The 229,488-nt window shown below is 58.7% G+C and carries 215 protein-coding genes and 2 tRNA genes (1 of these 217 only partly in view); 96 read left to right on the plus strand and 121 right to left on the minus strand.

Annotation, left to right across the window (positions count from 1 at the left end; translation table 11 throughout):
- Position 1 precedes the first annotated feature (1 nt).
- From FHL07_RS15615 to rluD, 5 genes are all read right to left on the minus strand, one after another.
- A tRNA-Asn gene (locus FHL07_RS15615) sits at positions 2–77 on the minus strand.
- Between the two features lie 119 nt (positions 78–196).
- A tRNA-Pro gene (locus FHL07_RS15620) sits at positions 197–273 on the minus strand.
- A 367-nt stretch (positions 274–640) separates the two neighbouring features.
- A complete protein-coding gene (gene clpB, locus FHL07_RS15625) occupies positions 641–3,208 on the minus strand; it encodes an ATP-dependent chaperone ClpB (protein ID WP_094999335.1) in 2,568 nt (855 codons plus the stop codon).
- 120 nt (positions 3,209–3,328) lie between these two features.
- A complete protein-coding gene (pgeF, locus tag FHL07_RS15630) occupies positions 3,329–4,063 on the minus strand; it encodes a peptidoglycan editing factor PgeF (RefSeq protein WP_094999336.1) in 735 nt (244 codons plus the stop codon).
- Positions 4,060–5,022, minus strand: coding sequence for a 23S rRNA pseudouridine(1911/1915/1917) synthase RluD (rluD, locus tag FHL07_RS15635; protein ID WP_094999964.1), 963 nt, complete (start codon positions 5,020–5,022; stop codon positions 4,060–4,062). The genes pgeF and rluD overlap by 4 nt, the downstream gene beginning before the upstream one ends.
- A 148-nt stretch (positions 5,023–5,170) precedes the next feature.
- Here rluD and FHL07_RS15640 point away from each other — a divergent pair, with 148 nt between their 5' ends.
- Positions 5,171–6,184 (plus strand): outer membrane protein assembly factor BamD, encoded by a 1,014-nt coding sequence (locus FHL07_RS15640; protein ID WP_138738672.1) that lies wholly within the window; start codon positions 5,171–5,173, stop codon positions 6,182–6,184.
- A 118-nt stretch (positions 6,185–6,302) separates the two neighbouring features.
- A complete protein-coding gene (locus FHL07_RS15645) occupies positions 6,303–6,533 on the plus strand; it encodes a PP0621 family protein (RefSeq protein ID WP_094999338.1) in 231 nt (76 codons plus the stop codon).
- 154 nt (positions 6,534–6,687) lie between these two features.
- Here the strand turns inward: FHL07_RS15645 and thiO are convergent, their stop codons facing one another.
- Genes thiO through pilV form a run of 5 tightly spaced genes read right to left on the minus strand, consistent with a single transcriptional unit; the run spans position 6,688 to position 9,709 of the window.
- Positions 6,688–7,788 carry a glycine oxidase ThiO gene (gene thiO / locus FHL07_RS15650; protein ID WP_138738673.1) on the minus strand — a complete coding sequence of 367 codons (1,101 nt, stop codon included), beginning with the start codon at positions 7,786–7,788 and terminating at the stop codon, positions 6,688–6,690.
- A 33-nt stretch (positions 7,789–7,821) separates the two neighbouring features.
- Positions 7,822–8,223 (minus strand): type IV pilin protein, encoded by a 402-nt coding sequence (locus FHL07_RS15655; RefSeq protein WP_138738674.1) that lies wholly within the window; start codon positions 8,221–8,223, stop codon positions 7,822–7,824.
- A gap of 10 nt (positions 8,224–8,233) precedes the next feature.
- Positions 8,234–8,776, minus strand: coding sequence for a pilus assembly PilX family protein (locus tag FHL07_RS15660; protein WP_138738675.1), 543 nt, complete (start codon positions 8,774–8,776; stop codon positions 8,234–8,236).
- A 10-nt stretch (positions 8,777–8,786) separates the two neighbouring features.
- Positions 8,787–9,470, minus strand: coding sequence for a PilW family protein (locus FHL07_RS15665; RefSeq protein ID WP_094999342.1), 684 nt, complete (start codon positions 9,468–9,470; stop codon positions 8,787–8,789).
- Positions 9,467–9,709 carry a type IV pilus modification protein PilV gene (gene pilV, locus FHL07_RS15670; protein ID WP_094999343.1) on the minus strand — a complete coding sequence of 81 codons (243 nt, stop codon included), beginning with the start codon at positions 9,707–9,709 and terminating at the stop codon, positions 9,467–9,469. The genes FHL07_RS15665 and pilV overlap by 4 nt, the downstream gene beginning before the upstream one ends.
- Before the next feature lie 234 nt (positions 9,710–9,943).
- On the opposite strand from pilV, the gene FHL07_RS15675 reads away from it, so the two are divergent.
- Positions 9,944–10,465: a GspH/FimT family pseudopilin gene (locus FHL07_RS15675; protein ID WP_238705557.1), complete on the plus strand. Its 522-nt coding sequence runs from the start codon at positions 9,944–9,946 to the stop codon at positions 10,463–10,465.
- Here the strand turns inward: FHL07_RS15675 and ispH are convergent.
- From ispH to murJ, 6 genes are all read right to left on the minus strand, one after another.
- Entirely contained in the window at positions 10,462–11,409 is a 948-nt protein-coding gene (gene ispH, locus FHL07_RS15680) for a 4-hydroxy-3-methylbut-2-enyl diphosphate reductase (protein WP_094999344.1), read from the minus strand. The genes FHL07_RS15675 and ispH overlap by 4 nt on opposite strands.
- 65 nt (positions 11,410–11,474) lie before the next feature.
- Positions 11,475–11,912, minus strand: a complete 438-nt coding sequence (gene fkpB / locus FHL07_RS15685) for an FKBP-type peptidyl-prolyl cis-trans isomerase (protein WP_086795845.1) — start codon at positions 11,910–11,912, stop codon at positions 11,475–11,477.
- The gene (lspA, locus tag FHL07_RS15690) at positions 11,905–12,423 is read right to left on the minus strand and encodes a signal peptidase II (protein WP_094999345.1); all 519 of its coding nucleotides are present in this window, start codon (positions 12,421–12,423) and stop codon (positions 11,905–11,907) included. Before lspA ends, fkpB begins: the two co-directional genes overlap by 8 nt.
- On the minus strand, positions 12,416–15,247 hold the full coding sequence (gene ileS, locus FHL07_RS15695; RefSeq protein ID WP_138738676.1) for an isoleucine--tRNA ligase: 2,832 nt from the start codon (positions 15,245–15,247) through the stop codon (positions 12,416–12,418). Before ileS ends, lspA begins: the two co-directional genes overlap by 8 nt.
- Entirely contained in the window at positions 15,244–16,194 is a 951-nt protein-coding gene (gene ribF, locus FHL07_RS15700; protein WP_138738677.1) for a bifunctional riboflavin kinase/FAD synthetase, read from the minus strand. Before ribF ends, ileS begins: the two co-directional genes overlap by 4 nt.
- A gap of 118 nt (positions 16,195–16,312) precedes the next feature.
- Complete coding sequence (gene murJ, locus FHL07_RS15705) at positions 16,313–17,851, minus strand: murein biosynthesis integral membrane protein MurJ (RefSeq protein ID WP_095018378.1); 1,539 nt, start codon at positions 17,849–17,851, stop codon at positions 16,313–16,315.
- A gap of 250 nt (positions 17,852–18,101) precedes the next feature.
- Here murJ and rpsT point away from each other — a divergent pair, with 250 nt between their 5' ends.
- Entirely contained in the window at positions 18,102–18,380 is a 279-nt protein-coding gene (gene rpsT, locus FHL07_RS15710; protein ID WP_003443902.1) for a 30S ribosomal protein S20, read from the plus strand.
- A 274-nt stretch (positions 18,381–18,654) separates the two neighbouring features.
- On the opposite strand, the gene FHL07_RS15715 is transcribed toward rpsT, so the two are convergent.
- The 5 genes from FHL07_RS15715 to rplU form a co-directional block, all read right to left on the minus strand.
- Entirely contained in the window at positions 18,655–19,116 is a 462-nt protein-coding gene (locus FHL07_RS15715; RefSeq protein ID WP_094999349.1) for a CreA family protein, read from the minus strand.
- 14 nt (positions 19,117–19,130) lie between these two features.
- A complete protein-coding gene (proB, locus tag FHL07_RS15720; RefSeq protein ID WP_019824017.1) occupies positions 19,131–20,249 on the minus strand; it encodes a glutamate 5-kinase in 1,119 nt (372 codons plus the stop codon).
- A 123-nt stretch (positions 20,250–20,372) separates the two neighbouring features.
- Positions 20,373–21,599: an Obg family GTPase CgtA gene (gene cgtA / locus FHL07_RS15725; protein WP_094999350.1), complete on the minus strand. Its 1,227-nt coding sequence runs from the start codon at positions 21,597–21,599 to the stop codon at positions 20,373–20,375.
- A gap of 197 nt (positions 21,600–21,796) precedes the next feature.
- Positions 21,797–22,072: a 50S ribosomal protein L27 gene (gene rpmA / locus FHL07_RS15730; protein WP_003443913.1), complete on the minus strand. Its 276-nt coding sequence runs from the start codon at positions 22,070–22,072 to the stop codon at positions 21,797–21,799.
- Positions 22,073–22,106: 34 nt separating this feature from the next.
- The gene (gene rplU / locus FHL07_RS15735) at positions 22,107–22,421 is read right to left on the minus strand and encodes a 50S ribosomal protein L21 (protein WP_007901869.1); all 315 of its coding nucleotides are present in this window, start codon (positions 22,419–22,421) and stop codon (positions 22,107–22,109) included.
- Between the two features lie 240 nt (positions 22,422–22,661).
- Here rplU and FHL07_RS15740 point away from each other — a divergent pair, with 240 nt between their 5' ends.
- From FHL07_RS15740 to FHL07_RS15750, 3 genes are all read left to right on the plus strand, one after another.
- A complete protein-coding gene (locus FHL07_RS15740; RefSeq protein ID WP_095021257.1) occupies positions 22,662–23,630 on the plus strand; it encodes a polyprenyl synthetase family protein in 969 nt (322 codons plus the stop codon).
- Positions 23,631–23,752: 122 nt separating this feature from the next.
- On the plus strand, positions 23,753–24,094 hold the full coding sequence (locus tag FHL07_RS15745) for a zinc ribbon domain-containing protein YjdM (protein ID WP_094999352.1): 342 nt from the start codon (positions 23,753–23,755) through the stop codon (positions 24,092–24,094).
- 190 nt (positions 24,095–24,284) lie between these two features.
- Positions 24,285–24,557 (plus strand): PA4570 family protein, encoded by a 273-nt coding sequence (locus FHL07_RS15750; RefSeq protein ID WP_094999353.1) that lies wholly within the window; start codon positions 24,285–24,287, stop codon positions 24,555–24,557.
- A 62-nt stretch (positions 24,558–24,619) separates the two neighbouring features.
- Here FHL07_RS15750 and FHL07_RS15755 read toward each other — a convergent pair whose 3' ends face one another.
- Both FHL07_RS15755 and FHL07_RS15760 read right to left on the minus strand, forming a co-directional pair.
- Positions 24,620–25,237 (minus strand): FKBP-type peptidyl-prolyl cis-trans isomerase, encoded by a 618-nt coding sequence (locus FHL07_RS15755; RefSeq protein ID WP_138738678.1) that lies wholly within the window; start codon positions 25,235–25,237, stop codon positions 24,620–24,622.
- Between the two features lie 124 nt (positions 25,238–25,361).
- Positions 25,362–25,850, minus strand: coding sequence for a TIGR00645 family protein (locus tag FHL07_RS15760; protein ID WP_016779412.1), 489 nt, complete (start codon positions 25,848–25,850; stop codon positions 25,362–25,364).
- 142 nt (positions 25,851–25,992) lie between these two features.
- Between FHL07_RS15760 and FHL07_RS15765 the strand changes: the two genes are divergently transcribed.
- Positions 25,993–27,825, plus strand: a complete 1,833-nt coding sequence (locus tag FHL07_RS15765; RefSeq protein ID WP_138738679.1) for a hypothetical protein — start codon at positions 25,993–25,995, stop codon at positions 27,823–27,825.
- 8 nt (positions 27,826–27,833) lie between these two features.
- Here the strand turns inward: FHL07_RS15765 and FHL07_RS15770 are convergent, their stop codons facing one another.
- Together FHL07_RS15770 and FHL07_RS15775 are read right to left on the minus strand one after the other, a co-directional pair.
- The gene (locus FHL07_RS15770; protein WP_094999355.1) at positions 27,834–28,145 is read right to left on the minus strand and encodes a PA4575 family protein; all 312 of its coding nucleotides are present in this window, start codon (positions 28,143–28,145) and stop codon (positions 27,834–27,836) included.
- 315 nt (positions 28,146–28,460) lie between these two features.
- Positions 28,461–30,899: a Lon protease family protein gene (locus FHL07_RS15775; RefSeq protein WP_138738680.1), complete on the minus strand. Its 2,439-nt coding sequence runs from the start codon at positions 30,897–30,899 to the stop codon at positions 28,461–28,463.
- Positions 30,900–31,172: 273 nt separating this feature from the next.
- Here FHL07_RS15775 and FHL07_RS15780 point away from each other — a divergent pair, with 273 nt between their 5' ends.
- The 3 genes from FHL07_RS15780 to FHL07_RS15790 all read left to right on the plus strand — a co-directional run bounded on the left by FHL07_RS15780 (position 31,173) and on the right by FHL07_RS15790 (position 33,902).
- Positions 31,173–31,661 (plus strand): DUF3015 domain-containing protein, encoded by a 489-nt coding sequence (locus FHL07_RS15780; protein ID WP_029611228.1) that lies wholly within the window; start codon positions 31,173–31,175, stop codon positions 31,659–31,661.
- A 79-nt stretch (positions 31,662–31,740) separates the two neighbouring features.
- On the plus strand, positions 31,741–33,594 hold the full coding sequence (locus tag FHL07_RS15785) for an Lnb N-terminal periplasmic domain-containing protein (protein ID WP_094999357.1): 1,854 nt from the start codon (positions 31,741–31,743) through the stop codon (positions 33,592–33,594).
- A gap of 14 nt (positions 33,595–33,608) precedes the next feature.
- Positions 33,609–33,902 carry a chorismate mutase gene (locus FHL07_RS15790; protein ID WP_095018382.1) on the plus strand — a complete coding sequence of 98 codons (294 nt, stop codon included), beginning with the start codon at positions 33,609–33,611 and terminating at the stop codon, positions 33,900–33,902.
- Positions 33,903–33,948: 46 nt separating this feature from the next.
- Here the strand turns inward: FHL07_RS15790 and gdhA are convergent, their stop codons facing one another.
- Entirely contained in the window at positions 33,949–35,286 is a 1,338-nt protein-coding gene (gdhA, locus tag FHL07_RS15795) for an NADP-specific glutamate dehydrogenase (protein ID WP_138738681.1), read from the minus strand.
- Between the two features lie 282 nt (positions 35,287–35,568).
- On the minus strand, positions 35,569–37,236 hold the full coding sequence (ettA, locus tag FHL07_RS15800) for an energy-dependent translational throttle protein EttA (protein WP_094999360.1): 1,668 nt from the start codon (positions 37,234–37,236) through the stop codon (positions 35,569–35,571).
- Positions 37,237–37,492: 256 nt separating this feature from the next.
- Here ettA and FHL07_RS15805 point away from each other — a divergent pair, with 256 nt between their 5' ends.
- The 3 genes from FHL07_RS15805 to FHL07_RS15815 all read left to right on the plus strand — a co-directional run bounded on the left by FHL07_RS15805 (position 37,493) and on the right by FHL07_RS15815 (position 43,405).
- The gene (locus FHL07_RS15805; protein ID WP_094999966.1) at positions 37,493–41,356 is read left to right on the plus strand and encodes a sensor domain-containing protein; all 3,864 of its coding nucleotides are present in this window, start codon (positions 37,493–37,495) and stop codon (positions 41,354–41,356) included.
- 98 nt (positions 41,357–41,454) lie between these two features.
- Positions 41,455–42,708: a serine hydroxymethyltransferase gene (glyA, locus tag FHL07_RS15810; protein WP_088378929.1), complete on the plus strand. Its 1,254-nt coding sequence runs from the start codon at positions 41,455–41,457 to the stop codon at positions 42,706–42,708.
- Positions 42,709–42,850: 142 nt separating this feature from the next.
- Complete coding sequence (locus tag FHL07_RS15815) at positions 42,851–43,405, plus strand: hypothetical protein (RefSeq protein ID WP_095018384.1); 555 nt, start codon at positions 42,851–42,853, stop codon at positions 43,403–43,405.
- Positions 43,406–43,505: 100 nt separating this feature from the next.
- On the opposite strand, the gene yjiA is transcribed toward FHL07_RS15815, so the two are convergent.
- The 6 genes from yjiA to katB all read right to left on the minus strand — a co-directional run bounded on the left by yjiA (position 43,506) and on the right by katB (position 50,672).
- Positions 43,506–44,474, minus strand: coding sequence for a GTPase (gene yjiA, locus FHL07_RS15820; protein WP_094999362.1), 969 nt, complete (start codon positions 44,472–44,474; stop codon positions 43,506–43,508).
- A 146-nt stretch (positions 44,475–44,620) separates the two neighbouring features.
- The gene (locus tag FHL07_RS15825; protein ID WP_007937254.1) at positions 44,621–44,818 is read right to left on the minus strand and encodes a YbdD/YjiX family protein; all 198 of its coding nucleotides are present in this window, start codon (positions 44,816–44,818) and stop codon (positions 44,621–44,623) included.
- Positions 44,819–44,833: 15 nt separating this feature from the next.
- Complete coding sequence (locus FHL07_RS15830; RefSeq protein WP_094999363.1) at positions 44,834–46,900, minus strand: carbon starvation CstA family protein; 2,067 nt, start codon at positions 46,898–46,900, stop codon at positions 44,834–44,836.
- 215 nt (positions 46,901–47,115) lie between these two features.
- Positions 47,116–48,483: a DNA repair protein RadA gene (gene radA, locus FHL07_RS15835; RefSeq protein WP_083369766.1), complete on the minus strand. Its 1,368-nt coding sequence runs from the start codon at positions 48,481–48,483 to the stop codon at positions 47,116–47,118.
- 45 nt (positions 48,484–48,528) lie between these two features.
- Positions 48,529–49,059, minus strand: coding sequence for an ankyrin repeat domain-containing protein (locus FHL07_RS15840; RefSeq protein ID WP_095027005.1), 531 nt, complete (start codon positions 49,057–49,059; stop codon positions 48,529–48,531).
- A gap of 71 nt (positions 49,060–49,130) precedes the next feature.
- Positions 49,131–50,672, minus strand: coding sequence for a catalase KatB (gene katB, locus FHL07_RS15845; protein ID WP_138738682.1), 1,542 nt, complete (start codon positions 50,670–50,672; stop codon positions 49,131–49,133).
- 266 nt (positions 50,673–50,938) lie between these two features.
- Here katB and mscL point away from each other — a divergent pair, with 266 nt between their 5' ends.
- A complete protein-coding gene (gene mscL, locus FHL07_RS15850; protein WP_094999366.1) occupies positions 50,939–51,352 on the plus strand; it encodes a large-conductance mechanosensitive channel protein MscL in 414 nt (137 codons plus the stop codon).
- 70 nt (positions 51,353–51,422) lie between these two features.
- Here the strand turns inward: mscL and FHL07_RS15855 are convergent, their stop codons facing one another.
- Positions 51,423–52,199 carry a ferredoxin--NADP reductase gene (locus tag FHL07_RS15855; RefSeq protein ID WP_094999367.1) on the minus strand — a complete coding sequence of 259 codons (777 nt, stop codon included), beginning with the start codon at positions 52,197–52,199 and terminating at the stop codon, positions 51,423–51,425.
- A gap of 367 nt (positions 52,200–52,566) precedes the next feature.
- On the opposite strand from FHL07_RS15855, the gene FHL07_RS15860 reads away from it, so the two are divergent.
- Together FHL07_RS15860 and FHL07_RS15865 are read left to right on the plus strand one after the other, a co-directional pair.
- Positions 52,567–53,280 carry a helix-turn-helix transcriptional regulator gene (locus FHL07_RS15860; RefSeq protein WP_095023428.1) on the plus strand — a complete coding sequence of 238 codons (714 nt, stop codon included), beginning with the start codon at positions 52,567–52,569 and terminating at the stop codon, positions 53,278–53,280.
- 152 nt (positions 53,281–53,432) lie between these two features.
- Complete coding sequence (locus tag FHL07_RS15865; protein ID WP_094999369.1) at positions 53,433–54,557, plus strand: methyltransferase; 1,125 nt, start codon at positions 53,433–53,435, stop codon at positions 54,555–54,557.
- 179 nt (positions 54,558–54,736) lie between these two features.
- On the opposite strand, the gene FHL07_RS15870 is transcribed toward FHL07_RS15865, so the two are convergent.
- Genes FHL07_RS15870 through FHL07_RS15880 form a run of 3 tightly spaced genes read right to left on the minus strand, consistent with a single transcriptional unit; the run spans position 54,737 to position 57,412 of the window.
- Entirely contained in the window at positions 54,737–54,904 is a 168-nt protein-coding gene (locus tag FHL07_RS15870) for a DUF2474 domain-containing protein (protein ID WP_016779358.1), read from the minus strand.
- A 57-nt stretch (positions 54,905–54,961) separates the two neighbouring features.
- On the minus strand, positions 54,962–55,969 hold the full coding sequence (cydB, locus tag FHL07_RS15875) for a cytochrome d ubiquinol oxidase subunit II (RefSeq protein WP_095018389.1): 1,008 nt from the start codon (positions 55,967–55,969) through the stop codon (positions 54,962–54,964).
- Between the two features lie 3 nt (positions 55,970–55,972).
- Positions 55,973–57,412 (minus strand): cytochrome ubiquinol oxidase subunit I, encoded by a 1,440-nt coding sequence (locus FHL07_RS15880; RefSeq protein ID WP_094999371.1) that lies wholly within the window; start codon positions 57,410–57,412, stop codon positions 55,973–55,975.
- A 392-nt stretch (positions 57,413–57,804) separates the two neighbouring features.
- Between FHL07_RS15880 and FHL07_RS15885 the strand changes: the two genes are divergently transcribed.
- The gene (locus FHL07_RS15885) at positions 57,805–59,034 is read left to right on the plus strand and encodes an MFS transporter (protein ID WP_095018390.1); all 1,230 of its coding nucleotides are present in this window, start codon (positions 57,805–57,807) and stop codon (positions 59,032–59,034) included.
- Between the two features lie 102 nt (positions 59,035–59,136).
- On the opposite strand, the gene FHL07_RS15890 is transcribed toward FHL07_RS15885, so the two are convergent.
- Positions 59,137–59,574: a DUF4879 domain-containing protein gene (locus FHL07_RS15890; RefSeq protein WP_138738683.1), complete on the minus strand. Its 438-nt coding sequence runs from the start codon at positions 59,572–59,574 to the stop codon at positions 59,137–59,139.
- A gap of 210 nt (positions 59,575–59,784) precedes the next feature.
- On the opposite strand from FHL07_RS15890, the gene FHL07_RS15895 reads away from it, so the two are divergent.
- Positions 59,785–61,080, plus strand: coding sequence for an NCS2 family permease (locus tag FHL07_RS15895; protein ID WP_094999374.1), 1,296 nt, complete (start codon positions 59,785–59,787; stop codon positions 61,078–61,080).
- Positions 61,077–62,165 (plus strand): tRNA (uridine(54)-C5)-methyltransferase TrmA, encoded by a 1,089-nt coding sequence (gene trmA / locus FHL07_RS15900; protein ID WP_095018391.1) that lies wholly within the window; start codon positions 61,077–61,079, stop codon positions 62,163–62,165. Before FHL07_RS15895 ends, trmA begins: the two co-directional genes overlap by 4 nt.
- A gap of 118 nt (positions 62,166–62,283) precedes the next feature.
- On the opposite strand, the gene FHL07_RS15905 is transcribed toward trmA, so the two are convergent.
- The 9 genes from FHL07_RS15905 to quiC all read right to left on the minus strand — a co-directional run bounded on the left by FHL07_RS15905 (position 62,284) and on the right by quiC (position 74,805).
- On the minus strand, positions 62,284–63,603 hold the full coding sequence (locus FHL07_RS15905; RefSeq protein WP_232527621.1) for a TolC family outer membrane protein: 1,320 nt from the start codon (positions 63,601–63,603) through the stop codon (positions 62,284–62,286).
- Positions 63,600–64,928: an HlyD family type I secretion periplasmic adaptor subunit gene (locus FHL07_RS15910; RefSeq protein WP_138738684.1), complete on the minus strand. Its 1,329-nt coding sequence runs from the start codon at positions 64,926–64,928 to the stop codon at positions 63,600–63,602. Before FHL07_RS15910 ends, FHL07_RS15905 begins: the two co-directional genes overlap by 4 nt.
- Positions 64,925–66,670, minus strand: a complete 1,746-nt coding sequence (locus tag FHL07_RS15915) for a type I secretion system permease/ATPase (protein ID WP_095024970.1) — start codon at positions 66,668–66,670, stop codon at positions 64,925–64,927. Before FHL07_RS15915 ends, FHL07_RS15910 begins: the two co-directional genes overlap by 4 nt.
- 149 nt (positions 66,671–66,819) lie before the next feature.
- Positions 66,820–67,449 carry a heme acquisition protein HasA gene (locus FHL07_RS15920; protein WP_095031766.1) on the minus strand — a complete coding sequence of 210 codons (630 nt, stop codon included), beginning with the start codon at positions 67,447–67,449 and terminating at the stop codon, positions 66,820–66,822.
- 102 nt (positions 67,450–67,551) lie between these two features.
- Entirely contained in the window at positions 67,552–70,143 is a 2,592-nt protein-coding gene (locus FHL07_RS15925; RefSeq protein WP_238705558.1) for a TonB-dependent receptor, read from the minus strand.
- A 308-nt stretch (positions 70,144–70,451) separates the two neighbouring features.
- Positions 70,452–71,450 carry a FecR family protein gene (locus tag FHL07_RS15930; protein WP_095039260.1) on the minus strand — a complete coding sequence of 333 codons (999 nt, stop codon included), beginning with the start codon at positions 71,448–71,450 and terminating at the stop codon, positions 70,452–70,454.
- 89 nt (positions 71,451–71,539) lie between these two features.
- Positions 71,540–72,046: an RNA polymerase sigma factor gene (locus FHL07_RS15935; protein ID WP_095039261.1), complete on the minus strand. Its 507-nt coding sequence runs from the start codon at positions 72,044–72,046 to the stop codon at positions 71,540–71,542.
- Between the two features lie 103 nt (positions 72,047–72,149).
- A complete protein-coding gene (locus tag FHL07_RS15940; protein ID WP_138738686.1) occupies positions 72,150–72,827 on the minus strand; it encodes a TetR/AcrR family transcriptional regulator in 678 nt (225 codons plus the stop codon).
- 67 nt (positions 72,828–72,894) lie between these two features.
- Positions 72,895–74,805 carry a 3-dehydroshikimate dehydratase QuiC gene (gene quiC / locus FHL07_RS15945; protein WP_095031769.1) on the minus strand — a complete coding sequence of 637 codons (1,911 nt, stop codon included), beginning with the start codon at positions 74,803–74,805 and terminating at the stop codon, positions 72,895–72,897.
- A gap of 244 nt (positions 74,806–75,049) precedes the next feature.
- On the opposite strand from quiC, the gene FHL07_RS15950 reads away from it, so the two are divergent.
- Both FHL07_RS15950 and FHL07_RS15955 read left to right on the plus strand, forming a co-directional pair.
- Positions 75,050–76,378, plus strand: a complete 1,329-nt coding sequence (locus FHL07_RS15950; RefSeq protein ID WP_094999385.1) for an MFS transporter — start codon at positions 75,050–75,052, stop codon at positions 76,376–76,378.
- A 23-nt stretch (positions 76,379–76,401) separates the two neighbouring features.
- Positions 76,402–77,286 carry a DMT family transporter gene (locus FHL07_RS15955; protein WP_094999386.1) on the plus strand — a complete coding sequence of 295 codons (885 nt, stop codon included), beginning with the start codon at positions 76,402–76,404 and terminating at the stop codon, positions 77,284–77,286.
- A gap of 65 nt (positions 77,287–77,351) precedes the next feature.
- Here the strand turns inward: FHL07_RS15955 and pcaG are convergent, their stop codons facing one another.
- From pcaG to pcaQ, 3 genes are all read right to left on the minus strand, one after another.
- Complete coding sequence (pcaG, locus tag FHL07_RS15960) at positions 77,352–77,957, minus strand: protocatechuate 3,4-dioxygenase subunit alpha (protein WP_133143795.1); 606 nt, start codon at positions 77,955–77,957, stop codon at positions 77,352–77,354.
- A gap of 11 nt (positions 77,958–77,968) precedes the next feature.
- On the minus strand, positions 77,969–78,688 hold the full coding sequence (pcaH, locus tag FHL07_RS15965; RefSeq protein ID WP_016779340.1) for a protocatechuate 3,4-dioxygenase subunit beta: 720 nt from the start codon (positions 78,686–78,688) through the stop codon (positions 77,969–77,971).
- Positions 78,689–78,786: 98 nt separating this feature from the next.
- Positions 78,787–79,716, minus strand: coding sequence for a pca operon transcription factor PcaQ (gene pcaQ, locus FHL07_RS15970; protein ID WP_095024975.1), 930 nt, complete (start codon positions 79,714–79,716; stop codon positions 78,787–78,789).
- 202 nt (positions 79,717–79,918) lie between these two features.
- Here pcaQ and ypfJ point away from each other — a divergent pair, with 202 nt between their 5' ends.
- Positions 79,919–80,812, plus strand: coding sequence for a KPN_02809 family neutral zinc metallopeptidase (gene ypfJ, locus FHL07_RS15975; RefSeq protein ID WP_094999390.1), 894 nt, complete (start codon positions 79,919–79,921; stop codon positions 80,810–80,812).
- Positions 80,813–81,799, plus strand: coding sequence for a hypothetical protein (locus FHL07_RS15980; protein WP_095024976.1), 987 nt, complete (start codon positions 80,813–80,815; stop codon positions 81,797–81,799).
- Positions 81,800–81,965: 166 nt separating this feature from the next.
- Here the strand turns inward: FHL07_RS15980 and FHL07_RS15985 are convergent, their stop codons facing one another.
- From FHL07_RS15985 to FHL07_RS15995, 3 genes are all read right to left on the minus strand, one after another.
- Positions 81,966–82,556: an HAD family hydrolase gene (locus tag FHL07_RS15985; RefSeq protein ID WP_095018403.1), complete on the minus strand. Its 591-nt coding sequence runs from the start codon at positions 82,554–82,556 to the stop codon at positions 81,966–81,968.
- Positions 82,553–83,422, minus strand: a complete 870-nt coding sequence (gene tesB / locus FHL07_RS15990; protein WP_094999393.1) for an acyl-CoA thioesterase II — start codon at positions 83,420–83,422, stop codon at positions 82,553–82,555. The genes FHL07_RS15985 and tesB overlap by 4 nt, the downstream gene beginning before the upstream one ends.
- A gap of 85 nt (positions 83,423–83,507) precedes the next feature.
- Positions 83,508–84,077, minus strand: a complete 570-nt coding sequence (locus FHL07_RS15995; RefSeq protein WP_095018405.1) for a GNAT family N-acetyltransferase — start codon at positions 84,075–84,077, stop codon at positions 83,508–83,510.
- 91 nt (positions 84,078–84,168) lie between these two features.
- Here FHL07_RS15995 and FHL07_RS16000 point away from each other — a divergent pair, with 91 nt between their 5' ends.
- Both FHL07_RS16000 and FHL07_RS16005 read left to right on the plus strand, forming a co-directional pair.
- Positions 84,169–85,089 carry a histone deacetylase family protein gene (locus FHL07_RS16000; protein WP_095018406.1) on the plus strand — a complete coding sequence of 307 codons (921 nt, stop codon included), beginning with the start codon at positions 84,169–84,171 and terminating at the stop codon, positions 85,087–85,089.
- Between the two features lie 223 nt (positions 85,090–85,312).
- Positions 85,313–86,554 carry a TIGR03862 family flavoprotein gene (locus tag FHL07_RS16005; RefSeq protein ID WP_138738687.1) on the plus strand — a complete coding sequence of 414 codons (1,242 nt, stop codon included), beginning with the start codon at positions 85,313–85,315 and terminating at the stop codon, positions 86,552–86,554.
- An 86-nt stretch (positions 86,555–86,640) separates the two neighbouring features.
- On the opposite strand, the gene FHL07_RS16010 is transcribed toward FHL07_RS16005, so the two are convergent.
- The 5 genes from FHL07_RS16010 to FHL07_RS16030 form a co-directional block, all read right to left on the minus strand.
- On the minus strand, positions 86,641–87,978 hold the full coding sequence (locus FHL07_RS16010; RefSeq protein ID WP_094999397.1) for a DEAD/DEAH box helicase: 1,338 nt from the start codon (positions 87,976–87,978) through the stop codon (positions 86,641–86,643).
- A gap of 67 nt (positions 87,979–88,045) precedes the next feature.
- Entirely contained in the window at positions 88,046–88,936 is an 891-nt protein-coding gene (gene yedA / locus FHL07_RS16015) for a drug/metabolite exporter YedA (RefSeq protein WP_094999398.1), read from the minus strand.
- A 143-nt stretch (positions 88,937–89,079) separates the two neighbouring features.
- A complete protein-coding gene (locus FHL07_RS16020) occupies positions 89,080–89,691 on the minus strand; it encodes a 3'-5' exonuclease (RefSeq protein ID WP_095018408.1) in 612 nt (203 codons plus the stop codon).
- Positions 89,692–89,719: 28 nt separating this feature from the next.
- Positions 89,720–90,196 carry an NYN domain-containing protein gene (locus tag FHL07_RS16025; protein WP_094999400.1) on the minus strand — a complete coding sequence of 159 codons (477 nt, stop codon included), beginning with the start codon at positions 90,194–90,196 and terminating at the stop codon, positions 89,720–89,722.
- Between the two features lie 124 nt (positions 90,197–90,320).
- Positions 90,321–90,989, minus strand: coding sequence for a DUF2076 domain-containing protein (locus FHL07_RS16030; RefSeq protein WP_138738688.1), 669 nt, complete (start codon positions 90,987–90,989; stop codon positions 90,321–90,323).
- 175 nt (positions 90,990–91,164) lie between these two features.
- On the opposite strand from FHL07_RS16030, the gene FHL07_RS16035 reads away from it, so the two are divergent.
- The 3 genes from FHL07_RS16035 to FHL07_RS16045 all read left to right on the plus strand — a co-directional run bounded on the left by FHL07_RS16035 (position 91,165) and on the right by FHL07_RS16045 (position 94,627).
- Positions 91,165–91,824 carry a YciC family protein gene (locus FHL07_RS16035; protein WP_094999402.1) on the plus strand — a complete coding sequence of 220 codons (660 nt, stop codon included), beginning with the start codon at positions 91,165–91,167 and terminating at the stop codon, positions 91,822–91,824.
- 91 nt (positions 91,825–91,915) lie between these two features.
- Positions 91,916–92,998, plus strand: a complete 1,083-nt coding sequence (locus FHL07_RS16040; protein WP_095018410.1) for an endonuclease/exonuclease/phosphatase family protein — start codon at positions 91,916–91,918, stop codon at positions 92,996–92,998.
- A 183-nt stretch (positions 92,999–93,181) separates the two neighbouring features.
- Positions 93,182–94,627: an aldehyde dehydrogenase family protein gene (locus FHL07_RS16045; protein ID WP_095018411.1), complete on the plus strand. Its 1,446-nt coding sequence runs from the start codon at positions 93,182–93,184 to the stop codon at positions 94,625–94,627.
- Between the two features lie 103 nt (positions 94,628–94,730).
- On the opposite strand, the gene hrpB is transcribed toward FHL07_RS16045, so the two are convergent.
- Complete coding sequence (gene hrpB, locus FHL07_RS16050) at positions 94,731–97,250, minus strand: ATP-dependent helicase HrpB (protein WP_138738689.1); 2,520 nt, start codon at positions 97,248–97,250, stop codon at positions 94,731–94,733.
- 79 nt (positions 97,251–97,329) lie between these two features.
- Here hrpB and FHL07_RS16055 point away from each other — a divergent pair, with 79 nt between their 5' ends.
- On the plus strand, positions 97,330–97,749 hold the full coding sequence (locus FHL07_RS16055; RefSeq protein WP_094999406.1) for a polyribonucleotide nucleotidyltransferase: 420 nt from the start codon (positions 97,330–97,332) through the stop codon (positions 97,747–97,749).
- Between the two features lie 29 nt (positions 97,750–97,778).
- The gene (locus FHL07_RS16060) at positions 97,779–98,681 is read left to right on the plus strand and encodes a cation diffusion facilitator family transporter (protein ID WP_138738690.1); all 903 of its coding nucleotides are present in this window, start codon (positions 97,779–97,781) and stop codon (positions 98,679–98,681) included.
- An 11-nt stretch (positions 98,682–98,692) separates the two neighbouring features.
- Here FHL07_RS16060 and FHL07_RS16065 read toward each other — a convergent pair whose 3' ends face one another.
- Positions 98,693–99,529, minus strand: coding sequence for a DUF6515 family protein (locus tag FHL07_RS16065; RefSeq protein ID WP_095024980.1), 837 nt, complete (start codon positions 99,527–99,529; stop codon positions 98,693–98,695).
- Positions 99,530–99,944: 415 nt separating this feature from the next.
- On the opposite strand from FHL07_RS16065, the gene FHL07_RS16070 reads away from it, so the two are divergent.
- Both FHL07_RS16070 and FHL07_RS16075 read left to right on the plus strand, forming a co-directional pair.
- Positions 99,945–100,424 carry an Lrp/AsnC family transcriptional regulator gene (locus FHL07_RS16070; RefSeq protein WP_029611209.1) on the plus strand — a complete coding sequence of 160 codons (480 nt, stop codon included), beginning with the start codon at positions 99,945–99,947 and terminating at the stop codon, positions 100,422–100,424.
- Between the two features lie 349 nt (positions 100,425–100,773).
- A complete protein-coding gene (locus FHL07_RS16075) occupies positions 100,774–100,983 on the plus strand; it encodes a DUF2788 domain-containing protein (RefSeq protein ID WP_016779292.1) in 210 nt (69 codons plus the stop codon).
- Here the strand turns inward: FHL07_RS16075 and FHL07_RS16080 are convergent.
- The 4 genes from FHL07_RS16080 to FHL07_RS16100 form a co-directional block, all read right to left on the minus strand.
- Positions 100,978–101,544: a pseudouridine synthase gene (locus FHL07_RS16080; protein WP_176464972.1), complete on the minus strand. Its 567-nt coding sequence runs from the start codon at positions 101,542–101,544 to the stop codon at positions 100,978–100,980. The genes FHL07_RS16075 and FHL07_RS16080 overlap by 6 nt on opposite strands.
- 136 nt (positions 101,545–101,680) lie before the next feature.
- Complete coding sequence (gene amn / locus FHL07_RS16085) at positions 101,681–103,153, minus strand: AMP nucleosidase (RefSeq protein ID WP_153327098.1); 1,473 nt, start codon at positions 103,151–103,153, stop codon at positions 101,681–101,683.
- 230 nt (positions 103,154–103,383) lie between these two features.
- Complete coding sequence (locus tag FHL07_RS16095; RefSeq protein ID WP_138738692.1) at positions 103,384–105,033, minus strand: acyl-CoA dehydrogenase family protein; 1,650 nt, start codon at positions 105,031–105,033, stop codon at positions 103,384–103,386.
- A gap of 74 nt (positions 105,034–105,107) precedes the next feature.
- Positions 105,108–107,486, minus strand: coding sequence for a hybrid sensor histidine kinase/response regulator (locus tag FHL07_RS16100; protein ID WP_094999412.1), 2,379 nt, complete (start codon positions 107,484–107,486; stop codon positions 105,108–105,110).
- 285 nt (positions 107,487–107,771) lie between these two features.
- On the opposite strand from FHL07_RS16100, the gene FHL07_RS16105 reads away from it, so the two are divergent.
- From FHL07_RS16105 to FHL07_RS16120, 4 genes are all read left to right on the plus strand, one after another.
- Complete coding sequence (locus FHL07_RS16105; RefSeq protein WP_094999413.1) at positions 107,772–108,569, plus strand: hydroxymethylpyrimidine/phosphomethylpyrimidine kinase; 798 nt, start codon at positions 107,772–107,774, stop codon at positions 108,567–108,569.
- 17 nt (positions 108,570–108,586) lie between these two features.
- On the plus strand, positions 108,587–109,210 hold the full coding sequence (gene thiE, locus FHL07_RS16110) for a thiamine phosphate synthase (RefSeq protein WP_094999414.1): 624 nt from the start codon (positions 108,587–108,589) through the stop codon (positions 109,208–109,210).
- Positions 109,211–109,241: 31 nt separating this feature from the next.
- Positions 109,242–110,525: a glutamate-1-semialdehyde 2,1-aminomutase gene (hemL, locus tag FHL07_RS16115; protein WP_095019041.1), complete on the plus strand. Its 1,284-nt coding sequence runs from the start codon at positions 109,242–109,244 to the stop codon at positions 110,523–110,525.
- 223 nt (positions 110,526–110,748) lie between these two features.
- Positions 110,749–111,297 carry a tetratricopeptide repeat protein gene (locus FHL07_RS16120; RefSeq protein WP_094999416.1) on the plus strand — a complete coding sequence of 183 codons (549 nt, stop codon included), beginning with the start codon at positions 110,749–110,751 and terminating at the stop codon, positions 111,295–111,297.
- Here FHL07_RS16120 and FHL07_RS16125 read toward each other — a convergent pair.
- Positions 111,283–111,582: a hypothetical protein gene (locus FHL07_RS16125; RefSeq protein ID WP_138738693.1), complete on the minus strand. Its 300-nt coding sequence runs from the start codon at positions 111,580–111,582 to the stop codon at positions 111,283–111,285. The genes FHL07_RS16120 and FHL07_RS16125 overlap by 15 nt on opposite strands.
- 514 nt (positions 111,583–112,096) lie before the next feature.
- Between FHL07_RS16125 and FHL07_RS16130 the strand changes: the two genes are divergently transcribed.
- The 5 genes from FHL07_RS16130 to FHL07_RS16150 all read left to right on the plus strand — a co-directional run bounded on the left by FHL07_RS16130 (position 112,097) and on the right by FHL07_RS16150 (position 117,560).
- Complete coding sequence (locus tag FHL07_RS16130; protein ID WP_138738694.1) at positions 112,097–114,151, plus strand: oxidoreductase; 2,055 nt, start codon at positions 112,097–112,099, stop codon at positions 114,149–114,151.
- Positions 114,152–114,237: 86 nt separating this feature from the next.
- Positions 114,238–115,035, plus strand: a complete 798-nt coding sequence (locus FHL07_RS16135) for a transporter substrate-binding domain-containing protein (protein WP_138738695.1) — start codon at positions 114,238–114,240, stop codon at positions 115,033–115,035.
- Positions 115,032–115,724 carry an ABC transporter permease gene (locus tag FHL07_RS16140; RefSeq protein ID WP_095019043.1) on the plus strand — a complete coding sequence of 231 codons (693 nt, stop codon included), beginning with the start codon at positions 115,032–115,034 and terminating at the stop codon, positions 115,722–115,724. Before FHL07_RS16135 ends, FHL07_RS16140 begins: the two co-directional genes overlap by 4 nt.
- Positions 115,721–116,431 (plus strand): ABC transporter permease, encoded by a 711-nt coding sequence (locus tag FHL07_RS16145; RefSeq protein WP_094999420.1) that lies wholly within the window; start codon positions 115,721–115,723, stop codon positions 116,429–116,431. Before FHL07_RS16140 ends, FHL07_RS16145 begins: the two co-directional genes overlap by 4 nt.
- A 10-nt stretch (positions 116,432–116,441) precedes the next feature.
- Entirely contained in the window at positions 116,442–117,560 is a 1,119-nt protein-coding gene (locus tag FHL07_RS16150; RefSeq protein WP_095039137.1) for a succinylglutamate desuccinylase/aspartoacylase family protein, read from the plus strand.
- A 30-nt stretch (positions 117,561–117,590) separates the two neighbouring features.
- Here FHL07_RS16150 and FHL07_RS16155 read toward each other — a convergent pair whose 3' ends face one another.
- Positions 117,591–117,917 (minus strand): DUF1820 family protein, encoded by a 327-nt coding sequence (locus FHL07_RS16155; protein WP_138738696.1) that lies wholly within the window; start codon positions 117,915–117,917, stop codon positions 117,591–117,593.
- A gap of 132 nt (positions 117,918–118,049) precedes the next feature.
- Between FHL07_RS16155 and miaB the strand changes: the two genes are divergently transcribed.
- The 5 genes from miaB (at position 118,050) to lnt (ending at position 123,469) form a co-directional block, all read left to right on the plus strand.
- Positions 118,050–119,378: a tRNA (N6-isopentenyl adenosine(37)-C2)-methylthiotransferase MiaB gene (gene miaB / locus FHL07_RS16160; RefSeq protein ID WP_095003832.1), complete on the plus strand. Its 1,329-nt coding sequence runs from the start codon at positions 118,050–118,052 to the stop codon at positions 119,376–119,378.
- 194 nt (positions 119,379–119,572) lie between these two features.
- Positions 119,573–120,592 carry a PhoH family protein gene (locus FHL07_RS16165; RefSeq protein ID WP_094999423.1) on the plus strand — a complete coding sequence of 340 codons (1,020 nt, stop codon included), beginning with the start codon at positions 119,573–119,575 and terminating at the stop codon, positions 120,590–120,592.
- A complete protein-coding gene (gene ybeY, locus FHL07_RS16170; RefSeq protein ID WP_016779278.1) occupies positions 120,585–121,046 on the plus strand; it encodes an rRNA maturation RNase YbeY in 462 nt (153 codons plus the stop codon). Before FHL07_RS16165 ends, ybeY begins: the two co-directional genes overlap by 8 nt.
- 38 nt (positions 121,047–121,084) lie before the next feature.
- Positions 121,085–121,924: an HlyC/CorC family transporter gene (locus FHL07_RS16175; protein ID WP_016779277.1), complete on the plus strand. Its 840-nt coding sequence runs from the start codon at positions 121,085–121,087 to the stop codon at positions 121,922–121,924.
- A 21-nt stretch (positions 121,925–121,945) separates the two neighbouring features.
- Complete coding sequence (gene lnt, locus FHL07_RS16180) at positions 121,946–123,469, plus strand: apolipoprotein N-acyltransferase (protein ID WP_138738697.1); 1,524 nt, start codon at positions 121,946–121,948, stop codon at positions 123,467–123,469.
- A gap of 147 nt (positions 123,470–123,616) precedes the next feature.
- Here lnt and FHL07_RS16185 read toward each other — a convergent pair whose 3' ends face one another.
- Together FHL07_RS16185 and FHL07_RS16190 are read right to left on the minus strand one after the other, a co-directional pair.
- A complete protein-coding gene (locus FHL07_RS16185) occupies positions 123,617–124,378 on the minus strand; it encodes a YdcF family protein (RefSeq protein ID WP_095019046.1) in 762 nt (253 codons plus the stop codon).
- A gap of 157 nt (positions 124,379–124,535) precedes the next feature.
- On the minus strand, positions 124,536–124,820 hold the full coding sequence (locus tag FHL07_RS16190) for a hypothetical protein (RefSeq protein WP_094999426.1): 285 nt from the start codon (positions 124,818–124,820) through the stop codon (positions 124,536–124,538).
- A gap of 235 nt (positions 124,821–125,055) precedes the next feature.
- On the opposite strand from FHL07_RS16190, the gene leuS reads away from it, so the two are divergent.
- From leuS to FHL07_RS16220, 5 genes are all read left to right on the plus strand, one after another.
- On the plus strand, positions 125,056–127,662 hold the full coding sequence (gene leuS, locus FHL07_RS16195; protein ID WP_095024989.1) for a leucine--tRNA ligase: 2,607 nt from the start codon (positions 125,056–125,058) through the stop codon (positions 127,660–127,662).
- Between the two features lie 89 nt (positions 127,663–127,751).
- Complete coding sequence (locus FHL07_RS16200) at positions 127,752–128,357, plus strand: LPS-assembly lipoprotein LptE (RefSeq protein WP_094999428.1); 606 nt, start codon at positions 127,752–127,754, stop codon at positions 128,355–128,357.
- Positions 128,358–128,399: 42 nt separating this feature from the next.
- On the plus strand, positions 128,400–129,437 hold the full coding sequence (gene holA / locus FHL07_RS16205; protein ID WP_138738698.1) for a DNA polymerase III subunit delta: 1,038 nt from the start codon (positions 128,400–128,402) through the stop codon (positions 129,435–129,437).
- 174 nt (positions 129,438–129,611) lie between these two features.
- Positions 129,612–129,761: an alternative ribosome rescue factor ArfA gene (arfA, locus tag FHL07_RS16215; RefSeq protein ID WP_003444166.1), complete on the plus strand. Its 150-nt coding sequence runs from the start codon at positions 129,612–129,614 to the stop codon at positions 129,759–129,761.
- A 50-nt stretch (positions 129,762–129,811) separates the two neighbouring features.
- Positions 129,812–131,122, plus strand: a complete 1,311-nt coding sequence (locus FHL07_RS16220; RefSeq protein WP_095020953.1) for a lytic murein transglycosylase — start codon at positions 129,812–129,814, stop codon at positions 131,120–131,122.
- Positions 131,123–131,260: 138 nt separating this feature from the next.
- Here the strand turns inward: FHL07_RS16220 and FHL07_RS16225 are convergent, their stop codons facing one another.
- From FHL07_RS16225 to FHL07_RS16285, 13 genes are all read right to left on the minus strand, one after another.
- The gene (locus FHL07_RS16225) at positions 131,261–132,223 is read right to left on the minus strand and encodes a S66 peptidase family protein (protein ID WP_095020954.1); all 963 of its coding nucleotides are present in this window, start codon (positions 132,221–132,223) and stop codon (positions 131,261–131,263) included.
- Positions 132,224–132,227: 4 nt separating this feature from the next.
- On the minus strand, positions 132,228–133,268 hold the full coding sequence (lipA, locus tag FHL07_RS16230) for a lipoyl synthase (RefSeq protein WP_094999432.1): 1,041 nt from the start codon (positions 133,266–133,268) through the stop codon (positions 132,228–132,230).
- Between the two features lies 1 nt (position 133,269).
- Positions 133,270–133,923 (minus strand): lipoyl(octanoyl) transferase LipB, encoded by a 654-nt coding sequence (lipB, locus tag FHL07_RS16235; protein ID WP_094999433.1) that lies wholly within the window; start codon positions 133,921–133,923, stop codon positions 133,270–133,272.
- Entirely contained in the window at positions 133,923–134,198 is a 276-nt protein-coding gene (locus tag FHL07_RS16240; RefSeq protein ID WP_016779266.1) for a DUF493 domain-containing protein, read from the minus strand. Before FHL07_RS16240 ends, lipB begins: the two co-directional genes overlap by 1 nt.
- A gap of 79 nt (positions 134,199–134,277) precedes the next feature.
- Positions 134,278–135,435: a D-alanyl-D-alanine carboxypeptidase family protein gene (locus FHL07_RS16245; RefSeq protein ID WP_094999434.1), complete on the minus strand. Its 1,158-nt coding sequence runs from the start codon at positions 135,433–135,435 to the stop codon at positions 134,278–134,280.
- A 176-nt stretch (positions 135,436–135,611) separates the two neighbouring features.
- Positions 135,612–136,601 carry a septal ring lytic transglycosylase RlpA family protein gene (locus FHL07_RS16250; RefSeq protein ID WP_138738700.1) on the minus strand — a complete coding sequence of 330 codons (990 nt, stop codon included), beginning with the start codon at positions 136,599–136,601 and terminating at the stop codon, positions 135,612–135,614.
- Positions 136,601–137,611 (minus strand): lytic murein transglycosylase B, encoded by a 1,011-nt coding sequence (mltB, locus tag FHL07_RS16255; protein ID WP_094999436.1) that lies wholly within the window; start codon positions 137,609–137,611, stop codon positions 136,601–136,603. The genes FHL07_RS16250 and mltB overlap by 1 nt, the downstream gene beginning before the upstream one ends.
- A gap of 17 nt (positions 137,612–137,628) precedes the next feature.
- Positions 137,629–138,732, minus strand: coding sequence for a rod shape-determining protein RodA (gene rodA / locus FHL07_RS16260; RefSeq protein ID WP_165484550.1), 1,104 nt, complete (start codon positions 138,730–138,732; stop codon positions 137,629–137,631).
- Between the two features lie 31 nt (positions 138,733–138,763).
- The gene (gene mrdA, locus FHL07_RS16265) at positions 138,764–140,659 is read right to left on the minus strand and encodes a penicillin-binding protein 2 (RefSeq protein WP_094999438.1); all 1,896 of its coding nucleotides are present in this window, start codon (positions 140,657–140,659) and stop codon (positions 138,764–138,766) included.
- Positions 140,660–140,671: 12 nt separating this feature from the next.
- Positions 140,672–141,139, minus strand: coding sequence for a 23S rRNA (pseudouridine(1915)-N(3))-methyltransferase RlmH (gene rlmH, locus FHL07_RS16270; RefSeq protein ID WP_003444191.1), 468 nt, complete (start codon positions 141,137–141,139; stop codon positions 140,672–140,674).
- Positions 141,140–141,148: 9 nt separating this feature from the next.
- Positions 141,149–141,643, minus strand: coding sequence for a ribosome silencing factor (gene rsfS / locus FHL07_RS16275; protein ID WP_016779261.1), 495 nt, complete (start codon positions 141,641–141,643; stop codon positions 141,149–141,151).
- A gap of 72 nt (positions 141,644–141,715) precedes the next feature.
- Positions 141,716–142,438, minus strand: coding sequence for a nicotinate-nucleotide adenylyltransferase (nadD, locus tag FHL07_RS16280; RefSeq protein WP_232527619.1), 723 nt, complete (start codon positions 142,436–142,438; stop codon positions 141,716–141,718).
- Positions 142,407–143,678 (minus strand): glutamate-5-semialdehyde dehydrogenase, encoded by a 1,272-nt coding sequence (locus FHL07_RS16285; protein WP_095019051.1) that lies wholly within the window; start codon positions 143,676–143,678, stop codon positions 142,407–142,409. Before FHL07_RS16285 ends, nadD begins: the two co-directional genes overlap by 32 nt.
- 176 nt (positions 143,679–143,854) lie before the next feature.
- Between FHL07_RS16285 and FHL07_RS16290 the strand changes: the two genes are divergently transcribed.
- Both FHL07_RS16290 and FHL07_RS16295 read left to right on the plus strand, forming a co-directional pair.
- Positions 143,855–144,523, plus strand: a complete 669-nt coding sequence (locus FHL07_RS16290; protein ID WP_138738718.1) for a DNA-3-methyladenine glycosylase — start codon at positions 143,855–143,857, stop codon at positions 144,521–144,523.
- 161 nt (positions 144,524–144,684) lie between these two features.
- Entirely contained in the window at positions 144,685–146,001 is a 1,317-nt protein-coding gene (locus FHL07_RS16295; protein ID WP_095024992.1) for a bifunctional DedA family/phosphatase PAP2 family protein, read from the plus strand.
- A 2-nt stretch (positions 146,002–146,003) separates the two neighbouring features.
- Here the strand turns inward: FHL07_RS16295 and FHL07_RS16300 are convergent, their stop codons facing one another.
- Genes FHL07_RS16300 through FHL07_RS16310 form a run of 3 tightly spaced genes read right to left on the minus strand, consistent with a single transcriptional unit; the run spans position 146,004 to position 147,680 of the window.
- The gene (locus tag FHL07_RS16300) at positions 146,004–146,594 is read right to left on the minus strand and encodes an LON peptidase substrate-binding domain-containing protein (RefSeq protein ID WP_094999442.1); all 591 of its coding nucleotides are present in this window, start codon (positions 146,592–146,594) and stop codon (positions 146,004–146,006) included.
- 10 nt (positions 146,595–146,604) lie between these two features.
- A complete protein-coding gene (locus tag FHL07_RS16305) occupies positions 146,605–147,321 on the minus strand; it encodes an LrgB family protein (protein ID WP_094999443.1) in 717 nt (238 codons plus the stop codon).
- Complete coding sequence (locus FHL07_RS16310) at positions 147,318–147,680, minus strand: CidA/LrgA family protein (protein ID WP_094999444.1); 363 nt, start codon at positions 147,678–147,680, stop codon at positions 147,318–147,320. The genes FHL07_RS16305 and FHL07_RS16310 overlap by 4 nt, the downstream gene beginning before the upstream one ends.
- 166 nt (positions 147,681–147,846) lie before the next feature.
- Here FHL07_RS16310 and FHL07_RS16315 point away from each other — a divergent pair, with 166 nt between their 5' ends.
- Positions 147,847–149,529, plus strand: coding sequence for a C13 family peptidase (locus FHL07_RS16315; protein ID WP_138738701.1), 1,683 nt, complete (start codon positions 147,847–147,849; stop codon positions 149,527–149,529).
- A gap of 49 nt (positions 149,530–149,578) precedes the next feature.
- Positions 149,579–150,220, plus strand: coding sequence for an oxidoreductase (locus FHL07_RS16320; RefSeq protein WP_138738702.1), 642 nt, complete (start codon positions 149,579–149,581; stop codon positions 150,218–150,220).
- Between the two features lie 16 nt (positions 150,221–150,236).
- Here the strand turns inward: FHL07_RS16320 and FHL07_RS16325 are convergent, their stop codons facing one another.
- From FHL07_RS16325 to FHL07_RS16340, 4 genes are all read right to left on the minus strand, one after another.
- Positions 150,237–150,524 (minus strand): YceK/YidQ family lipoprotein, encoded by a 288-nt coding sequence (locus FHL07_RS16325; protein WP_094999447.1) that lies wholly within the window; start codon positions 150,522–150,524, stop codon positions 150,237–150,239.
- A complete protein-coding gene (gene ubiX, locus FHL07_RS16330; protein WP_094999448.1) occupies positions 150,517–151,146 on the minus strand; it encodes a flavin prenyltransferase UbiX in 630 nt (209 codons plus the stop codon). The genes FHL07_RS16325 and ubiX overlap by 8 nt, the downstream gene beginning before the upstream one ends.
- Positions 151,143–152,492, minus strand: coding sequence for a UDP-N-acetylmuramate:L-alanyl-gamma-D-glutamyl-meso-diaminopimelate ligase (gene mpl / locus FHL07_RS16335; protein ID WP_094999449.1), 1,350 nt, complete (start codon positions 152,490–152,492; stop codon positions 151,143–151,145). The genes ubiX and mpl overlap by 4 nt, the downstream gene beginning before the upstream one ends.
- A gap of 189 nt (positions 152,493–152,681) precedes the next feature.
- Positions 152,682–154,562 (minus strand): sigma-54-dependent Fis family transcriptional regulator, encoded by a 1,881-nt coding sequence (locus FHL07_RS16340; RefSeq protein ID WP_138738703.1) that lies wholly within the window; start codon positions 154,560–154,562, stop codon positions 152,682–152,684.
- Between the two features lie 346 nt (positions 154,563–154,908).
- On the opposite strand from FHL07_RS16340, the gene exaC reads away from it, so the two are divergent.
- The 8 genes from exaC (at position 154,909) to FHL07_RS16380 (ending at position 163,586) form a co-directional block, all read left to right on the plus strand.
- Positions 154,909–156,429: an acetaldehyde dehydrogenase ExaC gene (gene exaC / locus FHL07_RS16345; RefSeq protein ID WP_095020958.1), complete on the plus strand. Its 1,521-nt coding sequence runs from the start codon at positions 154,909–154,911 to the stop codon at positions 156,427–156,429.
- Positions 156,430–156,622: 193 nt separating this feature from the next.
- Positions 156,623–158,068, plus strand: coding sequence for an ethanolamine permease (gene eat / locus FHL07_RS16350; protein WP_094999452.1), 1,446 nt, complete (start codon positions 156,623–156,625; stop codon positions 158,066–158,068).
- Positions 158,069–158,120: 52 nt separating this feature from the next.
- The gene (locus tag FHL07_RS16355; RefSeq protein WP_138738704.1) at positions 158,121–159,521 is read left to right on the plus strand and encodes an ethanolamine ammonia-lyase subunit EutB; all 1,401 of its coding nucleotides are present in this window, start codon (positions 158,121–158,123) and stop codon (positions 159,519–159,521) included.
- A 2-nt stretch (positions 159,522–159,523) separates the two neighbouring features.
- Complete coding sequence (eutC, locus tag FHL07_RS16360) at positions 159,524–160,321, plus strand: ethanolamine ammonia-lyase subunit EutC (protein WP_095023464.1); 798 nt, start codon at positions 159,524–159,526, stop codon at positions 160,319–160,321.
- A gap of 212 nt (positions 160,322–160,533) precedes the next feature.
- The gene (locus tag FHL07_RS16365) at positions 160,534–161,187 is read left to right on the plus strand and encodes a DedA family protein (protein WP_094999455.1); all 654 of its coding nucleotides are present in this window, start codon (positions 160,534–160,536) and stop codon (positions 161,185–161,187) included.
- Between the two features lie 15 nt (positions 161,188–161,202).
- Positions 161,203–162,015, plus strand: coding sequence for a M90 family metallopeptidase (locus FHL07_RS16370; RefSeq protein WP_094999456.1), 813 nt, complete (start codon positions 161,203–161,205; stop codon positions 162,013–162,015).
- Between the two features lie 101 nt (positions 162,016–162,116).
- Entirely contained in the window at positions 162,117–162,644 is a 528-nt protein-coding gene (ppa, locus tag FHL07_RS16375; RefSeq protein ID WP_016779241.1) for an inorganic diphosphatase, read from the plus strand.
- A 207-nt stretch (positions 162,645–162,851) separates the two neighbouring features.
- On the plus strand, positions 162,852–163,586 hold the full coding sequence (locus FHL07_RS16380; protein ID WP_095019059.1) for a LexA family transcriptional regulator: 735 nt from the start codon (positions 162,852–162,854) through the stop codon (positions 163,584–163,586).
- A 216-nt stretch (positions 163,587–163,802) separates the two neighbouring features.
- Here the strand turns inward: FHL07_RS16380 and FHL07_RS16385 are convergent, their stop codons facing one another.
- Complete coding sequence (locus FHL07_RS16385) at positions 163,803–164,885, minus strand: PDDEXK nuclease domain-containing protein (protein WP_095019060.1); 1,083 nt, start codon at positions 164,883–164,885, stop codon at positions 163,803–163,805.
- 490 nt (positions 164,886–165,375) lie between these two features.
- Between FHL07_RS16385 and FHL07_RS16390 the strand changes: the two genes are divergently transcribed.
- From FHL07_RS16390 to FHL07_RS16405, 4 genes are all read left to right on the plus strand, one after another.
- Positions 165,376–165,618, plus strand: coding sequence for an exodeoxyribonuclease VII small subunit (locus FHL07_RS16390; RefSeq protein WP_019824297.1), 243 nt, complete (start codon positions 165,376–165,378; stop codon positions 165,616–165,618).
- The gene (ispA, locus tag FHL07_RS16395; RefSeq protein ID WP_095019061.1) at positions 165,615–166,502 is read left to right on the plus strand and encodes a (2E,6E)-farnesyl diphosphate synthase; all 888 of its coding nucleotides are present in this window, start codon (positions 165,615–165,617) and stop codon (positions 166,500–166,502) included. Before FHL07_RS16390 ends, ispA begins: the two co-directional genes overlap by 4 nt.
- 132 nt (positions 166,503–166,634) lie before the next feature.
- Complete coding sequence (gene dxs, locus FHL07_RS16400) at positions 166,635–168,533, plus strand: 1-deoxy-D-xylulose-5-phosphate synthase (protein ID WP_094999460.1); 1,899 nt, start codon at positions 166,635–166,637, stop codon at positions 168,531–168,533.
- Positions 168,534–168,720: 187 nt separating this feature from the next.
- Entirely contained in the window at positions 168,721–170,604 is a 1,884-nt protein-coding gene (locus FHL07_RS16405; protein ID WP_095020963.1) for a TonB-dependent receptor domain-containing protein, read from the plus strand.
- Positions 170,605–170,702: 98 nt separating this feature from the next.
- Here FHL07_RS16405 and FHL07_RS16415 read toward each other — a convergent pair whose 3' ends face one another.
- The 10 genes from FHL07_RS16415 to nrdR all read right to left on the minus strand — a co-directional run bounded on the left by FHL07_RS16415 (position 170,703) and on the right by nrdR (position 178,201).
- Entirely contained in the window at positions 170,703–171,494 is a 792-nt protein-coding gene (locus FHL07_RS16415; protein ID WP_095023468.1) for a cobalamin-binding protein, read from the minus strand.
- A complete protein-coding gene (locus FHL07_RS16420; protein ID WP_094999463.1) occupies positions 171,494–171,913 on the minus strand; it encodes an MFS transporter in 420 nt (139 codons plus the stop codon). The genes FHL07_RS16415 and FHL07_RS16420 overlap by 1 nt, the downstream gene beginning before the upstream one ends.
- Positions 171,910–172,527, minus strand: coding sequence for a GTP cyclohydrolase II (gene ribA, locus FHL07_RS16425; protein ID WP_165446501.1), 618 nt, complete (start codon positions 172,525–172,527; stop codon positions 171,910–171,912). Before ribA ends, FHL07_RS16420 begins: the two co-directional genes overlap by 4 nt.
- A gap of 223 nt (positions 172,528–172,750) precedes the next feature.
- A complete protein-coding gene (thiL, locus tag FHL07_RS16435) occupies positions 172,751–173,710 on the minus strand; it encodes a thiamine-phosphate kinase (RefSeq protein ID WP_095020965.1) in 960 nt (319 codons plus the stop codon).
- A gap of 15 nt (positions 173,711–173,725) precedes the next feature.
- Positions 173,726–174,226 carry a transcription antitermination factor NusB gene (gene nusB, locus FHL07_RS16440; protein ID WP_095019065.1) on the minus strand — a complete coding sequence of 167 codons (501 nt, stop codon included), beginning with the start codon at positions 174,224–174,226 and terminating at the stop codon, positions 173,726–173,728.
- The gene (ribH, locus tag FHL07_RS16445) at positions 174,223–174,699 is read right to left on the minus strand and encodes a 6,7-dimethyl-8-ribityllumazine synthase (RefSeq protein WP_138738705.1); all 477 of its coding nucleotides are present in this window, start codon (positions 174,697–174,699) and stop codon (positions 174,223–174,225) included. Before ribH ends, nusB begins: the two co-directional genes overlap by 4 nt.
- 90 nt (positions 174,700–174,789) lie before the next feature.
- A complete protein-coding gene (gene ribBA / locus FHL07_RS16450) occupies positions 174,790–175,881 on the minus strand; it encodes a bifunctional 3,4-dihydroxy-2-butanone-4-phosphate synthase/GTP cyclohydrolase II (protein ID WP_094999467.1) in 1,092 nt (363 codons plus the stop codon).
- Between the two features lie 16 nt (positions 175,882–175,897).
- A complete protein-coding gene (locus FHL07_RS16455) occupies positions 175,898–176,560 on the minus strand; it encodes a riboflavin synthase (RefSeq protein WP_086795767.1) in 663 nt (220 codons plus the stop codon).
- A 46-nt stretch (positions 176,561–176,606) separates the two neighbouring features.
- Positions 176,607–177,740, minus strand: a complete 1,134-nt coding sequence (ribD, locus tag FHL07_RS16460; RefSeq protein WP_165446500.1) for a bifunctional diaminohydroxyphosphoribosylaminopyrimidine deaminase/5-amino-6-(5-phosphoribosylamino)uracil reductase RibD — start codon at positions 177,738–177,740, stop codon at positions 176,607–176,609.
- A complete protein-coding gene (gene nrdR / locus FHL07_RS16465; RefSeq protein WP_029611200.1) occupies positions 177,737–178,201 on the minus strand; it encodes a transcriptional regulator NrdR in 465 nt (154 codons plus the stop codon). The genes ribD and nrdR overlap by 4 nt, the downstream gene beginning before the upstream one ends.
- Before the next feature lie 139 nt (positions 178,202–178,340).
- Here nrdR and FHL07_RS16470 point away from each other — a divergent pair, with 139 nt between their 5' ends.
- The 3 genes from FHL07_RS16470 to trxA are packed head-to-tail and all read left to right on the plus strand — an operon-like array spanning position 178,341 to position 180,383.
- A complete protein-coding gene (locus FHL07_RS16470; protein ID WP_094999468.1) occupies positions 178,341–178,790 on the plus strand; it encodes a hypothetical protein in 450 nt (149 codons plus the stop codon).
- A complete protein-coding gene (locus tag FHL07_RS16475) occupies positions 178,787–179,476 on the plus strand; it encodes a class I SAM-dependent methyltransferase (RefSeq protein WP_138738706.1) in 690 nt (229 codons plus the stop codon). Before FHL07_RS16470 ends, FHL07_RS16475 begins: the two co-directional genes overlap by 4 nt.
- A gap of 31 nt (positions 179,477–179,507) precedes the next feature.
- Positions 179,508–180,383: a thioredoxin gene (gene trxA / locus FHL07_RS16480; protein WP_094999470.1), complete on the plus strand. Its 876-nt coding sequence runs from the start codon at positions 179,508–179,510 to the stop codon at positions 180,381–180,383.
- A 164-nt stretch (positions 180,384–180,547) separates the two neighbouring features.
- Here the strand turns inward: trxA and FHL07_RS16485 are convergent, their stop codons facing one another.
- Positions 180,548–180,895, minus strand: coding sequence for a hypothetical protein (locus tag FHL07_RS16485; protein WP_094999471.1), 348 nt, complete (start codon positions 180,893–180,895; stop codon positions 180,548–180,550).
- 133 nt (positions 180,896–181,028) lie between these two features.
- Between FHL07_RS16485 and FHL07_RS16490 the strand changes: the two genes are divergently transcribed.
- The 5 genes from FHL07_RS16490 to FHL07_RS16510 all read left to right on the plus strand — a co-directional run bounded on the left by FHL07_RS16490 (position 181,029) and on the right by FHL07_RS16510 (position 185,095).
- Positions 181,029–181,592, plus strand: a complete 564-nt coding sequence (locus tag FHL07_RS16490; protein ID WP_095019067.1) for a DUF2796 domain-containing protein — start codon at positions 181,029–181,031, stop codon at positions 181,590–181,592.
- Positions 181,593–181,643: 51 nt separating this feature from the next.
- Positions 181,644–182,354, plus strand: coding sequence for an ABC transporter ATP-binding protein (locus FHL07_RS16495; RefSeq protein ID WP_094999473.1), 711 nt, complete (start codon positions 181,644–181,646; stop codon positions 182,352–182,354).
- Between the two features lies 1 nt (position 182,355).
- Complete coding sequence (locus tag FHL07_RS16500; protein WP_095019069.1) at positions 182,356–183,621, plus strand: ABC transporter permease; 1,266 nt, start codon at positions 182,356–182,358, stop codon at positions 183,619–183,621.
- Positions 183,622–183,646: 25 nt separating this feature from the next.
- Positions 183,647–184,156, plus strand: a complete 510-nt coding sequence (locus FHL07_RS16505; RefSeq protein ID WP_371926176.1) for a DUF3299 domain-containing protein — start codon at positions 183,647–183,649, stop codon at positions 184,154–184,156.
- Positions 184,157–184,396: 240 nt separating this feature from the next.
- Positions 184,397–185,095 (plus strand): OmpW/AlkL family protein, encoded by a 699-nt coding sequence (locus FHL07_RS16510; RefSeq protein WP_094999476.1) that lies wholly within the window; start codon positions 184,397–184,399, stop codon positions 185,093–185,095.
- Positions 185,096–185,154: 59 nt separating this feature from the next.
- Here FHL07_RS16510 and FHL07_RS16515 read toward each other — a convergent pair whose 3' ends face one another.
- The 3 genes from FHL07_RS16515 to FHL07_RS16525 all read right to left on the minus strand — a co-directional run bounded on the left by FHL07_RS16515 (position 185,155) and on the right by FHL07_RS16525 (position 189,220).
- Positions 185,155–186,084, minus strand: a complete 930-nt coding sequence (locus FHL07_RS16515; RefSeq protein WP_094999477.1) for an NAD-dependent epimerase/dehydratase family protein — start codon at positions 186,082–186,084, stop codon at positions 185,155–185,157.
- Positions 186,077–186,961, minus strand: a complete 885-nt coding sequence (locus tag FHL07_RS16520; RefSeq protein WP_138738707.1) for a sugar nucleotide-binding protein — start codon at positions 186,959–186,961, stop codon at positions 186,077–186,079. Before FHL07_RS16520 ends, FHL07_RS16515 begins: the two co-directional genes overlap by 8 nt.
- Positions 186,962–187,105: 144 nt before the next feature.
- Positions 187,106–189,220 (minus strand): mechanosensitive ion channel family protein, encoded by a 2,115-nt coding sequence (locus FHL07_RS16525; RefSeq protein WP_094999479.1) that lies wholly within the window; start codon positions 189,218–189,220, stop codon positions 187,106–187,108.
- A gap of 671 nt (positions 189,221–189,891) precedes the next feature.
- Here FHL07_RS16525 and FHL07_RS16530 point away from each other — a divergent pair.
- The 18 genes from FHL07_RS16530 (at position 189,892) to FHL07_RS16620 (ending at position 210,908) form a co-directional block, all read left to right on the plus strand.
- The gene (locus FHL07_RS16530) at positions 189,892–191,619 is read left to right on the plus strand and encodes an AMP-binding protein (protein ID WP_094999480.1); all 1,728 of its coding nucleotides are present in this window, start codon (positions 189,892–189,894) and stop codon (positions 191,617–191,619) included.
- A 229-nt stretch (positions 191,620–191,848) separates the two neighbouring features.
- Positions 191,849–192,778 (plus strand): hypothetical protein, encoded by a 930-nt coding sequence (locus tag FHL07_RS16535; RefSeq protein ID WP_095019072.1) that lies wholly within the window; start codon positions 191,849–191,851, stop codon positions 192,776–192,778.
- Positions 192,779–192,805: 27 nt separating this feature from the next.
- Entirely contained in the window at positions 192,806–193,051 is a 246-nt protein-coding gene (locus FHL07_RS16540; RefSeq protein WP_094999482.1) for an acyl carrier protein, read from the plus strand.
- Between the two features lie 31 nt (positions 193,052–193,082).
- Positions 193,083–193,961 (plus strand): hypothetical protein, encoded by an 879-nt coding sequence (locus FHL07_RS16545; protein ID WP_095019073.1) that lies wholly within the window; start codon positions 193,083–193,085, stop codon positions 193,959–193,961.
- Positions 193,958–194,530, plus strand: a complete 573-nt coding sequence (locus FHL07_RS16550) for a hypothetical protein (RefSeq protein ID WP_095031794.1) — start codon at positions 193,958–193,960, stop codon at positions 194,528–194,530. Before FHL07_RS16545 ends, FHL07_RS16550 begins: the two co-directional genes overlap by 4 nt.
- 2 nt (positions 194,531–194,532) lie before the next feature.
- Entirely contained in the window at positions 194,533–195,522 is a 990-nt protein-coding gene (locus FHL07_RS16555; RefSeq protein WP_138738708.1) for a ferritin-like domain-containing protein, read from the plus strand.
- A 13-nt stretch (positions 195,523–195,535) separates the two neighbouring features.
- Positions 195,536–196,513, plus strand: coding sequence for a 3-oxoacyl-ACP synthase (locus tag FHL07_RS16560; RefSeq protein WP_165446499.1), 978 nt, complete (start codon positions 195,536–195,538; stop codon positions 196,511–196,513).
- Between the two features lies 1 nt (position 196,514).
- On the plus strand, positions 196,515–197,690 hold the full coding sequence (locus tag FHL07_RS16565; RefSeq protein ID WP_138738709.1) for a PLP-dependent decarboxylase: 1,176 nt from the start codon (positions 196,515–196,517) through the stop codon (positions 197,688–197,690).
- A 10-nt stretch (positions 197,691–197,700) separates the two neighbouring features.
- Positions 197,701–199,275 carry an acyl-CoA ligase (AMP-forming), exosortase A system-associated gene (locus FHL07_RS16570; protein WP_095023476.1) on the plus strand — a complete coding sequence of 525 codons (1,575 nt, stop codon included), beginning with the start codon at positions 197,701–197,703 and terminating at the stop codon, positions 199,273–199,275.
- A gap of 4 nt (positions 199,276–199,279) precedes the next feature.
- Entirely contained in the window at positions 199,280–200,275 is a 996-nt protein-coding gene (locus FHL07_RS16575) for a hypothetical protein (RefSeq protein ID WP_138738710.1), read from the plus strand.
- 36 nt (positions 200,276–200,311) lie between these two features.
- Positions 200,312–203,314 carry a citrate/2-methylcitrate synthase gene (locus tag FHL07_RS23745; protein ID WP_202979101.1) on the plus strand — a complete coding sequence of 1,001 codons (3,003 nt, stop codon included), beginning with the start codon at positions 200,312–200,314 and terminating at the stop codon, positions 203,312–203,314.
- Positions 203,315–203,392: 78 nt separating this feature from the next.
- Positions 203,393–204,055 carry a class I SAM-dependent methyltransferase gene (locus FHL07_RS16590; RefSeq protein ID WP_094999489.1) on the plus strand — a complete coding sequence of 221 codons (663 nt, stop codon included), beginning with the start codon at positions 203,393–203,395 and terminating at the stop codon, positions 204,053–204,055.
- Between the two features lie 25 nt (positions 204,056–204,080).
- Entirely contained in the window at positions 204,081–205,142 is a 1,062-nt protein-coding gene (locus tag FHL07_RS16595) for a TauD/TfdA family dioxygenase (protein WP_095021270.1), read from the plus strand.
- 2 nt (positions 205,143–205,144) lie between these two features.
- Positions 205,145–206,149, plus strand: coding sequence for an ATP-binding cassette domain-containing protein (locus FHL07_RS16600; protein WP_138738711.1), 1,005 nt, complete (start codon positions 205,145–205,147; stop codon positions 206,147–206,149).
- Positions 206,142–207,233 (plus strand): ABC transporter permease, encoded by a 1,092-nt coding sequence (locus FHL07_RS16605; RefSeq protein WP_138738712.1) that lies wholly within the window; start codon positions 206,142–206,144, stop codon positions 207,231–207,233. Before FHL07_RS16600 ends, FHL07_RS16605 begins: the two co-directional genes overlap by 8 nt.
- 47 nt (positions 207,234–207,280) lie before the next feature.
- Entirely contained in the window at positions 207,281–207,823 is a 543-nt protein-coding gene (locus tag FHL07_RS16610) for a permease (RefSeq protein WP_138738713.1), read from the plus strand.
- Positions 207,820–209,259, plus strand: a complete 1,440-nt coding sequence (locus tag FHL07_RS16615; protein WP_138738714.1) for an FAD-binding oxidoreductase — start codon at positions 207,820–207,822, stop codon at positions 209,257–209,259. Before FHL07_RS16610 ends, FHL07_RS16615 begins: the two co-directional genes overlap by 4 nt.
- A gap of 71 nt (positions 209,260–209,330) precedes the next feature.
- Entirely contained in the window at positions 209,331–210,908 is a 1,578-nt protein-coding gene (locus FHL07_RS16620) for an aldehyde dehydrogenase (NADP(+)) (RefSeq protein WP_138738715.1), read from the plus strand.
- Between the two features lie 65 nt (positions 210,909–210,973).
- Here FHL07_RS16620 and FHL07_RS16625 read toward each other — a convergent pair whose 3' ends face one another.
- A complete protein-coding gene (locus FHL07_RS16625) occupies positions 210,974–212,266 on the minus strand; it encodes a carbohydrate porin (RefSeq protein WP_094999496.1) in 1,293 nt (430 codons plus the stop codon).
- Positions 212,267–212,956: 690 nt separating this feature from the next.
- Between FHL07_RS16625 and FHL07_RS16630 the strand changes: the two genes are divergently transcribed.
- Positions 212,957–215,395 carry a membrane-bound PQQ-dependent dehydrogenase, glucose/quinate/shikimate family gene (locus FHL07_RS16630; RefSeq protein ID WP_095021276.1) on the plus strand — a complete coding sequence of 813 codons (2,439 nt, stop codon included), beginning with the start codon at positions 212,957–212,959 and terminating at the stop codon, positions 215,393–215,395.
- Between the two features lie 132 nt (positions 215,396–215,527).
- On the opposite strand, the gene FHL07_RS16635 is transcribed toward FHL07_RS16630, so the two are convergent.
- Together FHL07_RS16635 and FHL07_RS16640 are read right to left on the minus strand one after the other, a co-directional pair.
- The gene (locus FHL07_RS16635) at positions 215,528–216,058 is read right to left on the minus strand and encodes a single-stranded DNA-binding protein (RefSeq protein WP_138738716.1); all 531 of its coding nucleotides are present in this window, start codon (positions 216,056–216,058) and stop codon (positions 215,528–215,530) included.
- A 9-nt stretch (positions 216,059–216,067) separates the two neighbouring features.
- Positions 216,068–217,459, minus strand: a complete 1,392-nt coding sequence (locus FHL07_RS16640; RefSeq protein WP_095019084.1) for an MFS transporter — start codon at positions 217,457–217,459, stop codon at positions 216,068–216,070.
- 198 nt (positions 217,460–217,657) lie between these two features.
- On the opposite strand from FHL07_RS16640, the gene uvrA reads away from it, so the two are divergent.
- The gene (gene uvrA / locus FHL07_RS16645) at positions 217,658–220,492 is read left to right on the plus strand and encodes an excinuclease ABC subunit UvrA (RefSeq protein ID WP_094999498.1); all 2,835 of its coding nucleotides are present in this window, start codon (positions 217,658–217,660) and stop codon (positions 220,490–220,492) included.
- Between the two features lie 181 nt (positions 220,493–220,673).
- Here the strand turns inward: uvrA and bfr are convergent, their stop codons facing one another.
- The 15 genes from bfr to rpsH form a co-directional block, all read right to left on the minus strand.
- Entirely contained in the window at positions 220,674–221,138 is a 465-nt protein-coding gene (gene bfr, locus FHL07_RS16650; RefSeq protein WP_016779187.1) for a bacterioferritin, read from the minus strand.
- A 155-nt stretch (positions 221,139–221,293) separates the two neighbouring features.
- The gene (locus FHL07_RS16655) at positions 221,294–222,742 is read right to left on the minus strand and encodes a catalase (RefSeq protein WP_094999499.1); all 1,449 of its coding nucleotides are present in this window, start codon (positions 222,740–222,742) and stop codon (positions 221,294–221,296) included.
- 173 nt (positions 222,743–222,915) lie between these two features.
- Entirely contained in the window at positions 222,916–223,302 is a 387-nt protein-coding gene (gene rplQ / locus FHL07_RS16660; RefSeq protein ID WP_016779185.1) for a 50S ribosomal protein L17, read from the minus strand.
- Between the two features lie 42 nt (positions 223,303–223,344).
- On the minus strand, positions 223,345–224,346 hold the full coding sequence (locus FHL07_RS16665) for a DNA-directed RNA polymerase subunit alpha (RefSeq protein ID WP_003176403.1): 1,002 nt from the start codon (positions 224,344–224,346) through the stop codon (positions 223,345–223,347).
- Between the two features lie 22 nt (positions 224,347–224,368).
- Positions 224,369–224,989 (minus strand): 30S ribosomal protein S4, encoded by a 621-nt coding sequence (gene rpsD, locus FHL07_RS16670; protein WP_003444359.1) that lies wholly within the window; start codon positions 224,987–224,989, stop codon positions 224,369–224,371.
- Positions 224,990–225,006: 17 nt separating this feature from the next.
- The gene (rpsK, locus tag FHL07_RS16675; RefSeq protein ID WP_007924177.1) at positions 225,007–225,396 is read right to left on the minus strand and encodes a 30S ribosomal protein S11; all 390 of its coding nucleotides are present in this window, start codon (positions 225,394–225,396) and stop codon (positions 225,007–225,009) included.
- A 30-nt stretch (positions 225,397–225,426) separates the two neighbouring features.
- Positions 225,427–225,783, minus strand: coding sequence for a 30S ribosomal protein S13 (rpsM, locus tag FHL07_RS16680; RefSeq protein ID WP_016779184.1), 357 nt, complete (start codon positions 225,781–225,783; stop codon positions 225,427–225,429).
- 129 nt (positions 225,784–225,912) lie between these two features.
- The gene (rpmJ, locus tag FHL07_RS16685) at positions 225,913–226,029 is read right to left on the minus strand and encodes a 50S ribosomal protein L36 (RefSeq protein WP_002555468.1); all 117 of its coding nucleotides are present in this window, start codon (positions 226,027–226,029) and stop codon (positions 225,913–225,915) included.
- Between the two features lie 32 nt (positions 226,030–226,061).
- Positions 226,062–227,390, minus strand: coding sequence for a preprotein translocase subunit SecY (gene secY, locus FHL07_RS16690; protein WP_003444361.1), 1,329 nt, complete (start codon positions 227,388–227,390; stop codon positions 226,062–226,064).
- Entirely contained in the window at positions 227,391–227,828 is a 438-nt protein-coding gene (gene rplO / locus FHL07_RS16695; protein ID WP_016779182.1) for a 50S ribosomal protein L15, read from the minus strand.
- Positions 227,829–227,831: 3 nt separating this feature from the next.
- Positions 227,832–228,008, minus strand: a complete 177-nt coding sequence (gene rpmD / locus FHL07_RS16700) for a 50S ribosomal protein L30 (RefSeq protein WP_003186033.1) — start codon at positions 228,006–228,008, stop codon at positions 227,832–227,834.
- A 2-nt stretch (positions 228,009–228,010) separates the two neighbouring features.
- Complete coding sequence (gene rpsE / locus FHL07_RS16705; protein WP_003186035.1) at positions 228,011–228,511, minus strand: 30S ribosomal protein S5; 501 nt, start codon at positions 228,509–228,511, stop codon at positions 228,011–228,013.
- Between the two features lie 3 nt (positions 228,512–228,514).
- Positions 228,515–228,865 carry a 50S ribosomal protein L18 gene (gene rplR, locus FHL07_RS16710; protein ID WP_016779181.1) on the minus strand — a complete coding sequence of 117 codons (351 nt, stop codon included), beginning with the start codon at positions 228,863–228,865 and terminating at the stop codon, positions 228,515–228,517.
- Positions 228,866–228,875: 10 nt separating this feature from the next.
- On the minus strand, positions 228,876–229,409 hold the full coding sequence (rplF, locus tag FHL07_RS16715) for a 50S ribosomal protein L6 (protein WP_016779180.1): 534 nt from the start codon (positions 229,407–229,409) through the stop codon (positions 228,876–228,878).
- Positions 229,410–229,421: 12 nt separating this feature from the next.
- Positions 229,422–229,488, minus strand: partial view of a 30S ribosomal protein S8 gene (gene rpsH, locus FHL07_RS16720; RefSeq protein ID WP_003444366.1) — the final stretch only. It continues 326 nt past the right edge of the window; 67 of the gene's 393 nt are visible here — the last part of the coding sequence; the start codon falls outside the window, past its right edge; the stop codon is at positions 229,422–229,424.

Here is a 229,488-nt window from a genome sequence, read left to right on the forward strand (position 1 = left end):
CTGGCTCCACGACCTGGACTCGAACCAGGGACCCAATGATTAACAGTCATTTGCTCTACCAACTGAGCTATCGCGGAACTGCATATTTCAACTTTTACAACAATAAAAAAGCGTCCGTAAGGACGCTCTTTTATGGCCTCTGATGCAACTGGCATCAGCGCCTTATTTTCTATACCCATTACTGCCGGGCAGAAAATGGTCGGGGTAAGGGGATTCGAACTCCTGACATCCTGCTCCCAAAGCAGGCGCGCTACCGGACTGCGCTATACCCCGGTAAAAAACCAGGGACCCAATGATTAACAGTCATTTGCTCTACCAACTGAGCTATCGCGGAACTACATATTTCAATTTGTAACGTTGCTGCCTTACTGCTTAGCAACACTCTTCGAGTTCTTCGCATCGCTGCGTTGGCGTCTCTGAGGTCGGCTATTCTACAAGCTTTAAAAGCCTTGTCAACCCTTATTTTTCGTTAGAAGACAATTACTTAGCTCTTCCAGCGGGCTTCTCGGTTTGGGCCAAGTCGCTATTACGGGTTGCTTGCTGCGGGGCGCATATTACAAGCGTTTTCCTTACAGATCAACACCCTAGAAAAAAAAGGCCTCGCAAAGCGAGGCCTCTCTTAAAACACCGCTTTCAAACCTTATGCGAAGACGATTTCGTCGTCCTTCACGCTGGCTGTCACGGTGGTGCCAGGCAAGAACTGACCGGACAAGATCAGTTGTGCCAGCGGGTTCTCGATCCAGCGCTGGATCGCACGTTTCAGAGGGCGTGCGCCATAAACCGGGTCGTAACCAACCGCAATCAGCTTGTCCAGAGCATCCTGGTTCAGCTCAAGGCTCAAGTCACGCTCAGCCAGACGACTGCGCAGACGACCCAACTGGATTTCGGCGATGCCAGCAATCTGATCACGGGCCAGAGGCTCGAAGATCACCACTTCGTCGATCCGGTTCACGAACTCCGGACGGAAGTGGGTGCTGACCGCATCCATCACCGCTGCACGCTGTGCCTCGCGATCGCCCACCAGCTCCTGGATCTGTGCAGAGCCCAGGTTGGAGGTCATCACGATCACCGTGTTGCGGAAGTCCACGGTACGGCCGTGGCTGTCAGTCAGGCGACCGTCTTCCAGCACTTGCAGCAACACGTTGAACACGTCCGGGTGAGCTTTCTCGACTTCATCCAGCAGGATCACCGAGTAAGGCTTGCGCCGTACCGCTTCGGTCAGATAACCGCCTTCTTCGTAGCCCACATAGCCTGGTGGTGCACCGATCAGTCGAGCCACGGAATGTTTCTCCATGAACTCGGACATATCGATCCGCACCATCGCCTCTTCAGTATCAAAGAGGAACTCGGCCAGCGCCTTGCACAACTCGGTTTTACCCACACCAGTCGGGCCGAGGAACATGAACGAGCCGCTAGGACGGTTCGGGTCACTCAGGCCGGCACGGGAACGCCGCACGGCGTTGGACACAGCCACTACGGCCTCGTCCTGGCCAATCACGCGCTCATGCAACAGGCTTTCCATTTTCATCAGCTTGTCGCGTTCGCCTTCGAGCATCTTGGAGACCGGGATACCCGTCCACTTCGATACCACTTCCGCGATTTCCTCTTCAGTCACTTTGCTGCGCAACAACTGGTTTTCAGTTTTGCCGCTGTGCTCGTCGACCATCTGCAGGCTGCGTTCCAGATCAGGGATGATCCCGTACTGCAACTCGGCCATGCGGTTGAGGTTGCCGCTGCGGCGGGCCACTTCAAGCTCCTGGCGCGCCTGCTCGATTTTCTGCTGGATCTGGGCAGAGCCCTGCACTTCGGCTTTTTCCGAGGTCCAGATCTCTTCGAGGTCCGAATATTCGCGCTCGTGACGCTCGATTTCTTCCTGCAATTTCTCGAGGCGTTTTTTCGCGGCCTCGTCTTCTTCTTTCTTCAACGCCTGGGCTTCAACCTTCAGTTGAATCAAGCGACGTTCAAGACGGTCCAGTACCTCAGGCTTGGAGTCGATCTCCATGCGGATACGGCTGGCAGCCTCGTCCATCAGGTCAATCGCCTTGTCCGGCAACTGCCGGTCGGTGATGTAACGATGGCTGAGTTTGACCGCAGCAATGATCGCACCGTCGGTAATCGCTACCTTGTGGTGAACCTCATAACGCTCTTTAAGGCCACGCAGGATCGCAATGGTGTCTTCTTCGCTCGGCTCGTCCACCAGTACTTTCTGGAAGCGACGCTCAAGTGCTGCGTCCTTCTCGATGTATTGGCGGTACTCGTTGAGCGTGGTCGCACCCACGCAGTGCAACTCACCGCGAGCCAATGCAGGCTTGAGCATATTGCCCGCATCCATGGCACCCTCGCCTTTACCGGCGCCAACCATGACATGCAATTCGTCGATAAACAGGATGACTTGCCCTTCCTGCTTCGACAGCTCGTTAAGCACTGCTTTCAGGCGCTCCTCGAACTCACCGCGGAACTTGGCACCGGCAATCAGCGCACCGATGTCCAGGGACAGCAGACGTTTGCCCTTGAGGCCGTCAGGCACTTCGCCATTGATGATCCGTTGTGCCAGACCTTCGGCAATCGCGGTTTTACCCACGCCAGGCTCACCGATCAGTACCGGGTTGTTCTTGGTACGGCGCTGCAGGACCTGAATGGTGCGACGAATTTCATCGTCACGACCGATCACCGGGTCGAGCTTGCCCTCTTCGGCGCGCTTGGTCAGGTCAATGGTGTACTTGTCCAGCGCCTGGCGTGACTCTTCAACGTTCGGGTCATTGACCGCTTCGCCGCCACGCAGGTTGTTGATGGCATTTTCCAGGGCTTTCTTGCTCACGCCCTGACCCAGCAACAACTTGCCCAGCTTGCTGTTGTCGTCCATCGCCGCCAGCAATACAACTTCGCTGGTGATGTACTGGTCGCCTTTTTGCTGCGCCAGACGATCCGCCTGGTTCAACAGACGTGCCAAATCCTGCGACATGTTTACGTCGCCAGTCGGATTCTGAATTTTTGGCAGCTGATCGAGCTCTTTGGTCAGCTCTTTACGCAGGCTGTTTACATCGAAACCGACTTGCATCAGCAACGGCTTGATCGAACCGCCCTGCTGTTCCAGCAATGCCTGCATCAAGTGCGCAGGCTCGATGGCCGGATGATCGAGGCCAACGGCCAATGACTGAGCATCGGACAACGCCAATTGCAACTTGCTGGTTAATCTATCTATACGCATTCGTCACCTTCCTTATGAGCAGGCCGGAGGGATGGAAACTCCTGAATGAAGAAACCTGCCAGATACCATAGTAGATGCGGGCGATTACGAGAGTTTCAAGCGTTTGGAAAATGACGCAGATCAGCTGGACGGTCTTTCGATCCAAACCAGTGATGCGAAGCGGCCAGTATTGGGACTGCGCCGATAGGAGAAGAAACGCGGGTCGGTCACGGTGCAAAAACCCCCGCCGTACACAGCCGTGATACCGAAGCGGGCCAGACGCAAACGCGCCAGCTCATAGATATCGGCCATAAAACGCCCGGCATTGATGCTGGGCACAAAGGCGGCTTCGGCCTGGGGCATGTCTTTTACAAAGACCTCCCGCACCTCGGCCCCGACCTCAAATGCCTTGGGGCCAATGGCCGGCCCTAGCCACACAAGCAGCTCCTGTGGCGCAACATTGAGGCTTAGTGCGGCGGCTTCAAGCACCCCGGCCGCCAGCCCGCGCCAACCGGCATGGGCTGCCGCAACACGAGTGCCAGCACGATCGCAGAACAATGCAGGCAAGCAATCCGCCGTCATTGCCGTACAGGCAATACCGGGGGTGGCCGTCCAGCTGGCATCGGCCTCAACAATCAGTTCGGGATTGGCAGGTGCGACCACAACCCCGTGAACCTGGCTAAGCCAGGCGGGCTGTACGTCAAAAATATGGGTAAGGCGATGGCGGTTATGCGCAACGGCAACAGGGTCGTCGCCTACATGGTCGCCCAGGTTGAAGCTGTCGAACGGCGCCACACTGACGCCGCCCGCACGGGTGGTCACACAGGCCCGGATGCCTGCCGGCGCTGGCCAGTCAGGAATCAGGAAGGTGTTCACCCGATAAATGCCTCACGGTCTTGCTTGAGCAACGTCAACAGCCAGACAAAGTCGTCAGGCAGTGCTGATTCCCAGCTCATGCGCTTACCGGTCGTCGGATGATCCAGCTCGAGGAAACGGGCATGGAGCGCCTGACGCGGGAAGTTTTTCAGGGACTCGACCATCGTCACGCTGGCAGACGGCGGAATACGGAAGCGACCGCCGTAGGCAGGGTCTCCGACCAACGGGAAGTTGATATGAGACATATGCACACGAATCTGGTGCGTACGACCGGTTTCCAGCTTTACCCGCACATGGGTGTGGGAACGGAAACGCTCAAGCACACGGTAATGACTGACCGCCTGCTTGCCGCCTTCCATTACCGCCATGCGCTGGCGCTGTTGGCCGTGACGGCCGATAGGCGCGTCGATCTTGCCCCCGGCGGTCACGACACCGATAACGATGCACTCATAGATACGACTGACACTGCGGCTCTGCAACTGTGTAACCAGTTGTGTCTGCGCCTGAATGGTCTTGGCGACCACCATCAGACCGGTGGTGTCCTTGTCCAGGCGATGCACGATCCCCGCACGCGGCACATTGATAATGTCCGGTACGTGGTGCAGCAAGGCATTGAGCAAAGTACCACTGGCATGCCCTGCAGCCGGGTGCACCACAAGGCCCGCAGGCTTGTTGATGACCAGGATGTCATCGTCTTCGTAGACGATATCCAGGGGGATGTCTTCAGCGATCCACTCACCCTGGGCTTCCTGCTCTGCAGTCAGCTCCAGGATGGCACCGCCGTGTACGATGTCACGGGGGCGTATGACGGCTCCGTCCACAGTAAGGCGGCCGTCTTTGATCCAGGCGGAAAGGCGCGAGCGCGAGTGCTCAGCGAATAATTGTGCGGCGACTTGATCGAGGCGTTGGCCACCCAGTTCGGACGGCACCTCTTCGCGAAGTTGAATTTTCTCGGACATGCTCATCAGGACCGCGCCAAGCCTTTGGTTTCGGCTGCGCGCTTGTGGTTAAATACGGCGTCTTTTGCCCCGAGGCTTTTCACGGGGCACTCATCATAACAGGACGGACCCGCCCAAGACAGCGGCCGTCATAGGGACGCAAGCCGCCATGCAAGTGAGACACCTGCTGCTGATCGCCATCCTCGCACTGACCGCCGCTTGCTCGTCGACTAAAGAAGTCGTTGACGAAAACCTCAGCGAAGTGGAGCTGTACCAGCAGGCACAGGCCGACCTGGACAACCACAGCTATACCAGTGCTACCGCCAAACTCAAGGCCCTTGAGTCACGCTACCCGTTCGGTCGCTACGCCGACCAAGCCCAGCTTGAACTTATTTACGCCTACTACAAGAACTCCGAGCCCGAAGCGGCCAAGTCGGCTGCCGAACGGTTTATCCGCCTGCATCCACAGCATCCGAACGTTGACTACGCCTACTACCTCAAGGGCCTGACCTCCTTTGACCAGGACGTTGGCCTGCTGGCGCGCTTCCTGCCGCTGGACATGAGCAAGCGTGACCCGGGCGCTGCACGCGACTCCTACAACGAGTTCGCCCAGCTCACCAGCCGCTTCCCCAACAGCCGCTACGCACCCGACGCCAAGCAGCGCATGATCTACCTGCGCAACCTGTTGGCAGCGTATGAAATCCACGTAGCCGATTACTACCTGACTCGTCAGGCTTATGTAGCCGCTGCCAACCGTGGCCGCTATGTGGTCGAAAACTTCCAGGAAACTCCTTCGGTCGGCGACGGCCTGGCGGTAATGGTTGAGTCCTACCAGCGCATGCATCTCGACCAGTTGGCCAACACCAGCCTTGAAGTGCTCAAGACCAACTACCCGGACCACCCGAGCCTGGTAGACGGCCAGTTTGTCCCGCAGGTTTCCGAGTCGGACAACCGTTCATGGCTGAGCAAGGCCACATTGGGCCTGATCGCATCCAGCACACCGCTGCCACCGGGTGAAACCCGTGCAAACATGGATATCCAGAAGCAGTACCAGGATGCCAAGGATGCAATCCCGGCAGAACTGAAGCCAAAGGATGCCGATGGCGACATCATCGAAGAACCGCAAGCTGAAGGTAAAAGCCGCTCCTGGTTCAGCTACATGACCCTGGGCCTGTTCGACTGATCGTTCAGCACATAAAAAAAGAGCTCTTCGGAGCTCTTTTTTTATGTTTGATTTACCGCTGTGCGCCTGCCAGGTCCTTGGCTAAACTGGTGCATCTTTTCTCGAATAGCGAATTACCATGCTTCGTTTACTGATCTGGGCAGCGCTGATTGCTGCAGGCGTTTGGCTGTGGCGCAAATACAAGACCGGTATGGCCGCGACCAAAAAACCGGTCGACCCGAGCGCTCAGCCAATGGTGCGCTGCGCCCACTGTGGCGTACACCTGCCCCGTGACCGCGCCCTGAGCCAGCAACAAGAGTGGTATTGCACCCAGCAGCATCTGGAGCAAGGGCCAAAACCAAGGGGTTAAGCCACCTGTGATCGCTGCCGCAGGCTACGACAGGAAAACGGCAACTGTGGGAGCGAGCCTGCTCGCGAAGGTCGTTCGCGAGCAGGCTCGCTCCCACAATAGGGCTTGATCTACAACAGAGTATCGACAGAAATCCCTCTGTGTTTGTAGCCGCTTAAATCCGCCCCTCTGGCGCATAAGGCGTCGGGTCGATAATCGGCTCACGCCCCAGCAGCAAGTCCGCGAATAATTGGCAGGACGCCGGTGCCAATACCAGACCGTTGCGATAGTGCCCGCAGTTGAGCCACAGACCATCAAAACCTGACACCCGCCCAATATACGGAATGCCCTCGGGCGAACCTGGCCGCAGCCCAGCCCAGTGCCCCACCACTTCAGCATCGGCCAGGGCCGGGATCAATTCGACTGCCGAGGCCTTGAGGCTCTCAAGGGCCGTAAAGGTCGGGGTTTTATCAAAGCCTTCATGCTCCAGCGTGCTACCGATCAGGATATGACCGTCGCGGCGGGGAATGGCATAACGCCATTTTGCCAGCACCATGCACGACAAAAAGTCAGATGCGCATTTGTACAGGATCATCTGCCCCTTGACCGGCTCCACAGGCAACTCCAGCCCCAGCCCGCTCAACAACTCACCGCTCCAGGCCCCGGCCGACAACACCACCTCGTCGCCGCGAATCTCACCCCGGGCCGTATTGACCCCGCAAACTCTTTCGCCTTCGCGAACAAAGCCGAGCACCTCGCACTGCTCATGCACAGTGACATTCGGCATCGCCTGCAGTGCAGCCTTCAGCGATTTCACCAACCGCGGATTCCGCACATTGGCCACATTAGCCATATAAATTGCGTGTGCATAACCACCGCCCAGCACGGGCACGGCATCATGGACTGCCGACATATCGACCGCCCCCAGAGGTCGCCCTTCGCGCCCGGCCCACTCCAGCGCCTGAGCCTCATCGTCCAGGTCCAGCCAGTACAGCCCGGTGGTGTGTACTTCAGGATCAATACCCGTCGAAGCAAACAGACGCTCGGCCAATTGCGGATAAAAGTCCTGAGACCAGTGCGCCAGGGCCGTTACAGCACAGTTATAGCGCCACGGATAAAGCGGCGAAACAATACCGCCGCCGGCCCAGGAGGACTCCTGGCCCGCCCCGCCACGCTCCAGCACAATCACCTGCTCTACATCAGCCGCCAGATTAAACGCAGTCAGCAGGCCTATGACACCGCCCCCGACAATCACCACCCGTTGCTGCCTAGCCATCTGTTAATCCAGCCCGTCATTCAAAATCAATCGTTAGCGCCCCCAACACTGCTGCAGTGTCAGGCCAGGGGCGGCCTGGGTTATCGTTGCCACACCGGTGTGAGCCAGCGTAAAGCTCCCGCACGAATCCCCCGCCATTGCCGAACCTTGTTTGGGCGTCGCCTTCAGCCAGTAGCCGTGGTCGACGAGATCGGCACTGATGTCGTAGTGCTGATTGCCTGAACTAAGGTCTTTCATACCGCTATATACCGCGTTCTTTGTGTAAAAGCGCTCAAGACTTTGGGCTTGCTCCGTCAACAGGACAACAACTTGAGAGCGGTAAGCCCGCTTTACATAATCGCCGTACAACGGATAAACGAATGCGCCAAGGATACCGGTGATAACCACGACGATCATCAGTTCGATCAGGGTAAAACCTGCTACATACCTGTACATTTCGTGCGTCCTATTGCAGCTGTCGCCACATGACCCGGTGAAAACCCCTGGCAACACGCTCTTGCGAAGCGTTATCCGGCCCTTGATAACGCGCATAAATACTCTCCAGTACGGTGCGCGACTGCCCGTGCCAGCCAATACCGGTAACTCGATACAAACGGGTAGTGGTGGTCACTGGCAAATGGGCTGGCGTAATGCTTGGCCCAAGGTTCTGAACACCATACAGCCCGTTCGCAACGCTTATCCAACGTACCCCGGAGGCCGGATCGATGCCTGGCACACCCTGAGTACGCACCTCTGGGGGCGGGTTACAGCTTGCTGGCGAAGTGCAAGGCATTACCCTGCCCCATTGGATCTGAAGCCAGGCCTCCCCGCTGCCAAGCGCCGCTTCTGCGGCCTGAAATGAGTGGTTGGCATGTTGAACGCCTGCAGACATCTTTTCCTGAAGGGTCGCACTGATCAATGCAGCCATCCCGATCAGGCTCAGCAACAGCATGAAAACCAGGCTGACCAGCAGTGCCATGCCGCGCTGACAAATCAATGGCAAAGGCATGATGCGCGCCCTAAGCCAGCCGGTTACGCAAAGCGACTTCCAACTGATAGACCTGGTCCTTGACCCGCCCGGCGCGGTCTCGCAATGTCAGGCCGATACGGATGCTGCGCAGACTGGAACCTTTGACCAGACGACTCTCATAACGCAGCACGGAGTGCGAACCTGCCGTCCCGGCCACGCCAAAACTCACGTCAAAGGCAGCCACATTATCGAGCAGGACCGCTTTATTGGGCCCGATCTTTAACTGCCCGTGCTCATGACGGTAAAACAATTCACGCACGGGAAATGCCGTTTCACCGGGAGCCAAAAACGACCTTGCCCCGGGATAGGCCCGGGCGAAACTTGTGCAGTCCGAGACCACAGTCCAGTCAGGCTTGGCAGCCTGAAGCGCCACGTCCGAACTGATCATGCGCAACACTCCCCTCTGCCAGGAGACCGGTGTTTTAAAAACAGAGGGCGCATCAACAATACGATCGACTGACAGGCAGCCAAACATGCCCGCCATGCGAATCTCCCGAGCCAGTTTACTCAGCACATAACGCGCATCCTCCTGCAGCCTTGCCGACGACCGCTGGCTTAAGTAAGCCTCGCGGCTGCTTGAGAAAATCTGCGTCATGCCCAGCACTACCAGCATTCCCAGCGCCAGAGCCACCATCAGCTCGATCAGGCCAAAACCTGAACGGGGATTGCTCATGATGACCCGGCCCCGGCATGACCGCTCGACAAGGGGTGGACGACCTCCGCGCGCATCTGATCCAGCCTGCTGTAGGCAATAAAACTGTCCTGGGTGCTTATCAGCGCGCTTGCCGTATGTTTCAAGGCATTGAGTTGCATAGCAGCAGAGCCCATCAGGCTGATAAACAGAATCAACAGCGCGATAAGCACTTCGATCAAGCTCATCCCGTCTTGTCGACTTTTAACTAATCGAGGCATCCGAATCGTCCATATCAGAGGGTTCGACGGCACGCCCTGTGCCGCCCAGACAAAAGCCTAGCCTCCCCCGCTGCTCTGCACGGCAGGACGAAGCCAAGCAAACCAGCCGGATTTTTCGCCTGACTTCGTAAGCTGTTAACGGTGAGAAAACATGATGAAACCATTGCCGTGAACCTGTAGTGCCAGAGTTCGCTATACAGAGAAAACACACTTGAACCGTCCAGGGAGGACGCTATGCATCAACGTGGCATGAGTCTGATCCAGCTGCTACTGACGCTGACGATCGTGGCGCTTACGGCCCGTTTTGCCAGCCCGGCCTATAGCGCCCTTGTCGAGCATCATCAGCGCCAGATCACTGCCGAACAACTGGCCAGCAGCCTGCGCAATGCACGCGCACAAGCACTGCTACGCCAACAATTTGTGGTGGTTTATCCGTACGAAGAAGATTGGAGCCGAGGCTGGAGGACGATTCTGGACTTGAGCGGCCAAGGCCATCTGGACAAGGGCAACCCGGTGCTGGTCGAGTCACAGGGCAGTGGGCGCATACCCATTGCGGGCAATACACCGGTTAAACGGTATGTGCGCTTCAACCCGCTGGGCGAGCCACAACTGGTTGGAGGCGCCTTTCAAGCCGGGACACTGCATGTTTGTCAGGCAAGGACTGCACAGAGCCACTATCAAGTGGTGCTGGCCAAGAGCGGGCGCATCAGCCTGCGCAGCGATAAAACTGCACAGGCCTTATGCAGGCACGCTTAGGTAATGGCGCGAACGCGCAACTCTTTGGGCATGGAGAACGTAACATTCTCTTCACGGCCGGCCAGCTCGTCGGCACCGGTTGCGCCCCAGGCATGCAGCTGTTGAATCACGCCACGTACCAGTACCTCTGGGGCCGATGCACCGGCGGTGATACCGATGCTGTTTACGCCGTCGAACCAGCTTTTTTGCAGGTCTTCAGCACCGTCGATCAGGTAGGCGGGGGTCTGCATACGCTCCGCCAGTTCGCGCAGGCGGTTGGAGTTGGAGCTGTTCGGGCTGCCAACTACCAACACGACATCGCACTCATCAGCCAGTTGCTTGACCGCATCCTGACGGTTTTGCGTGGCATAGCAGATATCGTCCTTGCGCGGTCCGCCAATGGCCGGGAAGCGCGAACGCAGGGCGTCGATCACACGACTGGTGTCGTCCATCGACAAGGTTGTCTGGGTTACAAAGGCCAGTTTTTCCGGGTCTTTGACCTGCAGGTTCGCAACATCCTTTTCATCTTCGACCAGGTAGATCGCGCCACCATTACTGGCGTCGTACTGGCCCATGGTGCCTTCGACTTCCGGGTGACCGGCATGGCCAATCAAAATGCACTCACGGCCATCACGGCTATAGCGCGCGACCTCGATATGCACCTTGGTCACCAGCGGACAGGTCGCGTCGAACACCTTGAGACCACGCCCGGCAGCCTCTGTACGCACGGCCTGGGAAACGCCGTGGGCACTGAATATCACAATGACGTCGTCCGGCACCTGATCCAGCTCTTCGACGAAAATAGCGCCACGGGAACGCAGGTCTTCAACGACAAATTTGTTGTGCACCACTTCGTGGCGAACATAGATAGGCGGACCGAAAACTTCCAGAGCACGATTGACGATTTCAATCGCACGGTCCACCCCGGCGCAGAAGCCACGGGGGTTGGCGAGTTTGATATGCATGCTGGGCCTCGTGGGACGCGCAGAAAAATAATGCCAATCAGGCCCGGCCGCAGCCGGGCACTGGATTACAGCGCTTGAACGTCTTTGATTTCCACGTCGAAGGTCAGGGTTTTACCTGCCAGCGGATGGTTGAAATCAATGGTGACTTGCTCGTCATCGAACTCTTTGACCACACCCGGAAGCTCGGTATTGGCCGCATCGTTGAAGATCACCAGCAAACCTTGCGACAACTCCATGTCCTTGAACTGCGAACGCGGAATGATCTGCACGTTTTGCGGGTTAGGCTGGCCAAAGGCGTTTTCCGGAAGAATCTCCAGTGTGCGCTTGTCACCCGCCTTGAAACCGAACAACGCCGCTTCAAACCCTGGCAGCAAGCTGCCATCACCCACCTTGAAAGTGGCCGGGGATTTGTCGAAGGTGCTGTCAACGGTGTCGCCATTTTCCAGACGCAAAGCAAAATGCAGAGTGACCTGCGTGTTCTGACCAATACGCTGCTCAGTCATGAGCGGGTTCCTCGGGCTTTTTACTTTTGAACATATCCAGTGCCAGCATCACGGCACCTACGCAAATCGCACTGTCGGCGAAGTTGAACGCAGGGAAGTACCAGCGATTTTGCCAATGCACCAGAATGAAATCGACCACATGACCGTAGACAATACGGTCATACAGGTTACCCAGTGCGCCGCCCAGAATCAGGGCAAGGGCAATGGCCAACCAGGTGTCATTGCGCCCCAGACGCTTGAGCCAGACCACCAGCACGGCACTGACCACGACCGCGATCAGGGCAAACAGCCAGCGCTGCCAGCCGGCACTGTCCGCCAGGAAGCTGAAGGCCGCACCGGTGTTGTAAGCCAGGGTCCAGCTGAACAGGTCGGGAATCACCACAATCTGCTGGTACATCTGCAGCGAATTGTCGAAGTAGACCTTGCTGGTCAGGTCAATGACCAGGACCAGCACAGTCAACCAGAGCCAGCCCAGGCGCCCGAAGCGCCCGGTAGTGCTGGTATTAGGCATAGTGACGTACCTCACCAGCGCCGCTGATATTGTCTACACAACGACCGCAGATTTCAGGGTGCTCGGGGTTAACGCCTACGTCTTCACGGCAGTGCCAGCAACGGGCGCACTTGGCATGGGCCGACTTGACCACCTTGAGTTTGAGGCCAGCCACTTCGGTAACCACGGCATCTGCTGGAGCCTGCGCAAAAGGCGCAACGCTGGCAGTGGAGGTGATCAACACGAAACGCAGCTCGTTGCTCAACTTGGACAAATCAGCAGCCAGCTGATCTTCGGCGAACAAGGTCACTTCTGCTTGCAAGTTACCGCCAATGGCCTTGGCTGCGCGCAAGTTTTCCATTTCCTTGTTGACCGCAACCTTGACCGCCATGGTTCGCTCCCAGTAGGCGCGATCCAGTTCGGTGCCTTCCGGCAGTTCAGTCAGGCCTTCGTACCAGGTGTTGAGCATCACCGATTCGTTGCGCTCGCCCGGCAGGTACTGCCACAACTCATCAGCGGTGAACGCCAGGATCGGAGCGATCCAGCGCACCAGCGCTTCAGAGATGTGGAACAGCGCGGTCTGGCACGAACGGCGAGCCTTGCTGTTGGCGCCGGTGGTGTACTGGCGGTCCTTGATGATGTCGAGATAGAAACCGCCCAGCTCCTGAACGCAGAAGTTGTGCACCTTGGAGTACACGTTCCAGAAACGGTATTCGCCGTAATGCAGCTCCAGCTCACGTTGCAGCAGCAACGCACGATCCACCGCCCAGCGGTCCAGTGCCAGCATTTCTTCGGCAGGCAGGATGTCGGTGGCTGGATTGAAACCGGTCAGGTTCGACAGCAGGAAGCGTGCGGTATTGCGGATACGTCGGTAGGCGTCCGCACTGCGCTGCAGGATCTGGTCGGAAACCGCGATTTCGCCCGAGTAGTCGGTCGAGGCAACCCACAGACGCATGATGTCGGCGCCCAGGGTGTCGTTGACCTTTTGCGGTGCAATCACGTTGCCCAGCGACTTGGACATCTTGCGGCCCGCTTCGTCCACGGTAAAACCGTGGGTCAGCAGCTCGCGGTACGGAGCGTGGTTGTCGATGGCGCAACCGGTCAGCAACGACGAGTGGAACCAGCCACGGTGCTGGTCGGAGCCTTCAAGGTAGAGGTCGGCACGCGGGCCGGTCTCGTGACCCATCGGGTGCGAACCGCGCAGAACATGCCAGTGCGTGGTGCCCGAATCGAACCATACATCCAGGGTATCGCTGATCTTGTCGTACAGCGGCGCTTCGTCGCCCAGCAGCTCGGCAGCATCCAGCTTGAACCACGCCTCGATGCCTTCGACTTCAACGCGCTTGGCCACTTCTTCCATCATTTCGACGGTGCGCGGGTGCAGCTCGCCGCTTTCCTTGTTCAGGAAAAACGGGATCGGCACGCCCCAGTTGCGTTGACGCGAGATGCACCAGTCCGGGCGGTTGGCGATCATCGAGTGCAGGCGCGCCTGACCCCAGGCCGGAACGAACTGGGTGTCTTCGATCGCTTGCAGCGCACGGGTGCGCAAGGTATCGCCATCAGTCGGCTGCTTGTCCATACCGATAAACCACTGGGCGGTGGCACGGTAGATCAGCGGCGTCTTGTGGCGCCAGCAGTGCATATAGCTGTGGCTGATGGTCTCGGTGAACATCAACGAACCGACTTCGATCAGCTTGTCGATGATGTTCTGGTTGGCCTTCCAGATGAACTGGCCACCGAAGAACTCCAGCGACGGCACGTAAACGCCATTGCTTTGCACCGGGTTGATGATGTCGTCGTTGACCATGCCATAGGCTTTGCAGGTCACGAAGTCGTCTACGCCGTAGGCTGGAGCCGAGTGAACCACACCAGTGCCAGCACCCAGCTCAACGTAGTCGGCCAGATAAACAGGCGACAGACGGTCATAGAACGGGTGACGGAAGTTGATCAGTTCAAGCGCTGAGCCAGTGGTGGTCGCGATGACCGAACCCTGCAGGTTGTAACGCGCCAGACTCGATTCGACCAGTTCTTCAGCCAGTACCAGCAACTTGTCGCCCACGTCGACCAGCGCGTAGGTGAATTCCGGGTGTACGTTAAGCGCCTGGTTGGCCGGAATGGTCCACGGGGTGGTGGTCCAGATCACGATCGAAGCAGGTTTGCTCAGTGCCGCCAGACCAAAGGCCTCTGCCAGCCTGGCTTCGTCGGCAACCGGGAAGGCAACGTCGATGGCCGCAGACTTCTTGTCCTGGTATTCAACTTCAGCTTCAGCCAGGGCCGAACCGCAATCGAAGCACCAGTTCACCGGCTTGAGGCCCTTGAACACAAAACCGCCCTTGACGATCTCAGCCAAAGCACGGATTTCACCGGCTTCGTTTTTGAAGTCCATGGTTTTGTACGGGTTGGCGAAATCACCCAGCACACCCAGACGGATGAACTCGGATTTCTGCCCCTCGATCTGCTCGGTGGCGTAGGCACGGCACAGCTCGCGGGTTTTATCCGCGCTCAGGTTTTTACCGTGGGTCACTTCGACCTTGTGTTCAATCGGCAAACCATGGCAATCCCAGCCCGGCACATACGGCGCGTCAAAACCCGACAGGGTCTTGGAGCGGATGATCATGTCTTTCAGAATCTTGTTCAGCGCATGACCGATATGGATAGTGCCGTTGGCGTACGGAGGACCGTCGTGAAGTACGAACTTCGGACGATCCTTGCCAATCTCGCGCAACTTCCCGTACAGGCCAATGCTGTCCCAGCGCTGCAAAATTTGCGGTTCGCGCTGTGGCAGGCCGGCCTTCATTGGGAAGGCGGTGTCCGGGAGGTTTAGCGTGGCTTTGTAGTCGGTCATTTCAGGCTCTTTTTAAGCGGTTGACCCAGCCAAAAGGCTCGGGCGGCGGCGACGTCCGCATTGATCGCCGTCTTGAGCGCCTCCAGGGAGGCGAAACGCTGCTCATCACGCAGCTTGTGGTGGAATGTCACGTTCAAACGCCGACCATACAGATCGCCGGCGAAATCCAACAGATGTACTTCAAGATGGGCGCTGCCATCCCCTGCTACGGTTGGCCGCACGCCGATATTGGCGACGCCGGGCCAGGTTTTACCGTCGATCTCGACGCTGGCCAGGTACACCCCGGTCAACGGCACACGACGACGCTTGAGCTGGATATTGGCGGTCGGCGTGCCCAACTGGCGCGCCAGTTTTTGCCCGTGCAATACCCGGCCAGCGATTTGAAAAGGGCGCCCCAGCAAACGCTCTGCCAGGGAGAAGTCGGCACTGGCCAGAGCATCACGCACCTTGGTGCTGCTGATGCGTACGCCATCAAGCTCAACCGTTTGCGCCGCCTCGACGGTGAAACCCTGCATCTGGCCAGCCTGCTGCAAAAAGTCAAAATCGCCGACGCGATCGCAGCCAAAACGGAAGTCGTCACCGACCTCCAGATGCTGCACGCCCAGGCCGTCGACCAGAATGGTATCGACGAATTCGGCGGCGCTGAGCTTGCACAGACGTTGATTGAACGCCAGGCACAGCACCCGGTCGACTCCGGCGTCTGCCAGCAGTTGCAGCTTGTCGCGCAACCGGGCCAGACGTGCAGGAGCCGTATCCGGGGCGAAGAATTCGCGCGGCTGCGGCTCGAAAATCACCACGCAGCTGGGCACGCCCAACTCCAGTGCACGCTCACGCAGCCGGCCCAGGATAGCCTGGTGACCACGGTGTACACCGTCAAAGTTGCCAATAGTGGCGACACAGCCCCGATGCTGGGGCCGCAGATTGTGAAGGCCTAGAACCAGCTGCATAACGCGCTTCTTGCTCATAAAGTGGTCGATTATAACCACACCCGGCCCAGTACGACAGGCAACAGCGCAAGGCAAATCGGGTCAATTCGACAAAATCGACGTCTGACCCGTCATTAGCTTACATAAGTGACTTGCGGGCGAAATCCTTCAAACGCAGCCCCAACAGCAGCAGCATACCGAAATACGCCAGCACGCCCGCGACAACCAAGCCGCCCAGACGAATAAAGCGCTCCAGCATATTGCCGTGATCCCAGGCCGGCATCAGGTGCATCAAGCCCAGCAATACCGCCGACATCACGGCTACGGCCAGCACCAGCTTGAACAGGTATTTGGTCCAGCCCGGCTGGGCGACAAACAGCTTTTGCCGGCGCAACTGCCAGAACAGCAGCCCGGCATTGATACAGGCGCCTACGCTGATGGCCAACGCCAGCCCCGCATGCTGCAACGGAACGATAAAGACCAGGTTGAGCAACTGCGTCACCACCAGGGTGAATACCGCTATTTTGACTGGCGTGCGAATGTTTTGCTGTGCATAAAAGCCTGGCGCCAACACCTTGATAATGATGATTCCGAGCAGGCCCAGCGAATAAGCGATCAATGCACGCTGGGTCATGGCCGCATCCAGCGCCGTGAACTGGCCGTACTGGAATAGCGAAACGGTAAGCGGCTCGGACAGGATGGCCAGCGCCAGGGAACATGGAAGCACCAGCACAAAACACAGGCGCAAGCCCCAGTCGAGAATACGCGAATACTCCTGACGGTCTTTGTTGGCGTAGGTCTTGGACAGGGTTGGCAGCAGGATGGTGCCCAGCGCCACCCCCAGCACTCCTGAAGGCAACTCCATTAGACGGTCCGCGTAGTACATCCATGACACCGATCCAGCCACAAGGAATGAGGCAAATATCGTATTGATGATCAGAGAGATCTGACTGACCGAGACCCCAAGGATGGCTGGCAGCATCTGTTTCATCACCCGCCACACGCCGGTATCGCGCAAATTGAGCCTTGGCAGCACCAGCATGCCGATCTTTTTCAGGTGTGGCAGTTGAAACAGCAACTGCGCCAGACCACCCACCAGCACGGCCCAACCCAGAGCCATCACCGGCGGATCGAAATACGGCGTCAGGAACAACGCAAACACAATCATGCTGACGTTAAGCAGGGTCGGCACAAAGGCCGGTACCGCAAAACGGTTCCAGGTATTGAGGATCGCCCCCGCCAGGGATGACAGCGAGATCAGCAGGATATAAGGGAAGGTGACCCGCAGCATGTCGCTGGTGAGCTCGAATTTTTCAGGGGTCGTGGCGAACCCCGGGGCCGTTGCCCAGATGACCCAGGGGGCCGCCACCATGCCCAGCACGGTGACAATGGCCAGCACCAGGGTCAAAAGCCCGGCGACATAAGCGACAAAAGTGCGGGTCGCCTCCTCGCCCTGCTGGCTTTTGTACTCGGCCAGAATCGGCACAAAGGCCTGGGAAAAAGCGCCCTCGGCGAAGATCCTGCGCAGCAGGTTTGGCAGTTTGAAGGCAATAAAGAATGCATCCGTGGCCATTCCGGCACCGAAGGCACGGGCAATAATGGTGTCGCGAATGAAGCCCAGAACCCTGGAAATCATGGTGATTGAGCTGACGGCAGCCAACGACTTGAGCAAATTCATTGAAAGAGTTTTTGCCTATAGAGAAAGAGCAGGCGAACAAAGCGCCCACTTATGCGATACTGCGCGCCGCAACAGCACAGAGCCAAGCTCGCGAGTTTACAGGTCAAGCGCCGGAAATAAATATCCCGTCTGCCTCGATCCACCACTCAGCGGATCGCATCAAACGCCCTTGACAAGAGTTCTCGTCATCGGCATGATTCGCGGCCTATTTTGTTTGTTATTTCCCAAAAGTCTTTCGAGGAGCTCGACGGTGGCCAACACACCTTCCGCCAAAAAACGTGCAAAACAGGCTGAGAAGCGTCGCAGCCACAACGCCAGCCTGCGTTCCATGGTTCGTACCTACATCAAGAATGTAGTTAAAGCCATCGACGCAAAAGACGCTGCTAAAGCGCAAGCTGCTTATGTTCTGGCTGTTCCTGTTATCGACCGTATGGCCGATAAAGGTATCATCCACAAGAACAAAGCTGCTCGCCATAAGAGCCGCCTGAATGGCCACGTCAAGGCGTTGAACCTTGCGACTGCTGCTTAAGCGATAAGCTTTTTAAAAAACCGACCTTAGGGTCGGTTTTTTATTGCCTGCGATTTAAGCGACACCCTTGTAGCAGCTGCCGAAGGAACGAGGCTGCGTTCGGTTGCGCAGCGACCGCAAATATTCAAACCCAAGCTTGTCTGACACACAGCAAAACCCGGTTTTACGACGGCTCCGCCGCCGAACGCAGCCTCGTTCCTTCGGCAGCTGCTACAGAGCCGGTAAAATCCGCACAATAAAAAGCCGCGACCAGCGCGGCTTTTCTTGAAGACCGTTACTCGTGTGGCCACGGCAAAATCGGAATTGCCGTCACCGCATTCTGCGGGCTACCTTCAATTAGACGGTCGCTGTACACCAGATACACCAGCGTATTACGCTTTTTATCCAGGAAACGCACCACCTGCATGGTCTTGAAGACCAGCGAAGTCCGCTCCTTGAACACCTCATCACCCTCTTTCAGGTCACCCTTGAAGCTGATCGGCCCGGTCTGACGGCAGGCAATCGACGCCTCGGCGCGGTCTTCAGCCAAACCCAGACCACCTTTCATGCCACCCGTCTTGGCACGAGAAAGGTAGCAAGTCACGCCATCTACCTTGGGATCATCGAATGCTTCTACGACGATACGATCATTAGGCCCGACAAATTTGAAGACCGTCGACACCGAGCCAATTTCTTCCGCCGAGGCCATTAGCGGCATCGCCAACATCAAACCCAATAAACCGCCAATCAAGCGCATACCACACCTCAAATTCAAACCAGAATCAGGTTATCGCGATGAACCAGCTCAGGTTCCGCCATATAACCCAACAAGCCGACAATCGCATCCGACGATTGCCCGATAATTTTTTGCGCCTCAGCAGCACTGTAGTTCGCCAGGCCACGAGCGATCTCCCGCCCGTCCGGCGCGACGCACACCACCATCTCGCCACGACGGAAACCGCCCTGAACCGCCTTGACCCCTACAGGCAACAGGCTTTTATTGCCCTTGGACAAGGCCGCCACAGCGCCTTCATCCAGCACCAGCGTGCCACGGGTCTGCAAGTGCCCGGCCAGCCACTGCTTGCGCGCAGCCAGCAGGCCACGCTCCGGGGACAGCAAGGTACCCAGTCGCTCGCCCGCCTTGAGACGATCCAGCACCCGCTCCAGACGCCCACCCACAATGATCGTGTGCGCACCGGAACGCGCCGCCAGGCGCGCCGCACGCAACTTGGTCTGCATGCCGCCACGCCCCAACGCACCACCGGTACCGCCTGCCACTGCATCCAGCGCCGGATCATCGGCACGCGCCTCGTAGATCATCTTGGCATCAGGATTGTTGCGCGGATCAGCATCAAACATGCCGTCGCGATCGGTCAGGATCACCAGCAGATCAGCCTCGACCAGATTAGCCACCAACGCGGCCAGCGTATCGTTGTCACCGAAGCGGATTTCGTCCGTGACCACCGTGTCATTTTCATTGATGACCGGGATCACGCCCAATTCCACCAGCGCACGCAGGGTGCTGCGGGCATTGAGGTAGCGTTTGCGATCAGACAGATCGTCATGGGTCAGCAGGATCTGCGCGGTATGCCGGGAATGCTCGGCAAAGCTCGACTCCCAGGCCTGCACCAACCCCATCTGACCAATAGCCGCAGCAGCTTGCAGCTCGTGCATGGCACTCGGTCGCACCGTCCAGCCCAAGCGGCTCATTCCGGCCGCAACCGCACCCGAAGACACCAGCACCAGCTCTACGCCAGCCTCGTGCAACGCCACCATCTGCTCAACCCAAACGCCCATCGCCGCGCGATCCAGGCCCTTGCCATCCGCTGTCAGCAACGCGCTGCCGATCTTCACGACCCAGCGCTGCGCACCCGTCACCTTGCTCCGCATCATCATCCAACCTATGCCTGAGAGCAGCGCGACCGAGCGCCACCCATGGAATTATTTTTGATTACCAAATCGTAGATGCTAAAACGCCGCTCATTGAGCGGCGCTGTAGTTTACTGCAACGAATCAGTCGCGGACGTAAATGATTTCCGGACCATCTTCATCATCAACATCTTCTTCGTCCCAGTCATCTTCACCGATGTCATGGACGCTCTTCACGCCGCTGCGACGCAGGGCACGCTTGTCATCCAGCGCCTGCAACTGCGCACGCGCTTCATCTTCGATACGCTGATCCAGCTCGGCCAACTCTTGCTTGTAGGCAGGGTCAGCAGCCAGACGATCAGCACGATCTTCCAGATAACGCATGATGTCGTGGCACAGCTTTTCGGTACCGATCTTGGCAATGGCCGAGATCACGTAAACCGGGCCAGTCCACTCAAGGCGATCAACCACTTCCTTGACGCGCGCTTCGTGCTCGTCTTGTGGCAGCGAATCGCACTTGTTCAGCACCAGCCAACGATCACGCTCAGCCAGCGACGGGCTGAACTTGGTCAGTTCGTTAACGATGACTTCCGCGGTATCAGCAGCGCTCTCGCTACCCTCAACCGGCGCCATGTCAACGAGGTGCAACAACAGACGGGTACGCGCCAGGTGCTTGAGGAAGCGGATCCCCAGGCCAGCACCATCGGAAGCCCCTTCGATCAGACCCGGAATATCGGCGATCACAAAGCTCTTCCAGCGATCCACGCTGACCACACCCAGGTTTGGCACCAGGGTGGTGAACGGATAATCCGCCACTTTTGGCTTGGCCGCAGACACCGAACGAATAAAGGTACTTTTACCGGCATTCGGCAAGCCCAACAGGCCAACGTCAGCCAACACCTTCAACTCCAGTTTCAGGTCACGCTGCTCACCCGGCTTACCCGGTGTGGTCTGGCGTGGCGCACGGTTGGTACTGGATTTGAATCGGGTATTACCCAGACCGTGCCAACCGCCATGCACCACCAGCAAACGCTGGCCGGCCTTGGTCAGGTCGCCAATGATTTCCTGGGTGCCAGCGTCGATCACGGTAGTGCCGACCGGAACACGCAGCTCCAGATCCTCACCCTTGCGACCGGTGCAATCCGTACTGCCGCCATTCGAGCCACGCTGGGCGTCAAAGTGACGGGTGTAACGGTAGTCAACCAGGGTGTTGAGGTTTTCGTCGGCGACCATGTAGATCGAGCCGCCATCACCGCCATCACCACCGTTTGGCCCACCGTTTTCGATGAACTTCTCACGACGGAAACTCATGCAACCGTTACCACCGTCGCCTGCTTTTACTTTGATCGATACTTCATCTACAAACTTCATAACAAAACGCGCCTCTCGTCATCAGGACGAGCCGATAAAAACCAAGACATAAGACTCTTGCAAAAATGAGCGCAGCGACCTCAATCAACGACCGTTAAATCCAGCGCCAGCAGCCCATACAAACAGTTTTGCAAGAGACTCACCCCACAAACGAAAAAGCCCCGTCGCAAGACAGGGCTCTTCCAGCTACCAAGCTATTACGCCGCGACGACTGCAGTCTTCGGAACGATGCTTACATAGCGACGACCGAAGGCGCCTTTAACCTGGAACTTGATCACGCCTTCCACTTTCGCGAACAGGGTGTGATCTTTGCCCATACCAACGCCGTAGCCAGCGTGGAATTGGGTGCCGCGCTGACGCACGATGATGTTGCCCGGAATGATAGCCTGGCCGCCATACATCTTCACGCCAAGGCGTTTGGCTTCTGAGTCGCGACCGTTACGGGTACTACCACCAGCTTTTTTGTGTGCCATGAGTCAATTCTCCTAGTGAGGAATTAGGCTGAAATTAAGCCTGAATACCGGTGATTTTGATCTCGGTGTACCACTGGCGGTGGCCCATACGCTTCATGTGGTGCTTACGACGACGGAACTTGATGATGCGGACTTTATCGTGACGACCTTGGGAGATCACTTCAGCCACAACAGTGGCGCCAGGTACAACTGGAGCGCCGATGTTCACGTCATCGCCATTGGCGACCAACAGAACGCGATCAAAAGTTACGGATTCGCCGGTAGCGATTTCCAGTTTTTCGATCTTCAGGTATTCACCTGGAGCTACTTTGTATTGCTTGCCACCAGTAACGATTACTGCGTACGACATGGTATTTCTCCGATAATCCTGCTCACCCAGCGCTTTATAGGTAAAGGTATTGGCTGGCATGGCTGCATGGGGCTGGAACGGCCCAGATGCAATTGCGTAAGGCAGGTGCTGCCCAGGAAGTTCAGGGTGCGCGATTGTACGCAAGGCAAGTCAGGCTTGCAAGGGGCCGTCCATCCGCCTTGACAGGCCCAGCCCCCCGACCTAGCATGCCGCGCAACCCTTCTGGAGCACCTGTCGCTGATGCAACCCCAAGCTTTCTACCGCGCGGTGGCGGACGATTTTAGCGCCGTCGATGGCATCATCAAGAAGCAGCTGACTTCACGCGTACCGCTGGTCTCAAAAATCGGCGACTACATTACTTCGGCCGGCGGCAAGCGCCTGCGTCCTTTATTAGTGTTGCTGTGTGGCAAGGCCCTGGGTCGCGAAGGCGACGACTTGCGCCTGCTGGCCGCCACCATTGAGTTCCTGCACACCGCCACCCTGCTGCACGACGACGTGGTCGACATGTCGGGCATGCGCCGTGGCCGCAAGACTGCCAATGCTACCTGGGGCAATGCCCCCAGCGTACTGGTCGGCGACTTTTTGTACTCGCGCTCCTTCGAGATGATGGTTGAGCTGGGCTCGATGCCAGTGATGAAAATCCTGTCGCAAGCCACCCGCATCATCGCCGAAGGCGAAGTATTGCAGCTGTCCAAAGTGCGCGACGCCAGCACCACTGAAGAAACCTACATGGAAGTCATCCGCGGCAAGACCGCGATGCTGTTCGAGGCTTCGACCCACAGCGCTGCAGCGCTGGCCGGTGCCACGCCGGAACAGAGCGAAGCGCTGCGCACCTTTGGCGATCACCTGGGCGTGGCATTCCAGCTGGTGGACGACCTGCTCGACTACCGTGGCGATGCCGAAACCCTGGGCAAGAACGTCGGTGACGATCTGGCCGAAGGCAAACCGACCCTGCCGCTGATCTACACCATGCGTGAAGGTACGCCTGAACAGGCAGCCCTGGTGCGCAAAGCGATCCAGAAAGGCGGTATCGAGGACCTGGAGAGCATTCGCGAAGCCGTTGAGGCCTCTGGTTCCCTGGACTACACCGCCCGGCTGGCTCGCGACTTCGTGGCCCGCGCCATTGTGTGCCTCGAAGCCTTGCCGCCAAGCGAATACCGCGATGCGCTGGTTGAGCTGAGCGAGTTTGCTGTAGCACGCACGCACTGACTGCCTGTGGGAGCGGGCAAGCCCGCTCCCACAGGGTCAATCTGCCCCGCCATTACCCGCCTCGCACTAAAACCCTATACAATACGTGCCTTTTAGCCATCCTGACTCTTAAGGAGCTTTGAGTGAGCACGTTGCCACCCTGCCCAAAATGCAATTCCGAATACACCTACGAAGACGGCGCCCAGCTGATCTGCCCGGAATGCGCCCACGAGTGGTCTGCCAGTGGCGACGCTGAAACAGCCGATGACGTGAAAGTCTACAAAGACTCCGCAGGCACCGTACTGACCGACGGTGACACCATCACCGTGATCAAGGACCTGAAAATCAAGGGTACTTCCCTGGTGGTTAAAGTGGGCACCAAGGTCAAGAATATCCGCCTGTGCGACGGCGACCACGATATCGACTGCAAGATCGATGGCATTGGCCCGATGAAACTCAAATCCGAGTTCGTACGCAAGGTCTGATTCTGCTGCATGCCTTCCTGTGCCCTGCGCAGGAAGGTGCTACACCCTCCCCCGCCCAGCAACATCAAAAAGCCAGCAACCTTGATCCCCAGCAGTTCTAACGCAGAAAGATCAGAAATCCGCCAATAGGCACTTGCTATTAATTGAATAAGAATTATTCTCATTGGTATTCATCAAGGAGATGACGACCATGACTTATTTAATTGATGCCTGGCTGGACCGTCCACACCCTTATCTGCGAATCCTGCATCGGGAAACCGGGGAAGTCTGTGCGGTACTGGAAGAAGAAGCACTAAGCGAGCTACAGGATCAGGGCGACCTGGATTTCAACGGCCTCAATTCCAGCGAGCCGGTGGTGCTCAAGGAGTTGGTGCGCAATCTGTTTCTGTTCTGCTATGCCCGGGCATTGCGCCCTTGCGGCACGACTGACACTCACCCGCACCACGCCAAGATACAGATATGACGGCACCGGTGTAGCTGCGGGTTTGCCAGCAAACCCGCAGCCAACGTTAAAACGCGGGGTTCTTACAGAACGTCCAGCAGCTCTACGTCGAATACCAGCACGCTGTGCGGAGCAATGCTGCCAACGCCTTGGGCGCCGTAGGCCAGTTCGCTCGGCACGTAGATGCGCCATTTGCTACCGGCGTTCATCAGTTGCAGGGCTTCAGTCCAGCCAGCGATCACGCCGCCAACCGGGAATTCAGCCGGCTGACCACGATCGTAGGAGCTGTCGAACACAGCGCCATCAATCAGGGTGCCGTGGTAGTGAACACGTACGGTGTCTTCACGGGATGGCTTGGCGCCTTCACCCGCGGTTACCACTTCAAATTGCAGGCCGGAAGCCAGGGTGGTGATACCGTCTTTCTTGGCGTTTTCAGCCAGGAAAGCCTTGCCTTCGCCCGCAGCAGCTTCTGCCTTGGCAGCGGCTTCAGCTTGCATGATCTCGCGGATCACCTTGAAGCTAGCCGACATTTCTTCCTGGCCTACACGGCTTTCCTTGCCTGCGTAGGCGTCAGTCAGACCAGCCAGGATTGCATCCAGGCTGATGCCAGGTGGCGGGTTGTCGCGCAACTGGTCGCCCAACTGGCGGCCAATGCCGTAGCTGACGCGGGTTTCGTCGGTCGACAGATTTACTTCGGACATAACACTGCTCCGCTGTGGAGGGGCCGGAAAGAAGCCGCGTCAACCGCGACCCCGAACACCCTGAACCAAAAAAGGGCCAGCAGACTACCACAGCCCCCAAAGCCTTCGCAGCCCGGGGTTGGCTTCAGTGTTTGGTCAGCTTGTCCAGATAGCCCATTGCAAACGCCGACACCACAAAGGTCATGTGAATAATCACGTACCACATCAGGTACTCGGTCTCGATATTGCGCGCGTCCATAAACACCCGCAGCAGGTGGATCGACGAAATGGCCACAATCGATGCCGCGACTTTCATCTTCAGCGAGGTGGAGTCCATGGTGCCCAACCAGCTGAGCTTCTCCTTGTGCTCGTCGATATCCAGTTGCGAAACAAAGTTCTCATAACCGGAAATCATCACCATGACCAGCAAACCGCCTACCAGCGCCATGTCGATCAGCGACAGAATGACCAGGATCAAGTCAGACTCAGTTAGCGCAAACACGTTGGGGATTACGTGAAACACTTCCTGAAAGAACTTCAATGCCAAAGCCAGCAGGCCCAGTGAGAGCCCGAAGTAAATAGGCGCCAAAATCCAGCGCGAGGCGTACATTGCGTTTTCGATAAAGCGTTCCATTGAATCTCACAGGCTATTACAAAATGGGCGCGAGTATATCAGTGCGAAAAGCACTGTGTTAAAGGCTTGGAAACAGCCTGTAAAAACATTTTCTGCTAGTGTCCACCCTCTCAGCATTGTTTACGGACAGGAAAACCGAACCATGGATCTGCGATTCCCCCTGGCTTGTTTTGGGCTTTCGATGGCTTTGCTCGCTGTCGGCGGCTGCTCTCCTGACGACGAACATCAGCAGGCCAGCCTTGAGGAACGCAGCGCAGCGTTCGAACAGAGCCTGGACGGGATCAAGGATCAGCAGCTCAAGGATGCTGTGGCCGACCTCGGCGGCTCCTTGTTGTTGCTCGAACGGGCACGCCTCAAGCTGCAAGACAAGCCGATAGAAACCGAATACGGTGCCGACGACCTGGCGGTGCTCAAGCACTACCCGAGCAGCCAGGCGCTTACCGATACCTATATCAACGGTTTGTTTGTACTGCGCAAAAATACAAGTTCCGATTACCTGACGGACCTGGAGCCGGTCTTCCCGTTCCCGCTTAACAGTGCATCCGAGTTCCCGTTCCCCCATGCGCTGGAATGGCAGTCGGTAACCCTGAGCAACAAGCAAGAGGTGCCTTTTGCGCCGGAATGGTCCGAGAGCGATCCCGGCATCCAGCTGAGCCCCTCCAGCGCCAACCTGAGCAACCCTGACGACCTGACCGTCACTTACCCCTATATCGACGGGGTTGAAACCGCCAACACCCAACAACCTCAACCCCTGACACTGCACGGCAAAGTCGAAGTCATCGCGCCGGGCAAAGTGGTCAATTTCAACCTCACTGCCAAGGACGTGGGTAAAGCCAGCACCCACGGCACGATCAGCGTAACCCTGCTGGCACTGGGCAAGAACTTTGCCGAAGTGGATATCGTCAACAGCGCTGCACTGGCCGAACAAGTGCGTGACACCCCGCTCAATCCGCTGATCATCCAGGCCCGCGACCGTACCGGGCAGTTCCTGACTCGCTCAGGCTCAATCAACGAAAACGTCGAACAACTGGCGTTTTATCAGCAGCAATTGGCCGAAATGCTCAAGCAAACTGCCTGGAGTGACGCTTTCGAGCAACAACTGGATAACGAGCAAAAGGCCTTCGATCAGCAGCACCCGCATCACTACAGCAAGGTGTACTTCAACGGTACCGTGGAAAATGTCGATATCAACGTGCTCGATTTCTCAACCGCCAATGTCACCCGCAAGTCCCTCGACCTGCCTGTGCGTACACTGGACAAAAACGTGCTGAGCAAAGACATACAGCCCCTGCCGCTCAACGTCGTGGTGTATGACGATCAGGCCGCCAACTATTTGAAAGACGCCACGCTGGCACCCGAGCAACTGGAAAAAAGCGTGGTGATCAGCCAGTCGGTGGACGATGCCAGTGCCGCGTCCCTTGAGTTCAGCCACCCTGCCACTTTCAACGGTGAAATGCTCGGTACGCTCCCGGACACGTCTGACGCGCCGGTGACCTTTTTTGCTGAAGACGACAACGGTAATCGCAGCGAGCCACTGGAACTGCCCGCCGAAGCCTTCGATGTGGACCCGCATGCAGGCGTTATCACCTACGACCTCAACCTGTTCCCCGAGACGCCAGCCTATGCGGTGGGCTCAATCCCCCTGTTTATTGCCGACATCGACAAGCAAGAGCTGGATATCACTCGCCTGCCCAAAGGCCTTGAACTCAAGGGCAATGCCCTGATCGTTGATCAAAAAGTGTTCCCGGCCGAGGCCTGGCGCTTTTATGCCAAGGACGACACGGGTAATTATCTGAAGGAAGTGGCCGCAGTCAGCCATAGCAGCGAACCCGATGGGGCGGCCGTATTTGACGTGCACTACTTTTATGGCCAGCCGACCCGACTGGAAAGCTATGCCCGCACCGCGCTGAACCCTGTCGAGTACGGATTTGAAGTCAAACTCGACAAAGCCCCTGAAGCCAGCACGCCACAATAAAACGCTGCCTAACCGTGGCAACGCCCACCATTGATCTGCCGCAACTGGGCCTGCACATGCAGGCACCAGATCTGCGGGTCGTTGGCGAGTTCATAGCCATGCAGGGTCAGGCTTTCAACGATTGATTCAAGAATGGTTTCGGCCACGAACGGCCCGGGAAACGGGCCCTGCGCCTTGATCGTTGAGGGTTGTTCGCCTGCCAGGCCGGCGGCGAAGAGCAGTGTCCACATCCCGTTGTTGCCTGCCAGCGGTCGAATGCTGCATTCAATACGGGTCACCAGGCCCAAGCATTGGCGAGTAAGGCAAAGGTTGCGCGACATGACGGCGACCCTCGGTAGAGTCTGTCTTCAGCCGCAGACTACGGGCTGCATCGATCCGGTGACGACAGTGGTGTCCATGACCTGAGAATAGAAGAAAATTTGCGTATGAAAAGTCACCAATGACCAACGGCTTGCCCAAGAGGGGCGGGTAGCCCTTGCCGGGGACGACGTCCAGTGGCAAAGCGATCGTGAATACGCCAATTGCTACAGGAAAACCTCAACTGTGGGAGCGAGCCTGCTCGCGAAGGTCGTTCGCGAGCAGGCTCGCTCCCACAGAAGGGCTTGACCGGCAACTGAATATTCACAGATTCAGGATCAGGCCGGTTTTTTCGCTGCCAGGGCTTCCGCCAGCAACTCCTTTTCGGCTTCCTTGAGGTCGTCGTCGTTGATCATTTCAGCAATCACCCGCAACCGCTCGACTACCCGGGCATTGACGCTGCCTTCCGGGAATTGTCCCTCTGCATCCGGCTCTCCCGCAGGCTCACCCACCAGCAAACTCAGGGCCTCATCGGCCTGACGCACGGCATAGACGTGGAACTTGCCATCACGCACTGCCTGCAGCACCTTCTCGTCCAGCATCAGGGTAGTCACGTTGGCCTGCGGAATGATCGCGCCCTGCTCGCCTGTCAGCCCGCGTGCTTCGCAGAGTCGGAAGAAGCCTTCGATCTTCTCGTTGACCCCACCCACGGCCTGCACTTCGCCGAACTGGTTGATCGAGCCGGTAATGGCAAAACACTGCTTGAGCGGGGTTTTTGACAGTGCCGAAATCAGCGTACAGGCCTCCCCCAGCGACGCACTGTCGCCATCGACATAACCGTAGGACTGCTCCAGCGCGATGCTGGCCGAAATCGCCAGCGGGAATTCCTGGGCATAACGGCTGCCCAGGTATCCGGTCAAAATCATCACACCCTTGGAGTGGATAGGCTGCCCCAGGTTAACTTCGCGCTCGATATCGACAATGCCGCTGCCGCCCGGATACACCGTGGCGGAAATCCGCGCAGGCACACCAAAGGCCGAGTCGCCGACTTCCAGCACCGTCAGGCCGTTGCACTTGCCCACGGCCGCGCCATCGGTATCGATCAGGATGATCCCCGCCAGCATGTCATCCAGGATACGCGCCGAGACTCGTCCGGTACGGGTTGCCTTGGCCTTGAGCGCACGCTCGATATGACCCGCATCGGTCATTTCATCGCCCGCCAGGTGACGGATGAAGTCCGCTTCGCTGACCAGTTGGAACAGATCGCCAATACGCGCCGACAAACGTCCCTGGTGCTCGGCCAGACGCGCGCTGTAGGTCGCCAGCCGCGCCACCGCACCGGCGGTCAGCGGTGCCATGCCTTCTTCCGAAGTGCGTGTAGTGAGCAACTGGGCAAACTGCTCAAGGCTCTCATCAACCATCGGGATATCTTCGTCGAAGTCCACCAGAACCCGGAACATTTCCTGGAAGTCCGGATCCAGGTCCTGCAGCGTGTAATACAGCTGGCGGGCACCGATGATGATGACCTTGACCTGCAGGGGGATGACCTGCGGGTTGAGCGTCACGGTGGCCAGGCGCCCCATTTCGCCCAGCGGCGACTCCATCTTCAGCTTGCGCGATTGCAGGGCACGCTTGAGAGCATCCCAGACAAAAGGCTCGCTGAGCATTTTCTCGGCTTCAAGAATCAAAAAGCCGCCATTGGCACGGTGCAAGGCGCCCGGACGCAACTGCCGATAAGTGGTGTAGAGCGCGCCCTGGTCGGTGCTGTATTCGATACGGCCAAACAGGTTGTCGTAGGTCGGGTGCGGCTCGAACACTACCGGCGCACCGCCGCTTAGCGGCTGCCCTACCACCAGGCTCGGCAGGTACTGCTCTTCAAGCAGCTTGCGCGCCTGGGCGTCGGTCTTGCTGTCGTCGACCAGTTGCTCGACCACGGTTTTCAGCAAGTAAACCTGCATCGCCTGCAGATAACCGCAAACCGCGGCATTTTCGGCGTATTTTTGCGACAACGGCGACAGCAACGGCTGCAGGGCCAGGGTGATGGTTTCTTCGTTCAGTTGGCGCAGCTGATTGTTCGACTCACGCTTCCACTGCGGCAGACTGGCCAGCTCTTCGTTCAGTCGCTCCTCCAGCTCGGAAATATCTTCATGGAAGCGTTCACGATCAGCCTCAGGCAATTGCGAAAACTCGGCCTCATCCAGCGCCTTGCCATCACTCATCGGCGTAAATGCCACGTTGCTGCTGTCGCGATAGAGCGCCACGCCTTTTTCCAGGGCCAGACGCTCGATCACATCCAGCGCACGGTCGTAACGCTGATTGAAGCCGCGGTCGATCGCGCTTTTGCGTTGTTGATACGTCGGGTGTTCAAACACTGCCGGGAAGGTCGCCAGCAGGTTGTCGATCAAGTGATTGATATCGCCAATAAAGGCACCAGCGCTACTGGACGGCAGCTCCAGGGCTCGCGGCTCACGGGGCTCATCGAAGTTGTTGACGTAGACCCAGTCGCTCGGCGACTTCAGGCGCTTGCCCTCGGCCTTGAGGTAGCGTTTGACGAACGAGAAACGACCGGTTCCCGGCTCGCCCATGACAAAAACGTTGTAACCCGGACGTGGCATGGCCACGCCGAACTGCAAGGCCTCGACCGCACGTTCCTGGCCGAGAATGCCGCGAAAAGGCTCCAGATCATTGGTGTTCGAGAAGCTGAACTGTTCAGCAGAAAAAGGACGGGTTAGCGCATCAGGCGCTAGACGCAAGCTGGTGGCAACAGAATCAGGCATCGGGCTTCCTTACATCGGGCGGGGCAGATGGCAGCATTCTGGCGCTGGCTGTACATCACTGGCAAGGCGAACAACACGGGAAAGCACGCCCCCCAATGTTTAGGGGCCAAAAATGTGCAGCAACAGCGATTGTTTTACAAAAAGCCACGGAACCCCCCGATCGTGCCTAGACTCCAAGCTGTTACGCGGCTGGACGGTATAACCGGCCCGTACTGGCGCTTCAGGGCCAGAAACCCTTGTCCATTGGTTGCATACCTATAGAGAACAAAGCTTATGAAACGGATTCTTCTTGGTACTCTCTTTACAGTTGTTTCCCTCAACGCCATGGCCCAGGCACCGGGCGGCCCTAACTGCGGTTGGGGCAACATGCTGTTTGAAGGCCAGCGCGGCACTCCTGCCCACTTCCTGGCATCCACCACAAACGGCACGTCCGGCAACGCCACCTTCGGCATGACCTCCGGCACCAACGGCTGTACCACCAAGGACGCCCTGACTTACGGCGGCAAATCGTGGATTGCCATGAATGGCATGATGAACGAGCTGTCCGAAGACATGGCCAAAGGCAATGGCGAAGCACTGACCACCTACGCGGTGGTACTGGGCGTCGCCCCTGAAGACCGCGAGCATTTCGCCGCCGTCACCCACGAGCACTTCCAGCAAATCTTCAGCAAAGCCGATGTCACGGCTGAAGACGTACACAGCAATACTCTGGCCATCCTCAAGGGCGATGCACGCCTGGCCAAATACGCCACCGCGGCGTAAGTAAATGAGACCCGCCCGCTCCTCTCGGAGCGGGTATTCTCCTGCTTCACTTCTCTTCGTCTGACAACAGTTGCCGAACATGCTCAAACGCCTTGCCTATCTGGCGCTCTGTGCCTGCGCCCCGCTGTATGCCGCACCCCATATCGACGATCAACGTGTGCAGCAGTTGGCCAACGACCCTTTCTGGATTTCGCTGGGGCACTACGAAGCCGGCAAGCTGAGCGGCTGGCGAAGCTATGTCAGCGACGACAAATTCTTTCTCGCCGCCGAGGGTGCCCATCACCCTGATGCCGAACTGCGTGCCACGGTTGAGGCGTTGTATGCGCCCTTGAGCCTGGGCGACAAACACCCGCAGTGCGTGTACCCGGCCCGTACCCGCTGGCTCAAGGCCCAACTGAATCTGACCGATCTGCCCAAGGCCGAATGTGCAGAGTTCAGCCAATGGTTCAAGGACGTGGCACCCCACAGCACGGTGATGATTTTCCCGGCGGCCTACCTCAACAGCCCGTCCTCCATGTTCGGCCATACCCTGTTACGCATCGACCAGGCCGATGTGCAGGACAACAAGACCGCCCTGCTCAGCTACGCGATCAACTTCGGTGCCTATATCGAAGGTTCCGACAACAGCATCCTGTACGCCTGGAAGGGCTTGGCCGGTGGCTATCCGGGCCTGTTCGCCCTGGTGCCCTATCAAGAGAAACTCTCGGAGTACCGGAGCCTTGAAAACCGCGACCTGTGGGAATACCGCCTTAATCTGACACCCGAAGAAACCCAACGCATGGTTGAACATGTGTGGGAACTCAAACAGATCCAGTTCGACTATTTCTTCTTTGACGAAAACTGCTCCTACCGCCTGCTGGAGCTGCTGCAAGTGGCCCGCCCGGGCCTGCAACTGACCACCCAGTTTCCGCTGACCGCGATCCCCACCGACACCGTGAAAGCGGTCAAGGAAGCCGGACTGGTTGAAAGTATCGAGTACCGCCCGTCCCGCGAACGGGAGCTGCTGGACCGGGCCAAGGCCCTCGATCCAGAAGAGCAGCAATGGGTACTGCAGGTCAGCGCCGATCAGGCCCAATTGCAAACCCCGGCCTTCAAGGCGCTGCCCAAAGCGCGCCAGGCGTTGATTATCGACGCGGCTTACCGGCTCGAACGGTACCGGGCCAATGGCCTTGAGCGCGATCCTGCACGCTCGCAGCGCAGTTTCGAACTGCTACGGGCGATCAATCAGAACCCCGCGCCAGAACTGCAAGTCGACAAACCCGAACTGCCTGAAAACGGCCACGAGTCGCGCACCTGGCAGCTGGGCGCCGGTAGCCGTGACGACAAGGCCTTTGCCGAATATGGCCTGCGCATGGCTTACCACGACCTCAACGACAACGCACCGGGCTTTCCCCTGGGCGCGCAGATTGAAATTCTGCAACTGAAACTGCGCCAGTACGAAGGCAACAAGTGGCAAGTGCAACAACTGGACCTGGCCAATATCCGCTCCCTGACCCCGCGCAATGACCTGCTGCAACCCTGGTCATGGCAAGTGGGCGGCGGGCTGGAACGGGTACTCGGCAAACATGGCGACGAAAACCTGGTCAGTCATGTCAATGGCGGTGCAGGCGGCACCTGGCAATTGGCGGACAATATGCTCGGTTTCGCCCTCGGTACGGTACGCATCGAGCACAACAACGACTTCGCGGCGTTTGTATCACCGGCAGCGGGCTTCAATACCGGGCTTCTTTGGCGTAACCCGGTGGGCAACCTGAGCCTGGAAGCCAAGGGCGACTACTTCACCAACGGTGAAGTCCGTCGTAGCCTGAGCCTTAATCAGCAATGGGAAGTTTCGCGAAATCTTGGTCTGCGCCTGAGCGCACAGCGTGAGTTCAGCAAACTGACCACCCCTATCAACGAAGTGATGCTGGAGCTGAAGTGGTATCACTACTAAGGAGTTTTCAAGACATGGTTGTTAATTGTGATTCCCTCGAGCAGGTGCGCGAGAAAATCGACGGGCTGGATCGCCAGATTGTCGGCCTGATCGCCGAGCGCGGGGCTTACGTATCGCAGGCGGCGCGGTTTAAAAAAGACAGCGATGCGGTCAGGGCGCCGCAGCGGGTTGAGCAGGTGATTGGCAAAGTGCGGACGTTGGCCGATGAGCTGGGCGCCAACCCGGACGTCACTGAAAGCGTCTACCGCGCCATGATCGCGGCCTTTATCGAACAGGAACTGGCTGAACACAAGACGCTTGCAAAATAGACAGCCCCAATGTGGGAGCGGGCTTGCCCGCTCCCACAGGATGGGGTTACACCACGCCCTGCGCCAGCATTGCGTCGGCAACTTTGACGAAACCGGCAATGTTCGCGCCTTTTACGTAGTTGATCCCCCCGTTTTCCTCGCCGTAGTGCACGCAAGCGTGGTGGATCGACTGCATGATGTTGTGCAACTTGCTGTCCACTTCGCCGGCCGTCCACAGCAGACGCATGGCGTTTTGCGACATTTCCAGCCCGCTCACCGCCACGCCACCGGCGTTGGATGCCTTGCCGGGTGCAAACAAAATACCGGCTTCGATAAACAGATCGACCGCTTCCAGGGTGGTCGGCATGTTCGCACCTTCAGCCACGCACACGCAGCCATTGGCCAGCAACGTACGGGCCGCTTCAGCGTCCAGTTCATTCTGGGTAGCGCATGGCAGCGCGATATCACACGCCAGGCTCCACGGGTGCTGCCCTGCCAGGAATTCAACCCCGAACTGCCCCGCCAACTCGCTGATACGGCCGCGCTTGACGTTTTTCAGTTCCATGAGCGCTTCCCACTGCTCTTCGCTCAAACCGGCTTCGCAATACAGCGTGCCTTCGGAATCCGACAGCGAAATAACCTTGCCGCCCAGGTCCATGACCTTGCGCGCGGCGTATTGCGCGACGTTGCCCGAGCCCGAAATCGCCACGCGCTTGCCGTCGATGCGCTGGCCGCTGCGCTTGAGCATTTCCTGGGCGAAGTACACACAACCAAAGCCGGTAGCTTCAGGACGGATCAGGCTGCCACCGTAGCTCATGCCTTTGCCGGTCAACACGGAGGTGAACTGGTTGCTCAGGCGCTTGTACTGACCAAACATAAAGCCGATTTCGCGGGCGCCGACACCGATGTCGCCTGCTGGCACATCAACATCCGAACCGATATGGCGATACAGCTCGCTCATAAAGGCCTGGCAGAAACGCATGACTTCGGCGTCGCTCTTGCCCTTGGGGTTGAAGTCCGAACCGCCCTTGCCGCCGCCCATGGGCAACGAGGTCAGGGAGTTCTTGAAGGTTTGCTCAAAGGCCAGAAACTTGAGGACGCCCAGATTCACCGACGGATGAAAACGCAGACCGCCCTTGTACGGACCAATGGCGCTGTTCATCTGGATACGGAAGCCGCGGTTGACCCGCACTTTGCCTTCGTCATCTACCCACGAAACGCGGAACACGATCGCACGCTCTGGTTCGCAAATGCGCTCAAGAATCCCTGAAGTCAGATAATGCGGATTGGCTTCAAGAAACGGCCACAGACTGCGAAGGACCTCTTCCACTGCCTGGTGGAATTCTGGTTGGTCCGGGTCACGTTTTTTCAGGCGGGCAAGGAACTGGTCGACGGATTCGATCATGGTAAGTCTCGGCAAATTTATTGTCGTTAAACGGAGATTGACCGGAACTTTATCAATTCATGTGGCACCGCGACAGCGCAAAATGTCGCAGTTATGAATTTAAATGGTGCATTTATATAAATAGCACCGATTTATCGGGCTTTTGCGCACCAAAAAAATACTTCTTGTACCCAGTTTCGCACCAACTTATAAACGCCAAAAACCCATTGTGGGAGCGGGCAAGGTTTGTGATGCGCAAAAAAAACGGCGCCCGAAGGCGCCGTTCTGTGATGCAAACCGCCCTTACTGGGCCAGTTTTTTGTGACGCACACGGTGCGGCAGGGTAGCCGCTTCGCCGAGGCGCTTTTTACGGTCAGCTTCGTACTCGGTGTAGTTACCTTCGAAGAAGATCGCCTGCGAGTCGTCTTCGTACGCCAGGATGTGAGTCGCGACGCGGTCAAGGAACCACCGATCGTGAGAGATCACAATGGCGGCGCCAGGGAAGTCCAGCAGTGCTTCTTCAAGCGAACGCAATGTCTCAACGTCAAGGTCGTTGGACGGTTCGTCGAGCAGCAGCACGTTGGCGCCCTCTTTCAAGGTCAGGGCCAGGTGCAGGCGACCACGCTCACCACCGGACAGATCCTTGACGAACTTCTGCTGATCGCCACCTTTGAAGTTGAAACGACCTACATAGGTACGCGACGGGATTTCATAGTTACCAATACGGATCACATCGGAACCGTCAGAAATCGCCTGGAACACCGTCTTGCTGCCATCCAGGTCGTCACGGCTCTGGTCAACGCACGCCAGTTGCACGGTTTCACCGATTTCGATGCTGCCCGAATCCGGCTGTTCCTTGCCCATCAGCATGCGGAACAGGGTCGATTTACCGGCACCGTTACCACCGATCACGCCAACAATGGCGCCTTTGGGCATGGCGAACGACAGGTTGTCGATCAGCACGCGATCGCCGTAACCCTTGGAGACGTTCTTGAACTCGATAACCTTGTCACCCAGGCGCGGACCGGCCGGGATGTAGATTTCGTTGGTTTCGCTGCGCTTCTGGAATTCCTGCGACTGCAGTTCTTCGAAACGTTGCAGACGGGCCTTGGACTTGGACTGACGCGCCTTGGCACCTTTGCGAACCCATTCCAGCTCGTCTTTCATGGCCTTTTCATGGGCCGACTGCTGCTTGGATTCCTGGGCCAGACGATCGGACTTGGCTTCCAGCCAGCCCGAATAGTTGCCCTCGTAAGGAATGCCCGCACCGCGGTCAAGCTCCAGAATCCAGCCCGCTACGTTATCCAGGAAGTAACGGTCGTGCGTAATCGCAACCACGGTACCCGGGAAGTCGTGCAGGAAGTGCTCCAGCCAGGCGACCGAATCGGCATCCAGGTGGTTGGTCGGTTCATCGAGCAGCAGCATGTCCGGGGCCGACAGCAGCAGGCGACAAAGGGCAACACGGCGCTTCTCACCACCCGACAGGTGCTCTACCTTGGCATCCCAGGCCGGCAGGCGCAGCGCATCGGCTGCAACTTCCAGCTGGCGCTCAAGGTTGTGCCCGTCGCTTGCTTGCAGGATCGCTTCGAGCTTGGCCTGTTCTGCGGCCAGCTTGTCGAAGTCGGCATCAGGGTCGGCATATTCGGCATACACTTGATCAAGACGCGCCTGAGCGTCCTTGATCACGCTAACGGCTTCTTCAACCACTTCGCGTACGGTTTTGCTCGGATCCAGCTGCGGTTCCTGCGGCAGGTAACCGATGTTCAGGTCCGGCATCGGACGGGCTTCGCCGTCGAACTCGGTGTCAACGCCTGCCATGATTTTCAACAGGGTGGATTTACCCGAACCGTTCAAGCCGAGTACGCCGATTTTGGCCCCCGGGAAAAACGACAGGGAGATGTTTTTCAGGATTTCCCGCTTCGGCGGAACAACTTTGCTCAGCCGATGCATGGTGAAAACGTATTGAGCCATGGATAACCTAGGGTCAGTGACGGGTGAATAAGGCGCGAGCAATGCCCGGATCAGGCCATAGCAGAAAGTCAGGGACTGATCGAGATCAATGCCTGCTCGCAGAAAAAGCACAAATGTAGACCCCAGAATCTACCTGAATGCGTGATGCAGGGCAAACCAGCGCAGACCAGAGGACTGGCACTTTGCCACAACCCAAGGCATGCTTGGCGCCTTTAGGGGGCCTCGCGCCATTGCCGCCAAATCGCAGGATCACAAGTTGCCCAATGTCACCCCGCCCACTCGTGTCAAAGCGTCCAGCCAATTACTCGGGACACCTGTGCGCGGAACGTTGAAAAGTGCATTGGCGACCCTGGTTTTACTGCTGCTGGCGATGCTGTTCTGGCTGTTGGTCGAGCAGTTTCAGGAAACCCTGCAGCAAGAGCGCCAGACCAGCATCAACTACAGCGCCGACCTGGCCGACCATATCGGCCTGAGCATGGCCTTGCGGGCCGAAACCGCACTCAATCTGCTGCCCGTAGACAAGTCGCCAAGAAACCAGCGCCAGCAACAGGCGCTGGTCAAGCAACTGGGCCAGTCCTTGCCATCCCTGCAAAGCCTGGCCCTGCTCAGTCCGGCCGGCGAAGTGTTGCTCGACAGTACCGGGACCAGCCCCGACGCTGCGTATCTGGCCGACTGGGTCAAACGCAGCCCGTCGCGCAACCGCACTGAAGGTTACTACTTCAGCAACAACAGTGATGCCAGCATCATCTACCTGTTGCTGCGCCAGCCCAGCGGCGCCATCGATGGCTACTGGCTGCTGCGCATGAGCCCGGACCTGCTGCAAAACCTCACGCATCAGAACGCCAACAGCAGCAACCGGCCGCAGTGGCTGGTGGAAAACAGCCAGACCCGCAAGGTACTCAGCCGCGCGGATAAAAACGTCTCGCCCCCCTCGGCCCTGAGCCAGCGCGATGAAGACGACACCGTACTGCTGGCAGCTATCAGCCACAGCGACTGGCAACTGCGCGGGCTGTTCAATGACCGCCAGGCAATCGAGCAGCTACTGCCCGGACTGATCGGCAAATGCCTGCTCGGCTTGGTGTTTTCGTTGCTGCCCATTATGGCGCTGTTGAACATGCGCCGCCGCCAGCGCCAGTTGCATGAAGGCCGCCGGCGTTACCACGATATTTTTGAAGGCACCGGGGTCGCCCTCTGCGTGCTCGACCTGTCCAGCCTGCCAGGGTTTCTTGAGCGCGAAAAACTCCATGACACTGATGCCCTCAAGCATTGGCTCAGCGATCATCCGGAACATCGTCGCCAGTTATTCGAGCAACTGCGCATCACCGAAGTCAACCAGGTAGCCATGCAGCTACTGGAGGTCGATTCAGGAGAAGGTGCCTGGCACAAGCTGATCAACGGCTGCCCGCTGAGCAGTTCAGCCATTGGCTATCAGGTCGTCGAGGCCGTGCTCGACCAGCAGCAACAGCTTGAGCTGGAAATAAAACTGACCGATGCCAGCGGTCGCGACCAGCACTTATGGCTGGTGCTGCGTCTGCCTGTGGATCAGCAGGACTACCATGCAGTCATTTTGAGCATCAGTGATATCACCAGCCGCAAGTTGATCGAACTGTCCCTGCAAGAGCGCGAAAGCTTCTGGTCCGATGTGGTGCGAACCGTTCCCGACCATCTATATGTACAAAATGTAATCAGCCAGCGGATCATTTTCAGCAACCATCACCTTGGCCAGACCCTGGGCTATAGCGCTGTTGAACTGCAGGAAATGGGCGCTTACTTCTGGGAGTTGCTGTTGCACCCTGAAGACGCCGAGCGCTATCACCAGTTGCGCAAAGAGCAGCAGGAAAACGGCTACAAGCAACTGATGCAATGCCAACTGCGGTTTCGCCATCAGCAGGGTACCTGGCGGCGCTTTGACATCCGTGAGCAAGCCTTTGCCCGTCATACCGGTGATCAAGTCTCGCGAATTGTAGGGGTGGCCAAGGACATCACCGACCAGATTGAAGCCAGCGAGTCATTGCGCGACAGCGAGCAACGCTACCGGATGCTGGCCGAAAGCATCAGCGACGTGATTTTCTCCACTGACAGCTCGCTGCGCATGAACTACCTCAGCCCCTCCATACAGACTGTACTGGGCTATGACGCACAATGGGTATTCGACAATGGCTGGCAGTCTATTATTGCCACGCCGCAACAGCTGGAGGGTATCTACAACCTGATCGAGCGTATCCGTGGCGCACTGCACAAGCCCCAGCAACTGTCGGCTTTGCGTGCCCAGGTACAAACCCAGCTGTTTCTGTTCGACTGCCTGCGCGCTGACGGGCACAAGGTGCCCATCGAACTGCGCCTGGTGCTGGTATGGGATGAAGACGACGGTTTTGAAGGCATTCTGGGTGTTGGTCGCGACATGAGCCAGCAACGCCGTGCCGAAAAAGACCTGCGCATGGCCGCCACGGTTTTTGAACACTCCACCTCGGCCATCCTTATTACCGACCCTGCAGGCTATATCGTGCAAGCCAACGAGGCTTTCAGCCGGGTCAGCGGTTACGCCGTCGCACAAGTCCTCGACCAGCTACCAAGCATGCTCACTGTCGATGACCAACAACGCGCACACCTCGCCTATGTGCTCAAGCAACTGCATTTGCACGGCACATGGGAGGGTGAAGTCTGGCTCAAGCGCCTGAACGGCGAACACTACCCGGCCTGGGTCGGCATCACGGCAGTGCTCGATGATGAAGGCGATCTGGCCAGCTATGTGTGCTTCTTCAGTGATATCAGCGAGCGCAAGGCCAGCGAACAGCGAATCCACCGCCTGGCCTACTACGACGCCCTGACTCACCTGCCCAATCGCACCCTGTTCCAGGACCGTCTGCACACCGCGCTGCAACAGGCCGAGCGCAACAAGTCGTGGGTGGTGCTGATGTTTCTTGACCTCGACCGCTTCAAACCGATCAACGACTCCCTGGGCCACGCAGCCGGCGACCGCATGCTCAAGGACATGGCCATCCGCCTGCTTGCCTGTGTGGGTGACGACGATACTGTGGCGCGCATGGGCGGTGACGAGTTCACCCTGCTTCTGCAGCCTCGCACCACCCGTCAGAAGGCCTTGAACCGCGCTATCAATGTGGCCGAACAGATCCTCGCCAGTCTGGTAAAGCCCTTTGTACTCGAAAGCCGCGAGTTCTTTGTAACTGCCAGTATTGGTATTGCCTTGAGCCCGCAAGACGGCAACGAACTCAGCCAGTTGATGAAAAACGCCGATACCGCGATGTATCACGCCAAGGAGCGCGGCAAAAACAACTTCCAGTTCTACCAGGCAGACATGAACGCCAGCGCTCTTGAGCGCCTTGAACTGGAAAGCGACCTGCGTCATGCCCTGGAGCAGCAGGAATTCATTCTTTATTACCAGCCGCAGTTCAGCGGCGACGGCAAGCGCCTGACCGGCGTTGAGGCACTGTTGCGCTGGAATCACTCAAGGCGCGGGCTGGTGCCACCCGGCGACTTTATCCCGGTACTCGAAGAACTGGGACTGGTGGTCGAAGTCGGCGACTGGGTGCTGGCCGAGGCCTGTCGCCAGCTCAAGCTCTGGCATCAGGCCAAGGTTCGCGTGCCCAAAGTCTCGGTCAACATATCGGCGCGCCAGTTCTCCGACGGCCAGTTGGGTACGCGCATTGCCAATATCCTCAAGGAAACCGGCCTGTCCCCGGCCTGCCTGGAGCTTGAGCTGACCGAAAGCATCCTCATGCGCGAGGTCAGCGAAGCGCTGCATATCCTGGCCAGCCTGAAAAACCTCGGCCTGAGCATTGCCGTGGACGACTTTGGCACCGGTTATTCGTCGCTCAACTACCTCAAGCAATTCCCCATCGACGTACTGAAAATCGACCGTACCTTTGTCGACGGCCTGCCCTCCGGGGAGCAGGACGCGCAAATCGCCAGGGCCATTATCGCCATGGCCCACAGCCTGAACCTTGCGGTAATCGCCGAAGGTGTAGAGACGCACGAGCAGCTGGATTTCTTGCGTGAACACGGTTGCGACGAAGTGCAAGGCTATCTGTTCGGGCGACCGATGCCGGCGGGCCAATTGGTGGAGCAACTGCAAGCGGCAAGCGCGGATCTACAAGCTTGAAGCTCATAGTTGCTCACCGTGAATCGCATTCATATGCCAGATAAAACCCATTGAGTTAGAATGCCCTCCTTTTCTGCCCCCGATCCTTGAGGACCGCCATGTTCAGCCGTGATTTGACACTTGCCAAGTTCGACGCCGACCTTTTTGCCGCCATGGAGCAAGAAGCTCAGCGCCAGGAAGAACATATTGAGCTGATCGCTTCGGAAAACTACACCAGCCCAGCGGTGATGGAAGCTCAAGGCTCGGTTCTGACCAACAAATACGCCGAAGGCTACCCTGGCAAGCGCTACTACGGCGGCTGCGAATACGTAGACGTGGTAGAGCAACTGGCTATCGACCGTGCAAAAGAACTGTTCGGCGCCGATTACGCCAACGTTCAACCGCACGCCGGTTCCCAGGCCAACAGCGCCGTTTACCTGGCCCTGCTGTCGGCTGGCGACACCATCCTGGGCATGAGCCTGGCTCACGGCGGTCACCTGACCCACGGTGCCAGCGTTTCGTCTTCGGGCAAGCTGTACAACGCCATCCAGTACGGCATCGACGCCAATGGCCTGATCGACTACGACGAAGTTGAGCGCCTGGCCGTTGAGCACAAGCCAAAAATGATCGTGGCTGGCTTCTCTGCCTACTCGCAGGTTCTGGACTTCCCACGTTTCCGCGCTATCGCGGACAAGGTTGGCGCCTACCTGTTCGTGGACATGGCACACGTAGCCGGTCTGGTGGCTGCTGGCGTTTACCCGAACCCGGTTCCATTCGCTGACGTAGTGACCACCACTACCCACAAGACCCTGCGCGGTCCACGTGGTGGCCTGATCCTGGCCAAGGCCAACGCCGACATCGAGAAAAAGCTGAACTCGGCTGTTTTCCCGGGTTCGCAAGGCGGCCCGCTGGAGCACGTTATCGCGGCCAAGGCCGTGTGCTTCAAAGAAGCTCTGCAACCAGAGTTCAAGGCTTACCAGCAACAAGTGGTAAAAAACGCTCAGGCCATGGCTTCGGTATTTATCGAACGCGGTTTTGACGTGGTTTCGGGCGGTACTGAAAACCACCTGTTCCTGCTGTCGCTGATCAAGCAGGAAATCTCCGGTAAAGACGCCGACGCGGCTCTGGGCAAAGCCTTTATCACCGTAAACAAAAACTCCGTACCAAACGATCCACGCTCCCCGTTCGTCACTTCGGGTCTGCGTTTCGGTACTCCAGCTGTCACCACTCGCGGCTTCAAAGTTGAAGAGTGCCGTGAGCTGGCTGGCTGGATCTGCGACATCCTGGCAGATATCAACAACGAAGCCGTTATCGACGCCGTTCGCGAGAAAGTCAAAGCCATCTGCGCCAAGCTGCCGGTATACGGCAACTGATCGCAAATAGCTGAATAAAAAGCCCGGCTTTCAAGCCGGGCTTTTTATTGCATCTGTTATTTTGAAACACTTGGCCGCTCCCCCCGAACAATAACAGCCTAGTCTGAATTTATGCATTCTTACCAACTGCAGAGTTCAGACAATGACTAACGATTCGCAACACTCCTTTATCGCCACCTTGCATATACCGAACCATAACCTTCATCTTTTAGGGGCTCTTCATGGCCAGTCGGTCATAGTAACTGACTTGCTGGGCAGTGGCGGTGTCTTCTCCGGCAAACCACAGTTGAGGGACGACTCCGCAGCCTTGGGCATTCAAGCCCACGCCACAGGCGGGATCAAGGCTACGCTCAAGCTTTATTTCCGGCATACCGCCAAGGGCTATGAGATACATATCAAACACCCTGGCCAGTATGACCGGCACCGGCTGGCCATGAACCATATGGATATACTCTATGCGAGAAGTCCGACACTAAAGCATCCACTTGCCTTCACACTACTCGATCAAAACAACCGAACAGTGACAGAGAGGAACTTGAGTGAACCCCATACCCTCATCACACTTAAAACCCATAACAACAAGTATATCGGCGTAAGAAAAGCCAAGGGCTCACCTCATTACTATCTTGGCGAAACAGCCGAACATAAAAAAATGGTATTTCTTTTAAATATTATTGAAAGAAATGTGTCCTATTGATTTTACAACCGTGAAGTTGTGCGAAATAGCTGTTATTGCAGTAAGACAAAAAAATCAAAAGCCCCTGACCCTCTCCCGGAGGGAGAGGGTCAGCTATCACTCAAACCCCAAGCCGGGCAAAACCCTCGCGAATCTTGGCCTCTGGCAAATCATCGGCAATAAACACCATCACACTTTCACGGGCTTCACCTTCGGCCCACTCGGTGTCCCAATCAAAGCCATACAACTTGAGCACCCCCTGAAACACCAGTCTGCGATCTTCACCGGCAATGCTCAGCACGCCTTTGTAGCGCAGCAATTGCTTGCCGTGCTCTTCCAGCAGCTCGTTCATGAAGGCGCTAAGGCTGTCGATATCCAGCGGCTTATCGGTGCGTAGCACCAGACTGGAGATACGGTCGATAGAGGCCGCAGGCTGTACCGGGCGCAAGCTCAGGCCACCCCCCAAGTCTGCGTTGAGGTTAAACCCGCGCACATCCAGTAATTCGGCCAGATCGATCTTGCCGTGCTCAACCACGCGGATCGGCGCCCGGCGGTTGATACGGGTCAAACGCTCGCTCAAGGCATCAAAGGTGGCGTCATCCACCAGATCGCGCTTGCTCACCAGTAAGCGGTCAGCAAAACCGATCTGCGCCTGGGCAATGGTCTGACTCAAATGCACATCGGCGTGGGCTGCATCCACCAGGGTAATAATGCCGTCCAGCAGATAACGCTCGCGCAGCTCTTCATCGATAAAAAAGGTTTGCGCCACCGGTGCCGGGTCGGCCAGGCCGGTGCACTCGATCACCAGGCGGTCGAAGGCAATTTCGCCATTGTCCAGACGCTCAAGCAGCAGGTACAGCGCCTTGGTCAGGTCGGTGTGGATGGTGCAGCACACACAGCCATTGGCCAGGGTCATGACTTGCACCGGCTCGTCCCCCAACAGTTGGGTGTCGATCCCGGCATCGCTGAATTCGTTTTCGATCACGGCGATTTTCAGGCCGTGTTCTGCCTTGAGCAAATAACGCAACAAGGTGGTTTTACCGGCCCCCAAGAAGCCGCTGAGAATGGTGACGGGGATTGGAGAGGTCATGCAGTGCCTCCTTAAACATAACGCAAAAACAAATGTGGGAGCGGCCTTGCTCGCGATTCAGGCGACACGGTGTCACTGACACACCGCGCCGCTCTTATCGCGAGCAAGCCCGCTCCCACAGTCAGATACAGCTCAGCCCTGACGGGTTAACAACACTTGGGCCCGCCCTTGCCGCCGTAACGCGCTTCCTGGCGTTCACGAAAGAACGCCTCGTAGCTCATCACCGGCTTGTCCGGGTGCTTGGTTTGCATATGCTCGACGTAGTTGTCGTAGTCGGGCATGCCGACCATCAGGCGTGCGGCCTGACCGAGGTATTTACCGAGGCGACTCAGGTCATTGAACATGGTTGCAACCCTCTATCAAGCATCTGGCATGGCTTGGTACGGCGACTCTTTATCCGTACGTTCTTTGCTGCCCCATGCAGCGACACCCACTTTGATCGCAAAGAACAGAATGCTGAACACCACGAACAGAAACAGCACGGTCAGACCGGCGTTGGTGTAGGCGTTGATGATCACATGTTGCATCTGGTCGATGTTTTTCGCCGGGGCAATCACCTGGCCGGCTTCCAGCGCAGTGCTGTATTTGTTGGCCAGGGACAGGAAGCCCACTGCCGGGTTGGCGTCGAACAGCTTGATAAAGCCTGCCACGGTGGTGCAGATCAGCAGCCAGACGGCTGGCAGCATGGTCACCCAAATGTAGCGCTGGCGCTTCATTTTGATCAGCACAACGGTTGCCAGCATCAGCGCGATACCCGCCAGCATCTGGTTGGAGATACCGAACAGCGGCCACAGGGTGTTGATGCCGCCCAGTGGATCGATCACGCCCTGATACAGCAGGTAGCCCCACATCGCCACACACAGGCCGGTGGCCAGCAAGTTGGCGCCCCAGGACTCGGTACGTTTGAGTGCAGGCACAAAGCTGCCCAGCAAGTCTTGCAGCATAAAGCGACCGGCACGGGTACCGGCGTCAACTGCGGTCAGGATAAACAGGGCTTCGAACAAAATGGCGAAGTGATACCAGAACGCCATAGTGTTTTCACCCGGCAACACGTTGTGCAGGATCTGCGCGATCCCCACCGCCAGGGTCGGTGCACCGCCGGCACGGGCCAGGACGGTGGTTTCACCGATGTCCTTGGCCAGCGCGGTCAACGCATCCGGGGTAATGGCAAAGCCCCAGTTGGTGATGTTTTGCGCAACGGTAACCACGTCACCGCCGACAATCGCTGCCGGGCTGTTCATGGCGAAGTACACACCCGGCTCGATCACCGAAGCAGCAACCATCGCCATAATGGCCACGAAGGACTCCATCAGCATGCCGCCGTAACCGATATAACGGGCGTTGCTTTCGTTATCCAGCAGTTTTGGCGTAGTACCCGAAGAAATCAGCGCATGGAAGCCCGATACCGCACCGCAGGCAATGGTGATGAACAGGAACGGGAACAGGCCGCCTTTCCAGACCGGGCCGGTGCCGTCGGTGAACTGGGTCAGCGCGGGCATTTTCAGCTCGGGCATGGTGACCAGGATGCCGATGGCCAGCGCAACGATAGTGCCAATCTTGAGGAAGGTCGACAGATAGTCACGAGGTGCCAGTACCAGCCATACCGGCAGAACCGCCGCAACAAAGCCGTAGCCGATGAGCATCCAGGTGATTTGCGTACCGGTAAAGGTGAACACCGGCGCCCACTCGGGGCTCGCCGCAATCTGGCCCCCCAGCCAGATGGAGCCAAGTAGCAGCAGCACACCGACGATGGAGATTTCACCGATGCGGCCCGGGCGGATGTAGCGCATGTAAATGCCCATGAACATCGCGATCGGGATGGTCGCCATCACCGTGAACATGCCCCACGGGCTCTCGGCCAGGGCCTTGACCACGATCAGCGCCAGCACCGCGAGGATGATGATCATGATCAGGAAGCAGCCAAACAGCGCGATGGTGCCCGGGATCTTGCCCATTTCCTCGCGCACCATATCGCCCAGGGAGCGACCGTTGCGGCGGGTGGACATGAACAGGACCATGAAGTCCTGCACCGCACCGGCCAGCACCACGCCGGCGATCAGCCAGAGCGTGCCCGGCAGGTAGCCCATTTGCGCGGCCAATACCGGCCCGACCAGAGGGCCAGCGCCAGCAATAGCGGCAAAGTGGTGACCAAAGAGAATGTGTTTGTTGGTCGGCACATAGTCCAGACCGTCGTTGTTGAGCACCGCAGGTGTTGCGCGGCTGGAGTCCAGTTGCATCACCTTGGTGGCGATAAACAGGCTGTAATAACGGTAAGCAACCAGATAAATGGCAACAGCTGCCACAACAATCCACAAGGCGTTGATCGCCTCGCCCCGGCGCAATGCCACTACGCCAAGGGCGCAGGCTCCTACAATTGCCAGCACCAGCCACGGGATGTGGCGGAGCAGGCTATTTTTATTATTCATTTTTTTAATTCCGGCCAGTTGGACAAGAAAGACTGCACCCGGAGTTTAGCGCTACTGGCTTTAAAGACCAGCCCCCAGATTGGTCTAGAGCCTTCTTTTGCGGTTTTTTGGCAGGCGGTGCTGCACATTTTTTCCGTGCAACGCCGCTGCCTGTCCCAGGCTGTCAGCCCGATACCGCGCCCAACCCTTGCAGATTTTTTTACACCTTTGAACGCTTATTCGAACAACGCATCCAACGCCTGTTCCAGACGGGTAACGCCAATGACTTTCAGCCCCGGCGGCGACTCCTTGGGCGCATTGCCCTTGGGCACGATGGCGCGCTTGAAGCCGTGCTTGGCCGCTTCCTTGAGCCGCTCCTGGCCGCTTGGCACAGGGCGCACCTCACCCGACAGGCCGACTTCACCGAACACCAGCAGATCATGGGGCAACGGACGATTACGCAGGCTGGACATCACGGCGGCCATGAGCGCCAGGTCCGATGCGGTTTCCAGCACCTTGACCCCGCCCACCACGTTCAGGAAAACATCCTGATCGTGGGTTGGAATACCGCCGTGTCGATGCAATACGGCCAATAACATGGCCAGACGATTCTGGTCCAGGCCCAGGGTCACCCGCCGCGGGTTGGACATATGGCTGTCGTCCACCAGCGCCTGCACCTCCACCAGCATCGGGCGAGTCCCTTCCCAGGTGGCCATCACCACACTGCCAGGGACTTCTTCCTGGGCGCGGGTAAGGAAAATTGCGGAAGGGTTGGAAACTTCCTTCAGGCCTTTGTCGGTCATACCGAATACGCCCAGCTCGTTGACCGCGCCAAAACGGTTTTTCACTGCCCGGAGCAAGCGCAGCCGCCCGTCGGATTCACCCTCGAAATACAGTACGGTATCCACCATATGCTCCAGCACCCGCGGCCCGGCCAATGCGCCTTCTTTGGTCACATGGCCCACCAGGAAAATCGCCGTGCCGCTGGACTTGGCATAACGCACCAGCAAGGCCGCACTTTCACGCACTTGCGACACGCCGCCGGGGGCCGATTGCAGTTGCTCGGTAAAGATGGTCTGAATCGAGTCGATGACCATGACCTTGGGCTTTTCCAGCTTGGCAGTGGCGATGATGCTTTCAATGCAGGTTTCGGTCATCACCTTGAGCTGATCCTGCGGCAGCCCCAGGCGCCGGGCGCGCATGGCCACTTGCTGCTGGGACTCCTCGCCGGTGACGTACAACGCAGGCATGCGTGTAGCCATCTGACACAAGGTTTGCAGCAGGATGGTGGATTTGCCGATCCCCGGATCGCCACCAATCAACACCACCGAGCCATCCACCAGACCGCCGCCAAGCACCCGATCCAGCTCGCCAGAAGCGGTGGAGAAGCGCGGCAGTTCCTCGATGCTGACTTCAGCCAGGGTCTTGAGCTGGGCCTGTTGTCCGGTCCAGCCGGTACGGCCGCTGGGCGGCGCCGCAGCCCCGCTTTCAACGATGGTTTCCACCAGGGTGTTCCAGACGCCGCACTCGCCGCACTGCCCGGCCCACTTGGGGAAAGTTGCGCCGCACTCGGTGCAGCCGTAAATGCGCTTGGGCTTGGCCATCTGAACTCCACGGAAAAACCGCGATGATAGCCCACTAGGCTTTGGTCAGCGCGCTACGGGCATGCGGATTTCGCCATTGGCGAGCCGAGCGGCACTGTTGCCCGATGCATCTACGGCATTCAGGTCAGCCCCTTTGCGGGATAAATCCTTGAGCAACTCGACCCGCTGAAACAGGCCTGCATACATGGCCGCCGTCTGCCCTGCACCATTGCGCTGATCAGGGTTGCAGTCGGCTGCCATCAGGCGGTGGGCAATATTGAGTTCACCCTTGAAAATCGCCCCCATCAGGGCCGTGTTACCGCGTTTGTCCTGCACGCAGGCATTGGCGCCTGCCTTGAGCAAATGCTCCACCGCCTTGGGCTGGCCGTTATAGGCAGCCAGAATCAGCGCGGTATAGCCTTTGCTGTCTTGAATATCGAGGGTGTAGCCGGACTCGATAAAGGTATCGAGCATTGATACATCGCCACGACGGGCGGCATCAAAAAAGTAATCCTGAAGCTGGCCCCGGGTGTCGGCCCCATCGGCCAGGCTCAGGCCGCTGAAAAACAGCAAGGCCAGGGAAATAAACGTTCGCATGCTTCTCTCCTGAATCAAAAGCCCTCACCCCGACCCTCCAAAAGGGAGAGGGTCGGGGTGAGGGCTGCGGGTTAATCCGCCAGCTTGGCAGCCAGCGCCTTGACCCGACTCAGATCGCCCTTGGCAACTTTGGCTACGCCAGTGCCGTACTCAGGGTCGGCCTTGTAAAGGAACGACAGGATGATGTGCTTGCTTTCATCGTCTGTAGTTGCCAGCGAACCACCGAAGCTTTCAATCAAATCTTGACGCTCTTTCTGGCTGAATGAACGGTAAAGATCACCGGCCTGCTTGAAGTTCTGCTCACGCTGAATCTTCGCCTGCTGGGTAGTACCCGCCAATGGCATTTCGCTGTAGCGCGCAGCTTGCGGCTCTTCACGCGGCATCAAGCGGCTTGGCTGGTAGTTCACCCCCGACGTGGTGTGGCCCAGGTTCATCGCGCCGTCCTGGTTGCCATTGTTTACCGCGACCCGGGGGGCGTTGATCGGCAATTGCATGGCATTGGCACCCAGGCGGTACATCTGCGTATCGGCATAGGAGAACACCCGGCCCTGCAACAGACGGTCTTCGGAAGGCTCGATACCTGGCACCAGGTTGGCCGGGGCCATGGCGACCTGCTCGGTTTCCTGGAAGACATTGACCGGGTTGCGGTTCAGGACCATTTGCCCGACTTTTCGCTCAGCCACGTTAGGCCAGATCTTGGTGGCATCCAGCGGGTCGAAATCAAAGGATTTCAAGTCTTCAGGCTTGAGGACCTGCACATACAAGTCCCACTTGGGGAAGTCACCCTTATTGATATGCGTAACCAGATCGTTGGTCATGTGGCTGTAGTCCTGGCCCTGAACCTGCGTCACTTGTTTCGGATCAAGGTTTTTCAACCCCTGCAGGCTCTTCCAGTGAAACTTCACATAGCGCACGTCCCCCTTGGCATTGACCAGTTTGTAGGCGTGTACACCGTTACCATCCATTTCCCGGTAACTGGCGGGGGTACCCGCGTTGGAGTACAGCTCGGTCAGGGTGCGTGTGGCTTCCGGTACGTGAGAGAAGAAGTCGAAACGGCGCGAGTCGTCATCCAGATTGGTACGCGGGTCAGGCTTGAAGGCGTGAACCATGTCCGGGAACTTGATCGCATCACGGATAAAGAAGGTGGGGAAGTTGTTACCCACCAGGTCCCAGTTGCCGTCCGCGGTGTAGAACTTGGTGGCAAAACCCCGTGGGTCACGCAGGGTTTCTGGGGAGTGGGCGCTGTGTACCACGGCCGAGAAACGCACAAATACCGGGGTGGTTTCGCCTTTGGCAAATACTTTGGCCTTGGTCAGGTCGCTCAAGTCATTGGTGACTGTAAACGTGCCGTGTGCGCCTGTGCCACGAGCGTGAACAACTCGCTCCGGGATACGCTCGCGATCAAAACGCTGCAGTTTTTGCAGCAGCTGCACGTCTTGCAGCAGAACCGGACCATTGGCCCCTGCTGTCTGGGAGTTCTGGTTGTCACCGACAGCGGCACCGTTGTCACGGGTCAGTGTGGCGGCCTGGGCTGTAACCGACAGCAGGCTGGCGCTTAATACACACAGCAGGCGGCGCTGTGAAAGCGCGCCGAAGCCTAGGGGGGTGGTCATGCGTAAGTCCTCTGGTTATTGGTTGCGCAATGGAGCGCTGACCAAAGGCTAGAGGCATGCAACGCAAACTCTAAATAGAAAGGTCTCAAGCCGGCCATTGAGAAAAAGGTCTGGTATTGCGCCATTCAATCGCGTAGTGAAAGCCAATAGAAAACTTCTCACGGCCAAACGGGTCGATTGCTTACCCGCAAACAGCTGTACGGGCAAGATCAGCCATGCTGATTTACACTGCACCCACCAACCTCATCTGTAACAAGGAATAACCTATGGGCGTGATAAGTGAGTTCAAGGCCTTCGCGGTCAAAGGGAACGTGGTCGATATGGCCGTCGGTATCATTATCGGCGCGGCATTCGGCAAAATCGTTTCGTCCTTTGTGGGGGACGTGGTCATGCCACCACTGGGGTTGCTGATTGGCGGAGTCGACTTCAGTGACCTGGCCATTACGCTGAAAGCCGCCGTTGGCGATGCGCCAGCAGTGGTTGTGGCCTACGGCAAATTCATCCAGAGCGTGATCGACTTTATCATCGTCGCGTTCGCTATCTTTATGGGTGTAAAGGCAATCAACCGCCTGAAACGCGAAGAGGCGGTCGCTCCGAGCGTACCACCGCTGCCCTCTAAAGAAGAGGAACTACTGGGCGAAATTCGCGACTTGCTCAAAGTTCAAAATAACCGGCCATAAGTGCTCAATAAAAACAACGGCGCCCTCAGGGGCGCCTTTGTTTTTTCATGTCACACACAATACAAAACAACTACCAATAGTTCTCAACAGCAACTTGACCTGGCCGGCGGCTCAGACTCAACTGCATGTCCCGTGCCTTGAGCAACTTGCGCGTGTCATCGATCATTTGCGGGTTACCGCACAACATGGCCCGTGAGTGCTCACTGCTCAATTCAATACCTGCGGCGTGTTCAAGTTCGCCATTTTCGATCAATGCAGTAATGCGCCCGTTCAATGCACCGGGTACCTGCTCCCGGGTAACCACCGGTATGTAGATAAATTTGTGCGCATAGTCGGCCAGGTATTCACGGCTGCATAACCCGGCGATCAGTTCCTGATAGGCCATTTCGCAGGCATGGCGGGCGCTGTAAACCAGCACGATGCGCTCGAACTTTTCCCACACCTCAAAATCCTGCAGGATCGAGAGGAAAGGCGCGATGCCAGTGCCGGTTGCCAACAGCCACAGGTCACGACCGTCGACAAAGCGGTCCAGAGTCAGGAAGCCGTAGGCCTGACGCTCCACCAACAAGGTGTCACCCACTTCCAGGCGACTGAGCTCACTGGTAAATTCCCCGCCTGGCACCACGATCGAAAAGAACTCCAGAAACTCGTCATGGGGGGAAGAGACCATTGAATAGGCGCGCCACACCGTGCTGCCATCGGCCTTGGTCACCCCCAGCCTGGCGAATTGCCCTGCGCGAAAGCGAAAACCCGGATCACGTGTGGTACGCAACGTGAACAGGCTGGGCGTCAGCGGTGTGACGTCGAGAAGCGTCTGTTGGGTGAATTTTTCTGCAGTGGCAGTCATGGGGCACTCCAATGGCGAATGCCCTAGTGTCGCGCAAAGAGGGCCTGAGAAAAACCGATGGTTTGTGATGGCTTTACGGCATCCAGCCGCATCGCAAACACCGCCCGGACTGCAGCCGGAAAGATAGCTTTGCATTGAGCTTTTGGATCCGGTGCCGTTAACCCCACGCAACTGCTATATAGAAACACCCGAAAACGTATAATTAGATACTGTTATTACATGAGCACCCACCTCTACAACTAACAAAGTTTTCACATACCAACCCCTACTTTCGAATAATTAGCATTATTCGAAACAGCACCTAAAATCTTCTTAACGGGCTATCTCACAACACCGCTTACTTACTGCCGGGCCGCAGGAGCGCCTTATGACCGCACATCATTCAATCAGTAAAAACCATTACCTTTCTTGCATAAGCGAGGCTGAACTCTGTTCAAACACACTCAAACGAATAGAAGAATACGGCTTTGACTATTTCTTCTTTCGAATGATTCCTCGCCTTGGAAACATCACAACGAATAGCAAAGTAATTACAAACTATCCAAATGACTATGTCGATAGATATGAAAAAGGTCACCTCTCGCAAAAAAACCCTCTGCTGACCCACTGCCAGTTATCGATCCTGCCCATTATCTGGAGTTCTGATGTCTTTCGTGAGACGCCTGACCAGTGGAGAGCCACGCAAAACTGCGGGCTGACCTATGGCTGGTCGCAATCGGTACACGACCCCAATGGCGCTGTGAGCATGTTGAGCCTCGCCAGAAAAAGCACGCCAGTCACCGAGGACGAGTTTTCAGATAAGGCTGCCAATGTGTTGTGGCTCTGCAACCAACTGCACAGTGCCATGCTCGAGCGCTGCCACCTTCATCACCGGCTGGAGATTCATATCATCCGCCTGTCTTGTCGCGAGCTGGAGATATTGAAATGGACTGCCGAAGGTAAAATCGCTTCCGACATCGGCATGATTCTGGGCCTGAGCACCCGTACCGTGAACTTTCACATCAGCAGCGCCATGAAAAAACTGGGGGCCAACAACAAAACCTCCGCGGTGGTCATGGCGGCCAAGTCAGGCCTGTTGTAGGCCTGACCTGCGCAGCGGCAATAAACCCATCAGGTAATCTTCGGTAAAAAAAAGTAAAATCACCGCCACCTGTAAAACCCACGGACGCTTCTGCTTGCCAGACTCCCTCAGGGGCAGGCCATGCAACAGTTGATTCCTCAGAGTTTGTATAAATGCCCGTGCTAGAAAGCCCTTTCGCCCAACTTCGCCTGATCCGCCAACCCGAGCAGCAGAACGAGCCCTTGCAGGCCTTTGATGCGGCGGATGAGTATTTGCTTAATCACTTGGCCGAACAGGCGCTGCCCGCAAACAGCCGGGTGCTGGTGCTCAATGACAGCTTTGGGGCCCTGGCGATCAGCCTGGTGGGCACAATGCAGGTCACCAGCAGCAGTGACTCCTTCCTGGCCATGCAAGCGCTGGAAAAAAACCTGGTGCGCAACGGCCATGCTTACGATGCGGTCTCGATCATTCCGGCCAGTGAACCACTGGCAGGGCCATTCGACTGCGTGCTGGTACGCGTGCCGAAGACCCTGGCCTTGCTTGAAGAACAACTGATCCGCCTGCAAGGTCAGCTGGCACCGGGCGCCCAAGTGATCGCGGGCGCGATGGTCAAGCACCTGCCGCGGGCTGCTGGCGATTTGCTGGAGCGTTATATCGGCCCGATGCATGCCTCGCTGGCGGTCAAGAAGGCCCGGCTGCTGATCGCCACAGCACAGGGCCTGGGACCATTTACCTCGCCCTACCCTACCCGCTATCGACTGGACAAGCCGGCCATCGAGCTGCTCAACCATGCCAACGTGTTCTGCCGCGAAGACCTGGATATCGGTACCCGGGCGTTCCTGCCCCACCTGCCGAAAAACCTGGGCTCGGCCCGGGTTGCCGACCTGGGCTGCGGCAACGGCGTGCTCGCCATTGCCAGCGCACTGGCCAACCCGCAGGCGCAGTACACGCTGGTCGACGAGTCGTTTATGGCCGTGCAGTCCGCCCGGGAAAACTGGCAAGCGGCCCTGGGTGATCGCGAAGTGACAGTGCGGGCCGATGACGGGCTGGCGAGCCAGGCACCGGACTCACTGGACGTGGTGCTGTGCAACCCGCCGTTTCACCAGCAACAGGTGGTGGGGGATTTTCTGGCCTGGCGCATGTTCCAGCAGGCGCGTGAAGCGCTGGTGGTGGGCGGGGCGCTGTATATCGTGGGCAATCGCCACCTGGGCTATCACAGCAAGCTGGCCAAGCTGTTTCGTGGTGTCGAGCAAGTGGCCGCCACGCCCAAGTTCGTGATCCTCAAGGCGCGCAAGTAAACCTGATCCTTGCAAGCCCCTTGTGGGAGCGGGCCTGCCCGCGAAAGCTCCGACTCGATTGAACCGACAAGCGCGCAGCGCCTGTATCGCGAGCAGGCTCGCTCCCACAGAAGACAGTACAAAAAAAACCCGCCGAAGCGGGTCATAAAACCGTAGCCGCAAGGCAACGGGATGGGAAGTCAGTGGCTTTTCATGCCTGCCGCCGTCATGAACATGCGGATCAGCCAGGCAAATACTGCCAGGGTGGCCACACTGCCGGTCCAGATCACCAGCAGCCAGCCTATGCGTTGCCATAAAGGCTTCTTTTCGCATTCTTGCACGTCGTGTAGATAATCCTTGCCAGCCATGTGGGGCCTCCTCTTGGGGAAAAGGCTGTGGCCCTCAGGCCACAGCGGCACTTGCTACTAATGATAACCGTCTTCGTGGGTCACCTTGCCGCGGAACACGTAGTAGCTCCAGAAGGTGTAGCCCAGAATGAACGGGATGATAAACAGGGTGCCCACCAGCATGAAGCCCTGGCTTTGCGGCGGTGCCGCCGCGTCCCAGATCGAGATCGAAGGCGGAATGATATTCGGCCACAGGCTGATGCCCAGGCCGCTGTAACCCAGGAATATCAGCACCAGGGTCAGCAGGAACGGCGTGTAGTGGGCCTTGCGCGCGATTGCTTTGAGCAGACCGTACATGGTCACCAGCACCAGGATCGGCACCGGCAGGAACCAGAACAGGTTAGGCAGGGTAAACCAGCGGGCCGCGATGTCTGTGTGGGCCAGCGGCGTCCACAGGCTGACAATGCCCATCAGCACCAGAACGGCCAGTGCCAGCGGGCGACCCAGTTTGTGCATGCGCTCTTGCAGTTCGCCTTCGGTCTTCATGATCAGCCAGGTGCAACCCAGCAGGGCGTACGCCACGATCAGGGCAATACCGCAGAACACCGTGAACGGTGACAGCCAGTCCAGCCCGCCACCGGCGTACTGGCGGTTGACTACCGGCAGGCCATCAATAAAGGCCCCCAATGCCACGCCCTGAAAGAACGTCGCCACCAGCGAACCGCCGATAAAGGACTTGTCCCAGATATGGCGTTTTTCCGGGCGTGCCTTGAAGCGGAACTCAAAGGCCACGCCGCGGAAGATCAGGCCCATCAGCATCAGGATCAGTGGCAGGTACAACGCCGACAACACGACCGAGTAGGCCAGCGGGAAGGCACCGAACAGCGCCGCGCCGCCCAGTACCAGCCAGGTTTCGTTACCGTCCCAGACAGGGGCGACCGTGTTCATCATCACATCGCGATCTTTCTCGCCCTTGATAAAGGGAAAGAGGATGCCGATCCCCAGATCGAAACCATCCATGACCACATACATCATGATCCCGAAGATGATGATGATTGCCCAGATAAGTGGCAGATCAATACCCATGACTCAATTCCCCTTCGTCAGGCTGTCGCTGTGGCCTTCATCTGTACCCTCATGGGCTGCAGACAGAGGACGGGCAGGCGTGCGTTGCTGGCCTGGGCCACCGTGGGTTTCGTCATCGCCTTCGTGGGTGATCGGGCCCTTGCGTACCAGACGCATCATGTAGCCCAGACCTACACCGAACAGCGAGAAATACACCACGACAAACATGACCAGCGTGATGCTCATTTGCGTGACGCTGTGGTTGGACGAAGCATCAGCCGTGCGCATCAGCCCGTAGACCACCCACGGTTGACGACCAATCTCGGTAGTAAACCAGCCCGCGAGGATCGCGATCAGGCCCGATGGCCCCATCCACAGCACCAGGCGCAAGAACCAGCGGTTCTCGTAGAGGGTGCCGCGTTTACGCAGCCACACGCTCCACAGGCCGATAAAGATCATCAACATGCCCAACGCAACCATGATGCGGAAGGTGAAGAACACGATGGTCGAGTTCGGACGATCCGCTGCCGGATAGTCCTTCATGGCCGGGATCTGCTTGTCCAGACTATGGGTCAGGATCAGGCTGCCCAGGTATGGCACCTCGATCTTGTAGTCCGTGGTCTCGGTTTTCATGTTGGGAATGCCGAACAGAATCAGCGGCGTCGGTTCACCCGGCTTGTTTTCCCAGTGACCTTCGATCGCGGCGATTTTCACCGGCTGATACTCAAGGGTATTCAGGCCGTGGGCGTCACCAATAAAGGCCTGCACCGGCGCAACCACCAGGGCCATCCACATCGCCATCGAGAACATGCGACGAATGGCCGGTGTATTGCGACCGCGCAACAGGTGCCAGGCAGCCGAGGCACCGACGAAAAATGCCGTGGCAACAAAGGCGGCCGTGGCCATGTGCGCCAGACGGTAAGGGAACGACGGGTTGAAAATCACCGCCAGCCAGTCCACCGGAATGACTCGGCCATCGATGATTTCAAAACCTTGCGGGGTCTGCATCCAGCTGTTGGAGGCCAGGATCCAGAAGGTCGAGATCAGTGTGCCGATGGCCACCATGACGGTCGAGAAAAAGTGCATCCCGCGACCGACGCGGTTCCAGCCAAACAGCATGACCCCCAGAAAACCTGCTTCAAGGAAGAATGCGGTGAGTACTTCATAGGTCAGTAGCGGCCCGGTAACAGCACCGGCGAAGTCCGAGAACCTCGACCAGTTGGTACCGAACTGATAGGCCATGACCAGGCCCGACACCACGCCCATCCCAAAGTTGACGGCGAATATCTTCGACCAAAAGTGGTACAGGTCGCGGTAGGTGTCGTCACGGGTTTTCAGCCACATGCCTTCGAGCACCATGAGATAACTGGCGAGACCGATGGTAATGGCGGGAAAAAGAATGTGGAACGACACGGTAAACGCGAACTGAATTCGGGCGAGATCGAGAGCCTCCAAACCGAACATAAGTCTTCCTCTATCAGGTATCAGGTCGTTGAGGACCCGAGCGTCGCGCCCGGATCCAACTTCCCCGCAAGCCATGGCCGCTGCGAATCGCTGCTCGCTTTTTAACCACAACAAAAAGGGATCTGGCCGACTGGCCACTCAGACAAAACCGGAGAGGTTTTGATCTGGATCAAGCATGGTGGAAAGAGTAGTCCATTCCTGACACACGGCTAATGTGGTTTGTTGTCGCGTGACACGATGCCTCAGCCCTTGATATAGACCGTTGCAAGAAGTGCAGGGAATCGCAGAAATCCCTTATCAGGCTCCCGGAGATCATGATGTTTTGAGTCATTATTTGTTACAAAACAGTGATAATCTCGGCCTCCCCCAACCCTTCAGCACGATCCTCCCACATGACCAGCCAGCCCCTTCTGCTACGCCATCACCGACCCTTTGTGGCCTTCTGGTTTGCCCGCATCTTCACCGCCAGTGCATTTCAGATGCTGACAGTGGCCATCGGCTGGAACCTCTATCAGCTCACCGGCAACGTGATGGACCTGGGTTGGGTGGGCTTGATCGAGTTCGCTCCACGCCTGCTGTTCATGCTGCACACCGGGCATGTGGCCGACCGCTATGACCGCCGCAGGGTGGCCGCCGTGTGCCAGTCACTGCAGGCGATGATTGCCCTGACACTGGCCATTAGCAGTGCCAGCGACCATATCACCCGGGAAATGATCTTTATCCTCGCGTTTTTGCTCGGCGCGGCCCGCTCCTTCGAAATGCCTGCCACCCAGGCGCTGCTACCTTCCATCGTGCCAGTTGAACTGTTTCCCCGGGCCGTGGCGGCGGCACAAGCGGCACAGCAATCGGCCACCATCGTCGCACCGGCGTTTGGCGGCCTGTTGTATGCCTTTGGCAGCGTGTGGGTGTATGGCCCGAGCGTGGCGCTGTACCTGATTGCGGCACTGCTGATGAGCAACCTGCCAGCCCGTCAGTTGCCGTTGAACAAGGCCAAGGCCACGCTGGACTCATTGCTGGCGGGCATTCGTTTTATTCGCAGTCGCCCGGACGTGCTGGGCGCTATCTCCCTGGACCTGTTTGCCGTGCTGCTGGGCGGGGCCACGGCGCTGCTGCCGGTGTTTGCCAAGGATATTCTGCTGACCGGCCCCTGGGGTCTGGGCATGTTGCGTTCGGCACCGGCGATCGGCGCCTTGCTGATGTCACTGTGGTTGGCCAGATTCCCGGTGGAGCGCAAGGTGGGGCGCGTGATGTTCACCGCTGTGGGGGTCTTCGGCGTTGCCACCATCGCCTTCGGCCTGTCGACCTCGTTCTGGTTTTCATTGGCGGTACTGGTGGTACTCGGCGCGGCGGACATGATCAGCATGGTGATTCGCGCTTCGTTTGTGCAACTGGAGACTCCGGACGAGATGCGTGGCCGGGTGAGCGCGGTTAACGGTCTGTTTATCGGCGCGTCCAACCAGTTGGGGGAGTTTGAATCCGGGGCCACGGCTCACTGGCTGGGCACAGTGCCTGCTGTCGTGCTGGGCGGCGTCGGTACGCTGATTGTTACCGGGCTGTGGATAAAACTGTTCCCGGGGCTGGCCAATCGGGACCGGATGGTGGAAGAGCGCAATACCCTCTAGATATTCTGTTCCCGATCAAGCCCTTCCGTGGGAGCGAGCCTGCTCGCGAAAAGCGTTCGCGAGCAGGCTCGCTCCCACGGCGGAGGTTTTCTGTAGCCGCTGCTACCTTATATATAGCTTCACACCCAGCCGATTGTGCGGCGGTACCAGCGAACTGTTACTGAACTCGAACCAGCCACCGTTCATGTTACCCAGATCAAAGGTGTACAAGTGCCCCACGGTGGTGCCTGAACCGTTACAGGCCACCAGCCCCTCGCCCTGATTGCATACCGGCGCCCGTACGCCATCCACTTCCTGGCCGTCCAGAGTCACATTCGGCTGGCCGCCGTAACCGCGTTCCAGCACATAGACCTTGATATGGGGGCCGTTATGGTCGCAGCGGGTCTGCTCGCGACCATCGGACACATCCTCCACCGCACAGGAAACAGACGCTACCTTGAGGATCTCGACAGTGCTCAAAGGCATGGCAGGCGCAGCGCTGACAGCGGCACTTATAAAGAGGCCAAAACAGGCTGAAACAGGTTTGATGAAGTGCTTCATGGGTCCCTCCGAAAACTGGCACGCAGTATGCCTGCCACATCAAGGTTATAAAACATGGCCTCGCAAGGTAACCAAAGCAGCCATATCCACGAGCTGCTGGTATGATGCGCGGCTTTTTCCGACAGACAGAAAATCTTCAGGCGGTCCGCGTCTGTGCTTTGCTGTTGAAAACGATTTAATCACGGCGCATTTGGCGCCACGGGGACTGGCATGCTGGAAAGGCTGTTTCAACTCAAAGCACACAACACCAATGTGCGTACCGAGATACTTGCGGGTATCACCACCTTCCTGGCGATGGCCTATATCCTGTTCGTAAACCCGAGCATCCTCGGTGAAACGGGCATGGACAAGGGCGCCGTGTTTGTTGCCACCTGTCTGGCGGCCGCCATCGGTTCAGCCACCATGGGCATTATCGCCAACTACCCGATTGCACTGGCACCGGGCATGGGCCTGAACGCCTTTTTCACCTACACCGTGGTGCTGCACCTTGGCCATACCTGGCAGGTCGCGCTGGGCGCAGTGTTTATCTCGGCAGTGCTGTTCTTCCTGCTGTCGATCTTTCGCATCCGCGAATGGATCATCAACAGCATCCCGCTACCGCTGCGCTCGGCCATTGCCGCCGGTATCGGCCTGTTCCTGGCGCTGATCGCCCTGGGCAACGCCGGTATCGTGGTTGCCAACAAGGCTACCCTGGTAGGTATGGGCGATCTGGCTCAGCCAAAAGTGATCCTCGCCTCCCTGGGCTTTGCCCTGATCGTGGCCCTTGAAGCGATGAAAGTGCGCGGGGCGGTGCTGATTGGCATCCTGGCCGTGACCATTGCCTCGATTGCCATGGGCGTGACCGATTTCGGTGGTGTCGTGTCGATGCCGCCCTCCCTGGCTCCGACCTTCCTGCAGCTGGATATCAAAGGCGCGCTGGATATCGGCCTGATCAGCGTGATCTTTGCCTTCCTGTTTGTTGACCTGTTCGACAACTCCGGCACCCTGATCGGCGTTGCCAAGCGCGCCGGGCTGATGGGCAAGGACGGCCACATGCCGAAAATGGGCCGCGCCCTGATCGCCGACAGCACCGCGGCCATGGCCGGTTCGCTGCTGGGCACTTCGACCACCACCAGCTACATCGAGTCGGCAGCGGGCGTGAGCGCCGGTGGCCGTACCGGCCTGACCGCCATTGTGGTTGGCATCATGTTCCTGCTGGCGCTGTTCTTCTCGCCATTGGCGGCCAGCGTTCCAGCTTTCGCCACCGCGCCTGCGCTGATGTTCGTGGCCGTACTGATGATGAGCGGCCTGGCAGAAATCGAATGGGACGACGTAACTGTCGCCGCCCCGGTGGTAATCACCGCCCTGGCCATGCCGTTCACCTACTCCATCGCCAACGGCATCGCCTTCGGCTTTATTTCCTGGACCGTGATCAAGCTGCTGTCGGGCCGCGCCCGCGAGTTGAATGCACCGCTGATCATTTTGTCGGTTCTGTTTGTGGTCAAGCTGGGTTGGTTTAACGCATGAGTGCCTTGCCGTTTGATTCTGCTACCTACGCCGTTGAGCTTGAAGCCAAGGCCAACCGTCTGCGTGAGCTGCTGGCGCCCTTCGATGCGCCTGAGCCGCAGGTGTTCGACTCGCCGCTCAAGCACTTTCGCCTGCGGGCCGAGTTCCGTCTGTGGCGCGAGGGTGGTGAGCGTCACTACGCCATGTTTGCCCAGGACGACAAGCGCACACCGATCCTGATCGAAGACTTCCCGATCGCCAGCCTGCGCATCAACCAACTGATGCCCCAGCTCAAGGCTGCCTGGCAAGCCAGTTCGGCCCTGAGCCACAAGTTGTTCCAGGTGGAGTTCCAGACCACCCTGGCAGGCGATGCAATGGTCACCTTGTGCTATCACCGCCCGCTGGACGAGCACTGGCAAACCGCCGCCGAGCAGTTGGCCAAAGACCTGGATATCAGCGTGATCGGTCGCTCCAAGGGCAAACGTGTTGTGATTGGCCGCGATCATGTAGTCGAGAAGCTGGAAGTGGCAGGCCGCACCTTCACGTATCAACAGCCTGAAGGCGCGTTCACCCAGCCAAACGGTACGGTCAACCAGAAGATGCTCAATTGGGCATACGACGCACTGGGCGAGCGTTCGGATGATCTGCTGGAGCTGTATTGCGGCAACGGCAACTTCACCCTGCCGCTGGCTACCCGTGTGCGTAAGGTACTTGCCACCGAAATCAGCAAGACGTCGGTATACGCCGCGCTGAACAACCTGCGCGACAACGCTGTGGATAACGTCACGCTGGTACGCTTGTCGGCCGAAGAGCTGACCGAAGCCCTGAACGAAGTACGTCCGTTCCGTCGCTTGCAGGGCATCGACCTGAAAAGCTACGAGTTCGGCAGCGTCTTCGTCGACCCGCCTCGCGCGGGCATGGACCCGGACACCTGTGAGCTGACCCGCCGTTTCGACAACATCCTGTATATCTCGTGCAACCCGGCGACATTGGCCGAGAATATCGCCCAACTGCACGATACTCACCGTATCCAGCGCTGCGCGGTATTTGACCAGTTTCCGTGGACGCACCATATGGAATCGGGTGTGTTGCTGGTTCGTCGGTAAACACAGGTTCTGATACACCGTGTCGACCGAATCGCGAGCAAGCCCGCTCCCACAGGATCAGCGCAATACCTGTGGGGGCGGGCTTGCCCGCGATGGTAAGGCCGCAATATGGCCATGTTTAATGGGCCCGAAAATACCCCGCCACCTGCCGCAAATCCCCCTCGTTTAATACCCCCGCGTAATACCTGAGCTGTACCCGTGCCAATAAATACGCATAGCGTGCCTCGGCCAGATCCCGCTTGGCACTGAACAACTGCTGCTCGGCATCCAGCACATCCAGATTGACCCGCTCGCCGCCACTCACGCTTTTCTGCGTCGCCTGCACCAGGGCACCGGCGGACTCCACCGCCATTTCATAGGCCCGCACCTTGGCCGCAGCACTGCTATTGAGGTTGTACTGCTTGCGCAGGTCCACCAGCGTGCTGGCTGTTTGCGCGTCCAGTTCATACTGGGCCTGGGACAATTGCCGCGCGGCCTGGCGGGTCGATGCCGACACCGATCCCCCCGCAAACAACGGCACGGTGAGCTGAATGCCGACACTGTTGGTGTCGTATTTCTGGTTATAGGTACTTTCGGAGTCAGAACTGGTCTGACGGCTGCTGGCATACAAGCTGAGTTTGGGCAGATGCCCGGCGCGCTTGCGCTCCACCTCGTACTCGGCCGAGGTCAGCGCATGCTGCTGCGAGGCCAGTTCCGGGTTATTGGCCAGGGCCAGCTCGCGCCAGCTTTCAAAGCGCTGCGGCTCCAGCGGCGCAATCGCAAAGTGCGCCGCCAGCGGGGCCAGTTGCCCGATCTGCAACGGCTCGCCAAGCATCGCCTCCAGCTCCCGCAGGGCTGCGTCCTGATTGTCTTGCGCCTCGATTTCTTCGGCCACCGCCATGCTCAGGCGCGCCTGGGTTTCCAGCACATCTGTGCGGGTGCCCTCGCCGCCCTTGAGCAATCGCTGGTTAAGCTGCAAACGCTCGGCAAAAGCACGCTTTTGCGCACGGCTCAGTTCAATGCGCTCCTGTGCCAGCAAGGCCTGGCTATAGGCATTAAGCAGCCGCACCGCCAGATACTGGCTTTTGCTGCGAAAGCGTTCATCAGAAAACAACGCCTGCGCCGCGCCCTGGCGGAATCGTGCGTAGGCTTCGTAGTCCAGCAGTGGTTGCTGCAAGGTCAAGGTTGCCGCATAACTGCGGTAGTCGCGATCGGTCCGGGTGCTGGCCTGGGTGACTTCAGACTCGTTGCGTGAGTTGTTGTAGTTCCACGACAGGGTCGGCAGCAACGCGGAGCGGCCAAGGGCGCGGTTCTCCTCACCGGCGGCACGCTCTTCGATGGCGGCCTGGAAGGTCGGGTCATTGCGCACGGCCAGATCGTAGGCGTCCAGCAACCCCAATGCCTGCACCGGCCCCGTGCACACCATCAATAATCCACATACAAACTGGCGCACGGTCATTCTTCCACCAATGCCATGTGAGTACGGTCGAGCAGCGGTTTGAACAGGTAATTGAGCATCGAGCGCTCGCCCGTGCGCACAAATGCCTCAACCGGCATGCCCGGGCGAATCTGCAACCCTGCCAACTGGGCCATGCCTGCTTCAGTGACCTGGGCACGCAGTGTGTAATACGGCTCGTCCGTGCGTTCATCGACCTGGCGATCCGCCGACACCAGCATCACTTCCCCCGCCACCCGCGGCGTGCTGCTCTGGCTAAAGGCCGAAAACATCAGCTCCACCGGCAACCCGGCGTGCACCTTGTCGGCCAGCTCGACCGGCACCCGGGCCTCGACCAGCAGGGGCTCGCCCTGGGGCACGATTTCCATCAGCGCCTGACCGGGCTTGATCACCCCACCTTCGGTAAACACATCCAGGCCCACCACAATCCCGGCCACCGGCGCGCGCAACTGACTGTTGGCCAACTCAAACTCGGCCGACGCCAGCCGATTGCGCAGGTCTTCAGTGCGAACCCGGGTATCGGCCAGTTGCGTACGCACTTCCTTTTGATACTCCTCGGCCAGTTGCCGAATTTTCAGACGCATCTCCAGCACTTGTCGCTGTAATTGGCCGATGCGACCGTAGTCTTCACTGATCGAACCCAGCACCTGGGCGTACACCCGCTCGCTGTCCAACAGGCGATTGCGCGGGATATAGCCTTCACGGGCCAGCTCACGCAAACCTTGTAACTGCTCGGCCAGGGCCGTGCGCTGCAGCACCTTGCTGGCCTGGGAGTCACGTACCCCACGCAACTGCGCCTCGGCGCCCGCGATGCTTTCATCGATACCCTGCTGATCCAGCAGCAATGCCTGACGCCGGCTATCGAACAATTGCCGTTGCAAAGCCAGATTGGACGCCACCTCCGGCTCGCTCGCCAATGCCGTCAACTCGGTGGGAAAGCTCACACTGGCCACACCGTCGCGCTCGGCATTAAGCCGCGCTTCACTGGCCAGCGAGCCATAAAACTGGCTGCGCAAGGATTGGGCCTGACCCAGCAGCGGGGTTTCCTTCAAGCGAATCAGTACCTGGCCTGCGACCACCTTGTCGCCGTCGCGCACATCGATGCGCTCAACAATCCCGCCGCTGGGGTGTTGCACCACTTTGCGATGGCCCGAAACCATCACCTTGCCCGACACCGCAACGCCCTTATCCAGCGGTGCCAATGCGGCCCAGCCGAGAAATCCGAGAAAGCCGCCGAGCATCAACAACCAGCCCAGGCGCGCATATCGGGTGTCATCCAGTTGCAGCACATTGCTGTCGCCAACGGCCTTGGCATTTAACTGCGTCATGCCTTGTTCGCCTCTGCCGTACCGAGCCGGTAGCTCACGTTCATCGCCGGCTTGGGCGCCGCAGGTTTAGCTGCAGCGGGCGCGCCGAGCACCTTGGCCGTGGGGCCAAAGGCTTGTAGCTGGCCTTCGCGCAGGATCAACAGTTGGTCGGTGAGGGTCAGCACATTGGGTTTGTGGGTGATCAAAATCAGGGTTCGCTTGTGCTGTTTGAGCTGGGTAATGGCCTGCAACAAGGCCTGCTCCCCGGCTTCATCGAGGTTGGAGTTGGGTTCGTCGAGCACGATCACCGCAGGCAGACCGTACAGCGCGCGGGCCAGGCCGATGCGCTGCTTCTGCCCGCCGGACAAACCAGCGCCACCCTCGCCCAGGCGCGTTTCATAACCGTCGGGCAATTGCAGAATCAGCTGATGCACACCCGCCAGTTGCGCGGCGGCCAGTACCTTGTCGGCATCCACCTCGGCAAAGCGTGCGATGTTTTGCGCGATGGTGCCGGCAAACAGCTGAATGTCCTGGGGCAAATAACCCAAGTGCGGGCCAAGCTGGTGTTTGTCCCACTGCGACAGCTCGGCACCGTCCAGCCGCACCTTGCCCGCCAGCGGCTGCCATACGCCGATCAGCAGCCGGGCCAGGGTTGACTTGCCGCAACCAGAAGGCCCGATCACCCCCAGCACCTGCCCGGCCGGCAGGGTAAAACTCAGGTTGGCCAGGGTGGCGCGACGGGTGCCGGGCGCACTGGCGCTCAATTGCTCCACCGCCAGCTCGCCCCGTGGCGCGGGCAAAGCCATGCGTTGCGCCCGAGCCGGATAGCTGTGCAGCAAGGCTTCGAGACGCTGATAGGCCAGCCGCGCCGAACTCCACTGTTTCCACACGCCGATCAACTGATCGATGGGGCTCAACACCCGGCCCATCAGAATGGAGCCGGCAATCATCATCCCGGCCGTGATCTGCCCCTGCACCGCCAGCAAGGCACCGAGGCCAAGCACCAGGGATTGCAGGGCCAGACGCACGCCCTTGGACCAGGCGCTGACGGTGGCGGTTTTTTCGCTGGCCAGATTCTGCTGCGCCAAAAAGGCCGTGTGCTGCGCCAGCCAACGCCCGCGCAAGGTGTCGAGCATGCCCATGGCTTCAATGGCCTCGGCATTGCGCAGATGCGCGCTGGCCTGCTGGGTGGCCTGCACCGACAACTCGCTGGCGGCCTTGAGCGGCGCTTGGGAAACGCGCTGATTGACCCACGCCAGCAGCATCAACAGCACCGCGCCGCCCAGGGCCAACAGCCCCAGCCAGGGGCTGAACATAAAGATCACAAACAGATACACCGGAAACCACGGCGCGTCGAAAAACGCGAACAGCGCATTGCCCGTCGCGAACTGGCGCAGGCTGGTGAGGTCATTCAACGCCTGCGCTGCTGCCGGACTGCCGGTGCGCAATTGCGCCTCGAAAGCGGCGTCGTAGACGCGCTGATTCAAGCGCATGTCCATCTGCGTGCCGAGGCGGATCACCACCTGGCTACGCACCCACTCCAACGCCCCCATCAGGCCAAACAGGCCGAGGATCATCAGCGTCAGCATCAACAGGGTCATTTGATTGCCCGATGCCAACACCCGGTCATATACCTGCAGCATGTACAGGGCCGGGGCCAGCATCAGTAAATTGATCACGGCCGAGAACAGGCCGATATTGAAAAAAGCACGTTTGTAGGCCGTCAAGGCAGCCAGCATCTCGTTGGCTTTGGGCCGGGTCATGGAAAGATTCCGAGGATATGGGCCGAAAACCCTGTGGGAGCTGGTTTGCCTGCGATGCAAGCGGCGCGGTCTGACTGCCAGACCATGCCGATGCCATCGCGGGCAAGCCCGGCTCCCACAGGATTGGAGTTCACTGAGGTGGGCGGGAGTTACGCCGCCAGTGCCCAGTCCTGAGCCACATCCAGCACGCCAATCAGGCTGATATCAGCCGCCAGTGGTGCATCGGCGTGAGCCAGGCCGGCCGCAGCCAGTTGGTCGAAGGTCGAATCGGTAGACAGGCCGAACCCGCTCAGCAGGTTGTTGAGCACGCCTTCCAGACCCGATACGTCGCCTTTCATCAGGCCGTAGATCACGTCCTGAACAGCGTTGCCAGCACGGCCAGCATCGCTGGCGGCAGACAGGTCGAGGCCGTTGAAGGAGGCGGTGTAGTCGCCCAGCGTGAAATCGCTGCCCTGACCGCCGCCCAGATAGTTACCCAACTGCACGTTATCCAGATTGCCCCACAAAAAGTGGTTCATGTTGTCGCCCGCGGACAGCTTAGGGTTGAACACATAATTCAAGCCATTATCCGTATCGCTCTCTGCCACGAAGGCGTAGGACGAACCGTTAGCGCCCTGAGTTGCATATTGCTCGCCCGTCATTGCACGGCCACCTGTGTTGAAACCACCGGTATGGGCTGCACCATGATCCGCGGTGCGGAAGCCGGTCGACCACTCACTCAATACGTCTTTAACAGAAATATCGCCATACACTGAGTTGTAAGTTACCGAGATAGTCATATTTACTTTCTTCCATTGATAGATTTAGTGACAACCTGCACACGTCTGCGTGCTTTTGCTCAACACGAGCAAAATCTTTAACAACGACAGAATCGCTGTTTTTTAAAATTTGTATTCGAGCATTCCGCTCAATGTACGACCCCGAGCCAAACTCAAGTTATTGGCATCGCCCATGGCAACGAAATATGCCTCATCAGTGGCGTTCTCCAGCACTAACGTGAGGTTCACATCATTAGTGGGCCAGTAACTGGCATACAGGTCATACACACTGTATTTGGGCCAGGTCGCTTGTTCGATATTGTAATAATTATGAGCGTTCATATCGGCACCGTTACCGCGGCTATAGCGCAAACGAATTCCCGTGTCCAGGCGTCGCTCCAGAAAGCGCGCACCAACGGTTAAAGATCCCCGGTCTGCGGGCATATGCGCCGCGCTGCCCATGATCCCGCCGCACGCGACGTAGCTGTTGCTTTTATCATCATCCAGGTACTCATACTCGCTCACTTTTCTAAAGCCCATTGTCCCATCCGGCTTTACATAACGTTCCAAATAACTCTTCAGGATTTTTCCGGTTTTTTTGGCGCCCCCAAGATAGTGATCATTTGCACAAAAATCATTAGCGCCAATCATATGGGTGTAGCTTAAATTGGTATACGCATGCCCCATATCATAGTTGAGCTGATACTCAAGCCCCCTAAAACGGGTGTCATTCAAATTATTAACATATGCCAGATCACCAAAATTATTTGATGCTTCAGGCAGCGCGATACCGTACTGCATAAACGTAAAGTTTTTGATGCGATTATCAAAGTAAGATACTTTCACGCCCAGCCGGTCATTATTAAAAAACAACGATTCTTTAAAAATATTGAAGCCCACTTCCCAGTCTCTGGACTCCTCGGCTTTAAGGAATGGGTTGGGGAACACCCGTTCAGGGGCATTACCGCCATGGGGCCGCCCAGTCATCAATACTTCAGTCACTGCTGGTGGTCGCCAGCCTTTGCCCCAGCGTGCATATAACTGCAGCCAGTCCACACCCGGCTTGATGGCAAGACCGAAGGTCGGTGAAAACTGGCCACTCTCTTCGTCCAGGTCATAGGTATCCTCGACACGCTTAGCAGGGTTTTGGTCGACTATTGGCACACCATTTTCATGGCGAATTATTTCTCTACGATAGATCGTCATCCCCGTCTTGCCTTCAAGGCGATAGCGGTCATAGCGCAAGCCACCATTGAGGGTCAACCAGTCGTTGTAGTTGTACTCCAGATTGCTGAACAGGCTGGCCATAGTGCGCTTGCCAGAAGGGTCGGCACCATCAACATAAGGTTTTACCGCTTCACTCAAGGCCGCAACTTTATTGCTCTTTGGCTTGAAGGTGTCCTGGTACATCTCCAGGCCATAATTCCAGGTTAAAAGACCGTAGGAATCGAAGTTGAAGCGTGATGTATTCTCGCCTTGCAGCCCCCAGGTATCGGTACGGAAATAGTCCTTGTACGGGTCGTAGTTGTTCCTTACTTCGCTCGTCTGGTGCCCGGCGTTGGAACGCACCAGTTCAGTGGTGACGTAATACAGCTTGGCCTTGAAATCGATCAGTTCGTTGTCGGGATTAAAGCTGTAGTCCAGCCCGAAGTTGGCGGTGCCCAGATTGTTCTTGCTGTGGCGGACGTAGTCATAGTCCGTCTCGTTGTTGATCGCGTAGGTCCATGAATCATTGCTGTCGCTGTCGGTATTCAGATAGCTCAGTTGTACACGCTGATCATTGGGCAAGTTGAGGCCGAACTTGACCATCTGCGAGCGCGTCACGCTGCCTGCATCCCCCACCTCATTGTTCAGCCAGTTGTTCCAGGCTTCGCGGCGAGTTTTTTTGACGCGGATTTCATCCCCCAGGTTGTCAGCGTTTTGCCGGCCACTACGGTAGTTGCCGAAGTGTCGTTCACTGTAGGCAAACAAGGCATCGCCAATGTCGTTTCCAATGGCGAACACTCCACCACCGTTGAAATAAGTACCGTTACCCAATTCACCGATACCGCTACCTGCCCGGATACGTCCGCCGAACTCTTTGCCATCTTTCAAAAAATCACTGGCTTCGATGGTTTTAAAGGTGGCGATCCCCCCGAGTACTGCAGCACCGCCCATGCCCGACTGAGTGCCTTTATCAATTTCAATACTTGAGATCATCTGCGGATCGATCAGCATCACGCCGTTGCGATGCTGGTGACCATTGACGCTGAAGTCCTGGCGCATGCCATCAACGTTCATGTTGACCCGGCCATAGTCCTGAAGACCTCGGATATTGATCGACAAGCCTGGGTCGCGTTGGTCTACTGCGGTGTAGACACCGGGGGTTTCTTCGAGCATGTCGGCTGTGTGGCGGGGGGCGCGCTTGTTGATTTGCTCGCTGGTAATCACGGACACCCCTTCAGGCGTCTGATAAACCCAATCCGCCGTATTACCCTCACTGGCCGTCACCGAGGTGGTGCCCAGGGCCAGGGCGCCGTTGTGTTCGCCGCTGACGCGGGTCAGGGTGATCTGGCGCTCGCCGGTAAAGCGATATTCCACCGGGTTGTTGCCCAGCAAGCGCGCCAGGCCTTCCTGCACGCCAAGGTCGCCATTCAGCGCCACGGAGCTCAGGCCGCGCAGCATCTGGCTGTCAAACAGCACTTGCAGGCCCGCCTGTTCGGCGAAGATCAGCACGGCCTTGTCCAGCGGCTGGGCCGGAATATGGAAGGCGATAAATTCTTGCTGAACGGCGCTGCTGACTTTTTCTGCGGCCTGCACCGGCATTTGCGCCGCCAACAGGGCGACAATCCCGACATGAACTGCAAAGGCTAACCGACTTGCGGATTGCACCCCTTTGCGCTGACTACCCATCATTTTTATTTTCCCCAGGCTTACGAGCTGCTTTGCGAATGAATCTCAATAGCAAGACGTAAGATGGGGGAAAAGTCAGTAAAGGTTTTTGCGATTAATTTTCAAAAAGCGCTGCAGAGCTTTGTGGTGGCTCAATACACCAGGCTCACGCCCGCCAGTTCGACGCGCTGCACCTGCAACTCCTGGGTAAGGGTGTGCAGGGCGCTGTCGAGCATTTCGAGGCGGAATACGCCGCTGACCTGTCGACTGGCCAGGGCCGGGTTGGCCAAGATGATCTGGCCGGGGCGATAGCGGTTGAGCTGCTCGATCACATGGCCCAATGGCTGGCGGTCAAATACCAGCACACCACGGCGCCAGCTGGTGGCTGCGCTCAAGTCGAAACCGGGCAGTTTTTCTACACCCTGCGCTGCGCTGTAGCGGGCGCTCTGGCCCTCCTCAAGGGTTTGCTGCGCTGCGCCTTGGGCCGGCGGCGTTTGCAGGCTCACGGCAACGCTGTGTTGCAGCACGCCGACCCACGCCTGATCGCGGCTTTCGCGGCCCACCACAAATTGCGTGCCCAGCGCTCGGGTACGCCCGCCCGCACTTTGCACCACAAAAGGCCGGGTTTCGGCTTCGCCCATGGGCGCCACGTCAAACACCGCCGAACCCGCCAGCAGGCTGATACGCCGCTCGCCAGTGTCGTAGTCGATGCTGATGGCACTGGAGGCATCCAGCTGTACCGAGCTGCCGTCGTCGAGCTGAACCGTGCGGATTTCTCCCGCACCTGTGCGGTAGTCGGCCTGCATCTGTATCAGTATCGTCGGGCCGCTAAACCAGCCAACTGCGACTACCAACGACAGCACTGCAGCACGTCCGGCCCAGCGCAACGGCCGTCGACGTCGGCTCACCGGCGCGGGTCGGGCTTCTGCTGGTCGCTGGCGATGGGCTACAGGACGCGGCTCCAGCGCCAAATCCCCCAGCGCTGCCCAGGTCTGCTCGGCAAAGCGCAAGGCCTCTGGATGGCGCTTATCGGCCGCCAGCCACTGCTCCAGTTGCGCCTGCGCCTCCTCGCTCAACGCACCCGCGTGCAGACGCACCGCCCACTCGGCGGCCGCTTCAGTAATGCTCTGCTGTTCGGGGCCTTGGCTCATCAGGTGTGAATCTCTATTTCTCGTTATATATAAGCAGTGACGTCTCGCCGGCTAAAACTCAGTAAGCCGTTCATCCACATATTTGAAAGTTATTTCTCGGGCTCTTGTAGACGCTGCATGACGTAAGCCAAGGCTTTCGACAGATGCTTTTGCACCGAGCTGTCAGAAATTTCAAGATGGCGCGCAACTTGAGCATGGGTCATGCCCTCGATGCGGTTGAGACGGAAGATTTCCTGGGTGCGTTCGGGCAATTCGGACAATGCCTGCTTTAGAGCCATGCGCTGTTGTTCAGCCATCGCCTGGGCCTCCAGCCCTGCCATTTCGTCTTCGATTTCGGCCAGTGCTTCATGGGGGACCGTATCGGTCTTGCGCCGGGTTTCCTGACGAATGTGATCGACCAGCAGGTTGCCAGCAATGCGATAGAGGTAACCGGGGGAGTTGTCGATGTGCTCTTTGCGGCCACGCTCGGCCATGCGCAGAAAACTTTCCTGCACCAGGTCCGCGGCCAGCTGTGGGTCTCGTACCTTGCGCGCCAGATACCCGCGCAGGGTACTGGCATGCTTGAGGAACAAGCCCTTGAGATCCGTATCCAACAAACCGACTCCCTGAGCATGAAGGAAAGGGGCCGCTATCTTACTTTTTGTCGAGAATGATTTTCAATTGGTATTGTGTTTCATTAGTACAAAGTGTGCCGCCTGTTCACGCCTGCAAATAGCGCAATACGGCATCACACATCATGTCGCGCTGACGCTGCTTGACCTGCAGATCAGAGAAGTCGATCTGGAAAATTTCACCCAGGGTGTAGCGATTTGATACGCGGTAAAAACAGAACGAGCTGACCAGCAAATGCACATCCAGCGGGTTGAGCCCGGCGCGGAACACTTTTTGTTCCACACCACGCTGCAGGATCTTTTCAAGTGCCTGCACAATCGTGTCGTTCATGGCCTTGATGCCTTCGGAGCGCTTGATGTACTCGCCCTTGTGGATATTTTCGATGCTGACGATACGTACAAAATCCGCATTCATGTCGTGGTGGTCGAAGGTGAATTCCACCAGTCGTTGAATCGCCAGAACCGGCTCAAGCTGATCCAGATTCAAGCAGCTTTCGATGCTGCGGATTTCGCCGTACAACTTCTCCAGCACCTCGACGTAGAGTTGCTCCTTGCTGGTGAAGTAGTAATAGATCATGCGCTTGGAGGTTTTAGTGCGCTCGGCAATCGCATCCACCCGCGCCCCCGCCAGGCCTTGTTCGACGAACTCGACAATGGCTTCTTGCAGGATATTTTCCCGGGTCTTTTCAGGGTTGTTCTTACGGCTTTTACGCGGTTCGACTACCGGTGCCGTGGCGCCGGTATCGACTTCTGGAGTATTGGTCATTTAAGGCTCACGGCCAGGTTGGAGTGCCCGGGATTATGGGGCGCCCCGCCCCATGAAGGAAGTCGCCCTACAACTTTGCCTGACGCACCGCACCACTGCGTGACTTGGCCATCGCCGCCAGGCGCACCGCAACGTTCGCCGCGCCATACCCGGCATAGCCATTTTTGCGTTGCAGCAGCTCGAAGAAAAACCGCCCTTCAAACGCCTCGGTGTACACATGAAACAGCTCGCCACCCTGGGCATCGCGGTCATACAGCACGTTGAAATAGGCCAGTTTGCTCAGGAATTCGTCATCAAAATCAAAGCGCGCCGCCAGGTCGTCGTAATAATTGAGCGGGATATCCAGCAGCGGCACGCCTGCGGCTTTGGCGCGACTGACTTCGGCGAACAGGTCGTCACACTCAAAGGCGATATGGTGCACACCCGAGCCGCGATAACTCGACAGAGCATGTGAGATCGCGGTGTTTCTGTTTTCGGAAATGTTCAGCGGCAAGCGAATCGAGCTGCAACGGCTACGCAGCGCGCGGCTCTTTACCAGACCATAGGGGTCGGGGAGCACCACTTCGTCATCGGCTTCGAAATCCAGCAGGCTCTTATAGAACAGTACCCAGCTGTCGAGGCTGTCGGCGGGTAATGCCATCGCCATATGATCGATGCGTTTAAGGCCGCCCTGGGGTGATGGGGCTGACGTGAGGTTGAAGTCAGATTCATACAACGGCTTGCCGGTAGCGTCTTTGTCCACCAGATAAATCAGGCTGCCATCGGGCGCACGCACTGCCGCCAGCTCCAGTTCGTTAGGGCCGACCAGCCCGCGATAAGGCTGCCCCTTGTAGGCCACGGCACGGGCCAGTGCGCTGGCACTGTCTTGCACCCGAATGGCAGTGGCACATAAAGACGGACCGTGGGCCTCAAAAAAGTTATGGGCAAAAGAATAGGGTTCGGCGTTGAGGATCAGGTTGATATCACCCTGGCGCAGCAAGCTCACATTTTTTGAGCGGTGCTGCCCGGCCTTGCTGAAACCCAGGCGCTCAAGCCAGTGGGTCAGTTGCGCGCCCTGGCTTTCATCCACGGCAAATTCGAGAAACTCGATGCCATCGTACGAACTGGCAGCGGGCGGGGCGAACAGTGGCTCCAAGGTAGCGACCGGGGCATTTTGCAGGGCAAGCCGCTCGCGGGTTTTCTCTTCCAGATACAGCAACGAACGCAAGCCATCGGCCGCATTGGCGCGGGGCGGAGCGGCGCGAAAACCGTCGTTGAAGATCTCCAGCGACAGCGGCCCGGTGTAGCCACTTTGTATGATCGGTGCCAGGAAGCCTGGCAGATCGAACTCGCCCTGCCCCGGGAAACAGCGGAAGTGACGGCTCCACTCCAGCACATCCATCGCCAGAATCGGGGCGTCTGCCATCTGTACAAAGAAGATTTTGTCACCGGGAATCTGCGCAATGCCACTCGGGTCACCCTTGAGGGACAGGGTGTGGAAGCTGTCGAGCAATACGCCGAGGTTGGGGTGATCGACCTCGCGCACCAGGTCCCAGACCTGTTGCCAGGTGTTTACGTGACGGCCCCAGGCCAGGGCTTCGTAACCAATACGCAGATTGCGCGCCCCGGCGCGCTCGGCGAGCAGGCTCAGGTCATCGAGCAGAATCTGCCGGTCACCCACCGAATCCGTTGCGGCATTGCTGCACACCAGCACCAGATCGGTGCCCAGCTCCTGCATCAGGTCAAACTTGCGTTCGGCGCGGTCGAGGTTGCGGGCCAAACGATCGCGGCGGCAGCCTTCAAAATCACGAAACGGCTGAAACAGGCTTATTTCCAACCCCAGATCGGTACATATCTGACGCACCTCTCGGGGGCTGCCGTCATAATACAGCAGGTCGTTTTCAAAAATTTCGACCCCGTCAAAACCTGCCGCCGCAATGGCATCGAGCTTTTCCGGCAGGGTGCCGCTCAAGGAAACCGTGGCGATCGAACGCTTCATTTATAACTCCCAGGATTGGCGCAGCCTGCAGGCGACGGCATTTCTTAATGGCTTGATTATTAAGGGCGCCCTATTATTGAGCAACCAATCTGTACCAACCGGTTAGTTTTGCGTGCGATTATCGAACAATATGGCCTATCTTGAATTGACGACTTTTTGTCCACTCGCCACCATCAAGCCCGTACTCCCTGCGTCACTTGTTGTGCAACACCACATAAAAATTCCAAGAAACGGGTAAACATCCATGGTCCCTTCTCCGACTGCACGCACCACTTCTGCCCATGCTCCAAACGCAGGAATCGGTGACAAGATTCGCGGCACCCTGGCGACTGGCAAAACCCGTTGGGGCATGCTCGCACTGGTGTTTTTCGCCACCACCCTCAACTTTATCGACCGTGCTGCCCTGGGCGTAATGCAACCGATCCTGGCCAAGGAGATGAGCTGGACGGCGATGGATTACGCCAACATCAACTTCTGGTTTCAGGTGGGCTACGCCATCGGCTTCGTGCTGCAAGGCCGACTGATCGACCGTGTCGGGGTCAAGCGCGTGTTCTTCTGCGCCGTGTTGCTGTGGAGCCTGGCCACCGGCGCCCATGGCCTGGCCACTTCGGCGGTGGGCTTTATGATCTGCCGCTTTATCCTCGGCATCACTGAAGCCGCCAATTACCCGGCCTGCGTAAAAACCACGCGCCTGTGGTTCCCGGCCAGCGAGCGCGCCGTGGCCAGCGGCATCTTCAACGCCGGCACCAACGTAGGCGCCATGTTCACGCCGATGATGTTGCCGCTGGTACTGCATGTGTGGGGCTGGCAGGCGGCCTTTTTGTGCATGGCAGCCTTGGGCGGTATCTGGCTGATCTTCTGGGGTTTGAAGTACTACAACCCGGAAGAGCACCCGACCGTCACCAAGGCCGAGCTGGACTACATCCAACAAGAGAAAGAGCCTGAGCAAACCACCGTCTCGTTCGGCACCATCCTCAAGATGCGCGGCACATGGGCATTCGCCTTGTCCTACGCCATGACGGCACCGGTGTTCTGGTTCTACCTGTACTGGCTGCCGCCGTTCCTGAACCAGCAATACAACCTGGGCATCAGCGTGACGCAAATGGGCATCCCGCTGATCATCATCTACATCACTGCCGATTTCGGCAGTGTGGGCGGCGGGATCCTGTCATCGGTTCTGATCAAACGCGGCATGGCGGCAGTCAAGGCGCGCCTGGTGTCGATGCTGTTGTGTGCCATCAGCATCATCGGCGTGGTCATGGCCGCAGGCTCCAGCCAGCTGTGGGTCGCCGTGGGCGCCATTGCCCTGGCCCTGGGTGCGCACCAGGCCTGGACGGCCAACGTGTGGAGCATGGTGATGGACTACACGCCCAAACATATGATGGGCACCGTGTTCGGCTTTGGCGGCATGTGCGCTGCGATCGGCGGGATGTTTATGACCCAGTTCGTGGGCTATGTGCTGACGGTCACCAACAATAATTACACCTTGCTGTTCACCATGATTCCAGCGATGTACTTCATTGCGTTAGTGTGGATGTACTTCATGGCACCGCGAAAAATCCCGCAGGTTTAGCGCATAGAACACCGAGGTATTCGATGACATTACCCACACCCCTTTCGGGGGTGAACCAACCCTTGAAGGGCATCTTGCTGATTGTGACGGCCACAGCGCTGTTCTCCAGCCACGATGCGCTGTCCAAGTACCTCAGTGGTTTTTACCCGGTGGTGATGGTGGTGTGGGCACGTTACCTGGTGCATACCGTATTGATGGCAGGGATCTTTCTGCCGCAGTCGGGGTTGCGTGTACTGCGCAGCAAACGGCCTTTGCTTCAGGTGTTGCGGGCTATCTGCCTGCTGGGCTCGGGCCTGTTCTTCACCTATGGCTTGCTGTTTATCCCGCTGGCTGAAAATACCGCGGTCAACTTTCTGGCACCGCTGCTGGTGGCGGCATTGTCCGGGCCGCTGCTGGGCGAGACGGTCACGCGCGGGCAATGGTTGGCGGTGGTGTGCGGCTTTATCGGCGTGGTCATCATCATCCACCCGGGTGGCGAACTGTTTACCCCAGCGGTGTTATTGCCGATGGCGGCGGCGTTGTGCTTTAGCTGCTATCAAATCCTCACGCGCAAGCTCAGCGCGTACGACAGCCCTACCACCAGCAACTTTTTTGCCGGGTTGTTCAATGTGCTGGTGATGAGTGCGCTGGTGCCTTTTTTCTGGCAAACGCCAACCCTGACCCACGGCCTGCAAATGCTGGCTTTGGGCAGCCTGGGCATGACTGCGCACTTGCTGCTGACCCAATCGTTTCGCGTTGCTGCACCGGCATTGCTGGCGCCATTCAGTTACTGCCAGATCGTATTCTCGGGGATATTGGGCTGGTTGCTATTTGACCACACACCAGATCTGGCCAGCCGGGTCGGTATTGCGATTATCTGTGCCAGCGGGTTGGCGGCGGCGTGGCAGCAGCGGCGCAGCCGCACATAATTCCCGTAGCAGCTGCCGAAGGAACGAGGCAGCTGCTACAGATTTTGCATTTGCCTCATATCCTTTTAAAAGTCGAAGAACACCGTCTCGCCTTCGCCCTGAATGCGGATGTCAAACCGATAGGCCGTTTTGCCATTTACTTCGCAACGCTGGGCGATCAGGGTTTCACGCCGTTGCGGCTGTTCGATCAGGTTAAGCACCGGGCACTTGGCATTGGCTTCTGGCTCATCGCTAAAGTACAGCCGCGTCTGCAAATGGATGTTGATACCCCGGGCAAACAGCGACACGTTGATATGCGGCGCCATCGGCACGCCAGCTGCGTTGTTCACCACGCCCGGCTTGATGGTATTGAGTGCCCACTCACCCGCATCGAAGGTGGTGGCGGTGCGACCAAAGCTGTTGAAGGCTTTTTCCGAGTCGAAGTTTTCGTCATAGACCCCTTTATGGTCGGCTTGCCAAAGCTCCAGAAAAGAGTCGCGCACCAGGTGGCCATTACCGTCATAAACGTTGCCAAACAGCACAATATGCTCGCCCGCAGCATCGGGTCTGGCCATTTCGCTCCAGATTTCCTCTGGACGCGACGGGTTGCCGGCCGCAGCCAGCGCCAGGCCGATATGCACGTAGGGGCCAGCAGTTTGCGATGGGGTTTCCGGTAGCAGTTCGATAGGCATGACGGGGCTCCTCAGCAGTTTTCGAAGTGAGTCTGGCGCTGACCGCGCAGCACAATGTCAAAACGATAGGCCAGACAATCCATCGGATTGGCCGCGCCCATGTCCAACCGGGCAATCAGGCTCTGCACGGCATCGGCGTTGGTAATCGATTTGACGATCGGGCACATGGGGATCATCGGATCACCTTCGAAGTACAGCTGGGTAATCAGGCGCGTGGCAATCGAGGGGCCACTGATGGAAACGTGGATATGCGCCGGGCGCCAGTCGTTTGGCCCGTTGCGCCACGGGTAGGGCCCTGGCTTGACAGTGCGAAAGCTGTAATAACCTTCACTGTCGGTCAGGGTGCGGCCCACGCCGCCGAAGTTTGGGTCCAGCGGCGCCAGGTAGCGGTCGTTCTTGTGACGATATCGACCGCCTGCGTTGGCCTGCCAGATTTCCACCAAGGTATGAGGAATCGGCTTGCCATATTGATCGCGCACGCGACCTGCCAGGATGATCCGCTCGCCTATCGGCAAACCGCCATTATTGAAATTCAGCAGCAAGTCGTTGTCGAACTTGCCGAACTTAAGGTGGGAAAAGTCAGGCCCGCTGGTCTCACTCACCGATTGCGGGATGCTCACCAGCGCCTGACGCGGGGAACGGGCAATGGAAGTCTTGTAGTCAGGGGTCAGAGCTTTGGGGTGCCAGTTGCGGTCACGGATGATAAAGCGCCGGCTGTCTGCATCAGACATGTCGATCTCCTGTTGTTTTTATAAAGGCTGGGCGCCAGTTTTAACCAACAGGGGCGTAACGACTATTGAAAAGGCCAGGCCTATCCATAACCAAATGGTTATGGATAAATGCCTTCGCCGTAAGCTTGGCCCAATTCACGCAAAACCTCGACACACCCTTGCGCTGCCACCGACATCGGCACATGGGCGTTGCTGCAAATACCGATCGAACCGCCCGGCTCACGCTGGCCCAGGTCGATTTCTTGCAGCTCGCCACTGGCCAGGTCCAGGCGCACGGCATCCAGCGGGGCGATCCACACCGCATCATTGCGCAGCACATAACGCCGGCTGAGGGTGATCGACAGGGTTTCCAGGCGCTGGCGGGACTGGCTGATGCCGCACTGCACAAACAGGCTGTCGGCAAAGGTGCGAATGGTGGTGTTGGCCAATGGCAAAACCAGCGGGTAATTTTCCAGCTGGCTGCGGTCCAGCGGTCCCCGGATCAAGGGGTGATCTGCGCGCACCACCAGGGTCATGGATTCGCTGTAGAGATGCTCAAAATTCATACCCTGAATTTCCGGGCTATCGGTCATGCGCCCCACTACCAAATCGACATCGCCTACCCGTAACTGCGATAACAGATAGGCGCTGGGCCCGGTCACGACGCTCACCACCAGCGACGAATGCCTGGCGTGCAGGCGCTGCACCAACTCGGGTATCAGCAGGCTTTCTACCGTCGACAACACCCCCAGACGCACCATACCGCCCACGTATTCGCCACCCCGCAGAGCATTCACACCTTCACGCAAGGCCTGCACCGAAGGTGTCGCATAACGCAGAAAGGCCACCCCGGCCTCGGTCAGGGTGACCCCGCTTTTACTGCGTACAAACAGGCTGACCGTCAGTAACTCCTCAAGCTCCTTGAGGGTTTTTGACATCGCCGGCTGGCTTACCGCCAGCACATCCGCCGCCCGCGCCAGGCTGCCCTGGCGCGCCATCTCCAAAAAGCATACGAGGTGGCGGTACTTGATACGGGTATCGATATTCACAGGGCTAACAACTCCGGGGCGGGGATTGGCGTGGCGTATTCAACCACTTCAGCCCGATGCCCGGAACTGTATTAAGGCGTTCAGGTCTTTTTAGCGCAATGCCATACTCGCCCCCCCACCCAAGAAACGTCTGACAGCCGGGCTGGCATTGTCCCGACTCAGCAACAACACTTGAACACACGATTTATCAGAGGACTCCCCCATGCTTTGGAAAAAAGGTCGACGTAGCGATAATGTCGAAGACGTACGCGATCAAGGCACCGGTGGTGGTGGCGGGATGCGGTTTGGCGGCGGCAAAGGTCTGAGTTTGATGGCCGTGGTGGTGATTGTTGGCATCGGTTTGTTGACCGGGCAGGACCCCATGCAGATCCTCGGACAGTTAAGCGGCCAGCTCACCGAACAGTCTTCGCCTCAGGTCACCCAGCCAGCCGGTCGCGCACCGGCGGCCAATGACGAGCAGGCCGATTTTGTACGGGCGATTCTGGGTGACACAGAGGACACCTGGCGCCAAGTGTTTCAGCAAGCCGGACGCAGCTATAAAGACCCGACCCTGGTGCTGTTTCGCGGCCAGATCAATTCGGCCTGCGGCTTTGCAACAGCTGCCAGCGGGCCGTTTTATTGCCCGGCCGACCAGAAGGTCTATCTGGATATGAGTTTCTTCCAGGAAATGGCCCAACGCTTCAAGGCTGCTGGCGATTTTGCCCAGGCTTATGTGATCGCTCACGAAGTTGGCCATCATGTGCAGACCTTGCTGGGCGTGTCGTCGAAAATGCAGATGGCCCGTCAACAAGGCAAACGTATGGAAGGCGATGGTGGCTTGCTGGTGCGCCAGGAATTGCAGGCCGACTGTCTGGCCGGGGTGTGGGCCAACCTTGCGCAAAAACGTCACAATTGGCTGGAAGCAGGCGATATAGAATCGGCCTTGAACGCCGCCAATGCCATTGGCGATGATCGCTTGCAGCAGCAAAGCCAGGGCCGTGTGATGCCGGACTCTTTTACCCACGGCACATCGGCACAACGGGTGAAGTGGTTCAAGACCGGTTTTGCCCAAGGCAATATCAACCAGTGCGATACCTTCTCGGCAGCGAGGCTTTAAATGGGAATACGCTCTATCGCTTCATTAATAGGCCTGATGCTGGTCTGCTCTGTGGTTCAAGCAGCCGAGCACGGAGTTAAAGAACTCAGCCCCGAACATCTCAAGATCGGCCCCGGCGAGTTGAGTGTCGGGGTGAGTCAGGACTGGAAACAGCCACTGCCTCAGGTGCAACGCGCACTGATCGTGATTCATGGTCGTCTGCGCAACGCCCAGACGTATTTACACAGCGCCGAGCAAGCCGCGACGCAGGCCGGGCAGCTGTCCACAACCCTGGTCATTGCACCGCAGTTTCTCAATGAAAGCGATGGCTCGCGCCATACCTTGCCCGACAATGTGCTGCGCTGGCATGCCAATGACTGGATGGCCGGTGCCCCTGCTGTGAGCCCACAGGCACTGAGTTCCTACGCGGCACTGGATCAGATACTTGAGCGTCTTGATGACCGCAAGCGCTTCCCGGCCTTGCGCGAGGTGGTGATTGCCGGGCACTCCGGCGGCGCCCAAGTGGTGCAGCGCTATGCCCTGACCACCCAGGCCGACAAGGCCTTGCAGGCAGATGGGATCAAGGTGCGCTATGTAGTGGCCAACCCGTCTTCTTATGCCTACTTCAATGCACAGCGACCGATTCCGACCTTTGATGCTGCAAACTGCCCGGGCTTCAATACCTGGAAATACGGGCTCAAGGATCTGCCAGCCTACGCAGATGGGCAAAAACACCGACAGTTGGAACAGGCCTATATAGAGCGCGACATTACCTATCTGCTAGGCGCCAAGGACATCGACCCCAACCACCCGGCGCTTGATAAAGGCTGCGAAGCCGAGGCCCAGGGGGCGTTCAGGCTGGTAAGGGGCAAGAACTACTTTGAGTATTTGACCCAGCGCCATCCACAAGGGCTCAATCAACGGTTGATTGAAGTGCCCGGGGTGGGGCACAACGGCGATCAGATGTTTACCTCGCCTGAAGGTCAGAAGGCGTTGTTTGGCGAGTAAGAGCACCCTTTGTAGCAGCTGCCGAAGGAACGAGGCTGCGTTCGATTGCAAAGCGATCGTGAAGTCTGAGTGCACGGTTTAACTGACTCACCGCGCTGCCTGGATTTACGACGGCGTCGCCGTCGAACGCAGCCTCGTTCCTTCGGCAGCTGCTACGCGTATTTCGTTAACCGAGCAACCGGCGCAGCGCGTAGCAGTCTTTGGCATGCCAGTCGGTCAGTTCCGGCCACGGGTTTTCAGGAACATTGACCAGTACGGTTTTGCTGCCTGCCGCGCGACCACACGCCAGGTCAAAGTAGTAATCCCCCACCATTACCATGTTCGCCGCTGCTACATCCCATGCCCGCGCCAGTTGCAGCAGGCCGTCCGGGTCGGGTTTGTGCGCCGCGTTGTCCCGGCCCAGTACATCCTCGGGCGCAAAGCATTCGCCCAGGCCAATGGCCTTGAGGGTGATATGCGCCAGCTCCTGTGCATTTCGGGTCAGTATCCCCAGACGACAGCCACGAGCCGCCAGGTCGCGCACCAGCTCAACCGCGCCCGGCGCGGCAGTGGAGGCCTGTGCCAGCTCGCGCTCGTGCTCCAGCAGCCAGGCGTGTTTGGCCGCCGCCACCTCGGTGGGCAGGCCGTTGAGATGAGTGAGGATATCGGCATCCGCCGGGATCTCCAGCTCACGGCGGATCAGGGCAAAGTCATGCACGGCAACAGTCAGGGTGCCGTCCATGTCGAAAACCCAGTGTTTGACGTCCTTGAGTGTCATGCCCAGTCCTTGCGATGGCGGATCAACCCTTCCTGCGTGACAGAAGCCACCAGTTGGCCAGCGCGGTTGTAGACACTGCCACGGGAGAATCCACGGGAATTGCCCGCCCATGGACTGTCCATGGCGTAGAGCAACCAGTCATCGGCACGCAGGTCGGCATGGAACCACAGTGCGTGATCAAGGCTGGCGACCTGCATATCGTTTTGCCATACCCCTTTGCCATGGGGCAGCAAGGACGTGGTCAATAAGCCGAAGTCCGAGGCGTAGGCCAGCAGGTACTTATGCAGCGCCGGGGTATCGGGCAAGGTGCCGTCGGCGCGAAACCACACGTACTTGATCGGATCAGTGACCTTGGGGTTGAACGGGTCTTCTCCTACCACCGGGCGGAACTCGATAGGCTTGGCGCACAGCAGTTTTTCCCGCATCGACTCGGGGATCAGGTGCGCACGCAGGCGCATCATGTCCAGTTCCGAGGGAAGATTCTCAGGGCCCACAACGTCAGGCATAGTCGTCTGATGTTCAAAACCGCCTTCGTCGTACTGAAACGAGGCGCTGCTGGTAAAAATCGGCTGGCCCTTCTGGATCGCGGTCACCCGGCGCGTGCTGAAGCTGCCGCCGTCCCGCACGCGATCAACCTGATACACCACGGGCAAACCGGCATCACCAGGGCGCAGGAAATAGCCGTGCATGGAATGCACATGGCGGGCGTCTTCAACCGTCTGGCTCATGGCCGACAGCGATTGACCGAGCACCTGACCACCGAACAACTGGCGAAAGCCCAAGTCCTGACTGCTGCCGCGAAAGAGGTTCTCTTCGATCGGTTCCAGGGTCAGCAAATTGACCAGATCATCCAACACTTGGCTCATTCAGATTCTCCTCACACAGAGCATTACCGTCGTAATCTTCGTTACGCAGGTCAAAATTTTCGGCTTGCGCCGCTAAACACACCGCCTAGCCGTGCAGGGTTTCCAGCCACTGTGCCCGCGTGATCCGGTACAGCACATGGGGTCTGAGCGGGTCGCCTGCGGGCAGCAAGGGGTGTTCAAAATCACCGTCGACATCGTGCTGCATGCCAATCGCCTGCATGACTTTTTGCGAGGGCAGGTTCAGCTCGCTGGTAAACGACACCACCTGGTCCAGGGCCAGGCGATCAAAGGCGCAGCGCAACACGGCCCAGGCCGCCTCACTGGCGTAACCCAGGCCCCAGTGTTCGGGAGCCAGACGCCAGGCGATTTCTACGGCAGGGGTAAACGGCGCCTCGAACGACACATTCATCAGCCCGGTAAAGCCGATAAAGGCACCGGTGTCCTTGCGCTCCAATGCCCATACCCCGTAGCCATATTCGGCAAAGTGACCACGAACCCGGCCAATCAGCGCGGCGCTTTCAAGGCGGCTCAGGGGCGCCGGAAAATAGCGCATCACCTGAGGGTCGGCGCACATGGCAGCGAACTCGGGCAAGTCTGTGTCACGCCAGGGGCGCAAGTGCAAACGGGCACTTTCGAGCTCTTTGATCTGCTCCATCCGTCCTCTCCGATTTGTTACCGGGCTTTACATATGATGAGAGTGTACAGCGCTGGTAATATCCAGCGCTCGTTACGACGCGAAAATCCCTATGCCAGTGCCGCTGATTTACCACGATGACTACAGCCCGCAGTTCCCAGCGGAGCATCGTTTTCCTATGGATAAGTTCCGCCTGTTACGCGATCACCTGGTCGACTCCGGGCTGACCCTTGATGCAGAGCTGCTGCGTCCCGAATTATGCCCTGTGGATATCCTCGCCCTGGCCCATGACCGCAGCTATATCGAGCGCTATATGGCAGGCGAGCTGGCCCGCGAAGATCAACGCCGCCTGGGCCTGCCCTGGAGCGAGGCACTGGCGCGACGTACCGTTCGCGCCGTGGGCGGATCTCTGCTGGCCGCCGAGCAGGCGCTTGAGCACGGCCTGGCCTGCCATCTGGCGGGCGGCACTCATCACGCGCACTACGATCACCCGGCGGGTTTTTGCATCTTCAACGATCTGGCGATCATCAGCCGCTATATGCTGGAAAGCGGCCGGGTAAACCGCGTACTGATTTTTGACTGCGATGTGCATCAGGGCGACGGTACTGCGCGAATTCTTGAACATACGCCGGATGCCATTACCGTTTCCCTGCACTGCGAAAAAAACTTTCCGGCACGCAAGGCGCAAAGCGACTGGGACATCGGCCTGCCTATGGGTATGGGCGATGCTGAATATTTGCAAGTGGTGGACGAGGCGCTCAATTACCTGCTGCCGTTGTATCAACCGGATCTGGTGCTGTATGACGCCGGGGTCGATGTGCATAAAGACGACGCCCTGGGCTATTTGAAGCTCACCGATGAAGGTGTGGCGGCCCGTGACGAGAGCGTGATGCGCCACTGCCTGGGTCGCGACATACCGGTGGTCGGGGTGATTGGCGGCGGATACAGCAAGGATCGCAAGGCCCTGGCGCGCCGCCACGGGATATTGCATCACAGTGCACAGAAGGTCTGGCTGTCATCAGGTTGTCACTGAGGTGTGATTTTACCCACAATGCCTGTGGAACTGCCTGTGGATAACCTGAGTGAAAGCGCCTGCAGGGCACAGAGAACATGGCCTCCAGAAGGCTGTATGTTTTTCGTACAGCCATCGCTATCTCTGTAGCAGCTGCCGAGGGACGAAGGCTGCTGCTACAGGGGATCTGCTCCGCCCAGTCAGGTAGAATGCCCGGCCTATTTCGCCGATTTGCAGCCCTGCCATGACTGAACCCTCCACACTCCCTTCCCGTCACGTCGCCATTATTGGCGGTGGCCCCGCCGGTTTGATGGCCGCCGAAGTGTTGAGTCAGGCGGGGATGAAGGTCGATCTCTACGATGGCATGCCGTCGGTGGGCCGCAAGTTTCTGCTGGCCGGGGTCGGCGGCATGAATATCACCCATTCCGAAGCCTACCCGGCTTTCCTGTCGCGCTACGCCGAACGCGCACCGCAGATGGCACCGTTGCTGCGCGCCTTCGATGCCGATGCGTTGTGCCAGTGGATTCATGAGTTGGGGATCGAAACCTTTGTCGGCAGTTCCGGCCGGGTGTTCCCCACCGATATGAAAGCCGCGCCGCTGCTGCGCGCATGGCTCAAGCGCCTGCGCGAGTCCGGTGTAGTTATCCACACCCGCCACCGCTGGCTGGGTTGGCAGGCCGATGGCCAGTTGCTGGTGGACAGTCCCGAAGGCCAAAAGCAGCTCAACCCCGACGCGGTGCTACTGGCCCTGGGCGGTGGCAGTTGGGCGCGACTGGGCTCGGACGGTGCCTGGATGCCCTTGCTGGCTGAGCGCGGCGTTGACCTGGCCCCCTTGCAGCCGAGCAATTGCGGGTTTGATGTGGCGGGCTGGAGCGAGGTGCTGCGCAGCAAGTTCGCCGGCGCCCCGCTGAAAAACATCGCCATTGCCCTGGAACACAGCACGCCGCGCCTGGGCGAATGCGTGATTACCGCCACAGGCATTGAAGGCAGCTTGATTTACGCCTGGTCGGCGCCGATTCGTGAAGCGATCAATCAACAGGGTGAAGCGACGATCCTGATCGACCTGCTGCCGGGCAAGCCTGTGGATAAAATCCAGGCAGCCTTGGCCAAACCCCGCGGCTCACGCTCGATGAGCAAGCATTTGCACAGCCAGCTGGGGATTGATGGGGTAAAAGCGGCGCTGTTGCGCGAGCTGGCGCCTGCAGAATGCTTCAATGACCCGGCGCAACTGGCTCAGGCCATCAAGGCGCTACCGTTGAAGCTGATAAAAGCCCGCCCCTTGGACGAAGCCATCAGCAGCGCCGGTGGCGTGCGGTTCGAGGCTGTGGATGAAAATCTGATGCTCAGGCAATTACCCGGCGTGTTCAGTGCAGGCGAGATGCTGGATTGGGAAGCTCCCACCGGCGGCTACTTGCTCACGGGCTGTTTTGCCAGTGGTCGTGCCGCAGGGTTAGGGGTATTAAGCTGGTTGAAGGCTAAACGTTGACCGTCCCTGTGGGAGCGAGCCTGCTCGCGAAGGCCGTTCGCGAGCAGGCTCGCTCCCACAGTTGGAGTTTTTAGCCTCGAGCGGGCTTACGGCTTGCGCTTGCGCGGGCCGGTGTTGAATACAGGCACTTTGCGCACCGGCTTTACCGATGGCTCGGCGGGTGCTGCTTCGCCGCTATCCACCCATTTGCCCAGGTTGCGCTTGCCGCCACCACCCGAGGTTTTAGGTTTTTTCGGCTTCTTCGGCTTTTTGATCACCTGCCCCGAAGCATCAGTTTCAGGCACTCGGTGCTCAGGCTCGAAATCCTGCTCTTCGTGGCGTGGCAACGTCTGACGGGTCAACATCTCGATCGCCGACAGCATGTTTACTTCATCAGCACAGACCAGGGAAATGGCCTCGCCTTTCTGACCGGCACGACCGGTACGGCCAATGCGATGGATGTAGTCTTCGGCCACGATGGGCAGGTCGAAGTTGACCACCAGCGGCAGGTCTTCGATGTCCAGGCCACGGGCAGCCACATCGGTAGCCACAAGAATCTGCACTTCGCTGGCCTTGAAGCGGTCCAGCGCCCGTTGGCGCGTGGCCTGTGGCTTGTCGCCATGAATACCGTCAGCGTTGATCCCCAGACCTTGCAGCTTGCCTACCAATTCATCGACACCGTTGCGGGTCTTGGCGAATACCAGGACCTGCTTCCAGTGCTGGGTGCGCAACAAGTGCAAAAACAGCTCGGCCTTGCGCTTTTTGTCGACCGGGATGACCCACTGCTTGACGCTGCTGGCCGCCACGTTGCGCGGGCTGACTTCGATGCTCAGCGGGTTGTCGAGCATCTGCTCGGCCAACAGGCGGATCGCGTCAGAAAAGGTCGCCGAGAACAGCAGGGTCTGACGCTTTTTCGGCAAGGCGCGGTAGATATCACGCAGCTCTTCGGAGAAGCCCAGGTCGAGCATGCGGTCAGCTTCGTCGAGGATCAGGGTTTGCAGCTGGTTGAACTTGATCGCTTTCTGGCGATAGAGGTCCAGCAGACGGCCCGGTGTGGCCACCAGTACATCAACGCCTTTGCGCATTTTCATCATTTGCGGGTTGATGCTGACACCGCCGTACACCGCGTAGGTGCTCAACGGCAGGTGTTCGGCGTACTGGCGAATGCTTTCGTGAACCTGTTCGGCCAGTTCGCGGGTCGGCACCAGCACCAGTGCACGCACCGAGTTGCTGGCCACTTTCGGGCCTTCCATGGTCAGCGACTGCAGCAACGGTAAAGCGAAACCGCCAGTTTTGCCGGTACCGGTCTGGGCCGCAGCCATCAGGTCGCGACCAGCCAGTACTGCGGGAATCGCTTGGGCCTGAACCGGGGTTGGGGTCTTGTAGCCGAGCGTCTCAAGGGCGCGCAGCAGGGGTTCGATCAGGCCAAGGGTGGCGAATGTCATGGGGATACCGTCGAAAAAGGTCAGCGCGTGGGTGCATAAGTTGCAATGGCGCGCAGTTTACCCTAATTCAGGCCGGTTTCTGCTTGCGCCACTGTGGCAAACCGATCAACACCACCGCACTGATGATGACCGCCATGGCCAGGCACTCCTCAAAACCGATGCTCTCGCCGGCAAAGGCAATCCCCAGCATGACCGCCACCGCCGGATTGACGTAGGCATAGCTGGTGGCCGCCGCCGGACGCACATTTTTAAGCAGGTACATATAGGCGCTGAAGGCGATGATCGAGCCGAAGAACACCAGATACAGCAGCGCACCCCAGCCTGCAGCGGTGGGCATTTGAGTCATGCGCTCGCCACTGAGCAGGCTGCCCGCCAGCAATACGGCACCGGCGGTGAGCATTTCAGCAGCGCTGGCCATTGGCCCGGCTGGCAGTGGCAAGTGGCGGCTCCACACCGAACCAAAGGCCCAGGCCGCGGCGGCAAAGATCACCATCGCCGCGCCCATAGGACTGGCCTGCAGGTTGGAGCCCAGGTTGAGCATGCCGATGCCGATCAGCCCCAGGACAATCCCGGCCCATTCCAGGCGGGTGTTGCGGTTGCCCCAGAAGTAACCAAACAGCAGGGTGAACAGGGGCACGGTGGCTACGGCCAGGGCGGCGACGCCGGAAGCTACGCCCGAGTGTTCGGCCAGGGTCACACCGCCGTTGCCGCACGCCAGCAACAGAAAGCCGATCATGGCTGCCGAACGCCATTGCACGGCAGTGGGTGCGGGGGCACCGCGCCAGCGCATAAAGCCATACATCAGGCTGCCCGCAATCAGGAAGCGCACACCAGCCATCATCAACGGCGGCCAGGACTCAATACCGATGCGGATAGCCAGATAAGTCGAGCCCCAAATGATGTACAAGGCAAAAAAAGCACCGATCAGTTGTAGCGGAAAACGACGTGCGGCAGGCATGAAGGCAGCTCAAGGGCAGAGGCAGGGGACTGGAGAGTTTAGACAGGGCGCCGGGAAATAATAAGTAACAGAACGCACCAAAAGGGGCCGTACACTTTTCGATGGAGATCAAATAGCCCTCTCCCAAAGGGAGAGGGTCGCTTTTAAAACCCGCGATACCGCTTGAGATGCTCATTGATCTTCGCCGCCGGGACTTTCTGCAAGCTGCACAACAGGTCGTGGTTCAATTCACGTAACCCGTGCTTCTGGCGCAGTTGCTCAGCCAGGTGAGCCGTCAAGTTGGCCGCCATTTCCGCATCGGCCATGGCCCGGTGAGCTTTGCCGGTGTGGGGCAAGTCGGCAAAGGTGGTCAGCGTGCCCAGCTTGTGGTTAGGCGCCGCAGGCATCAGGCGACGCGCCAGCAACAATGAACAGGCGAAGTTCTGTAAACGGGTGCGCTTGATGCGGCCCATTTCAAAATCCCAGAACTTTTGGTCAAACGCAGCATTGTGCGCCAGCAACGGGGTAATGCCGACGAACTCGTTGACCTCGTTCATCACCTGCTCAGCCGACGGCGCGGTGCGCAACATGGCGTTGCTGATGCCGGTCAACTGCTCGATAAACCCAGGCACCCGCACACCGGCATTCATCAGGCTTTGATAACGCTCGACAATGCGACCGCGCTCAAGAATCACCACGGCAATTTCAGTGGCCCGGCAGGTGCTGCTCGGGGAGATGCCGGTGGTCTCAAAGTCAATTACCGCGATGCGTTCCAAACCTGGTCAATCCTGTAAAAAATAAGGGTTACTTAAGCAGCAAATTGCCTTCAATCGGCACATAGCGGCTGGCAGCGCGAATCAATGAGTTGGCCGTCAGACCGGGCACACCGTAGGCCACGGTTTCAACCCCATGCTTGCTGGCAATACGCTCCAGGAGCAGGTCGAAATCACCGTCACCCGAGGCCAGTACCACTTCGTCGACATTGGCTGCCGAGTCCATGATATCGATGGTAATGCCCACATCCCAGTCGCCCTTGGCCGAGCCATCGCTGCGCTGGATATAGGGTTTGAGTTTTACGATAAAACCGAGGTTGCGCAGGATCTGCTGAAACTGCTGCTGCTTGCTGTCACCCCGGTCAATCGCATAGGCATAGGCTTCGACAATTTCACCGCGCTTGCTGATATCAGCCCACAGGGCGGCGTAATTGAAATGGCAGCCATAGGCCTGGCGAACCGTGTAATAAAGGTTCTGCACATCCGCGAAGACCGCAATTTTTTTCACCGGCAAACCTCATGGCGCCCGGGCAGCGGGCACGCGACTGAAAAACAAGACTGCAGTATGCCAGCCTGCCGGGGGTTTGCGCGGATAAACCGCCCGGCGTGCAATAAGGCACCGGGCGATGGACTCAAACGTAGGAGTCGTCGTCAGAAAAGAAGCCGTCATCGTCCAGGCCGACGTCTTCAATTCCCGAGCCGCTATTGGCGTATTGCTGGCTGCCGCTGCCCCAGCCAGCGTCGCTGACAGAACCTGGTTGCTCGATGATTTCCTCGACAATCTGCGGCTGCTGATTGTGGTGGAACAGGCTACTGATGCCTTGCGCCAGCATCACGCCGCCCGCCACACCCGCTGCCGTTTTCAGGGCTCCGCCCAAAAAGCCGCTGCCCAATGCTGGGGCCGGCGCCGCTGCTGCTGGCTGAGGGGCCACGACAGGAGCCGCTGCCGGGCCATCACGCCAGCCCCCGGTGCCCGACGTTGGGCCGGGCGTGGGAGCCGATACCCGATCGCCACCGCCAAAAAGTCCCGACAGAAAGCTCCCCCCAGATGGCGCAGGTGCCGCAGCAGCCTTCGCCTGAGCAAGTTCTGCCTGCAATTGCTTGTTCTGCTGGTCGAGTTGCTTGAGCGCAGCCTCTTGCACCAGCAGCGCCTGAGCCATGTAGTACGTTGCCGCAGGCTGACGCGCCAGATGTTCATTGATCCGCGCCTGGGCCTGGGCATCGCGCGGGGCTGATCCTGCCTCGGCCTGCTGCAACCGTGTAAACAACCCGTCAATCAGGCTTTGCTCTTCGCTGTTCATGACAACCTCTTTCGATTGCAGATAGAAACCTGCCCCTTGCATTACGCAGAAGCTCAAACGCGTTATTGGGGCACTACAACCCGTTTCAACAGCATCAGGCCTGCGTGAACTTTTGTTCATCTTGGCGTCTCATCGGTTAAAGTGACGCACCGCTCTTGACTGCTGACAACTGCCAATGAATCCGCTGACTGTTCTTCGCGACTCCCTGTACTTCTTCCAGCGCAATCTGAGCCAGATCGTAACGCTGTGCCTGCCGCTGGTCATCCTTGAAGCTGTGCTGCAGCACATTGTCGACAACGCCGCAGGCCCGGATGCATCGCCCGGTTATGGCCTGGTTGTCGGGCTGCTGCTGTACCCTCTGTACACCGCCGCCCTGATCCTGTTTCTCGATGCCCGCAGCCAGGGCGAAAGCCCGCGCAACCGCGACCTGCTGGCCTCGGCGGTTAATCTTTGGCCCAAGTTCGCCCTGCTCTCGGCAATCAGCACGCTGCTGATCGTGCTGGGGCTGTCGATGTTTTTTATTCCGGGCATTTTCCTGACCGTGGTACTGGCCTTCTCCGAGTACCGACTGGTATTGCGTGGTGATGCTCCGCTGGCGGCCATGAAATCGAGCTTCACCCTGACCCGCGGGCATTTCTGGCGGATTTTCGTTTGCATACTGGCCGTACTGGGCCCTCTGATGTTGCTCAAGGAATTCAGTTACACCCTGTTTTCCAAAGACGACAACACACTGCTATCGCTGGCACTCGATAGCGCCAACAGCTTCTTGCAGTTGTTTGTTTCCGTCGTACTGTTTCGTTTATTTATGTTGATCAGCGAAAAGTCAGAACTATAAAAACAGAAATTTCCTACACAAAGAACCTTGGAAGGCCGCACTGCCGTCGGGTATGTTCGAGCCTTCCCTGTAACGTTATTAAGTCGAGCTCATGTCACGTTTATTACGCCGCACCGCATCAGGTTTGCTGCTGATCTCAGCGCTGCTGGCATGTCTGGTTTATAGCGTTACATGGCGGCCCGGTGCCCGCGAGGTGCTGCCCCTGACGTGCCCCGGCACCGCCCCGGTGCTGGTACCAGGCCAGGCGCTCAAGGTAATGACGTGGAACATCCAGTACCTGGCCGGCAAGCGCTATGTGTTCTGGTACAACCTGGCTGACGGCAGCGGCCCTGACACCCGCCCCACCCGGGAAGACATGGCCTTCAGCCTTGATGAGGTAGCGCGGGTCATACGTGACGAACGCCCGGATCTCGTGCTGTTGCAGGAAGTCGATGACAACGCCAAGGCCAGCGATTACCAGAACCAGCTGGCCCTGCTGCAAGAACGCCTGATCGACCTCTACCCCTGCAGCACCCAGGCCTTTACCTGGAAGGCCGACTTTGTGCCCGACTGGCATATTTTCGGCAGTGTCGGACGCTCTCTGGTCACCCTCAGCCGCTTCCAGATCGAACACGCAGAACGTCTGCAATTGCCCCTGGCCGATACCAACTTTCTCAGCCGTCAGTTCCAGCCAAGGCCCGCGCTGCTGGTCAACTACCTGCCGCTCAATGATGGCGGGCAACTGGCAGCAATCAACACACAACTGGATGCGCCCTCCGCCAACAACAGCAACCTGCGCCTGCAAATGCAGACTGTCGCCGAACTGGCCGACAAGCTGGAAGGCCAGGGCACGCCGTGGTTGATCGGCGGGGACTTCAACCTGCTGCCCATCGGCCAGTACTTGCGCCTGCCCGAGCCATTGCGCCAGGGCTACTCGCAAGACAGCGAGTTGCACCTGCTCTGGGAAAAGTACCCGATGATCCCCAGCAACCCTGAAGCTACCGGCATCGACCGCGAACTGTGGCTGACCCACTTTCCCAATCTCCCCGACGCGGACGAGCCCGACCGTACGCTCGACTACCTCTTCCACAGCCCCAAGCTGCAGCGCATCGAAGGCTATGTGCGCCAGGAAGACACCCAGACCATCTCCGACCACCTGCCGGTGCTGGCCCGATTGCTGCTGCCTGCAGACTGACCCTGTGGGAGCGAGCCTGCTCGCGAATACAGTCTTCGTGAGCAGGCTAGCTCCCACAGTTGAAACCCAATCAGACGGTTCCCTCCCTCGCTCAGTTTCGCCGCGCCGATTGTTTTTGCCTGAAGTCGTACGATGACGTATAACTACTGGAAATCGATGCCTGTCCACGTGTGGAGAAATTTGATGACTGGTTCAAAGCGTTTCGACAATTACATCGGTGGCGAGTGGGTAACAGCCACTGAATACAGCACCAATATCAACCCCTCCGACCTGAGCGATGTGATTGGCGAATATGCCAAGGCTGACGTCGCCCAGGTCCAGACTGCCATTGATGCGGCACGGGCTGCGTTCCCTGCCTGGTCGACCTCCGGCATCCAGGCGCGCAGCGATGCGCTGGACAAGGTCGGCAGCGAAATCCTCGCCCGCAAGCAAGAACTGGGCACCCTGCTGGCTCGCGAAGAAGGCAAGACCCTGCCCGAAGCCATCGGTGAAGTGAGCCGTGCCGGCAATATCTTCAAGTTTTTCGCCGGTGAATGCCTGCGCCTGTCGGGCGATTACCTGCCTTCGGTACGCCCGGGCGTGCATGTGGAGGTCACCCGTGAAGCCCTGGGCGTGGTTGGCCTGATCACGCCATGGAACTTCCCCATCGCCATCCCCGCCTGGAAGATCGCCCCGGCCCTGGCCTATGGCAACTGTGTAGTGTTCAAGCCGGCCGATCTGGTACCGGGTTGCGCCTGGGCACTGGCCGAGATCATTGCTCGCGCAGGCTTCCCGGCAGGCGTGTTCAACCTGGTGATGGGCAGCGGCCGCGTGGTCGGCGACGCTATCGTCAACAGCCCGAAAGTGGACGGTATAAGCTTTACCGGCTCGGTGAGCGTCGGTCGCCAGATCGCCATCAGCTGTGTGTCGCGCCAGGCCAAGGTGCAGCTGGAAATGGGCGGTAAAAACCCACAGGTCATCCTCGACGATGCCGACCTCAAGCAAGCGGTCGAACTGGCGGTGCAGAGTGCGTTTTACTCCACCGGCCAGCGTTGCACCGCCTCCAGCCGCCTGATTGTTACCGCGGGCATCCACGACAAATTCGTCGAGGCGATGGCCGAGCGCATGCGTTCGATCAAGGTCGGGCATGCCTTGCAGGCCGGGATTGATATCGGCCCGGTGGTGTCCCGAGCGCAGCTCGACCAGGATTTGGGTTACATCGACATCGCCCGCAACGAAGGCGCCCGCCTGGTTGCCGGAGGCAGCCTGGTGACCTGCGATACCGAGGGTTATTTCCTGGCCCCGGCCCTGTTTGCCGACAGCACGGCCGACATGCGCATCAGCCGCGAAGAAGTGTTCGGCCCGGTAGCCAATATCATCAAGGTTGCAGACTACGAAGCCGCCCTGGCGATGGCCAATGACACCGAGTTTGGCTTGTCGGCGGGTATTGCCACGACCTCGCTCAAATATGCCAATCACTTCAAGCGTCATTCCCAGGCTGGGATGGTGATGGTCAACCTGCCCACGGCGGGGGTGGATTACCACGTGCCGTTTGGCGGGCGCAAAGGCTCGTCCTATGGCTCGCGCGAGCAGGGCCGCTATGCGCAAGAATTCTACACCGTGGTCAAGACCAGCTATATCGGGTCGTGAAGCTCTACTCACCGCGTTGATGCCATCGTGAGCAAGCCCGCTCCCACAAGAACTGCGCAATTTTTGTGGGAGCGGGCTTGCTCGCGATGCATACGCCCGGTCGCTACGGCTTACGCGGCTTGATCCGCGCCGTGGCTTCGGCCACCAGCGGATCATCGGGCCAGTAATGCTTGGGGTAGCGCCCCTTCAAATCTTTTTTCACCTCGGCATAGGTACTTCGCCAGAAGTTGGCCAGATCCTGGGTTACTTGCACCGGACGCCTTGCCGGAGAAAGCAGGTGCAACTTGACCACCTGGCGCCCGCCCGCAATACGCGGGGTGTCCGCCAGCCCAAACAACTCTTGCAGGCGCACCGCCAGAATCGGCGGGTGTTCGCTGTAGTCCAGCCGCACCGAAGACCCTGAAGGCACCTTGATATGGTCGGGCGCCAGTTCGTCCAGGCGCTGGGGCAGCGGCCATTTGAGCATGTTATGCACAATGCTCGACAGGTCGAGGCTGGCAAAGTGACTGAGCCGCGACACACGCCCCAGATACGGCCCCAACCAGTCTTCAAGCCCGGCCAGCAAGGCGGCATCGCTGACGTCGGGCCATTCACTTTGCCCCTGGATCTGCAGGTCCAGTTGACGCAACAACGCTACCCGCGCCTGCCACTGGCGCAGCTCGGGCGTCCACGGCAACAGCTCCAGCCCCTTGCGTCGCACCAGATTGATCAGCGCTTGCGTACGGGCCGCTTCGTCGAGCCCGGTCAATGGCTCGCGACTGAGGACCAGCTCGCCGACCTTACGCTGGCGCTCGGCACGCAGCACGCCCTCGCGTTCATCCCAGTCCAGTTGATCGACAACGCTGACCTGCTCGCTCAAAACACCCTCGAGCAAGGCAGGATCAAACTCGGCCGCCAGATAAATGCGCTCTTCGCGCTGCCCCTGACGGCTGCCCAAATCGGCGATGACCAGCCAGGGTTGTTTCATCAGGCCATCCACTTCGCTGAACAACGCGGCACGGCCATTGGCCAGACGATATTCCGCCCCACCAGGTTTACGCTGTTGGGCGACCCGATCGGGGTAGGCCAGCGCCAGCAAGGCACCCAGCCAGCGCGGGTGGTCGGGGTCGGCGACCGGCTGCCTGGCCTTGCCACGCAAGTACCCGCGATATTGCCGGGCCAGTTGTTTGGCCCGCTGCACACCGCCCTGCCCGCCCCGTGCGGCGCGGCTTTCGCCTGACAGCAGGGCCAGCCGGCTATGCAGGTCCGCCCCGGCGCCGCGCAGGATATCGCGCTCCCCCAACAACGCCGCGATATCACAGGCCATGTCGGCCAGCCCAAGGTCCTGGCCGCGCAGCAATAGATGGGCAATCCGCGGATGTGCAGGCAGTTCAGCCATCGCTTCGCCGTGGGGGGTGAGTTTTGCTCCGTGCAAGGCACCCAGCCGATCGAGCAATTGCCGGGCCTGTGCATAACTGGCCGAGGGCGGCATATCGAGCCAGATCAGTTGCTCGGGAGTGACACCCCAGCGTGCCAGTTGCAGCGCCAACCCGGCCAGATCAGCCTGCAGGATCTCCGCACTGCCATAGGCCGCCAGATGCGCGTGCTGGTCCTCGGACCACAGGCGATAACACACACCCGGTTCCAGACGCCCGGCGCGGCCGGCGCGCTGGGTGGCACTGGCGCGGGAAATGCGCTGGGTATCAAGGCGGGTCATGCCGCTGCCCGGGTCAAACCGCGGAACACGCGCCAGCCCGGCATCGATCACCACGCGCACGCCGTCGATAGTCAGGCTGGTCTCGGCAATATTGGTGGCCAGCACCACCTTGCGCAGGCCTTTTGGCGCAGGCTCGATGGCCGCACGCTGGGCCGTCAGATCCAGTTCTCCATGCAAAGGGCACAGCAGAATATCGCTGCGCGAACCCAGCGCGTCGGCCAATTGCTGATTGACCCGACGAATCTCCGCCTGCCCGGGCAGGAACACCAGCAGGCTGCCGCTTTCATCGTTGATGGCATCAAGTACGGTCTGCACCACTCGCGGCTCGATAAATTCACCGGGCACAAACGGCCGCCCCCAGCGCATCGCCACCGGGTACATGCGGCCCTCACTGCGCAAGATCGGCGCATCGGCGAGAATGCTCGACAGCCGTTCGCCCTCAAGAGTGGCGGACATCAGCAGAATTTTCAGCGGCTGTTCATCCCGAAACAGCTCACGCCCATTGAGGCTCAAGGCCAACGCCAGATCGGCATCCAGACTACGCTCATGGAATTCGTCAAAAATCAGCAGGCCCACCCCTTCCAGCGACGGATCGTGCTGCAGACGGCGAGTCAGGATACCCTCGGTGACCACTTCGATACGGGTGTTGGGGCCGACCTTGCTGTCGAGGCGTATACGGTAACCTACGGTTTCGCCGACTTTTTCACCCAGTTCACTGGCCAGCCGCTCGGCCGCCGCACGGGCCGCCAGGCGCCGGGGTTCGAGCATCAGGATCTTCTGCCCGGCCAGCCACGGCTCGTTGAGCAGGGCCAGCGGCACACGGGTGGTTTTACCGGCGCCGGGCGGCGCTTCGAGCACGGTTTCATGGCGCTCGGCCAGGGCCAGGCGCAGCGCAGGTAAAACTTCATCAATCGGCAAAGAAATCATGGTGGCTCCAGAACAGAGCGGCGAGTATAACGGCGAACAGTAATGATCCAGTCCTTTGAACATGTTTGAGGTTTTAAGTATGCGTATGCCTTCGCGAGTAATCGGCGGTGTCGTGGTTGCGGCACTGTTCACCCAATTGACTGCTTGCGGCAGTATTTTCTTTCCAGACCGCCGCGGCCAGATCGACGGCAAGATCGACCCCATGATCGTCGTACTGGATGCCGTGGGCCTGCTGTTTTATGTGATCCCGGGGCTGATCGCCTTCGGCGTCGACTTCGCCACCGGCGCAATTTATTTCCCGCCGGGCAAGACCGCACAAATCGCCCCGGAAAAACTGCGCGAAGCCATCGGCGCAGACGGCAAGGTGGATAACGCCAAGCTCCAGGCCATCCTTGAAAGCGAACTGGGCCGCAGCTTCCCGCTGAACGATCCACGCCTGATCCAGCACCGGGGCAGTGCCCAGCAACTGGCTATGTATGGCTTGCAGCCAGCAGCCTGAAGCACGTCATCATTCATCAGGAAAGCACCATGACCAGCAGCCCGGAACACGCCCGCCTGTTACGTCTGGCTACCCGCGCATCAGTGGCGGTGGCCAGCCTGTTGATCGTAACCAAGGCCATCGCGTGGTGGCTCAGTGGTTCGATCAGCATGCTCGCCGGCCTGACCGACTCGCTGCTCGATGGCGTAACTTCGTTTCTCAATTTGCTGGCCGTGCATTACGCGCTGCGTCCCGCCGATGAGGATCACCGATATGGTCACGGCAAAGCCGAGTCCCTGGCGGGCATGGCGCAAGCGCTGTTTATTGGCGTGAGTGCAGTGCTGATTGCCTTTCAGGCGGTGGAACGGCTGAAAAACCCGGAGCCGGTAGGCGCACCGTGGATCGGAATTGGCGTCATTGTCTTTTCGTTGCTGATGACCGTGGCACTGCTGGTGCTGCAACACCGGGTGATCAAGGCCACGGGGTCCAACGCGGTGCGCGCCGACTCGCTGCATTACCGCTCGGACCTGATGCTCAATGGCAGTATTTTGCTGGCGCTGGTGCTGGCCAGTGTAGGTTTCCCGCAGCTGGACGCCTGGTTTGGCCTGGGGATTGCGGTGTATATCCTGTGGAGCGCACTGCAGATCGCCCGTGAGAGTTTTGCCGTGTTGATGGATCAGGAGTTACCCACGGATGTCAGTGAAAACATGCTGAATCTGGCCTGCAGCGTGCCCGGCGTGCTCGGCGCCCACGACCTGCGCACACGGATCTCGGGCAATACCTGGTTTGTGCAGTTTCACCTGGAGCTGCCGGGTGAACTGACGTTGTCCGCAGCCCATAGCATCTGTGACCGCGCGGCTGAAGCCATTGAACAGGTCTATCCGCGGGCCGAAGTACTGGTGCATGCAGACCCGAAGGAAGTGGTCAAACCGAGGCTGAGCAAGTCTCCGTAGCAGGCTTCAGATCAATACGTCACTTGATAACCACGACTGCTCAGGCAACTGCCCTGCGCCTGCCGATAGGCTTGCACCACTTGCGCCGCTGGGGCGTATGTCGCCTTGGCAGGGTCGAAGCCGCTTTGCTCCACAGCCCAGCGATAGCAGTCATAACGGTCCTGACCGATTTGGGCCGGGCTTTGACCGTTCATCGGGTAAGCCACCATCTCATAGTTGTTGCTCACGGGCTGTTGGTAGACCGTCGGCGGCTGGACCACGATGTAATCGCGAGTTGCAGGTTGATAGGCGTAATACGCCCCCGCCGCGAGAAACATCAAGGTACTGCCAAACCACACTTCCCTAGCGTAATCAGGCAAAAACCCTACGCGCAGTCCATAAGGCGGCTGCACCACGATGTAACGCGGGCCTTGAGGGCGATACCAGTAGCCGCCTGAAAAGTAGTAGTTCTGGCCGCGATACGGCACTTGCCAGTGCTGGCCGGGGAACCGCTCTACCACATTACCCGGGCGATATTGCGGCCCCGGGCCCCAGCCATTGCCATGCCCGGACGGGCGACCGGCCCAGCGCTGGTCGTTGGGATGACGGTTATTCGGGCCAGGAGCGTAACCGCCGCCATACCAATTCTGATTGCCGCCCCGGTTCGGCGACTGAGTCTGCTGAACCCTGTCGGGGCGCGGCTGGATCGGCAGGTTATTACCTTGTTGATTCGGCCGCGGCTGATGATTGTCTGCACCCTGTGGCCGACCTTGCCAGCCGCCATCACCACGCTCATCGGCCAACACCTGGCCGCTGACGCTCACAAAGAGCACGCCAACTGTAGCCAAACGCCAGATACGCGATTTCATGCTGTTTCTCACTGAAGGACAGGGCTTATAGATAAGACTGGGGTTTCAGGAAGCGGTTCTACGCCAGGCAGTGCATAACGCAACTTATTTTTTGCCAGACGAAAAAAGGGCGACCCGTCGGTCGCCCCTTGAATTTTCTGTCCTGGCTCAACACTTGTGATGTTGGCTCACCTCGCTCCGTCTTCTGGACAGTGCGTAGCCCGGGGGCCGGGGCAACCCTGTGGGGTTGGCGGCCGCGGCTGGCCTGATTCGGCGGGCCGCAGTGGACTCTATGTCCGGGCAGTGATTCTGGTTTAAAGAATAGGCGTTTAGCCGCGGCAGGCGATTGCGAAGATTGCTCGATAAAACATTACTTGCGCAATTTTTGACTTAAGGTGGATACTTTCACGCAATAGTTATGACAAAGGGTAACTTCGTGAGCAAACTCGACCGGTATGACCTGAGCATTTTGGCGGAATTGCAGCGTGACGCACGCATCTCTAACCAGGAACTGGCCGAACGTATTGGCCTGTCGCCATCTCCTTGCTCGCGCCGCGTTAAACAGCTTGAGGATGACGGTTACATCAGCCGTCAGGTGGCGCTGCTCGACCGCAAACTGCTGGGCTTGAGCCTTACAGCCTACGTGCTTATCGGAATGGACCGACATACACCAGAGCGTTTCGAGAACTTCGAAGCCTGCATCCGCGCCCTGCCGCAGGTGCTGGAATGCAGCCTGGTGACCGGCATGGACGCCGACTACCAACTGAAAGTGGTGGTTGCCGACATGGACCACTACCAGAAGCTGCTGTTAGGTGAATTGACCCGTATCGAAGGCGTAACCAGCGTGCGTTCGAGCTTTGTGCTCAATCAGGTGCTCAACAGCACCGAGCTGCCGCTGACCCATTTGCGCACGTAAAAATAGAACCTGTAGATACTCTGTTGCAGGTCAAGCCCTATTGTGGGAGCGAGCCTGCTCGCGAACGACCTTCGCGAGCAGGCTCGCTCCCACAGTTGCAGTGTTCCTGCAGCTGCCGAGGAACGAAGGCTGCGTTCGATTGTGAAGCAGTCGTAAAATCAGCCCACGCGATTCTTCAGTTGTAACGCGCACTCTGATCTTGCGATTGCTTCACAATCGAACGCAGCTTCGTGCCTTCAGCAGCTGCTACGGGTGTAGCGACATCCTCTCACTACCCAGATCAATATCCCCCCGCTCCCCTGGCGTATACTCCTACGGCTTTTTCCCACGATGTCGCCGGAGAATACCGATGGATCCTGCCGTACTTGAAGAATGGATGATGACGATTCTGGTCAGCGTGCTGATCATTTTCATGGCCTTTATCGTCTGGGATCTGGCGAAAAAGTCCAAAGCTGGACGCTTCGGCTCCATGATCCTGTTTTTCGTCCTCGGCCTGGGCGTTGCCGCGTTTATCATCAAAAGCGTGGTCATCGGCCTGATCGAATCCGGAGCCCTATAGCCGCGCCGGAACTTCCCGGTACTGCCCCTGCTCCAGCCCTTCAATGCTCCAGTCACCAATGCGTACCCGCACCAGGCGCAAGGTCGGCAAGCCCACTGCCGCGGTCATGCGCCGCACCTGACGGTTGCGACCTTCACGGATCACCAGTTCCAGCCAGGCGGTCGGGATACTTTTGCGAAAGCGTACCGGCGGGTTGCGCGGCCATAGCTGCGGCTCGTCCAGGGCACGCGCTTCGGCAGGCAGGGTCTTGCCGTCATTGAGTTCAACGCCATCACGCAGCTGCTGCAGTTGCTCCGGCGTGGGCTCGCCTTCAACTTGAACCCAGTAGGTCTTGGGTAATTTGTGCTTGGGGTCGGCTATCCGCGCCTGCAACTGGCCATCATTGGTCAACAGCAGTAAACCTTCACTGTCCCTGTCCAGTCGCCCGGCCGGGTAGATGCCCGGAATCGGGATAAAGTCCTTGAGCGTGGCGCGCCCGCCTTCGTCGCTGAACTGGGTCAGCACATCGAAGGGTTTATTGAACAGGTACAGCTTGGGATCAGACGGTGGCGCTTTGGCCACGCGGCGATTGGCAGCTGGCGCGGTGAGGCTTTTCGAGGCCGGGCGGCGTGGGGCGGGACGAGACATGACAAAAAAGGCTATCTAGCGATCAGGGCTGGCAATGCTAGTCCCCCGATCGCTAAATGACCATCACCGATCAACGGAACGGCGGTTCATCAAAGCTGCGCAGCTTGCGCGAATGCAGGGAGTTGAGCTGGCTGCGCATCAAGTCCACGGCAGCAATACCGATTTTCAAATGCTGGCTGACCGCGCGCTCATAGAAGGCATTGGCCGAACCTGGCAGTTTGATTTCACTGTGCAGCGGCTTGTCCGACACACACAACAGCGTGCCATACGGGACGCGCAAGCGATAACCCTGGGCAGCAATGGTGCCGCTTTCCATGTCCACGGCAACAGCACGGGACAGGTTGATCAGCGGACGTTCCTGAGCCCAGCGCAGCTCCCAGTTGCGATCGTCATAGGTCAGTACGGTGCCGGTACGCAGGCGTTTTTTCAGCTCATCGCCGCGCTCACCGGTAACCTGTGCGGCAGCCTCCTGCAGCGCCAGCTGGACTTCAGCCAGGGCCGGAATCGGAATGTTCGGCGGCACGACCCGATCAAGAATGCCGTCACGACGCATGTAGGCGTGGGCCAACACATAATCGCCAATGGTCTGCGACTGGCGCAGACCGCCGCAGTGACCAATCATCAGCCAGCAATGCGGACGCAGCACGGCCAGGTGGTCGGTAATGTTTTTCGCATTGGACGGGCCGACGCCAATATTGACCAGCGTCACGCCATGACCATCACTGGCCTGCAAGTGATACGCCGGCATCTGGTAGCGATGCCACACCACCCCCGCCGCGATGGCCTGGGCCTCGCCGTAGTCCATCGATTTTTCGATGATCACATTGCCCGGCATCACCATGCGCACAAAGCGCGGGTTGTCGCGCAATTGCTCAAGGCCATGGAGGATGAACTGGTCAACATAGCGATGGTAGTTGGTCAGCAGAATCCACGGCTGCACATGGCGCCAGTCGCTGCCGGTATAGTGCACCAGGCGGCGCAGGGAGAAGTCGACCCGGGCGGCGTCGAACAGCGCCAGGGGCAACGGATCGGTGTTTTCCCAGTCGTACAGGCCATCGGCGATGCCGTCGGTGGCAGCAGACAGGTCGGTGCTCGGAAACACCCGCGCCAGCGCGGCAGCGGTAACGCCGGAGCCGGCCAGTTCATCACCTTGCTCGACCACATAAGGGTAAGGAATATTTTGCTCACTGACGCCGACTTCTACTTCAACGGTGAAGTCGCGCATCAAGGGCACCAGCTGTTCCAGCAGGTAATTACGGAAAGAGGCGGGATGGGTGACGGTCACACTGTAGGTGCCCGGTAACTGGACCTTGGCATAAGCACGGGTGGTGGTCGGCACTTCACCGTTGATACGGTAGGTCAAACGCAGTTCGGGGTAGCGAAACAGCGCGCGTTCTTGCGCAGAGGGTTCAACCCGATCCTTGAGATAACGCTTGAGTGCCTGGCTCAAGGCCGTGGTTGCGCGCTCGTGCAAGGCAGCAAGCCGGTCAACGGCCTCTTCAGCGGTGGAAACGACAATAAAAGCTTCGGTCACGATAAGCATCCTGTCTTCTGAGCGGGCAGGCCTTTATCTTGCCTGTATCGATGGCTAAAGGCAGCTACAAAATTGCCTGCCGAAGATTTCCTGTGGCTGCTGGGGATAAACAGAATATCGGCTGCCTCACGCAAATCCGTGTGGGAGCGGGCTTGCCCGCGATGGCATCGACCGGGTCTGGCAGATAAAACCCGTCGTCTGCATCGCAGGCAAGCCAGCTCCCACAGGGTTGGGGATATTCAGGCAACCTGCGGGGTAGCGCGGGCAACGATGGCTGCCACATTCAAACCCCGCGGCAATGTGCCGTAAACCCGGCCGCTGCCCTGTAGCCGGCTGGCGATAAAGGCGTCGCTGACATCACTGTTACCAGCCTCAAGCAGCAGTTTTGCCTGTAGGCCAAGGGCGATGTCTTCTGTCAGTTGGCGAGCGCGATACTGGATATCGTCAGTGTCGTTGAGCGCCGCCTTAAGCTGCACAATGTGCTGCCCCAGGCGCACATCGCCATGCCCGTCGCCCAAATCGGCAAACAGCGCATCGAGCACGCCCGGCTCTTTGGACAAGGCTCGCAACACGTCCAGGCACTGCACATTACCCGACCCTTCCCACGTCGAATTGACCGGCGCCTCGCGATACAGGCGCGGCAGGATGCTGTCTTCGACATAACCCGCGCCCCCCATGCATTCGGCCGCTTCGTTGATCATGGCTGGAGCCCGCTTGCAGATCCAGTACTTGCCCACCGCTGTGACCAACCGGGAAAACCTGGCCTCATGCAGGTCATCCGGATTGTCCAGCGCCCGCCCCATGCGCAGGCTCAGGGCCAGTGCCGCCTCGCTTTCCAGCGCCAGGTCAGCCAATACGTTCTGCATCAGTGGCTGATCTGCCAACACCCGACCGCCCACCAGTCGATGGGCGCAATGATGGCTGGCCTGGGTCAGCGCCTGACGCATCAAGGCACTGGAGCCGACCATGCAGTCGAACCGGGTCATGGCGACCATTTCAATAATGGTCGGCACGCCACGACCTTCTTCGCCGATCATCCAGGCCAATGCCCCACGAAACTCAACTTCACTGGAGGCGTTGGAGCTATTGCCCAGTTTGTTCTTCAGGCGCTGAATATAGAATTCGTTGCGGCGGCCATCCGGACGATGGCGCGGCAGCAAAAAGCAGCTCAGGCCTTTTTCGGTTTGGGCCAGGGTCAGAAAGCCGTCACACATGGGTGCCGAGCAGAACCATTTGTGCCCCAGCAGTTCATAGGCCTGCCCCGGCCCTTTGGCCCCTACGGGGTAAGCCCGCGTGGTATTGGCACGCACATCGGTGCCGCCCTGTTTTTCAGTCATGGCCATGCCCAGGGTCACGCCGGCCTTTTGGCTGATATCGACATTACGCGGGTCATATTCAGTGGCCAGCACTTTGGGCAGCCAGATGGCAGCCAGGTCCGGTTGCAGACGCAAGGCCGGCACGCTGGCGAAGGTCATGGTCAAGGGGCAGCCGCTGCCCGCTTCGGCCTGGCTGTGCAGGTAGGTCATGGATGCGCGGGCCACATGGGCACCGGGTTGCGGGTGGGCCCAGGGCAAGGACGGTAAACCATGCTCAATCGCCGTGCGCATCAGTTCGTGGTAAGCCGGGTGAAACTCCACCAGATCAATCCGATGCCCGAAACGGTCATGGCTGACAAACTGCGGTTTGTTTTCATTGGCCAGAAAACCCGCAGCCATCAGCGGGCCGCCCGCCAGGGCACCGTACTCGTCAATCCGCGCCTGCGCCCATCCCGCGCCGAAATGCTGGCTCCAATACTGCAACGGCAGGTCAATGCGGTACAGGTTCACGCCGTCCAGAGACGGCGGCTGATTGGTCACCTGATGGGTTTCTGCGTATTGATGCAAGTTCATTGCGCGGGCTCCTTGGGATCGTACCAATGAGCCAGTGAAGCACGCATCTGCGGCTAAACAAGGGGCATAAACGCCTAAAACTCGGCGTTTTTATCGTTATTGTCGATCAGCAGGCGTTGCGCCAAGGTCTGTTGCAAGTCCTCAAAACGCAGCGGTTTCAGCAGATAATCAGTGATCCCGTCGACCTGCTCGCGGGCTTGCTGCGCCTGGGCTTGCGACTCGAACAGCGCCAGCACGGGCAACTGCGCACAGGCGGCCAATGTCAGCAGCTGGCTGCCCATCGACGTAGCACAGACCTGGGCCAACGGGCACGCCAGCAGCACCGCATCGACCCGCTCGCGGCGCAACGCTTCTATGGCCGCCTGCCCCGTGTCAACGCCGAGCACGCGATAACCCAGTTTGAGCAACATGGCGCGCACTACCACAGGGTTTTCCGGGCCTTCTACCAGCAAGACCACACACTCCCCGGGCGCCCTCAGCTGCAACGCCGAATGAGTCGTGTGCGGCTGGGTTTGCACCGAGGGTTCGAGTTCCAGCAATAGCTGGAACTGTGAGCCTTGCCCCGGCTGGGAATGGTGGGTCAGGCGCCCGCCGAGCAGTTCCACAAGGCGCCGGCAAATCGCCAGGCCGATACCCAGGCCGCCATATTCACGGGTCATGGAGCCATCAACCTGAAAGAAGTGCTGATAAAGTTCGGCCTCTTCCTGGTGAACAAAACCAATGCCGCTGTCGATTACATTGAACGCCAGCGCCCAGCGCCCGGTCTCTGCGGGTTTACCGGTAACACGCAAAATCACCCCGCCCTCACGGGTGAACTTGATCGCGTTATCCAGCAGGCACTCCATGCACTGGCGAATTTTATCCGCATCACCTACCCATTGATCCGGCAGATTGCGGCCCACTTCGTACGAAAACTCCAGCCCTTTACTGCGTGCCGCCGGCCTGAACTGATCGCTCAGCCCCTGCAGCAGTTCATTCAGGCTGAAGGGCCGGGGTTGCGCGACCAGTCGTCCGGCCTGCAGTTCGGTCAGGGTCAGGATGCCATTGACCATGTGCATCATTTCTCGTGCTGAACCTTGCGCAGTCTTGGTGTACTGCTCCAGCTCAGGGCTCATGTCCAGGGTTTTGATCAATTCCAGAGAGCCAATGACACCGTTCATGGGCGTGCGCAATTCATGGGTAACGGTTGCCAGAAACTCGTCTTTGAGCTGGTTGGTACGGGCCAGTTGCTGGTTCATGGCGGCCAGTTTCTGTCCCGATTCCTGCAGCGTACGCGCCTGCAGGTCACGCATGGCGTTGATCCGGTCGGCAAGCGCCAGCGACAGCAGCCCCACCTCGATTGCCGAACCTATCTGGCTGGCGTACATGGTCAGGAAAACGTTCGGCAGGTAACCCAGCACCATCAGCGTATTGACCAGCCCCCCGAGCAGGAAGGCCGACCAGGCGATCACAAAATAACGCGCGACCCGCAGGCCACGTACCCATGCCACCACACCAGCGGTAAAAATGGTGACAATAAACGCCAGCGCCAGGCCGGTGGCCAGGCGCAACGACACGGCATAGCTGGTGGTCAGCGCGAGCACCATCACCAGAGCACCCACGCCCATCAGCAACATCAGTGCCCGGTCAAGCCAGCGGCTGTGGGAGGCGGTGTGCAAGAAGGAGCGGGCGAACTGGCAACCAAAAAACGCCGATGCACCAATCAGGAACGGGGTGGAGGCATTGGCCCACCACGGGCTGTCAGGCCAGAAGTACTGCACTGCCGCACCGTTGACCGAAAGCTGGTAAAGGCCGAACGAGGCAATATAAAAGATGTAGTAGAGGTAGCTGGTGTCACGCACGCTGAGGTAAATAAACAGGTTGTAGACCAGCATCCCCAGCAACACGCCATAAATCAGGCCCAGGATGTAAATCCGCACGGGCTGCTCTTCAAGATAGGCCTGGGCCGACCATAGCGTCAGCGGCGCCTGAACCGAACCCTGGCTGGCCAGACGCAGGTACACCGTCTGGCTTTGCCCCGGGCTGAAGTTGAGCTCAAACAGGTAATTATTTTCTTTGATCTGACGACTGTCGAAGGGCAGTGCATCACCCGTTCGCTCGGCCAGCCGGTAATTGCCCGCGGCGTCTGCCAGGTAAAGCTCGATGGAATCAAGCGGCGGGTATGCCAGCTCCAGCAGCCAGGTGCGATGCACCTGCGGGTCTTGTGGCTGGTAGTGCAAATCCACTTTGATCCAGAAGGCCGAGTGCGAGTAGCCCTTGTTCAGCGTGTCTTTGGTATGGGGCTCGAACAGTTCGCCGTGTGCGGTGACATCTGCCAGAGTCGCTTCGCCACCCGCGTCTTCGAACACCTGCATCACGCGGCCCAAGGGCAGGCTTTGTGTGGATTCGTCAAAAGCGACTGCGCTGGCCAGCATCGGTAGCCAGCCCAACAACATCATCAGCAAATAGCGCATACAGCCCCAACGTAGCTCACTCGAAGACGCGGGCAACCCCATATTCCCTTTGAGATCGCGTCGATCGAATGACCGGTTAATAATTTGAAGGCACTTTAACATAGCCATTAATGGCACATACACACCATCTAACAATTCATCACAAAGGCTCTAGTACGGGCATTACAGAGCTAAATAAGCGCTGAGACCGAAGATTCTTAAGGCCAGGCAACGGCTTACAAACTTCCGCTAACCTGACACCGAGCAAGCGCCCGTAAAAACTGTTTGGTGGTAAGCTCGCGCACCATGAATATCTACAGTTCTCGCCCCGTTGTCCTCTGTCTCTCCGGCCATGACCCCAGTGGTGGTGCCGGCTTGCAGGCAGATATCGAAGCCCTGCTGGCTCAAGGCTGTCACGCCGCCCCGGTAGTGACCGCCCTGACTGTGCAGAACACTGTCAATGTCCGCGACTTCCGCGTGCTGGATCGCGAGTGGGTACTGGCGCAAGCCGATGCCGTGCTCGGCGACTCCACCGTTGCGGCGGTCAAGCTGGGCATGCTCGGTTCACTGGAGATGGTCGATACCGTAGTCGAACTGCTTCAGGCCAATCCGCATCTGCCGATGGTCTGTGACCCGGTGCTGCGTGCAGGCGGTGGCGGACGACTGGGCAAGGACGAAGTGGGTTACGCCATGCGCGAACGCCTGCTCCCCCTGGCCACCATTGCCACCCCCAACCTTCCCGAAGCCCGCATCCTGGCCGAACTGCCCGATGGCAGCGCCGATGAGTGCGCTGAAAAACTCCTGCCATTTTGTCGGCACCTGCTGATCACCGGCGGTCACGGTGATGAGCACGAAGTGCATAACCGCCTGTACAGCCGCGACGGCAGCCGCCACACCTTTACCTGCCATCGCTTGCCGGGCAGTTATCACGGCTCGGGTTGCACCCTGGCCAGTACGTTGGCCGGGCGCCTGGCCATCGGTGAAGAACTGGTCAGCGCCGTGCAAACCGCGCTCAATTACACATGGCGCACCCTGCGTGATGCAGAGCAACTGGGGCAAGGGCAATTTGTACCGCGCCGCTTGCCGCTGGATTTTTGCTCGTAACCAATGAGGCTCACCCCATGACGCTTCGCGGCCTGTATGCGATCACTGATAGCCAGTTGCTGGCTGGCAAACTGCTGCCCTATGTGGAGGCGGCCCTCGATGGCGGCCTGACCCTGTTGCAATATCGCGACAAAAGCACTGACGACGCCCGCCGACTGCGCGAGGCCGAAGCCTTGCGCGGGTTGTGCGAACGCTACAAGGCACACCTGATCATCAACGATGATGGCGAGCTGGCCGCCCGCCTGGGTGTCGGCGTGCACCTGGGGCAGACCGACGGCCCGCTGACCCCTGCCCGCGCCCTGCTGGGGCCACAGGCAATTATCGGTTCGACCTGCCACAGCCAGGTCGAACTGGCCGAGCAAGCCGCCAAAGAAGGTGCGAGTTATGTCGCCTTTGGCCGCTTTTTCAATTCCAGCACCAAACCCGGGGCGCCAACCGCTACCCTTGAGACCCTGGACCAGGCCCGCGCCCGCCTCAGCCTGCCGATCTGCGTGATAGGCGGAATTACCCTGGACAATGCCGCGCCGCTGGTGGCCCACGGTGCCGACCTGCTGGCCGTGGTGCATGGCCTGTTTGGCGCCGAAAGCGCCCGGGAAGTCACCCTGCGCGCCAAGGCCTTCAACACCTTGTTGTCTATTTAAATACCGAATCCTGATTCTGAGAGAGCCCACCATGTCTCGTTCCGAAACCCTGTTTGCCAACGCCCAGAAACACATTCCCGGTGGCGTGAACTCGCCAGTGCGTGCCTTCAAAAGCGTGGGCGGCACGCCGTTGTTCTTCAAACACGCCGAAGGCGCCTACGTGACTGACGAGGACGACAAGCGTTATGTCGATTACGTCGGCTCGTGGGGCCCGATGATTCTTGGGCACAGCCACCCTGACGTGCTGGACGCAGTACGGGCGCAACTGGAGCACGGCCTGTCGTACGGCGCCCCGACCGCCATGGAAACCGAAATGGCCGATCTGGTGTGCTCCATCGTACCGTCAATGGAAATGGTGCGCATGGTCAGCTCCGGCACTGAAGCGACCATGAGCGCGATCCGTCTGGCCCGTGGCTTCACTGGTCGCGACAATATCCTCAAGTTTGAAGGCTGCTACCACGGTCACTCCGACAGCCTGCTGGTAAAAGCCGGTTCCGGCCTGCTGACCCAGGGCGTGCCAAGCTCGGCTGGCGTGCCGGCAGATTTCGCCAAGCACACCCTGACCACCGAGTTCAACAATATCGACGCGGTTGCACAGCTGCTGAGCGAAGTCGGCGACACCGTGGCCTGCATCATCGTCGAACCGGTTGCCGGCAACATGAACTGCGTGCCGCCTGCGCCAGGCTTCCTTGAAGGTCTGCGCAGCCTGTGCGACCAGCACGGCGTGGTTCTGATCTTTGACGAAGTGATGACCGGCTTCCGCGTCGCCCTCGGCGGTGCCCAAGCCCACTACGGCGTGACGCCGGACCTGAGTACCTTCGGCAAGATCATCGGTGGCGGCATGCCCGTCGGCTGCTTTGGCGGCAAACGCGAGATCATGCAGCACATCGCGCCGCTGGGCCCGGTTTACCAGGCGGGCACCCTGTCCGGCAACCCGCTGGCCATGGCCGCCGGCCTGACCACTTTGCGCCTGATCAGCCGCCCGGGCTTCCACGCCGAGCTGAGCGATTACACCACCCGCCTGCTCGATGGCCTGCAACAGCGCGCCGACGCGGCCGGCATCCCCTTCGTGACCACACAGGCCGGCGGTATGTTTGGCCTGTACTTCAGCGGCGCCGATGACATTGTCACCTTTGACGACGTCATGGCCAGCGATGCCGACCTGTTCAAGCGCTTCTTCCATTTGATGCTCGAAGGAGGCGTATACCTGGCACCCAGCGCCTTCGAAGCCGGTTTCACCTCGATCGCCCACGGCGAAGCCGAGTTGCAACTGACCCTGGACGCCGCAGAACGCGCATTTGCTGCACTGAAATAATCCAAGAAACGGCAAGGGCGAGCGCCCTTGCCGTTTTTTTATGCCAGTAATGAGCAGATCTTTTAGCCCACCCGTCCATAATCGTCTTAAATCAATGGATATCGCGCTCAGGCAGCAGAAAAACGAGTAAAGACTTTGTAAGGTTGCCTCTGCTTATTTCATAATGCGCGCCTATACATCCCATGATCGGGTTAACCCGTCATCCAGAGGTACGTCGATTCCCATGAACCGCACCGGCCGCGCCCTTGCACTGGGCTGCCTGTTGCTCCTACAGCCGTTGCTTGCCCAGGCAGGCGGTAACTCGTTGTTGATCCCAGCGATGGGTCGCTGCACCCTCAATACTCAGCCTGAGGACCTCGCCGAGGCGCTTGCAGCCTGTGAAGAGGCGGCCAAAGCCGGGGATGCAGAAGCCGAATACGAGTTGGGCGAGTTCTATTACGACGGTAAAAACACCCCGCAAGACTTCAACAAGGCGCTGAGCTACTTCGAAAAAGCCTCGCTGCAAGGCCACGCCATGGCCCAGTTCCAGCTCGGCACCATGTTTTTCAAAGGCGAAGGCGTGCCGGCCAACAACATTCAGGCCTATATCGTGCTGAAAATGGCTGCGGTCAACGGCGCCGAAGACGCCCTGGACACCGCCGACATGGTGGCCGAGCAAATGCCGCGCGACCAGCTCGAAACGGCTACCCAGATACTCGGACAGATCTTCCGCAAGTATTTGCAGGAGCTGCAATCTACCGACGCCCGCTCGCCGTTTTCACCATTGCCCTGATTTCAAACCCTTACTGGTTTGCTGGCGACAACGTGCCTGTGCCGGACACGGCTTTTCCTGGATGTCATCCGAATGTTCAGCGATTAAATTACCCGTCGCCCCCAATGACATTGAAAGCATCACGGCCACTACAGAAAAAATCGCCAGCACATACGAAATCAACGCCAGGTCACTCGCGTGCTTGTGAGCCACCAAAGTCCGCAAGAATGTTATTCCGTAATAGGGCATGACTCGACTGATGGTGAGTGGCACTAAAGAGCGACGCATGAATTTTTCATAGCGCATCACTTAACCCTGCACCGAAAACATTTTTTACCCAACTCAACTTAATGCTGCGCCTGCACAACCTCAAACGCTACGTGAAGACCAACCTCGTCTTATGCATTATGCACACGGGGTGATTCATGGGCTGAGCGCTGCAGCTTGAAGCTGTTAAATATATATCTAGGTAATTATTCTTACGCCAAATAAAGATCAACCTTACTTAAGCTTAAGTTAACTTGATTACGTTGTTTTCACCCATGATTATTATGCCCATCATTGTTCAAAGCCCTGTTTCAGAGCCTTGAACAGAATATGATGATAGGCCGCGACCCTCGATTTAACGGGTTTGACCCGTTACAAGAAACAACTCATGATTTCCTCTCGCTGCCCACGGTCTTGCGCTGCGCAGTAGCTATTGGCGTGTCATCACGCAGTTCACTCTTTAAACGTGGCAATAGTGTGTTCATTTGATTGACGCGCTGTTCTTTGTTTTTGTATCAAATGCGTCGATCTATTTGGGCACGGGGGAATACCTGTGCGTGATCCGAGATATGACATTTTGTTTGAGCCGGTCCAGATAGGGCCCGTGCGTACGCGCAATCGTTTTTACCAGGTACCGCACTGTAATGGCATGGGGCATGTACATCCTTCGGCTATGGCACGTATGCGCGCAATAAAGGCCGAGGGCGGGTGGGGTGTTGTCTGCACGGAAGAGTGCGAAATCAGCCCCTTGAGCGAATTCTCGCCTTATATCGAAGCACGCCTGTGGGACAAGCGCGACATACCGGCGCTGGCTCGCATGTGTGACGCGGTTCACCGGCACGGTAGCCTGGCGGGTGTGGAACTGGCCTTCAATGGCTATTCCGCGCCCAATCGCACCAGCCGCGAAATCCCCTGGGCCCCCTCCAATACCCCCGTGCGCGGCTACGACCCGGTGCAGGCCCGCGCCATGAGCCGCGCCGACATCAAGCAACTGCGCGAGCTGCACAGGGCTGCGGCCTTGCGTGCCCGTGATGCAGGGTTTGACATCATTTATGTATACGCTGGCCATGATCTGGGCTTGCCGTTCCACTTTCTGACGCAACGCAACAATCGCCGCACGGATGAATATGGCGGAGCGCTGTTCAATCGTGTGCGCCTGCTGCGCGAGTTGATAGAAGACACCCGGGATGCCGTCGGTGACCGCTGCGCCGTTGCCGTGCGCCTGGCCGTTGACGAGCAGCAGGGCAGCGCCGGCCTGACCCGGGACAGCGAAGGCGTCGAAGTGTTTTCCATGCTGGCCGAGCTGCCGGACCTTTGGGATATCAATGTTGCCGACTGGGCCAATGACAGTGTGACCTCGCGGTTTGCCCCAGAGGGTTATCAGGAGGCATTCCTCACCGGGCTCAAGGCCTTGACCAGCAAGCCGGTGGTGGGTGTAGGGCGTTTCACCTCGCCCGATACCATGGCCTCGCTGGTGCGCCGCGGGGTGTTGGACCTGATCGGCGCGGCCCGCCCTTCTATAGCCGATCCTTTCCTGCCCAACAAAATCGATCAGGGGCGCACCGACGAAATTCGCGAGTGCATCGGCTGCAATGTTTGCGTCAGCGGCGATCACACCAGCACGCCAATGCGCTGCACACAAAATCCGACTATGGGCGAGGAATGGCGACGCGGCTGGCATCCGGAGCAGGTTCCGGTCCGGCGTGCCGAGGGGCGAGCGCTGGTAATCGGCGCAGGCCCTGCCGGTCTTGAGTGTGCCCGGGTACTCGGCGCTCGCGGCCTGGAAGTGATGCTGGCTGAAGCCACTCGCACCCTGGGCGGACGCGTGGCCAGCGAGTCCCGGCTACCGGGGCTGGCGAGCTGGTCGCGGGTGGTCGATTACAGGGTGGATGCCTTGAGCCGTCTGGGCAATGTCGAGATCTACCGTGAAAGCCGCCTTGAAGTGCAGGACGTTCTCGACATTGAAGCCAGCCACGTGTTTGTCGCCACCGGTTCGCGTTGGCGCAACGATGGCCTGGGCCGTGTGTTGCGCCACCCTCTCCCTGGGCTGGAAAACCTGCCCGTATTCACGCCGGATGATGTGATGGCAGGCGCTGTGCTGCCTTCGCCCGTGGTGGTGTTCGACGATGACCACTACTACATGGGCAGCGTACTGGCCGAGAGCCTGATTGCCCGGGGAGTCGAGGTGCTGTATGTCACCCCGGCCGCAGATGTTGCCCCCTGGACCCACAATACCCTTGAACAGCACCGGATCCAGCGCCGCTTGCTGGAACTGGATGTCACCATCATCACCTCCCATACGCTGTGCAGCCTCACGCCGTACGGTGTACAGGCAGCGTGCACCTACACCGGGCGCCCGCGTTTCATTCCTGCCGCAGGGGTGCTGCTGGTGACCTCCCGCGAGCCTGAGCAGGGTCTGTTCGACGCCCTGCAGGCGGAGCCCCGGGGTGTGCAGCAGGTGATCCAGATCGGTGATTGCCTGGCTCCGGGCACAATTGCTGCCGCGGTGTACTCCGGGCATCGCTTTGCCCGGGAGTTCGACGCCCCCCCCGGGTTGCTTCGCATGCGCCGGGAGTTGGTGGCGCTGGAAGACTGGCCGGCGCCTTGAATTCTTTCTTGAGTGGTCAACCTGTCGCCCGACGGGCAATAGCGACCCGACGGGCGGTTATTACAACAACAATAAGGAATCAACCCATGAAAAAGATACTGTGGATGCTGGCACTGCTGGTGGTGGCCGTGCTGGCTTGTGTCGTAGTCATTGCCCCGGCGCTGGCCAAGGATTACCAAGTCATACGTTTTGGCACCGACCCGACCTACCCGCCCTTTGCCTCGAAAAGTGCCGACGGCTCACTGGTGGGCTTTGAAATTGACCTGGGCAACGCCCTGTGCGAGCGCGTGCAGGCAAGCTGCAAGTGGGTCGAAATCGATTTTGACGGCATGATCCCCAGCCTCAATCCTCGCAAGATCGACGGCATTCTGGCCACTATGGCCGTGACGGCGGCGCGGCAAAGGGTCATTGATTTCTCGTCCGAGGTGATGACCACGCCCAATGCGCTGGTGTTCAAAAAAGGCGCTGGCCTGGATGCCAGCCTGCAGGCGGTAAAAGGCAAAGCCATCGGCTACCTGCAGGGCAGCACCCAGGAGGTCTATGCCAAGGCGGTGCTGGCCAAGGCCGGGGCGAAACTCGTGGCATACCCGGATCAGGATCGGGCCTACGCTGATCTGCAAGTCGGGCGACTGGACGCGGCCCTCCAGGATCTGGTTCAAGCCGAGCTGGGCTTTTTGCGCTCTCCCCAGGGTGCTGCCTTTGAGGCCGGCAAGGCGATTGAAAGCGACCTGATGCCGGGCACCAGCGCCATTGGCATCCTCAAGGGCAATCAAGCACTCAAGGCTATGCTCGATAAAGGCCTCGCCCAACTGCATGCCGATGGCACCTACGCACGGCTGCAAAAGCAGTATTTCGGGGATCTTGTTCTGTACAGCAATAAATGAGCGGCCTTCAGGTTTACGCGCCATTGCTGGCACTGGGCACCTGGATGACGATCAAGCTGGCGCTGATATCACTGCTGCTGAGCCTGTTTCTGGGGCTGCTGGGCGCAGGAGCCAAGTTATCCACAAGCCGTGCGGCGCGATGGATGGCCCGGCTTTACACCACCCTGATCCGCGGCGTGCCCGACCTTGTGCTGATGCTGCTGATCTTCTACGGCCTGCAAACCTGGCTCGGCCAACTCACGGACAGGCTGGGCTGGGCCTATATAGAGATAGATGCCTTCACTGCCGGGGTGATGACCCTGGGCTTTATCTACGGTGCTTACTTCACTGAAACCTTGCGCGGCGCCATTCTCGCAGTGCCCTTTGGGCAGATTGAGGCTGCCAGGGCCTACGGCCTGAGCCCGATGCAGTGTTTTTGTCGTGTGCTGTTCCCGCAGATGATGCGCTTTGCGCTGCCGGGGTTGGGCAACAACTGGCTGGTGCTGCTCAAGGCAACCTCGCTGGTGTCGATCATCGGCCTGGCCGAGCTGGTAAAGGCAGCCAGCGACGCGGGAAAAAGCAGTTTTCAACTGTTTAACTTCCTGGTGCTGGCGGCAGTGATCTACCTGCTGATAGCCGTTGCCTCCAACAGCGTATTGCACAGGCTTGAGCGGCGCTTCGCCGTGGGGTTCGAGCGGGGTGCGCGATGATCGAAGTATTGCTGTCGTATTGGCAGCCTTTTTTGTATAGCGATGGCCAGCAGATCAGCGGTCTGGCCATGACCTTGTGGCTGACCACTGCTTCCATCGGCATGGGTTTTGTACTCTCGATCCCGCTGGCCATTGCCCGGGTTTCTGAAAACCGCTGGGTGCGCTGGCCGGTGCATGGCTTTACTTACCTGTTTCGCGGCACGCCGCTGTATATCCAGCTGTTGATCTGCTACTCGGGCATCTACAGCCTTGCCGCCGTTCAGTCGCAGCCGTTGCTGGGCGCATTTTTTCGCGATGCCATCAACTGCACCCTGCTGGCCTTCACCCTCAATACGTGCGCCTACACCACGGAAATCTTCGCCGGTGCGATCCGTTCAATCGCCCGGGGGGAGGTACAAGCTGCCCGGGCGTATGGCTTCAATGGCTGGAAGCTCTACCGTCGCGTCGTCATGCCCCAGGCACTGCGCCGCGCCTTGCCGGTTTACAGCAACGAAGTGATCCTGTTGCTGCACTCCACCACCCTGGCCTTCACCGCCACGGTCCCTGACATTCTCAAAGTCGCCCGGGATGCCAACGCGGCCACCCTTCAGACCTTCCCTTCGTTTGTCATCGCTGCCGGGCTGTACCTTATCGCCACCTTTGCCCTGGTGGGCCTGTTTCGCCTGGCCGAGCGGCGCTGGCTGGCATTTCTCGGCCCGCGCCGATAGGAGAACCCCCATGCACCACCAACGTCATGATGTGCTGGCCGCCGTACCGGGCACCTGTCGGCAAATCCATAGTTTTCATTACGGACCAGCGCCAGAGCACGGGAAAATCTATATCCAGGCGTCGCTGCACGCGGACGAGCTGCCGGGCATGCTGGTGATCTGGCATCTCAAGCAGCGCATGCTGGAACTCGAGCAGGCCGGCCTGTTGCGCAAGCACATAGTGCTGGTGCCCGTGGCCAACCCGGCGGGGCTGGAGCAGGTGCTGATGGACGTGCCCCAGGGGCGTTTTGATAACGAAAGCCGACAGAATTTCAACCGCTTCTTTGTGGATGTCAGTCAGGAGGTGGGCGATAGTGTCGAGGGCCAGTTGACCCAGGATCCAGAGCACAATACGCAACTGATCCGCTCGGCCTTGCGCCGTGTCCTGGTCGCCACGCAGCCGCTGACCCACGTGCAGGCCCTGCGTCAGACCCTGCAGACCCTGGCGTGCGATGCCGATATGGTCCTGGACCTGCACTGCGACTTCGAAGCCGTGCAGCACCTGTACCTGGCCCCGGCCTTCTGGCCGCAGGTAGAGCCCCTGGCCCGTTACCTGGGGGCCCGAGCCTGCTTTATGGCCACCGAGTCGGGCGGGCAGTCCTTCGATGAATGGTTCACCCTGTTCTGGGCGCAGATGCAAGCGCGCTTTGCGCCACGTTTCCCCCTGGCGTGCTGCAGCTTTGCCGTGACCGTTGAGCTGCGAGGGGTGGCGGATGTGACCCACGAACTGGCGCGTGACGATAGCCAGGCGCTGATCGACTACTTGATCCATGCGGGTGCAGTCGAAGGGCAGCCAAAAGCACTTCCGGCATTGCTCAACCCGCCGACCCCGCTAGCGGGCGTCGAGCCGTTGAACAGCCCCACGGGGGGTTTGCTGGTGTTTTATGCGCAAGCGGGTGACTACCTGCAGGCGGGGGCTGTGGTGGCAGACATCATTGACCCCATCACGGACTGTATTACTCCAGTGGTCTGTCAACGCGAAGGCTTGCTCTATGTCCGCTCATTGCGGCGCATGGCGACTGCGGGAATGACCATTGCCCATGTCGCCGGGGCGCAAGCGTATCGACAAGGGGACTTGCTGTCGCCATGAAGGGATTGCGAGCGCGGGAAGGGAAAGCCCTTACTTGTCCGGCATCGGAAACGGAAACGGCATCACATTGCTGACACCACGGGCTTCACTGATTTTAGGCGTGCCCAGCCGCTCAACCTCATCGATACGGACAATCGAGTGCATCGGCACAAAGCTGCGCACCACACCTTCAAACTGAGCCTTGAGCTTTTCTTCGCTGGGGTCGACAACCATTTGTGTGCGCTCACCGAAGACGAATTCCTCTACTTCCAGAAACCCCCACAGATCACTTTGATAGATCTGCTTGGCGTACATTTCGAACACCTGGCCATGGTTGAGGAAAATCACCTTGTAGATTGGAGCTTCACGTTTGGTCATGGTGGGCGGGTAAGCATCTGAAGGTAAAAAAGAGGGCGCGAACTATAGCATAGCCATCAGACGCACAACGCTAGGAAGCAACGGCTATGACCCCTATAATGTGCGGTTCTTTGAACCACTTGATGAACACCCATGGCCAAGAAGCTTTACATCGAAACCCACGGTTGCCAGATGAATGAGTACGACAGCTCGCGCATGGTCGACCTGCTGGGTGAACATCAGGCCCTGGAAGTCACAGCGCGCGCCGAAGACGCTGATGTCATCCTGCTGAATACCTGTTCAATCCGTGAACGTGCCCAGGACCGCGTGTACTCCCAACTGGGTCGCTGGCGCGAACTGAAACTGGCCAACCCCGAGATGGTCATTGCCGTGGGCGGTTGCGTGGCCAGCCAGGAAGGCGCGGCGATCCGCGATCGCGCCCCGTATGTGGACGTGGTATTCGGCCCGCAAACCCTGCACCGCCTGCCGGAAATGATTGACGCCGCGCGCATTACCAAACTGCCGCAAGTTGATGTGTCATTCCCTGAAATCGAGAAATTCGATCACCTGCCAGAGCCTCGCATCGACGGCCCAAGCGCCTACGTGTCGGTCATGGAAGGTTGCAGCAAGTACTGCACGTTCTGCGTGGTGCCTTACACCCGCGGCGAAGAAGTCAGCCGGCCCTTCGATGATGTATTGGCCGAGGTGATCCACCTGGCTGAAAACGGCGTGCGTGAAGTGACCCTGCTTGGCCAGAACGTCAACGGCTATCGCGGCCTGACCGAAGGTGGCCGCCTCGCCGACCTTGCCGAGCTGATCCGTGTGGTGGCGGCGATCGACGGTATCGAGCGTATCCGCTACACCACCTCCCACCCGCTGGAGTTTTCCGACAGCCTGATCCAGGCCCACGCCGAAGTCCCGGAACTGGTCAAGCACCTGCATCTGCCGGTGCAATCGGGCTCCGACCGCATTCTGTCGGCGATGAAACGCAATCACACGGCGCTGGAGTACAAATCCAAGCTGCGCAAACTGCGCGCTGCCGTACCGGGTATCTGCATCAGCTCCGACTTTATTGTCGGCTTCCCGGGCGAAACCGAAAAAGACTTTGAACAGACCATGAAGCTGATCGAAGACGTGGGTTTCGACTTTTCCTACTCTTTTGTCTACAGCCAGCGCCCGGGCACCCCGGCAGCAGACCTGACGGACGACACCCCGGAAGAGCGCAAGAAAGAGCGTCTGAACGCGCTGCAACATCGTCTCAACCAACAGGGCTTCGAGATCAGCCGCCAGATGGTAGGGTCGACCCAGCGGATCCTGGTAACCGACTACTCGAAAAAAGACCCGGGCGAGTTGCAGGGCCGGACCGAGAACAACCGCATCGTCAACTTCCGCTGCGACAACCCGCAGTTGATCGGGCAATTCGCCGATGTGCATATTGATGCGGCCCAGCCGCACTCGTTGCGGGGCTCGCTGCTGAACTGACCACACGCCATCGTCCCTTGTGGGAGCGGGCTTGCTCGCGATGCACGCAACACGGTCCGACTGGATGAGTGCGGTGGTGCAATCGCGAGCAAACCCGCTCCCACATCAAACATTTGGTGAAGTCCTTTCACGCTTGACCTGCTAGCGTTATCCTTAATTTCATATCAATTGCCTAAGGGCGGCTAAATACGACCTTGAACGCACCCATCGAACCACATCGCTTCCTTCTCGAGCCCTTTGAGGCCCGCCGTTTCGCCAATCTGTGCGGGCAATTCGACGAGCATCTGCGCTTGATCGAGCAACGCCTGACGATCGAAATCCGCAATCGCGGTAACCAGTTCGAGCTGATCGGCGACCCGAAAATCACTTCTTCGGCAGAAAACCTGCTGCGCCGCCTGTACCGCGAAACCAAGGCCACCGAGCTTTCGCCGGACATGGTTCACCTGTTCCTGCAAGAGTCTGCGGTACAAGACCTCGCCAGCAACCCGGTGGCTGAAGCCAGTGTTTCGCTGCGCACCAAAAAGGGCATGATCCGCCCTCGCGGGATCAACCAGCAGCGTTACGTCAAAGAGATCCTGGGCAACGACATCAACTTCGGCATTGGCCCGGCGGGTACGGGTAAAACCTATCTGGCTGTGGCCTGCGCAGTTGATGCCCTGGAACGCGAGCAGATCCGCCGCATCCTGCTGGTGCGCCCGGCGGTTGAGGCCGGTGAGAAGCTCGGTTTCCTGCCGGGTGACCTGTCGCAAAAAATAGACCCGTACCTGCGCCCGCTCTACGACGCACTGTACGAGATGCTTGGTTTTGAATACGTGGCCAAGCTGATCGAGCGCCAGGTGATCGAAGTCGCGCCGCTGGCCTACATGCGCGGCCGCACGCTGAACAACAGTTTCATCATTCTCGACGAAAGCCAGAACACCACGGTCGAGCAGATGAAAATGTTCCTGACCCGCATCGGCTTCGGCTCGACCGCCGTGATCACCGGTGACATCACCCAGATCGACCTGCCCAAAGGCACGAAATCGGGGCTGAACCATGTCATTGAGGTGCTCAAGGACGTGCCGGGCATCAGCTTTACCCACTTCCAGTCCAAGGACGTCGTGCGCCACCCGCTGGTGCAGCGCATCGTCGAGGCCTACGGTCGCTACGAACAGGAAGCCGCCGACAAGCTGGCCGCGCTGCCCGCTGCAAAGGATTACCGCCACGATGCTTGAGCTTGACCTGCAACTGGCGACTGACGCCAGTGCCCCCAGCGAAGCCCAGTTCCGCCAATGGTGTGAACTGGCTTTGCGCCAGCGCAGCGCCGATTCGGAAATGACCATTCGTCTGGTAGACGAACCCGAAGGTCGTGAACTGAACCACACCTGGCGCCAAAAAGACTACGCCACCAATGTGCTGTCCTTCCCCGCAGACGTGCCTGATGAGTTCCTCGATATCCCGCTACTGGGCGATCTGGTGATTTGCGTGGCCGTGGTCGAGCGCGAAGCCGCCGAACAAGGCAAAAGCCTTGAGGCCCACTGGGCCCATCTGGTGATACACGGTTGCTTGCATCTTCTGGGTTACGACCATATAGAAGACGAAGAAGCCGAAGAAATGGAAGCACTGGAACGAACGTTGCTTGCAGAACTGGGTCATCCTGACCCGTATGCAGACGACGAAACCGAATAACACCCACTGAAACTACCAAGGGATACGAGTAAATCGCTATGAGCGAAGACCGATCGAGCAACGGGCAAAAGTCATGGTTAGGTAAGCTGACCCAGGCCTTTGCCCATGAGCCGAAAAACCGCCAGGAGCTGCTTGAGCTGCTGCGCGAAGCACACCAGAACAAACTGTTGGACAGTGAAGCGCTGGCCATCGTCGAAGGTGCCATTCAAGTGGCTGACCTGCAGGTACGGGACATCATGGTTCCTCGCTCGCAGATGATCAGCATCAAGGCAACCCAGACCCCCCGCGAATTTCTCCCGGCGATCATTGACGCGGCGCACTCGCGCTACCCGGTGATCGGCGAAAGCCACGACGACGTCCTTGGCGTCCTCCTGGCCAAAGACCTGCTGCCGCTGATCCTTCAAGAGAACGGCGACAAGTACAACATCAAGGATTTGCTGCGTCCGGCGACATTTGTCCCCGAGTCCAAGCGCCTTAACGTGTTGTTGCGCGAGTTCCGCGCCAACCACAACCACATGGCCATCGTGATTGACGAATACGGCGGCGTTGCGGGTCTGGTGACGATTGAAGACGTTCTCGAGCAGATCGTTGGCGACATCGAAGACGAGCACGACGTCGAAGAAGACAGCTATATCAAGCCGTTGCCCAGCGGTGACTTCCTGATCAAGGCCCTGACCCCGATCGAGAACTTCAACGAGTTCTTCGACACCGAATTCTCCGACGACGAGTTCGACACCGTGGGCGGCCTGGTCATGAGCGCATTCGGGCACTTGCCCAAACGCAACGAAACCACTGAAATCGGCCCCTACCGCTTCCGCATCCTCAATGCTGACAGCCGCCGGATCCATCTGATTCGTCTCACGCCTATTGCCCGCTAAATCTCAATACCAAGGATTGAAATGCGCTGGATAACCTCCCCCGGCTGGCCCGGTAACCTGCTGGCCGTGGTGGCCGGCGCACTGACAACCCTGGCGTTGGCCCCCTTCGATATCTGGCCATTGGCACTGGTTGCCCTGGCCATGTTCTATCTCGGCTTGCGCGACCTGTCACCAAAACAGGCGCTGGGCCGAGGCTGGTGTTTCGGTTTTGGCCTGTTTGGCGCGGGCACCAGCTGGATCTACTACAGCATCCACCACTTCGGCGGCGCTTCGGTGCTGCTGGCCGGTTTCCTGATGTTGTTGTTCACGGCAGCCATCGCCTGGTTCTTTGCCCTGCCCGCCTGGGTGTGGGCGCGCTGGATCCGTCGCAATGAAGCGCCGTTGGCCGATACCCTGGCATTTGCTGCGCTATGGGTTGCTCAAGAGGCGTTCCGCGGCTGGTTCCTCACCGGTTTCCCATGGCTGTACTCCGGTTACAGCCAGCTGGACGGCCCTTTGGCCGGGCTCGCACCGTTGGGCGGCATGTGGCTGGTGTCTTTCACTCTGGCCCTGACCGCTGCCCTGCTGTGCAATTTGCCACGCCTGATCAAGGCCAGACGCAAGGCTTTTGTCGCCGCAGGGGTGGTCTTGCTGATCGGCCCCTGGGCCGTCGGCCAGGCCCTCAAGCACCACGCCTGGACCAGCCCTTCAGGTGACCCGCTGAGCGTGGCGGCGATCCAGGGCAATATCGAACAAAGCATGAAATGGGACCCGGCCCAGGTCAATGCACAGCTGGCCCTTTACCGTGACATGACCTTCAGTTCCAAACGTGTCGACCTGATCGTTTGGCCGGAAACCGCTGTCCCTGTCCTCAAAGAGAACGCTGAAGGCTTTTTGAGCATGATGGGCCGGTTTGCCGCCGATCGTAACTCAGCGCTGATTACCGGCGTGCCGATCCGCCAGGAAGTGCGACATGAACCGCGCTACTTCAACGGCATCACCGCTGTGGGCGAGGGCGATGGTGTTTACCTGAAACAGAAGCTGGTGCCATTTGGCGAATATGTGCCGCTGCAGGATGTACTGCGCGGCCTGATCGCATTTTTTGATCTGCCAATGTCGGACTTTGCCCGCGGCCCGGCGGACCAGGCCATGTTGCAGGCCAAGGGTTATCAAATAGCGCCATTGATTTGCTATGAAGTGGTGTATCCGGACTTCGTGGCCGGGCTTGCTGCCCAGAGCGATATCCTGCTGACCATCAGCAATGACACCTGGTTCGGCACCTCGATTGGGCCGCTGCAACACCTGCAAATGGCGCAGATGCGTGCCCTGGAAGCCGGGCGCTGGATGATTCGGGCCACCAACAATGGCGTCACGGCATTGATTAACCCGTTTGGGCAAATCACCACGCAAATTCCGCAGTTCGAGCAAGGCATCATGTACGGCGAAGTGGTGCCCATGCACAACCTCACGCCTTACCTGCAATGGCGCTCATGGCCACTGATCATCCTGTGCAGCCTGCTGATTGGCTGGGCCCTGATCACCAGCCGGATTGCCAAGACGGTCTAACCTTGTGCTTCTGCGTCTTCTACCCTCACCCCAACCCTCTCCCGGAGGGAGAGGGAGCTGACAGGTGGTGTTGCGTAGAGCTGCTTTTGCCTTTAATCCCCTCTCCCTCCGGGAGAGGGCCAGGGTGAGGGGCTTTTGCTTAATGGGTCAGCGATAAAACAACGGATAGGCAACCTGCCCTACCGCTTCATTGATCAATAGCCCGGACTGCCAGAACGCTTTGTACTCAGGCATCCAGCCCCCCAGCGGCCGCGCATTGTCGGCACTGAAAAAACCGACCGGCGCAGGCACCACGTCAAAACCAGCCTTTTCAAAACTCCACACCGAACGCGACATATGCCAGCCGTGCGTCACCACGACCACCCGCTTGACCCCCAGCGGCAGCAGAATGTCTGCGGTCATTTTGGCGTTTTCCCACGTTGTGCGGCTTTGCTCTTCTTTCCACCGTACTTGCACGCCGAAATCATCACGCAATGAATCCGCCATCAACTGCGCCTCACTGGGCGGCGAGCCGTAGTGCAAACCGCCAGTGGTCAACACCGGCAAGCCCGAAGCCTTCGCCAGTCGGGCGGCATAGCGCTGGCGCTCCAGACCGATGCCGGTGGGCTGATCGCTGCCCCAGGCCGGATCCCCCCGCTCACGCCCCGAGCCCAACACCACAATGGCATCGGCACGCGCGGCCAGCGTCGACCACTCGCTCTGCGCCAGCGGTGGTTCGCGCTCCAGCACACGGGCGCCCCACTCCACCATTATTGGCAAACTCATCAGCCAGAAGCCGCCCAGCCCCAGGGCAAACAACACACCCGCCACTCGCGGGCGCGAACGCCGTAGCCACCAGGCAAGCGCCAGGAGCAACAGAAAAATGCCAGGGGGTAATAGAAGCTGTTTTAAAAAGTATCGAATAGGCATCGAGCATCTCCAAAGATGCCCGAAGCCTAAGGGGGTTGATTGAGCGCATCAACAACGCAGGTGAGAAACCCAAACACAAACGTGTAATGCATCAACCCGGAGGTACAACTTTCTTGATGCGGCTTTGTTGAAGGCCGGGCTTGAATCGCCGTATGGCCTAAGCTCCCTGCACCCTGTCTTTAAGCCAGATAACCTTGGCCCTGGGGGCATCCTGCATGTTCACGCTGCCTTGCGAGCGTTTAATTGCCTCACGCCCGATCCGGTTCAAATAGAGGTTGATCAACTCCAGCTCGGCATGACTCAAGCCTCGCAATTCCAACTCGACTGGGCGTTCATCACGTAATTGGACAGCCGTCTTTGCTGAATCAAGAGCCACACTCAAACGATCAATCAGCCGCTCATACACTTGCGATGTTGCTACGCTGCGTTGCAACTCTGCCATCCGTCCACCTCATTTAAGGAAATGAATCTCCCCCACAGGAGAGCTTAGCTGCGCTTGTAAAAGCGGCGTGCTGCTGCGACCAACGGAGTGATGAGGCAATCAGGGTTTCCCTCGATAGAGCGGGGTCATGTATGCTACGGGACTTCCTGTAACCCCTGCTCCAACCTGACCGGGCAACACTGTCGCCGGTCTATGTTGAAGAGGATTAGGCCACCCTTTATCAGTACAAGTAGCCATGCACGAACAATATCAGCCCCGTGAAATAGAAGCCGCCGCCCAATCATTCTGGGACAACCAAAAGTCCTTCGAAGTCAGCGAAGATCTAGGCAAAGAGACGTTCTACTGCCTATCGATGTTCCCGTACCCAAGCGGCAAGCTACACATGGGGCACGTGCGCAACTACACCATCGGTGACGTGATCTCCCGTTACCAGCGCATGCTCGGCAAAAACGTCCTGCAACCCATGGGTTGGGACGCCTTTGGCATGCCGGCCGAAAACGCCGCGATGAAAAACAAGGTCGCGCCGGCCAAATGGACGTACGAAAACATCGCCTACATGAAAACCCAGCTGCGCAGCCTGGGTCTGGCCGTTGACTGGTCGCGCGAAATCACGACCTGCAAGCCGGATTACTACCGTTGGGAACAATGGCTGTTCACCCGCCTGTTCGAAAAAGGTGTGATCTACCGTAAAAACGGCACCGTGAACTGGGACCCGGTGGACCAGACCGTTCTGGCCAACGAGCAAGTGATCGACGGCCGTGGCTGGCGTTCGGGCGCGGTAATCGAAAAACGCGAAATCCCGATGTACTACTTCAAGATCACCGCTTACGCGGATGAGTTGCTGGAAAGCCTCGACGATATGCCGGGCTGGCCCGAGCAGGTCAAAACCATGCAGCGCAACTGGATTGGCAAATCCCGCGGCATGGAAGTGCAGTTCCCTTACAACGTCGAGTCCATCGGCTCAGCAGGCGCGCTCAAGGTTTTCACCACCCGCCCTGATACCTTGATGGGCGCGACCTATGTCGCTGTGGCTGCCGAGCACCCGCTCGCCACCCAGGCAGCGCAGGGCAACCCCGAGCTGCAAGCGTTTATCGCCCAGTGCAAAGGCGGCAGCGTGGCAGAAGCCGACATGGCAACCCAGGAAAAAATGGGCCTGCCAACCTCGCTGTTCGTCGAGCACCCGCTGACCGGCGAAAAGCTTCCTGTATGGGTCGCCAACTATGTACTGATGCATTACGGCGACGGCGCGGTGATGGCTGTACCAGCACACGACGAGCGTGATTTCGAATTCGCCACCAAGTACAACCTGCCGATCAAGCCGGTTGTGCGTACCAGTGCTGGCGACGAGTCACCGGCACCGTGGCAGGACGCTTACAACGAGCACGGCCCGCTGATCAACTCCGGCGAATTTGACGGCCTGGATTTCGACGCCGCATTCGCCGCCATCGAAGCCGCCCTGACTGCCAAAGGCCTGGGCCAGGCCCGCACCCAGTTCCGCCTGCGTGACTGGGGCATCAGCCGCCAGCGCTACTGGGGCTGCCCGATCCCGATCGTGCATTGCGATACCTGCGGTGACGTACCAGTACCTGAAGCCCAGCTGCCAGTGGTCTTGCCAGAAGATGTCGTACCCGATGGCGCCGGTTCGCCACTGGCACGCATGCCTGAATTCTACGAGTGCAGCTGCCCTAAATGTGGCGCACCGGCCAAACGCGAAACCGACACGATGGACACCTTCGTCGAGTCGTCGTGGTACTACGCACGTTACGCCTCGCCGCACTATGAAGGCGGTCTGGTCGAGAAATCGGCAGCAGACCACTGGCTACCGGTGGACCAGTACATCGGCGGTATCGAACACGCCATTTTGCACCTGCTGTACGCGCGCTTCTTCCACAAGCTGATGCGTGACGAAGGCCTGGTCAGCTCCAACGAGCCGTTCAAGAACCTGTTGACCCAGGGCATGGTAATCGCCGAGACCTACTTCCGTACGCTGGACAACGGCGGCAAGGATTACTTCAACCCGGACGACGTGGAAATCGAACGTGATGCCAAGGCCAAGATCATCGGCGCCACGCTGAAGAGTGACGGCCTGCCGGTGGAAATCGGCGGCACGCAGAAAATGTCCAAGTCGCTCAACAACGGTGTTGACCCGCAATACATGATCGAACAGTACGGCGCAGACACCTGCCGCCTGTTCATGATGTTTGCTTCGCCGCCTGACGCAAGCCTGGAATGGTCCGACTCGGGTGTTGAAGGCTCCCACCGCTTCCTCAAGCGTGTATGGCGCCTGGCCCATGCCCATGTAGGCCAAGGCCTGCCGGGCGCGCTGGATATCGCCAGCCTGAACGATGAGCAAAAAGTCATTCGCCGTGCCATCCACCAGGCTATCAAGCAAGCCAGCCAGGACGTCGGCCAGCACCACAAGTTCAACACCGCCGTCGCCCAGGTGATGACCGTGATGAACGTGCTCGAAAAAGCACCGCAAGCGACTGAACAAGACCGCGCCCTGCTGCAGGAAGGTCTCGAGACTGTAGCTCTGGTACTGGCGCCGATCACACCGCACATCAGCCATGAGCTGTGGAACCGGTTGGGGCATGCAGGTGCAATCATCGACGCTGCATGGCCAACCCTGGATGAAACCGCGCTGGTTCAAGACACCCTGCAACTGGTTATCCAGGTCAACGGCAAGCTGCGCGGGCATATTGAAATGCCAGCTGCTGCCAGCCGTGAAGAGGTTGAAGCTGCTGCCCGCACCAACGAAAACGTACTGCGCTTTACAGAAGGCCTGACGATTCGCAAAGTGATCGTGGTACCAGGCAAATTGGTCAATATCGTCGCCAGCTAACTGGAACAGGCGCCCGCGTCATGCGCGGGCGCCCAACAAGACCTTCAGGGCCGCGTGGTCGGCCCATCTGGTTTCAAGGGGAGCAACACATGATCAAACGCAACTTGCTGGTGATGGGTCTCGCAGTTCTGTTGAGCGCCTGCGGCTTTCAACTGCGCGGTACCGGCACCAACCAGCTGACGATCACCGAACTCGATGTCAGCGCGCGCAACGCCTATGGCGACACTGTGCGCCAGCTGCGTCAGGTGCTGGAAAACAGCGGCGTGAAAATCACTGCCAACGCACCATACAAACTGGTTCTGACCGACGAGAAGGAAACCCAGCGTTCTGCCAGCTACACCGGCAATTCGGGTACCGCCGAGTATCAGTTGAACAACGTAGTGAAATACGAAATTCAGGGGCCTAGCCATCTGACGCTGCTGAGCGACAAGGTTGAAGCCTACAAAGTCTACCTGCAGGATGGCAGTAACGTGGCAGGCAGCACCCAGGAAGGCGACATGATCCGTAAGGAAATGCGCCGCGACCTGATCCAGCAACTGGTTCTGCGCCTGGAGCAATTGACCCCGGCCCAGCTGGAAGTACTGCAACAGCAAGCCGAAGCGAAGGCCAAGGCTGAAGCCGATGCCATCGAAGCTGCACGCAAGGCTCAAGAGGAAACTCCTCAACAGTCGCCTCTCGAACTGCAAAACCAGTAAGGCATACGGGGCGCTCAAGCGCCCCGCTATCGTTATGGTCCTATGAAACTCGCTCCCGCCCAACTCGCCAAGCATCTGCAAGGCCCTCTTTCGCCCGTCTACATCATCAGCGGCGATGACCCGTTGTTGTGTCAGGAAACCGCCGACGCCATCCGCAGTACCGCCCGCAAGCAGGGTTTCGATGAGCGCCAGGTGTTCAGCGCCGACGCCAGCTTTGACTGGGGCACGCTGCTGCAAGCCGGTGCCAGCATGTCGCTGTTTGCCGAAAAGCGCCTGCTGGAACTGCGCCTGCCTTCGGGCAAGCCTGGCGACAAGGGTGCTGCGGCGTTGATCGAATACTGCTCGCGCCCTGCCGAAGACACCCTGCTGCTGATCAGCCTGCCCAAACTCGACGGCAGTGCGCAAAAGACCAAGTGGGGCAAGGCGCTGATTGAAGGGGCGCAAACCCAGTTCGTGCAGATCTGGCCGGTGGACGCCAACCAGTTGCCGCAATGGATTCGCCAGCGCTTGTCGCAGGCCGGGCTGTCGGCCACCCATGATGCGGTGGAACTGATAGCAGCCCGGGTCGAAGGCAATCTTCTGGCTGCTGCGCAGGAAATCGAAAAGCTCAAGTTAATGGCTGAAGACGGGCAAATCACTGTCGAAACCGTGCAAGCCGCAGTGGCTGACAGTGCGCGGTTTGATGTGTTTGGCCTGGTGGATGCGGTACTTAACGGCGAAGCTGCCCATGCTCTGCGTATGCTCGAAGGCTTGCGCGGTGAAGGCGTAGAGCCTCCTGTGATCTTGTGGGTCCTGGCGCGTGAGCTGCGGGTACTGACCAATATTGCCCTGCAGTACAGCCAGGGCACGCCATTGGACAAGGCGTTCAGCCAGGCGCGACCACCGGTGTGGGACAAGCGCAAACCGTTGATGAGCAAAGCCTTGCAGCGTTATTCGGCGCAGCGCTGGGCACAATTGTTGTTGGACGCGCAGCGTATCGATGCCCAGATCAAGGGCCAGGCAGCAGGGTCTGCCTGGAGCAGCCTGAGTCGTCTGGTGCTGCTGATGTGCGGGCAACGCCTGAATCTGCCAGCTGAATAAACACTGCTTTCTGTGGGAGCGGGCTTGCTCGCGATGCGGGCGTCGCGGCCTGACAGGCTGATAGCGTTGATGCTAACGCGAGCAAGCCCGCTCCCACCGATCACTATCCTGTAGACAATACGAAAAAACCGGCCGATGATTTGCGCTTGTTCAACTCAAGCGAGAGCACATGCCATGAGCAAGCGCCCCAACAAGGCCAAATCCATTGTTGCCCAACCCCTGTTCCGCAGCCGCCAGGAACGCCCCGCCAAAGGCAAAGGCAGCTACCGCCGCGAAGCCTTCCAGTCGAGAGACCGGGAGGCTTTTTACTTTCTGGCTGCCTGACGGCGGGGATGATAAGGTCTGCTTCTGTTTTGCATTACCTGGACCTGCGCATGCTCTCACGTCATACACGCCGTTGGCCGATGCGCCAACTGATCGCTGCTTCCAGCGTCATCCTTTTAGTCGCCTGCGCAGAGAAACCGACCGCAGCCGATGCTCAAACCTTGCCTGTGGTACCTCCGGCACCTGCGGTCATCAGCAGCGCGCCAGTGCCAGGCACCGACACCCCTCTTGTTCAGCCCACTCAAAGCTTCAGCGAATGGCAAGCCGATTTCCGCGCCCAGGCGCTTAAAGCCGGAATCAACCCGCTGGTATTCGATAACGCCTTTGCCGGCATTACGCCAGACATGAGCGTGATCAAGGCCGACCGCAGCCAGCCCGAATTCAGCCGCCCGGTCTGGGAGTACCTGGACGGTGCCCTGTCGCCTTTGCGTGTACGTAATGGCCAGCGTTTGCTGGAGCAGAATGCCGAACTGCTGGGCCGCATCGAGCAGCGTTATGGCGTTGATCGCCAGGCGCTGGTTTCGGTCTGGGGCATGGAAAGCAATTTTGGCTCGTTCCAGGGCAACAAGTCAGTCATTCGCTCCCTCGCCACCCTGGCCTATGAAGGGCGTCGCCCGGAGTTTGCTCAAAGCCAATTGATCGCTGCACTGAAGATCATTCAGGAAGGCGATATAAGCCCCGAGAAAATGCTCGGCTCGTGGGCGGGCGCAATGGGCCAGACCCAGTTCATCCCCACCACCTATGAAACCCACGCCGTGGATTTCGATGGTGATGGCCGTCGTGATATATGGAACAGCTCGGCAGATGCCCTGGCCTCGACTGCCCACTACCTGCAAAGTTCGGGCTGGAAGCAAGGCCAGCCGTGGGGCTTTGAAGTGACGCTACCTGCCGGGTTCGATTACGCCCTGGCAGATGGCGCAATCAAAAAGAGCGTTGCCGAATGGCAAAAACTGGGAGTCAAGGTACCTGCCAGCGCGGCAGGCTCAGAGCAGTTAAGCGCTGCCCTGCTGCTCCCTGCAGGCTATCGTGGCCCGGCGTTTCTGGTACTGGATAACTTCCGCGCCATCTTGCGTTACAACAACTCATCATCCTATGCACTGGCCGTGGGCTTGTTGTCGCAACGTTTCAACGGTGGCGGGACCATTTTGGCCGACTGGCCAAAAGACGACCGACCGCTGAGCCGCTCCGAGCGCGTCGAACTGCAAATGCTGCTGAGCCAGCGCAATTATGATGCGGGTAATGCAGACGGCATTATCGGCGCCAATACCCGCAAGGCTATTCGCAGCGCGCAGCAGGCCATGGGTTGGCCAGCAGACGGCTATCCGAGCCACAAGCTGCTGGAGAGTTTGCGTAATCGGTGAGGTTACTGCCCTCACCCCAACCCTCTCCCGAAGGGAGAGGGGGCCTGATTGGGGGATATTTCAGAATCGCTGCAGTCTGACAGTTGTGAGTTGAATCCTGCATCACTTCGGTCTGTCCCCTCTCCCTCCGGGAGAGGGTTAGGGTGAGGGGCTTTTGACCTTCACAACATCCTGCTCAAGCACCAACACTTGCAGATCCGCATCCAGCCTGACCTGCGCACCCATCGGCAAGGTCAGGTTCGGATCGCAATGCCCGCTGCGCCAACCGGCCAGCACCGGAATACCCAGACCGCCCAGCTCCTGGGTGAGCAACCGCTCCAGCGCCGCAACATCAACTCCGGCCACGTCCCCCACCAGCACTCCGCGCAACCTGTCGAGCTTGCCCGCCAGGCGCAAATGCGTCAGCAGACGGTCGACCCGGTACAACGGTTCGTTGACGTCTTCGATAAACAGGATGATGTCTTCGCTGTCCAGTTCAAACGCCGTGCCCATCACCGCGCAGATCATCGACAGATTGCCACCCAGCAAACGGCCACTGGCGCAGCCCGGGGCAATGGTCGTCAACGGCCAGGCCGCGGGATGCTCCAGCACGGGCGGCTGTTGCCCGCCGAGCATACGCAGCAATGAAGTTTCGGTAGGCGGTTGTTTGTTGCCCAGCAGATCAGCGTTCACCATTGGCCCGTGAAAGGTCACAAAGCCCGCGTAACGGGTGATCGCCAGATGCAACGCGGTGATATCGCTGTAGCCGACAAACGGCTTGGGATGACGACGCAACAGCTCAAAGTCGATGCCATCGAGCAAGCGCGGGCTGCCATAGCCGCCGCGCAGGCAGAAAATGGCATCAATGCTGTCATCGGCAAAAGCCTCATGCAGGTCGCGTAAACGCTCTGCATCAGAACCGGCAAGATAACCCTCCCGCTGCCACACCCCCGGATAGACCCGCAGCTGGTAGCCGCGTGCATGCATCCATTGGGTCGCGAGGTTCAGGTCAAGTTCGGCAGGGCCTGCCGGGGCGATCAGGGCGATCACCCCGCCAGCGGGCAACGCGGGCACCGCGCTATGGGCCTTGAAGGACACTGGCGCGGTGAGCCGGTTAGTCATGGAGTCAGGCACTCACCAGCATGGATTTGACCAGCTTGGCTTGTTCATCAGCGTGGTACGAAGAACGTACCAGCGGACCGGATGCCACGTTTTTAAAGCCCATTTTGTAGCCTTCCTCGGCAAACCACGCGAAGGTGTCCGGGTGCACGAAACGCTGGACCGGCAAGTGGTTGCGTGACGGTTGCAGGTACTGACCCAGGGTCAGCATGTCGATGTCATGTTCGCGCATGCGCTTCATCACTTCGATCACTTCCTCGTCTGTCTCGCCCAGCCCCAGCATCAGGCCCGACTTGGTCGGAATGTGCGGCATCATCTGCTTGAAGCGTTGCAGCAGGGTCAGCGACCACTGGTAATCGGAGCCCGGACGCGCAGCCTTGTACAGGCGCGGCACAGTTTCGAGGTTGTGGTTGAATACGTCCGGCGGCTCGGCTGCGGTGATTTCAAGCGCAACATCCATGCGCCCACGGTAGTCCGGAACAAGTGTTTCGAGCAGCACGCCCGGCGACAGTTTGCGGATTTCGCGAATGCAGTCGGCAAAGTGCTGGGCACCACCGTCACGCAGGTCATCGCGGTCTACCGAGGTGATCACCACGTACTTCAGGCGCAGATCAGCGATGGCAATCGCCAGGCTTTCCGGCTCATTGGTGTCCAGTGGCTTCGGTCGGCCGTGGCCCACGTCACAGAACGGGCAACGACGGGTGCAGATGTCACCCATGATCATGAAGGTCGCGGTACCGCCCGAGAAGCATTCGCCCAGGTTCGGGCAGGAGGCTTCTTCGCACACGCTGTGCAGCTTGTGCTTACGCAGCAGGGACTTGATACGGTCGACTTCCGGAGAAACCGGAATGCGTACGCGAATCCAGTCAGGCTTCTTCGGCAGTTCGGTGGTCGGAATGATCTTTACCGGGATACGCGCAACCTTCTCGGCACCGCGCAACTTGACGCCGGTCTCAACCTTGGAACGGGCCTCGCTGGCGCGGGCCGCACGTTCTGAGATATCCAGCGTTGGGATCAGGGTTTGAACAGCGTCTTGCGCAGTAGTCATATCAATCGATTCCGCCCGTCAGGGTCGTCTGCTCAGCATAGTCGAGGTGTTTGACGAGCTGCGAGCGCAGCCGGGCACCAACCTCGGCAAATTCAATCGGCCCTGCATGGTCACGCAGCTGGGTCATCGCCAGCCCCGCATAGCCACAGGGGTTAATCCGTCGAAACGGTTCCAGGTCCATGTCCACATTCAGGGCCAGGCCGTGGAAGGAGCAGCCATTGCGGATCCGCAGGCCCAAAGAGGCGATTTTCGCGCCATCGACATACACGCCCGGCGCATCGGCCTTGGCTGCAGCGCTCACGCCATAGCTGGCGAGCAAGTCGATCAGGCACTGTTCCATCCGCGTGACCAGCTCACGTACGCCATAGCCCAGCCGGCGCACATCGAGCATCAGGTAGGCAACCAATTGGCCGGGGCCGTGGTAGGTCACCTGGCCACCGCGATCCGACTTGACCACCGGGATATCTCCCGGTAGCAGCAGATGCTCGGCCTTGCCTGCCTGGCCTTGGGTAAACACCGGCGGGTGCTGCACCAGCCAGACTTCGTCTTGCGTGTCCGGCACCAGCTTGCGCTCATCGGTGAAACGCTGCATCGCCAGCCAGGTGCGCTCGTAATCAAGCTGGCCCAGCTCACGAATACCCAAGACCTGCGACATCACAACACCATATGTACGAAGCCGGTGGCTCGCAATTCGCTGTTGATGTTGTAGAGCTGATCCTGATCAGTGGCCACGATATGCAGCTGGATCGTCGTGTACTTGCCGTTGGTGCTCTGGCGCTCATCGACACGATCATCGTTGACCGTCGCGTGTTTCTTGACGATATCGATGATTTTGTCCTTATTGCCCACACCCGTGTCGCTGATCACCTTAACCGGGTAATCCACGTTGGGGAATTCGATCTTTGGCGCCTTTACTTCGGTATCGCTCATGGCGTATTGGCCTCGTAAGCCCGGAACAACAAAGGTGGCCCCGCGCAGGGTAGGCGCGGGGTCACACAGGTGGGTGCAATCAGTTGAACAGCCCGTAGAAGAATAGACGGATGCTATCCCACACGCGTCGGAAAATACCACCTTCCTCGACGGGCTCAAGGGCGATCAGGTCAGCACTGTGCACAACCTTGTCGTCAAGTTTGACCTCAACCTTGCCGATCACATCACCTTTGGCGATAGGGGCCATCAGTTGCGGGTTCATGGTCATGCTTGCAGCCAGCTTTTTCAGTTGGCCTTTTGGCAGGGTCATGGTCAGGTCATCCGCCAGGCCAGCCTTGACCTGGTTGGTGGTGCCTTTCCAGACCGGAGCCTGAGCCAGCTCGGTGCCCTTCTGGTAGAAGGTCTGGGTTTCGAAGAAACGGAAACCGTAGGTCAGCAGCTTCTGGGTCTCTGCAGCACGGGCCGCTTCACTGTTGGTGCCGAACACCACGGCGATCAGGCGCATGCCATCACGTACGGCCGAAGACACCATGCAATAGCCGGCTTCGTCGGTGTGACCGGTTTTCAGACCATCAACGGTTTTGTCGCGCCACAACAACAGGTTGCGGTTAGGCTGCTTGATACCGTTCCAGAAGAACTCTTTCTGCGAGTAGATCGCGTAGTGAGTCGGGTCTTCGTGGATGATGGCGCGAGCCAGCAACGACATGTCGTGAGCCGACGAGTAGTGATCCGGGTTCGGCAGGCCGGTCGGGTTCATGAAGTGGCTGTTGGACATGCCCAGCTCACCGGCGGTCTTGTTCATCATGTCGGCAAAAGCGTCTTCGCTGCCGGCAATGTGCTCGGACAGGGCGACGCTGGCGTCGTTACCCGACTGGATGATGATGCCATGCAGCAGGTCGCTGACCGACACCTGGGTGCCGACCTTGATGAACATCCGCGAACCACCGGTGCGCCATGCGTTTTCGCTGACAGTTACCGGGTCGTTTTCGCCGATCTGGCCACGACGGATTTCCAGAGTCGCGATGTAAGCGGTCATCAGCTTGGTCAGGCTGGCTGGCGGCAGACGCTGGTCGCCGTTGTTCTCGACCAGCACGTTACCGCTGCTGGCATCCATCAGAACATAGGACTTGGCTGCAAGTTGTGGTGGCGACGGCATCATCTCGACTGCCCAGGCGGCAGGAGTGACGATCAGCGGTACTAGCAGGCACAGGCGTTTGGCAAAGGTGGTGATGTTCATCCGTCTCTCGAAGTTGTTAATGGAAACTTACCCTCGCGGGCAAAACTGTACAGGCAGTCGTTTGACTGACTGCCGCGTATTCAGTTGCAGTCCCGGCCCCTGGAAGGGCTTTTATTCTTGACCTCTGCAACTGCGTTTGGGCCCCGACTGCTCAGGGCCCAACGCTTTGTTCGGTGTTACTGATCCGACGTCACAACGCTCGGCTGGCCCAGATTGGCCAGGCGCACGCTGTTTTGTGTTTGTGCCACCTCACCCGCCGAGGCTATTGGCCCCATGCGTACACGGTGCAAGGTTTGCTGATTGCGCACAATCGAACTGATAAACACGGGGGTACTGACCATGCCACTGAGTTTGGAACGAAGCAACTCGGCAGCGTCCGGATTGGCAAAGGCACCGACCTGAAGGTAGGTACCCTGGCCCTTGGCCATTGGACTGACCGGAACCACATCGGCAGCATGCTGCTGTGCGGGCGGCGTCCATTGTTCAACCTTACCGGTGGACACGGTCGGGGCGGTGTTCTGGGCCACTTTCGCTTCGTTGAGCATCAGCGGCGCAGGGCGACCGCGCTGAGCCCACCAGGCCTGAGGGTCAATACCTTCAACCTTGACCCGGGCCGTACCGGTTTCGGCATAGCCGAGCTTTTTGGCAGCAGCGTAGGACAAGTCGATAATACGATCCGAATAAAACGGGCCACGGTCGTTGACGCGCAGGATCACGGCCTTGCCGTTATCCAGGTTGGTCACCTTGACGTAGCTGGGCAGCGGCAAAGTCTTGTGCGCCGCGCTCATGCCGTACAGGTCATAGACCTCGCCATTGGCGGTGTTCTGGCCGTGAAACTTGGTGCCGTACCAGGACGCGGTGCCCGAGGCCACATAGGTCTTGGACTCTTGCATCGGGAAATAGGTCTTACCCAGTACCGAGTACGGCGCCGCCTTGTAAGGCCCGGTGTGCAGGGTCGGCGTGGCGTCGGGGATGCGCGAAACGTCAACATCCCACCACGGCGCACCGTCCTTGTGGGCACGGTTGATATCCAGGCCCGGCTTGGAACTGACCGCGGTCGATGTTTGCGGGGGCGTCGAGCGACTGCTCGAGCAGCTCACCAGCAGCAACGCAACAGCGGCGCAGGCGGCGAGTTTCAAAGGTGTACGGGTCGCTAGAAACGGCATTACTTGTTGCCCCGTGCTTGAACCAGCAGATCGGACAGTTGATGCACTGCCATGGCGTACATCACGCTTCGGTTATAGCGTGTGATCGCATAAAAGTTTTTCAGGCCCATCCAGTATTCAGGGCCGTCGGCGCCTTCCAGACGAAACGCCGTGACCGGCATATCGTCGCGCAACGCATCATGACTCGACCAGCCCAGCGCTCGCAACTCCCCGACGGTCTTGACCGGTTCGATCCCCTGGGTCAGGCCTTCATCGGCGCGATCACCGGTCACATCGGCGCGAATCACCACCGGCTCACCGGCTACCCAGCCATGACGTTTGAAGTAGCTGGCAACGCTACCGATGGCATCGTCCGGGTTGCTCCAGATATTGATATGGCCATCACCGTCGAAATCCACGGCATAGGCGCGAAAGCTGCTCGGCATAAACTGCGGCAAGCCCATGGCTCCGGCATAGGAACCCTTCAGGGTCAGCGGGTCAACCTGTTCTTCGCGGCTCAGCAACAGGAACTCTCGCAGTTCCTTGCGGAAAAACTCGGCGCGGGGCGGGTAATCGAAACCCAGGGTCGACAAGGCATCGATCACGCGGTAGTTACCGGTGTTGCGACCATAAAATGTTTCGACGCCGATAATCGACACAATCACCTGGGCCGGAACGCCATACTCCTGCTCGGCACGGGCCAGAACGGCTTCGTGCTCGCGCCAGAAATCGACACCGCGGGCGACGCGAGCGTCGGTCAAGAACATCGGACCGTATTCTTTCCACTGCTTGACCCGTTCGGCCGGGCGCGAAATGGCGTCGAGGATGCTCTGCTTGCGCTCGGCTTCGCGGAACACGCCCATCAGCTGCTCGCCGGCAAATCCGTAATCACGGGTCATTTCGCCTACGAACTCAGCCACCTGGGGCGAGCCTTCGTAGTCACCGGCCAGCGCACCCTGTGCGGTCCCGAACAGACCCAGCAGGCCTACCCACGACGCGTATCGAGCAGCCCAGCCACGCATTGCTTGCATTGAATAATTCACCTTAATCAAACTTGTGCGATCCACTTGCGATGTGTGTGGATCGACATCAAAACCCCGAACGCTGATAACAGCGTCACGAGCGAAGTGCCGCCGTAACTGATAAAGGGCAATGGCACGCCCACCACCGGCAGCAGGCCACTGACCATACCGATGTTGACGAAAACATAAACAAAAAACGTCATGGTCAGGCTGCCTGCCAGCAATTTGCCGAACAGGGTCTGGGCCTGGGCAGTGATCACCAGGCCACGACCAATCAACAACAGATAAATAAGCAGCAGCGCGCAAATGCCGACCAGACCGAACTCTTCGCCCATCACCGCGATGATGAAGTCGGTATGGCTCTCGGGCAGGAAGTCCAGGTGCGACTGGGTACCCAGTAGCCAGCCCTTGCCGAACACCCCGCCCGAACCAATCGCGGCCTTGGACTGGATAATGTTCCAGCCAGTGCCCAGCGGGTCGCTTTCAGGGTCGAGGAAGGTCAGCACGCGCTGCTTCTGATAGTCGTGCATCACGAAGATCCACATGGCCACCGCCACTGGAACCGTCGCTGCCAGTACGCTGAGGATCCAGCGCCAGCGCAGACCGCCCATGAACAATACAAATGCACCGCCTGCCAGTACCAGCAGCGCCGTACCCAGGTCGGGCTGGCGCACAATCAGGGCAAAAGGCACCCCGATAAGCATCAGGCTGACCGCCACATGCTTGAGTTGCGGCGGCAAGGTTCGCTTGGACAGGTACCAGGCGATGGTCGCGGGCATCAGGATTTTCATGAACTCGGAGGGCTGAAAGCGAATCACCCCGGGGATATTGATCCAGCGAGTGGCGCCCATGGCGTTGTGGCCCATGACATCCACCACCACCAGCAACATCACCCCGATCAGATAGCCGATCGGTACCCAGCGTGCCATGAATCGCGGTTCCAGCTGGGCGATGATAAACATCGATACCAGCCCGATACCGAACGAAGTCGCCTGTTTGCTCAGCAAGTCCCAGCTTTTGCCGCTGGCCGAATACAGTACAAACAGGCTGCCAGCCGCCAGGGTCAGCAGCAGAATCAGCAGCGGGCCATCGATATGCAAACGCTGAAGCAGCGTGGCACGGCGACGCATCACGTCCTCACTGGAGAGGATGCGGTCAAAATTACTCATCATTGGCCGGAACCTCTGCCTTTACGGGGCCGCCGTACTCGGGTTTGAGTTTGCCGTCTTCACCCAGCAACCAGGCATCCATGACCTTGCGCACCACGGGCGAGGCGACACGACTGCCGGCTTCGCCGTTTTCAATCATCACCGAGACGGTGATCTGCGGGTTGTTGGCCGGCGCGAAGCCGACGAACAAGGCGTGGTCGCGGTGACGCTCCTGCACCTTGGAACGGTCGTATTTTTCGCCCTGCTTGATCGCCACCACCTGGGCCGTACCGCTCTTGCCGGCAATCAGGTATTGCGCGCCAACGCCCGCCACCCGCGCCGTGCCGCGAGCGCCATGCACCACTTGCTGCATGCCGTGGTTGACCTTGGCCCAGTTGGACGGGTCACGCAGGACAATATCCGGCACCGGGTCCGGGTCCACCGGCGGTACGCCCTCGATGGTCTTGGCCAGGTGCGGACGGATCCACTTGCCTTTGCTGGCGATCAACGCGGTGGCCTGGGCCAGTTGCAAGGGGGTGGACTGCATATAGCCCTGTCCAATCCCCAGAATCAGCGTCTCGCCCGGGAACCAGGCCTGGCGTCGGGTGGCACGTTTCCACTCGCGGGACGGCATCAGCCCGGCGGACTCTTCGAACATGTCCAGCGAGACCTTGCGGCCGATACCGAACTGGTTCATGTAACTCGACAGACGGTCAATCCCCAGCTTGTGGGCCAGGTCATAAAAATAGGTGTCGTTGGAGCGCATGATTGCGGTATCCAGATCGACGTAGCCATCACCGCTACGGTTCCAGTTACGGTATTTGTGATCGTAATTGGGCAGCTGGTAATAGCCGGGGTCATACACCCGCGAGGAGCCGGTGATCACGCCGCTGTCCAGGCCGGCAATCGCCACTGCAGGCTTGATCGTCGAGCCCGGTGGATACAGGCCGCGCAGGATGCGGTTGAACAATGGTCGGTCAATCGAATCACGCAGCTCGGCATAGGCCTTGAAGCTGATGCCGGTCACGAACAGATTGGGGTCAAAACTCGGCTGGCTGACCATCGCCAGCACTTCCCCCGTCATCGGGTTGAGTGCAACCACTGCGCCACGACGCCCTGCCAGCGCCTCTTCAGCTGCTTCCTGCAGTTTGATATCGAGGCTGAGTACGATGTCCTTGCCAGGGATCGGGTCGGTGCGCTTGAGTACTCGCAACACGCGGCCACGGGCATTGGTTTCGACTTCTTCGTAACCCACCTGGCCATGCAGCTCGGCTTCGTAGAAACGCTCGATGCCGGTTTTGCCGATATGGTGGGTGCCGCTGTAATTGACCGGATCGAGGGTTTTAAGCTCTTTTTCGTTGATCCGCCCCATGTAACCCACCGAGTGCGCAAAATGCGCGCCTTGAGGGTAATGCCGCACCAGTTGCGCAACCACTTCAACCCCGGGCAGGCGGAACTGGTTTACGGCAATCCGGGCGATCTGTTCTTCGTTGAGCTCAAACAGAATGGGCACCGGCTCAAACGGCCGCCGCCCCTGCTTCATGCGCTTTTCGAACAGGGCGCGATCCTCGGGCGCAAGCTGCAACACTTCAACAATAACGTCGAGCACTTGCTGCCAGTCACCAGAGCGTTCGCGGGTCATGCTCAGGCTGAAGCTGGGGCGGTTGTCTGCGATCACCACGCCATTACGGTCAAAAATCAGACCGCGGGTAGGCGGGATCGGCTGCACATGCACCCGGTTGTTCTCTGACAAGGTGGAGTGGTAGTCGTACTGCACCACCTGCAGGTAATAAAGCCGCGCGAGCAGCACACAAATCAGCGTCACGACCACAATCGCACCGACCACGACTCGTCCGCGCACAAGGCGTGCGTCTTTCTCGTGGTCTTTAAGGCGGATCGGCTGAGTCATTCAGAGCGCTGACTATTTGTGATACGGGTGCCCGGACAGCACTGTCCAGGCGCGATACAACTGCTCACCGATCAGAATCCTCACCAACGGGTGCGGCAGCGTCAATGGCGACAGCGACCAGCGCTGGTCAGCGCGGGCACAGACTTCCGGCGCCAGCCCTTCCGGGCCACCGACCATAAAGTTCACCGTGCGCGAATCCAGGCGCCAGCGGTCAAGCTCAACCGCCAGCTGCTCGGTACTCCACGGTTTGCCGTGCACTTCGAGGGTTACGATGCGCTCGCCCGGGCCTACCTTGGCCAGCATGGCTTCGCCTTCCTGGCGGATGAAGCGGGCCACGTCAGCATTCTTGCCACGGGTGTTGAGCGGTATTTCCACCAATTCAAGTGCCAGCTCGGATGGCAGACGCTTGGCATATTCATGCCAGCCTTCTTCCACCCACTTGGGCATACGCGAACCGACAGCGATCAAACGCAGGCGCACAGCGAACCCTTACTCTTGGTCTTTGTTGAGCTTCAGGAAGTGCTCATGGGTGTTTTCCGGGCTGTGGTGAGCAGCGCTGCCTGCACGGCTTTGTTCAGCACCGGCCCACAGACGCTCCAGGTCGTAGAACTGACGGGCACTGGCGGTCATCATGTGAACGATCACGTCGTCCATGTCCAGCAGAACCCAGTCGCTGTCGCCCTTGCCTTCTTCGCCCAGCGGCTTGACGCCCAGAGCCTTCACCGCTTCGCGGATCTTGTCGAGCATCGCACCGATCTGACGGTTCGAAGTACCGGTAGCGATGATCATGAAGTCAGTGATGCTGTGCTTGTCACGCACGTCGATGACCTGGATATCCTGGGCCTTGACGTCTTCCAGGGCGGCAACAGCAACCTTGACCAGCTCTTCACCCTTGAGAGGCTCGGCGCTGAAGGTTTTTTCCGGCAATGGCGCGCTTTTGAAGGTGCCTTTGCGCTTTACTTTGCTTACATCTTTGTCAGTCATATAAAACTCGTTTTGCTCGTATGTTCGGGTGTTTCAATACACGACAATTGGCGCCTTGAAACACACCCTTTTTCAGTTCGACGCACGGTAAAGCCCGTGCGCATCGATGTAGGCCAGGACCGCGTCGGGCACCAGGTAACGTACCGACTTACCGCTGGCCAGCAGTTGGCGGATCTGGGTGGCGGATACCGCGAGCGGCGTCTGCCAAACGAATGCAATCTGTCCGCTTGCCCCCTTCAGGGCCAGCGGGTCGCTTACCGAGCGCGCTGCCAGCAGATTGCGCAAGGCATCCGGCGGTTCGCTGTCGGCATCCGGGCGCTGTAGCACCAGGATATGGCAATGCTGGAGCAACTCTTCCCAGCGATGCCATGTGGGCAGGCCGCAAAACGCGTCCCAACCCAACAGTAAAAACAACTGGTCATACGCGGCCATCTCGGCCCGCATCAATTCCAGTGTATCGATCGTGTAGGACGGCTTGTCCCTTTGCAGCTCCCGGGCGTCCACTACCAGCGTAGCCACTCCTGCGACAGCGCACTCGACCATCGCCAAACGGTCGTGGGCTGACACCTGGGGGGTGTCACGGTGCGGCGGCCTGGCATTGGGGGTCAGACGCAGCTCGTCGAGCCCCATCATCTCCGCCACTTCCAGCCCGCCACGCAGATGACCGATATGCACCGGATCGAAGGTTCCGCCCAGTACGCCTATGCGCTGGGGTAACACGTCGATCACAGGTGCCGGCGCTGACGCTTTCAGCTTGACCAAGTCAGACTGGCTCCTGACCGCGCAACTGGCCATCGCCGACCACAATGTACTTCTCGCAGGTCAGACCTTCGAGACCCACCGGGCCGCGGGCGTGCAGCTTATCAGTAGAAATGCCAATCTCCGCACCCAATCCGTATTCAAATCCATCGGCAAAGCAGGTTGGTGTGTTGAGCATCACGGAACTGGAGTCCACTTCGGCCATAAAACGCCGGGCATCGCCCTGGTGTTCGGTGACGATCGAGTCGGTGTGATGGGAGCCATAGTGATTGATATGCTCAATCGCCTGGTCCAGACCCTCCACGATACGAATCGACAGGATGGCATCCAGGTACTCGGTGTTCCAGTCGTCTTCAGTGGCGGCAACCACGTCGATCAACTCCCGGGTACGCTCGCAACCGCGCAGTTCGACGCCCTTGGCACGAAATTGTTCAGCCATTGCCGGCAAAAATTCTGCCGCGACGGCCTGATCCACCAGCAGGGTTTCCATCGCGCCGCAAATGCCATAACGGTAGGTCTTGGCGTTGAACGCAATGCGCTGCGCCTTGGCAAGATCGGCATGGGCACTGACGTATACATGGCAGATGCCGTCCAGGTGTTTGATCACCGGCACCTTGGCATCACGGCTGACCCGTTCGATCAGCCCCTTGCCGCCGCGAGGCACGATGACATCAACGTACTCGGGCATGGTGATCAGCGCGCCGACAGCGGCACGATCGGTCACTTCAACCACTTGCACCACGGCGGGCGGCAAACCGGCTTCGGCCAGGCCGCGCTGGATGCACACTGCAATGGCACGGTTGGAGTGAATCGCCTCGGAGCCACCGCGCAGGATGGTTGCGTTGCCCGACTTCAAGCACAGGCTGGCAGCATCAATGGTCACGTTAGGACGCGACTCGTAGATGATTCCGACTACACCCAGCGGTACACGCATCTTGCCGACCTGAATACCCGAAGGGCGGTAGCTCATGTCGCGAATCGCGCCGATGGGGTCTGGCAGGCTTGCCACCTGACGCAAACCGACAATCATGCTGTCGATGCGTGCAGGGGTCAGCGCCAGGCGCTCCAGCATGGCCGGCTCAAGGCCGTTGGCCCGGCCGGCGGCCAGGTCCAGTTCGTTGGCAGCAACCAGCTCCAGACGTGCGGCATCCAATGCAGCAGCAGCGCCGTGCAGGGCACGGTTTTTCTGCGCCGTACTGGCACGGCCGATCACGCGGGAGGCTTCGCGAGCAGCGCGACCCAGGCGGGTCATGTAGTCAAGAACGGACTCAGTCATGGTCTCAAGGGTCTTGGCAGGGAGGAAAGCGGCCGATTATAGCGGTCCCGCCGCCTCACGCACAGCGGTGGCAGGCGGATGGTCGAAATGGACCACAAATACACTGCGTTCAGCCCCGATTAAGCATGACTTGCTATGATCTGCACCTTTTCAGCTATCCACTGACCGTCCTGCACATGCCCATGATGCTGCCTGATGCCTTTTTCGATCGAGATGCCCAGCTTGTTGCTTGCCAACTGCTGGGCAAAGTCATTCGCCATCGGGTCAACGGGCTGTGGCTCAGCGCCCGGATTATCGAAACCGAAGCCTATTACCTCACCGACAAAGGCAGCCACGCCTCGCTGGGCTATACCGACAAGCGCAGGGCGCTGTTTCTCGATGGCGGGCATATCTACATGTATTACGCCCGCGGCGGCGACTCGCTGAATTTCAGTGCCCACGGCCCCGGCAACGCAGTGCTGATCAAATCGGCCCATCCCTGGCTTGATGAGCTGGCGGGCCCGGACAGCCTGGCGCAGATGCAACGCAACAACCCGGACGCCCAAGGCAACCCCCGGCCCGAACACAAACTGTGCGCGGGGCAAACCCTGCTGTGCAAAGCGCTGGGGTTGAAGGTGCGCGAATGGGATGCAAAATGTTTCGACCCCGAACGCTTGTGGGTCGATGACGTCAGAGAACCACCTTCGCAAATTATCCAGACCACCCGTCTGGGCATCCCCCACGGGCGCGACGAGCATTTGATGTACCGCTTTGTCGATGCTGACTACGCTGCGTATTGCACGCGTAATCCGCTGCGTCGCGGGCAGGTTGAGGGGCGGGATTTCATCACCCTGGAGCACAACTGATCCTGTGGGAGCGGGTTTGCTCGCGATGGCATCGCCGCAATTGTCCTGACAGACCGCGGGGCCTGCATCGCGTGCAAACCCACTCCCACAACTAGAGCCGGGCCAGCTTCAAGACTGTAGCGCCTACAAACAACCTAATAAGCAGACAAGGAAATCGGAACATGGGCCCATGGCTCGATAGCATCACCGGCTGGCTGACAGCCAACCCGCAGTGGCTGGGCCTCGCGGTGTTTATTGTGGCTTGCGTGGAGTGTCTGGCAATTGCCGGCATCATTGTTCCCGGCACCGTATTGTTGTTCGCCATTGCCGTCATGGCCGGCAGCGGCGCCCTGTCCCTGGGCCAAACCCTGCTGCTGGGCTTTCTCGGCGGGTTGCTCGGCGACGCGGTGTCCTACGCCCTGGGCAGGCGCTTCCACCAGAACATTCGCCGCTTACCCCTCTTGCGCACTCATCCCGAATGGATGAACGGGGCCGAGAGCTACTTCCATCGCTACGGTATTGTCAGCCTGCTGGTCGGGCGCTTTATCGGCCCGCTGCGGCCCATGCTGCCGATGGTGGCCGGGATGTGCGACATGCCGATCCCGCGCTTTATCGGCGTCAGCCTGCTGGCCGGAGCAGGCTGGTCGGTGGCGTACCTGCTACCGGGCTGGGCCACCGGTGCTGCCATTCGCCTGCCACTGCCCGAAGGCTTCTGGCTACAGGCCGCCATTGTTGCCGCGGGCCTCGCCGCCCTGCTGGGCCTGAGCATCAATGCCAGTATCCGTCGCCAACCCCGGGCCACGCTGCTGATCGGCACACTCAGCTTCGCCCTGCTACTGGCCGTCTTTATCGGTTATCCACACATGACCGCCTTCGACCAGGGCATCACGGCCCTGGTACAAGAGCATCGCAGCAGTGCCATGGACAGCGCCGCCGTGCTGGTGACGCAAATCGGCAACTTCCGTACCCAGTTTCTGGCGGCAGCCCTGGTGTGCGTCATTCTGCTGTTTACCCGGCAATGGCGGGCAATGTGGTTCTTTGGCGGGGTCACGCTGTTTACCGCGCTGGCCAATACCGCGACCAAGCACTTCTTCGCCCGGGTGCGCCCCGAAGTGCTGGTGGACCCGCTGACCAGCTACAGCATGCCCAGCGGCCACAGTTCAGGGGCATTCGCATTTTTTATAGCCCTGGCCATTCTGGCCGGGCGCAACCAGCCACAACGCATGCGCGTCACCTGGGTATTGCTGGGTTGCCTGCTGGCGATCACCGTGGCGATGTCGCGGGTGTACCTGGGCGCTCACTGGCCAACGGACATCACCGCTGGGGCCCTGCTCGCCATCACTGTCAACGCATTCGCTCTGGCGTTAAGCCAGCGATACATGCCCCTTGAGCCGGTCCCGCAGAAAATCTGGTGGCTGATCTTGCCGTCAGTCACTGCGCTCTACGGGTTTTTCATGCTCGGGCACTTGTCCAGGGAACTGCTGCGCTACGCCTACTGAGATCAGTTGAGGGCTTCGCCCTGGATCTCATCGAGCAGCACTTGTATCCCGTCCAGACGCTGCTGCGGGTCATTGACCTGCAGCAGTTCGATCTTGTCTGCCTCGGCAAAGGGCAATAGGTACGCCAGTTGATTGGACAGCGACTGTTGCCCCGCCACCTCGGTGTTCATGTTCAGGGCCGCCACCATCGGGTGCTCGGCCAGCGCCTTGAGCAAGGCCAGCAGGTCCTGGTCTTCTTCCTGCAGGGGCTGCTCGGGGGCGTCATCCAGCCACTCGACTTGCGCCAGCAGTAGCTGATCGCGCTGCAACTCAGTGCCCAGCACTTCAAAGCGCCGCCCGCCCTCGACGCGAATGCCCAGCAGGCCGTTGTCCTGCTGCTGAAAATCGCGAATCAAGGCTTCACAGCCAATCCCGGCGATACCCTGGGGTGCATTGCCGACCTCACGGCCATCCAGGATGCACACCACACCAAAGCCTGTGCCCTGCTTCATGCAGCGGGCAACCATGTCCAGGTAGCGCGCCTCAAATATCTGCAAATCCAGCACACAACCTGGAAACAGCACAGTATTCAAAGGAAACAGCGGCAATGTCATAGCTTCACCCTTACACCATGAGGGTCACGGCCAACGGCAGGAACACCGCCGTACCCAGACCCATCAGACTCATCGCCAGCGCCGCGAAGGCGCCACACTCTTCACTTTCCTGCAGGGCCACCGAAGTGCCAACCGCGTGCGCCGTCATGCCCAGGGCCATACCTCGGGCCTCCGGGCTGTGAACCCCGAGCAGGCGCAACAGGCCCGGCCCGCAAATTGCGCCGATCACCCCGGTAATCAGCACAAACACTGCTGCCAGCGCCGCCACACCACCAATCTGCTCGGCCACCAGCATGGCAATCGGTGAGGTCACCGACTTGGGCGCCAGGGTCATCAGCATCATGTGCTCGGCCCCGAACCACCAGGCCAGGCCCACCACCAACGCAGTGGCGAACACGCCGCCAATTACCAGCGTAGTAAAAATGGGCCAGAACAACTGCCGGATCCGCCGCAGGTTCAGGTACAGCGGCACCGCCAGCGCCACCGTTGCGGGGCCCAGCAAAATACTCAGGATATCGGTGCTCTTGCGGTACTCCGCGTAGCTCAGGCCGCAACTGAGCAGCACACCGATCACCAGCAGCATCGAGGCCAGCACCGGCTGCAGGAAGAGCCAGCGGGTTTTCTCGTAAGCGGCGAGCACCAGTTGATAGGCGCCCAGGGTGATACCGATACCAAACAACGGATGATGGATGACTGACTCCCAGGCGCCCTGCCATTGCAGATTCATGGCCGCTCCTCGGGATGGCTGTGATTCTTGAGCAGACGCTGCATCAGTACGCCGACGAATGCCATCGAGATCAATAGCGACAGCACCAGCGCCCCGACAATCGCCCAGAAGTCAGCGGCAATATCGGCGGCGTACACCATCACGCCCACCGCGGGCGGCACCAACAGCAAGGGTAAATAACGCAACAACCCGCCGGCAGCCTGACTCAATGGCTCGCTGACTTGACCGCGCACCATCAAGAAGCCCAACAACAGCAGCAATCCGATAATGGGCCCGGGCAATACGGGGACGAACAAGTGATTGAGGGCGGTACCGAGCAATTGAAACAGCACCAGCCAAGTCAAGCCGCGTAGCAACATTTCACCTCTCCAGCGAATATTTTTGTGCCGCATTATAAGCACGTCCTACCGACCAACGGCCCAGGCTTGCACCTTGGCATACAATAACTGCCGATGTTTCATCCGGGCCTATAGACAGCTTCCATTGCTGCGGCATACTCGGTGGCTTAATTATCCGGATCCCGTTATGCGCCCATTTGCCCCCCTTGCTTTGACCCTGCTGCTGACGGCCTGTGGAGACGGTGAATCACTGTTACCGCCCGACGCACGCCTGCCCGATGGCGGGCGCTATCGAGGCGAAGTGGTCAACGGGTTGCTGCAGGGCCAGGGCCGTATCGACTATCCGAATGGCAATTGGTACGCAGGGGAGTTCAAAAATGGCCAGTGGCACGGCCAGGGCGAGTGGCACGCCAGCAATGGCGATAGCTATCGCGGCGGTTTCGCGCAAGGCCTGTACAGCGGCCATGGCCGCCTGACCACCCACGACAGCACCTACGAGGGCGGGTTCAAGCTGGGCAACCGCGAGGGCGAGGGCACGCTCAAGCAAGGCACCCTGAGCTATCGCGGCGACTTCAAGGATGACCAGTTCTCGGGCGATGGCCATCTGGAGCTGGAAGACGGCAGCCAGTACCAGGGCCAGTTTGCCCACGGCAAACCCCACGGCACCGGCAGGCGCAGCGATGCCAGCGGCAATGAGTTCGTCGGCGAGTTCGTCAATGGCGAACTTGAAGGCAACGGCATCTTCAACAGCGCCGACGGCGACCAGTACGAGGGCGCGTTCAAGCACAACCAGCTCAACGGCAAGGGCCGCTATGAGAATGCCGACGGCGATGTGTGGAGCGGCGACTTCAAGGACGGCGCATTAACCGGCAAGGGCGAACTGACAGGCATCGACGGCAGCCACTACAGCGGCATGTTCAACGAGTGGCGCTTCAACGGTCCCGGCCATTTGAACCTGCCCGACGGCAGCACCTATGTTGGCGAGTTCGCCGCAGACACCTATCAGGGCCAGGGCACCCTGACCCTGAGCGACGGTACCGTACAAAGCGGCTACTGGCTAAACGGCCAGCGAGTGCGCGATGCCAAAGGGACAGTCTTGCCCGACCCGCTGGAGCTGGGGCTGCTCAACCAGGGCACATTGCTCAACAAGGCGCTGGACGGCGTTGCCCCATCCACCCCGGCAATCGAGCTGTACAGCCTGGTGCTGGCGGGCGACGGCAAGCAGAGCGTGTTCAAGCGCGAAGCCGATTACGTCAGCGACATGCTGGCCAGCCGTTTTGGCAGCCGTGGCCGGATCACCCTGGTGAACCACCGCGACCATCTGCTCGATCGCCCCATGGCCACCCGCGAAAACCTGTACCGCGCGGCAAAAACCCTGGCCGGGCGCACCGGCCCTGAAGACCTGATTTTCATTTATCTGACCAGCCACGGCACCCAGGAACACGAGCTGGTACTCGATCAACCGCGCATGGAGCTGGCAGACCTGCCCGCCGACGAACTGGCTGCAGCCTTGGCCCCCCTGAAAAACCGCGACAAGATCATCGTGATTTCATCCTGCTATTCAGGCGGTTTTATCCCCGCGCTCAAGGATGAAAAAACCCTGATCATGACCGCATCCCAGGCTGACCGCGTGTCTTTTGGCTGCTCTGAAGAAGCCGACTTTACCTACTTCGGCAATGCCTTGTTTGCTCAGGCGCTGAACCAGACCGACGACCTGCAAAAAGCCTTCAAACTGGCCAGGCAGTACGTGGCCGAACGCGAACAAGCGGATGGCTACGAGCCATCCGAACCGCAAATCTGGGCGCCAAAAGGCGTTCTGAACCACTGGCAACGCTTGCGTCAACAACAAGCGAAACAGGCTTTGCAGTAAGCAAATAACCCTGGAATGGCTAAGCTGGTTGTATCAAGGGAGAAACATTATGCACTTGACGCCTTCACATATTTTGCTCGCAGGCGCTACCGGCCTTACCGGCGAACTGCTACTTGACCGCCTGCTCAACGAACCCACCATCACCCGCGTGCTCGCCCCTTCACGCAAGCCTCTGGCGGCGCATCCGCACCTGGAAAACCCGGTAGGTGACCCCGCCGTGTTCCTGCCTCAACTCAGTGGCCGGGTCGATGTCGCCTTCTGCTGCCTGGGCACCACGATCAAGCAGGCAGGTTCCGAGGCAGCCTTCCGCGCGGCGGATCACGACATGGTGGTGGCTTTCGCCAAACGCGCGCGGGAAATGGGCGCACGCCATCTGGTGGTGGTCAGTGCCATCGGCGCCGATCCCAAGTCCTCGGTGTTCTATAACCGGGTCAAGGGTGAAATGGAGCAGTCGCTGCGCGCGCAAAACTGGCCGCAACTGACCATTGCCCGTCCTTCCCTGCTACTGGGCGATCGCGTCGAGCCACGTCTGGCCGAACAGATCGCCGGGCCACTGTCCAAACTGATTCCGGGCAAGTACCACGGTATCGAAGCCTGCCAGCTGGCCCGTGCGCTGTGGCGCCTGGCACTGGAAGAACAGGACGGCGTGCGGGTGATCGAATCCGATGAGTTGCGCAAGCTGGGTAAATAGTCACCCGCCCTGCTGGCTACAAACCACCGCTGGCCTGAAACCCGACACCCAGCACCGTCAGCACGGACAACGGCAATAGTACGGTATCGAGCAACGCGCTGGCGGGCAGGTCCAGGCCCGGATAGCGCGGAGCCTCGGCGCCAAAGCGATCCTTGGCACAGCACCCGCCCTCAAGGGCATACACGTCCAGCCGCGTACCCGAGTACACAACGGGAGCGCCCGGCTTGGCCGCATCCAGCGTTCGCACGCTGGCGCAACCACAAACCAGAGCCGCCACCAGCAGGGCCAATAGCGCCTTACTCATCGCCGCCCACATGGTACTCGCCCCAGCGCGGGAGCATGTCCTGGGGGATATTGAGCAGGTTGAGAATGCGCGCCACCACAAAATCCACCAGGTCATCGATAGTCTGCGGTTGATGATAAAAGCCGGGCGATGCAGGCACTATTACCGCGCCCATATTGGACAGCTTGAGCATGTTCTCCAGATGGATACTGGAATACGGCGCCTCACGCGGCACCAGAATCAGCTGGCGACGCTCCTTGAGCGTCACGTCTGCGGCGCGCTCGATCAGGTTGTTGCAAGCACCGGTGGCAATCCCCGACAGGGTGCCGGTGGAACACGGCACCACCACCATCGCAGCGGGTGCTCCCGACCCCGAAGCCACGGGCGACATCCAGTCCTCCTTGCCGTATACGCGAATCTGCCCTGCGGCAGCGCCCGTGTATTCAGTCAGAAAAGCCTGCATTGCTTGTGGCTTTGGCGGCAGGCTGACATCCGTTTCGGTTGCCATGACCAATTGTGCGGCCTTGGAGATCAGGAAGTGGACTTCGCGGTCTTCGCGCACCAGGCAATCGAGCAGGCGCAAGGCGTACGGCATGCCGGAAGCACCGGTGACCGCCAGGGTTATGCGTTCCGGGCCACTCATTGCAGCGCTTCCGCCAGCTTGCCATGCAGCCCGCCGAAGCCGCCATTGCTCATGATCACCACATGGGTACCGGGCTTAACCTGGGCCTTGACCTCGGCAATGATGGCGTCCAGCGAATCGCACACCTTGGTCGGCACCGGGCTCGATGCCACCGTCGCGGCCAGATCCCAACCCAGATTGGCCGGGGCATACCAGACCACATGATCCGCCTGCACCACGCTTTGCGGCAGGCCATCACGGTGGGCTCCGAGCTTCATGGAGTTGGAGCGCGGCTCAATCACCGCGATCAAGGGCGCGTCACCAATGTGCTTGCGCAGGCCATCGAGGGTGGTCGCGATCGCAGTCGGATGGTGGGCAAAGTCGTCGTAGAGGGTAATGCCGTGGACTTCGGCGACTTTCTCCATACGTCGTTTCACGCTTTTGAAAGCGCTCAACCCATCAATCGCCATGCTCGGCACCACGCCGACATGGCGCGCTGCGGCCAGGGTCGCCAGGGCGTTGGCCACGTTATGCTGGCCGGTCATATTCCAATCGACGGTACCTTGCAGCGCGCCGTCAAACAGCACCTCAAAGCGAGAGCCGTCATCACTGAGCAGCCTGGCTTGCCATTGACCATCGACGCCCGTGGTTTGTACCGGCGTCCAGCAGCCCATTTCGATTACACGCTGCAATGCAGGCTCGGTGGTCGGGTGGATAACCAGCCCTTCACTCGGGATAGTGCGCACCAAATGGTGGAATTGCCGCTCAATGGCCGGCAAGTCCGGGAAGATATCAGCGTGATCGAACTCGAGATTGTTGAGGATTGCCGTGCGCGGACGGTAGTGGACAAACTTCGAGCGCTTGTCGAAAAAGGCGCTGTCATATTCATCGGCTTCTACCACAAAGAACGGCGTATCACCCAGACGGGCCGACACGGCAAAGTTCTGCGGCACACCGCCAATCAGGAAACCCGGGGCCATGCCCGCGTACTCCAGCACCCAGGCCAGCATGCTGCTGGTCGTGGTTTTACCGTGGGTACCTGCCACGGCCAGTACCCAGCGGCCTTGCAGCACATGGTCAGCCAGCCATTGCGGGCCGGACACGTAAGGCAGGCCCTTGTTGAGCACGTACTCAACTGCGGGGTTGCCACGGGACAGCGCATTGCCGATCACCACTACATCTGGCGCCGGATCGAGCTGAACCGGGTCATAGCCCTGGGTTAGTTCAATACCTTGAGCCTGCAGCTGGGTGCTCATCGGCGGATAGACGTTGGCGTCTGAGCCAGTAACGTGATGGCCCAGTTCTTTGGCCAGAACCGCCAGCGACCCCATGAAAGTGCCGCAAATACCCAAAATATGAATGTGCATAGTTGACCTCGTAAACCATCGGCGAAGGGTAGCGTAGCAAGGTTCTTTTCGCACCTGATGATTCTGAAACCCTCACCCTAGCCCTCTCCCTGAGGGAGAGGGGACTAAAAGCAAAAGCGGATTTGCGCAACGCCTCAGGTCAGCCCCCTCACTCTCCGGGAGACGGTTGGGGTGAGGGGCTTTTAAGCATTACCGCTCAATCCCATGCTTGCGCAGCTTTCTATACAGGGTGTTGCGGCTCACCCCCAGTTGCAGCGCGGTATGGGTCATATGCCAGCGGTGCAGTTCGAGCGCCAGCAACAAGGCCTGCTTTTCGGCATCCTCAAGCGGGTATTCACATGCTTCAGGGGCTTTGGGCGGAGCCAGGCGAATAGTGGCCGGCAGATCTTCGTACTGGATCACGTCGTTTTCGCAGAGTGCAGCCAGGGTTCGCAGCACATTGCGCAGCTGACGCACGTTGCCTGGCCAGGCAAAATCCAGCAACGTCTCACGTGCCGCCGGGCTGATAAACAGGCGCTGCCCTCCCGCCTCTTCGGCCAGCAAGAAGTCCAGCAACTGCGATTTGTCCGTGCGCTCGCGCAACGCTGGCAAACCGATTTCCAGTCCATTAAGGCGGTAATACAGGTCTTCACGAAAACTGCCGTCCGCCACGCGCTCCTGCAAGTTACGGTGGGTGGCGCTGATAATGCGCACGTTGACCGCCATCGGCTCGCCACCAATGGGCACCACCACACGGTCCTCCAGCACTCTTAACAACCGGGTTTGCAACGCCAGCGGCATATCGCCAATTTCATCCAGAAACAGGGTGCCGCCATCGGCCTGCTGCAACTTGCCCTGCATGCCTTCCTTGCGTGCCCCGGTAAAACTACCACCGCGATAGCCGAACAGTTCGCTCTCGATCAGGCTTTCGGGGATCGACGCGCAGTTGAGCGCCACAAACGGCTTGCTGCTGCGCAAGCTGGCTTGATGCACAGCCTTGGCAAAGGCTTCTTTGCCGGAGCCGGTTTCACCATTGACCAACAGCGGCACATCGCGCTCAAACACCCGCAATGCCCGGCGAAAATCCGTCTGCAGGGCCTCATCACCCAGGCAGATGCTGCTCGGGCGCGGTGGCTCGGCTTGCACCATGACCGGGGCAGGCCCGTTCCGTGGCTGGCCGCGCAGTGCCGCAAATAATCGACGCCCGTCGCGGGTATGCAGCGGCCAACTGGCATTCGCCTGGAGGGTGGCCCGACTGAAAAGCTCATCCCGCGGGCAATCGAAAACACTGTCGACCGATTGCCCGAGCAAACTGCCACGCACATGCCCTAGCAGGTTCAGGGCACTCTGGTTAACCGCGCCTATAACTCCGTCGCCATCAAACGCCAGCATGCCTTCGCTGAACAATCCGACAGACTCGGCGTGCAGATGAAAACGCAGCAGCCACTGATTCTGAAAGTGCCCGAGGAAGTAGCTGTTTTCGATGATTTTCGCTGACAGATTAACCAGCGCCATGGTATGAAACTGGCTCTGACGGGAAGCCTCATGGCGGGCCGAAGACACGTCGAGCACCGCCAGCAACTCGCCCTGCGGATCGAACACCGGGCTGGCCGAGCAGGTCAGCCCGGTGTGCCGGCCACGAAAGTGTTCATCCTGATGGATGGTGAGTGCCTGACGCTCGACCAGGCAGGTACCGATGCCGTTGGTACCCTCCCTGGCTTCGCTCCAGTCGGCCCCCAGCCACAGCCCCGCCTGCTCGAACACCTTGCGTTCGGAGGGGGCAGTGACACAGTTGAGGATCACGCCACGGGCATCAGTCAATAGCACCGCGTGCCCGGCACCGGAGAGTTGCTGATGCAGGCTGTTCATTTCGTGACCGGCAATTTTCAGCACCTGCTGCAAACGCTCGCGGCCTTCAAGGATACGGCCTTGCTCAAGTACGGTCGGGGCGATGGTTTGCGCAGGATCGAGGTGATAGTCCTCCAGGCAACGCTGCCAGGAACGGACGATGGACGGGTCACACCCTTGCGGGCGACCGCGGGTGACATCAATGACTTGCCGTGCGTGACGGCGCAAATCGGTGCTGTGCATTTCTTATTGTTCTCCGCTCTGTCTCGGTGGTCCCGTGCTCAACAGAGGCAACTCGCCCTCAGCGGCAACAAAGATCCAGTCCAAACCGAACGCCCAGCATCCTCTTGCTCACCGGCCTTTGCAATCGCGAACTGACCGGCCGGTCATCGGTTGTGCCAAGACTGATACAAATTGTCACCACAGCTGTATCAGGTGTGCCACAAGCCCCTCTCCCCAACGACCGGGTAAAACCCGCAAAGCCTTGGAAGACAAGGCCTGCACAAAGATGGCCCAGCCCTTGCTCATACTTTTGCCAGCGCCACAGCGCGTCCTCCCATAAGCACAATAAAGCCAGGAGACACTCACCATGCGTTACGCACAACCCGGTACTGAAGGCTCGATTGTTTCGTTCAAGAGCCGTTACGGTAACTACATCGGCGGCGAATTCGTGGCACCGGTCAAAGGCCAGTACTTCACCAACACCTCGCCGGTCAACGGCAAAGCCATTGCCGAATTCCCGCGTTCTACTGCCGAAGACATCGAAAAAGCCCTCGACGCTGCCCACGCCGCTGCTGATGCCTGGGGCGCGACCTCAGTGCAGGCACGTTCGCTGGTGTTGCTGAAGATTGCTGACCGCATTGAGCAAAACCTCGAACTGCTGGCCATTACCGAAACCTGGGACAACGGCAAAGCCGTACGCGAAACCCTGAACGCCGACGTGCCGCTGGCTGCGGATCATTTCCGTTACTACGCCGGCTGCATCCGCGCTCAAGAAGGCAGCGCCGCCGAAATTGACGGCAATACTGTGGCGTATCACATCCACGAACCGCTGGGCGTGGTCGGGCAGATCATTCCGTGGAACTTCCCGCTGCTGATGGCCGCCTGGAAACTTGCCCCTGCACTGGCGGCGGGCAACTGCATCGTGCTCAAACCGGCTGAACAAACGCCGCTGAGCATCACCGTTTTTATGGAGCTGATCGGCGACCTGCTGCCACCGGGCGTCCTCAACGTCGTGCAGGGGTTCGGTAAAGAAGCAGGCGAAGCGCTGGCTACCAGCAAACGCATTGCCAAGATCGCCTTCACTGGCTCCACACCTGTAGGCGCTCACATCATGAAATGTGCCGCCGAGAACATCATCCCGTCGACCGTGGAACTGGGTGGCAAGTCGCCAAACATCTTCTTCGAAGACATCATGCAGGCTGAGCCGGCCTTTATTGAAAAAGCCGCTGAAGGTCTGGTGCTGGCATTCTTCAACCAGGGCGAAGTGTGCACCTGCCCGTCGCGGGCGCTGGTGCAGGAGTCGATCTACGACGACTTTATGAAAGTGGTGATGCGCAAGGTCGAGGCAATCAAGCGTGGAGACCCGCTGGACACCGACACCATGGTCGGCGCCCAGGCCTCCGAGCAGCAATTCGACAAGATCCTGTCCTACCTTGAAATTGCCAGGAACGAAGGCGCTGAACTACTGACCGGCGGTGCCGTAGCCAAGCTCGAAGGCGATCTGGCAACCGGCTATTACATCCAGCCGACCCTGCTCAAGGGCACCAACAAAATGCGCGTCTTCCAGGAAGAAATCTTTGGCCCGGTGGTCAGCATCACCACCTTCAAGGACGAAGCCGAAGCGCTGGCGATTGCCAACGACACCGAGTTTGGCCTCGGCGCCGGCCTGTGGACCCGCGACATCAACCGCGCCTATCGCATGGGCCGTGCCATCAAGGCGGGTCGCGTGTGGACCAACTGTTACCACCTCTACCCGGCACACGCCGCGTTCGGCGGGTACAAAAAATCCGGCGTCGGCCGTGAAACCCACAAAATGATGCTCGACCACTACCAACAGACCAAAAACCTGCTGGTGAGCTACGACATCAACCCGCTGGGTTTCTTCTAACCCAGAACCCTGTGGGAGCGGGTTTGCTCGCGAAAGGATCGCTGCGCTGTACTGAACGACCGCAGCGCCTGCATCGCGAGCAAGCCCGCTCCCACAAACTGGCATCAATAGCTCTACACCGGGCCTTCTGGCCTAGCTCTTGCTTATCTCCCTGTCATATTTTCTCAAACTATAAAAGAACAGGTGAATTCCCATGCCTAGCGAACCTACTGCCGCTGCGGCGGCGTCCTCTGTCGATTTCGAAAAAGTCGGCTCCGATTATTTCCAACAACGTGAACTGAAAAAAGGCGCTGCCGGCTGGGTCCTGCTGGTGGGCCTGGGCGTGGCCTATGTGATTTCCGGCGACTACGCCGGCTGGAACTTCGGCCTGGCCCAGGGCGGCTGGGGCGGAATGTTTATCGCCACATTGCTGATGGCCACCATGTACTTGTGCATGTGCTTTTCACTGGCCGAACTGTCCTCGATGATCCCCACTGCCGGTGGCGGCTACGGCTTTGCCCGCAGTGCTTTCGGGCCGTGGGGCGGGTTCCTCACTGGTACGGCGATCCTGATTGAATATGCCATCGCCCCTGCCGCGATTGCCTGTTTTATCGGCGCCTATTGCGAGTCGCTGTTCGGTATTGGCGGCTGGATGATCTACCTGGCGTTCTACATCATCTTTATCGGCATCCATATTTTCGGGGTCGGGGAAGCGCTCAAGCTGATGTTCATCATCACCGCCGTGGCGGCCATTGCCCTGGGGGTGTTTCTGGTCGCGATGGTGCCGCACTTCAGCGTCGCCAACCTGCTGGATATCCCGGTCACCGAGGCCAAGGGCGCCAGCGCATTTCTGCCCTTCGGTTATGTCGGTGTCTGGGCAGCCATCCCTTATGCGATCTGGTTTTTCCTCGCTGTCGAAGGCGTGCCGCTGGCTGCTGAAGAAACCAAGAACCCCAAGCGTGACCTGCCTCGCGGCCTGATTGGCGCCATGCTGGTTCTGGCCACCTTTGCCCTGCTGATTCTGGTGATCGGCCCGGGCGGCGCCGGCGCGCACCACTTGATGGCATCGGGTAATCCGCTGGTCGAAGCCCTGAGCAAGGCTTATGGCGGCTCGACCTGGATGGGCGGCTTTGTGAACCTGGTGGGCCTGGCCGGTTTGATTGCCAGCTTCTTCTCGATCATTTACGCCTATTCACGTCAGATCTTCGCCTTGTCCCGCGCCGGCTATTTGCCGCGCAAACTGTCCGAAACCAACAAGAGCAAGGCGCCGGTGCTGGCCTTGATCATTCCCGGCATTATCGGTTTTGGTCTGTCACTGACCGGCCAGGGCGACTTGCTGATTCTGGTGGCGGTATTTGGCGCGACCATTTCCTATGTGCTGATGATGGCCGCGCATATCACCCTGCGTATTCGCCGCCCTAAAATGGAGCGCCCGTATCGCACGCCGGGCGGCATTTTCACTTCGGGCACTGCTTTGGTGCTTGCCTGTGTCGCGGTGGTGGCCGGCTTCCTGGTTGACCCGCGGGTGGTGATTGGCGCTGCGGTGATCTATGGAGTATTAATTGCCTACTTCGCTTTTTACAGTCGGCACCATTTGGTGGCCGGTACGCCGGAAGAGGAATTTGCGGCTATTCAACAGGCCGAAAAAGCCTTGCACTGACCGCTGAGAATCCCGCCAGACGCCTTGCGTCTGGCGTCATGGAGCACCCTGTATGGCAACGTTCTCACATGCGGTTGGCACTCAGACCTACCGTTTCGATAGCCTTAAAGATGTAATGGCCAAGGCTGGCCCGGCCCGTTCCGGGGATTTTCTGGCCGGCGTGGCTGCGCAAAACGACGGCGAACGGGTGGCCGCGCAAATGGCGCTGGCTGACATCCCGCTCACCTATTTTCTGCAAGAAGTTCTGATCCCCTACGAGACCGATGAGGTCACCCGGCTGATTATCGACAGCCATGATCTTCAAGCCTTCGCCCCGGTCAGCCACCTGACCGTCGGTGGCTTTCGCGACTGGCTGCTCAGCGACGCAGCCAGCGAGGACAGCCTGCGGGCCCTGGCGCCGGGCCTGACCCCGGAAATGGCCGCCGCCGTGTCGAAGATCATGCGCGTACAGGACCTGATTCTGGTCGCGCAAAAGATCCGTGTGGTTACCCGGTTTCGCGGCACCATGGGCCTGCGCGGCCGACTTTCGACACGCCTGCAACCCAACCACCCCACCGATGACCCGGCCGGCATTGCCGCCAGCATTCTCGACGGGCTGCTCTACGGCAACGGCGATGCCATGATCGGCATCAACCCGGCCACTGACAGCATTGCCTCGATCTGCGACCTGCTGAACATGCTCGACGCCATCATCCAGCGCTATGAAATCCCCACCCAGTCCTGCGTACTGACCCACGTCACCACCTCGATCGAAGCCATCAATCGCGGCGTGCCGCTGGATCTGGTATTTCAGTCCATTGCCGGCACCGAGGCAGCCAACGCCAGTTTTGGCATCAACCTGAATGTGCTGCAAGAAGGCTACGAGGCAGGTTTAAGCCTCAATCGCGGGACTCTGGGCAATAACCTGATGTATTTCGAAACAGGTCAGGGCAGCGCGCTGTCGGCCAACGCCCATTTCGGCGTGGATCAACAAACCTGTGAAACCCGCGCCTACGCCGTGGCACGGCATTTCAAGCCGTTTCTGGTCAATACCGTGGTCGGTTTTATCGGCCCCGAGTACCTGTACAACGGCAAGCAGATCATCCGCGCCGGCCTTGAGGACCACTTCTGCGGCAAGCTGCTGGGTGTGCCCATGGGCTGTGATATCTGCTACACCAACCATGCCGAAGCGGACCAGGACGACATGGACACCCTGCTGACATTGCTGGGGGTGGCCGGGATCAACTTCATCATGGGCATCCCGGGGTCGGACGACATCATGCTCAACTATCAGACCACGTCGTTCCATGACGCCCTGTATGCCCGCAAAACCCTGGGGTTAAAACCCGCCCCGGAGTTTGAACAGTGGCTCAGCAAGGTGGGCATTTTTACTCAGAACGATGGCCGCATCGAGTTCGGCCATCAGCTGCCACCTGCATTTCGCCAGGCGCTGGCTCATTTGGGAGGACGCTAGGCATGGCCGACAACCTTAACCCGTGGCTGGAGCTGCGCCGCCTGACCCCCGCACGTATTGCCCTGGGACGCACCGGCACCAGCATGCCGACCCAGGCCCAGCTCGACTTTCAATTCGCCCATGCCCAGGCCCGGGATGCGGTGCATTTGCCGTTTGATCACCCCGGCCTGAGTGCACAGTTAACCGAGCGCGGGCGCGAGAGCCTGCTGCTGCACAGTGCCGCGGCTGACCGCCACAGCTACCTGCAACGCCCGGATCTGGGACGCAAGCTCAACGACGACTCTGCGCAGCAATTGCGCGACTACGCAGCGGCCAACCCCGGCGGCATCGATGTCGCCGTGGTGGTAGCGGATGGCTTGTCGGCACTGGCCGTGCATCGCCACACCTTGCCCTTCCTGGCACGCATGGAAGAGCACACGACGACTGAAGGCTGGTCGCTGTCGCCGGTGATTCTGGTAGAGCAGGGGCGAGTTGCCGTGGCCGACGAAATTGGCGAACTGCTGGGCGCACGCATGGTGGTGATGTTGATCGGCGAACGCCCCGGGCTCAGCTCCCCCGACAGCCTGGGGCTGTACTTCACCTACGCGCCGAAAATCGGCCTGACCGATGCGTATCGCAACTGTATTTCCAATGTACGGCTTGAAGGCCTGAGCTACGGCATGGCCGCTCATCGGCTGGCGTACCTGATGCGCGAAGCCTGCCGGCGGCAATTATCGGGAGTGAATCTGAAGGATGAAGCCCAGGTGCAGACCCTGGATGTCGAAGCGCCCAGCGAAAACTTTCTGCTCAAGGGCGATTAACTCTGCGTAGCAGCTGCCGAAGGAACGAGGCTGCTGCTACGGCTTTTGACTACCAATACACGCTTCGCTACAAACTCACACTGCAGAATTCGTCTCAATCCGTATAATCCGGTTCTTCAAAAAAGTACGAAAAAACTACAATTGTTGTAGTTAACTACGCATCCCTACCCGCACAGACCTGCAGAGCCGGGTCATCAACACAGGTGCTTCACATGGATTTCAACCCGATCGACATTATCCTGCACCTCGATGTGTACCTCGACATGCTGGTAAACAATTACGGGCCATGGATCTACGCCATCCTGTTTCTGGTGATTTTTTGCGAAACCGGTCTGGTGGTCATGCCGTTTTTGCCGGGTGATTCGCTGCTCTTTATCGCGGGCGCCGTAGCTGCCGGCGGCGGCATGGACCCGGTACTGCTCGCAGGCTTGCTGATGCTGGCTGCGATCATGGGCGACAGCACCAACTACGTTATCGGACGAACGGCAGGCGAGCGCTTGTTCAGCAACCCGAATTCGAAAATCTTCCGTCGCGACTACCTGGAAAAAACCCACGACTTCTATGAGCGTCATGGCGGTAAAACCGTAACCATGGCCCGTTTCCTGCCGATTTTCCGCACCTTCGCTCCGTTTGTTGCCGGTGTGGCGCGCATGTTCTACCCGCGCTTCTTTATGTTCAGCGTATTCGGCACCATCCTGTGGGTTGGCGGCCTGGTCACTCTGGGTTATTTCTTCGGCAATGTGCCATTTATCAAGAAGAACCTGTCGCTGCTGGTGGTGGGCATCATTCTGCTGTCGCTGGTACCGATGATTATTGGCGTGATCCGCAGCCGTCTGGGCCGTACTCCAGCCAAAGCCAAAGCCTGATCGGGAGACACCACCATGTGGTCTCTAAGTGAATGGCGGCGCCAGCGAATCCTTGCGCAGCACCCGGTAACGCCTGACGTATGGCACAACGTGCGCCAGCATCTGAGCATTCTCGACGGGCTGAATGACGAGCAGGACAAATGGCTGCGCGACAGCAGCGTATTGTTTCTGCAAGCCAAGCACCTCACCCCCATGCCCGGGGTTGAGCTGACCGAAGAGGGCCGGCTGTTGCTGGCCGCTCAGGCGCAATTGCCGCTGCTCAACCTGGGTGACCTGGACTGGTACCAGGGCTTTCACGAAATCGTGCTCTATCCCGACGACTTCGTCAGCCCCCAGCGCCATCGCGATTCCAGCGGTGTAGAGCATGAATGGGAAGGCCATCACAGCGGTGAAGCCTGGCAGCATGGCCCGGTCGTTCTGGCATGGCCGGGCGTTCTGGCCAGCGGTGGCTGGGAAGGCTACAACCTGGTCATCCACGAACTGGCGCACAAGCTGGACATGCTCAATGGTGCCGCGAATGGCATGCCGCCCTTGCACAGCAGCATGCATGTCAGTGACTGGACCCAGGCCATGCAACAGGCCTACGACCATCTCAATCACTACCTCGACCACCACAACCCCGACCACGCGCCTATCGACCCCTATGCCGCCGAAAACCCGGCGGAGTTCTTTGCGGTCACCAGCGAGTACTTTTTCAGCGCACCCGACCTGTTGAACCATGCCTACCCGCTGGTCTATCAACAACTGAGCCTGTTTTATCGTCAGGACACGCTGGCACGCCTCAAGCAGCTGCAAAGCGAACACCCCGAATACCGCGCGCAGCACTGATCGCCCAAGGGTGACGTCCTTATAGGAATACGCCTATAATCGCCGCCACTTTTTGGCCAAATCGGCCAAACAAACTGGCCTACTAACGGGGGCACCGCCCAATGAGCTACAGCAAGATTCCGGCTGGCAAAGACCTGCCGAATGACATCTACGTCGCTATCGAGATTCCGGCTAACCACGCGCCGATCAAATATGAAATCGACAAAGACAGCGATTGCCTGTTCGTTGACCGCTTCATGGCCACCCCGATGTTCTACCCGGCCAACTACGGTTTTATCCCTAACACCCTGGCTGACGACGGTGATCCGCTGGACGTGCTGGTGGTTACCCCTTACCCGGTAGCTCCAGGCTCGGTTATCCGTGCTCGCCCGGTTGGCATCCTGCACATGACTGACGACGGCGGCGGCGATGCCAAAGTGGTTGCAGTGCCTCACGACAAGCTGTCCCAGCTGTACGTTGACGTGAAAGAGTACACCGACCTGCCACCCCTGCTGATCCAGCAGATCCAGCACTTCTTCGAGAACTACAAAGATCTCGAAAAAGGCAAATGGGTGAAGATCGAAGGTTGGGGCGATGCTGAAGCTGCCCGTGCCGAAATCACCAAATCGGTTGCGGCCTACAAAGGCTAAGCAAGCGGTTAAAAAAAACCTCGGCTCGCCGGGGTTTTTTTATGCCTGCATAAACGCAATAAAACAGCCTGTTTACGGCGCGCAAAATGCCCAGTCAATGCCAGTAGGAAATATCGCTGCAAGTCTAGGAATTTTCTGGTTTTACCGTTTTTTTTTGAACGCTTAGTTTATTTAAACAGGCTTGGCTTGCCCGTAGACTCTGTGTTCATGAATACATCCGGTGATCGCCTGAAAGCCCTCCTGCGGGAGTGCCATTTAACCGCTTCGGACTTCGCAGCCAATCGCCGCGTTACGCCGCAGCACGTCAACAACTGGTTCAAACGGGGCATTCCGATGGCTCGCCTGGACGAAATCGCCGAACTGCTGTGCGTCAACAGCCGCTGGCTACGTACCGGCGAGGGCGTCAAGCATCCGGGCCTTGTCAGCAGCAACGATGAAAAATCGCCTGCCCAGACCGGACAGCCCAAACCGGCTAATGCCTGCGATATTGACGCGCCCTTCTACAACGAAACCTTGCACCCCGACGGATCAGGCAAAACCCATGTGGTGAAAATTCCTGATTGCACCGTGCGGCTCAGTTGCTCGACCCTGCAGGCCCTGGATGTCAGCCCCGACCAGGCCATTTGCGCACCCATGATTGGCAACAGCATGGCGCACAGGATCCAGGATGGTTCCACAGTCGCCATCGACCGCAGCCTGACCCAAATCGTCGACGGTGAAATCTACGCGCTCGAGCAGGATGGCATGCTGCGCATCAAATACCTCTACCGCCTGCCCAACAACGGCCTGCGCATCCGCAGCCACAACTGCCTGGAGTATCCGGACGAAGTCTTTGACGCAACAGAAGTCCATGCGCAGCAGATACGGATACTGGGCTGGGTATTCTGGTGGTCCACGCTTAGCCAGCGACGCCCGCCAGTGCCTTACAAACTGGACGAATAACCTTAGGTCTGGGAAAAGTACTCAAACCCCAGTATGATTCGTCGCACTTGTGCACTCCCCCTCGCGGCACGCGAGCCGGAATGCAGGGCCAGGCAGCAAAAAGCCGCTACGCCCCACACCCAGCCACAACGCGCTGGATGTCCCGATTGAAGGCGAGTACGGCTTACCAAAAATAAGCCAAACCCGCCCCCGAGAAGCCGGCCACAAGCCGGCTTTTTAATGCCTGAAATAATCCTCGTTCACTCGACACTCCTCGATAGCGACGCCATCACCCGCCAGTTCGCGTTCGATCTGTTCGATGCTGGGCAAACTGGTCTGCAACTCTGCTGGCAGTGACTCTACCAACTGGTACTCGGCCACGCCGATGGGCCGGGTGTTATCGCGCAAGGCGTACTCGGCCACCACCTTGTTCTTGCTGGAGCACAGCAACAGGCCGATGGTGGGGCTGTCCTGAGGATCCTTGACCTGCCCATCCACGGCGGCCAGATAAAAACCCAACTGCCCAAGGTGCTCCGGTTTGAATTTACCGGCCTTGAGTTCAACCACTACATAGCAGCGCAGCTTGAGGTGGTAGAACAGCAGATCGATGAAAAACTCGTCACCTCCCACATTCAAAAGCACTTGTTTGCCGACGAAGGCAAAACCTGCGCCCAGCTCCAGCAAAAAGTCGGTGACATGCCTGACCAAAGCAGTTTCTATCTCTCGTTCATGCGCATCAGCGCCAAGGCCAAGAAAGTCGAAACGGTAAGGATCTTTCAACGATTCACGGGCCAAATCGGACTGGGGTTTGGGCAAGAAGTTTTCAAAATTGCTCACGGCCTTGCCACTGCGCTCCAGTAAACGACCCTCGATCTGCATGACCAGCGTATTTCGCGACCAGTTGTGTTCGATGGCCTTGGCCGCATACCAGCGGCGGGTTTCTGGGCCGGGGAGTTTGTCCAGCAGCACCAGATTGTGCCCCCAAGGCAATTGTGCAACAGCCTGCTGCACAATTGCCGTATCAGGCCATGCCTGGGCAAAGGCACGCATATATTTGAGGTTGCGTGGCGAGAAACCTTTCATGTGCGGGAAGGCTGCGCGCAGATCCAGCGCCAGACGCTCAATCACTTTCGTGCCCCAACCTTGCTGTGTCTGGCGGGTCAAAATGTCGTGACCGATTTGCCAGTACAGCAGTACCAGCTCGCGGTTCACCGCCAACGTGGCGCGCTGCTGGGCGCCATGAATGCGGCCTTTAAGATCGCTCAACCAGTCACTGTAGCCCTCGGGCTGCGCACTCAAACCAACAGGAGTTTCACTCATGGCTTTTTCTCTCGTGACCACGCCAGCGTGCTCGAAACATCTGCAGTGCACAGATCCAATCGCTGGCAGGGCACACAACATAAGCCTTTAAATTCGGTCTTTTCGTACGACACTTCGCTTTCATTCTCGTGAAACTTCCGAGAAAAATCCCGTTCGCTTGCGCCTGCCAAACTCGGGAAATAGTCTCGGGCCATCGCTGCAAAATCAGCGGTCGGGTTTAGTCGCCCGATCTGTAATCCGGCGCAAGGCAACACTTCCGCAAGGTGCTTTTTACGGCCTGTGTTTTATGGTGGCCGTGCGCAGGGCGCCCTTGTGGCGCGCCGGGTTCCGGATGCACCGGTCGACTAACCTGCGTACGGCTGCCACCCACTCGTTTAGTAGCGACAAGTGAAAACCCCCTCACCTGGATACATGGGCGCCCTGTCGATTTGCCCCAAAACCCGCCGTCTGCTAGTGTCAGCCGGTTTTAACGCCTACCGAGAATGCCGCCATGGCCCGCAAAAAAGCTTCCCCGGATTTCGAACAGTCACTCGCTGACCTGCAAACACTGGTCGAGCGTCTGGAAAATGGCGAGCTGTCGCTGGAAGATTCCCTGACCGCCTTCGAACAAGGCATCCGCCTGACCCGTGATTGCCAGGGCGCACTGGCCCAGGCCGAGCAGAAAGTACAGATCCTGCTTGAGCGTGACGGTGAGCTGGCACAAGAGCCTTTTGATGCGGAACAGTCCGAATGATTGATGCTTACCAGATCAGCAGCCAGGCCCGTGTCAATGCGGCGCTTGAAAGCCTGTTTGTCGCTCCGGCTCCCGAGCTGGCCCGTCTTTATGAGGCCATGCGCTACAGCGTCATGAATGGCGGCAAACGGGTTCGCCCGCTGCTGGCCTATGCCGCCTGCGAAGCCCTCGGCAGTACACCTGAGCAAGCCAATGGCGCGGCCTGTGCCGTGGAATTGATCCACGCCTATTCGCTGGTGCACGACGACTTGCCCGCAATGGACGATGACGATCTGCGTCGCGGCCAGCCAACCACCCACAAAGCGTTCGACGAAGCCTGCGCCATTCTGGCGGGCGACGGCCTGCAAAGCCTGGCGTTCAGCGCTTTGCTCGACCCGCGCCTGAGCAACCTGGACGCCGACACCCGTTTGCGCATGGTCACGGCCCTGGCTTTTGCTGCAGGCCCGGCGGGCATGGTCGGCGGGCAAGCGATCGACCTCGGTTCGGTGGGGCTCAAGCTCGACCAGGCCGCGCTGGAATACATGCACCGGCACAAGACCGGCGCCCTGATCGAAGCCAGCGTGCAACTGGGCGCCCTGGCCAGCGGTCATGCAAACGAAGACAACCTGCACGCACTGAGCCTTTATGCACGGGCCATTGGCCTGGCGTTTCAGGTTCAGGACGACATTCTGGATGTTGAAAGCGATACCGCAACTCTGGGTAAACGCCAGGGGGCCGACATAGCACGGGACAAACCGACCTACCCCGCCCTGATGGGGCTGGAGCAGGCCAAAGGCTATGCGCTTGAGCTGCGCGACCAGGCGCTCAACGCCCTGCGACATTTTGATGCAGCCGCCGAACCGCTGCGTGAACTGGCACGTTATATCGTTGAGCGACGCCACTAAAGGGCGCTGCTCAGTAACGTTTTCTGACAGCTCTAATGCCAAGGTCTTACGAACGAATGCCAGACTGCGTGGGCAGCTTACGTTCCATAAGGTAAACTGCCGCCTCTTCTTATACCTATAACGATTCGCCTGATGCCAACGACGTTTCAAGAGATTCCCCGCAACCGTCCGACTACGCCCCTGCTTGACCGGGCAGGCACGCCTGCGGGCCTGCGCCGCCTGGCAGAAGCCGAGCTGGAAACCCTGGCCGATGAGTTGCGCCTGGAATTGCTCTATACCGTCGGCCAGACGGGCGGGCATTTCGGTGCCGGCCTGGGTGTCATTGAGCTGACCATCGCGTTGCACTACGTGTTCGACACCCCGGACGACCGGCTGGTGTGGGACGTGGGCCATCAGGCGTATCCGCATAAAATCCTCACGGGCCGTCGCGAGCAGATGGCAACGTTACGTCAGAAAGACGGCATTGCCGCTTTCCCGCGTCGTGCCGAGAGCGAGTACGACACCTTTGGTGTCGGCCACTCCAGCACCTCGATCAGCGCAGCGCTGGGCATGGCCATTGCCGCCCGCCTGCAAAAAAGCGAACGCAAGGCGATTGCCGTGATCGGTGACGGCGCATTGACTGCGGGCATGGCGTTTGAGGCGTTGAACCACGCCCCCGAAGTCGACGCCAACATGCTGGTGATCCTCAACGACAACGACATGTCGATCTCGCGCAATGTTGGTGGTTTGTCCAACTACCTGGCCAAGATCCTGTCGAGCCGCACCTATGCAAGCATGCGCGAAGGCAGCAAAAAGGTGCTCTCGCGTCTGCCTGGTGCGTGGGAAATTGCGCGGCGCACAGAAGAATATGCCAAGGGCATGCTGGTACCCGGCACCCTGTTCGAAGAGTTGGGCTGGAACTATATCGGCCCGATCGATGGCCACGACCTGCCGACCTTGATCGCGACGCTGCGCAATATGCGCGACCTCAAAGGGCCGCAGTTTCTGCATATCGTCACCAAAAAAGGCAAGGGCTTCGCTCCGGCCGAAGCGGACCCGATCGGCTATCACGCCATCACCAAGCTCGAACCGCTCAATGCTCCGAAAGCTGCACCGAAGGCACCCAGCGGGCCCAAGTACTCCGCCGTGTTTGGCGAGTGGCTGTGCGACATGGCCGCTGCCGATGAGCGCCTGGTGGGCATCACCCCGGCCATGAAAGAAGGCTCGGATCTGATTGCGTTCAGCGAGCGGTATCCAAAGCGCTATTTCGACGTGGCGATTGCAGAGCAACATGCCGTGACCTTTGCTGCCGGCATGGCCTGCGAAGGCTCCAAGCCGGTAGTGGCAATTTACTCGACGTTCCTGCAGCGCGGTTACGACCAGCTGGTGCATGACGTCGCGGTGCAGAATCTTGACGTGCTGTTCGCCATCGACCGTGCCGGCCTGGTGGGCGAAGACGGCCCGACCCACGCAGGCAGCTTCGATCTGTCGTTCCTGCGCTGCATCCCGGGCATGCTTATCATGACCCCGAGCGATGAGAACGAACTGCGCAAAATGCTCACCACCGGCCACCTGTACAACGGCCCGGCGGCAGTGCGTTACCCTCGCGGCACAGGCCCGAACGCAGTGATCGAAAAAAACCTCGAGCCGCTGGAAATCGGCAAGGGCGTGATTCGTCGCCAGGGTTCGAAAGTCGCCATGCTGGTATTCGGCGTGCAACTGGCAGAAGCCCTGCAAGTGGCAGAAAAAATCGACGCCACCGTGGTCGACATGCGCTTCGTCAAGCCGATGGATGAAGAGCTGGTTCGCGAAATGGCTGCCAGCCATGAGCTGCTGGTGACCATCGAAGAGAACGCTGTCATGGGCGGCGCAGGCGCCGGCGTCAGCGAGTTCCTGGCCCGTGAAAACGTGCTCAAGTCTGTGCTGCACCTGGGCTTGCCGGATATTTACGTCGAACATGCCAAACCTAGCCAGATGCTGGCCGAATGCGGCCTGGATGCGGCAGGTATCGAAGCCTCGGTGCGTCAGCGCATGGAACTCCTGGGGCTCTGAGCCACTTGGTCTGCGCGATTTCGTAGCAACTGCCGCAGGCTGCGTTCGATTGCGAAGCGATCGTAAATCCGCCCCCCTCGGTGATACTGATACACCGCGAGGCATGGTTTACGGTGGCTACGCCACCGGACGCAGCCTAGTTCCTACGGCAGCTGCTACGATCCGCCCAACACCCTGTTGAGACACCATGAAACACCTTCGTCTTGCCCTGATCCTCGGTTTTATCCCCGCCTGCCCTTTGCTTGCAGAGCCGCTGGAGCGCGAAGATGCGCTCAAACTCCCGCAGACCCTGATCACCGGCAATCGCCAGGTCGAGGCTCGCTCGGACAGCACAAGCGCCAACAGCGTGTTCACCCGTGACGATATCGACCGCCTGCAACCCACCAGCCTGACCGACTTGCTCGGCCGGGTACCCGGTGTACAAGTGGCCCGCAGCGGTGGACGCGGCGGTTTGCCGGGGATTTACATTCGCGGCACCAAGTCGGCGCAAAGCCTGGTGCTGGTCGACGGCCAGCGCATGGCCAATGCCACTTCGGCCGACAGCAATCTGCAGTACCTCAATATCGATCAGATCGAGCGGGTTGAAGTGCTGCGCGGCTCGCGCTCGGTGATCTACGGCAGCGATGCGATTGGCGGTGTGATCCAGATTTTCACCCGACGCGGTGCCGATCAAGCCCCGCAGCTTCGCCTGCATAGTGCAGTGGGCAGTTATGGCAGCTCGCAAAACAGCCTGGGCATCTCCGGTGGCGACGGGCAAACGCGCTACAACCTCAGTGGCAGCCTGGAACAAACCGCCGGGATCAACCGCACCCACGAATCCTTCCCCAGCGACAGCGACCACGACGCCTATCGCAACAAGTCACTGAGCCTGAACCTGAGCCACTACCTGAACCAAGAGCTTGAAATTGGCCTGACGGCCATGAAAAACGTCGGCAAGACCGAACTCGACAATTCGTTCGGGCGCTGGGACCCGCAGACCCAGACTGTCAGTGGCCAACAGCTCTACAGCGATTTTGATATCAGCAGCGTCGGCAGTTTTATCGACGCGCAACTGAACGAACGCTGGAACTCGCGCCTGGAGCTGGGCCACAGCGAAAACCGTGAAAAAACCCGGGACAAACTCAGCGCCGAGATCTACAGCTTCAACACCTATCGCGACTCGCTGAACTGGCAGAACAACCTGACGCTGGACGATCAAAACAGCCTGATCCTCGGCGCCGACGCCTATCAAGACCGGGTACGCAGCAGCACCGTTTTCGAGGAAGACAGCCGCTGGAACCGCGCCGCGTTTGTTCAGCACCGCTTCCACGGCGAGTACTTCTCGACCGAGCTGGGCCTGCGTCACGACCAGAACCAGCAATTTGGCAGCCACAACACCTGGAGCGCCAGCCTGACGGTGCCGCTGAACGCCGACAACGACGTTATGCTGACTTACAGTGAAGGGTTTCGCGCACCGACGTTCAATGACTTGTACTACCCGCAGTTCGGCAATCCCGATCTCAAGCCGGAATACTCAAAAAGCTACGAGCTGCAATGGCGCAGTCAGCTAAGTGAGACCAGTCGCCTGGAAACCTCGCTGTATCGCACCGATATTCGCGACGCGATTGTGGCCGATGCCGACTTTATTCAGCAGAACATCGGCGCAGCACGGATCACCGGTTTCGAAAGCGCGTTGCAGCAAGAATGGTTCGGCTGGCAGAGCAGCCTGGGTATCGCGATTATTGACCCGCGCGATCGTGATACCGGCCATACCCTGAGCCGACGCGCACGCCGTACCTTGAGCCTGGATCTGGATCGGCAATTTGACAAGGTAGGTGTCGGCGCCAGCTGGCAAGCGGTGAGCAGCAGCTTCAATGATGAAGACAACAAGCAGCCCGTTGGCGGTTATGGCTTGCTGGGATTACGCGGCAACTGGCAGGCCAGCTCAGAAGTGCGGCTCGACCTGAAGGTCGATAACCTGCTGGACAAAAGCTTCACCCGCGCGCTGTACAGCTATGACGGCAACTACTATGGCTACCGCGAAGAACGGCGCTCGCTGCAGCTGGCAATTACCTGGACGCCGACGTTCTAAACCTGTGGGCGCGGGATGGCTCGCGATAGCATCACCGCGACTTACCTGACACTGCGCATCACCTGCATCGCGAGCAAGCCCGCTCCCACAGATAATTTTTATCTCTGTAATTGCTCACACAATCTGGCCGTCGCTTCCAGCATCTGCCCGCTCGGACGCTCCAGGCCCTTGTCGGCCAATAGCAGCAAACGCCCATGCTTGACCGCATCGATCTGCGGCCAGGCTTTCCAGGCATCCAGCTGCGCCTGGGTGCCGGCGATAATCACCTCAGGATTACGCTGTAACACAGACTCTATACCAACCTGCGGCGCCGGCAGTTTGAGGTGGTCAAACACATTGCTTGCTCCGCACACTGCCAGCGCATCACTGATGATTTGCCCGCCGCCGATGGTGTACAGCGGCTGATCCCACACCTGATAAAACACCCGCACAGGCACGTCAGTCCGGTACTGTTCACGCAGTTGTGCCAGACGTTGGCGCAGTTGCGTTGCCAGCTCCCTTCCACGCTGCGGGCGACCCAGGGCGATGGCCAGGGCTTCAACCTGATCGGCCAGTTGATCGAGGCTTGCCGGTTCGGCGGTGAAGGTGGGGATATTCAGGTTACGCAATTGCTCGCGCTGGGCAACACCCACACTGCCTGGCCAAAGCAAAAGCAGGTCGGGTTGCAGGCTGAGCAGACGCTCCATGTCCAGTTGCCCGTAGCGGCCCACAGAAGGCACGTCGGCAAGCTCAGGTAACGGCTCCCCTGCTTCCAGACGCCCCACCAGCAAATCGGCGGCGCCGAGTTCGACAACCATTTCAGAAAGGGACGGTGACAGGCTCACCACGCGGCTGACAGCCTGGGCAGAAAAGCTGACAGTCAGCAACAGAGCTGCCAGCCAGACGCGCATCAGCCTACCTGGCGGGGGACGCGATAGAGGTAAAACAGCACCAGCGTTGACAGTACCAGCAGCAATAGCGGTACGCCTTCAAGCCCGACAAACACCGCCAGCGTGGCAATCCAGGTGGGCAGCCCCGCCGCTAGCAGGGACCGCTGACGTGCACGCGCCAGCTCATCCCAGGCTGCAGGTTCCTGTGGGGTGTCGAGGGCTTTCTGCAGATTGATCAGGCCATGTTTGTAAGGCCCGAACGTGCGCAGGGTGACGAACATCGAAGCCACGCCCGCAATAAATAACGGCATTGCCAGCTCAGGCAGCAACGGCTCGGCGCTGCCGAAAAACCAGCAGACCAGCACCAGAGGCAGCAGGGTCAGCAGCAGCTGTTGCCACCAACTGAAACTCAGGCGCCGACGACGCTGGCCACGGGTCATGCCGGGTCAGCCTCGCTCTGATGCTGGTTACCCATCATGTGCCCTAGCTTGTTGGCTTTGGTCGCCAGGTACAGCTTGTTGTGCGGGTTGTGCCCGGTGTGCAGCGGCACACGCTCGGCCACGGTGATGCCCATGTCAGTCAGGGCTTTGACCTTGCGCGGATTGTTGGTCATCAGGCGCAGCGAATGCACGCCTACGTGCTCCAGCATCGGCAGGCAAATGGCGTAATCGCGCTGGTCGGCGGCAAAGCCGAGGCGCTCGTTGGCTTCAACGGTATCGGCGCCGCCATCTTGCAACTCGTAGGCACGGATTTTGTTGAGCAAACCGATGCCACGGCCTTCCTGACGCAGGTACAGCAATACGCCACGACCTTCGCGGGCAATGGCCTGCAAGGCGGCTTCAAGCTGCGAGCCGCAGTCGCAGCGCTGGCTGAACAGGGCGTCACCGGTCAGGCATTCGGAATGCACACGCCCCAGAACCGGCGCACCGTCTGTAACGTCGCCCAAACTGAGCACAACGTGTTCACGACCCGTGGCCTTCTCAAGGAAGCCATGCATAGTGAACTCGGCAAAGGGGGTGGGTAATTTGCAAGCGGCAACGAAAACGACAGGCACCGTGTGCTCCTGATCAGTTTGAGTACTGGAAATTCGCAGAGGCGACATTGTAACAGGAGGTTCCTACAGACGCTTAGGCTGAATTACCGAGGATAAATATCTAAAAGTTTGATGACTTACGCTACACAGGCCCCGTGGGAGCGGGCTTGCTCGCGAAACAGGCGATGCGGTGTATCAGGCTGAACGTGGCGCTGCCATCGCGAGCAAGCCCGCTCCCACAGGGTCACGCACGAAAATGCTGATAGCCGTGGACTGCCGGAGTAATGTCCAGGCCTTCGTCATCCAGCAGCGTGACGCCCTGCCCTTCAACCACGCGACCAATCACATGGATAGGCCAGCCATCGGCCAGCAGGGTCGGCACCTCAACCTCAGGCAAGGTAAACGCCAGTACATAGTCATCACCGCCGCTCAACGCTGCCTGTTGCGCTCCCGCCTCGCCCAGGAACTCTTCCAGCGCCAGCGAGACCGGCACCCGGTCGAGTTCAATCGCCAGCCCCACCTTCGACGCCGCCGCGATATGCCCGCAATCGGCCAGCAGGCCATCGGAAATATCCAGCGCCGAGGTGGCTTTACCACGCAGGGCCTGGCCCAGCGCCAACTGCGGTTGTGGCGACCAGTAATGGGCCAGCAACGGTTCGCCTATCATCGATACCGCGGTGCGCTGCCCCAGCACCAACGGCAACGCCCCGGCCGCATTGCCCAGCTCGCCACCCACACACAGCAGGTCACCGGGGCGCGCGCCGCTGCGGGTCAGGGCATGGCCCGTGGGCACTCGCCCGAAAACTGTAAGGGTCAGACACAATGGCCCGCGCGTGGTGTCGCCACCGATAAGGCGCAGGCCACAGGTCTGGGCCATCAGGTTCAAACCACGGGCATAGGTTTGCAGCCACTCGGCGTCAAACGTCGGCAGGGTCAGGGCAAGGGTAAATGCGACAGGAGTTGCGCCCATGGCCGCCAAATCACTGGCCGCCACTGCCAGCGAACGCTGACCGAGCAGGAAAGGGTCGCAGGGATCTGCGAAGTGCACCCCGGCTACCAGGGTGTCGGTGGAAATCGCCAGCTGTTCCCCGAAGGGAACATCCAGCAGGGCGCAGTCGTCGCCAATACCCAGGGCAACACCCTCGCCGCCCTGCGCACAGGGCGCGGCAGCGAAGAAGTTGCGGATCAGCTCAAACTCGCCCATGGCCGACAGCGCGGTTTAGCGCTTGTAAGCCTTTACTTCAGCTTCACGCAGGCGTGGCGCCAGTTTGTCGAGCACACCGTTGACGAACTTGTGGCCGTCGGTGGAGCCGAACACTTTCGCCAGCTCGATGCCTTCGTTGATCACAACGCGGTAAGGCACGTCGACACGCTTGATCAGCTCCCAGGTGGACAGGCGCAGAACAGACAGCTCAACCGGATCGAGTTCTTCGATGGTGATGTCCAGGCACGGAACCAGGGCAGCATCGATCTCGCCTTTGTGCGCAGGCACGCCGTGCAGGATTTCACGGAAGTAGGCAGCATCAACGTCGGAGAAGTCGTTATCGACGCGGAATTGCGCTTCGATTTCGTTCAGCGACTGCTTGGCCATGTGCCATTGGTACAGGGCCTGAGTTGCGAGTTGACGCGCTTCACGGCGCTTGGCGCTCTTGGAAGGCTTGCCAGCGTCCGCAGGTTTCGGGTCGCGCGGGTTGAAACGATCGCTTTCGTCGGAAATCACTTGGCCTCCAACTGTGCCAACAGGCTAACCATTTCAAGGGCGGACAAGGCTGCTTCTGCGCCTTTGTTGCCAGCTTTGGTGCCCGAGCGCTCGATGGCTTGTTCAATCGAATCAACGGTCAGCACGCCGAAGGCAACCGGTACGCCGAACTGCATGGACACTTGGGACAAGCCCTTGGTGCACTCGCCAGCAACGTATTCGAAATGCGGAGTACCGCCACGAATCACGGCGCCCAGGGCGATGATGGCGGCGAATTCGTTGCGCTGGGCAACTTTTTGCGCGACCAGCGGGATTTCAAACGCGCCAGGTGCGCGGATGATGGTGATGTCGTTTTCGTTCACACCGTGGCGAACCAGGGCATCAACGGCACCACTCACCAGGCTTTCGACGACGAAGCTGTTGAAACGGCCAACTACGAGTGCGTAGCGACCTTTGGGGGCGATGAAGGTACCTTCGATGGTCTTCAGGGTCATTCGGTATGTCTCGTATTAAAGAGCCAGAGCGCATTTGCATGCGCTCTTTAGGATATTGGGCCACGAATTCGGACTGGACACGACCGGTCTTTATTCGGAGGGCACGTATTCTACAACTTCCAGATCGAAACCGGATATGGCATTGAACTTCATTGGTGAACTCATCAGGCGCATTTTGCGTACACCGAGGTCACGCAGGATCTGCGAACCGGCACCGACGATGCTGTAGGTGGTCGGTTTTTTCACCGGCGCGTGGTCAGCCGTTTCGCGGATATTGGCCAGCAATACATCGCCATCCAGGGGGTGACCGAGCAACAGCACCACACCGCTGCCGGCCTCAGCCACCGCGCTCATGGCGGCGCGTAGGCTCCAGCGGCCGGGCTGCTTGACCATCAGCAGGTCGCGCAGCGGGTCCATGTTATGCACGCGCACCAGGGTCGGTTCTTCGGCGCAGATCTTGCCCAGGGTCAGTGCCATATGCACATCGCCTTCGACTGAATCACGATAGGTCACCAAATTGAATTGGCCCAGTTCGCTGTCCAGTGGCTGCTCGGCAATCCGCTGAACGGTACGTTCGTGAATCATGCGGTAGTGGATCAGGTCGGCAATGGTGCCGATCTTGATACCGTGCTCGGCCGCGAAAGCTTCCAGTTCAGGGCGACGGGCCATGGTGCCATCGTCGTTCATCACTTCGCAGATCACTCCGCTTGGCTCGAACCCGGCCATGCGCGCCAGATCACAGGCGGCTTCAGTGTGGCCGGCGCGGGCCAGGGTGCCACCGGCTTGAGCCATCAACGGGAAGATATGGCCCGGGCTGACGATGTCTTCGGCTTTGGCGTCTTTTGCAGCAGCGGCTTGTACCGTGCGGGCACGATCAGCCGCCGAAATGCCGGTAGTGACGCCGGTGGCCGCTTCGATCGAGACCGTGAACTTGGTGCCAAAACCGGAACCGTTGCGCGGTGCCATCAACGGCAGCTTGAGCAGTTCGCAACGCTCGCGGCTCATCGGCATGCAGATCAGGCCACGGGCAAAGCGCGCCATAAAGTTGATGTGCTCGGCCTGACAACACTCGGCGGCCATGATCAGGTCGCCTTCGTTCTCGCGGTCTTCGTCATCCATAAGGATGACCATCTTGCCTTGGCGGATATCTTCAACCAGTTCTTCGATGCTGTTGAGCGCCACGCGGCACCCCCTTACGTCAGGATTTGAGAAAGCCGTTGGCGGCCAGAAAACTTTCGCTGATGCCACCCGAGGTCGGCTCGGCAGCTTTGTCACCCAGCAGCAGACGCTCAAGGTAGCGCGCCAGCAAATCGACCTCGAGGTTGACCCGGCGACCCGGACGGTAGTCACCCATGATGGTTTCGCTCAGGGTGTGCGGAATGATGGTCAGCGAGAACTCGGCGCCATTGACCGCGTTCACCGTCAGGCTGGTGCCGTCGACCGTGATCGAGCCTTTATGGGCAATGTACTTGGCCAGTTCTTTGGGTGCACGGATGCGGAACTCGATGGCACGGGCGTTCTCCTCACGGGAGATCACCTCGCCCACGCCATCAACGTGGCCGCTGACCAGATGACCGCCCAGGCGCGTGGTCGGGGTCAGGGCCTTTTCCAGGTTGACCCGGCTGCCGCTTTTCAAGTCGTTGAACGCGGTGCAATCGAGGGTCTCGCGGCTGACGTCAGCGGCAAAGCCGTTGCCCGACAGCTCAACGGCGGTCAGGCACACGCCATTGATGGCGATACTGTCGCCGAGTTTGACGTCGCTCAGGTCGAGCTTGCCGGTGTCGATGGAAACTCGCACATCACCGCCCTTGGGGGTCAATGCACGGATGCTGCCGATGGATTCAATGATGCCGGTAAACATGGCGTTCCCCTTGAGAACAAAGCCTGCGTAACACGAAGGCTGAGAATTATACGCTCGCTGACGGCACAGGTATGGCAGTGACTCGCCAGTCATCGCCTACCGCGCGCATGTCGGTAATTTTGAGCAATGGCGCTTCGCTCATATGGGTCAGCGGCAGCTCCAGTAATGGCCGCGCCGTAGAGCCCAAAAACTTGGCCGCGACAAATATCTGGTATTCATCCACCAACCCCTGCTCGGCAAAAGCCCCCGCCAGACGCGGCCCGGCCTCCACCAGCACTTCGTTGACGCCGCGGGCGGCCAGCGCCTGCAACAACTTGCGCAGGTCGACCTGGCCATTGGCGCCGTGGATCACCAGGCACTCGGGCCCGGTACGGTATTGCTCGGCAGGCGGCACGCAGGTGGCAACCAGCGCTGGCCCGGCCTTGAAGAACGGTGCATCCAGCGGCACCCGCAAACGCCCGTCGATCAACACCCGCAACGGCGGACGACTGAGCGCCAGCGCGGTCAGCTCGGGGCTCAGGCCCAGTTCAGGGCCGCGCACGGTCAGGCGGGCGCCATCGGCCAGCACGGTATCCGCACCCGTCAGCACCACACTGGCCTGGGCCCGCAAGCGCTGCACCGCCGAGCGCGCTTCTGGCCCGGTGATCCACTGGCTTTCGCCGTTGGCCATCGCGGTGCGGCCATCAAGGCTCATGGCCATTTTGACCCGTACAAACGGCAGGCCGTGCTCCATGCGCTTGAGAAAACCAGGGTTCAACGCCCGGGCATCGGCTTCCAGCACACCACTGCGCACTTCAATACCGGCATCGGCCAAACGCTTGAGGCCACGCCCGGCAACTTCCGGGTTGGGGTCCTGCATGGCTGCAACCACACGCGCCACACCTGCGCTAATCAGCCCTTCGGCGCACGGTGGGGTGTGCCCATGATGGCTGCACGGCTCAAGGGTGACATAGGCCGTGGCGCCCCGCGCCAGCTCGCCCGCAGCGCGCAAGGCGTGGACTTCGGCATGGGGCTCGCCGGTGCGCACATGCCAGCCTTCGCCGACGATCTGCCCGTCACGTACGATGACGCAACCGACACGGGGGTTGGGGTGGGTGGTGTACAGCCCGTTGCGCGCCAGCTCGATGGCCCGCGCCATGTAATGGGTGTCTAAAATCGATTGTTCTGTGGACTGGATCATTCTTTGGAAGGCTCACGGGCAAGACGGTCGATCTCTTCGCGGAACTCGTTCAAGTCCTGGAAACGTCGATAGACCGAGGCAAAGCGGATATAGGCCACTTCGTCGAGCTTTTGCAGCTCGCCCATGACCAGTTCACCAACAACCAGCGATTTGACTTCGCGTTCGCCAGTGGCGCGCAGCTTGTGCTTGATCCGGGCCAGCGCGGCTTCAAGACGCTCGACACTCACCGGGCGCTTTTCCAGCGCACGCTGCATGCCGGCGCGCAGCTTTTCTTCATCGAACGGCTGGCGGCTGCCGTCCTGCTTGATAAGGCGGGGTAATACCAACTCAGCTGTTTCAAAGGTGGTGAAACGTTCACCACAGGCCAGGCATTCACGCCGGCGGCGCACCTGGTCGCCCTCGGCAACCAGACGCGAGTCGATGACTTTAGTGTCGTTGGCACCGCAGAAGGGACAGTGCATGGTGGCAGCCAACAAAAATGGGGAGCGCCATGTTAGCGCATCCCACTGGCAAGACAAGCCATAGGCTTTACGGTATACAGACGGGCTACTATCTTTTACACAATCTGATACACCGACTGACCTGCCGCTGGAGCCGTGTATGCCGCTACGAACGCTTGTTTTGCTGTGCCTTGCCAGTTTGCTGGTCGCTTGTAGCAGTGAGCCGCCAAAATCGGCACAGCCCCAAGTGCTGACGCAGCCAAAAACCGATGCCCCGGCTGACCTTGGCCCGCTGCCGTCATATCAGCGCGAGTTGAGCGGAGTGCTGACCGGTGTGCCGGCAGGCGCCGAGGTCGAGCTGGCCATGCTGATCGTTGACGATCGTGGCCGCCCCCAAGGCTTGATGGCCAGCAGCAAGATCCTCGGCAACAGCCAGGCGCTGCCTTTCAAGCTGCGCTTCAACCCGCAAGCCTTCCCGACCGGCATGCGGGTCGAGCTGCGCGGCCGCGCCAGCCAGTCCGGGCAATTGATCCTGCATCTGCCTTCGCGGATCATCAACCAGCCCACCACGCAGGCGCTGGGTACCCTGGCCTTCGTCAAAGCACCATGAATATACCGTTTGGCCTGCAGCAGTCGTTGAGCGAGTTGCTGGGTGATGCGCGGCTGGTGGCGACCGACTTGCCCGGCACCGCGCTCAAACTCTGGTTGATCGATGCCCACAATATGGATCGCGCCTTCACCCCCGACGAAACCCGGCGCATTCTCTACGAACCTCCCTACTGGGCCTTTTGCTGGGCCAGCGGGCTGGCGCTCGCACGCTTTCTGGCCGAGCAACCGCAGTGGGTCAAGGGCAAGCGCGTTCTGGATTTTGGTGCCGGTTCGGGCGTTGCAGCGATTGCAGCAGCCAGGGCCGGGGCGCTGGAAGTGGTGGCCTGTGACCTTGACCCGCTGGCACTGGCGGCCTGCAGGGCCAATGCCCAGCTCAACGATGTCGCGCTGGGCTACTCCAGCGATTTTTTTGCCGAGGCGGACCGGTTCGATCTGATCCTGGTGGCTGATGTGCTCTACGACCGCGAAAACCTGCCGCTGCTGGATCAGTTCCCTAGCCGCGGCCAGCAGACCCTGGTAGCCGATTCCCGCGTACGCGACTTCAAGCACCCGCTTTATCGGCAACTGGCCATGCTCAAGGCCCTGCCCCTGCCCGACCTGGCCGAGCCCCACGAATTTCGCAACGTCAGCCTGTATCACGCACAACGCGAGCCTGTGCCTTTCAGCCACTGCGCCCAGCCTTTATAGTTGCTCTTATTTACCTGCTTCGAGACACGAAATGAATCAGCCTACGCCTTCTTACAGCTTCGACGTGACCTCCACTGACTTCGACAGGCTGGTGGTCCAGGCCTCATTCGACCAACCCGTACTGGTGGATTTCTGGGCCGAGTGGTGCGCTCCCTGCAAGGTGATGCTGCCGATCCTGGAGCAAATTGCCGAGGACTATCAGGGCGAACTGCTGCTGGCCAAGGTCAACTGTGATGTCGAGCAGGATATTGTTGGCCGCATTGGCATTCAGACCTTGCCCACCGTGGTGCTGTTCAAGGACGGCAAAGTGGTCGACGGTTTCCAGGAAGCCCAGCCGGAATCAGCGATCCGTGCCATGCTCGCGCCCCATGTGGTGATGCCTGAAGCTGCGGTTGAAGACCCGCTGGTTCAAGCCCAGGCGCTGTTTGCCGAAAGCCGTTTTGCCGATGCTGAAGCCTTGCTCAAAAGCATCCTGACTGAAGACAACAGCAACGCCAAAGCGCTGATCCTGTATGGCCGCTGCCTGGCTGAACGTGGCGAGCTGACTGAAGCACAAGCGGTGCTGGATGCGGTCAAGAGCGACGAGCACAAGGCCGAACTGGCCGGGGCCAAGGCGCAACTGACGTTCTTGCGCCAGGCAGCGGACTTGCCGGATGTGGCCGACCTGAAGACCCGCGTGGCACAAAACCCGCAGGACGACGAAGCGGCGTATCAACTGGCAATCCAGCAACTGGCACGCCAGCAATATGAAGGCGCACTGGACGGGCTACTGAAACTGTTCACCCGCAACCGCAGCTACAACGAAGGCATCACCCACAAGACCCTGCTGCAGGTGTTCGACCTGCTGGGCAATGATCACCCGCTGGTCACCACCTACCGCCGCAAGCTGTTTGCTGCGCTGTACTAAACCCCGATACATATCTGTAGATACTCTGTTGCAGGTCAAGCCCTATTGTGGGAGCGAGCCTGCTCGCGAACGACCTTCGCGAGCAGGCTCGCTCCCACAGTTGCAGTGTTCCTGTAGCTGCCAAACGCAGCCTCGTCCCTCGGCAGCTGCTACGGGAGTTTTTGTTACGCCACGTCAACCCAGCTGTAAATCGGCGAATCAGCACCGCTAACCACTTTCACCTCGGCACAATGGCGCAGGCGCACCAACAAGCGTTTGCCTGCTCCCGTGCTGCCGGTCAGCGCTTCAAGCTGCCCCAGCAATTCAGGCCCGCTGATCTGTCCAGCCTTGCGCAGCAAATCCTTGGTGGCTTCCCACACGGCATCATCCTGATTCGCAGGTTTTGCGGGCGGCTGGCTGATCGGTGCTTCACTGACGTGCAGTTGCGCGCCCAGCTTTATCCAGTCGCTCTCATCCAGCTCCACGGTCAAATCCACCGGCCAGTCGCCTATCGTTCCGCGAATGCGCACCATCGTCGTGCTCCTCAATTTTCTTGCAGCCATGCTCCCACGCGCCTTGCGTAACGCCAAGCACACGGGCAAACTCTCGCAACAGTTGTTATAAGATCACATAACAATATTTTCACATTTCTGCTGGAGTGCTCCCATGCGCCGTTTGCTTCTTGCTTTGCCGTTTGCCTTGTTGCCGCTGGCGATGGCTCACGCCGCCGACGATCATGATCACGACCATGAACACAGCAGCCTGGCGCCCCATGAACATGGCGTAGGTAGCTTGAATGTCGCGCTCGACGGCCAGACCCTGGAACTGGACCTGGATGGCCCGTCGATGAACCTGGTGGGCTTTGAACACGTTGCTACCACTGATGCTGACAAGGCCAAAGTCAGCTCGGTACGCAAACAACTGGAAGACCCACTGGTGCTGTTCAGCATCCCCAAGGCCGCCGGTTGCACAGCTGAAGCGCAGGAACTGAAAAGCCCGCTGTTCGAACCGGCGCCGGAAGAAGGCAGCGCCAAGGGCGAGCACCACCACAGCGATATCGAAGCCCACTATGCGTTTACCTGCAGCACGCCGGACGCTTTGAAAGCGCTGGATCTGGCGCAGTTTTTCAAGACATTCCCCGGCACCCATAAATTCAAGGTACAACTGATCGGCCCGAGCGGTCAGCAAGCCGTGGAAGTGACAGCCAAGGCACCTGTGCTGAAGTTTTAAACAGCTCCCACAGAAAGACTTCCACCAACTCCCAGGCGATCTCCTCCCCCAATGACCCAAGCACTTATCGAACTGAGCGACCTGAGTTTCAGCTGGCCGGGGCACCCCGTGCTACTGGATATTCCGGCGTTTCGCCTGCAAGCAGGTGAAACCCTGTTCCTCAAAGGCCCCAGTGGCAGTGGCAAAACCACTTTGCTGGGGTTGCTTGGCGGCGTGCAAAAAGCCAACAGCGGCAGCATCCGCTTGCTCGGCCAGGAGCTGGGAGAGCTGGGCTCCGGGGCCCGTGACCGTTTTCGGGTTGACCACACGGGCTATATCTTCCAGCAATTCAATTTGCTGCCATTTTTGTCGGTTCGCGAGAACGTCGAACTGCCTTGCCACTTTTCCAAACTGCGTGCCAGCCGCGCCGTGCAACGCCACGGCAGTGTGGATAACGCCGCGCAAACCCTGCTGGCCCATCTGGGCCTTAAAGACCCGGCCCTGCTGGAGCGACGTGCAGACTCGTTATCCATCGGCCAGCAGCAGCGTGTTGCCGCCGCCCGCGCACTGATCGGTCAGCCCGAACTGGTGATTGCCGACGAGCCCACATCAGCGCTGGACGCGGACGCTCGCGAAGCCTTTATCCAGCTGCTGTTTGCCGAATGCCGTGAAGCGGGTGCCAGCCTGTTGTTTGTCAGCCACGATCAAAGCCTGGCCCCTCTGTTCGACCGTAACCTGTCGTTGTCTGAACTCAATCGCGCCGCCCTGTCGGTAGAGGTCTGAGATGTATCTGTTTCGTCTAGCGTTGGCCAGCCTGGCCAACCGCCGCTTTACCGCACTGCTGACCGCCTTCGCCATTGCCCTGTCGGTGTGCCTGCTGCTGGCCGTGGAGCGGGTCCGCACCGAAGCCCGCGCCAGCTTCGCCAGTACCATCAGCGGCACCGACCTGATCGTGGGTGCCCGCTCGGGCTCGGTCAATCTGCTGCTGTATTCGGTGTTCCGCATCGGCAATGCCACCAACAATATTCGTTGGGACAGCTTTGAACATTTCGCCAACAACCCGAAAGTGAAATGGGCCATCCCCATGTCCCTGGGCGACTCGCACCGCGGCTATCGGGTGATGGGCACCAGCGAGGCGTACTTCGAGCACTACCAGTACGGCCACAAGCAAAACCTGAAACTGGCCAGCGGCCGTCCTTTTGCCAGCGATCCGTTCGAAGTGGTACTGGGTGCCGAAGTCGCCGATGCCCTGCATTACAAACTGGGCGACAAACTGGTGCTGGCTCATGGCGTGGCGGCGATCAGCCTGGTCAAGCACGACGACAAACCGTTCACCGTGGTTGGCATTCTCGCGCGCACCGGTACCCCGGTGGACCGCACGCTGCATATCAGCCTGGGCGGTATGGAAGCAATCCATATCGACTGGCATAACGGCGTGCCCGCCCACGGTGCCGGGCGTATCAGCGCTGACCAGGCCCGCAATATGGACCTAACCCCCCAGGCCATCACTGCGTTCATGCTGGGCCTGAACAGCAAAATTTCGACTTTTGCCCTGCAACGGGAGATCAACGATTTTCGCGGTGAGCCGATGATGGCGATTTTGCCCGGCGTAGCCCTGCAGGAACTCTGGAGCTTGATGAGCACTGCTGAAAAAGCGTTGTTTGTGGTGTCGCTGTTTGTGGTACTGACCGGACTGATCGGCATGCTCACCGCAATCTTGACCAGCCTCAATGAGCGGCGCCGCGAGATGGCGATCTTGCGCTCCGTGGGCGCCCGCCCTTGGCATATCGCCACGTTACTGGTGTTCGAAGCACTGGCTCTGGCACTCGCCGGAGTGATCGCCGGTGTCGGTCTGTTGTATGTGTGCATTGCCGTCGCGCAAGGCTATGTGCAATCGAACTACGGGTTGTATTTGCCACTGGCGTGGCCAAGTGAATATGAATGGACGCTGCTCGGCGGTATTCTGGCAGCGGCCCTGTTGATGGGCTGCGTGCCTGCCTGGCGCGCCTACCGACAATCGCTGGCAGATGGTCTGTCCATTCGTTTATGAGCTTACATTTATGAAAAGGTCTGCAATGTCTCGCGTGCTGCTGGCACTGTTACTGCTGGTTGCGACGCCGCTGTTGGCGGCCGAACCGAAAGAGCTGACCTGGTCGGAAATGATCCCGGCGGATGCGCCGCCTGAAGCACCGGACATGACGCCCCTGCATGACCTCTCGCAGATGGGCAATATGGAAGCCGCCCCGGCAGCCAGGCAGGACTTGCCCAATGCGCCGGTGGTCCCGGCGCTGGATGGCCAGTTGATTCGCCTGCCGGGGTATATCGTGCCCCTTGAAGTCAGCGAAGACGGGCGCACCACGGACTTTTTGCTGGTGCCGTACTTCGGTGCCTGCATCCATGTACCGCCACCGCCGTCGAACCAGATCGTGCACGTGACCAGCAAGGAAGGGGTCAAACTCGACGAGTTGTACCAGCCGTACTGGATCGTGGGCGCGCTGCAGGTCAAGGCCAGCACTAGCGAACTGGCGGATGCGGGGTATCAGATGGATGCGCAGCGGATCGTGGTGTATGAATTGCCGGAGTAACCCCAAAGGCCCCTCACCCTAGCCCTCTTCCAGTGGGAGAAGGGACTGAAAGCAAAAGCAGGTTTGCGCAACGCCACCCATCAGCTCCCTCTCCCTCCGGGAGAAGGTTGGGGTGAGGAGCTCTGGGCAATTAACGAATTTTTCACAACTTCACGCTTTCATTGAGCTGGGTCAACTGAACAGGCCTGGGCGCTCATTACCATTGGTTATATAAATTTTAAATATCCAAATGGAGCTCCCATGCACAAGTCTTTGCTCAGCGCAGCCGCCCTTGCGCTCGCCGTCGTCGCCCCTCTTGCCCACGCGCACACGGAAGGCGACATCATCGTGCGTGCCGGTGCTATCACGGTAAACCCGAAAGCCGACAGCTCCAGCGTCAAGGTTGATCAAGGCCCGTTGGCAGGTGCTGATCTGGGTGGCAAGGCGACCATGAGCAGCGACACGCAACTGGGTCTGAACTTCGCTTACATGATCACCGACCATGTGGGTATCGAATTGCTGGCAGCCACACCGTTTGAGCATGACGTGAAACTCAAGGGTACTGGCCTGGCAGCCGCCAACGGCAAACTGGGTAGCCTCAAACACTTGCCGCCAACCCTGAGCGTTGTGTACTACCCACTGGATACCAAATCGGCATTCCAGCCTTACGTCGGTGCCGGCATCAACTACACCTGGATCTACGACGAACACGTCGGCAGCCGTGCCAGCGCCGAAGGGTTCGACAACTTCAAGGCAAAAAACTCCTGGGGCATGGCCTGGCAGCTGGGTGCTGACTACATGCTGACCGACAACATCATGATCAACGCCCAGGCGCGTTATATCGATATCGACACCCGCGCCACTGTGGAAAACAACGCCGTGGCACCAGGCACTCGTGCCAAGGTCAACGTAGACGTGGACCCATGGGTATACATGGTTGGCCTGGGCTACAAATTCTAAGTCCGGCAATCATAAAAAAGGCGCCTTCGAAAGGCGCCTTTTTTGTGGGCGGGAGATTCTTAGCGGCCTAGCAGGCGTGCCAGCCCGACACTCATTGGTGTGGTTTCACCGAGGGTGAAGCGTTGCAACAAACGGCTATTGTCAGCACGGGAATGGCGGATATCACCCGAGCGGGCCGGACCGTGGCTGATCGGTGGCAACTCGCCGACCACTTCGCTCAACGCTGCCAGCATTTGATTGAGTGTAGTGGCCTTGTTCAAGCCCACGTTCACGGCACCCGCTTCAGCGTTCTCGGTTTCGACGGCTTGCACCAGAATCTTGACCAGATCACCCACATACACGAAGTCGCGCGTTTGTTCGCCATCGCCAAAGATGGTGATCGGCAGGCCCTTTTCAGCACGCTCACTGAAAATGCTGATCACGCCCGAATAAGGCGAGGAGGGATCCTGGCGCGGGCCAAAGATATTGAAGAAGCGAAAGATCACCGGCTCCAGACCGTGCTGGCGACGATAGAAATCCAGGTAGTACTCGCTGGACAACTTGTCGGCGGCATAAGGTGTCAATGGCGCTTTAGGCGTGTCTTCGACAATCGACTCGCCTTCGCCGTTATTGCCGTAGACCGCAGCACTGGAGGCGAAAACAACGCGCTTGATCCCTGTTTCGCGCATGGCTTCGCATACATTCAGGGTGCCGATGAAGTTGCTTTGGTGAGTACGCACCGGGTCGTCTACCGAGGCTTGTACCGAAGCAACCGCCGCCAGGTGAACCACTGCGCTGCAACCGGCCATGACTTTGGCAACCAGTGCGGCATCGGCCACGTCACCTTCAATCAGCTCGACCCGCGAGTTGGCCATTGGCAAGTTGCTGCGTTTGCCTGTGGACATGTCATCGAGAATTCTTACGGAGTAGCCCTTGGCCAACAAGGCGTCTACCAGGTTGGAGCCAATAAAACCGGCACCACCGGTGATTAAAACGGGAGCATCAACCATGACGATAAAACCTGTCCAGTAAAGTGGGGAACGCCGCGCGCCAGGCGCGAGGCTTGATCCCGAAGGTGTGTAGAATTTTTTTGCACGCCAGCACCGCGTGCTGGGGTTCTTCTGCCGCGTCGGGCCGCGCGGCGTGCGCCTGGGGTGTCGGCGCTTCGATTGCCAGTTCGTGCAGGTTACGGGCCTCGGCCAGGATCGCCTGCCCCAGCGCCAGCGGCGTTGTCGCTTCGTGCCCGGCGTAGTGGTAAGTGCCCCACAGCGGCGCCGCGCAATCGAGCTGCTTGAGTACCGAGATAATCACCCGCGCCGCATCATCCACCGGCGTCGGGTTGCCCCGTCGATCATCGGCCATCAACAACTCACCCGGTTTTTCGGCCTGGGCCAGAAACCGCCCGAGGGTGCCATCCGGGCTGTCATCGAGCAACCAGCCAAAACGCAGCAGCACATGTTGCGGGCAAATGGCCCGCACACTTTGTTCGATACGCCACAGTGCCTGACCGCGCAACCCGAGCGGGACGGGTTCGTCTTTTTCGCTGTAGGCCGTCGCACGCGAGCCATCGAAAACCCGATAGCTGGAAGGTTGCAACAAGGTGATGCTGTGGTGCTGGCACAGCTCGGCCAGACGCTCGACAGCGCGCTCCTGGGCGGCAAGACGCGACTCGCTTACTGTCTGCGCCTGAAACCAGTCGAAGTAGTACGCAAGGTTGATGACAGCATCCGGGCGGGTGTCATCGAGCAGTTGCGTGAGGCTCGCGGCGTCCCAACCGTCTTGCGGCGGGCGCGGGGCTAGGAAATTGATGTCTTCCTCGGCACCCAGACGAATCAGCGCCTGCCCGAGGGCATTTCCGCCGCCCAATAACATAAGGCGCATTCGCATAAAGTATGCAGGCTCAGTCTATTTAGAACGGTGATGTATACCAGAAAACCAGCCGTGAAAGCTGCTGACCCTAATCAAGATAGCCGCATTTTGCGGGTTTCTTGCCCACCCGTCACTGACAAACTGCCTCATGCTAAAAGGCCTTCATTGGGATCTGGGCGGAATATCAGTCAGTAATACCGTAGACCGTTGCGCCAAGGAGTCCGCTGGCAGCGTTTGTTCCGGCTCCCGCACGGGCAGCAGAAACCCCTGTGGATAATGCTGTGCGAAGTGAACATCCGGCGACTTATCCACAAGCTTTTTAAGCCGGTCATTGAATGCCCGGCTCACGGTGTTCTGCGCCCCGGACATGGTTCGGAACTGCGCGGTTATGGTCACGCCATCGAGGTTCATGCTGTCGACGCCAAAGATCGTCAGCGAACCCTGCAGGCTCAGGCTGAGCAAAGGATCGCTGCTGATCTGGCTCCCCGCTTCCCGAATCAGGGCCGTCGCTTTGTCCATATCGGTGTCATAGGTGAACTGCACGGAAAAAAAGGCATAGGCAAACTGCCGGGAATGGTTGATGACGGCCTTGATCTGACCAAAAGGCACCGAATGGACAAAACCTCTCGAATCGCGAAGGCGCAGGGTTCGGATGGTCAACCCCTCGACGGTGCCGGCATGGGCGGAGTCGATCACCACCCAGTCACCCACCGAGATGGTGTCTTCAATAATGATAAACAGCCCGGTAATCACGTCCTGCACCAACTGCTGGGAGCCAAAGCCGATGGCCAGGCCTATCACCCCGGCGCCAGCCAGGAAGGGCGCGACGTTCACCCCCAGATTGGCCATGGTGGTGATGGTACAGATCACCACCAGAATCACTTTGATAGCATTGCGCGCCAGCGGCAGGATGGTCTTGATTCGCGTACTGGGCTCATGGCTCCCGCGCCGGTTGGTGGCCGGTTCCAGCGCTTGTTGAATGGCCGTGTCGAGGACCACCCAGGTCAACCAGGTCACCAGAAGGATCAACAGGATATGGCCCAGGGAATCACTGATGACCTTGCCGGTATTGCTGTCGGAAGCGAAGGCCAACAGCGAGAAACCCCAGATCTTCGCCAGCAACTCAATAAAGGTCACGGCCAGGGCAATGCGCAGCAATGCGTAAACCACACCGATAAAACGCTCTTTATAGGCCCCTGTATGCTGGGTTCGCGCCCGAAACGAATGGTGCAGAATCGTGCTCAGAAATACCGTGCCGATCAGCAGGCCCGATGTCAGCAATGCACTGCGCAAGGCACGTTCACTGCCCTCACCCACGCCCAGTAAATTGCGCGCGCTCACCAGCAACATCAGCAGCACGGGCCAGTACCAGAGTACCGAAAAAATGCGCAACGACTCTTGCAAGGCTGGCTGCCCGAGCCGTTGTGCCAGGGCCCGATTGCGGATCAGGTGAGCCACGGGCCGCCGCAGCCGTACCACCAGCCAGCCCAGAATGGCGCACGCCAGCAGGCCGGCGAATACCGACAGACAACTGGCGATATTGCCGCCGATTTGCCGCGCAATTTGCGGGCTGCTCATTGCGTCGCTCAGTGCCGAAAAAAAGCCGATCAAGAACAGCGCCCGTTTCGAGTACTGACGAATAATCTGCACCGCGCGGCGCTTGTGGCCCGTTTCAAACAAGGTACTCAGTGACAGCACCAGCGCCACACAGAACACCCCGGCGCTGCCGGCATAGGTCAGGGTCAGGCCGAACGAGCGACCCAAGGTGTCTTGCAGCATGCGGCTGGCGTACAGGGCCAGCATCAACGAGACCAGCGCAGGCAACATGTAGGGCACCACATAACCCACCAGCGTCTGGATGCGTGGCCGGTCAACCATCGAACGCGTGGTACACAAATAACGCGCCAGCAATCTTCCTGCGAGCATCAACCCGAAAAAAACGCCGGACCAGATAACCGTCAGCAAGAAAAAGTCGCCTACACCACTCCATGAAGGATGTGTGGATGCCTGCTCGACCAGTTGCCCTACTTCACCTGCCGCCCGCTCGGTGCGTAAACGCCAGGCGTCCAGCAACTGCATACTCAGGCCGAGCTGACCTTGAACCTCGTCCATCCCCGCACCCAAAGCCCCCAGCAGCCCGCCATCCACCAGCACGGGAGGCTTGCCATCGGATTCCTCGGCCTTGATCACAGAGGCCAGCGTAGGGGCGGCCAAAAGCATGCCATTGCCCGAGCACAACAGGACAAGAAGCAGAAACGCTGTTTTGAATTTGTACAAACCCGGGGGCCTCCTGCACATCCTTGATAGGCCAACCGTATCGAAGGGATTAGGTTCGAGACAGGGCGCGTCTGTAATTTCGATCAGGTACAGCGTAGTCAATGACACGTCAGGCGCGGGAAATAATCGGTTGAGGCTTGCCTGAAACTGCCGCCATTCAATACACCACTAGACAAAATGTGTAACCCGAAGATCAGGCATCGTAACTGCAGCAAACACCAAACCGGGAGAGAAAGTACTCATTGGACGACGAGTACGCCCGTTATAAGAATACGCCGGAAGCGCCGAAATACGTGATCTTGAAGAGCACGCTTACCCCGCACTACCAACGACTTATTCGAGACACTCCCACAACTAAAGAGTCGACACGTACTACAAAAGTAAACGACTGCGCGCACGACTTAAATACAAAACATCCAACGCCGAGTAACAAGTGTTTAGACACTTAAACAACTATAAACTTGCTTTAGAACCGGGCAATAGCGCCGACTACAAACGAACATGAAAGATTATGAAACTTTCACCCGACCGATTTACAAACACTGTTCCATCCCATAAAGTCCGCCAGACCGGGCACTACAGGTTTGTATGCTCACTAGAGCGTTGTATTGAATTTGTAATATTTGACAGACTTGTTTGATTGACTTCCCGGAGATCGGAAATTGGAAACAATGATCGATGCTATTTTGTCTGCCTTGGATAATCCACAGCAAAGTGCACTGCGGCAAATTACTGTTATAGAAGAGAACGGGGAAGAAAAAAGCATTTCCTATGCAGCGTTGGCACAACAAGCATTGGCGGTCTCTTCAGCCCTGACCGAACTGGGGGTTGTTCGTAATGACCTAGTTATTCTTGCCCTGCCGGCATCGATCGATCACTTGTTACTGCTGACTGGATGCGTGTTGATTGGCGCCTTGCCTTGCACCGTCGCGCTGCCTGGAAGATTGATGGCAGACTCACCGCGCAATCAGATATATGTGGCCTGTCAGTTGTTTGCACCGCGCCTGCTGATCGCATCCGAAAGCAATACACCGGCACTCCAGCGCTTGCTTTCCAACCTGCCTGTACGCGTGGTCACGAGCGCAGAGGTGAGCCTCGCTGCCAGCGCAGGGTTTCCAGTGCGCGTGGAACGCTGCCAGGCTGACAGCGGCCATCATGTGCAACTGACCTCGGGCTCGACCGGTCGCCCCAAGGCCGCCATCCTGAGCCATCGCAATGTCATCGCCAATGTGCGCGGTATCGGCGGTGTTGTTGGCTACAGTGTCGAACGCGGCGACGCCTCTGCGTCCTGGCTGCCGCTGCATCACGACATGGGCCTGGTGACGCTACTGTCGAACCTGTATTACCAGGCACCGCTGCTATTGATGCAGCCGGCCAGTTTTATTCGCAACCCGCTTGGCTGGCTCAAGCGCATGTCCAGCTTTGGCGCAACCACCACGGCGGCGCCGACTTTCGCCCTGCAGTATTGCATTCGCCGTTACCGCGAAGCGTCAATGAAAGAGGTGGATCTGAGCAAGTTGCGCAATATCTTTGTCGGCGCCGAAAGGGTCGATGAAGCCTGCCTGAGGGAGTTTGCACAGACATTCTCGCCCCACGGCCTTTCACGTTCTGCGCTGCAACCCTGCTACGGCATGGCGGAATCGACGCTGGCAGTGACCATGCATAACACGACCTTTGATTACGACAAGCAGGCGCTCTCCTACGTGATTCCTGACCGTATCGACTCCGGCGCGGTAATCGATCATTGGCAGGCACGCCGCGCCGACGATAACAGTCGGCGGGTAGAAACCGTACTGTCGATGGGCCGGCCGATTGACGGGATGCAAGTGGCGGTAAGGGCTTTGGACAGTTCCGACGCCAAGGACCGCGAAGTGGGCGAAATTTTCATACGTGGTTCTTCGGTCATGTCCGGCTATTTACCCGCCGAAGGCCAGACCGAGCACTACCAGAGCGGCGACTGGTTTGCGACCGGGGATATAGGTTATCGCGTGGATGAGCACTTGTTTGTACTCGGCCGCAAGAAAGAACTCATCATTATCCGTGGCAGTAATTATTTCCCCCATGAAATTGAAGACGTCATTGCCTCACACCCTTTATTGGCCAGCGGGGGTAATGCAATAGCGGCCTTCGGTATCTACGACGAGACACAGAGAACCGAGAGCCTGGCGATTCTGATCGAGCTTGAAACGAAGCATAACCCTATCGAACTGCGCACCCAACTTCAAAACCAATTGCGTGAGAAGTTCGGATTTGGTGCCCACGCCATTACATTCGTGCTACCCGGAAGTTTGCCACGTACGACCAGCAACAAACTCAAGCGCCTGGAATGCCGAACTATTTATCTGCAAACCGTACTGGACAACAAAGACAAGGCCGATCGCGAACAGCTTGTTAGTTAATCTACAACCACGCCAATAACATCGACACACTGAAGCACTGCAACTTTCAAATACTGGATCACACACTATGCACACTTTGACGCAAGGTGGGGATACGGCTTCGTCACGCCATTCATTATTGAATGTGTGTGCACAACCGGTTCTTCATCGCTTATCGACATACGGCGAACTGCCTGCTCACTTGATCCATATTATTTCGCGCGCTTCAGTGCGACTGATGGATTCAGATATGTTGATTTCGCAGACACCGCAAGACTATGAGCCTGCCGAGCAATTAAACCGCCCCTCGGTGGCCCTGTCGCAGCCGAGCCATGACTTGGAACATATTCTGGAGCGCATTCGGCAAGACGGTCTGGCGTTGCACTACCGATCGTTCATGCAGAACTTCGCCCATTTGTTTTCGCTGTTCCTGACGCCGGATCAATACGAACGGGCGCGCGCCAGCATTGATGCCGGCAGCGCCCTGCGTTTTCTGATGAGTGATGCCGGCGGCCCTACCCTCACTAGCTGGCGCACTGTCGCCCAGCCGGAAGGGGATGGTTTCAAGCTGCATATCGACAAGGTATGGGGCATGTACGCCAACCTTGATGGCATGGCAATCGTTGCCGCCCGCACGCCGGGCTCGTTTTTCCCTTCAGCCTTCCTGGTCTGGCCCGAGCAATACAAGACCCTCAAGCGAACCCTCTGCGGCGAGCCCTTTCTCGGCGATGTCGTGCAGTTGGGGAACGTCAAGGGCACGGTGCAGGTTTCCCAGGAAGATCGTCTGAAAGTGGGCGGCCCTGCGGTACTCAATAAATATCTGACGACGGTACGGCCTTTCCTGGTGCGCGCACTGATGGCCCATGTTGACTGGCTGGCAAGTCAGGGCCGCCTCGAACTGACACCCGACGAACGCGCGTCACGCGACTTCATCGCTGCCGCCGCCCGTACCAAGACGCTGTCCGACCGCTATGAGAGCGAAGACGTGCACCGCGTGCTGGCACTGAAATTCGCCTCCAATGAACTGCTTTTGCATCTGGTCAGCCGCTCTGCCGTACCGAGTTTTCTCGACCAGCGTGACCTGTTGGCGTTTACCAAAATGGAAGGCAGCTCTTACCGCTGTTATCACGAATTGCGCGCAAGCATGCGCGTAGCCAAGCCCGTATCCGACTCACTTTAATCCGCTTTAACCCCAGGAGATGCACCAATGACGACTGAAACCCTCAACACGCTGGAACTTCTGAAGAAAGAAGCCGCCAAGATTCTCAATATCGAATCCGTCGATACCCATGTCGGTTTGGGCGAACTGGGTATCGATTCACTCAACGTGGTTGAGCTGATCGTCTATTGCGAACAGCTCTACGGATCGATTGATCCTGAGCAACTGAACATCACGCAGTACACCACTCTGGAGCAAATCGACTCGCAGTTGCAGCAGCAACAAGTCGCCTGATCGCCAGCCACCCTCATACCAGAAGCTCAACATGTCGAACTCGCAGCCCTTTGCATCAACGCAGTCGCTTGGCACCGCTCCGGCTTTCAGGGTCCATACGCTAGCTTACCGACGCACAGAAACGCCCTTTGTATCGCACCAGGTCAGCCTGGAGGATGCAGCGTTGGCATTGGGGCAGCGGGTAGGCGATGAGGCTTGCCGCTATGCAAGCGACGCAGGCCCTATCGACGATTACGTGGTGAGCTCTACTGTGCTGTCACAGTTTTTGGCAGACGGTTCGCCACATGCAGGCTATTTCCAGGAGGCGATAGCCACCCAGTATGGGCGCCGTCCTGACTGGGTCACCAACGCCTATGAATGCACGGGCTGGGGTTTCATCCTGCGATATATCCAGGGGAAGGCTCAGTTCAGCGGTCGTCGCAGGCTGTTACTGCAGATTGTCGATACCGATATCCACAATTTTACTTACTGGTTAGGCAACAACCGCTGGGGGAATTCCGGTTTTGGCATCTGCACGTTAGTGATTGACGTGATTCCAGAGGCCAAAAACATGCTGGTCATCGGCACTTCAAGCCAGGCTAATGCGCTACTGCAATTAGGACGAAACCTGCGCAGTTTCACCGAAAGCCGGCCAGGTCTAGGCATTGCAGTACCGTTTTTTCCAGAGATGTCGCGCCGCGCGCTGTTCAAGTGCTTCGACACTTCGTCTGTGCACGCCGACCATTATCAACGATTTGGCCATTCATTCGGCAGCGACCCCTGGCTTTCGCTATTGGGGGAGCTGGGTGCGGGTTCCGCGCACACGGGTAGCGATTGCATCGTTTCTTCGCTGGCAATGAACGGCTATTTTTCGATTGCCCAGATAACCCTCGCGCCTGATCTGCACTATGCATTGGAAGGTGAAATGTGAAGAGCGCGCAAACCTGTTCCCTGCTGTTGCAGCGTAACCCCGATTACAACCTGGCGATCCCTTGTTCGGCTCGCAACCTGCCACTGCTCGAAACGCAAGACTATGCACGCCGAAGTGTGTACGCACACGACAATCCCGCGCCTGTGCTGGTCAACAACCAGCAGTACTACACCCTGCTGTCCACGCTGGCCCAGTACATTTGGGGCAGCTGCGGTGAGCAGACGCTTCTCCTGGCGCAGGTACGCATGCCTTCCATCGACCTTGCGTTGCCAAAAAACCTGCTCGATCCACGCGTGACGATGGGCGCCCATTTATGGAACGAAGCCTTGTTCTGGGCGCGCCAGCTACAGACGCCGGTGGTCTGGATCAGCGCCGAACAGATTCGCCGCGACCTGTGGGACGGCGGCGATAACCTCCTGCACATCGCAGCCTGGAATACCGCGCAAACGCCAGCCATCACCGAGTGGTTCTTACCCGACCTGGACTACTTCGCGGCACAGGTGCACACATCTCCTGTGCATGAGCCGTTCACCACCTCTCAACCGAAATGCACGCACGTACAGGTGTGATCATGCAAACAGAGCACAAACCGACATTGGATGATGGCGAGCCGATCAAGTGGAATTTCTCGGTCGAGGCTTACATGTCTCAGACCTACGATTTCAGCAATGACAGCTTGAATGCGCTGTATCAGAAAACCAAGGCCAACCAGTGGGATGTCAATACCGACATCGATTGGAGCTACGACCTCAACCCGGACAATCCACTGGGCATGCCGGACGGCACACTGCTGATCTACGGCACCGATGTCTGGAACAAAATGAATGAAAAAAACCGCGCCGAAATTCGCCATCACTCGCAAGGCTGGACCCTGTCACAGGTACTGCACGGTGAACAGGCTGCCCTGATTTGCGCATCGAAACTGGCGGTGGCAGAAGAAAGCCTCTCGGCTCGCCTCTGTGCTGCCGGGCAAATCATCGATGAAGCCCGTCATATTGAAGCATTCGGGCGCCTGGTGAATAACAAGCTGCCCATCAGCTACCCCATGAGCAAGGCGCTCAAAGGCCTGCTGGAAGACACCATTACCGCCAGCAAACTCGATATGACCAACCTCGGCATGCAAGTGCTGGTGGAGGGCATTGCGCTGTCACTGTTTCAAAGCATGGTCGCCTACACCAAAGACCCTTTTATCAAAGACCTGATGACGCGCATTCAGCGCGATGAGGCGCGCCATTTCGCCATTGGCCGCATCACGCTGGGCAGTGTGTACAAGGAAATGAGCGGAACTGAACGCAAGGAGCGCGAAGAGTTTGTGGTTGAAGGTGCTTACACCTTGTACGAGCACCTGTGCGCCGACGACATATGGGAGCCGATGGGCTTATCCAAAAAAGAGTGCAGCCACCTGGTCAGGAGTTCTGAAGTGGCCAACTCCATGCGCCGTTCCATTTTCCGGCGGCTGGTGCCGACCATCCGCGAAATGGGTTTGCTGACGCCCCGTGTAAGCGATGCCTTTGAAAAGCTCAGAGTGCTGGACTACGCCGCCATGCCAATGCCGGCTTAACAGGAATACAGTCATGACGCCCCCAACTACTGCGGCAACAAACAGCCCCGCCCCCTTCACGATCGGTATTGAAGCCGCCGCTTACGAGTTACCCGGCGAGCGCCAGGACCTCAATGACTGGGCTCAGCACCATAAGTTGCCCGCCGAGCGCTTTGACATGATCCGCAATGCGGGTTGCCGTTATTTCCATGTATCACCGGACATCGACGAGGTCGAGCTGGCCAAGCGCGCTGTCGCTCGCCTGCAAGAGGAGCAAGGCTTCAAGGGCAGCGACATCGGTGCGGTCATCCATGTTCATACCGGGCTATTCAGCGTACCGCCGGCGCCACGCAGCCTGCCCATGGAAGTGGCCACGGCATTCGGCATAAAGCCTGTCTGGGCCGGCTCGATCGCACAGCTCAATTGCTCGTCGATCAGCGTCGCCATTCAGATGGCCAAGGCCTTGATGAATGTCCATAGCCAATTGCACTCGGTGCTGATCGTGTCGTCCGACCGCGTCTTTATCGAGCGTTACCGGGTGTTGCAGGCAAGCATCTTAAGTGATGGCGCAGGGTGCTTGCTGGTGACCCGTAACAGCCGGCGTAACCGGGTCGGTGCAACGGCCGTGCGCAATTACGGCAGCTGGTATCTGGGCTCCGTGACCAACAACGCGGTGAAAAAGGAAATGTTCAATCTGGAGTGGCACTACACCCGCAAAGTCATGAAGGAAGCCGTGGCCGACTGTGGCATGGCGCTTAGCGATTTCTCATGCATTTTGCCTTACAACTCCAACCACTCTGGCTGGAAAGCCTTCTGTGGCGCCATGGCCATTCCCTCCTCCACGCTCTACTCCGACAACATTCTGAACAAAGGCCACTCCTTTGGCTCGGACCTGGCGATCAACCTTGCCGATATTGGCTTGAGCAAGGTCGATGCCGGGGCGCACCTGATGAACATAACGGAATCGGACAACGGTTCATTTTCGGCATTGACCCTTCATCCGGTGAATTGACATGACCATGACCACCGCCTGCGCGCCTGTCAGAAGCGACGACGCAACGACCGACCAATGGCTGCTGAATCTGAAAACGCCTTGCTACGTACTGGACCCCACTGTCGTACAGGCGCGTTACGCTGATTTACGCGAGCGTCTGGGTACACCGTTGATTGTGTCGCTCAAGGCCAATCCAAACCTGGATTTGTTGATCCGCTGCGGCCATGCCTTCGTCGACGGTGTGGAGCTGGCCAGCCTGGGCGAACTCGATATTGTGGCGGGTCGCATCAACACCCCCAAATACGTGAACAATCCGTCAATGGATGAAGATTTCATGCGCGCGGCCCTGGCCTCACGCTGCACGTTCATCATCGACAGCCTGGAGCAGGCGCAGAGACTGATTCGCGTCATCGGCAAACAGACCGCGCCGCAAACGATTTTGCGCTTGAACGCGGGCCAACTGGTCAGCTCGGGCAAACACCCGGCGGACCACTTCGGCATGAGTCGCCAAGACGCCTTGCTGACGACGGTTACATTGGCCCAGGCCAACGTGCCAATCATCGGCCTCCATACGTTTGCGGGCTCCAATAGCTTTCACATCGATGACAAGGGTGCCGATGCCGCCGCCCTTGCCCATGCGCTCGCTGCATTCGCGCCACAAGTAGCACGCCTCACCGGCATGCCGGTTGAATTTCTTAACGTCGGTGGCGGTTTCTCCGAGCACTTCAACAACCAGGCGCAGACGTTTGACGCTTATCGCCAGCGCATTGCGCCGCTGCAAAAAGACTTCAAGGTCGTCCACGAGTCCGGGCGCGGGGTCTTCGCTGGCGCAGGCACTTTCGTGACCCGCGTACGTTCAGTCAAAGCCTTGGGTGAGCGCTACGTTGCCGTCTGCGACGGTGGCCTGAGCCACAACTTCCTGCTGGCCAAAACTGAGGCCATGTTGAAGAACTACGCGCAGCCGCGCCTGCTGCGGCGTCAACAGGCACCGGGGGACGCGCCCCCGTTGCCGATCCAGTTCGTGGGCAGCACCTGCAGCCGCGCCGACGTGATCGGCTGGAGTCATGAACTGTCGGCCCCGCCGAGCGTGGGCGATATGGTGATCTTCGACAACTGCGGCGCCTACAACCAGACGTACAGCGTCAGCGCTTTCCTCTCGCAGAGCCCGGCACACACCTATATCCACCAATCCTAGGGACGTCACCATGACCGCCCACATCAGTTTGTACGACCTGTTGAAAGACAGCGCCCAACACCATGGCGACCGCCGTGCGTTCGCGCAAGGCGCAAAGATGGCGACTTATTCCCAATTGCTGGAGGACGTGCGCCTGGCGGCAAAGAGGCTGGCCGATAGCGGCGTGCAAGCGGGCGAACGCGTCGCTGTCTATACGGGCAAGCAGTACGAAACCGTCGTCATGTTCCTGGCAATCAATGCCCGGGGTGCGATCCTGGTGCCCATCAATCCTCAGCTCAAAGAGCAACAGGTACGCCATATCCTGCTGGACAGCGGTGCTCGCTTGCTCATCAGTACGGGGGCACGCCTAAGACGCATCGAGGCGGCGTTGAATGACATCGAACTCGATACCTGGCAACTGGAAAAACTACAGTCCGAGACCCTGAACACACTGACCGATGCGGCGTTTTTCAACGCATACGCCGCCGTCACAGACAGTGATCCTGCGGCCATTTTGTACACCTCCGGCTCTACGGGACGGCCCAAAGGCGTGGTGCTGTCGCAACGTAACCTGGTGTCTGGCGCCTATAGCGTCGCTCACTATCTGCGCTTGCGGGCCGATGACGTCATCCTGGGCGTATTGCCGCTGAGCTTCGATGCCGGGTTCAGTCAGCTGACCACGGCGCTGGTCAGCGGTGCTTGCTACGCCCCGCTGGATTTCCTGCAAGCGGGCGAAGTCCCGACGTTCTGTGAAGCCCATGGCGTCACCGTGATTACCGGCGTGCCGCCACTGTGGATGCAACTGGCGTCAGTGCAATGGCCGCAGCCTGCCGGCGCTCGCATTCGCTGCTTCGCCAATACCGGCGGGCATATGCCACCGCCTTTGCTGGAAAAACTCAAAACCGCATTTCCCAATGCGCTGCCCTACCTGATGTACGGCTTGACCGAGGCTTTCCGCTCCACCTACCTGGCGCCGGAAGCGGCCGTCACACGACCCGACTCCATCGGCAAGGCGGTCCCCAATGCTGATATTCGCGTGATGCGCCAGGACGGCAGCGAATGTGCCGCTGGAGAGCACGGTGAATTGGTGCACCGCGGGGCGTTCGTCACGCTCGGGTACTGGAATGATCCAGAACTGACCGCTCAACGCTTTCGTCCCTGGTTACACCCGGACCAGCAGATTTCGCGTACCGAAACAGCGGTCTGGTCGGGCGATATCGTCTACCGCGACAGCGACGATTATCTGTATTTCGTTGCCCGTAGCGACGACATGATCAAGACCTCCGGTTATCGCGTCAGCCCCACCGAAGTCGAAGAAATCCTCTTTGCCGTGGATGACGTGACCGAGGCGGCAGCGTTTGGTGTACCGCATCCGCAACAGGGCGAAGCCATCATCATCAGCCTGTTCGCCCATCCGCAGATACAAACCAGCGCCCAGGCACTGATCAAGCTGTGCCGGGACAAACTGCCGACCTATATGGTGCCGTTGCATGTGTCCTTCCATGACTCGCCTTTACCGCGCAATCCGAACGGCAAGATCGACCGAAAGCAGCTGAAGCAGCAGTTTTCCGAGTTTTTCTCCACCTCACTTACGGTCACGGAATAGCCTCATGCTTCGAATCCGCGCTATCGCTTCTCACGTCCCCGATACGACCCCTTTCCGGGCGGTACAAGCTCAGGAAAAAAACATCGGCTATGGCCATCTGTTGTACAAGTCGGCGGTCTTTTCCATGCCTCGTGGCAAAGGCAGGATCGACGCCGAAGAAGAGCGTCGACTGCTTCCCACGGCGAGCATCGCCCTGCCGGTAGCGCCACCCTTGCAAAGCTGCGCCGACCTGGCACTGGAAGCGGTCACGCGATTGCGTCAACAGGTTCCGGCAGAAACGCTGGCACAGGTGACCCACATTGTGGTGACCAATAGCGCCCTTAACCAACGCATTAATGAGTCGGTCGCAGGCCGTATCCAGCATGCACTGGGCTTGCCCAACGCGTTGCCGTTCGCCATCGGCCAATCGGGCACTGCCGGCGTGTTCAACGCACTGACCATGATCGAAGCGCTGGTCAGTCTCGGCGGCAAGGTGCTGCTGGTGGCGTCCGATAAGTGGCTCTACCCCTTCTTTCGCGCCTGGGGGGATCTGGTTGTGTACGGCGACGGCGCAGCCGCCATCTTGCTCGATGGCGACGCTCAGACGACGCCTGGCTGGGGGGCGATACGCGCCTCGGCGGTGCACTATGGCGCGGCCATTGACAACCCCTGGGGGCTGACCCCTGCCGCTCTGGCTGAGCGCCTGCATCCGATGGCGGTGAACGCAGCGCAAACGGCAATCGAACGTTCCGGCCTGAAAGCCAGTGATATCGATTGGGTATTACCGGCCGGATTCAGCGACAGCTTCACCTTGGGCGTCAGTCGCGAACTGGGCATTGCACAAGAGCGACATTTCGAACTCGGTGCCCGCGCGCACCACTCGAGCGCGGCCCCCTTGCTGTCGCTTATGCGCCTGCGCGCCACCCTGCCTCAGGGTAAAACAGCCACCGCCCTGCTTTGGGATGCGGCGTTGTGCGGCACCGCTGGCGCCATTGTGGCCGAGATCCAGGCTGGCGCCTGAACCCAGATACACACCGCTTATTAATCAGGAAAACCTATGTCTGCTTATAAAGTCAGCCTGCGTGAGCTTCGCTTTTTTTTGTGGGAACTGCATAAAACCGACCAGAATTTTCTCACACGGGCGCCGTTCAACGACAAAAATCGTACCTACTACGATGCCTTGCTGGAGCGCGCCAGGGCGTTCGCTTATGAGTTAGGCAAGGCCTATCAAGCCTCCGACCGACAGGAATGCCACTTGCTGGAAAACGGCAAGGTCGAAATCCCCAAAGAGTTCCACGGACTCTGGCAGCGCTATAAGGAAGAGTGGATTCAGGTGCTGGGCATCGACAGCGAATCCCAGCAACCGGCCTTGCCACCCCTGATCCGGCAAACCATCCAGGAAATGTTCATGGGCGCCAATCCGGCGTTCATGACCTACGGCGGCTTCAATTTTCCGGCCATCAAGCTGTTGAAGCTGCACGCTACCGCAGCGCAAAAGGCAACGTACCTGCGCAAGCTTCAGCGCTACGACTGGGACGCTTGTTTCTGCGCCACTGAGCAGCAGGCCGGCAGCGACCTGACAGCGGTCACCACCCTCGCAAAGCCACTGGAAAACGGCGAATACTCCGTCAGCGGTGAAAAGGTCTATATCTCGGCCGGTATGCATTCGCTGACCGAAAACACCGTTTATTTTGTTCTGGGCCGCATCAATACCACGACCTCGACCTCCTACTCGCTGTCCTGCCTCCTTGTGCCGCGCTTCTGGCCTAATCCCGAAACGGGCGAGCTGGAAGACAACCATGTCGAGTGCACTTCATTGCTGCGCAAGATGGGATTGAAGGGCTGCGCCAATACCCAACTGGTGTTTGGTCGAACCGGCACCACCCGCGCCGTACTGCTGGGCGACCGCAAGAATGCCGGATTGCTGCAACTGGTGCCCTTGATGAACCAGGCCCGTATGAGCACGGCAATTATCGGCTTGGGCCTGGCTTCCAGCGCTTATCTGCATTCAGTCGATTTCGCCGGCAAACGGTTCCAGGGCCGTGCAATCAGTCGCACCTCCGATGCCAGCGCCCCGCCTGTGGCCATCATCGAACACGCAGACGTGCAGCGCATGCTGCTGGAAATGAAGGCCCGGGTAGAAGGTTGCCGTGGCCTGCTCGGTAAGTTGACCGGCGCATCGACCCAGGCATTTGCCCTGGAAGCCGAGCCGGTACTGGACGAAGCCCAGGTCGAAAAATACCGCAAGCTGGTGCTGCTGTTCACGCCGGTGTGCAAGGCGTTCGTCTCGGACCAGGCCTGGAAAATCTGCGAACTGGCGATACAAGTGCATGGCGGTATCGGCTACACCGATGCTTACCCTGTCGAGCAAAATGCGCGCGACGTGAAAATCCTGTCGATCTGGGAAGGGACCAACTACATCCAGTCCCAGGACCTGGTGCGCGACAAGCTCGGTTTTGGCAGGAACTCACGCCTGATCAAGTTTCTGCGCGAAGAGCTGGATGCCTTCTTGAACAACACAACGGGTGTCGGTTCTGAGCTGCACGACCAATTCCCGGCGCTGGAAAACGCCATGGTTGCCGTGGAGCAGGCGCTAACCCGTATCAATGAGCACGTGCGTGAAGGCCGCACACACGAAACCAGCCAGTTCTATACCCGCTTCCTGGAAATGCTCGGTCTCACCGCCAGCGCCTGGGTCTTGCTTGAATCGGCCTGCCTGGCCGAGCGTCAGTTGCGCGAGCCACTGAGTGCCGAAGAAGCCGCTTTTTACCGTGGCAAGGTCAAGACCGCCCACTATTTTTTCGCCAACATCCTGCCGACGGTCACGCAACACGCACACACAATAGAAAACCTGCTGGTCGCCCACTGCGGCATTGCGCTTGATGAGTTGGCACAGGCCGACACGCTGATACCCACACCGCCGCAGAGCCTGTTTGGCGGATCACGCACCCTGTATCGCGGCACCAATATCGACGGCGCCACGATTGAGCCTAATGAAGGGCTGTGGGTCAGGGGTCGCAACCTCAATGACCTGATCGGCATTGTCGACTTCCCCACGGCGCTATGGCTGGCGTGGTTTGGCAGCCTGCCGACCCCTGCTGAGAGCCAGGCCGTTGACGCCCTTCTGGTGCGCATTGCCAGCCACCTGTCGGCGGAGCCTGCCTATCGACGTGGCATCGAAGCCGTGGCCGACAGCGGTGCCGGCATCGTTCAGGCCGCCGCCTGCGGCCTTCTCGGTGATCTGGCAGCGCTGGAACATATTGTCCTGATCGAAGCCACCGTTCGCGACTTGCCTACGCATCAGGATTTTATCGAGGGCCTGGTCAGCGTTGCTTCAACGCCGCACTTTCTGCAAACGGCGCTCGGTTATAGCGCCCCCGGCGCAGCATCGACGCATCACGCCGAGGTCGTGTTGACGGCAATGGGCGCGACCGATATCGACCCATTAGCCATTCGTGTCGTTGACGCCCTGCTGGTGGCCTGGCACGCCGGTTTCGGCTACATCACGCCGACGGTGCTGGTACCCCGTACCGCCATCGGCACCGGTGTCACCCTTGCCCAGGCCGTGGCGGCCGGTTTCATGGCCAGCGGACCGAACCATGTCGGCGCAGCAGAAGAAGCGATGACCTGGCTCAAAACCATCAGTGCGCAGGCCAGCCCTGCTGACATACGGCAAGCGGTCGACCTCGCGCTGGATCAGCCGGGCAACCTGTTGTTTGGCTTTGGCCATCCGCTGTTTGTGCAGGACCCACGACCGCCGCACATCAGGGCCCTGTTTTCCCAGTGGGGTTTCGGGGGGCGCTATCTGGAGATTTACGACGTTGTTTGTGCCCACGTTCTGGAGCGCAAAGGCCTACGTCCGAATATTGACTTCATCACCGCCGCAGCCCTGCTCGATCTCGGCGTGACCCAAGCCCGTTGGGGTGTCGGCCTGGGGCTCTGTGGCCGGGTGGCGGCCATGGTCGCGCATGCCATCGAGCGGCGCGATCGCCCTGCTTTCGGTGTCAACAGCAAAGCCGCGCGCAAGTTGTTGGCCACCGTTCCAGTGGGGTGGCTGTAAGACAAGAAATGAGCCACACGCACTGGCTAGTTCAACGCTGAATCTTCTTCTAACGCTAACCAAGACGAGAACGTATCCATGTTATTGAAAAATCTACGCCCTGCTGACGAGTACGACCGCTTTGCCTCGCAAGCACTGGAACCCTGGGATGTGTTGTTCGTCACCCGCATCCGCCAGATTGCCCGCGACTTGCCGCCGGGCGCCCTGGTCGATATCGGCACCGCCACCGTCGTGGTCCCGGTGCGTCTGGCGGCCGACCCGGTTTTGAAAGGCTGGCATTTCATCGGCCTGGATCTGGACGAAACCATGCTCGAAGGAGGCCGACCACGCATCGAAGCGCTAGGCCTGAGCGATACCATCGAACTCAAAGTCGGCGATGCCCTGGACCTGCCCTTCGCCGACAACAGCCTGACCATGGCTGTCAGCCGTGCCACCTTGCATCACTTGCCGGACAAGCTGAAAAGCCTGACTGAAATGTATCGCGTACTGCAGCCGGGCGGGGTTGGCCTGGTGCACGACATGCGCCGCGACGTCGCCCCCGACTTGCTGGAGAAGTTCACTCAAATGCGCGCTTCAGTGGGTTATCCACCGACCCATGTTGAAGAAAAAGTCACCCTGGAAGAGGCACGCGCGCTGGTCATCGAAGCGGGTCTGGACCATTGCACGGTAGTGACCAGCCCAAGTTCCGGCATGGGCGCACTGGGTTTCGAAATCCTCATCAAAAAGCCTTTGCTGGCTTGATACGCAACTCGTCGGGGAAAAAGCTATGGATCATCGTTTAGATAGGGTTGAGCACTTTAACGAAATGCTGGGCGGCTCGCGGGTACAGTGTGGCTTTCTGTCGCCGGAGCACATGCCGCTCGTCATAACGCCTGTCGACAGTACGCTAAGCGATGACCGCGAGGCTTTTACGACCTGGTATCGCCAGCACCAGGCAATCTTTGACAGCATGCTGCTGGAGTTCGGTTGCCTGTTGTTCCGTGGTTTTCCATTGCGCGAGAACGCGGACTTCCAGGCCATTGCGCAACACTATCCTGAGCATGCGTTCGGTTATATCGGCGGCGCCACGCCACGCAAGAACATCGAGGGCAGAGTCTACGAATCGACACGCATCCCGGCCACCCTGAAAATCGGTCTGCATCAGGAAAAGGCCTACATGGCGCACTATCCACAGAAACTGGCTTTCTTTTGCAAACAGCCCTCTGACCAAGGCGGCGAAACCATACTGTGTGATATGCGAGCCGTCACCCGTCGCCTGTCACCGTCATTGATCGAACGCCTCAGCGCCGCGCGCATCCAGTACTTGCGCAACTTCCGTGCCCCCAGCACACCCGAGAATGAACCGCGTAACACCCATATGCGCGAATACCACCGCCCCTGGGATGAAGCGTTCCTGACCGATGATCCGCAGCAGGTGGAACAGCTGTGCCGCGATACCCACCTCGATTACCAGTGGCTCGACGATGGCAGCATCACGGTCTCGCATACCGGTGATGCCATGTTGAAACATCCGCTGACCGGCGAAGCGATCTGGTTCAATCAACTGTCGACCCAACACAACAACGCCCGCTCCCTCGGCAAGCCGGGCTACGCCTATATCCAGCACGCCTATCAGGACAAACCGGCACGCCCTTACGATGTGCGGCTGGGCGACGGCTCGCCGATCTCGGAGGATGAAATCGCGCCGATATACGACGCCTTGGAGGCGCAGGAGATTGCGTTTCCCTGGCACAGCGGTGACATGTTGTTGATCGATAACATTGCCGTCGCCCATGGCCGCAATCCCTACAAAGGCAAACGCGATGTCCAAGTCGCGTTGTTCGATTGAACATGAACAGTCAAATCCTGCTGACGGACGAAACACACGGGCTGTCCGAACCTGCCCTGCACCGTGAGGTGCAGTTGTCACCCACGCGCACTGATGAACCCTATGCGGCGGCGGCCAAACTGATCCGGGTCAGCGCTGGCAGTTTCCACTTCGAGGTCCGCGATCTGCAGTTCCGGCGCGGTCGACATACCGCCATCATTGGCCCCAATGGTGCTGGCAAAACCACCCTGATCGAAGCCTTGCTCGGCTTCCGTCAGGCGCATCTGGAAGAAGCGCAGATTCTGGGGGTTGCGGCGTCGCGTTTTCTGCAAAGCACCCGGCACCGCAAGCGGTTGGGGGTGCAATTGCAGCGGGTCGAATATGAAGACTCGTCGAATGTCAGGGAAATCCTCGATTTGCATCAGGCCCTGTACGGCAAGCAAGACCCGCAGGTGGCGCAGGCACTGGATATCGAAGCGCTGCGCAAACTGCCCTATCGGGCACTGTCACGCGGCCAGAAACAGCGGCTCGATTTGTTCGTGGCGCTGGCACACCACCCGGAAATCGCAATCCTTGACGAACCGTTTACCGGGCTCGACCGAGCGTATATCGAGCGCGTCGCACACCTGCTGCGCTACGACCTGGCCGACCTGACCATCATCATGATTTGCCACTCGGAGGAAGAGCTGGATGCCGCAAGCGATGTGGTGTGGGTGTGCAACGGCGGCGTTAAGTATCGAGGCGATAAAGAAGCATTGAAGAACCGCCTGGTCGGCGCCTTCCATGCCTATCTGCAGCTGGACGACAGTGATCATATCAACGCCATCTATCACCAGCTGGAACGCGAAAGCGCCACGTTGCGGTTGTCGAAGCCATCAAACACTGAAATCAGCGTCTATGGCACGCAGGAACTGGATCAGTCGATACGCCGCCTGATCGGCAATGTTGCGTTCCAGCACTTTGAGTTCGGCCCCACCCATTACCGCGACATGTTGCACCTCTGCGCCCAGGGAGAACAGGATGTTTAGCATACTGGCGATATTGACGCGCAACGAGCTGCTGGGGTTTTTTCGCAGCAAGTCGGCGCTGTTCTGGGCGCTGGCCTTTCCCATCCTGCTGTTGACCGTGATGCTGATGGCTTTCGGTCATCCTGGTTCACTCGGCACGGTGAATATCCAGTTTCTGGAGGCTGACGCCCAGGCCAGTTCGGACACCCGTTGCCAGTCGGCGATCCAGCAAGCATTTGCGGGTGGAGATCCGGTAAAGGCCAATTTTTCAACCGTCAGCAGCACTGCCCCCATCGCAGCAGACACGGTACGCATCGTCTTTGCGGCCGGCGACGAACCGTTGCAGGTGCACTATGACTTCAAGGGTCAGCTGGCGGTACGCGCCGCAGCGCGCGTGATCGAGATCGCCGCGGTCAGGTGTTCAGCGGCCAGACGCGGCATCGTCTCAACAGACCTGGTGCGTTTCGAGGATACGGCCTCCGGTGCCAAGCCCTTCGACTACGGCCAGTTCTTTACAACCGGCATTCTGGTCATCTGTTTGATGTCACTCGGCATCATGTCCACCGCCTTATCGATTGCAAGCTTGCGTGAACATAATGCACTCAAGATCTACGCCTGCTTTCCAGTGCCGAAGCTGGTCTTTCTGGCCTCTATTCTCATGTCGCGGGTGCTCATGATGCTGATTTCTGTCGGCACCTTGCTGCTGGTGGCGCGGTACGGGTACGGCATTGATATCTCGCTGTGGAGCGTGCAGTCCATGCGTGCGTTGCCGGTCATTCTGCTGGGCGGCGCCATGTTGCTGAGCCTCGGCACCCTGCTGGCCAGTCGCACCTCCTCGGTCAAGGAAACCGAATTGCTGTGCCATCTGATCCATTACCCGGCCCTGTTCTTCGGCAACCTGACCATCCCGTTGAACGATGCGCCAGCCTGGATCAAAAGCATTCTCTCGGTGATTCCGATCAACCAGTTTGTCTCGGTACTGCGCCAAGTGATGCTCGAAGGAGCGCCCTTGCCTTCGCTGTGGCTGCCCTTGTTGGCCATGGCAGGCTGGACCACGTTGTTTCTCACCGCAGCCACCTTAATGTTCCGCTGGCACAAGAGTTAAGCCCGGGACTCAGGCATTTCATTGCATCTCTATCCAAGGAAACCCGCATGTCTATCAGCAAGCTAGGCCGTGCCTATTTGTCGAATGCCAGCGCATTCATTCCGGTCATCGTGTTCCTGTTGTATGGCCGTTTCGGCCCGGGTGAGGCAGGCGTACGCTGGGATACCGCGTATGTGCTCAGCGGTATTCTCAGCATTGCGCACCTGTTCTGGCTGTTCAATTACCGCCCTGGCCATTGGATCGCAATGGGCGTCGACCTGTACCTGATGATTGGCGCCCTGTTGGCCACGGTCTCTACCGCTGCGTTGCAAGTGTGGGGGCAGGAGCTGGGTGCTGCTCCGGTGCTGGCGTGCGTATTGGTGATTGGCATGGGTGCCACCCGGTTTTCTCCACTCGGCTTTATCGGCGAAACCAGCAGCGACCAGGCTTTGGTCCGAAAACTCTCTGTGATGTTGCTGATTGGCGCTGCCATCGCCGTCGCCGTGTCGTTGATTTTTCGCCATAACACGCTGCTGGGAGGCGTATTGCCGGTCGTCGCATTGGTGCTGGTACGCAGCCAGTTGCTCAAACGCATGGTGGCGGCGCAATGAGCGACCTGGAACATACCGTGGACCGACAAGCCTCGGGACTCGACGCGTTTCTGGCCGAAGTCGCCGAAGTTCTGGGGCAGGCGTCGCTGCTGACCGGGGCGGACTGTGCCCCCTATGAAATCGACGTTGCTCATTGCCGCGGCAAAGCGGCGGCGGTCGTCTTCCCGCGCGATGCCCACGCTGTCAGCGCACTTATGCGCATCGCGGTGCGCCATCGCATACGGCTGGTCGCCCAAGGCAACCGCAGCGGATTGGTGGGCGGTGCCGTCACCGACAACTCCGGCAAGCAAGTGATCGTCTCACTTTCGCGCATGCGCCAAGTGCGCGAGATTGATCCCTTGAACCGCACGGTGATTGTGGAAGCCGGCACGCTCTTGTCAGCACTGAATCGCACACTGGAAAGCCATTCGCTGTATTTCCCTATTGATATCGGCAGCGACCCGGCCATAGGCGGATTAATTGGCGCCAATGCCGGCGGCAGCCGCTTGCTCAAGCATGGCGACGTGCGCCATAACCTGCTCGGTATCGAAGTGGTGCTGGCCGATGGCGACGGCACCGTGGTGCAACTCCTCGCACCGCTGCGCAAGAACAATACCGGGCTTGACCTCAAGCAGTTGTTTGTCGGCACCGGCGGCGCCTTCGGCATCATTACGGCGGCGACGCTTGAGCTCAAACGCATCGACCAGTCGACGCAAAGCGTGTTTGTGGCCTTGCCTGACCATGGGACAGCGCTTGAGGTGTTGCAGGCTTTCGAACTTCAATTTGGCGATCTGCTGTGCGCGTTCGAAGTGATCTCCGAGGCGGCGCTCGCCATTACGTTGCGCAACTACCCCACGCTGCGCCACCCGTTCGGCCAATCGTCGGCAAGCTGCTACGCCCTGATTGAGATCGCCAGCAGCATGCCTGGCTTGCACAGCCTTTTTGCGCAACGAACCGAACAGGTGTTGGAAGCGCTGTATGAAAGCGGCCGAATTCTCGACGCCGCCTTTGGAAATACCAGCAGCTTTTGGCCACTGCGAGACAACCTGCCGCTGGCCATCGCCAAGGAAGGTATCCCACTGTCGTTCGACGTAGCGTTTTCGCGCTCACGCTTGGTCGCTTTCCGTGATCAGGCTGCACAGTGGTTACAGCGCGAACATCCGCTGCTACAGCTTTACGATTTCGGCCATTTTGCCGACGGCGGCTGCCATTTGATTGTGCTGGTGCCGCACGCCCACATCAGCCAGTACGGCATCGCCAAGGTCGTCGCTGTGCGTAGCGGCATCTATAAGCTGGTGACCGAAAACGGCGGCTGCTTCAGTGCAGAGCATGGCGTCGGGCCTGTGAATGCAGCTTATTACGGCAAGTACACGCCCCCAGAGGTGCAGGAAATCAGCAGGGCTATGCAGCTTTTAATGGATCCCCAAGCTGTGTTGGGCCGCTACCGCTACACATAGAACCAACCTCCTGCGCATTTCATTTCCAGGAAAAATCGGGCCTGACGATGGCACAGCAAACAATAGGACACATGATGATTACCGGCAAAATGCTCATCGGCCAGTCGGCAGTGCGTGGCGACAAAGGATTGCTGTCTGCAATCAACCCTGCCACCCATGAAACGCTGGGGCCTGACTTCGGCGTCGGCGGTATCGCTGACATTGAACAGGCCTGCACGTTGGCGCAGCAGGCCTGCGATCGCTACCGCGCGACCACGGCAGAACAGCGTGCCCAGTTTCTGGAAGCGATCGCCACGGGCATCCTGGCGTTGGGGGTCACGCTGATCGGGCGCGCGTCTCTCGAAACCGGATTGCCGGCAGCGCGCCTGATCATCGAACGGGGCCGCACCGTGAGCCAGTTGCGGCTCTTTGCGCAAGTGGTGCGCGACGGCCACTACCTCGGCGCCACCCTGGACAGCGCTTTGCCGACGCGCCTCCCTTCTCGCCCCGACCTGAGGCTGCACAAGATCGCGCTCGGCCCGGTGGCTGTATTTGGTGCAAGCAATTTTCCCCTGGCGTTTTCGGTTGCCGGCGGCGACAGCGCCGCTGCCCTGGCCGCTGGCTGCCCGATAGTGGTCAAGGCACACGAGGCTCACCTGGGTACGTCTGAACTGGTAGGCCAGGTGATTCAACAGGCAGCCGCTGCCCACAACTTGCCAGAGGGCGTGTTTTCCCTGCTCATTGGCGACGGTCATCCGTTCGGCCAGTCCCTGGTCAGCCATCCCGCGATCAAGGCAGTCGCCTTCACGGGTTCGCGACAAGGCGGCCTGGCGCTGATGCGTACCGCGGCGCAACGCAGCGAACCGATTCCGGTGTACGCCGAAATGAGCTGCATCAATCCCGTGTTCCTGTTGCCGCATGCGCTGTCGATGCGCGCCAGCGAAATCGGCCGTGGATTCGTTGAGGCTCTGACGATGAGTGCCGGCCAATTGTGTACAAATCCAGGTTTGGTGATTGCCCTGGAAGGTCAGCCGCTGACCCAGTTTTGCAGCACGGCCCTGGACGCCCTGCACAAAAAGGCGGCAGCAACCATGCTGACGCCGGGCATTCAACATGCCTACCTCGCTGGGATCGAGGAGACAGGCAACATCAGCGGTATTACAACGCTGGGCCAAGGGTGCCCTGCAGAAAAGCCAAGTGCCGCGCAGGCCACAGTGTTCGTAACCGATGCAGCCACCTTTCTCACAACAGAACGACTGGGCGACGAAACATTCGGCCCCAGCTCGCTGATCGTCGCCTGCAAGAATGCAGATGAAATGCTGGCGGTGGCCGAGCACCTGTCTGGACAGCTGACGGCGACAATGCAATTGGATGACGCTGATCATGGGCTGGCCCGAAAGCTGCTGCCCATCCTTGAGCGCAAGGCGGGCCGCATCCTGGTGAACGGTTATCCGAACAACGTCGAGGTCTCTCACGCGATGGTGCATGGCGGCCCGTTCCCGGCCAGTTCGGACAGTCGAAGTAGCGCCGTCGGCGCCAGCGCCATCGACAGGTTCTTGCGGCCGGTGTGTTATCAGGACCTGCCTGCGGCCTTGATGCCTGAAGCGCTACAGGAGGGCAATCCGCTCGAACTGTGGCGCATGGTCAATGGGCAATGTGTGCTTGCCTGAGCCGCGGAGATCGCTTAATAGCCTGCGCTTTCAGGTTCGTAACGCACAAAGCGCCAGCCCGTCTGTTAAAAAGTCGCTTTGATCTGTAGTCCTACAGCCAATGCGTTTCCTCTTTTTTTACCGAAGAACGCGCCCGGTTCGATGTAGTACTGCATGTCCGGTCGCACCAGCAGCCAGGGCGTGACTTGCGCGCCATAGTTGAGTTCAAGCATCTGCTCGCCGTTGTCGAGGCTGGCGATCATGTCTGACTCCCCAAAATTGATTGCAGCCGCTTCTTGCTCATCGCGCGTGCGCGAATTGATCACGGCGCGGCCATAACCAAAGGCGATAGTATCTTTGGGGCGGTTTGCAAAGGGCTTCTGCTTGACCAGACCCACCGAATACCAACGACGCATCGGTGAAGTCGCAGCGTTACTGGTGGCCGCTTGCCCGAAAAGGCGCAATACGCTTTCAGGGTCTTGCTCGTCCTTCCAGATGGCCTGATCAAACAACACGTAAGCCCCGGTACGGTTACTGCTCTTTTCTGTGCTGCCAATTTTCTGGTAATTGGACGTGTCGTAATACCAACCGACTTTGTACTGACCATCCAGAAAGGCATGATTATTGAAAATCGCCTCCAGTGGCAAAATAGCCCCGGTGGTGCCGTTGCTGGGCATGGAAAACGCTTCAGAAGGGCGTGCGTTGTGCTCCGGGTTGACTTGGAACACAGCGGTTTGCAGCGTTAGAGACGGGTTAACGTCGTAACGCAGTTCTCCCCCCCAGTGTGCCGTCGGATAGTTACCCCATCCACTGCCGCTGGACATGGTTAACGGGTGTGCACAAAATCCGGCGCTCACAAAGTTGGTCAGGATCGGCATCCCCCCAAATTCGGTGCCCATGACCATATATCCAACCTTGGCCGACAGGTCTTTGGAAAACAGATTGCGTTGATAGCTGAACTCGGTCAGCCGGGTGTATTCACCCCCATAGTTTTCCTGAGCTGATAAGCGGTTACCGAGCAAATCTTCCGTGGCGCTGTGGCCACGACGGTCATTGATAATGATCTGCACCACCCCAGCATCCGGAGTGTCGAGTAACTTGCTCAGATCAAACTGCGCGCCAATGCGTATTTGTTGCGCATAGCGAGTGCCGCGTTTTATCCCGCCGTGCAGGTTCGAAATCGTCTCGGAGCTGTATTCACCCGTCAGCTTAATCCCCTTGTCGACCAGCTTCTGTCGCTCCCCTCCCCAATCGCCGGTGAGTGTTGAGCGACTCATCAAGTCCGTAGAATCCGCCAACGCTGAAGCAGGGGCCAACATACAGAACGACAAACCGCTGCACAGGCTGGTACTCAGCAGCGCGCGGAAAGAAAAAAACATTCGAAAGGTGCTCCGTTGAAAAAACGCAGATGATCAAGGCTGTTTAGCAAGTCGCCTTATGCTGCTTGCGTCAAGGTGTAAGGACTGGATTGGATTGGATAACGCCGCTTGACGTTAGTAGCAACGCTTAAGTGTAAGCATTAGCTTTTTTGGAATACATCCAACTCTGCAAGAAACATTGTTGGTGCGTTCGTAACAATTCGCCTGAATGCCAGCTCTTGAACTAACAGGCACGAACCTGAAGCGATGACTCAACAGATCTGCTCATCGTGCCTATGACTCATTGCTCGTTGGCCACCCAGCACCGATGACGTTCTGCACCTATTGAGTCGCTCACGACTACTTGATTGTTACTGTTTCATCAATATTGTTTTCCAATGCGCTGGATTTATCCGAGACATCATCCGATTAAAATTAGCGCTGCTAGCGCAAACAAAGTCACAAAATCCAACCCTATAGAGCACTGATGCTCCGCTCCAGGTTTCGTAGAACCTTCAGTCCTTTGTGTGCAACTGCGCGTTCGGCATCCGACTCACCGGGTAACGACCTGGTTTTTCAGCGCTTTAACGCTTGATTGACGAGGTGCCAGAGGATTTACGCCCAACCAATTACGTCCGAATCGATCATTCGGCCGGGCTGTTCGCACCGACGACGAACAGTTTTGTATTCACCCATAGAGCATTCATGAAAATGACGGATGACCATCAATCACCCACTAAAAGACGGGCAATCAGCTCGCTCGCGAGAATAATATTTTCCCTCTTCGTTTTTGCTGTTGCAGTGACATTGATATACGGCGGGGTCATGTTATTGGCCTTGGACGGCTCAAGTTATTATCTAATAGCCGGGTTGGCTTATTTGCTACTCGCCCCGTTATTGTTATGGCGTAAACGTTTCAGCATTATATTTTCGGCACTTATTTTCCTTGCTACATGCGTCTGGGCATTTTATGAGGTAGGTCAGTTCAGTTATTGGGAACTGCTGCCACGCCTTGTCGTTCCAGCCATTATCCTGACACTTAGTTTGTGGGTGGGCGCGACGTTCCCGGGTACATCCCTGACGACTCGGCGCATGGCTAACCGGTTTGGCTTTGCGGTGTTTGCCGCGTTGATCGCCACCTTTATTGCTGCGTTTTACCCTCACGGTGCGATCTCAAATCCTGTGGTCGCGTCGAAGGCATCCGAGCCGAAGGAACCTACTGCCGATACGCCTGAAAATTGGGAATACTATGGTCGCAGCGCATCGGGTACCCGGTTTGCGCCTTACACGCAGATCACCCCAGAAAACGTCAAGGACCTACAGGTCGCCTGGACATACAGAACAGGGCGCAGAACGACCGGGGCTGGTGCAGGCGTAGACGAAAACACGCCGTTGCAGATTGGCAACGTGCTGTATTCATGCACACCAGAGAATCTGATCACCGCACTGGATGGTGATACTGGGACTCCTCTCTGGAAGTTCGACCCTAAAGCCAAAACCGAAGAACACGTCACCTGCCGCGGCGTGGGTTATTACGACATCGATAAAGACGACAGCCTGAGTGCTGAGGTCAAGGCTTCGCACGACAACGACCAACAATGCCGTCAGCGCATTCTGGTGTCGTCGGTAGATGCCCGTCTGTTTGCGCTTGACGCGCACACCGGCGCCCTGTGTTCGAGCTTTGGTGAGAACGGTTACGTCGATCTCAAGAAAGGCATGGGTCCGACCGAGAAGAGCAAACGCTATCACCCAACCTCTCTGCCGGTTGTGATGGGTCATCTGACCGTAGTCGGCGGCTGGGTGCGTGACATTGTAGCGGGCGAGCCTTCAGGGGCCGTGCGTGCATTTGACGTGCTGACCGGTGATTTGGTCTGGGCATGGGACATAGGCGCACCTGAGGGTAAGGACGCTACTGCCGACGATCACCAGTTCACGCTGGAAACGCCTAACGTATGGACTATTCCTACTTACGATAAAGAGTTGAACCTGGTCTACCTGCCAACAGGCAATGGCCCACCGGACTACTGGGGCGGTGATCGCAACGCGGCCAAGGAAAAATATGGCTCGGCGGTTGTAGCTGTGGATGCATCGACCGGTAAAGCCAAGTGGGTTTACCAGATCGTTCACCACGATGTGTGGGATTACGACCTGCCTTCTCAGCCAGTCATGTATGACTGGAAGAGCGCTGACGGCGAGAAAACGCCGGTTTTGATCCAGACCAGCAAAACAGGCAATATTTTTGTTCTGGACCGTCGTACAGGCAAACCTGTTACCGAAGTTGAAGAACGTCCGGTTCCAACCTCACCTGCTGCTGAAGGCGAGCACCTGTCACCGACTCAACCGTTTTCGGTCGGAATGCCAACTATTGGTGTTGAGCCACTGACTGAGAAGTCCATGTGGGGCGTGACGACTTTCGATCAACTGTACTGCCGGATCATGTTCAAGGACTCCGTTTACGTGGGCCCGTTTACACCTCCGTCCGAGAAACCGTACATCGAATGGCCAGGCTTGTTGGGCGGTATGAACTGGGGGGGCATCTCCATCGACGAAAATACAGGCATGATGTTTGTTAACGACATGCGTGTGCCCCTGCGGATGTCGCTGGTGACGAAGGAAGACACCAGCAAGTTCAAAGTATCGACTGACGAAGTGCCCGGTTTCATGGGAACCATTCGCCCACAAGTCGCCGGTATCTATGGCGGCGTGAGAATCGACATTCTGCAATCGCCACTGGGCGTGCCGTGCAATACACCCCCGTTCGGCAGCATGAGTGCGATTGATCTCAATACTCAGAAACTGGTGTGGCAAGTGCCTATGGGCACCGTCCAGGATACCGGCCCTATGGGAATTAAAACCCACATGCCGATACCGCTGGGCATGCCAACACTGGGTGGTCCAACCTCAACAGCCTCGGGCCTGGTGTTCTTTGCAGGGACTCAAGACTACTACCTGCGTGCGCTCGACTCGGCAACCGGTAAAGAAGTGTGGAAAGCACGCTTGCCTGTCGGCGCAGTGGCCGCACCGCTGATCTACAAATCACCGGTTACCGGGAAACAATACGTGGTGATCTCTGCAGGGGGCATGAGCCACTCCCCTGACGTAGGTGATTACATCATTGCGTATGCATTACCGGACAGCGCTGAAAAATAAACGGCTGGTTGCGTTTATGTAAAAAATAATCCCCGTTTACGGGGATTATTTTTGAGGCAAACAAAAAGCCCCGAGAGCAGAACTCTCGGGGCTTTTTAGGTAATGCTGAAGCTGTTAAGCCCAAGGCAAGACCTAGAACGGAATATCGTCATCAAAGCTGTCGAAATCCGGAGCTGGCTGCGGGGCCTGCTGTTGCGGCGCAGGGCGCGACTGTTGCTGTTGCTGTTGCTGCGGTGCAGGGCGTTGAGCCTGCTGACGCGGAGCCGACTGTTGTTGCTGGTAGTTGTTGCCACCACCCTGGTTTTGCTGGTCGCCCTGTGGACGGCCACCCAGCAGTTGCATGGTGCCTTGCATGTCGACCACGATTTCGGTGGTGTAACGCTTGATACCGTCTTTTTCCCACTCACGGGTTTGCAGCTTGCCTTCGATGTACACCTGCGAACCCTTGCGCAGGTATTCGCCGGCGATTTCGGCCACTTTGCCGAACATCGATACACGGTGCCATTCAGTCTTCTCGACTTTCTGACCGGTTTGCTTGTCAGTCCATTGTTCGCTGGTTGCCAGACTCAGGTTGGTCACGGCATTACCGTTAGGCAAGTAGCGAACTTCGGGATCCTGGCCGCATGTGCCGACCAATATAACTTTGTTAACCCCACGGGCCATAACGTTCTCCTAGGCTTCGCACGTCGGCGCTGGGTTAACCAACTGCTCGAGTGTCGCGCGATCCAATAGTTCGGTGTCCAATTTGATATAAATCGCAGCCTCTTCAGCCACGATCACTGCATCTGTAACGCCATTGACTGCCTTTAGACGCTCAGCCAGACCTGCTTCGCGCAACGCCTCGGGCGATAACGGCAGGCGCAGGCTTGTTACATACGGTGGTTCACGCATGGTAACAGCAAAGGCCAACCAGAGTGCAGCCAGACCTGCGCCTCCCAGGAACACAACCGACAGACCGCCATGCTGAAACAGCCAGCCGCCGAGTATGCCGCCCAGTGCCGATCCGAGGAACTGGCTGGTGGAGTAAACCCCCATCGCCGTGCCCTTGCCGCCTGCGGGTGAAACTTTGCTGATCAGCGAAGGCAATGAAGCCTCCAACAGGTTAAACGCAGTGAAAAACACCACAGTGCCAATCACCAGCGTTCGTAAACTGTCGCCGAACTTCCAGAAGAATAGCTCAGTGAGCATCAACGTCACGACGGCGCCGAGCAAAACTCGTTTCATTTTGCGTTTCTTTTCGCCGTAGATGATGAACGGGATCATGGCGAAGAATGAAATCAGCAAGGCCGTCAGATACACCCACCAATGTTGTTCCTTGGGCAGGCCGGCCTTCTCGACCAGCGCCAGCGGCAGTGCGATAAAGCTCGACATCAACATGGCGTGCAGCACAAAAATGCCAAGGTCCAGGCGCAACAGGTCGGGATGGCGCAAGGTCGGCAGCAAGGCCTGCTTCGCCACTCCGGACTCACGATGCTGCAAGGTTCCGGTGGAACGCGGCACCATAAACATCACAATCACGATCCCGCACAGCGCCATTGCCCCCGTCGCCAGAAACAGCCCGGACAACCCGAAAGCGCGAGTCAGGAGCGGGCCCACCACCATGGCCACGGCAAATGACAAGCCGATGGTCATGCCGATCATGGCCATGGCCTTGGTGCGATGCTGTTCACGGGTAAGGTCTGACAACAGCGCCATGACGGCTGCAGAAATCGCCCCCGCACCTTGCAGGATGCGTCCCGCAATGACGCCCCAGATCGAATCGGAATTGGCCGCCAGCACACTGCCCAGCGCGAAGACAATCAAGCCCAGGTAAATGACCGGGCGCCGTCCAATACGATCGGAAATAACACCAAAAGGGATCTGAAAAATGGCCTGGGTCAGGCCATAAGCGCCAATCGCCAGACCAATCAGGGCGGGCGTTGCACCGGCAAGGTCCATTCCATAGGTTGCCAGAACCGGCAACACCATAAACATGCCCAGCATACGGAAGGCGAACACAAGGGCCAGACCGCTTGCTGCCCGGGTCTCGCCGCTACTCATGCGTTCGCTGTGGGGATCGTGCATGGAAAAACCTCATGTGAACCGGCGGCGATTCTATCAGTCCCATCGTCTAACAGCACATACACGAGAGAGACGCGACGCTTTGTCACGCAAAAGTTATAAAGGCTGCTTGAATGACAGTGTGCCATCAAGGGCCTGCACAGCTTTCGCACAGATCCGTATACTCATTCGTTTACGTTATGCCCGCCAAGCGAGGCCGCAGTGGACAAGATCCTGATACGTGGGGCACGAACCCACAACCTGAAGAACATCGACCTGACCCTGCCAAGGGACAAACTGATCGTTATCACCGGACTGTCTGGCTCCGGCAAATCATCCCTCGCGTTTGACACGCTGTATGCCGAAGGCCAGCGCCGTTATGTCGAGTCGTTGTCAGCCTATGCGCGGCAGTTCCTGTCGATGATGGAAAAGCCTGACGTCGATACCATCGAGGGTCTGTCGCCGGCGATTTCCATCGAGCAAAAATCGACCTCGCACAACCCGCGCTCCACGGTCGGCACCATCACCGAAATCTACGACTACCTGCGCCTGCTGTATGCCCGCGTAGGTATCCCGCGCTGCCCGGATCACGACATTCCTCTGGAAGCCCAGACCGTCAGCCAAATGGTCGACCTGGTACTGGCCCAGCCCGAAGGCAGCAAGCTGATGCTGCTGGCGCCGGTGATCCGCGAGCGTAAGGGCGAACACCTTTCAGTATTTGAAGAACTGCGCGCCCAGGGTTTTGTTCGCGCCAGGGTCAACGGCAAACTTTGCGAGCTGGACGAACTGCCCAAGCTCGACAAACAGAAAAAACACAGCATTGATGTGGTGGTTGACCGCTTTAAAGTGCGTGCCGATCTGCAGCAGCGCCTGGCCGAGTCTTTCGAGACAGCGCTGAAACTGGCTGATGGCATTGCCCTGGTTGCGCCGATGGACGATGAGCCGGGCGAAGAAATAATCTTCTCCGCGCGCTTCGCCTGCCCGATTTGCGGCCATGCGATCAGCGAGCTGGAACCCAAGCTGTTTTCCTTCAACAACCCGGCAGGTGCATGCCCGACCTGCGATGGTCTGGGGGTCAAGCAGTTCTTCGATATCAAGCGCCTGGTCAATGGTGAGCTGACGCTGGCCGAAGGCGCGATCCGCGGTTGGGACAGGCGCAACGTTTATTACTTCCAGATGCTCGGGGCATTGGCCAAGCATTACGACTTCAGCCTTGAAGTGCCGTTCAGCGAGCTGCCGGCCGACAAGCAAAAGGTGATCCTGTATGGCAGCGGCACGCAAAACGTGGATTTCCGCTATCTGAATGATCGTGGCGATATCGTCAAGCGTGCTCACCCGTTCGAAGGCATCGTGCCAAACCTGGAACGCCGTTATCGCGAAACCGAGTCGGCCACCGTGCGCGAAGAGCTGGCCAAGTTCCTCAGCACCCAGTCCTGCCCGGATTGCCGTGGTACCCGACTGCGTCGCGAAGCCCGTCATGTATGGGTCGGCGAAAAAACCCTGCCCGCGGTCACCAGCATGCCTATCGGTGATGCGACCGAATACTTCAGCACGCTGAGCCTGAGCGGACGCCGTGGCGAAATCGCTGACAAAATCCTTAAGGAAATTCGCGAGCGCCTGCAGTTCCTGGTGAATGTGGGGCTGGACTATCTGTCGCTGGACCGTAGTGCCGATACCCTGTCAGGCGGTGAAGCCCAGCGTATTCGTCTGGCCAGTCAGATTGGTGCAGGCCTGGTTGGCGTGCTGTATATCCTCGACGAGCCCTCCATCGGCCTGCATCAGCGCGATAACGATCGCCTGCTGGGCACCCTCAAGCATCTGCGTGATATCGGTAACACCGTGATTGTGGTGGAGCACGACGAAGACGCCATCCGCCTGGCGGACTATGTGGTGGATATCGGCCCTGGTGCTGGCGTGCATGGCGGTCATATTGTTGCTGAAGGTACACCGGCCGAGGTGATGGCTCACCCTGACTCACTGACAGGCAAATACCTGTCGGGGCGTGTGAAGATTGCCGTACCCGCCAAGCGCACACCGCGCAACAAGAAGCTGACACTGTCGCTCAAGGGTGCTCGCGGCAATAACTTGCGCAATGTTGACCTGGAGATACCGATCGGTCTTTTGACCTGTGTGACCGGGGTTTCCGGTTCGGGCAAGTCGACCCTGATCAACAACACACTCTACCCGCTCAGCGCCACGGCACTGAATGGCGCGACCACGCTGGAAGCGGCGGCGCACGACAGCATCAAGGGGCTTGAGCATCTGGACAAGGTCGTCGATATCGACCAAAGCCCGATTGGCCGTACGCCGCGCTCAAACCCTGCGACCTACACCGGGTTGTTTACGCCAATCCGCGAGTTGTTCTCGGGTGTGCCCGAGTCGCGCTCGCGCGGTTACGGCCCGGGGCGTTTCTCTTTCAACGTAAAGGGCGGACGCTGCGAGGCCTGTCAGGGTGATGGCCTGATCAAGGTAGAAATGCACTTTCTGCCGGACATCTATGTGCCTTGCGATGTGTGCAAAAGCAAGCGTTACAACCGTGAAACCCTTGAGATCAAATACAAGGGCAAGAGCATCCACGAAGTGCTGGAAATGACCATCGAAGAAGCGCGCGTGTTCTTCGATGCCGTGCCTGCACTGGCGCGTAAGCTGCAAACGCTGATGGATGTAGGCTTGTCCTATATCAAGCTAGGACAATCCGCCACCACGCTGTCAGGCGGTGAGGCGCAACGGGTCAAGTTGTCCCGCGAGCTGTCCAAGCGCGACACAGGCAAGACCTTGTATATCCTCGATGAGCCTACTACCGGTTTGCACTTTGCTGACATCCAGCAATTACTGGATGTGCTGCATCGTCTTCGTGACCACGGCAACACCGTGGTAGTGATCGAGCACAACCTGGACGTGATCAAGACCGCCGACTGGCTGGTGGATCTCGGCCCTGAGGGGGGTTCCAAGGGCGGGCAGATCATTGCTACCGGTACACCGGAAGAAGTAGCCGAGATGAAGCAATCACACACGGGCTTCTACCTGAAGCCACTGTTGATTCGCGACAAGGCTTAAAGCGCGGTACGAAAAAGCCCCTGCCATCGTGAGATGGCAGGGGCTTTTTACTGAGCGCAAATCAAGCTCTTGTGGGAGCGGGCTTGCTCGCGATGGTAACGCCGCGACACACAAGCCAGACCGTTTTGCCTGCATCGCGGGCAAGCCACGCGCCCACCAAAAGCATCTCAGCTTCCCTGGATCAGAACTGCGATTGCAGGTAGTTCTGCAAGCCGATCGACTTGATAAGGCCCAGCTGTTTTTCCAGCCAGTAGGTGTGGTCTTCTTCGGTGTCTGCCAGCTGAACACGCAACATGTCACGGCTCACGTAGTCCTTGTGCAGTTCGCACAGGGCGATGCCTTTGCACAGCGCGGCACGGACTTTATATTCCAGGCGCAGGTCGGCAGCGAACATCTCAGGCACCGTAGTGCCCACATCCAGGTCGTCAGGGCGCATGCGCGGCGTACCCTCGAGCATCAGAATCCGGCGCATCAACGCATCAGCGTGTTGTGCCTCTTCCTCCATCTCGTGGTTGATACGCTCGTAAAGCTTGGTGAAACCCCAATCCTCGTACATACGGGAATGGACGAAATATTGGTCACGCGCAGCCAACTCGCCGGTCAGCAACGTATTGAGATAATCGATTACATCCGGGTGGCCTTGCATTGCCTTACATCTCCCTGCTTGAAAGGCTGTAGTTTGAACCAAGCCGACTGAGAGGTCACGGCTAAATCGCAATAAAAACCCTGTTTTTCAGAGAAAACAGGGTTAAATAACGCAAAAACCGCCCAATTGAGGGCGGTTCTGCTTCTCACTTAGAGTTAGTTACGCTGTACACCCAACGCCTTGGCAACACCATCACCATAAGCCTGATCAGCATTGTAGAAATGCTGCAGCTGGCGCTCGACGACATCCCCCGTCACACCCTCCATAGCCCCTGCAATATTGTTGATCAGCAGGGCTTTCTGCTCGTCGTTCATCAGTCGGAACAGGGCACCGGCGTGGCTGTAGTAATCGCTGTCTACACGATGATCGTAACGATCAGCCGCACCACTGAGGGCCAATGGCGGCTCAGCATATTGCGGTGCTTGTTTTGGCGCGTCGCCATAGCTGTTCGGCTCATAGTTCGGTGCAGCACCACCATTGTTGCCGAAGGCCATAGAGCCATCACGCTGATAGTTATGCACAGGTACCCGTGGTGAGTTGATCGGCAGGTGCTGATGGTTGGTGCCTACACGGTAGCGATGGGCATCGGCATACGCGAACACACGGCCTTGCAGCATGCGGTCAGGCGACAGGCCCACACCCGGGATCATATTGCTTGGCCCGAACGCAGCCTGCTCCACTTCGGCAAAGTAGTTCAGCGGGTTGCGGTTCAGCTCCAGCTCACCGATTTCAATCAGCGGGAACTCTTTCTGCGACCAGGTCTTGGTCACGTCAAACGGGTTCTCATAGTGGGCTGCAGCCTGAGCTTCAGTCATGACCTGCATGCATACGCGCCATTTCGGAAAGTCACCGCGTTCGATGGCGCCAAACAAGTCACGCTGTGCGTAATCCGGGTCGGTACCGGCAAGGCGCGCAGCCTCTGCAGGCGGCAGGTTCTTGATGCCCTGCTTGGTTTTGTAATGCCATTTGACCCAGTGACGCTCACCCGCAGCATTGATCAGGCTGTACGTGTGGCTGCCAAAGCCATGCATATGGCGGTAACCATCTGGAATGCCGCGATCGGAAAACAGGATGGTGACCTGGTGCAGCGACTCAGGGGAGTGCGACCAGAAGTCCCACATCATCTGTGCGCTTTTCAGGTTGCTTTGCGGGAGGCGTTTTTGGGTGTGGATAAAGTCGGGAAACTTCAACGGGTCGCGAATGAAGAATACAGGGGTGTTATTACCGACGATGTCCCAGTTACCTTCCTCGGTGTAGAACTTGAGGGCAAAGCCACGTGGATCACGCTCGGTATCAGCCGAGCCGCGCTCGCCACCTACCGTTGAGAAGCGCAGAAAAGTGGGGGTTTGCTTGCCGATGGTGTCAAACAGCTTGGCACTGCTGTACTGAGCCATGTCACGGGTCAGGGTGAAAGTGCCATGGGCGCCTGAACCCTTGGCGTGTACGCGACGCTCAGGAATGTTTTCACGGTTGAAGTGCGCGAGCTTTTCGATCAGATGAAAATCGTCAAGCAGCAATGGGCCGCGAGGACCGGCAGAACGAGAATTCTGGTTATCCGCAACTGGAGCGCCGCTGGCGGTTGTAAGCGTTTTGGTCTGGCTCATATGTTTGCTTCCTCAGTCAGTCTTTGTACTGCCGGCTAATCGGCTGACGAGGAGTATTGACCATGAATTACACATGGGCAAATGCATTAAATGATCAGAATCAATAGATAATCATAATCGAACGCGCACAAAAAACCGGGCACTAGGCCCGGTTCTTTGTAGAGACTGACGTCTTACTCAGCGGATACAGCTTCACCGCCAACTGGACGATCAACCAACTCGACGTACGCCATAGGCGCGTTGTCGCCAGCGCGGAAACCGCACTTGAGGATGCGCAGGTAGCCACCCTCACGAGTTGCATAACGCTTGCCCAGATCGTTGAACAGCTTACCAACCATGGCTTTCGAACGAGTACGGTCGAAGGCCAGACGGCGGTTAGCAACAGAATCAATCTTGGCCAGAGTAATCAGCGGCTCAGCAACGCGACGCAATTCTTTGGCTTTCGGCAGAGTCGTTTTGATCAGCTCGTGCTCGAACAACGACACTGCCATGTTTTGAAACATAGCCTTGCGGTGCGAGCTAGTGCGGCTCAGGTGACGACCACTTTTACGATGACGCATGGTTCATTCCTTACCAAACACAACGTTCGGTGATTACGACGATCAGGCAGTCGCCTTGTCGTCCTTCTTAAGACTTGCAGGCGGCCAGTTGTCGAGGCGCATGCCGAGGGACAGACCACGGGAGGCCAGAACGTCCTTGATTTCAGTCAAGGATTTCTTGCCCAGGTTCGGAGTCTTCAACAGTTCTACTTCGGTGCGCTGAATCAGGTCACCGATGTAGTAAATGTTCTCCGCCTTAAGGCAGTTGGCCGAACGCACGGTCAGTTCCAGATCGTCAACAGGACGAAGCAGGATCGGATCGATCTCGTCTTCCTGCTCGATTACCACTGGCTCGCTGTCACCTTTGAGGTCGACGAATGCAGCCAACTGCTGTTGCAGGATGGTTGCAGCACGACGAATGGCCTCTTCAGGATCCAGTGTACCGTTGGTTTCCAGATCAATAACCAGCTTGTCCAGGTTGGTGCGCTGCTCGACACGGGCGTTTTCCACCACGTATGCGATACGGCGAACCGGGCTGAACGAAGAATCCAGCTGCAAGCGACCAATGCTGCGGCTTTCGTCTTCATCGCTCTGACGCGAGTCTGCTGGTTCATAACCACGACCACGAGCTACGGTGAGCTTCATGTTCAAGGCGCCGTTAGACGCCAGGTTGGCGATTACGTGATCGGGATTAACGATCTCGACATCATGATCCAGCTGAATATCGGCAGCGGTAACCACCCCCGAACCCTTCTTCGACAAGGTCAGCGTAACTTCGTCACGGCCGTGCAGCTTGATAGCCAGACCTTTAAGGTTCAACAGGATTTCAATTACGTCTTCCTGTACACCTTCGATGGCGCTGTACTCGTGGAGCACACCGTCAATCTCGGCCTCGACTACTGCACAGCCTGGCATTGAGGACAACAGGATGCGGCGCAGCGCGTTGCCCAGGGTGTGGCCAAAACCACGCTCGAGAGGCTCGAGAGTGATTTTAGCGCGGGTTGGACTGACAACTTGCACATCAATATGGCGAGGTGTCAGGAACTCATTTACCGAAATCTGCATGGATGCACCTATTTTCTAGCCCTTACTTGGAGTAGAGCTCGACAATCAGGCTTTCGTTGATGTCGGCGGACAGATCACTGCGAGCAGGAACGTTCTTGAAAACGCCCGACTTCTTCTCAGTGTCTACTTCTACCCATTCTACGCGGCCACGTTGGGCACACAGATCGAGAGCTTGGACAATGCGAAGCTGGTTCTTTGCTTTCTCGCGGATAGCGACCACGTCACCAGCACGAACCTGGTAGGACGGAACGTTTACGGTCTGACCGTTAACGCTGATCGACTTGTGCGATACCAACTGACGAGATTCGGCACGAGTAGAACCGAAACCCATACGGTATACGACGTTATCCAGGCGGCATTCGAGCAGTTGCAGCAGGTTTTCACCGGTTGCACCTTTTTTGCCAGCAGCTTGTTTGTAGTAGCCGCTGAACTGACGCTCGAGAACGCCGTAGATACGACGGACCTTCTGCTTTTCACGCAGTTGGGTACCGTAGTCGGATTGGCGACCGCGGCGTTGGCCGTGGATGCCTGGAGCAGCTTCAATATTGCACTTCGATTCGATAGCGCGCACACCACTCTTCAGGAAGAGATCAGTGCCTTCACGACGTGCCAGTTTGCATTTTGGACCAATGTAACGAGCCATTCTTTACAGTCTCCTGATTACACGCGGCGCTTCTTCGGCGGACGGCACCCGTTGTGCGGGATTGGCGTCACGTCGGTGATGCTGGCGATCTTATAGCCACAGCCGTTCAAAGCACGGACAGCGGACTCACGACCTGGACCTGGGCCCTTGACGTTAACGTCAAGGTTTTTCAGGCCATATTCCAGCGCAGCTTGACCAGCACGTTCAGCAGCTACTTGAGCAGCGAACGGGGTGGACTTGCGTGAACCGCGGAAACCCGAACCACCAGAGGTAGCCCAAGAAAGCGCGTTACCCTGACGATCCGTGATGGTCACGATGGTGTTGTTGAAAGACGCGTGGATGTGGGCGATGCCATCAACCACTGTCTTTTTAATTTTTTTACGAGGACGAGCAGCAGGTTTTGCCATGACTAAATTCCTGTCGATTCGCTGGTGCGATTACTTGCGGATCGGCTTACGCGGACCTTTGCGAGTACGCGCGTTGGTCTTGGTACGCTGACCGCGCACTGGAAGACCACGACGATGGCGCAGACCGCGGTAGCAGCCCAGGTCCATCAAGCGTTTGATTTTCATGTTGACTTCACGACGCAGGTCACCTTCAGTGGTGAACTTCGCCACTTCGCCACGCAGCAACTCAATCTGCTCGTCGCTCAGATCCTTGATCTTAGCGGCTGGGTTTACACCAGCATCCGCACAGATTTTCTGTGAGGTAGTGCGACCAACACCATAGATGTAGGTCAGCGAGATAACAGTGTGCTTGTTATCTGGAATGTTAACGCCTGCAATACGGGCCATTCAGTGGGACTCCAATTGACAGCTACCTACGCCCCGGAAGCCAAGAAATAGGGCGCGAGATAATATCGCTGTAATAACAAATAATCAACCCAGCAGCGCACTAGCTGCTGGGCTTCAAACAGATCACACTCAGCCTTGGCGCTGTTTGTGACGTGGTTCCGCGCTGCAAATTACCCGAACAACACCTTCGCGGCGAATAATCTTGCAGTTACGGCACAGCTTTTTCACCGATGCACGAACTTTCATCACCAACTCCTCTCACCTTACGGGGTAGTACTTCAGCGGAGCATGCCGCTGCCGTAGCCCTTCAGGTTGGCTTTCTTCATCAGGGATTCGTACTGGTGCGAAACGAGGTGCGATTGTACTTGGGACATGAAGTCCATAACAACCACAACAACGATCAGCAACGAGGTCCCGCCAAGGTAGAACGGAACGTTTGCCGCAACCACCAGGAACTGGGGCAACAGGCACACGGCCGTCATATAAAGAGCACCGAACAGAGTCAAACGAGTCAAAACGCCATCAATATAGCGTGCCGACTGCTCACCTGGACGGATACCCGGAATAAAGGCACCGGACTTCTTCAGGTTTTCCGCTACGTCTTTCGGATTGAACATCAACGCCGTATAGAAGAAGCAGAAGAAAATAATCCCTGCACTAAACAGCAGAATATTCAACGGCTGACCAGGAGCGATCGACTGCGAGATGTCCTGCAACCAGCCCATACCTTCAGACTGACCGAACCAGGCACCCAGCGAAGCCGGGAACAGCAAAATGCTGCTCGCAAAAATAGCCGGGATAACACCGGCCATATTCACTTTCAGCGGTAGGTGGCTAGTCTGCGCAGCAAACACCTTGCGGCCCTGCTGACGCTTGGCGTAGTGAACAGCAATACGACGCTGGCCACGCTCAATGAACACCACAAAACCGATAATCGCTACTGCCAGCAAACCGATAGCAACCAGAGCGAAGATATTGATATCGCCCTGACGTGCAGACTCGAAAGACTGCCCGATTGCTCTCGGAAGACCGGCGACGATACCCGAAAAAATCAACATCGAGATACCGTTGCCAACACCACGCTCAGTAATCTGCTCACCCAGCCACATCATGAACATTGCACCCGCCACAAACGTGGTTACTGCAACGAAATGGAAGCCCAGGTCACCAGTGAACGCTACGCCTTGCCCTGCCAGACCAATGGACATGCCAATAGCCTGGACAAGAGCAAGAGCGACAGTGAGGTAGCGGGTGTACTGGCTAATCTTGCGACGGCCAGCTTCACCTTCCTTCTTCAACTGCTCCAGTTGCGGGCTGACAGCGGACATAAGCTGCATGATGATCGATGCCGAAATGTACGGCATGATCCCCAGCGCAAAAATACTCATCCGCTCCAGCGCGCCACCGGAAAACATGTTGAACAAGCTAAGTATGGTCCCCTCATTCTGTCGAAACAGGTCCGCCAGCCGGTCCGGGTTGATACCTGGAACTGGGATGTGTGCGCCTATCCGGTAGACGATAATCGCCAGGAATAGAAAACGCAGTCGAGCCCAGAGCTCGGATAACCCGCCTTTGCTGAGCGCTGAGAGAGCACCTTGCTTAGCCATTTATTCCTCGAACTTGCCGCCAGCTGCTTCGATAGCCGAACGCGCACCTTTGGTGGCGCCGATTCCCTTGCCGATTGTGACAGCGCGAGTCACTTCACCGGACAGCATGATTTTCACACGCAGTACGTTGACGTTGATCACGTTGGCATCTTTCAGGGTCTGCACAGTTACGATGTCGCCTTCCACTTTAGCCAGCTCGGACAAACGCACTTCTGCGCGATCCATGGCTTTCAGGGATACGAAACCGAACTTAGGCAGACGGCGATGCAGCGGCTGTTGACCGCCTTCAAAGCCTGGAGCAATGGTGCCACCGGAGCGGGAGGTCTGACCTTTGTGACCACGGCCACCAGTCTTACCCAAACCACTACCGATACCACGGCCCGGACGATGCTTTTCGCGACGGGAACCCGGCGCTGGACTCAGATCATTGAGTTTCATCGATTAACCCTCTACACGCAGCATGTAGTAAGCCTTGTTGATCATCCCGCGATTCTCGGGAGTATCAAGTACTTCTACAGTGTGACCGATGCGACGCAGACCCAGACCCTTAACGCACAGTTTGTGGTTAGGGATACGGCCGGTCATGCTTTTGATCAGCGTTACTTTAACGGTAGCCATGATCAGAAGATCTCCTTGACGCTTTTGCCACGCTTGGCGGCAATAGATTCAGGAGATTGCATAGCTTTCAAACCTTTGAAAGTGGCGTGAACCACGTTTACCGGGTTAGTCGAGCCGTAGCACTTGGCCAGTACGTTCTGAACGCCAGCAACTTCGAGGACAGCACGCATAGCGCCGCCAGCGATGATACCGGTACCTTCAGAAGCAGGCTGCATGTAAACCTTGGAAGCGCCGTGGGCGGATTTCATGGCGTACTGCAGAGTGGTGCCGTTAAGGTCCACTTGAATCATGTTGCGGCGAGCAGCTTCCATTGCCTTCTGGATCGCAGCAGGCACTTCACGTGACTTGCCACGGCCGAAGCCAACGCGCCCTTTACCATCACCAACCACGGTCAACGCGGTGAAAGTGAAGATACGGCCGCCTTTAACGGTTTTGGCTACGCGGTTAACTTGAACCAGCTTCTCAATGTAGCCTTCGTCGCGCTTTTGGTCGTTATTTGACATAACTTAGAACTCCAGCCCAGCTTCACGAGCAGCCTCAGCCAGCGCTTTCACGCGGCCGTGGTACTTGAAGCCAGAGCGGTCGAAAGCCACCTGCGAGACGCCAGCGGCTTTTGCACGCGTAGCGACCAGCTGGCCAACCTTTGTGGCCGCGTCGATGTTGCCAGTGGCACCATCACGCAGTTCTTTGTCCAAAGTCGAGGCGCTTGCCAGGACTTTGCTGCCGTCGGCCGAGATGACCTGGGCGTATATGTGCTGTGCCGAGCGGAACACGCAGAGACGCACGACTTCTAGTTCGTGCATTTTCAGACGTGCTTTGCGAGCGCGGCGCAGGCGAGTAACTTTTTTGTCGGTCATTTGCTATGCCCTACTTCTTCTTGGCTTCTTTACGACGGACGACTTCGTCCGCGTAACGTACACCCTTGCCTTTATAAGGCTCTGGCGGACGGAAACCGCGGATCTCAGCGGCCACCTGACCTACCAGCTGCTTATCAATACCCTTGATCAGGATATCGGTTTGGCTAGGAGTCTCAGCGGTGATGCCTTCCGGCAACTCGTAATCCACTGGGTGCGAGAAGCCAAGAGCCAGGTTCAGCACTGTGCCTTTTGCTTGCGCTTTGTAACCAACACCGACCAGCTGGAGCTTGCGCTCGAAGCCTTGGCTTACGCCTTGGACCATGTTGTTTACCAACGCACGAGTGGTACCAGCCATTGCGCGAGTTTGTTGATCGCCATTGCGAGCAGCGAAACGCAGCTCACCAGCTTCTTCAACAATCTCAACGGACGAATGGATGTTCAGTTCTAGAGTACCCTTGGCACCCTTCACCGAAAGCTGTTGGCCGGCGAATTTTACTTCGACACCAGCTGGCAGCTTAACGGGGTTCTTAGCGACGCGTGACATGCTTATCCCCCCTTAGAACACAGTGCAAAGAACTTCGCCGCCGACACCGGCAGCGCGCGCAGCACGATCCGTCATCACA

Origin of the sequence: Pseudomonas sp. FSL W7-0098 (assembly GCF_005930585.1) — a bacterium.
In the GTDB taxonomy this organism is placed as follows: Bacteria; Pseudomonadota; Gammaproteobacteria; order Pseudomonadales; family Pseudomonadaceae; genus Aquipseudomonas; species Aquipseudomonas bubulae.

Coding starts and splice junctions, on each gene's coding strand:
- FHL07_RS16635 (WP_138738716.1), bottom strand. CDS start 216,058: ATGGCCCGTGGGGTTAACAAAGTTATATTGGTCGGCACATGCGGCCAG.
- ettA (WP_094999360.1), bottom strand. CDS start 37,236: ATGGCTCAATACGTTTTCACCATGCATCGGCTGAGCAAAGTTGTTCCG.
- FHL07_RS15865 (WP_094999369.1), top strand. CDS start 53,433: ATGCCCGTGCTAGAAAGCCCTTTCGCCCAACTTCGCCTGATCCGCCAA.
- rplU (WP_007901869.1), bottom strand. CDS start 22,421: ATGTCGTACGCAGTAATCGTTACTGGTGGCAAGCAATACAAAGTAGCT.
- FHL07_RS15870 (WP_016779358.1), bottom strand. CDS start 54,904: ATGGCTGGCAAGGATTATCTACACGACGTGCAAGAATGCGAAAAGAAG.
- FHL07_RS16595 (WP_095021270.1), top strand. CDS start 204,081: ATGGATCATCGTTTAGATAGGGTTGAGCACTTTAACGAAATGCTGGGC.
- FHL07_RS16535 (WP_095019072.1), top strand. CDS start 191,849: ATGTTGATTTCGCAGACACCGCAAGACTATGAGCCTGCCGAGCAATTA.
- secY (WP_003444361.1), bottom strand. CDS start 227,390: ATGGCTAAGCAAGGTGCTCTCTCAGCGCTCAGCAAAGGCGGGTTATCC.
- cydB (WP_095018389.1), bottom strand. CDS start 55,969: ATGGGTATTGATCTGCCACTTATCTGGGCAATCATCATCATCTTCGGG.
- thiL (WP_095020965.1), bottom strand. CDS start 173,710: ATGGGCGAGTTTGAGCTGATCCGCAACTTCTTCGCTGCCGCGCCCTGT.
- rpsK (WP_007924177.1), bottom strand. CDS start 225,396: ATGGCAAAACCTGCTGCTCGTCCTCGTAAAAAAATTAAAAAGACAGTG.
- FHL07_RS16385 (WP_095019060.1), bottom strand. CDS start 164,885: ATGAGTGAAACTCCTGTTGGTTTGAGTGCGCAGCCCGAGGGCTACAGT.
- FHL07_RS16545 (WP_095019073.1), top strand. CDS start 193,083: ATGTCGAACTCGCAGCCCTTTGCATCAACGCAGTCGCTTGGCACCGCT.
- FHL07_RS16500 (WP_095019069.1), top strand. CDS start 182,356: ATGTATCTGTTTCGTCTAGCGTTGGCCAGCCTGGCCAACCGCCGCTTT.
- FHL07_RS16590 (WP_094999489.1), top strand. CDS start 203,393: ATGTTATTGAAAAATCTACGCCCTGCTGACGAGTACGACCGCTTTGCC.
- fkpB (WP_086795845.1), bottom strand. CDS start 11,912: ATGACTGAGCAGCGTATTGGTCAGAACACGCAGGTCACTCTGCATTTT.
- rplF (WP_016779180.1), bottom strand. CDS start 229,409: ATGTCACGCGTCGCTAAGAACCCCGTTAAGCTGCCAGCTGGTGTCGAA.
- FHL07_RS16305 (WP_094999443.1), bottom strand. CDS start 147,321: ATGAATCTGCAATGGCAGGGCGCCTGGGAGTCAGTCATCCATCATCCG.
- FHL07_RS16055 (WP_094999406.1), top strand. CDS start 97,330: ATGCGTATGCCTTCGCGAGTAATCGGCGGTGTCGTGGTTGCGGCACTG.
- FHL07_RS16490 (WP_095019067.1), top strand. CDS start 181,029: ATGCGCCGTTTGCTTCTTGCTTTGCCGTTTGCCTTGTTGCCGCTGGCG.
- FHL07_RS15840 (WP_095027005.1), bottom strand. CDS start 49,059: ATGCGAACGTTTATTTCCCTGGCCTTGCTGTTTTTCAGCGGCCTGAGC.
- FHL07_RS16625 (WP_094999496.1), bottom strand. CDS start 212,266: ATGTTTTTTTCTTTCCGCGCGCTGCTGAGTACCAGCCTGTGCAGCGGT.
- FHL07_RS15750 (WP_094999353.1), top strand. CDS start 24,285: ATGACTTATTTAATTGATGCCTGGCTGGACCGTCCACACCCTTATCTG.
- nadD (WP_232527619.1), bottom strand. CDS start 142,438: ATGGCCAGTTGCGCGGTCAGGAGCCAGTCTGACTTGGTCAAGCTGAAA.
- FHL07_RS16075 (WP_016779292.1), top strand. CDS start 100,774: ATGGATCCTGCCGTACTTGAAGAATGGATGATGACGATTCTGGTCAGC.
- arfA (WP_003444166.1), top strand. CDS start 129,612: ATGAGCAAGCGCCCCAACAAGGCCAAATCCATTGTTGCCCAACCCCTG.
- FHL07_RS15950 (WP_094999385.1), top strand. CDS start 75,050: ATGGTCCCTTCTCCGACTGCACGCACCACTTCTGCCCATGCTCCAAAC.
- proB (WP_019824017.1), bottom strand. CDS start 20,249: ATGCGGAGCAAGGTGACGGGTGCGCAGCGCTGGGTCGTGAAGATCGGC.
- FHL07_RS15905 (WP_232527621.1), bottom strand. CDS start 63,603: ATGACCGTGCGCCAGTTTGTATGTGGATTATTGATGGTGTGCACGGGG.
- FHL07_RS16600 (WP_138738711.1), top strand. CDS start 205,145: ATGAACAGTCAAATCCTGCTGACGGACGAAACACACGGGCTGTCCGAA.
- FHL07_RS16105 (WP_094999413.1), top strand. CDS start 107,772: ATGAATATCTACAGTTCTCGCCCCGTTGTCCTCTGTCTCTCCGGCCAT.
- ribD (WP_165446500.1), bottom strand. CDS start 177,740: ATGATCCAGTCCACAGAACAATCGATTTTAGACACCCATTACATGGCG.
- FHL07_RS16190 (WP_094999426.1), bottom strand. CDS start 124,820: ATGGCAGAGTTGCAACGCAGCGTAGCAACATCGCAAGTGTATGAGCGG.
- FHL07_RS16005 (WP_138738687.1), top strand. CDS start 85,313: ATGACTGAACCCTCCACACTCCCTTCCCGTCACGTCGCCATTATTGGC.
- yedA (WP_094999398.1), bottom strand. CDS start 88,936: ATGCCTGCCGCACGTCGTTTTCCGCTACAACTGATCGGTGCTTTTTTT.
- rpsM (WP_016779184.1), bottom strand. CDS start 225,783: ATGGCCCGTATTGCAGGCGTTAACATTCCAGATAACAAGCACACTGTT.
- FHL07_RS16610 (WP_138738713.1), top strand. CDS start 207,281: ATGTCTATCAGCAAGCTAGGCCGTGCCTATTTGTCGAATGCCAGCGCA.
- rpmA (WP_003443913.1), bottom strand. CDS start 22,072: ATGGCACACAAAAAAGCTGGTGGTAGTACCCGTAACGGTCGCGACTCA.
- pilV (WP_094999343.1), bottom strand. CDS start 9,709: ATGCCTCGATTAGTTAAAAGTCGACAAGACGGGATGAGCTTGATCGAA.
- FHL07_RS15955 (WP_094999386.1), top strand. CDS start 76,402: ATGACATTACCCACACCCCTTTCGGGGGTGAACCAACCCTTGAAGGGC.
- hemL (WP_095019041.1), top strand. CDS start 109,242: ATGTCTCGTTCCGAAACCCTGTTTGCCAACGCCCAGAAACACATTCCC.
- FHL07_RS16010 (WP_094999397.1), bottom strand. CDS start 87,978: ATGACATTCGCCACCCTTGGCCTGATCGAACCCCTGCTGCGCGCCCTT.
- FHL07_RS16655 (WP_094999499.1), bottom strand. CDS start 222,742: ATGAGCCAGACCAAAACGCTTACAACCGCCAGCGGCGCTCCAGTTGCG.
- FHL07_RS15770 (WP_094999355.1), bottom strand. CDS start 28,145: ATGTCGCGCAACCTTTGCCTTACTCGCCAATGCTTGGGCCTGGTGACC.
- FHL07_RS15860 (WP_095023428.1), top strand. CDS start 52,567: ATGACCGCACATCATTCAATCAGTAAAAACCATTACCTTTCTTGCATA.
- FHL07_RS15645 (WP_094999338.1), top strand. CDS start 6,303: ATGCTTCGTTTACTGATCTGGGCAGCGCTGATTGCTGCAGGCGTTTGG.
- FHL07_RS16035 (WP_094999402.1), top strand. CDS start 91,165: ATGAATCCGCTGACTGTTCTTCGCGACTCCCTGTACTTCTTCCAGCGC.
- FHL07_RS16285 (WP_095019051.1), bottom strand. CDS start 143,678: ATGACTGAGTCCGTTCTTGACTACATGACCCGCCTGGGTCGCGCTGCT.
- rplO (WP_016779182.1), bottom strand. CDS start 227,828: ATGAAACTCAATGATCTGAGTCCAGCGCCGGGTTCCCGTCGCGAAAAG.
- FHL07_RS16540 (WP_094999482.1), top strand. CDS start 192,806: ATGACGACTGAAACCCTCAACACGCTGGAACTTCTGAAGAAAGAAGCC.
- FHL07_RS16355 (WP_138738704.1), top strand. CDS start 158,121: ATGGCAACGTTCTCACATGCGGTTGGCACTCAGACCTACCGTTTCGAT.
- lipB (WP_094999433.1), bottom strand. CDS start 133,923: ATGTCGCAGGTCTTGGGTATTCGTGAGCTGGGCCAGCTTGATTACGAG.
- FHL07_RS16630 (WP_095021276.1), top strand. CDS start 212,957: ATGACGGATGACCATCAATCACCCACTAAAAGACGGGCAATCAGCTCG.
- FHL07_RS15995 (WP_095018405.1), bottom strand. CDS start 84,077: ATGGAGCAGATCAAAGAGCTCGAAAGTGCCCGTTTGCACTTGCGCCCC.
- FHL07_RS16515 (WP_094999477.1), bottom strand. CDS start 186,084: ATGGTTGATGCTCCCGTTTTAATCACCGGTGGTGCCGGTTTTATTGGC.
- ispH (WP_094999344.1), bottom strand. CDS start 11,409: ATGCATATCAAACTCGCCAACCCCCGTGGCTTCTGCGCCGGGGTGGAC.
- ispA (WP_095019061.1), top strand. CDS start 165,615: ATGATTGATGCTTACCAGATCAGCAGCCAGGCCCGTGTCAATGCGGCG.
- FHL07_RS15940 (WP_138738686.1), bottom strand. CDS start 72,827: ATGACCAATACTCCAGAAGTCGATACCGGCGCCACGGCACCGGTAGTC.
- thiE (WP_094999414.1), top strand. CDS start 108,587: ATGACGCTTCGCGGCCTGTATGCGATCACTGATAGCCAGTTGCTGGCT.
- FHL07_RS16530 (WP_094999480.1), top strand. CDS start 189,892: ATGATCGATGCTATTTTGTCTGCCTTGGATAATCCACAGCAAAGTGCA.
- FHL07_RS16045 (WP_095018411.1), top strand. CDS start 93,182: ATGACTGGTTCAAAGCGTTTCGACAATTACATCGGTGGCGAGTGGGTA.
- leuS (WP_095024989.1), top strand. CDS start 125,056: ATGCACGAACAATATCAGCCCCGTGAAATAGAAGCCGCCGCCCAATCA.
- FHL07_RS15980 (WP_095024976.1), top strand. CDS start 80,813: ATGGGAATACGCTCTATCGCTTCATTAATAGGCCTGATGCTGGTCTGC.
- lnt (WP_138738697.1), top strand. CDS start 121,946: ATGCGCTGGATAACCTCCCCCGGCTGGCCCGGTAACCTGCTGGCCGTG.
- FHL07_RS16505 (WP_371926176.1), top strand. CDS start 183,647: ATGTCTCGCGTGCTGCTGGCACTGTTACTGCTGGTTGCGACGCCGCTG.
- FHL07_RS15885 (WP_095018390.1), top strand. CDS start 57,805: ATGACCAGCCAGCCCCTTCTGCTACGCCATCACCGACCCTTTGTGGCC.
- FHL07_RS16560 (WP_165446499.1), top strand. CDS start 195,536: ATGACGCCCCCAACTACTGCGGCAACAAACAGCCCCGCCCCCTTCACG.
- mltB (WP_094999436.1), bottom strand. CDS start 137,611: ATGCAAGCAATGCGTGGCTGGGCTGCTCGATACGCGTCGTGGGTAGGC.
- FHL07_RS16125 (WP_138738693.1), bottom strand. CDS start 111,582: ATGCGCTATGAAAAATTCATGCGTCGCTCTTTAGTGCCACTCACCATC.
- trmA (WP_095018391.1), top strand. CDS start 61,077: ATGAGTGCCTTGCCGTTTGATTCTGCTACCTACGCCGTTGAGCTTGAA.
- FHL07_RS16640 (WP_095019084.1), bottom strand. CDS start 217,459: ATGCACGATCCCCACAGCGAACGCATGAGTAGCGGCGAGACCCGGGCA.
- ribF (WP_138738677.1), bottom strand. CDS start 16,194: ATGCAGCTGGTTCTAGGCCTTCACAATCTGCGGCCCCAGCATCGGGGC.
- FHL07_RS16570 (WP_095023476.1), top strand. CDS start 197,701: ATGACCGCCCACATCAGTTTGTACGACCTGTTGAAAGACAGCGCCCAA.
- FHL07_RS16320 (WP_138738702.1), top strand. CDS start 149,579: ATGCACTTGACGCCTTCACATATTTTGCTCGCAGGCGCTACCGGCCTT.
- quiC (WP_095031769.1), bottom strand. CDS start 74,805: ATGAAGCGTTCGATCGCCACGGTTTCCTTGAGCGGCACCCTGCCGGAA.
- FHL07_RS15815 (WP_095018384.1), top strand. CDS start 42,851: ATGACTAACGATTCGCAACACTCCTTTATCGCCACCTTGCATATACCG.
- FHL07_RS15775 (WP_138738680.1), bottom strand. CDS start 30,899: ATGCCTGATTCTGTTGCCACCAGCTTGCGTCTAGCGCCTGATGCGCTA.
- FHL07_RS16295 (WP_095024992.1), top strand. CDS start 144,685: ATGGGCCCATGGCTCGATAGCATCACCGGCTGGCTGACAGCCAACCCG.
- FHL07_RS16380 (WP_095019059.1), top strand. CDS start 162,852: ATGAATACATCCGGTGATCGCCTGAAAGCCCTCCTGCGGGAGTGCCAT.
- FHL07_RS16605 (WP_138738712.1), top strand. CDS start 206,142: ATGTTTAGCATACTGGCGATATTGACGCGCAACGAGCTGCTGGGGTTT.
- FHL07_RS16300 (WP_094999442.1), bottom strand. CDS start 146,594: ATGACATTGCCGCTGTTTCCTTTGAATACTGTGCTGTTTCCAGGTTGT.
- FHL07_RS15930 (WP_095039260.1), bottom strand. CDS start 71,450: ATGAGCCAAGGCCCCGAACAGCAGAGCATTACTGAAGCGGCCGCCGAG.
- FHL07_RS15780 (WP_029611228.1), top strand. CDS start 31,173: ATGAAACGGATTCTTCTTGGTACTCTCTTTACAGTTGTTTCCCTCAAC.
- FHL07_RS16555 (WP_138738708.1), top strand. CDS start 194,533: ATGCAAACAGAGCACAAACCGACATTGGATGATGGCGAGCCGATCAAG.
- lipA (WP_094999432.1), bottom strand. CDS start 133,268: ATGACTACTGCGCAAGACGCTGTTCAAACCCTGATCCCAACGCTGGAT.
- FHL07_RS15855 (WP_094999367.1), bottom strand. CDS start 52,199: ATGACTGCCACTGCAGAAAAATTCACCCAACAGACGCTTCTCGACGTC.
- mrdA (WP_094999438.1), bottom strand. CDS start 140,659: ATGACTCAGCCGATCCGCCTTAAAGACCACGAGAAAGACGCACGCCTT.
- ybeY (WP_016779278.1), top strand. CDS start 120,585: ATGCTTGAGCTTGACCTGCAACTGGCGACTGACGCCAGTGCCCCCAGC.
- FHL07_RS16665 (WP_003176403.1), bottom strand. CDS start 224,346: ATGCAGATTTCGGTAAATGAGTTCCTGACACCTCGCCATATTGATGTG.
- FHL07_RS16000 (WP_095018406.1), top strand. CDS start 84,169: ATGCCAGTGCCGCTGATTTACCACGATGACTACAGCCCGCAGTTCCCA.
- FHL07_RS16065 (WP_095024980.1), bottom strand. CDS start 99,529: ATGAAATCGCGTATCTGGCGTTTGGCTACAGTTGGCGTGCTCTTTGTG.
- FHL07_RS16095 (WP_138738692.1), bottom strand. CDS start 105,033: ATGAACTTGCATCAATACGCAGAAACCCATCAGGTGACCAATCAGCCG.
- FHL07_RS15675 (WP_238705557.1), top strand. CDS start 9,944: ATGCATCAACGTGGCATGAGTCTGATCCAGCTGCTACTGACGCTGACG.
- rluD (WP_094999964.1), bottom strand. CDS start 5,022: ATGTCCGAGAAAATTCAACTTCGCGAAGAGGTGCCGTCCGAACTGGGT.
- FHL07_RS16340 (WP_138738703.1), bottom strand. CDS start 154,562: ATGCACAGCACCGATTTGCGCCGTCACGCACGGCAAGTCATTGATGTC.
- FHL07_RS15640 (WP_138738672.1), top strand. CDS start 5,171: ATGCAAGTGAGACACCTGCTGCTGATCGCCATCCTCGCACTGACCGCC.
- FHL07_RS16520 (WP_138738707.1), bottom strand. CDS start 186,961: ATGCGAATGCGCCTTATGTTATTGGGCGGCGGAAATGCCCTCGGGCAG.
- FHL07_RS16245 (WP_094999434.1), bottom strand. CDS start 135,435: ATGAACATCACCACCTTTGCCAAACGCCTGTGCCTGCTAGTACCGCTG.
- hrpB (WP_138738689.1), bottom strand. CDS start 97,250: ATGATTTCTTTGCCGATTGATGAAGTTTTACCTGCGCTGCGCCTGGCC.
- FHL07_RS15880 (WP_094999371.1), bottom strand. CDS start 57,412: ATGTTCGGTTTGGAGGCTCTCGATCTCGCCCGAATTCAGTTCGCGTTT.
- bfr (WP_016779187.1), bottom strand. CDS start 221,138: ATGCAAGGCCACCCGGATGTAATCGATTATCTCAATACGTTGCTGACC.
- rpsE (WP_003186035.1), bottom strand. CDS start 228,511: ATGTCAAATAACGACCAAAAGCGCGACGAAGGCTACATTGAGAAGCTG.
- ribH (WP_138738705.1), bottom strand. CDS start 174,699: ATGACCCTGAAGACCATCGAAGGTACCTTCATCGCCCCCAAAGGTCGC.
- thiO (WP_138738673.1), bottom strand. CDS start 7,788: ATGGCTAGGCAGCAACGGGTGGTGATTGTCGGGGGCGGTGTCATAGGC.
- FHL07_RS15755 (WP_138738678.1), bottom strand. CDS start 25,237: ATGTCCGAAGTAAATCTGTCGACCGACGAAACCCGCGTCAGCTACGGC.
- FHL07_RS15790 (WP_095018382.1), top strand. CDS start 33,609: ATGGTTGTTAATTGTGATTCCCTCGAGCAGGTGCGCGAGAAAATCGAC.
- rpmJ (WP_002555468.1), bottom strand. CDS start 226,029: ATGAAAGTTCGTGCATCGGTGAAAAAGCTGTGCCGTAACTGCAAGATT.
- pcaG (WP_133143795.1), bottom strand. CDS start 77,957: ATGCCTATCGAACTGCTACCGGAAACCCCATCGCAAACTGCTGGCCCC.
- katB (WP_138738682.1), bottom strand. CDS start 50,672: ATGACCACCCCCCTAGGCTTCGGCGCGCTTTCACAGCGCCGCCTGCTG.
- murJ (WP_095018378.1), bottom strand. CDS start 17,851: ATGAATTTGCTCAAGTCGTTGGCTGCCGTCAGCTCAATCACCATGATT.
- rplR (WP_016779181.1), bottom strand. CDS start 228,865: ATGACCGACAAAAAAGTTACTCGCCTGCGCCGCGCTCGCAAAGCACGT.
- FHL07_RS16155 (WP_138738696.1), bottom strand. CDS start 117,917: ATGACCAAACGTGAAGCTCCAATCTACAAGGTGATTTTCCTCAACCAT.
- FHL07_RS16415 (WP_095023468.1), bottom strand. CDS start 171,494: ATGCGCGTCTGGCTGGCAGCTCTGTTGCTGACTGTCAGCTTTTCTGCC.
- FHL07_RS16030 (WP_138738688.1), bottom strand. CDS start 90,989: ATGAACAGCGAAGAGCAAAGCCTGATTGACGGGTTGTTTACACGGTTG.
- FHL07_RS15985 (WP_095018403.1), bottom strand. CDS start 82,556: ATGACACTCAAGGACGTCAAACACTGGGTTTTCGACATGGACGGCACC.
- rpmD (WP_003186033.1), bottom strand. CDS start 228,008: ATGGCTACCGTTAAAGTAACGCTGATCAAAAGCATGACCGGCCGTATC.
- FHL07_RS16615 (WP_138738714.1), top strand. CDS start 207,820: ATGAGCGACCTGGAACATACCGTGGACCGACAAGCCTCGGGACTCGAC.
- FHL07_RS16470 (WP_094999468.1), top strand. CDS start 178,341: ATGCCGCTACGAACGCTTGTTTTGCTGTGCCTTGCCAGTTTGCTGGTC.
- FHL07_RS16315 (WP_138738701.1), top strand. CDS start 147,847: ATGCGCCCATTTGCCCCCCTTGCTTTGACCCTGCTGCTGACGGCCTGT.
- FHL07_RS16475 (WP_138738706.1), top strand. CDS start 178,787: ATGAATATACCGTTTGGCCTGCAGCAGTCGTTGAGCGAGTTGCTGGGT.
- FHL07_RS16250 (WP_138738700.1), bottom strand. CDS start 136,601: ATGCCGTTTCTAGCGACCCGTACACCTTTGAAACTCGCCGCCTGCGCC.
- FHL07_RS15785 (WP_094999357.1), top strand. CDS start 31,741: ATGCTCAAACGCCTTGCCTATCTGGCGCTCTGTGCCTGCGCCCCGCTG.
- FHL07_RS16510 (WP_094999476.1), top strand. CDS start 184,397: ATGCACAAGTCTTTGCTCAGCGCAGCCGCCCTTGCGCTCGCCGTCGTC.
- FHL07_RS16290 (WP_138738718.1), top strand. CDS start 143,855: ATGCCCATGATGCTGCCTGATGCCTTTTTCGATCGAGATGCCCAGCTT.
- FHL07_RS16420 (WP_094999463.1), bottom strand. CDS start 171,913: ATGACCCGTGGCCAGCGTCGTCGGCGCCTGAGTTTCAGTTGGTGGCAA.
- FHL07_RS16365 (WP_094999455.1), top strand. CDS start 160,534: ATGGATTTCAACCCGATCGACATTATCCTGCACCTCGATGTGTACCTC.
- FHL07_RS15740 (WP_095021257.1), top strand. CDS start 22,662: ATGCAACCCCAAGCTTTCTACCGCGCGGTGGCGGACGATTTTAGCGCC.
- cgtA (WP_094999350.1), bottom strand. CDS start 21,599: ATGAAGTTTGTAGATGAAGTATCGATCAAAGTAAAAGCAGGCGACGGT.
- gdhA (WP_138738681.1), bottom strand. CDS start 35,286: ATGATCGAATCCGTCGACCAGTTCCTTGCCCGCCTGAAAAAACGTGAC.
- tesB (WP_094999393.1), bottom strand. CDS start 83,422: ATGAGCCAAGTGTTGGATGATCTGGTCAATTTGCTGACCCTGGAACCG.
- FHL07_RS15655 (WP_138738674.1), bottom strand. CDS start 8,223: ATGTACAGGTATGTAGCAGGTTTTACCCTGATCGAACTGATGATCGTC.
- FHL07_RS15665 (WP_094999342.1), bottom strand. CDS start 9,470: ATGAGCAATCCCCGTTCAGGTTTTGGCCTGATCGAGCTGATGGTGGCT.
- pcaH (WP_016779340.1), bottom strand. CDS start 78,688: ATGTCTGATGCAGACAGCCGGCGCTTTATCATCCGTGACCGCAACTGG.
- FHL07_RS15890 (WP_138738683.1), bottom strand. CDS start 59,574: ATGAAGCACTTCATCAAACCTGTTTCAGCCTGTTTTGGCCTCTTTATA.
- rsfS (WP_016779261.1), bottom strand. CDS start 141,643: ATGACTGACAAAGATGTAAGCAAAGTAAAGCGCAAAGGCACCTTCAAA.
- rplQ (WP_016779185.1), bottom strand. CDS start 223,302: ATGCGTCATCGTAAAAGTGGTCGTCACCTGAGCCGCACTAGCTCGCAC.
- FHL07_RS16175 (WP_016779277.1), top strand. CDS start 121,085: ATGAGCGAAGACCGATCGAGCAACGGGCAAAAGTCATGGTTAGGTAAG.
- clpB (WP_094999335.1), bottom strand. CDS start 3,208: ATGCGTATAGATAGATTAACCAGCAAGTTGCAATTGGCGTTGTCCGAT.
- FHL07_RS15910 (WP_138738684.1), bottom strand. CDS start 64,928: ATGACGCAGTTAAATGCCAAGGCCGTTGGCGACAGCAATGTGCTGCAA.
- ileS (WP_138738676.1), bottom strand. CDS start 15,247: ATGACCGACTACAAAGCCACGCTAAACCTCCCGGACACCGCCTTCCCA.
- FHL07_RS16140 (WP_095019043.1), top strand. CDS start 115,032: ATGAGCGGCCTTCAGGTTTACGCGCCATTGCTGGCACTGGGCACCTGG.
- exaC (WP_095020958.1), top strand. CDS start 154,909: ATGCGTTACGCACAACCCGGTACTGAAGGCTCGATTGTTTCGTTCAAG.
- eat (WP_094999452.1), top strand. CDS start 156,623: ATGCCTAGCGAACCTACTGCCGCTGCGGCGGCGTCCTCTGTCGATTTC.
- FHL07_RS16135 (WP_138738695.1), top strand. CDS start 114,238: ATGAAAAAGATACTGTGGATGCTGGCACTGCTGGTGGTGGCCGTGCTG.
- FHL07_RS16225 (WP_095020954.1), bottom strand. CDS start 132,223: ATGACTAACCGGCTCACCGCGCCAGTGTCCTTCAAGGCCCATAGCGCG.
- lspA (WP_094999345.1), bottom strand. CDS start 12,423: ATGCCTAATACCAGCACTACCGGGCGCTTCGGGCGCCTGGGCTGGCTC.
- yjiA (WP_094999362.1), bottom strand. CDS start 44,474: ATGACCTCTCCAATCCCCGTCACCATTCTCAGCGGCTTCTTGGGGGCC.
- FHL07_RS16145 (WP_094999420.1), top strand. CDS start 115,721: ATGATCGAAGTATTGCTGTCGTATTGGCAGCCTTTTTTGTATAGCGAT.
- FHL07_RS15765 (WP_138738679.1), top strand. CDS start 25,993: ATGGATCTGCGATTCCCCCTGGCTTGTTTTGGGCTTTCGATGGCTTTG.
- FHL07_RS16220 (WP_095020953.1), top strand. CDS start 129,812: ATGCTCTCACGTCATACACGCCGTTGGCCGATGCGCCAACTGATCGCT.
- FHL07_RS16040 (WP_095018410.1), top strand. CDS start 91,916: ATGTCACGTTTATTACGCCGCACCGCATCAGGTTTGCTGCTGATCTCA.
- FHL07_RS15915 (WP_095024970.1), bottom strand. CDS start 66,670: ATGACCCGGCCCAAAGCCAACGAGATGCTGGCTGCCTTGACGGCCTAC.
- ypfJ (WP_094999390.1), top strand. CDS start 79,919: ATGCTTTGGAAAAAAGGTCGACGTAGCGATAATGTCGAAGACGTACGC.
- FHL07_RS16370 (WP_094999456.1), top strand. CDS start 161,203: ATGTGGTCTCTAAGTGAATGGCGGCGCCAGCGAATCCTTGCGCAGCAC.
- FHL07_RS16060 (WP_138738690.1), top strand. CDS start 97,779: ATGACCAGCAGCCCGGAACACGCCCGCCTGTTACGTCTGGCTACCCGC.
- eutC (WP_095023464.1), top strand. CDS start 159,524: ATGGCCGACAACCTTAACCCGTGGCTGGAGCTGCGCCGCCTGACCCCC.
- FHL07_RS16455 (WP_086795767.1), bottom strand. CDS start 176,560: ATGTTTACCGGCATCATTGAATCCATCGGCAGCATCCGTGCATTGACC.
- FHL07_RS16495 (WP_094999473.1), top strand. CDS start 181,644: ATGACCCAAGCACTTATCGAACTGAGCGACCTGAGTTTCAGCTGGCCG.
- FHL07_RS15920 (WP_095031766.1), bottom strand. CDS start 67,449: ATGACTATCTCGGTAACTTACAACTCAGTGTATGGCGATATTTCTGTT.
- FHL07_RS16185 (WP_095019046.1), bottom strand. CDS start 124,378: ATGCCTATTCGATACTTTTTAAAACAGCTTCTATTACCCCCTGGCATT.
- nrdR (WP_029611200.1), bottom strand. CDS start 178,201: ATGCACTGTCCCTTCTGCGGTGCCAACGACACTAAAGTCATCGACTCG.
- FHL07_RS16150 (WP_095039137.1), top strand. CDS start 116,442: ATGCACCACCAACGTCATGATGTGCTGGCCGCCGTACCGGGCACCTGT.
- FHL07_RS16485 (WP_094999471.1), bottom strand. CDS start 180,895: ATGGTGCGCATTCGCGGAACGATAGGCGACTGGCCGGTGGATTTGACC.
- holA (WP_138738698.1), top strand. CDS start 128,400: ATGAAACTCGCTCCCGCCCAACTCGCCAAGCATCTGCAAGGCCCTCTT.
- FHL07_RS15760 (WP_016779412.1), bottom strand. CDS start 25,850: ATGGAACGCTTTATCGAAAACGCAATGTACGCCTCGCGCTGGATTTTG.
- mscL (WP_094999366.1), top strand. CDS start 50,939: ATGGGCGTGATAAGTGAGTTCAAGGCCTTCGCGGTCAAAGGGAACGTG.
- FHL07_RS23745 (WP_202979101.1), top strand. CDS start 200,312: ATGTCTGCTTATAAAGTCAGCCTGCGTGAGCTTCGCTTTTTTTTGTGG.
- FHL07_RS15895 (WP_094999374.1), top strand. CDS start 59,785: ATGCTGGAAAGGCTGTTTCAACTCAAAGCACACAACACCAATGTGCGT.
- trxA (WP_094999470.1), top strand. CDS start 179,508: ATGAATCAGCCTACGCCTTCTTACAGCTTCGACGTGACCTCCACTGAC.
- FHL07_RS15660 (WP_138738675.1), bottom strand. CDS start 8,776: ATGCCTTTGCCATTGATTTGTCAGCGCGGCATGGCACTGCTGGTCAGC.
- ppa (WP_016779241.1), top strand. CDS start 162,117: ATGAGCTACAGCAAGATTCCGGCTGGCAAAGACCTGCCGAATGACATC.
- rpsD (WP_003444359.1), bottom strand. CDS start 224,989: ATGGCTCGTTACATTGGTCCAAAATGCAAACTGGCACGTCGTGAAGGC.
- FHL07_RS15715 (WP_094999349.1), bottom strand. CDS start 19,116: ATGCGCTTGATTGGCGGTTTATTGGGTTTGATGTTGGCGATGCCGCTA.
- FHL07_RS16325 (WP_094999447.1), bottom strand. CDS start 150,524: ATGAGTAAGGCGCTATTGGCCCTGCTGGTGGCGGCTCTGGTTTGTGGT.
- FHL07_RS16575 (WP_138738710.1), top strand. CDS start 199,280: ATGCTTCGAATCCGCGCTATCGCTTCTCACGTCCCCGATACGACCCCT.
- FHL07_RS15830 (WP_094999363.1), bottom strand. CDS start 46,900: ATGAATAATAAAAATAGCCTGCTCCGCCACATCCCGTGGCTGGTGCTG.
- ubiX (WP_094999448.1), bottom strand. CDS start 151,146: ATGAGTGGCCCGGAACGCATAACCCTGGCGGTCACCGGTGCTTCCGGC.
- FHL07_RS15825 (WP_007937254.1), bottom strand. CDS start 44,818: ATGTTCAATGACCTGAGTCGCCTCGGTAAATACCTCGGTCAGGCCGCA.
- FHL07_RS16620 (WP_138738715.1), top strand. CDS start 209,331: ATGATGATTACCGGCAAAATGCTCATCGGCCAGTCGGCAGTGCGTGGC.
- FHL07_RS16120 (WP_094999416.1), top strand. CDS start 110,749: ATGAACCGCACCGGCCGCGCCCTTGCACTGGGCTGCCTGTTGCTCCTA.
- FHL07_RS16405 (WP_095020963.1), top strand. CDS start 168,721: ATGAAACACCTTCGTCTTGCCCTGATCCTCGGTTTTATCCCCGCCTGC.
- FHL07_RS16240 (WP_016779266.1), bottom strand. CDS start 134,198: ATGAGCGATACCGAAGTAAAGGCGCCAAAGATCGAATTCCCCAACGTG.
- dxs (WP_094999460.1), top strand. CDS start 166,635: ATGCCAACGACGTTTCAAGAGATTCCCCGCAACCGTCCGACTACGCCC.
- FHL07_RS16100 (WP_094999412.1), bottom strand. CDS start 107,486: ATGCGCTATTTGCTGATGATGTTGTTGGGCTGGCTACCGATGCTGGCC.
- amn (WP_153327098.1), bottom strand. CDS start 103,153: ATGCTTATCGTGACCGAAGCTTTTATTGTCGTTTCCACCGCTGAAGAG.
- FHL07_RS16310 (WP_094999444.1), bottom strand. CDS start 147,680: ATGTTGCTACGCGGCTTGACTTGGCTGGTGCTGTTTCAATTGCTCGGT.
- mpl (WP_094999449.1), bottom strand. CDS start 152,492: ATGCACATTCATATTTTGGGTATTTGCGGCACTTTCATGGGGTCGCTG.
- glyA (WP_088378929.1), top strand. CDS start 41,455: ATGTTCAGCCGTGATTTGACACTTGCCAAGTTCGACGCCGACCTTTTT.
- FHL07_RS16200 (WP_094999428.1), top strand. CDS start 127,752: ATGATCAAACGCAACTTGCTGGTGATGGGTCTCGCAGTTCTGTTGAGC.
- rodA (WP_165484550.1), bottom strand. CDS start 138,732: ATGCGTCGCCGTGCCACGCTGCTTCAGCGTTTGCATATCGATGGCCCG.
- radA (WP_083369766.1), bottom strand. CDS start 48,483: ATGGCCAAGCCCAAGCGCATTTACGGCTGCACCGAGTGCGGCGCAACT.
- miaB (WP_095003832.1), top strand. CDS start 118,050: ATGGCCAAGAAGCTTTACATCGAAACCCACGGTTGCCAGATGAATGAG.
- FHL07_RS16390 (WP_019824297.1), top strand. CDS start 165,376: ATGGCCCGCAAAAAAGCTTCCCCGGATTTCGAACAGTCACTCGCTGAC.
- FHL07_RS16565 (WP_138738709.1), top strand. CDS start 196,515: ATGACCATGACCACCGCCTGCGCGCCTGTCAGAAGCGACGACGCAACG.